The organism is Ligilactobacillus cholophilus, assembly GCF_030389495.1.
Taxonomy (GTDB): domain Bacteria; phylum Bacillota; class Bacilli; order Lactobacillales; family Lactobacillaceae; genus Ligilactobacillus; species Ligilactobacillus cholophilus.
This window is the reverse complement of record NZ_CP127832.1, coordinates 346,028-576,713: the sequence shown is the minus strand read 5'-3', so window position 1 is coordinate 576,713 and position 230,686 is coordinate 346,028. Positions and strand designations below refer to the sequence as shown.

General features: G+C 30.8%; 217 protein-coding genes, 2 tRNA genes, 4 pseudogenes and 2 riboswitches (2 of these 225 cut by a window edge). Of the genes and pseudogenes, 31 read left to right on the top strand and 192 right to left on the bottom strand.

Annotated features, from left to right (window positions below):
• A protein-coding gene (locus tag QPK35_RS03055; RefSeq protein WP_290033999.1) for a DNA adenine methylase crosses the window boundary here: on the bottom strand, nucleotides 1-751 show its 5' portion. Its footprint begins 275 nt before the window's first position; the window shows 751 of its 1,026 coding nt (coding positions 1-751); its start codon is at nucleotides 749-751; its stop codon lies off the left edge, out of view.
• A gap of 1,040 nt (nucleotides 752-1,791) precedes the next feature.
• Between QPK35_RS03055 and mscL the strand changes: the two genes are divergently transcribed.
• Nucleotides 1,792-2,226, top strand: coding sequence for a large-conductance mechanosensitive channel protein MscL (gene mscL / locus QPK35_RS03050; RefSeq protein WP_290033998.1), 435 nt, complete (start codon nucleotides 1,792-1,794; stop codon nucleotides 2,224-2,226).
• Between the two features lie 391 nt (nucleotides 2,227-2,617).
• Here the strand turns inward: mscL and QPK35_RS03045 are convergent, their stop codons facing one another.
• The 3 genes from QPK35_RS03045 to QPK35_RS03035 all read right to left on the bottom strand — a co-directional run bounded on the left by QPK35_RS03045 (nucleotide 2,618) and on the right by QPK35_RS03035 (nucleotide 4,893).
• Nucleotides 2,618-2,782: a hypothetical protein gene (locus QPK35_RS03045; protein WP_290033997.1), complete on the bottom strand. Its 165-nt coding sequence runs from the start codon at nucleotides 2,780-2,782 to the stop codon at nucleotides 2,618-2,620.
• A 221-nt stretch (nucleotides 2,783-3,003) separates the two neighbouring features.
• Entirely contained in the window at nucleotides 3,004-4,311 is a 1,308-nt protein-coding gene (locus tag QPK35_RS03040; RefSeq protein ID WP_290033996.1) for a nucleobase:cation symporter-2 family protein, read from the bottom strand.
• A 3-nt stretch (nucleotides 4,312-4,314) separates the two neighbouring features.
• Complete coding sequence (locus tag QPK35_RS03035; protein WP_290033995.1) at nucleotides 4,315-4,893, bottom strand: xanthine phosphoribosyltransferase; 579 nt, start codon at nucleotides 4,891-4,893, stop codon at nucleotides 4,315-4,317.
• 65 nt (nucleotides 4,894-4,958) lie between these two features.
• Nucleotides 4,959-5,059: riboswitch (purine riboswitch) on the bottom strand.
• A 146-nt stretch (nucleotides 5,060-5,205) separates the two neighbouring features.
• Here QPK35_RS03035 and QPK35_RS03030 point away from each other — a divergent pair.
• Nucleotides 5,206-6,120 carry a phosphatase PAP2 family protein gene (locus tag QPK35_RS03030; protein ID WP_290033994.1) on the top strand — a complete coding sequence of 305 codons (915 nt, stop codon included), beginning with the start codon at nucleotides 5,206-5,208 and terminating at the stop codon, nucleotides 6,118-6,120.
• A 51-nt stretch (nucleotides 6,121-6,171) separates the two neighbouring features.
• Here QPK35_RS03030 and QPK35_RS03025 read toward each other — a convergent pair whose 3' ends face one another.
• Both QPK35_RS03025 and QPK35_RS03020 read right to left on the bottom strand, forming a co-directional pair.
• Nucleotides 6,172-6,279, bottom strand: a complete 108-nt coding sequence (locus QPK35_RS03025) for an LPXTG cell wall anchor domain-containing protein (protein WP_290034231.1) — start codon at nucleotides 6,277-6,279, stop codon at nucleotides 6,172-6,174.
• 396 nt (nucleotides 6,280-6,675) lie between these two features.
• A pseudogene (locus QPK35_RS03020) lies at nucleotides 6,676-7,485 on the bottom strand (DNA/RNA non-specific endonuclease); the annotation flags it as partial.
• 205 nt (nucleotides 7,486-7,690) lie between these two features.
• Here QPK35_RS03020 and QPK35_RS08035 point away from each other — a divergent pair.
• The gene (locus QPK35_RS08035; protein WP_353851762.1) at nucleotides 7,691-7,801 is read left to right on the top strand and encodes an HXXEE domain-containing protein; all 111 of its coding nucleotides are present in this window, start codon (nucleotides 7,691-7,693) and stop codon (nucleotides 7,799-7,801) included.
• 433 nt (nucleotides 7,802-8,234) lie between these two features.
• Here QPK35_RS08035 and QPK35_RS03015 read toward each other — a convergent pair whose 3' ends face one another.
• The 8 genes from QPK35_RS03015 to glsA all read right to left on the bottom strand — a co-directional run bounded on the left by QPK35_RS03015 (nucleotide 8,235) and on the right by glsA (nucleotide 15,285).
• On the bottom strand, nucleotides 8,235-8,627 hold the full coding sequence (locus QPK35_RS03015) for an arsenate-mycothiol transferase ArsC (RefSeq protein ID WP_290033993.1): 393 nt from the start codon (nucleotides 8,625-8,627) through the stop codon (nucleotides 8,235-8,237).
• A 9-nt stretch (nucleotides 8,628-8,636) separates the two neighbouring features.
• Entirely contained in the window at nucleotides 8,637-9,623 is a 987-nt protein-coding gene (locus QPK35_RS03010) for a permease (RefSeq protein ID WP_290033992.1), read from the bottom strand.
• Nucleotides 9,624-9,659: 36 nt separating this feature from the next.
• A complete protein-coding gene (locus QPK35_RS03005; protein ID WP_290033991.1) occupies nucleotides 9,660-9,917 on the bottom strand; it encodes a thioredoxin family protein in 258 nt (85 codons plus the stop codon).
• 16 nt (nucleotides 9,918-9,933) lie between these two features.
• On the bottom strand, nucleotides 9,934-10,188 hold the full coding sequence (locus QPK35_RS03000; RefSeq protein WP_290033990.1) for an ArsR/SmtB family transcription factor: 255 nt from the start codon (nucleotides 10,186-10,188) through the stop codon (nucleotides 9,934-9,936).
• A gap of 110 nt (nucleotides 10,189-10,298) precedes the next feature.
• Nucleotides 10,299-12,383, bottom strand: coding sequence for a glycine--tRNA ligase subunit beta (gene glyS, locus QPK35_RS02995; protein ID WP_290033989.1), 2,085 nt, complete (start codon nucleotides 12,381-12,383; stop codon nucleotides 10,299-10,301).
• 1 nt (nucleotide 12,384) lies between these two features.
• Nucleotides 12,385-13,302 carry a glycine--tRNA ligase subunit alpha gene (glyQ, locus tag QPK35_RS02990; RefSeq protein WP_290033988.1) on the bottom strand — a complete coding sequence of 306 codons (918 nt, stop codon included), beginning with the start codon at nucleotides 13,300-13,302 and terminating at the stop codon, nucleotides 12,385-12,387.
• 295 nt (nucleotides 13,303-13,597) lie between these two features.
• On the bottom strand, nucleotides 13,598-14,284 hold the full coding sequence (locus tag QPK35_RS02985) for a DUF554 domain-containing protein (protein ID WP_290033987.1): 687 nt from the start codon (nucleotides 14,282-14,284) through the stop codon (nucleotides 13,598-13,600).
• A 74-nt stretch (nucleotides 14,285-14,358) separates the two neighbouring features.
• Nucleotides 14,359-15,285 (bottom strand): glutaminase A, encoded by a 927-nt coding sequence (glsA, locus tag QPK35_RS02980; protein ID WP_290033986.1) that lies wholly within the window; start codon nucleotides 15,283-15,285, stop codon nucleotides 14,359-14,361.
• A gap of 160 nt (nucleotides 15,286-15,445) precedes the next feature.
• Between glsA and gadC the strand changes: the two genes are divergently transcribed.
• Complete coding sequence (gene gadC, locus QPK35_RS02975) at nucleotides 15,446-16,981, top strand: glutamate/gamma-aminobutyrate antiporter (RefSeq protein WP_290033985.1); 1,536 nt, start codon at nucleotides 15,446-15,448, stop codon at nucleotides 16,979-16,981.
• Between the two features lie 19 nt (nucleotides 16,982-17,000).
• A complete protein-coding gene (gad, locus tag QPK35_RS02970; RefSeq protein ID WP_290033984.1) occupies nucleotides 17,001-18,419 on the top strand; it encodes a glutamate decarboxylase in 1,419 nt (472 codons plus the stop codon).
• A gap of 29 nt (nucleotides 18,420-18,448) precedes the next feature.
• Here the strand turns inward: gad and QPK35_RS02965 are convergent, their stop codons facing one another.
• The 3 genes and pseudogenes from QPK35_RS02965 to recO form a co-directional block, all read right to left on the bottom strand.
• Nucleotides 18,449-19,966 carry an amino acid permease gene (locus tag QPK35_RS02965; RefSeq protein WP_290033983.1) on the bottom strand — a complete coding sequence of 506 codons (1,518 nt, stop codon included), beginning with the start codon at nucleotides 19,964-19,966 and terminating at the stop codon, nucleotides 18,449-18,451.
• 32 nt (nucleotides 19,967-19,998) lie between these two features.
• A pseudogene (locus tag QPK35_RS02960) lies at nucleotides 19,999-21,587 on the bottom strand (bifunctional aspartate transaminase/aspartate 4-decarboxylase).
• Nucleotides 21,588-21,666: 79 nt separating this feature from the next.
• Nucleotides 21,667-22,455: a DNA repair protein RecO gene (gene recO, locus QPK35_RS02955; RefSeq protein ID WP_290033982.1), complete on the bottom strand. Its 789-nt coding sequence runs from the start codon at nucleotides 22,453-22,455 to the stop codon at nucleotides 21,667-21,669.
• Nucleotides 22,456-22,645: 190 nt separating this feature from the next.
• Here recO and QPK35_RS02950 point away from each other — a divergent pair, with 190 nt between their 5' ends.
• Both QPK35_RS02950 and dhaM read left to right on the top strand, forming a co-directional pair.
• On the top strand, nucleotides 22,646-23,203 hold the full coding sequence (locus tag QPK35_RS02950) for a hypothetical protein (protein ID WP_290033981.1): 558 nt from the start codon (nucleotides 22,646-22,648) through the stop codon (nucleotides 23,201-23,203).
• A 1-nt stretch (nucleotide 23,204) separates the two neighbouring features.
• Nucleotides 23,205-23,576 (top strand): dihydroxyacetone kinase phosphoryl donor subunit DhaM, encoded by a 372-nt coding sequence (gene dhaM / locus QPK35_RS02945; RefSeq protein ID WP_290033980.1) that lies wholly within the window; start codon nucleotides 23,205-23,207, stop codon nucleotides 23,574-23,576.
• 34 nt (nucleotides 23,577-23,610) lie between these two features.
• On the opposite strand, the gene QPK35_RS02940 is transcribed toward dhaM, so the two are convergent.
• Nucleotides 23,611-25,050: a basic amino acid/polyamine antiporter gene (locus QPK35_RS02940; RefSeq protein ID WP_290033979.1), complete on the bottom strand. Its 1,440-nt coding sequence runs from the start codon at nucleotides 25,048-25,050 to the stop codon at nucleotides 23,611-23,613.
• A 265-nt stretch (nucleotides 25,051-25,315) separates the two neighbouring features.
• Here QPK35_RS02940 and QPK35_RS02935 point away from each other — a divergent pair, with 265 nt between their 5' ends.
• The 3 genes from QPK35_RS02935 (at nucleotide 25,316) to QPK35_RS02925 (ending at nucleotide 27,523) form a co-directional block, all read left to right on the top strand.
• Nucleotides 25,316-26,089, top strand: a complete 774-nt coding sequence (locus QPK35_RS02935) for a sulfite exporter TauE/SafE family protein (RefSeq protein WP_290033978.1) — start codon at nucleotides 25,316-25,318, stop codon at nucleotides 26,087-26,089.
• 79 nt (nucleotides 26,090-26,168) lie between these two features.
• Nucleotides 26,169-27,023 (top strand): MBL fold metallo-hydrolase, encoded by an 855-nt coding sequence (locus QPK35_RS02930; RefSeq protein WP_290033977.1) that lies wholly within the window; start codon nucleotides 26,169-26,171, stop codon nucleotides 27,021-27,023.
• A gap of 110 nt (nucleotides 27,024-27,133) precedes the next feature.
• Complete coding sequence (locus tag QPK35_RS02925) at nucleotides 27,134-27,523, top strand: hypothetical protein (protein WP_290033976.1); 390 nt, start codon at nucleotides 27,134-27,136, stop codon at nucleotides 27,521-27,523.
• A 40-nt stretch (nucleotides 27,524-27,563) separates the two neighbouring features.
• Here QPK35_RS02925 and QPK35_RS02920 read toward each other — a convergent pair whose 3' ends face one another.
• From QPK35_RS02920 to parE, 3 genes are all read right to left on the bottom strand, one after another.
• Nucleotides 27,564-28,319: a LytR/AlgR family response regulator transcription factor gene (locus QPK35_RS02920; RefSeq protein WP_290033975.1), complete on the bottom strand. Its 756-nt coding sequence runs from the start codon at nucleotides 28,317-28,319 to the stop codon at nucleotides 27,564-27,566.
• Between the two features lie 161 nt (nucleotides 28,320-28,480).
• On the bottom strand, nucleotides 28,481-30,907 hold the full coding sequence (gene parC, locus QPK35_RS02915; protein ID WP_290033974.1) for a DNA topoisomerase IV subunit A: 2,427 nt from the start codon (nucleotides 30,905-30,907) through the stop codon (nucleotides 28,481-28,483).
• A 49-nt stretch (nucleotides 30,908-30,956) separates the two neighbouring features.
• A complete protein-coding gene (gene parE / locus QPK35_RS02910; RefSeq protein ID WP_290033973.1) occupies nucleotides 30,957-32,966 on the bottom strand; it encodes a DNA topoisomerase IV subunit B in 2,010 nt (669 codons plus the stop codon).
• Between the two features lie 205 nt (nucleotides 32,967-33,171).
• On the opposite strand from parE, the gene plsY reads away from it, so the two are divergent.
• A complete protein-coding gene (gene plsY / locus QPK35_RS02905) occupies nucleotides 33,172-33,795 on the top strand; it encodes a glycerol-3-phosphate 1-O-acyltransferase PlsY (RefSeq protein ID WP_290033972.1) in 624 nt (207 codons plus the stop codon).
• Nucleotides 33,796-33,839: 44 nt separating this feature from the next.
• Here plsY and QPK35_RS02900 read toward each other — a convergent pair whose 3' ends face one another.
• From QPK35_RS02900 to QPK35_RS02835, 14 genes are all read right to left on the bottom strand, one after another.
• Entirely contained in the window at nucleotides 33,840-34,715 is an 876-nt protein-coding gene (locus QPK35_RS02900) for an aldose 1-epimerase family protein (protein ID WP_290033971.1), read from the bottom strand.
• 22 nt (nucleotides 34,716-34,737) lie between these two features.
• Complete coding sequence (gene hslU / locus QPK35_RS02895) at nucleotides 34,738-36,165, bottom strand: ATP-dependent protease ATPase subunit HslU (protein WP_290033970.1); 1,428 nt, start codon at nucleotides 36,163-36,165, stop codon at nucleotides 34,738-34,740.
• 10 nt (nucleotides 36,166-36,175) lie between these two features.
• Nucleotides 36,176-36,703: an HslVU peptidase proteolytic subunit gene (hslV, locus tag QPK35_RS02890; RefSeq protein ID WP_290033969.1), complete on the bottom strand. Its 528-nt coding sequence runs from the start codon at nucleotides 36,701-36,703 to the stop codon at nucleotides 36,176-36,178.
• A 272-nt stretch (nucleotides 36,704-36,975) separates the two neighbouring features.
• Complete coding sequence (gene topA, locus QPK35_RS02885; RefSeq protein ID WP_290033968.1) at nucleotides 36,976-39,099, bottom strand: type I DNA topoisomerase; 2,124 nt, start codon at nucleotides 39,097-39,099, stop codon at nucleotides 36,976-36,978.
• A gap of 64 nt (nucleotides 39,100-39,163) precedes the next feature.
• Nucleotides 39,164-40,036 carry a DNA-processing protein DprA gene (dprA, locus tag QPK35_RS02880; protein WP_290033967.1) on the bottom strand — a complete coding sequence of 291 codons (873 nt, stop codon included), beginning with the start codon at nucleotides 40,034-40,036 and terminating at the stop codon, nucleotides 39,164-39,166.
• 63 nt (nucleotides 40,037-40,099) lie between these two features.
• A complete protein-coding gene (gene rnhB, locus QPK35_RS02875; RefSeq protein ID WP_290033966.1) occupies nucleotides 40,100-40,855 on the bottom strand; it encodes a ribonuclease HII in 756 nt (251 codons plus the stop codon).
• A 1-nt stretch (nucleotide 40,856) separates the two neighbouring features.
• Nucleotides 40,857-41,714 (bottom strand): ribosome biogenesis GTPase YlqF, encoded by an 858-nt coding sequence (gene ylqF / locus QPK35_RS02870; RefSeq protein ID WP_290033965.1) that lies wholly within the window; start codon nucleotides 41,712-41,714, stop codon nucleotides 40,857-40,859.
• A gap of 14 nt (nucleotides 41,715-41,728) precedes the next feature.
• Nucleotides 41,729-41,953 (bottom strand): YozE family protein, encoded by a 225-nt coding sequence (locus QPK35_RS02865; RefSeq protein WP_290033964.1) that lies wholly within the window; start codon nucleotides 41,951-41,953, stop codon nucleotides 41,729-41,731.
• 12 nt (nucleotides 41,954-41,965) lie between these two features.
• A complete protein-coding gene (locus QPK35_RS02860) occupies nucleotides 41,966-42,571 on the bottom strand; it encodes a YpmS family protein (protein ID WP_290033963.1) in 606 nt (201 codons plus the stop codon).
• A 7-nt stretch (nucleotides 42,572-42,578) separates the two neighbouring features.
• Nucleotides 42,579-43,517 (bottom strand): SGNH/GDSL hydrolase family protein, encoded by a 939-nt coding sequence (locus QPK35_RS02855; protein ID WP_290033962.1) that lies wholly within the window; start codon nucleotides 43,515-43,517, stop codon nucleotides 42,579-42,581.
• A gap of 93 nt (nucleotides 43,518-43,610) precedes the next feature.
• Entirely contained in the window at nucleotides 43,611-44,093 is a 483-nt protein-coding gene (locus QPK35_RS02850) for a dihydrofolate reductase (RefSeq protein WP_290033961.1), read from the bottom strand.
• 21 nt (nucleotides 44,094-44,114) lie between these two features.
• A complete protein-coding gene (locus QPK35_RS02845) occupies nucleotides 44,115-45,074 on the bottom strand; it encodes a thymidylate synthase (RefSeq protein ID WP_290033960.1) in 960 nt (319 codons plus the stop codon).
• 16 nt (nucleotides 45,075-45,090) lie between these two features.
• A complete protein-coding gene (locus QPK35_RS02840) occupies nucleotides 45,091-46,983 on the bottom strand; it encodes an ABC-F family ATP-binding cassette domain-containing protein (RefSeq protein ID WP_290033959.1) in 1,893 nt (630 codons plus the stop codon).
• A 19-nt stretch (nucleotides 46,984-47,002) separates the two neighbouring features.
• Nucleotides 47,003-48,205 (bottom strand): CCA tRNA nucleotidyltransferase, encoded by a 1,203-nt coding sequence (locus QPK35_RS02835; RefSeq protein WP_290033958.1) that lies wholly within the window; start codon nucleotides 48,203-48,205, stop codon nucleotides 47,003-47,005.
• A gap of 168 nt (nucleotides 48,206-48,373) precedes the next feature.
• Between QPK35_RS02835 and QPK35_RS02830 the strand changes: the two genes are divergently transcribed.
• Together QPK35_RS02830 and QPK35_RS02825 are read left to right on the top strand one after the other, a co-directional pair.
• Nucleotides 48,374-49,252, top strand: a complete 879-nt coding sequence (locus tag QPK35_RS02830; protein ID WP_290033957.1) for a YitT family protein — start codon at nucleotides 48,374-48,376, stop codon at nucleotides 49,250-49,252.
• Nucleotides 49,253-49,348: 96 nt separating this feature from the next.
• Entirely contained in the window at nucleotides 49,349-50,158 is an 810-nt protein-coding gene (locus tag QPK35_RS02825; protein ID WP_290033956.1) for a site-specific integrase, read from the top strand.
• 33 nt (nucleotides 50,159-50,191) lie between these two features.
• Here QPK35_RS02825 and QPK35_RS02820 read toward each other — a convergent pair whose 3' ends face one another.
• The 8 genes from QPK35_RS02820 to QPK35_RS02785 all read right to left on the bottom strand — a co-directional run bounded on the left by QPK35_RS02820 (nucleotide 50,192) and on the right by QPK35_RS02785 (nucleotide 58,580).
• The gene (locus tag QPK35_RS02820; protein ID WP_290033955.1) at nucleotides 50,192-51,454 is read right to left on the bottom strand and encodes a tetratricopeptide repeat protein; all 1,263 of its coding nucleotides are present in this window, start codon (nucleotides 51,452-51,454) and stop codon (nucleotides 50,192-50,194) included.
• A gap of 99 nt (nucleotides 51,455-51,553) precedes the next feature.
• Complete coding sequence (locus tag QPK35_RS02815) at nucleotides 51,554-51,829, bottom strand: HU family DNA-binding protein (RefSeq protein WP_290033954.1); 276 nt, start codon at nucleotides 51,827-51,829, stop codon at nucleotides 51,554-51,556.
• A 186-nt stretch (nucleotides 51,830-52,015) separates the two neighbouring features.
• Entirely contained in the window at nucleotides 52,016-53,326 is a 1,311-nt protein-coding gene (gene der, locus QPK35_RS02810) for a ribosome biogenesis GTPase Der (RefSeq protein ID WP_290033953.1), read from the bottom strand.
• Between the two features lie 93 nt (nucleotides 53,327-53,419).
• Nucleotides 53,420-54,619 (bottom strand): 30S ribosomal protein S1, encoded by a 1,200-nt coding sequence (gene rpsA / locus QPK35_RS02805; RefSeq protein WP_290033952.1) that lies wholly within the window; start codon nucleotides 54,617-54,619, stop codon nucleotides 53,420-53,422.
• Nucleotides 54,620-54,691: 72 nt separating this feature from the next.
• Nucleotides 54,692-55,381: a (d)CMP kinase gene (gene cmk, locus QPK35_RS02800; protein ID WP_290034230.1), complete on the bottom strand. Its 690-nt coding sequence runs from the start codon at nucleotides 55,379-55,381 to the stop codon at nucleotides 54,692-54,694.
• A 57-nt stretch (nucleotides 55,382-55,438) separates the two neighbouring features.
• Complete coding sequence (locus QPK35_RS02795) at nucleotides 55,439-56,032, bottom strand: LysM peptidoglycan-binding domain-containing protein (protein WP_290033951.1); 594 nt, start codon at nucleotides 56,030-56,032, stop codon at nucleotides 55,439-55,441.
• Nucleotides 56,033-56,116: 84 nt separating this feature from the next.
• Entirely contained in the window at nucleotides 56,117-57,565 is a 1,449-nt protein-coding gene (locus tag QPK35_RS02790; RefSeq protein WP_290033950.1) for a RecQ family ATP-dependent DNA helicase, read from the bottom strand.
• Complete coding sequence (locus QPK35_RS02785; protein WP_290033949.1) at nucleotides 57,546-58,580, bottom strand: helix-turn-helix domain-containing protein; 1,035 nt, start codon at nucleotides 58,578-58,580, stop codon at nucleotides 57,546-57,548. Before QPK35_RS02785 ends, QPK35_RS02790 begins: the two co-directional genes overlap by 20 nt.
• Before the next feature lie 204 nt (nucleotides 58,581-58,784).
• Here QPK35_RS02785 and QPK35_RS02780 point away from each other — a divergent pair, with 204 nt between their 5' ends.
• On the top strand, nucleotides 58,785-60,323 hold the full coding sequence (locus tag QPK35_RS02780) for an Nramp family divalent metal transporter (RefSeq protein ID WP_435302719.1): 1,539 nt from the start codon (nucleotides 58,785-58,787) through the stop codon (nucleotides 60,321-60,323).
• A 50-nt stretch (nucleotides 60,324-60,373) separates the two neighbouring features.
• Here QPK35_RS02780 and QPK35_RS02775 read toward each other — a convergent pair whose 3' ends face one another.
• From QPK35_RS02775 to QPK35_RS02745, 7 genes are all read right to left on the bottom strand, one after another.
• Nucleotides 60,374-61,108 carry a pseudouridine synthase gene (locus tag QPK35_RS02775; protein WP_290033947.1) on the bottom strand — a complete coding sequence of 245 codons (735 nt, stop codon included), beginning with the start codon at nucleotides 61,106-61,108 and terminating at the stop codon, nucleotides 60,374-60,376.
• Nucleotides 61,109-61,119: 11 nt separating this feature from the next.
• On the bottom strand, nucleotides 61,120-61,698 hold the full coding sequence (gene scpB, locus QPK35_RS02770) for an SMC-Scp complex subunit ScpB (protein ID WP_290033946.1): 579 nt from the start codon (nucleotides 61,696-61,698) through the stop codon (nucleotides 61,120-61,122).
• On the bottom strand, nucleotides 61,698-62,462 hold the full coding sequence (locus tag QPK35_RS02765) for a segregation and condensation protein A (protein ID WP_290033945.1): 765 nt from the start codon (nucleotides 62,460-62,462) through the stop codon (nucleotides 61,698-61,700). The genes scpB and QPK35_RS02765 overlap by 1 nt, the downstream gene beginning before the upstream one ends.
• The gene (locus tag QPK35_RS02760; RefSeq protein ID WP_290033944.1) at nucleotides 62,443-62,811 is read right to left on the bottom strand and encodes an N-acetyltransferase; all 369 of its coding nucleotides are present in this window, start codon (nucleotides 62,809-62,811) and stop codon (nucleotides 62,443-62,445) included. Before QPK35_RS02760 ends, QPK35_RS02765 begins: the two co-directional genes overlap by 20 nt.
• A gap of 80 nt (nucleotides 62,812-62,891) precedes the next feature.
• Nucleotides 62,892-63,761 carry a CvfB family protein gene (locus QPK35_RS02755; protein ID WP_290033943.1) on the bottom strand — a complete coding sequence of 290 codons (870 nt, stop codon included), beginning with the start codon at nucleotides 63,759-63,761 and terminating at the stop codon, nucleotides 62,892-62,894.
• 15 nt (nucleotides 63,762-63,776) lie between these two features.
• On the bottom strand, nucleotides 63,777-64,232 hold the full coding sequence (locus tag QPK35_RS02750) for a DUF441 domain-containing protein (protein ID WP_290033942.1): 456 nt from the start codon (nucleotides 64,230-64,232) through the stop codon (nucleotides 63,777-63,779).
• 66 nt (nucleotides 64,233-64,298) lie between these two features.
• Nucleotides 64,299-64,763, bottom strand: a complete 465-nt coding sequence (locus tag QPK35_RS02745) for a DUF4811 domain-containing protein (RefSeq protein ID WP_290033941.1) — start codon at nucleotides 64,761-64,763, stop codon at nucleotides 64,299-64,301.
• A gap of 164 nt (nucleotides 64,764-64,927) precedes the next feature.
• On the opposite strand from QPK35_RS02745, the gene QPK35_RS02740 reads away from it, so the two are divergent.
• Nucleotides 64,928-65,019 (top strand) — tRNA-Ser (locus QPK35_RS02740).
• A 76-nt stretch (nucleotides 65,020-65,095) separates the two neighbouring features.
• A tRNA-Ser gene (locus QPK35_RS02735) sits at nucleotides 65,096-65,183 on the top strand.
• 263 nt (nucleotides 65,184-65,446) lie between these two features.
• Here the strand turns inward: QPK35_RS02735 and QPK35_RS02730 are convergent.
• Nucleotides 65,447-65,539, bottom strand: coding sequence for a type I toxin-antitoxin system Fst family toxin (locus QPK35_RS02730; protein WP_290033940.1), 93 nt, complete (start codon nucleotides 65,537-65,539; stop codon nucleotides 65,447-65,449).
• 279 nt (nucleotides 65,540-65,818) lie between these two features.
• On the opposite strand from QPK35_RS02730, the gene QPK35_RS02725 reads away from it, so the two are divergent.
• The gene (locus QPK35_RS02725; protein ID WP_290033939.1) at nucleotides 65,819-66,202 is read left to right on the top strand and encodes a transporter; all 384 of its coding nucleotides are present in this window, start codon (nucleotides 65,819-65,821) and stop codon (nucleotides 66,200-66,202) included.
• A gap of 91 nt (nucleotides 66,203-66,293) precedes the next feature.
• On the opposite strand, the gene QPK35_RS02720 is transcribed toward QPK35_RS02725, so the two are convergent.
• The 4 genes from QPK35_RS02720 to QPK35_RS02705 all read right to left on the bottom strand — a co-directional run bounded on the left by QPK35_RS02720 (nucleotide 66,294) and on the right by QPK35_RS02705 (nucleotide 69,252).
• Nucleotides 66,294-67,688 (bottom strand): amino acid permease, encoded by a 1,395-nt coding sequence (locus QPK35_RS02720; protein ID WP_290033938.1) that lies wholly within the window; start codon nucleotides 67,686-67,688, stop codon nucleotides 66,294-66,296.
• A 51-nt stretch (nucleotides 67,689-67,739) separates the two neighbouring features.
• Nucleotides 67,740-68,021 (bottom strand): hypothetical protein, encoded by a 282-nt coding sequence (locus QPK35_RS02715; protein WP_290033937.1) that lies wholly within the window; start codon nucleotides 68,019-68,021, stop codon nucleotides 67,740-67,742.
• Nucleotides 68,022-68,352: 331 nt separating this feature from the next.
• Complete coding sequence (locus QPK35_RS02710; protein WP_290033936.1) at nucleotides 68,353-68,604, bottom strand: GlsB/YeaQ/YmgE family stress response membrane protein; 252 nt, start codon at nucleotides 68,602-68,604, stop codon at nucleotides 68,353-68,355.
• 342 nt (nucleotides 68,605-68,946) lie between these two features.
• Complete coding sequence (locus tag QPK35_RS02705) at nucleotides 68,947-69,252, bottom strand: hypothetical protein (protein WP_290033935.1); 306 nt, start codon at nucleotides 69,250-69,252, stop codon at nucleotides 68,947-68,949.
• Nucleotides 69,253-70,002: 750 nt separating this feature from the next.
• On the opposite strand from QPK35_RS02705, the gene QPK35_RS02700 reads away from it, so the two are divergent.
• Together QPK35_RS02700 and QPK35_RS02695 are read left to right on the top strand one after the other, a co-directional pair.
• Entirely contained in the window at nucleotides 70,003-70,227 is a 225-nt protein-coding gene (locus tag QPK35_RS02700) for a hypothetical protein (RefSeq protein ID WP_290033934.1), read from the top strand.
• 503 nt (nucleotides 70,228-70,730) lie between these two features.
• The gene (locus QPK35_RS02695; RefSeq protein ID WP_290033933.1) at nucleotides 70,731-71,522 is read left to right on the top strand and encodes a hypothetical protein; all 792 of its coding nucleotides are present in this window, start codon (nucleotides 70,731-70,733) and stop codon (nucleotides 71,520-71,522) included.
• Nucleotides 71,523-71,668: 146 nt separating this feature from the next.
• Here QPK35_RS02695 and QPK35_RS02690 read toward each other — a convergent pair whose 3' ends face one another.
• Entirely contained in the window at nucleotides 71,669-71,917 is a 249-nt protein-coding gene (locus QPK35_RS02690) for a hypothetical protein (RefSeq protein ID WP_290033932.1), read from the bottom strand.
• On the opposite strand from QPK35_RS02690, the gene QPK35_RS02685 reads away from it, so the two are divergent.
• The gene (locus QPK35_RS02685; protein ID WP_290033931.1) at nucleotides 71,901-72,698 is read left to right on the top strand and encodes a hypothetical protein; all 798 of its coding nucleotides are present in this window, start codon (nucleotides 71,901-71,903) and stop codon (nucleotides 72,696-72,698) included. The two genes, QPK35_RS02690 and QPK35_RS02685, sit on opposite strands and share 17 nt — an antisense overlap.
• A 760-nt stretch (nucleotides 72,699-73,458) precedes the next feature.
• A pseudogene (locus QPK35_RS08060) lies at nucleotides 73,459-73,617 on the top strand (tyrosine-type recombinase/integrase); the annotation flags it as partial.
• A gap of 89 nt (nucleotides 73,618-73,706) precedes the next feature.
• Here the strand turns inward: QPK35_RS08060 and QPK35_RS02680 are convergent.
• The 5 genes from QPK35_RS02680 to QPK35_RS02660 form a co-directional block, all read right to left on the bottom strand.
• Nucleotides 73,707-75,143, bottom strand: a complete 1,437-nt coding sequence (locus QPK35_RS02680) for a C69 family dipeptidase (RefSeq protein ID WP_290033930.1) — start codon at nucleotides 75,141-75,143, stop codon at nucleotides 73,707-73,709.
• A gap of 155 nt (nucleotides 75,144-75,298) precedes the next feature.
• Entirely contained in the window at nucleotides 75,299-75,742 is a 444-nt protein-coding gene (locus QPK35_RS02675) for a GatB/YqeY domain-containing protein (RefSeq protein WP_290033929.1), read from the bottom strand.
• Nucleotides 75,743-75,770: 28 nt separating this feature from the next.
• Nucleotides 75,771-75,956, bottom strand: coding sequence for a 30S ribosomal protein S21 (gene rpsU / locus QPK35_RS02670; protein ID WP_003694124.1), 186 nt, complete (start codon nucleotides 75,954-75,956; stop codon nucleotides 75,771-75,773).
• A gap of 156 nt (nucleotides 75,957-76,112) precedes the next feature.
• Nucleotides 76,113-80,123, bottom strand: a complete 4,011-nt coding sequence (gene addA, locus QPK35_RS02665; protein ID WP_290033928.1) for a helicase-exonuclease AddAB subunit AddA — start codon at nucleotides 80,121-80,123, stop codon at nucleotides 76,113-76,115.
• Nucleotides 80,124-80,125: 2 nt separating this feature from the next.
• A complete protein-coding gene (locus QPK35_RS02660; protein ID WP_290033927.1) occupies nucleotides 80,126-84,040 on the bottom strand; it encodes a PD-(D/E)XK nuclease family protein in 3,915 nt (1,304 codons plus the stop codon).
• Between the two features lie 134 nt (nucleotides 84,041-84,174).
• Between QPK35_RS02660 and QPK35_RS02655 the strand changes: the two genes are divergently transcribed.
• A complete protein-coding gene (locus QPK35_RS02655) occupies nucleotides 84,175-84,984 on the top strand; it encodes a pyruvate, water dikinase regulatory protein (protein WP_290033926.1) in 810 nt (269 codons plus the stop codon).
• 25 nt (nucleotides 84,985-85,009) lie between these two features.
• Here QPK35_RS02655 and QPK35_RS02650 read toward each other — a convergent pair whose 3' ends face one another.
• The 4 genes from QPK35_RS02650 to QPK35_RS02635 form a co-directional block, all read right to left on the bottom strand.
• The gene (locus tag QPK35_RS02650) at nucleotides 85,010-85,267 is read right to left on the bottom strand and encodes a hypothetical protein (protein ID WP_290033925.1); all 258 of its coding nucleotides are present in this window, start codon (nucleotides 85,265-85,267) and stop codon (nucleotides 85,010-85,012) included.
• On the bottom strand, nucleotides 85,254-87,092 hold the full coding sequence (lepA, locus tag QPK35_RS02645; RefSeq protein ID WP_290033924.1) for a translation elongation factor 4: 1,839 nt from the start codon (nucleotides 87,090-87,092) through the stop codon (nucleotides 85,254-85,256). Before lepA ends, QPK35_RS02650 begins: the two co-directional genes overlap by 14 nt.
• 125 nt (nucleotides 87,093-87,217) lie before the next feature.
• On the bottom strand, nucleotides 87,218-87,778 hold the full coding sequence (locus tag QPK35_RS02640; protein ID WP_290033923.1) for an ECF transporter S component: 561 nt from the start codon (nucleotides 87,776-87,778) through the stop codon (nucleotides 87,218-87,220).
• Nucleotides 87,778-88,767 (bottom strand): nucleoside hydrolase, encoded by a 990-nt coding sequence (locus QPK35_RS02635; RefSeq protein WP_290033922.1) that lies wholly within the window; start codon nucleotides 88,765-88,767, stop codon nucleotides 87,778-87,780. Before QPK35_RS02635 ends, QPK35_RS02640 begins: the two co-directional genes overlap by 1 nt.
• A gap of 19 nt (nucleotides 88,768-88,786) precedes the next feature.
• A riboswitch (PreQ1 riboswitch) is annotated at nucleotides 88,787-88,831 on the bottom strand.
• A gap of 156 nt (nucleotides 88,832-88,987) precedes the next feature.
• Here QPK35_RS02635 and QPK35_RS02630 point away from each other — a divergent pair.
• Nucleotides 88,988-89,215 (top strand): hypothetical protein, encoded by a 228-nt coding sequence (locus tag QPK35_RS02630; protein ID WP_290033921.1) that lies wholly within the window; start codon nucleotides 88,988-88,990, stop codon nucleotides 89,213-89,215.
• A 133-nt stretch (nucleotides 89,216-89,348) separates the two neighbouring features.
• Here QPK35_RS02630 and QPK35_RS02625 read toward each other — a convergent pair whose 3' ends face one another.
• From QPK35_RS02625 to QPK35_RS02615, 3 genes are read right to left on the bottom strand one after another with little or no spacing between them, the layout of a single operon-like run.
• Nucleotides 89,349-90,155 (bottom strand): ABC transporter permease, encoded by an 807-nt coding sequence (locus tag QPK35_RS02625; RefSeq protein ID WP_290033920.1) that lies wholly within the window; start codon nucleotides 90,153-90,155, stop codon nucleotides 89,349-89,351.
• Nucleotides 90,142-90,438, bottom strand: coding sequence for a hypothetical protein (locus QPK35_RS02620; protein ID WP_290033919.1), 297 nt, complete (start codon nucleotides 90,436-90,438; stop codon nucleotides 90,142-90,144). Before QPK35_RS02620 ends, QPK35_RS02625 begins: the two co-directional genes overlap by 14 nt.
• A 45-nt stretch (nucleotides 90,439-90,483) precedes the next feature.
• Nucleotides 90,484-91,089: an ABC transporter ATP-binding protein gene (locus QPK35_RS02615; protein ID WP_290033918.1), complete on the bottom strand. Its 606-nt coding sequence runs from the start codon at nucleotides 91,087-91,089 to the stop codon at nucleotides 90,484-90,486.
• 309 nt (nucleotides 91,090-91,398) lie between these two features.
• On the opposite strand from QPK35_RS02615, the gene QPK35_RS02610 reads away from it, so the two are divergent.
• On the top strand, nucleotides 91,399-92,601 hold the full coding sequence (locus QPK35_RS02610) for a restriction endonuclease subunit S (RefSeq protein ID WP_290033917.1): 1,203 nt from the start codon (nucleotides 91,399-91,401) through the stop codon (nucleotides 92,599-92,601).
• A gap of 46 nt (nucleotides 92,602-92,647) precedes the next feature.
• On the opposite strand, the gene QPK35_RS02605 is transcribed toward QPK35_RS02610, so the two are convergent.
• From QPK35_RS02605 to dnaE, 9 genes are all read right to left on the bottom strand, one after another.
• Complete coding sequence (locus QPK35_RS02605) at nucleotides 92,648-93,571, bottom strand: site-specific integrase (RefSeq protein WP_290033916.1); 924 nt, start codon at nucleotides 93,569-93,571, stop codon at nucleotides 92,648-92,650.
• Nucleotides 93,572-93,639: 68 nt separating this feature from the next.
• Complete coding sequence (locus QPK35_RS02600; protein WP_290033915.1) at nucleotides 93,640-94,773, bottom strand: restriction endonuclease subunit S; 1,134 nt, start codon at nucleotides 94,771-94,773, stop codon at nucleotides 93,640-93,642.
• On the bottom strand, nucleotides 94,773-96,416 hold the full coding sequence (locus QPK35_RS02595) for a type I restriction-modification system subunit M (RefSeq protein WP_290033914.1): 1,644 nt from the start codon (nucleotides 96,414-96,416) through the stop codon (nucleotides 94,773-94,775). The genes QPK35_RS02600 and QPK35_RS02595 overlap by 1 nt, the downstream gene beginning before the upstream one ends.
• An 11-nt stretch (nucleotides 96,417-96,427) precedes the next feature.
• The gene (locus QPK35_RS02590) at nucleotides 96,428-99,547 is read right to left on the bottom strand and encodes a type I restriction endonuclease subunit R (RefSeq protein WP_290033913.1); all 3,120 of its coding nucleotides are present in this window, start codon (nucleotides 99,545-99,547) and stop codon (nucleotides 96,428-96,430) included.
• A gap of 50 nt (nucleotides 99,548-99,597) precedes the next feature.
• The gene (locus tag QPK35_RS02585) at nucleotides 99,598-100,152 is read right to left on the bottom strand and encodes a restriction endonuclease subunit S (protein ID WP_290033912.1); all 555 of its coding nucleotides are present in this window, start codon (nucleotides 100,150-100,152) and stop codon (nucleotides 99,598-99,600) included.
• 153 nt (nucleotides 100,153-100,305) lie between these two features.
• Entirely contained in the window at nucleotides 100,306-100,785 is a 480-nt protein-coding gene (locus QPK35_RS02580) for a hypothetical protein (RefSeq protein WP_290033911.1), read from the bottom strand.
• Nucleotides 100,786-100,959: 174 nt separating this feature from the next.
• A complete protein-coding gene (pyk, locus tag QPK35_RS02575; RefSeq protein ID WP_290033910.1) occupies nucleotides 100,960-102,720 on the bottom strand; it encodes a pyruvate kinase in 1,761 nt (586 codons plus the stop codon).
• 19 nt (nucleotides 102,721-102,739) lie between these two features.
• Complete coding sequence (pfkA, locus tag QPK35_RS02570; protein ID WP_290034229.1) at nucleotides 102,740-103,702, bottom strand: 6-phosphofructokinase; 963 nt, start codon at nucleotides 103,700-103,702, stop codon at nucleotides 102,740-102,742.
• A gap of 114 nt (nucleotides 103,703-103,816) precedes the next feature.
• A complete protein-coding gene (gene dnaE, locus QPK35_RS02565; RefSeq protein WP_290033909.1) occupies nucleotides 103,817-107,146 on the bottom strand; it encodes a DNA polymerase III subunit alpha in 3,330 nt (1,109 codons plus the stop codon).
• Between the two features lie 127 nt (nucleotides 107,147-107,273).
• Here dnaE and QPK35_RS02560 point away from each other — a divergent pair, with 127 nt between their 5' ends.
• Nucleotides 107,274-107,474, top strand: a complete 201-nt coding sequence (locus tag QPK35_RS02560) for a YjzD family protein (RefSeq protein ID WP_290033908.1) — start codon at nucleotides 107,274-107,276, stop codon at nucleotides 107,472-107,474.
• Nucleotides 107,475-107,521: 47 nt separating this feature from the next.
• Here the strand turns inward: QPK35_RS02560 and QPK35_RS02555 are convergent, their stop codons facing one another.
• The 39 genes and pseudogenes from QPK35_RS02555 to clpB form a co-directional block, all read right to left on the bottom strand.
• Complete coding sequence (locus QPK35_RS02555) at nucleotides 107,522-107,908, bottom strand: hypothetical protein (RefSeq protein WP_290033907.1); 387 nt, start codon at nucleotides 107,906-107,908, stop codon at nucleotides 107,522-107,524.
• Between the two features lie 84 nt (nucleotides 107,909-107,992).
• Nucleotides 107,993-108,151, bottom strand: a pseudogene (locus QPK35_RS02550) (ClpB D2-like domain containing protein); the annotation flags it as partial.
• 40 nt (nucleotides 108,152-108,191) lie between these two features.
• A complete protein-coding gene (locus tag QPK35_RS02545) occupies nucleotides 108,192-109,313 on the bottom strand; it encodes a tyrosine-type recombinase/integrase (RefSeq protein ID WP_290033905.1) in 1,122 nt (373 codons plus the stop codon).
• A 196-nt stretch (nucleotides 109,314-109,509) separates the two neighbouring features.
• Entirely contained in the window at nucleotides 109,510-110,700 is a 1,191-nt protein-coding gene (locus QPK35_RS02540; RefSeq protein WP_290033904.1) for a GH25 family lysozyme, read from the bottom strand.
• Between the two features lie 74 nt (nucleotides 110,701-110,774).
• Complete coding sequence (locus QPK35_RS02535; protein WP_290033903.1) at nucleotides 110,775-111,074, bottom strand: hypothetical protein; 300 nt, start codon at nucleotides 111,072-111,074, stop codon at nucleotides 110,775-110,777.
• A 17-nt stretch (nucleotides 111,075-111,091) separates the two neighbouring features.
• On the bottom strand, nucleotides 111,092-113,431 hold the full coding sequence (locus QPK35_RS02530) for a glycoside hydrolase family 113 (protein ID WP_290033902.1): 2,340 nt from the start codon (nucleotides 113,429-113,431) through the stop codon (nucleotides 111,092-111,094).
• An 87-nt stretch (nucleotides 113,432-113,518) separates the two neighbouring features.
• Nucleotides 113,519-113,662, bottom strand: a complete 144-nt coding sequence (locus QPK35_RS02525) for an XkdX family protein (protein WP_290033901.1) — start codon at nucleotides 113,660-113,662, stop codon at nucleotides 113,519-113,521.
• Nucleotide 113,663: 1 nt separating this feature from the next.
• Complete coding sequence (locus QPK35_RS02520) at nucleotides 113,664-113,954, bottom strand: YomQ N-terminal domain-containing protein (protein WP_290033899.1); 291 nt, start codon at nucleotides 113,952-113,954, stop codon at nucleotides 113,664-113,666.
• A gap of 12 nt (nucleotides 113,955-113,966) precedes the next feature.
• On the bottom strand, nucleotides 113,967-115,118 hold the full coding sequence (locus tag QPK35_RS02515) for a hypothetical protein (protein ID WP_290033898.1): 1,152 nt from the start codon (nucleotides 115,116-115,118) through the stop codon (nucleotides 113,967-113,969).
• Between the two features lie 84 nt (nucleotides 115,119-115,202).
• Nucleotides 115,203-115,604: a hypothetical protein gene (locus tag QPK35_RS02510; protein ID WP_290033897.1), complete on the bottom strand. Its 402-nt coding sequence runs from the start codon at nucleotides 115,602-115,604 to the stop codon at nucleotides 115,203-115,205.
• Between the two features lie 15 nt (nucleotides 115,605-115,619).
• Nucleotides 115,620-117,038 (bottom strand): phage tail protein, encoded by a 1,419-nt coding sequence (locus tag QPK35_RS02505; protein ID WP_290033895.1) that lies wholly within the window; start codon nucleotides 117,036-117,038, stop codon nucleotides 115,620-115,622.
• 14 nt (nucleotides 117,039-117,052) lie between these two features.
• On the bottom strand, nucleotides 117,053-117,904 hold the full coding sequence (locus QPK35_RS02500; RefSeq protein ID WP_290033894.1) for a phage tail domain-containing protein: 852 nt from the start codon (nucleotides 117,902-117,904) through the stop codon (nucleotides 117,053-117,055).
• Between the two features lie 88 nt (nucleotides 117,905-117,992).
• Nucleotides 117,993-122,186: a tape measure protein gene (locus QPK35_RS02495; RefSeq protein ID WP_290033893.1), complete on the bottom strand. Its 4,194-nt coding sequence runs from the start codon at nucleotides 122,184-122,186 to the stop codon at nucleotides 117,993-117,995.
• Nucleotides 122,187-122,270: 84 nt separating this feature from the next.
• Nucleotides 122,271-122,423, bottom strand: a complete 153-nt coding sequence (locus QPK35_RS02490; RefSeq protein ID WP_290033892.1) for a hypothetical protein — start codon at nucleotides 122,421-122,423, stop codon at nucleotides 122,271-122,273.
• Between the two features lie 53 nt (nucleotides 122,424-122,476).
• Complete coding sequence (locus QPK35_RS02485) at nucleotides 122,477-122,806, bottom strand: phage tail tube assembly chaperone (RefSeq protein ID WP_290033891.1); 330 nt, start codon at nucleotides 122,804-122,806, stop codon at nucleotides 122,477-122,479.
• Between the two features lie 111 nt (nucleotides 122,807-122,917).
• Complete coding sequence (locus QPK35_RS02480) at nucleotides 122,918-123,541, bottom strand: phage tail protein (RefSeq protein WP_290033890.1); 624 nt, start codon at nucleotides 123,539-123,541, stop codon at nucleotides 122,918-122,920.
• A gap of 42 nt (nucleotides 123,542-123,583) precedes the next feature.
• Nucleotides 123,584-123,955 carry a DUF806 family protein gene (locus QPK35_RS02475; protein ID WP_290033889.1) on the bottom strand — a complete coding sequence of 124 codons (372 nt, stop codon included), beginning with the start codon at nucleotides 123,953-123,955 and terminating at the stop codon, nucleotides 123,584-123,586.
• Between the two features lie 4 nt (nucleotides 123,956-123,959).
• On the bottom strand, nucleotides 123,960-124,400 hold the full coding sequence (locus tag QPK35_RS02470) for an HK97 gp10 family phage protein (RefSeq protein ID WP_290033888.1): 441 nt from the start codon (nucleotides 124,398-124,400) through the stop codon (nucleotides 123,960-123,962).
• Entirely contained in the window at nucleotides 124,393-124,761 is a 369-nt protein-coding gene (locus tag QPK35_RS02465) for a phage head closure protein (RefSeq protein ID WP_290033887.1), read from the bottom strand. Before QPK35_RS02465 ends, QPK35_RS02470 begins: the two co-directional genes overlap by 8 nt.
• Nucleotides 124,739-125,056, bottom strand: a complete 318-nt coding sequence (locus QPK35_RS02460) for a hypothetical protein (RefSeq protein WP_290033886.1) — start codon at nucleotides 125,054-125,056, stop codon at nucleotides 124,739-124,741. Before QPK35_RS02460 ends, QPK35_RS02465 begins: the two co-directional genes overlap by 23 nt.
• A gap of 137 nt (nucleotides 125,057-125,193) precedes the next feature.
• On the bottom strand, nucleotides 125,194-126,984 hold the full coding sequence (locus QPK35_RS02455; protein WP_290033885.1) for a phage major capsid protein: 1,791 nt from the start codon (nucleotides 126,982-126,984) through the stop codon (nucleotides 125,194-125,196).
• Nucleotides 126,985-127,080: 96 nt separating this feature from the next.
• Complete coding sequence (locus tag QPK35_RS02450; RefSeq protein WP_290033884.1) at nucleotides 127,081-128,247, bottom strand: phage portal protein; 1,167 nt, start codon at nucleotides 128,245-128,247, stop codon at nucleotides 127,081-127,083.
• A gap of 12 nt (nucleotides 128,248-128,259) precedes the next feature.
• Nucleotides 128,260-128,457 (bottom strand): SoxR reducing system RseC family protein, encoded by a 198-nt coding sequence (locus tag QPK35_RS02445; protein WP_290033883.1) that lies wholly within the window; start codon nucleotides 128,455-128,457, stop codon nucleotides 128,260-128,262.
• A gap of 13 nt (nucleotides 128,458-128,470) precedes the next feature.
• Nucleotides 128,471-130,375 (bottom strand): terminase TerL endonuclease subunit, encoded by a 1,905-nt coding sequence (locus tag QPK35_RS02440; protein WP_290033882.1) that lies wholly within the window; start codon nucleotides 130,373-130,375, stop codon nucleotides 128,471-128,473.
• Nucleotides 130,375-130,899: a phage terminase small subunit P27 family gene (locus QPK35_RS02435; RefSeq protein WP_290033881.1), complete on the bottom strand. Its 525-nt coding sequence runs from the start codon at nucleotides 130,897-130,899 to the stop codon at nucleotides 130,375-130,377. Before QPK35_RS02435 ends, QPK35_RS02440 begins: the two co-directional genes overlap by 1 nt.
• Nucleotides 130,900-131,353: 454 nt before the next feature.
• Nucleotides 131,354-131,566: a hypothetical protein gene (locus tag QPK35_RS02430; protein WP_290033880.1), complete on the bottom strand. Its 213-nt coding sequence runs from the start codon at nucleotides 131,564-131,566 to the stop codon at nucleotides 131,354-131,356.
• A gap of 27 nt (nucleotides 131,567-131,593) precedes the next feature.
• Complete coding sequence (locus tag QPK35_RS02425) at nucleotides 131,594-131,893, bottom strand: hypothetical protein (RefSeq protein ID WP_290033879.1); 300 nt, start codon at nucleotides 131,891-131,893, stop codon at nucleotides 131,594-131,596.
• A 2-nt stretch (nucleotides 131,894-131,895) separates the two neighbouring features.
• The gene (locus QPK35_RS02420; protein ID WP_290033877.1) at nucleotides 131,896-132,387 is read right to left on the bottom strand and encodes an HNH endonuclease; all 492 of its coding nucleotides are present in this window, start codon (nucleotides 132,385-132,387) and stop codon (nucleotides 131,896-131,898) included.
• Nucleotides 132,388-132,446: 59 nt separating this feature from the next.
• Complete coding sequence (locus tag QPK35_RS02415) at nucleotides 132,447-132,917, bottom strand: hypothetical protein (RefSeq protein WP_290033876.1); 471 nt, start codon at nucleotides 132,915-132,917, stop codon at nucleotides 132,447-132,449.
• A complete protein-coding gene (locus tag QPK35_RS02410) occupies nucleotides 132,886-133,341 on the bottom strand; it encodes a hypothetical protein (protein ID WP_290033875.1) in 456 nt (151 codons plus the stop codon). The genes QPK35_RS02415 and QPK35_RS02410 overlap by 32 nt, the downstream gene beginning before the upstream one ends.
• Before the next feature lie 15 nt (nucleotides 133,342-133,356).
• Nucleotides 133,357-133,785, bottom strand: a complete 429-nt coding sequence (locus QPK35_RS02405) for a hypothetical protein (RefSeq protein ID WP_290033874.1) — start codon at nucleotides 133,783-133,785, stop codon at nucleotides 133,357-133,359.
• A 51-nt stretch (nucleotides 133,786-133,836) separates the two neighbouring features.
• Nucleotides 133,837-134,598 (bottom strand): HNH endonuclease, encoded by a 762-nt coding sequence (locus QPK35_RS02400; RefSeq protein WP_290033873.1) that lies wholly within the window; start codon nucleotides 134,596-134,598, stop codon nucleotides 133,837-133,839.
• A 215-nt stretch (nucleotides 134,599-134,813) separates the two neighbouring features.
• On the bottom strand, nucleotides 134,814-135,863 hold the full coding sequence (locus tag QPK35_RS02395; protein ID WP_290033872.1) for a hypothetical protein: 1,050 nt from the start codon (nucleotides 135,861-135,863) through the stop codon (nucleotides 134,814-134,816).
• Between the two features lie 2,141 nt (nucleotides 135,864-138,004).
• Nucleotides 138,005-138,178, bottom strand: coding sequence for a hypothetical protein (locus tag QPK35_RS02390; protein WP_290033871.1), 174 nt, complete (start codon nucleotides 138,176-138,178; stop codon nucleotides 138,005-138,007).
• 998 nt (nucleotides 138,179-139,176) lie between these two features.
• Entirely contained in the window at nucleotides 139,177-139,971 is a 795-nt protein-coding gene (locus tag QPK35_RS02385) for a hypothetical protein (protein WP_290033870.1), read from the bottom strand.
• Between the two features lie 128 nt (nucleotides 139,972-140,099).
• Entirely contained in the window at nucleotides 140,100-140,822 is a 723-nt protein-coding gene (locus tag QPK35_RS02380; protein WP_290033869.1) for a hypothetical protein, read from the bottom strand.
• Nucleotides 140,823-140,845: 23 nt separating this feature from the next.
• A complete protein-coding gene (locus QPK35_RS02375) occupies nucleotides 140,846-141,025 on the bottom strand; it encodes a hypothetical protein (RefSeq protein ID WP_290033868.1) in 180 nt (59 codons plus the stop codon).
• 760 nt (nucleotides 141,026-141,785) lie between these two features.
• On the bottom strand, nucleotides 141,786-141,980 hold the full coding sequence (locus QPK35_RS02370) for a hypothetical protein (protein ID WP_290033866.1): 195 nt from the start codon (nucleotides 141,978-141,980) through the stop codon (nucleotides 141,786-141,788).
• Nucleotides 141,981-142,135: 155 nt separating this feature from the next.
• The gene (gene clpB, locus QPK35_RS02365; RefSeq protein ID WP_290033865.1) at nucleotides 142,136-144,730 is read right to left on the bottom strand and encodes an ATP-dependent chaperone ClpB; all 2,595 of its coding nucleotides are present in this window, start codon (nucleotides 144,728-144,730) and stop codon (nucleotides 142,136-142,138) included.
• A 112-nt stretch (nucleotides 144,731-144,842) separates the two neighbouring features.
• On the opposite strand from clpB, the gene QPK35_RS02360 reads away from it, so the two are divergent.
• Nucleotides 144,843-145,568 (top strand): sulfite exporter TauE/SafE family protein, encoded by a 726-nt coding sequence (locus tag QPK35_RS02360; RefSeq protein WP_290033864.1) that lies wholly within the window; start codon nucleotides 144,843-144,845, stop codon nucleotides 145,566-145,568.
• A 53-nt stretch (nucleotides 145,569-145,621) separates the two neighbouring features.
• Here QPK35_RS02360 and dnaJ read toward each other — a convergent pair whose 3' ends face one another.
• The 41 genes from dnaJ to QPK35_RS02155 all read right to left on the bottom strand — a co-directional run bounded on the left by dnaJ (nucleotide 145,622) and on the right by QPK35_RS02155 (nucleotide 192,260).
• Nucleotides 145,622-146,752, bottom strand: coding sequence for a molecular chaperone DnaJ (gene dnaJ, locus QPK35_RS02355; protein WP_290033863.1), 1,131 nt, complete (start codon nucleotides 146,750-146,752; stop codon nucleotides 145,622-145,624).
• Nucleotides 146,753-146,859: 107 nt separating this feature from the next.
• Nucleotides 146,860-148,719, bottom strand: coding sequence for a molecular chaperone DnaK (dnaK, locus tag QPK35_RS02350; protein ID WP_290033862.1), 1,860 nt, complete (start codon nucleotides 148,717-148,719; stop codon nucleotides 146,860-146,862).
• A 20-nt stretch (nucleotides 148,720-148,739) separates the two neighbouring features.
• On the bottom strand, nucleotides 148,740-149,312 hold the full coding sequence (grpE, locus tag QPK35_RS02345) for a nucleotide exchange factor GrpE (protein ID WP_290033861.1): 573 nt from the start codon (nucleotides 149,310-149,312) through the stop codon (nucleotides 148,740-148,742).
• Between the two features lie 15 nt (nucleotides 149,313-149,327).
• Nucleotides 149,328-150,359 (bottom strand): heat-inducible transcriptional repressor HrcA, encoded by a 1,032-nt coding sequence (gene hrcA, locus QPK35_RS02340; RefSeq protein ID WP_290033860.1) that lies wholly within the window; start codon nucleotides 150,357-150,359, stop codon nucleotides 149,328-149,330.
• 120 nt (nucleotides 150,360-150,479) lie between these two features.
• The gene (gene ribF, locus QPK35_RS02335; RefSeq protein WP_290033859.1) at nucleotides 150,480-151,418 is read right to left on the bottom strand and encodes a riboflavin biosynthesis protein RibF; all 939 of its coding nucleotides are present in this window, start codon (nucleotides 151,416-151,418) and stop codon (nucleotides 150,480-150,482) included.
• Between the two features lie 13 nt (nucleotides 151,419-151,431).
• A complete protein-coding gene (gene truB / locus QPK35_RS02330; protein WP_290033858.1) occupies nucleotides 151,432-152,334 on the bottom strand; it encodes a tRNA pseudouridine(55) synthase TruB in 903 nt (300 codons plus the stop codon).
• 68 nt (nucleotides 152,335-152,402) lie between these two features.
• Nucleotides 152,403-152,762: a 30S ribosome-binding factor RbfA gene (gene rbfA, locus QPK35_RS02325; protein WP_290033857.1), complete on the bottom strand. Its 360-nt coding sequence runs from the start codon at nucleotides 152,760-152,762 to the stop codon at nucleotides 152,403-152,405.
• 18 nt (nucleotides 152,763-152,780) lie between these two features.
• Complete coding sequence (gene infB, locus QPK35_RS02320; RefSeq protein WP_290033856.1) at nucleotides 152,781-155,045, bottom strand: translation initiation factor IF-2; 2,265 nt, start codon at nucleotides 155,043-155,045, stop codon at nucleotides 152,781-152,783.
• Between the two features lie 59 nt (nucleotides 155,046-155,104).
• Nucleotides 155,105-155,410 (bottom strand): YlxQ-related RNA-binding protein, encoded by a 306-nt coding sequence (locus QPK35_RS02315; RefSeq protein ID WP_290033855.1) that lies wholly within the window; start codon nucleotides 155,408-155,410, stop codon nucleotides 155,105-155,107.
• Entirely contained in the window at nucleotides 155,403-155,699 is a 297-nt protein-coding gene (rnpM, locus tag QPK35_RS02310) for an RNase P modulator RnpM (protein ID WP_290033854.1), read from the bottom strand. Before rnpM ends, QPK35_RS02315 begins: the two co-directional genes overlap by 8 nt.
• An 11-nt stretch (nucleotides 155,700-155,710) precedes the next feature.
• The gene (nusA, locus tag QPK35_RS02305) at nucleotides 155,711-156,847 is read right to left on the bottom strand and encodes a transcription termination factor NusA (protein ID WP_290033853.1); all 1,137 of its coding nucleotides are present in this window, start codon (nucleotides 156,845-156,847) and stop codon (nucleotides 155,711-155,713) included.
• Nucleotides 156,848-156,875: 28 nt separating this feature from the next.
• Nucleotides 156,876-157,349 carry a ribosome maturation factor RimP gene (rimP, locus tag QPK35_RS02300; protein ID WP_290033852.1) on the bottom strand — a complete coding sequence of 158 codons (474 nt, stop codon included), beginning with the start codon at nucleotides 157,347-157,349 and terminating at the stop codon, nucleotides 156,876-156,878.
• 120 nt (nucleotides 157,350-157,469) lie between these two features.
• Nucleotides 157,470-159,131, bottom strand: coding sequence for a glycosyltransferase family protein (locus QPK35_RS02295; RefSeq protein ID WP_290033851.1), 1,662 nt, complete (start codon nucleotides 159,129-159,131; stop codon nucleotides 157,470-157,472).
• Nucleotides 159,132-159,264: 133 nt separating this feature from the next.
• Entirely contained in the window at nucleotides 159,265-159,546 is a 282-nt protein-coding gene (locus QPK35_RS02290) for a hypothetical protein (RefSeq protein WP_290033850.1), read from the bottom strand.
• Between the two features lie 198 nt (nucleotides 159,547-159,744).
• Complete coding sequence (locus QPK35_RS02285; RefSeq protein ID WP_290033849.1) at nucleotides 159,745-164,094, bottom strand: PolC-type DNA polymerase III; 4,350 nt, start codon at nucleotides 164,092-164,094, stop codon at nucleotides 159,745-159,747.
• A gap of 179 nt (nucleotides 164,095-164,273) precedes the next feature.
• Nucleotides 164,274-165,983, bottom strand: a complete 1,710-nt coding sequence (locus QPK35_RS02280) for a proline--tRNA ligase (protein WP_290033848.1) — start codon at nucleotides 165,981-165,983, stop codon at nucleotides 164,274-164,276.
• 58 nt (nucleotides 165,984-166,041) lie between these two features.
• Nucleotides 166,042-167,322, bottom strand: a complete 1,281-nt coding sequence (gene rseP / locus QPK35_RS02275; protein WP_290033847.1) for an RIP metalloprotease RseP — start codon at nucleotides 167,320-167,322, stop codon at nucleotides 166,042-166,044.
• Nucleotides 167,323-167,350: 28 nt separating this feature from the next.
• Complete coding sequence (locus QPK35_RS02270) at nucleotides 167,351-168,148, bottom strand: phosphatidate cytidylyltransferase (protein ID WP_290033846.1); 798 nt, start codon at nucleotides 168,146-168,148, stop codon at nucleotides 167,351-167,353.
• On the bottom strand, nucleotides 168,148-168,930 hold the full coding sequence (gene uppS / locus QPK35_RS02265) for an undecaprenyl pyrophosphate synthase (RefSeq protein WP_290033845.1): 783 nt from the start codon (nucleotides 168,928-168,930) through the stop codon (nucleotides 168,148-168,150). Before uppS ends, QPK35_RS02270 begins: the two co-directional genes overlap by 1 nt.
• Nucleotides 168,931-169,006: 76 nt before the next feature.
• Nucleotides 169,007-169,570 carry a ribosome recycling factor gene (gene frr, locus QPK35_RS02260; RefSeq protein WP_290033844.1) on the bottom strand — a complete coding sequence of 188 codons (564 nt, stop codon included), beginning with the start codon at nucleotides 169,568-169,570 and terminating at the stop codon, nucleotides 169,007-169,009.
• A gap of 2 nt (nucleotides 169,571-169,572) precedes the next feature.
• A complete protein-coding gene (pyrH, locus tag QPK35_RS02255) occupies nucleotides 169,573-170,292 on the bottom strand; it encodes a UMP kinase (RefSeq protein ID WP_290033843.1) in 720 nt (239 codons plus the stop codon).
• A gap of 173 nt (nucleotides 170,293-170,465) precedes the next feature.
• Complete coding sequence (lplA, locus tag QPK35_RS02250; RefSeq protein WP_290033842.1) at nucleotides 170,466-171,485, bottom strand: lipoate--protein ligase; 1,020 nt, start codon at nucleotides 171,483-171,485, stop codon at nucleotides 170,466-170,468.
• A gap of 71 nt (nucleotides 171,486-171,556) precedes the next feature.
• Nucleotides 171,557-172,960, bottom strand: a complete 1,404-nt coding sequence (gene lpdA, locus QPK35_RS02245; protein WP_290033841.1) for a dihydrolipoyl dehydrogenase — start codon at nucleotides 172,958-172,960, stop codon at nucleotides 171,557-171,559.
• 3 nt (nucleotides 172,961-172,963) lie between these two features.
• Nucleotides 172,964-174,259: a dihydrolipoamide acetyltransferase family protein gene (locus QPK35_RS02240; protein WP_290033840.1), complete on the bottom strand. Its 1,296-nt coding sequence runs from the start codon at nucleotides 174,257-174,259 to the stop codon at nucleotides 172,964-172,966.
• Nucleotides 174,260-174,273: 14 nt separating this feature from the next.
• Nucleotides 174,274-175,251 carry an alpha-ketoacid dehydrogenase subunit beta gene (locus QPK35_RS02235; RefSeq protein WP_290033839.1) on the bottom strand — a complete coding sequence of 326 codons (978 nt, stop codon included), beginning with the start codon at nucleotides 175,249-175,251 and terminating at the stop codon, nucleotides 174,274-174,276.
• Between the two features lies 1 nt (nucleotide 175,252).
• A complete protein-coding gene (pdhA, locus tag QPK35_RS02230) occupies nucleotides 175,253-176,341 on the bottom strand; it encodes a pyruvate dehydrogenase (acetyl-transferring) E1 component subunit alpha (protein ID WP_290033838.1) in 1,089 nt (362 codons plus the stop codon).
• Nucleotides 176,342-176,832: 491 nt separating this feature from the next.
• A complete protein-coding gene (gene rplS, locus QPK35_RS02225; protein WP_290033837.1) occupies nucleotides 176,833-177,189 on the bottom strand; it encodes a 50S ribosomal protein L19 in 357 nt (118 codons plus the stop codon).
• 106 nt (nucleotides 177,190-177,295) lie between these two features.
• The gene (trmD, locus tag QPK35_RS02220) at nucleotides 177,296-178,024 is read right to left on the bottom strand and encodes a tRNA (guanosine(37)-N1)-methyltransferase TrmD (protein WP_290033836.1); all 729 of its coding nucleotides are present in this window, start codon (nucleotides 178,022-178,024) and stop codon (nucleotides 177,296-177,298) included.
• Nucleotides 178,024-178,536: a ribosome maturation factor RimM gene (rimM, locus tag QPK35_RS02215; RefSeq protein WP_290033835.1), complete on the bottom strand. Its 513-nt coding sequence runs from the start codon at nucleotides 178,534-178,536 to the stop codon at nucleotides 178,024-178,026. Before rimM ends, trmD begins: the two co-directional genes overlap by 1 nt.
• Before the next feature lie 89 nt (nucleotides 178,537-178,625).
• Entirely contained in the window at nucleotides 178,626-178,871 is a 246-nt protein-coding gene (locus tag QPK35_RS02210; protein ID WP_290033834.1) for a KH domain-containing protein, read from the bottom strand.
• A 9-nt stretch (nucleotides 178,872-178,880) separates the two neighbouring features.
• Entirely contained in the window at nucleotides 178,881-179,156 is a 276-nt protein-coding gene (gene rpsP / locus QPK35_RS02205; RefSeq protein ID WP_290033833.1) for a 30S ribosomal protein S16, read from the bottom strand.
• Nucleotides 179,157-179,246: 90 nt separating this feature from the next.
• Nucleotides 179,247-180,686: a signal recognition particle protein gene (gene ffh / locus QPK35_RS02200; RefSeq protein WP_290033832.1), complete on the bottom strand. Its 1,440-nt coding sequence runs from the start codon at nucleotides 180,684-180,686 to the stop codon at nucleotides 179,247-179,249.
• 11 nt (nucleotides 180,687-180,697) lie between these two features.
• On the bottom strand, nucleotides 180,698-181,036 hold the full coding sequence (locus QPK35_RS02195) for a putative DNA-binding protein (protein WP_290033831.1): 339 nt from the start codon (nucleotides 181,034-181,036) through the stop codon (nucleotides 180,698-180,700).
• Nucleotides 181,037-181,045: 9 nt separating this feature from the next.
• Entirely contained in the window at nucleotides 181,046-182,275 is a 1,230-nt protein-coding gene (gene ftsY, locus QPK35_RS02190) for a signal recognition particle-docking protein FtsY (protein WP_290033830.1), read from the bottom strand.
• Between the two features lie 14 nt (nucleotides 182,276-182,289).
• Nucleotides 182,290-185,829, bottom strand: coding sequence for a chromosome segregation protein SMC (gene smc / locus QPK35_RS02185; RefSeq protein ID WP_290033829.1), 3,540 nt, complete (start codon nucleotides 185,827-185,829; stop codon nucleotides 182,290-182,292).
• Nucleotides 185,830-185,846: 17 nt separating this feature from the next.
• Complete coding sequence (gene rnc, locus QPK35_RS02180; protein ID WP_290033828.1) at nucleotides 185,847-186,542, bottom strand: ribonuclease III; 696 nt, start codon at nucleotides 186,540-186,542, stop codon at nucleotides 185,847-185,849.
• Nucleotides 186,543-186,658: 116 nt separating this feature from the next.
• Nucleotides 186,659-186,901: an acyl carrier protein gene (acpP, locus tag QPK35_RS02175; protein ID WP_290033827.1), complete on the bottom strand. Its 243-nt coding sequence runs from the start codon at nucleotides 186,899-186,901 to the stop codon at nucleotides 186,659-186,661.
• Nucleotides 186,902-186,968: 67 nt separating this feature from the next.
• On the bottom strand, nucleotides 186,969-187,985 hold the full coding sequence (plsX, locus tag QPK35_RS02170) for a phosphate acyltransferase PlsX (protein WP_290033826.1): 1,017 nt from the start codon (nucleotides 187,983-187,985) through the stop codon (nucleotides 186,969-186,971).
• 16 nt (nucleotides 187,986-188,001) lie between these two features.
• Complete coding sequence (gene recG / locus QPK35_RS02165; RefSeq protein WP_290033825.1) at nucleotides 188,002-190,044, bottom strand: ATP-dependent DNA helicase RecG; 2,043 nt, start codon at nucleotides 190,042-190,044, stop codon at nucleotides 188,002-188,004.
• 119 nt (nucleotides 190,045-190,163) lie between these two features.
• On the bottom strand, nucleotides 190,164-191,867 hold the full coding sequence (locus QPK35_RS02160) for a DAK2 domain-containing protein (RefSeq protein WP_290033824.1): 1,704 nt from the start codon (nucleotides 191,865-191,867) through the stop codon (nucleotides 190,164-190,166).
• A gap of 30 nt (nucleotides 191,868-191,897) precedes the next feature.
• Nucleotides 191,898-192,260 carry an Asp23/Gls24 family envelope stress response protein gene (locus QPK35_RS02155; protein WP_290033823.1) on the bottom strand — a complete coding sequence of 121 codons (363 nt, stop codon included), beginning with the start codon at nucleotides 192,258-192,260 and terminating at the stop codon, nucleotides 191,898-191,900.
• A 259-nt stretch (nucleotides 192,261-192,519) separates the two neighbouring features.
• Here QPK35_RS02155 and rpmB point away from each other — a divergent pair, with 259 nt between their 5' ends.
• Nucleotides 192,520-192,705, top strand: a complete 186-nt coding sequence (gene rpmB / locus QPK35_RS02150) for a 50S ribosomal protein L28 (protein WP_290033822.1) — start codon at nucleotides 192,520-192,522, stop codon at nucleotides 192,703-192,705.
• Between the two features lie 45 nt (nucleotides 192,706-192,750).
• Here rpmB and QPK35_RS02145 read toward each other — a convergent pair whose 3' ends face one another.
• The 15 genes from QPK35_RS02145 to miaA form a co-directional block, all read right to left on the bottom strand.
• Nucleotides 192,751-193,392: a thiamine diphosphokinase gene (locus QPK35_RS02145; protein ID WP_290033821.1), complete on the bottom strand. Its 642-nt coding sequence runs from the start codon at nucleotides 193,390-193,392 to the stop codon at nucleotides 192,751-192,753.
• Entirely contained in the window at nucleotides 193,382-194,041 is a 660-nt protein-coding gene (gene rpe, locus QPK35_RS02140) for a ribulose-phosphate 3-epimerase (protein ID WP_290033820.1), read from the bottom strand. Before rpe ends, QPK35_RS02145 begins: the two co-directional genes overlap by 11 nt.
• A 20-nt stretch (nucleotides 194,042-194,061) precedes the next feature.
• The gene (gene rsgA / locus QPK35_RS02135; RefSeq protein ID WP_290033819.1) at nucleotides 194,062-194,931 is read right to left on the bottom strand and encodes a ribosome small subunit-dependent GTPase A; all 870 of its coding nucleotides are present in this window, start codon (nucleotides 194,929-194,931) and stop codon (nucleotides 194,062-194,064) included.
• A gap of 17 nt (nucleotides 194,932-194,948) precedes the next feature.
• Complete coding sequence (pknB, locus tag QPK35_RS02130; RefSeq protein ID WP_290033818.1) at nucleotides 194,949-196,577, bottom strand: Stk1 family PASTA domain-containing Ser/Thr kinase; 1,629 nt, start codon at nucleotides 196,575-196,577, stop codon at nucleotides 194,949-194,951.
• Nucleotides 196,574-197,320 carry a Stp1/IreP family PP2C-type Ser/Thr phosphatase gene (locus QPK35_RS02125; RefSeq protein ID WP_290033817.1) on the bottom strand — a complete coding sequence of 249 codons (747 nt, stop codon included), beginning with the start codon at nucleotides 197,318-197,320 and terminating at the stop codon, nucleotides 196,574-196,576. Before QPK35_RS02125 ends, pknB begins: the two co-directional genes overlap by 4 nt.
• Nucleotides 197,321-197,329: 9 nt before the next feature.
• Nucleotides 197,330-198,667 carry a 16S rRNA (cytosine(967)-C(5))-methyltransferase RsmB gene (rsmB, locus tag QPK35_RS02120; protein ID WP_290033816.1) on the bottom strand — a complete coding sequence of 446 codons (1,338 nt, stop codon included), beginning with the start codon at nucleotides 198,665-198,667 and terminating at the stop codon, nucleotides 197,330-197,332.
• Complete coding sequence (fmt, locus tag QPK35_RS02115; RefSeq protein ID WP_290033815.1) at nucleotides 198,660-199,613, bottom strand: methionyl-tRNA formyltransferase; 954 nt, start codon at nucleotides 199,611-199,613, stop codon at nucleotides 198,660-198,662. The genes rsmB and fmt overlap by 8 nt, the downstream gene beginning before the upstream one ends.
• Before the next feature lie 13 nt (nucleotides 199,614-199,626).
• On the bottom strand, nucleotides 199,627-202,047 hold the full coding sequence (priA, locus tag QPK35_RS02110; RefSeq protein WP_290034228.1) for a primosomal protein N': 2,421 nt from the start codon (nucleotides 202,045-202,047) through the stop codon (nucleotides 199,627-199,629).
• Between the two features lies 1 nt (nucleotide 202,048).
• A complete protein-coding gene (coaBC, locus tag QPK35_RS02105) occupies nucleotides 202,049-203,254 on the bottom strand; it encodes a bifunctional phosphopantothenoylcysteine decarboxylase/phosphopantothenate--cysteine ligase CoaBC (RefSeq protein WP_290033814.1) in 1,206 nt (401 codons plus the stop codon).
• Nucleotides 203,255-203,382: 128 nt separating this feature from the next.
• Nucleotides 203,383-203,583, bottom strand: a complete 201-nt coding sequence (gene rpoZ / locus QPK35_RS02100) for a DNA-directed RNA polymerase subunit omega (RefSeq protein WP_290033813.1) — start codon at nucleotides 203,581-203,583, stop codon at nucleotides 203,383-203,385.
• Nucleotides 203,584-203,597: 14 nt separating this feature from the next.
• Nucleotides 203,598-204,218, bottom strand: a complete 621-nt coding sequence (gmk, locus tag QPK35_RS02095) for a guanylate kinase (protein ID WP_290033812.1) — start codon at nucleotides 204,216-204,218, stop codon at nucleotides 203,598-203,600.
• 214 nt (nucleotides 204,219-204,432) lie between these two features.
• Nucleotides 204,433-205,773, bottom strand: coding sequence for a type I glutamate--ammonia ligase (gene glnA / locus QPK35_RS02090; protein WP_290033811.1), 1,341 nt, complete (start codon nucleotides 205,771-205,773; stop codon nucleotides 204,433-204,435).
• A gap of 25 nt (nucleotides 205,774-205,798) precedes the next feature.
• Nucleotides 205,799-206,188, bottom strand: coding sequence for a MerR family transcriptional regulator (locus QPK35_RS02085; protein WP_290033810.1), 390 nt, complete (start codon nucleotides 206,186-206,188; stop codon nucleotides 205,799-205,801).
• 92 nt (nucleotides 206,189-206,280) lie between these two features.
• The gene (locus QPK35_RS02080) at nucleotides 206,281-207,543 is read right to left on the bottom strand and encodes a methionine gamma-lyase family protein (RefSeq protein ID WP_290033809.1); all 1,263 of its coding nucleotides are present in this window, start codon (nucleotides 207,541-207,543) and stop codon (nucleotides 206,281-206,283) included.
• Nucleotides 207,527-208,480, bottom strand: coding sequence for a tRNA (adenosine(37)-N6)-dimethylallyltransferase MiaA (gene miaA / locus QPK35_RS02075; protein ID WP_290033808.1), 954 nt, complete (start codon nucleotides 208,478-208,480; stop codon nucleotides 207,527-207,529). The genes QPK35_RS02080 and miaA overlap by 17 nt, the downstream gene beginning before the upstream one ends.
• Nucleotides 208,481-208,618: 138 nt before the next feature.
• On the opposite strand from miaA, the gene QPK35_RS02070 reads away from it, so the two are divergent.
• Entirely contained in the window at nucleotides 208,619-208,795 is a 177-nt protein-coding gene (locus QPK35_RS02070; RefSeq protein WP_290033807.1) for a DUF3042 family protein, read from the top strand.
• Nucleotides 208,796-208,868: 73 nt separating this feature from the next.
• Here the strand turns inward: QPK35_RS02070 and QPK35_RS02065 are convergent, their stop codons facing one another.
• The 6 genes from QPK35_RS02065 to QPK35_RS02040 all read right to left on the bottom strand — a co-directional run bounded on the left by QPK35_RS02065 (nucleotide 208,869) and on the right by QPK35_RS02040 (nucleotide 213,691).
• A complete protein-coding gene (locus QPK35_RS02065; RefSeq protein ID WP_290033806.1) occupies nucleotides 208,869-209,276 on the bottom strand; it encodes a rhodanese-like domain-containing protein in 408 nt (135 codons plus the stop codon).
• A 20-nt stretch (nucleotides 209,277-209,296) separates the two neighbouring features.
• Nucleotides 209,297-210,259 (bottom strand): ROK family glucokinase, encoded by a 963-nt coding sequence (locus QPK35_RS02060; RefSeq protein ID WP_290033805.1) that lies wholly within the window; start codon nucleotides 210,257-210,259, stop codon nucleotides 209,297-209,299.
• A 12-nt stretch (nucleotides 210,260-210,271) separates the two neighbouring features.
• A complete protein-coding gene (locus QPK35_RS02055; RefSeq protein WP_290033803.1) occupies nucleotides 210,272-210,490 on the bottom strand; it encodes a YqgQ family protein in 219 nt (72 codons plus the stop codon).
• Between the two features lie 26 nt (nucleotides 210,491-210,516).
• On the bottom strand, nucleotides 210,517-211,170 hold the full coding sequence (locus QPK35_RS02050) for a rhomboid family intramembrane serine protease (RefSeq protein WP_435302718.1): 654 nt from the start codon (nucleotides 211,168-211,170) through the stop codon (nucleotides 210,517-210,519).
• A 111-nt stretch (nucleotides 211,171-211,281) separates the two neighbouring features.
• Entirely contained in the window at nucleotides 211,282-211,431 is a 150-nt protein-coding gene (gene rpmG / locus QPK35_RS02045; RefSeq protein ID WP_290033801.1) for a 50S ribosomal protein L33, read from the bottom strand.
• 178 nt (nucleotides 211,432-211,609) lie between these two features.
• Entirely contained in the window at nucleotides 211,610-213,691 is a 2,082-nt protein-coding gene (locus QPK35_RS02040) for a peptidoglycan D,D-transpeptidase FtsI family protein (protein ID WP_435302712.1), read from the bottom strand.
• A 175-nt stretch (nucleotides 213,692-213,866) separates the two neighbouring features.
• On the opposite strand from QPK35_RS02040, the gene QPK35_RS02035 reads away from it, so the two are divergent.
• Together QPK35_RS02035 and QPK35_RS02030 are read left to right on the top strand one after the other, a co-directional pair.
• Nucleotides 213,867-214,427, top strand: coding sequence for a PAS domain-containing protein (locus tag QPK35_RS02035; RefSeq protein ID WP_290033800.1), 561 nt, complete (start codon nucleotides 213,867-213,869; stop codon nucleotides 214,425-214,427).
• Nucleotides 214,428-214,436: 9 nt separating this feature from the next.
• Nucleotides 214,437-215,348 (top strand): FAD:protein FMN transferase, encoded by a 912-nt coding sequence (locus tag QPK35_RS02030; RefSeq protein ID WP_290033799.1) that lies wholly within the window; start codon nucleotides 214,437-214,439, stop codon nucleotides 215,346-215,348.
• Nucleotides 215,349-215,372: 24 nt separating this feature from the next.
• On the opposite strand, the gene dltD is transcribed toward QPK35_RS02030, so the two are convergent.
• The 11 genes from dltD to QPK35_RS01975 form a co-directional block, all read right to left on the bottom strand.
• Nucleotides 215,373-216,650 (bottom strand): D-alanyl-lipoteichoic acid biosynthesis protein DltD, encoded by a 1,278-nt coding sequence (dltD, locus tag QPK35_RS02025; RefSeq protein ID WP_290033798.1) that lies wholly within the window; start codon nucleotides 216,648-216,650, stop codon nucleotides 215,373-215,375.
• Complete coding sequence (gene dltC / locus QPK35_RS02020) at nucleotides 216,650-216,880, bottom strand: D-alanine--poly(phosphoribitol) ligase subunit 2 (protein ID WP_290033797.1); 231 nt, start codon at nucleotides 216,878-216,880, stop codon at nucleotides 216,650-216,652. Before dltC ends, dltD begins: the two co-directional genes overlap by 1 nt.
• A 24-nt stretch (nucleotides 216,881-216,904) precedes the next feature.
• A complete protein-coding gene (gene dltB, locus QPK35_RS02015; protein ID WP_290033796.1) occupies nucleotides 216,905-218,104 on the bottom strand; it encodes a D-alanyl-lipoteichoic acid biosynthesis protein DltB in 1,200 nt (399 codons plus the stop codon).
• On the bottom strand, nucleotides 218,104-219,630 hold the full coding sequence (dltA, locus tag QPK35_RS02010; protein ID WP_290033795.1) for a D-alanine--poly(phosphoribitol) ligase subunit DltA: 1,527 nt from the start codon (nucleotides 219,628-219,630) through the stop codon (nucleotides 218,104-218,106). Before dltA ends, dltB begins: the two co-directional genes overlap by 1 nt.
• Nucleotides 219,631-219,649: 19 nt before the next feature.
• Nucleotides 219,650-219,799, bottom strand: a complete 150-nt coding sequence (locus tag QPK35_RS02005; protein ID WP_290033794.1) for a teichoic acid D-Ala incorporation-associated protein DltX — start codon at nucleotides 219,797-219,799, stop codon at nucleotides 219,650-219,652.
• Between the two features lie 90 nt (nucleotides 219,800-219,889).
• Complete coding sequence (locus tag QPK35_RS02000; protein ID WP_290033793.1) at nucleotides 219,890-220,408, bottom strand: adenine phosphoribosyltransferase; 519 nt, start codon at nucleotides 220,406-220,408, stop codon at nucleotides 219,890-219,892.
• A 24-nt stretch (nucleotides 220,409-220,432) separates the two neighbouring features.
• Nucleotides 220,433-222,754, bottom strand: a complete 2,322-nt coding sequence (gene recJ, locus QPK35_RS01995) for a single-stranded-DNA-specific exonuclease RecJ (protein WP_290033792.1) — start codon at nucleotides 222,752-222,754, stop codon at nucleotides 220,433-220,435.
• Nucleotides 222,755-222,758: 4 nt separating this feature from the next.
• Nucleotides 222,759-223,064, bottom strand: coding sequence for a LapA family protein (locus tag QPK35_RS01990; RefSeq protein WP_290033791.1), 306 nt, complete (start codon nucleotides 223,062-223,064; stop codon nucleotides 222,759-222,761).
• Nucleotides 223,065-223,096: 32 nt separating this feature from the next.
• Entirely contained in the window at nucleotides 223,097-223,906 is an 810-nt protein-coding gene (locus QPK35_RS01985) for an SDR family NAD(P)-dependent oxidoreductase (protein ID WP_290033790.1), read from the bottom strand.
• Nucleotides 223,906-224,853 (bottom strand): ribonuclease Z, encoded by a 948-nt coding sequence (gene rnz / locus QPK35_RS01980; protein WP_290033789.1) that lies wholly within the window; start codon nucleotides 224,851-224,853, stop codon nucleotides 223,906-223,908. Before rnz ends, QPK35_RS01985 begins: the two co-directional genes overlap by 1 nt.
• Before the next feature lie 120 nt (nucleotides 224,854-224,973).
• On the bottom strand, nucleotides 224,974-226,434 hold the full coding sequence (locus tag QPK35_RS01975; protein WP_290033788.1) for an NCS2 family permease: 1,461 nt from the start codon (nucleotides 226,432-226,434) through the stop codon (nucleotides 224,974-224,976).
• Nucleotides 226,435-226,524: 90 nt separating this feature from the next.
• Here QPK35_RS01975 and QPK35_RS01970 point away from each other — a divergent pair, with 90 nt between their 5' ends.
• Nucleotides 226,525-226,812, top strand: coding sequence for a hypothetical protein (locus tag QPK35_RS01970; RefSeq protein WP_290033787.1), 288 nt, complete (start codon nucleotides 226,525-226,527; stop codon nucleotides 226,810-226,812).
• Here the strand turns inward: QPK35_RS01970 and obgE are convergent, their stop codons facing one another.
• From obgE to uvrC, 3 genes are all read right to left on the bottom strand, one after another.
• A complete protein-coding gene (gene obgE, locus QPK35_RS01965) occupies nucleotides 226,813-228,114 on the bottom strand; it encodes a GTPase ObgE (protein WP_290033786.1) in 1,302 nt (433 codons plus the stop codon).
• 121 nt (nucleotides 228,115-228,235) lie between these two features.
• Complete coding sequence (locus QPK35_RS01960; protein ID WP_435302711.1) at nucleotides 228,236-229,687, bottom strand: APC family permease; 1,452 nt, start codon at nucleotides 229,685-229,687, stop codon at nucleotides 228,236-228,238.
• A gap of 69 nt (nucleotides 229,688-229,756) precedes the next feature.
• Nucleotides 229,757-230,686, bottom strand: the 3' portion of a protein-coding gene (gene uvrC / locus QPK35_RS01955) for an excinuclease ABC subunit UvrC (protein ID WP_290033784.1). Its footprint extends 867 nt past the window's final position; only the last 930 of its 1,797 coding nucleotides appear in the window; its start codon lies beyond the right edge, outside the window; its stop codon occupies nucleotides 229,757-229,759.

The following is a 230,686-nucleotide window of genomic DNA, read 5'->3' as shown; positions in this document are numbered from 1 at the left end:
CTACTGGTGGTTTCATAGCAACTCCTGACAATTTAGGTTTATCCCATTTTATTATTTCTTCTAAGACATGGTAAAAACGTGAATATTGTCTTGAATTATAGGGAGGATCAATAAAAGCCACATCTGCTTTAACATGTTTAGCCAACTCATTAGCATCTTCTCTATAAATAGAAATGTCCTTATTTTTAGTATTAATTGGTGAAATTAAATTAAATACAAACCTATCGTCTATATGTGATTTTTTTCGGTATGCATCATAATGACCAACCGTATTCGCAATTCTATCAGTTGAATATAATAAAGATGCCAATAAGATGCTTTTTTCATGTTCATTTATCGATTCATCTTGAGCTATCATTTCTCTAATCTCACCGATTTTTCGAGCATCATGATTACTAAAATATTTTCCACCATAATTATTAACAAAATAATCATCATCAAGATTATTTTGTATAACAGAGTTATACTGATTTTTTAAATGTAATAATTTTTCTTTACTATAAGGTTCGTCTGAAAAAAACGCTTTATATATTATATTATTGGAATATAAAAAATCATTAATAATAAACTCGTCAAAATAGTTAAGAAAAGCTTTTGTAACAATTCCTGTACCTGAAAATAGGTCTAAAAATGAATTTCCAGATGTATTTTCTTTAACTAACTCAACTATCCAGTCAATTAATTTAAATTTACTTCCAAGGTATCTTCTATTTTGAATTTCAAAATTCATTTTATCTTCTTCTCTTCTCATTATTCTTGTCACTTTCATTTTGATGTGTTCAAATACAGAGTTCTAAATTAGTTTTTTGATAACTATTATTAACTTTTCTGTAATATTTTGACAATATAATTTCATCATTAAGATCTTAGAATATATTTCTAAACAAAATATTATTACAGGTCTCCTCTTAAAAAGATTTTCCAAACTCTTTAATCTTAGTTAAAGGTAATCATGTCAGTTTTTTCTTTATATCTTAGTTGAAAACATATAGTTCAATTAAAATTTAACCACATCAAATTTTTTATTATTTATCAATTAAATTAGATAACTAAAAAATATCTAATTTACTGTTATTTTATTTATATACTTCTAACAATTTTAATAGTTTCGTAAATCAATATGTGATCAATTTGTCATATCTAAAAACAAATAACATAGTGAATTATAGTATAGATATAATTGATTGACAATTTAAAATTAACAAAATGTCAAATGTATATAATTATTTTGATATTATCAATTATATATATTTTTAAAATCACTTACTTGGATAATTTTATCTTGATATCCAACCTGATTCGGCGCTTTGTTAATGATATTTAATTATTAAATAATAACTGTAATCTAGATAACTACAATCCTCATTCTTAATAAAAATTTTCCACATACTAATATTGAAAAATAACAGTTAGTAACTGAAATATAAATCCTATGTATAACTATTAAAATATTTTTGTCCTAGTTCAGAAGGTTTTAAAAATCTAACATGAAAGCCTCAAGTTGCACCGAAAACAAGTACGTAAAAAACAAAAAATGCTAGATAAACAAGAGCGATTTGAATTGAAACAACTAAAACGTCGAAAAAAACACAAGGGACATTAAAACGTATTTATAGAAATTGTTTATCTTTATACATTCTAATTAGTACTACTTAATTTACCTTTTTAATTATTGTCATATTCACAAATTATTAAGTTTTTTTAGTAATAAAGATTTTTTAAAACATTATTTTTGAGTTGTGTTAAAATAGCTTTGTATTTTAAAGTAAATAGGTTGGAAAGGTAGATTTGATGCTTAAAGAATTTAAAGAATTTATTGCACGTGGAAATGTAATGGATTTAGCAGTTGGTGTTATTGTAGGATCTGCATTTACTGCTATTGTTAAATCATTAGTTTCAAACATTATTAATCCATTAATTGGAATTTTTGTTGGAAAGATTGATTTCTCATCAATTGTATTTTCTGTTGGTTCTGCTCATTTTCGTGTTGGATCATTCCTAAATTCAGTAATAAACTTCCTAATCATTTCATTTGTGATTTTCATCTTAGTTAAATTTGTAAATAAATTCAATAAAGATGAAGAAAAGAAAGAAGAAGAAAAGGAAATCTCTGAAGAAGCTGAATATCTTAAAGAAATTGTTGCATTACTTAAAGAAGAAAAAGAAATTGAATCCACATCAACTCCAACAACAAAAAACGAAAAAACAGTTTCTGAAACAAAATAATTGTTTTTCTAATTAAAAATAGAGGGCTAATTACCCTCTATTTTTTTACAGCCAAAACAAGTAGATACTAGATAATTTCCTTTATCTTCATAAAATTCAATTTCAAAATCAAATCTATAATAGGATTGCCTTTGTTTTTCCAATGCAGATTTTTTGTAAATCAGTTTTATACCAATATTGCGATCTAAATTCCACTAATGACATTTTTTTATTAAATGTTTTCATATCTTTCTCCTATAAATTTATTCCATTAAATATAGTTATAGTAAAGGAATTAATAGCAATCTTAAATTAGTTAAAATTTATCATATCCTAATGCCTTCAAGATTTTTACTTGTTTTTCTAAAATAATAAGTACATCGTCATATGTTTTAGGTGAACTTATGGCAATTTAAAAATCCTTTATTAAAGATTCATTACCACTATTTTTAAAGAAATCAATTATACGATTTTTGGCATAAAAATTAACCATACCCTCTGAAAAGTTTCTCGCTTTAAAAACCGAACGAGTAAAATCATCAATATAATTATCTTTTTTTATTACACTATTGTTCATTAAACAAACACCTCTATCAATTTTTTACAATAAAAAAACGTCTAGAATATTCTCCAGACGTTAAATATGAAGAATATCATTATACACTGGAGCACGTTACTTAAACATAAGCACGTTGCTGTTGGGTCATCGTGTGCATCCACTCACCAAACTCTCTATATTCTAAGCCGTTTATTTAATTGTTAGGTTAATTATAAAATATACATTTAAATATGTCAATGCTAATTATTTTTAACTTGTTTTTTTGTTAAACTATGACGTTTTAAAATTAAATTTAATAAAACAGCACAAATAGTTGCTACTACAATTCCATTACCAAGAAAAAGTTGAATTGATGGAGGAAATGCTTGAAAAATTGTAGGATACACAGAAACGCCTAATCCCGCTCCAATTGAAATTGCTACAATTAATGTATTCCTTTCATCTGAAAAATCAACATTAAATAACATCCGTATTCCTTGAACACTAATCATTGAAAACATTACGAGCATTGCTCCACCAAGAACAGGTGTAGGAATTATCGTTGCAAGTGCACCTATTTTAGGTAATAGTCCCATTATCATTAATAAAAATGCTGCCCAATAAATTGGTCGTTTTGTACGAATCCCGGAAAGCTCAAGTAATCCAACATTTTGAGAAAAAGTTGTGTATGGAAATGTATTAAAAATACCTCCTAAAATCACTGCAAGTCCCTCTGCTCGGTATCCTTTTTTCAAATCATTTTGCTTAATATCCTTACCCAAAAGATTTCCTAAAGCAAAGAAAACACCAGTTGATTCAACCAACGAAACTAGAGCAATAATAATCATTGTTAATGAAGGTGATAATGCAAATTTAGGCATTCCAAAGTAGAATGGCTGTGGTATATGAAACCACGCTGCCTGCATAATTGGCTTCAATGAAACCATTCCCATAAAAGAAGCTATAATTGTTCCAGCAATTAATCCAATTAAAACTGCAATCGATTGAATAAATCCTTTACCCCAAAATTGAATAATAAGAATAATTAAAATAGTTAATCCACCCACTGCTATATTTGAAAAAGAACCAAATGATTTACTATTTACTGATCCACCACCTAAATTTTGAATTGCAATTGGAATTAAAGTAAGTCCAATTACTGTAATTAAACTTCCAGTAACTACTGGTGGAAATAATTTTTTAATTTTAGCAAATTGTCCCGCAATTAAAAATACAAAAATTCCTGCTACAATAATTGAACCATACATAGTTTGAATTGAATATTCTTGTCCAATCATCTTTAAAGGCTCAACAGCTTGAATTGCACATCCTAAAATTACTGGAAGTCCAATTCCAAAGTAACGATTACGTGCTAACTGAAAAAATGTAGCAAGTCCACACATAAAAATATCTATTGAAACTAAATATGTCATTTGCTCACTTGAAAAATTTAATGCTGTTCCAATTAATAATGGTACAGCTACTGCACCTGAATACATTGCTAGTAAATGTTGAATTCCTAAAACAAATGCTTTTTTATGACTTACATCATTTATTGATTTTTTCATATTTTATTCCTCCATGAATGTCACTTGATTATTTTCGAGTGATTTAATTTTAACAAGTGATTCGACCCTATAACCCTTATTCCTTAGTTCTAATCCTCCTTTTTGAAATGCTTTTTCAATTACAATTCCAATTCCAGTAATAGAAGATTTTGATTGATTACAAATATCAATTAGGCCTCGAACTGCTTCACCATTCGCTAAAAAATCATCAATAATTAAGACATTATCATTTGTAGATAAAAAGTTTTTGTCTACAAGAATATGGTTAGTAATTTTTTTAGTATATGAAAAAACCTCTGAGTGGTAGCATAAATTATCATTTTGAATCGCACTTTTTGATTTTCGTGCGAACACGACAGGAACTTGAAAAGCTAAGCCTGTCATTAAAGCAGGTGCAATTCCTGAAGATTCTATTGTTAAAATCTTACTTATTTTCTGATTCGAAAAAATTTGTTTAAAGCAATTACCAATCCTTTTCATCAAATTTGGATCAATTTGATGATTTAAAAATGAATTAACCTTTAAAATATTATCATCAAGAACAATCCCATCTGTTAGTATTCGTTTTTTTAGTTCATCCAAAGAAAAAATCCTTTCATTTTGCTTAGAAACTAATACTGGTTAGAATCTACGAAGCATAATAAAAGAATTTAGAATCTTTAGCTTATAGTCCGATCTTTTACGGTATCGGGTAGAAACTTGCTAACCATATAATAGCGATTATATAAGCAATTATTTAATTAAATCTTTAATATTATTATGAACAATAATATGAATTTGTCAATAAATGTTTGTTTTAAATAAACATTTATTTTTTACGTGTTGTTTACATTAAATATATTAAAAATTAATATTACGAATTCATAATTAAATTATATAAAAGGAGGTATTCAAATGAGTAAACAAAGGCACTTTAGAATTGAATATTTAGTTATTTGCGTTTTTGTATTTTTGATGGCAATTGGTAGTTTGTTTGATAAAAGTATTAGTCAACATTTAGTGAATCAAAACTCTTTAATTGCAACGTTCTTTCAAATATTTGGTTCAATCGCCCCACCGTTAATTTTATTTATAGCTAGTCTAATTATTTGTTTTTATGCGTTATATCAAATAAGAGATAATATATCAAAGTTCACAGTTATGTCAGTATCAATAATTGGATCAGCATATGCAATGTGGCAATTAGTAAAAAAATGCACATTACGTTTATTATGTGCAATTAATAATTTTCACGACAATATTCCTATTGGGATTGATTCATCGGATAAAATTCCAGTTAAGGGAAATGTTTTATTTTTAATAATCTGTATAACCATAATTTTATGGGGAATTGGAATTTTCTTAATCTATACATGGATTAAAAACGTTAAACAAGCTGAATTACAACGATTAATGTTCATTTCTCTTGGCGGAATAGTTGCATTCTTTTTACGTGACACATTTATAGATTCAATGAAAGATCTATGGGGAAGATGGCGTCCAAGAGAACAACTAACAAATTGGAATCATTTTACTAATTGGTACGTAATAAATGGAAAAAATGGACATCAGTCTTTCCCATCAGGGCATTCTGCTAGTGCTTGGTTATCACTTTACCTACCATTATTTATTAATCCAAATACACACAAAAAATTCCGTCATATCGCTTTTATCTTAGCATGTATTTTTGGAATTCTAGTCGCTGGTTCACGTGTATTTATAGGAGCACATTTCTTATCTGATGTTACAATGGGAAGTTTTGTTTCAATTATAATTGTTTATTGCATCTCACGTATACTTGGTGAACATATTGATTGCAACAAACTTTAAGCCCATCAAAAAAAGCTGCAATTTTAATTGCAGCTTTTTTATTAACTAATACTATTTAAAGCGTTTCTTCATTTTTAAACATAAAGCACCGGCTAAACATAACATTATAAATCCTGTAAATGGAACTATATTTGCCTTTTCTTCACCTGTTTTTGGCATTATATTTGTTTCAGATGATGAATCTTGTTTTTTATTTTGTACATTATTGTTATTGCCAGTAATTACCATGCCTCGCTGATTTGAATTTGCATTTTCTTTTACAGCAATGCTTGAACTACTATTTGATGTAATTGAAACACTCGTTTGTGTTTGTAATGAAGAATTACTTGATTTCAATGCAGTACTATTAATCGAATTAGTAGAACTACTTAATGAATTTCCATTTTTATTTGATATTTCTGAATTTAAAACTGAGTTTTTACTTTGAGATGATTCGCTTGAATTGTTATTACTGTTTGATTCAGATTGTGCAGCAACAATACTACTTGAACTAGATGTACTTGAATTTATTGCAATTTGAGCACTACTACTTTGGACATCACGGTAATATGGTTGTGCATCACCTGTTGCATAATTAATTCGAATATTAGGTTGCACATTTGGAACAAATACATTAAATTCTAATGATCCATCAGTAGATTTTGCCTCGATATGAGCACCAGAAGGAACTAAATTATTACCATCATATATGTCAGTTACTCGATATCTTACTTCCTTACCTTGATCCACTGCATTTCGAACTAATCCTTCATAGTAATTTTGTCCTGTTGCATCAGGTTTATTTGATTCATTAGCCCAAGCTGTTTGAGTAGCAATATTCTTAGGATTACTTTCTGATGCATCAAATCCTTTAATACCACCAATCAAAGCATAAGCTAGTAAATGACCACGGTCATAAGCATGTGTATATCCTTCTTTTAGATTTTGTAATTGATGAAATCCTTGTGGTTTCCATTCTGTCCAACCATTTCCAGTTTGATCACGACTTTTATATTGGCGACATGTTTTGTTTAAAAATGCATTACCAACTGTTGGACGTCCTAAACTATCTACTTCATTTGTAGCATATGGTGCAACATGTACATCAGCATTTAAGTCTGTTTTATTACCATTGATGATGAAAGCACCATTTCCATTCCATTCTATATTGTTTCCTAATTGTTGACGTACACTAGGTGTTAATACGCTATCAGCTAACTCCTCAGAAACGATTCCACCTGATTTATCGCCAACATAGTTTACATATCGTGAACTACTACTTGAAGATACAGTGCTAGTTTCAGCAATATTATTAGACTGACCTGCCGTTAATAGTCCAAACATAGCTACAACTGCGGTTATTATTTTAACAATCTTTTTATTCATTTTATCCCCCAATTACTCTTAATCTCGCAAAAATCCTATACAACCAATTATCACTTACTATGTTTTCATAGATGATACCTCCAAATATACATACAATATACAGTATATATAATACTATATTTTTTTAATCATTAACCTTTCTAAATGTTTAAATTATTGAAGTAAAAAGCGAATGATATATTATAAAAATAAAGGAGGAATTATATTGTCTATTTTATTTAATTACTGGATATTACCATTAATCTTTATTTTTCATGATTTAGAAGAAATAATAATGGTTCCAATTTGGAAAAAAAAATTCAACATTCATCTCTAAACTAAAACATCCCTTTTTGGAAATACAAATAATGGATCAGCATTTTCAATTTGCGTTTTAGAAGAATTTATAATTTTAATTATTATTTCTTTATTTTGTTTTCTTAATAAGAATATATATCTTTATTTATCATTTCTAATTGGATATGGTCTTCATTCATTTATGCATTTTAAAATGTGTTTTTAATTTAAAGGATATGTTCCAGGCATAATTACAATCTTACTTGAATTGCCACTAATTATTTATTTAGTTATCCATTATGCTAAATTATGTAAAAATTCATTTATCTTACTAACATATATATGTATTTCAATAATTATTATTTATATGAATTTATATATTATGCATCGCCTAATGCATAAAATTGAATTAAAAATTAACAATTATGAAAAATAAATAAAAAAAACAGTTCAAATCAATGAACTGTTTTTATTTATAAATCAGAAAATTGTTCTGAAAGCTTTTGAATTTCTCCTTTAATCTCTGCTATCACATTAAGAAAGATCTCATCACTTTTACCTGCAGGATCTTCAATGTTTAACTCAATTAATTTTTTACATGGAACAAATGGGCATTTTACCCCACATCCCATTGTTACCAAAATATCAATATTTGGCAATTTATCTAATTTTTTCGGATATTGTTCTTTTTCCATATCAATTGAATAGTATTCTTTCATCAATCTCACAGCACTATTGTTAATCTCAGAAGCAGGATCTGTACCTGCTGAATAAACATTAATCTTTTGGTTAAAATATTTTTTACCAAATGCTTCTGCAATTTGACTACGACAAGAATTTTGTGTGCAAACAAAAGCTATGTTCATTTAAATCACCTATCCCAATACAAAATTAAATCCAAATCCAATAATTATAATTCCGATAACACCAATTGTTATAAAAGATATGAGTAACTTATTTTTAAGAACTTTTTTCAACATTATTAATTCAGGTAAAGATAGCATTGTAACAGCCATCATAAATGCAATTATCGTACCAATTGGAACTCCCTTAGTTAATAAAGCGGTCGCAATTGGAATAACTCCAAAAACGTCTGCATACATCGGAACGCCAACGATTACGGCTAAAATTACGGAAAAAGGATTGGAATTTCCTAAAATATTTTGAATAAAACTTGTAGGAATCCAATCATGAATTAAAGCTCCAATTGCTACCCCAATCAATACATATTTCCATACCCGACCAACAATTTTACGTACTTCTGCTATTCCATCTCGTATTCGATTTTTCCAAGTTAAAGCAGCAATTGATACTTCAGTTGATTGAATATTTTTAACGTAATCTGCAATTTGATTTTCCATATGCAGATGTTTAATTATAATACCACCAATTATTGACATTAATAAACCTACAAAAATATAACTAATTGCAATTTTCATCCCCATAAAAGATGCTAGAAGAATAACAGATGCAATATCGATCATTGGTGATGCAAATAAAAATGAAAAAGTGACACCTAAAGGCAATCCACTGCTTGTAAATCCTATAAAAATTGGAATACTAGAGCAACTACAAAATGGTGTAATTGCACCTAAAAAAGCTCCTAAAATATTACCAGTAACTCCATTTACCTTATGTAATAAATTTTTAGTTTTTTCAGGTGGAAAAAAAGACTGCAAAACCCCCATTAAAAAGATTAAAACAGACATTAAAATAAAAATCTTAGTTGTATCAAATAAGAAATAATTAACAGAATGTGCAAACTTACTAGTACTATTTATTCCAAATAGATCAAAAATTATCCAATTAAAAAAATCGTTTAACCATGACATTTGGAATATATTCTTTGTGATCCAACTCAAATTTAAAACTCCTTTTTTATTAAGAAAAATAACTTATTATAGATCATTTTCCCTTAACAAATTCTTTATTTCACCAACTGTTAATACTTTACCCGTTGAAACTACCTTTCCTTTAACCATTAAAGCAGGCGCTGACATAATTCCTAAACTTGCCATCACTGTAATATCCGTAATGTAATTAAATGTAGTATCAACATAATTTAAATCTTTTAATGCTTGTTTTGTATTTTTTGCTAAACTTTCACAACCCGCACATCCAGGTCCGAGTACAATAACGTCTTGTGTTGGTTTCATAAAATATTCTCCTTCTTTATAATAACTGTTTTAAATATAAAACTAATTCTTGTAAAACATCTTTATTCAAAGAATAATAATGAGAACGCCCTTCTTTACGTTCAGATACAATATTTGAATTAGTTAAAATTTTCATATGATGTGATACAGTGGACTGTGAAATAGAAAAGTGTTTTTCAATCTCACAGCCACATAATTCTCCCCGTTTAGCTATAAGCATTACAATCTCTAAACGTGATTCGTCACTTAAAGCCTTTAATTCATTTACCATACTTTCACTTCCAAATTCAATCCATTTTATATCGATGATTATAAATGTATCGATGTTTATTGTCAATAAAAAGGACCATGAAATCAATCATGATCCTTTAAAATTAATTATTATTTTACATTTAAATTATCTAATTCTCCAAAACTTTCTGCTAAATCTGCAATTTGCTTCAATTGCAATAGACGATTATTCTTCACATCTTCATCTTTAGCCATAATCATTGTTGAATCAAAATACTTAGTAATAGGCATTTTTAATGATGCAAGTTTTTGGAACTTCTCTTCTAAATCAGCTTCTTCAAATGCACTAGCAATTTCCTTAACTGCATCTGCTAATTCTTTTTCTGATTCATTTTCAAACAATTCAGAATCAACAATTGCGTCTTTTTCAAATTGTGGTGCTTTTTTAGCCATACGACTTACACGAGTTAATGCTTCAATTGTTTCTTTGAAGTCATCATCTGTAACATGTTTTCCTAAAATATGAGCAGCTTCTTGAATATCAACAAATGTATTATTAGGATTTGCAACAACTGTATCTAATACGTCATGTCTCATTTTTTTATCACCTTTCATAATTTGTGATAATCGATCCATTATAAATTGTTGCATATCTTTTTGTTCAGCTTTTGGCATAATGTTTGCATATAAATCTGGACGTTTTTCAATTGCATTTTCAACAAATTGTTGCATAACTGGAATTGATAATTTCCAATTACGATCAAGTGCAATTCTAATAATTCCAAGTGCTTGACGACGTAAGGCATAAGGGTCATTTGACCCACTTGGAATCATGCCAGCTGCAAAGAATGATTGAATGCTATCTAACTTATCAGCAATTGATAAAACTGAACCAACATTTGATTTTGGCAATTCACCTTCTGCGCTAATTGGCATATATTCTTCTCTAATTGCAGTTGCAACGTTTTCGTCTTCACCTTGTAAGCGTGCATAAATTTCTCCCATTACACCTTGGAGTTCAGAAAATTCGCCGACCATTCCAGTAACTAAATCAAATTTATAGATTTGTGCAACACGATCTAAATCTTTAAGTTCTTGGTCTGATAAACCAACAAATTTACCAATTTGACTAGCAAGTAAACGAACTCGTTCCATTTTTTCTGCAATTGTACCAATTTTATCATGGAACATTACCTTATCTAAGCGATCAACGTAAGTTGCAATTGATTGTTTTTGATCTTCTTCATAAAAGAATTTTGCATCTTCCAAACGAGCAGTTAAAACTTTTTCATTACCATGAATAACATTTTCTAAGTATTCTTTATTTCCATTTCTTACTGAAACAAAATTAGGTAATAATTTGTTTTCATTATCAGTTACATAGAAGAAACGTTGATGATCTTTCATTGAAGTAATTAAAACTTCATCAGGAACATTTAAGTATTTTTCATCAAATGAGCCAGCAAATACTGTTGGATATTCAACAAGATTATTAACTTCTTCTAACAAGTCTTCATCAACAACAATTTTCCAGTTATTCTTTTCTGCCAATTCATTGATTTGATTTCGAATCATTTCTTTACGTTCTTTGGCATCAACAATTACCATTTGTGCTCTTAAAGCTTCTACATAATCATTTGCATCTTTAAGTTCAGTTGCTTTTCCTAAGAATCGATGACCTTCAGTTACATTACCAGCTTTAATATTTAAAATATTAAATGGCACAACTTCGTCATCTAACATTGAAACTATCCAACGAATTGGACGAACATATTCAAAATCATTTGTTCCCCAACGCATCATTGTTGGAAATTTCAAACTCATAGCAACATCTTTCATTCCTTGCATAACTTCATTAGCATCTTTACCAGGAATAAATTTTTTAGCATAAACATATTCTGTACCTTTTAATTCTTTAAAGAATAAATCTTCTACATTTACACCTTGGCCACGAGCAAATCCTTGCGCAGCTTTTGACCAATTACCATCTTGATCATATGCAATCTTTTTAGCAGGTCCTTTGGCTTCTTCTTCAATATCTTTTTGCTTATCTGCTAATCCTTTAACTTTTACTGTAAGTCTTCTTGGTGTTGAATAAGTTTCTATTTCATCAAAAGCCAATCTTTGTTCATTCAAAAAGTTTTCAGTTTTTGTAACTAATTGAGCCGCACTAGGAGTAACAACATGTGCAGGAATTTCTTCTAAACCTATTTCTAATAAATATGTATGTGTCATGTTATTTATCCTCCTTCAATAATTTTTGACGTAACTCTTCATCCTTGATTAATGGGAAACCTAATTTCTTTCTTTCTGAAACAAAAGCCTTAGCAATTGCTCTAGCCATATTACGTATTCTTGATAAATAGCCAGCACGTTCTGTTACTGAAACAGCTCCACGTGCGTCTAATAAATTAAATGTATGACTACATTTCAATAAGTAATCATATGCAGGATGAACTAAACCAAGTTTTGTTAAACGTTTTGCCTCTTCTTCAGAAGTATTAAACGTATGTAACAACATTTCTTGGTCACTTTCTTCAAAAGCATATTTAGAGTGTTCATATTCAGGTTCTTTGAATATATCACCATATTTTACCCCATCAGCCCACTCTAAATCGAATACTGAATTCACATTTTGAATATATGAAGCTAAACGTTCTAATCCATATGTAACTTCTGATGCAACTGGTTTAACTTCGAGGCCACCAACTTGTTGGAAATATGTAAATTGTGTAACTTCCATTCCATCAAGCCAAACTTCCCAACCAACACCAGCACAACCCATTGATGGATTTTCCCAGTTATCTTCGACAAATCGAATATCGTGTTCTTTTGGTTCAATTCCTAATGCACGTAAACTATCTAAATATAAATCTTGAATATTATTTGGATTTGGTTTCATTAATACTTGGAATTGATGATGTTGATATAAACGATTAGGATTTTCACCATATCGACCATCAGCAGGACGACGTGATGGTTCTACATAACAAACATTCCAAGGTTCTGGCCCAATTGCACGTAAAAATGTATATGGGCTCATTGTACCTGCACCCTTTTCAGTATCATAAGATTGCATTACCATACAACCTTGTTTGGCCCAGAATTGTTCCAGAGTCAAAATAATATTAGCCATTGATAATTTATTAGACATAATAATGTGTGCTCCTTTATAAATTATTCGAAGAAACATTGACGCACAAAAAAATCCCTATGTAACGCCAATGTGGTTACATAGGGACGATTCTTCATAATCGCGGTTCCACCCTACTTCTAGGAATTCCTAGCAACTTAATTCGTTTGAAACTCCGAAAATGCCAAGTTAAATAATCTCATACTTGCTTTCACCAACCAAGTTCGCTATAAATCAATTAAAATAACCATTTTTTCATCAATGTTTCACAATATTATGTCGCTATCATAATCTAAATTTTATAACTTGTCAATTATTATTTAAAAAATACTTGAAAAGCACCATAAATTATAGGACCTAATAAAGCAGGTAAGAAGTTAGCAACTTTAAATCTTTTAATTTCCAAAATATCACATGCTAATGCAACAATTAATAATGATCCAACTGCACTGATTTCATTAATTATGCTTGCTGTTAAAAGTGGTTGAATAATTGATGCACAGCCATAAATAATGGCTTCATATAAGAAAACAAATGGGCCAGATAATAACACACTGTAGCCAAAAATTGCGCCATATACAAGCGATGTAATTGCATCTAAAATTACTTTAAATAGCATTAAATCCGTATTACCAGAAAGTGCAACATTTAATGGACCAACAATTGACATTGATCCAACACATTCGATCATAAAAACTGTTACAAAGCCTTCAACAAAGTGAGGATCACTTGTTTGTAATTTACTCTTCATAAAATTGCCAAAATGGTTAAATTTCCCATCTATATCTAACCATACTCCAATTACTGAACCAAGCACTAAACTAACTAGCATCAATAGTGGCTGTTTGGTTGTAATTGCCCCCTGAATACCAATGATTCCAACACAAAGTGTCGCAATTTCTAGCATTGAATCAATTTGACGTTCTGATAAAAACTTTTGTAAAGGTTTACTGAATAAACCACCAACAGTAATCCCTATTAAATCTAAAAACACATAAAACATTTCATTCACCTTAATCTTTACTTAAAGAATATTATCGGTGAAAAATGTAATAATAGCAAGGTTATTTTATATAATTATTCAAAAATATTTAAACCAACTTTTTCAACTAATAATTTTAGTGCCTTCATACCAGCTGTACTATTTCCTTCTTTATCCAACGCTGGACCAAAAACTCCTATTCCGAATTTATCTGGAGAAACTGCCATTAGCCCTCCGCCAACACCACTTTTTGCTGGAATACCAACATGTGTTGAAAAATCACCCGATTCATCATACAATCCTGCTGTTGTCATTATTGATTTTACAGTAATTGCAGCTTCTTCAGATACAATCTGTTGATTATTCCAAGGTGCAATGCCATTATTTGCAAGCACTGCAGCAAGGTTGGACAAATCTATTGTATTTACATTTACTGAGCACTGTTTAAAATATGAATCTAAAACATCTTCAACATCTCCATCAAACATATCATTGGCTTTCATATAATATGCTAATGAACGATTAATATCTCCTGTTCTTGATTCTGATTCATAAATTTCTTGGTTTAAAGTCAAGTGTTCATTATTACAAATTAATTTCATAAATGAAAGGATTTTTTCAAAACGTTCATCACTATTTTTGCCATTAATCAATGAATTAATAACTATAGCTCCTGTATTCACAAATGGATTCATCGGATATGTACGTTTATTAATTTCCATATTTAAAATTGAATTAAATGAAAAACCAGTTGGTTCAGCATCAACTTTATTAAAAACATTCTTTAATCCTCTTTCTTCAATTGCTAGTAATAAAACCGGTACTTTTGAAATACTTTCAATTGCAAAAGATGTTTCTGCATTTCCTGCAAAATATTGTTCATTATTTTCTAAATCATAAACTGCAATTCCTAATTGTTCTGGATTCACTCTTCCTAATGCAGGTATATAAGTTGCAACATGTCCCTTTTTATAATATTGAAATGATTCTTCAATAATTTTATCAAGAAGTTTTTTATCCATTTTTAACACCCCTATTTAAATCATCTTTTGATTACAAAGATATTCAAATGTCATTAAAAAACAACCAAATATATATAAAAGTAATAAAATTTTGCATTTATTTTTTTATATTGAAGCTTTTAGACACTTGGCTAAAATAAAAAATGAAAGGAGGAGTTTTATGGATAACTCTAAACAAAGTAAAAATAAACCTCAAAAAATATTAGGCTTATTTGGATTCTTTGCCTTAACTTCATCAATGGTACTTACTGTTTATGAATATCCAACATTTGCAACATCTAAATTAAGTTTAATATTCTTTACCATTTTAGGTGGATTATTTTGGTTTTTACCAACTGCACTTGTTTCAGCAGAAATGGCAAGTGTAGACGGTTGGGAAGATGGTGGCGTTTATAGCTGGGTTGGAAATTCCCTCGGTAAACGTTGGGGGTTTGCTGCAATTTTCTTCCAATGGTTTCAAATTACAGTTGGTTTTGTAACAATGGACTATTTTATTATGGGAGCTTTATCAATTGTGTTTGATTGGCCAGCTTTAAATACAAATCCATTCATTAAGTTTTTTGGCGTCTTGATTTTATTTTGGCTACTTACATTTATTCAGATGTCTGGAACTAAATATACTGCCAAAATAGCTAAAGTTGGTTTTGTATCAGGAATTTTAATTCCATCTATCATTTTTTTTGGATTATCAATTGCATATATTGTTCAAGGTAATCCACTAAAAATATCATTTAATATTAATAATTTAATTCCTAATTTTACAAAAATTTCAACATTAGTTATTTTTACTTCATTTATTCTTGCATTCACTGGGATCGAAGCATCTGCATCACATGTAAATGAATTAAAAAATGCATCACATAACTACCCATTAGCAATAATAATGTTAGTAATTTTAGCAATTACTTTAGATGGTCTTGGAGGCATTAGCGTTGCAGCTGTTGTCCCACAAAAAGATTTATCTTTAAGTGCAGGCGTAATTCAAGCATTTAAACTAATACTTTTACACTTTAATTCACATTTAATGTGGCTAGTTAAAATTTTATCTCTAGCAATTGTATTTGGAGTTATTGCAGAAATAAGTTCTTGGATTATTGGACCATCTCGTGGAATGTATGTCTCAGCACAACAAGGATTATTGCCTAAAATATTTCGTAAAGTAAATAAACATGGTGTTCCATATCCATTATTAATTTTACAAGGCATTGTTGTTACCATTTGGGATGCTGTTTTAACATTTGGTGGTGGAAGTGATAATGTTTCATTCCTTGCTGCAGTTTCATTAACTGTCGTCATTTACTTAGTCTGTTATTTATTAATGTTTATAAGTTATTTTGTTTTAATTTACAAGAAAAAAAAGTTACATCGCACATATAATGTTCCTGGAGGAACAGTAGGAAAAACTTTATTTGCACTTTCTGGATTATTAACTTCAGTTTTTGCATTCATCGTTTCATTCGCCACTCCTTCTGCCCTTCCAGCTAAAGATGGAAAAATTTATCAAATTGTATTAATTTCAAGTTTTGTTATTGCATTAATTGTACCCTTTGTCATTTATGCATTTAGAAAATTCTATGGTTCTAAAAATGAAAACTTCAAAATTAAACACTTCTCTAGCAAAGATGTAAATAAGTTTGTTCATCCTGCGGGACGTGGAGAACATTATATGGAACATGAATTAAAAAATAAAAAATAATTGAAAGGAAGATAGTATTATGTTATTTGATAGAAATAGCCAAGAAGAATCCAAATATTTAGATCCAATTTTTGGAAATGAACATGAATCACAAGATCTACCAAAATATAAATTTGCAAATGAATCTGTACAACCACGAGTAGCCTATCAAATGGTCAAAGATGAACTTGTAGATGAGGGAAATGCAAGGCAAAATCTTGCTACATTTTGTCAAACATATATGGAGCCAGAAGCAACAAAAATCATGGCAGAAACACTAGATAAAAATGCTATTGATAAATCAGAATATCCACGTACTACAGAATTAGAAAATCGTTGCGTAAATATGATTGCTGATCTTTGGCATGCTCCTGAAAATGAACATTTCATGGGAACTTCTACTGTAGGTTCTTCTGAAGCATGTATGTTAGGTGGACTCGCAATGAAATTTGCATGGCGCAAACGTGCTAAGAAACTTGGCTTAGATTTAAATGCACATAAACCTAATTTAGTTATCTCTTCTAGTTATCAAATTTGTTGGAAGAAATTTTGCACATATTGGGATATTGAACTTCGTGAAGTACCCTTAGATAAAGACCATTTATCATTAAATATGGACAAGGTTATGGATTATGTTGATGAATATACGATTGGTATCGTTGGTATAATGGGAATAACTTATACTGGCCAATATGATGATATTGCTAAATTAAATGATCTAGTAGAAGAATATAATAAAACTACTGATTATAAAGTATATATCCACGTTGATGCTGCAAGCGGTGGTTTTTACACTCCATTCATGGAACCAGATATTGATTGGGACTTTAAACTTAAAAACGTTGTTTCAATTAATGCATCTGGACATAAATATGGTTTAGTATATCCCGGAATTGGTTGGGTTTTATGGCGTGACAAGAAATATTTACCTGAAGATCTAATTTTTAATGTTAGTTATCTTGGGGGCGAAATGCCTACAATGGCAATCAATTTCTCAAGAAGTGCTTCACAAATCATTGGTCAATATTACAACTTTGTTCGTCTAGGTTTTGCTGGATATCATGATATTCATTTACGTACACACCATGTTGCAGAATACATTATTAATGAAATTCAAAAAATGGGAAGATTTAATGTAGTTAATGGTGCTGAACACCTTCCAATTTTATGTTATTCACTAAAAGATAATTTAAATCAAAAATGGACACTTTACGATTTAACAGATCATCTTAGAATGCGTGGTTGGCAAGTACCAACATATCCAATGCCTGAAGGATTAGATAATTTAGTAGTTCAAAGAATCGTTTGTCGAGCTGATTTAGGAATGAACAATGCAGTTGAATTAATTGAAGATATGAAAGCTGCTATTCATGAATTAGATAATAGTAAATTAATAAATGATTCTTCTCAAATTCATACAAAACAAAATAAACCTAAAAAATATGGCTTTACACATTAAATAAATAGTCACCGTAAAAATTACGGTGACTATTTATTATGTATTTCTTTTTTATATTCTTTTATCAAATATTCGCCTCTACCAATTGGATGTACAAATTTATTAACATCTTTACTTTTAAGATGAATAATCTTAAATTCTTTATTTTCTTCACCAAAATGATTGCGCATTGCATATACAATAAAAGGAATGACAACCGCAATTACGAAACTACTTAAAAGGACTACTTGATAAATATGTCCTTGAGCTTTAGGTAAAGATGATGGAGTCACAAATGAGATAAAAAATGCAAAAATTGACAATAATATGCCTGATGTCGCTAATAATGTTTTACCAAATTTTCCACCTGGAGCACTATATGTTCTTGCTTTATTTTGAAACCTATATATTAAACTAAAATAACTAATAAAAATCAAAATATAACATAATAAGTAAATAACAACAGTTAAAGAAATAGCTGCTAGAAATGATACATTATCACTTCCACCACCAAATGTTAATATTGCATCCCAAACAGTTACAACTACTCCTTGAAGAATTAATACCGGAGTCGGCACTCCATGCTTATTTAATTTGCGAAATTTCATTGGTAAAAGTCCCTTTTGAGCTGCAACATATATTCCTTTTGATGGTCCAATTATCCAAGAGGCAATTTCCGCAATAACTCCAAATGCAATTAAAATTGCCATTAATTTTACAAACCAATTAAAGTTATTACCAAATCGATTCATTAAATAATCAAAAGCTTGAATTACACCTGCACTTAATGATAATTCTTTTTGTGGGACCACAGCTGCAACACTTATCCCGCCTGCTCCATCTAAAAATATAGTAAGAAAAATCAAAATAATAATAACTATAGGATAGTTTTTTTTGGAATTTTTAAGTTCATTTACATGCGGAGCAGAGGCTTCAATTCCTCCAAAAGCAAGAATAAATGAAGATGCAATAACCAATGTAGATAACTCAGTAAAATTAGGAATTAATTCTTTCAATCCAAATTTAATTTCTAATGATCCGCCTTTAAAAATATAAAAAGCAGCTAAAACAAAAAATATTAATGAAGGAATCAAAATACCTGCAATAAAACCAACTTGGGCAATCTGAGCTGTCTTTTTAGCTCCTAAAAGCTGCGTAATTGTTAGTCCCCAAAAAATCAGTAATACTCCAATAAATTTCATCCATGGATTAGTATTTAATGCAGGCCAATCAAAAACATATGAAAGTGCACCTAGAATAAAATAGCTCATAGTAACAAAACTAACGGTTACTTGAAACCATTCAAAGAAAATAGCTGCAAATCCAAATCGTTGTCCTAATGCATTACTAACCCAACCATAAACGCCTCCATCTTCCCAGCCTTTTACACTTGCCATTTCAGCTGCGACTAAAGAGATTGGCATAAACCAAAATATTCCAAAAATTATAACAAAAAATAATAAGTGCAGTTTTGCCGTAGCGAATGTTGGATATTCATAAACCGTCAATACCATTAATGCTGTTAATGATAAAAAATTAAATAAAGATAGATTTTTACTTTTCCCCATATATAAAGCCTTCCCCAATAAAAACTTCTACTCTATTCTTTACTCTTTAAATACTTTTTATAATAGTAACTCAATAAATCATTAATTTTTTCAGCAATTTTAATATATGCTTTGCTTGGTAAATTAGCTTCTGAAACCCTAATAATTCCCGGCTGAGTTCCAAAGCCAACACCATCCATTAAAATTACCCCATTATTTTCAGAAAGTTTCATCAAGAAATCAATTTGAGCAAATGATTTTTCAAAATATTTACGAAAATCTTTGCCATATTTCTCTTCTGCTAATTTATAAATATCAATTAAAGTATAGTATTTAGCATTTGTTCTTGAATTATCAGGTTTGATCCCTAATCCTTCTATTAAATCAGAATAACGCTTTCCAACTACATAACGACATTCATTGATATATGCATCGGTTGATCCTTCTGCATAAACTAAATGCGTTAATGCAAATAGCACTTCCATCATTTGCTGTGGAGTGGATAATCCTGATGTATGATATAAACCAATTGAACGACTATCAGCAGCAACACGTTCAATAAATGGAAGATCTTCAGGTGTAGTATCCACTAAACTATAACGACGATTTACTTCTTTCTTTTCATCTTCTGGCAATTCCTTGATCAAGCGATCAAAAATATTGTTTTCATTCATTGCCAAAAGGCCTAAACGCCAACCCGTTGCCCCATACAATTTAGAAAATGAATAAATTAATAATGTGTTATTTGGCACAACACTATATACCGTTTGAAAACCATCAACAAATGTGCCATATACATCATCAGTAATAATCATTAAATCTGGATTTTCTTTAACTACTTCTTCTAATTTATTTAAACATCATGATCAAATGCACGTGAAGCAGGGTTAGTTGGGTTTACAATAAATAATGCCTTAATTGAAGGATCCTTTAATTTATCAAGTTCAGTTGGATCAACTTTCCAATCATTGTTAGGATTTGCTTGTAATTTTGTTTCTACTAATTCATAATCATTTAATTTAGGAATTTGCAAATATGGTGTAAAAATTGGTGTGTTTATTGCAATTTTATCACCTGGTTTAATCAAATGATTTTCTGCTAATGAATGGAATAAGTATACGATTGCAGCAGTTCCACCTTCAGTAGCAAATAGTTGCGTAGAATCAGCTAATTCAACTCCATTGTATAAAGTTGATTCTAAATACTTATTTAAAATAATTTCGGCATTTTTTAAAATTCTATTAGGTGTAGGATATGTATTTCCCATAATGCCATTTATAAGTTCTGAGATAAATTCATCTTTATTCAATTTCAAATCATTATCTACATAATTCAAAATATCCATAATAAATTTATCCGTTTTATTATTTTGTACATCTAAAAATTCAACTAGTCTATCAGAAATTCCTTTTGTTTTGATAAATCCAGCTAAATCCCCTCTATCAATTGTCCTTTGGGAATCTAATACTCCGAATTCACTTAATCGAGCAAATGCTAATCTTGCTTTGGTATTTATCCAATTAGGATTCCCTTTTCCTGCATTTAAAAATTTATGATTATTTTTTTTCGCTAATTCTAGCATCAGACTACTGATTTCAAAAGCCCCCAATTTTTGTAAAGCTTTCTCTTGGCCAGAATCCATAATAATCTTTCCCTTCTCCTATCAGAATATATATTGAATTATAACAGTTATAATCTATATATCAATAAAATTTTATTAATTATTGATCATTATCTTTTAAGGTAATATTCCATGAATTCATTTGATCTAAAAACTTTTTAGCTTTTACAAATACACCAACTTGACTATTATATATTTCATCTAATGCACGTCGTAAATTATATACTGTTTGATCTTTTACATTAATAGAATTTAATTTAGTTAAATCAATTACACTAAATTTTCTTAAAAAATAAATTGTTCTTTGATTTAAATGAAGACGATTCTCATCTAAATGAAAATGGTTTTGACACAATAATCCTCCATAAATCTCAGAATAATCAAATGGTAAATCTGTACGTCCACAAATTGAACATCCTTGCCAATTTGGTTGAACACCAAAACATCCTAATAATTTAACTTCAATAATATTAGTTATAATTGATGGATTAATTCCTTCATCAATAAGCTTCAATGCACTTTCAATTTGATCAAACCAAATTTGAGAATAATTATTCCTTTGATCACTGAATGCTTCCTTTGCTAGCCCTAAAATATACGATGCATATGCGTTTAATTCAATATCATTTGAGATTTGTTGATATTGCGAAACATCTCTAGTAGTGGTAATAAAAGACAATCCATTATCATTGATTCTTCCAATATAATTTCCATGTGTAAATGGAAGAATTGCGGATGCTAATTTAAACCCTCGTTTATGTACGCCACGCACAAAAAATGTTTTGAACCCAAAACGATTAGTTAGAATTGTAACTAACATATCACGTTCACGATAATTTTTCCGAGAAAATACAATTCCCTCAAATTCTTCATCTATTAAACTTGCCATGAGTTCACCTTCATTTCATATCAAATCTCAATGTATTTAAATATACTCCAATCGACAAATTATTTCACTTATTTTTTTCATTTTTATCTAAGCCTTTTTATTTAGCTTGTAAACGCTTCTATGATACTATAAAAATAGATGTTGATTAGTCAAGTCTAAATTGCGGTTGGTATATTAAGGAGTGAATACTATGGACTTAACACTAGATGAATTTTCAAAATGGATGACTATTTTAAATAAAAAAATAAATACTCATATCGAATATCTAAATAGATTAGGAGATAATTTTAATGATCCAGAATGTGGTAATAAATTACTACACGCATTGAATCAAATCACAAATTACTTAAATTGTAATGATGATTATAATTTAACAAGTGCACTAAATCAAACAAGCATAATTTTTTCAAATGAAAATAACCCTTTGTGTTCACTACTTGGAACTGCATTTTTGCAAATGTCTAAAAGAAGTGTAGATACTAGAGAAATTGGTGAATTATTAAATGCTGCAACTTTAAGTATTCCCGATAATAATAAAATGATGAAAGATATATGGTTATTACTTACAAATACTGTTAAAAATAATGAATTATCTCCAAAAGTAATTAATGAAACAATTAAAAATGTTAGTGACCAAAAGAATCAAATTAGTGATTATCTAAATCAAGAAAAATTAAATCACATTTGTCCAAATGTGATTGTTAGTGGATATATATTTTTAAGTTTATTTGAGACGGAGGAAGCTTAATATGAAATATGGTATTTTAATTGTTTCTCATGTCCCTGAAATTGCACATGGCGTAGCAAAAATGCTTAATCAAATTTCAACAAAAACACCGATTACATTTGCTGGTGGTACAGATGATGGTGTAATTGGAACTAGTTTACAAAAAATTTGTGATGCAATTGATGCTAATGTTGCAGATGAAATATTAGCTTTTTATGACATAGGCAGTTCAAAAATAAATTTAGAACTTGCTACTGAATTATCAAATAAGAAAATTCATATTTTTGATTCTGCACTAGTTGAAAGTTCATACGTTGTTGCTAGTTTAATTTCAAGTGGAAAAAATTTAACTGAAATTAAAGAAAAAATCAGTCCTTTATCTTTTAATTTATAATAAAAAAAGACGAGACAAAATGTCCCGTCTTTTTCTATTTAACAAGCATTAATATTCCACCTAATGCAACTATCAAAATAGTAATTACAAAATATTTTTCGATTTTTGTAAAAATTGGTTGATTATCACTCTGTTCTTTACGAGCTTTAATAAACACTGGAATACCAACTGCATATATAATAAATGAAATAGTTATATATTGTAATCCAGCGGATACACCCATAATAAGGATATAAATAGAAGCTAATATTCCCGTAATCAACGCACTAATTCTTCCTGTTTTACCAGGATAATTATCCTTATTATAAGAGATCTTAATTAAATACATTGCACTAATCAAATATGGAGGCACTGTCATTGTAGCAACAATTGTATATGCCATTTCAAAAGCATTATTTGCAAAGTGTGCTACTAATATAATAATTTGCATAATAACAGTTGCACAAACCAATGAGAAAATTGGTACTTCATTCTTACTCTTTTTCGCGAATACTTTTGGAAATGCTCCATCTTTTGCTGCTGCATATGGCATTTCAGCTAACATCATTGTCCATGTCAACCAACTTGAAAATACTGAAACAATCAATCCAATTGCCATAATCATTTTTCCAATTGGGTTATGTAATGCCAATGATAAAATTTCTGCTGAAGATGGTGAAATCATTTTAGAAATTACACCATATGAAACTAATCCTAATGGTAATAGTGAAACTAATACATACAAAATCAAACATGTAAAGTAACCTAATGCCGTGGCTCTTTTTACTTCTTTTTGAGATTTAGCATAATCAGAAAGTACTACTGCACCTTCAATTCCACCAAATACCCATAATACAACTGGCATTGTTTTTAATACTTGTGCAGGCACACTACCAAGTCCAGGATCACCTACACTAGTCATTGAATGAACTGCATTAAAATTCGTTGTAAATGTTACCCATTTAAAGTGAACTGCAAGTACACCAATAAAGATGAAAATCACAGTTAGTCTTCCAATTGTACCTGCAATATTTAGCCAACTCGCTTGTCTAATTCCCTTACTAATAACAAAAGTCATTGTCCATAATATAATACTTGATAGAATTACAGAAGGCCAATTATTTCCTCCTGTAAACTTTCCAGGAAAGAAATAATCTAGTGTACTCATTAGTAAAACTGCAAACGCAATGTTAGAGAAACATTCACAAATCCAGTATCCCCATGAAACAAAAAAACCTGTAAATTTTCCAAAACCTGCTTCACCATATTTATATAATCCGGTTGTTAAATTAGGTTTTAATTCTGAAAGTTTTAAAAACATGGATGTAACAAACCACATCCCAATACCAACAATAATCCAAGCAATGATTTGAGCTTTAGCTCCAGCATTAGTTGCCATATTCTTAGGCAAATCAAAAATACCTCCACCAATCATTGCGTTTAATACAATTGCTGCTAATCCAAATAATCCTAATTTTTCTTTCTGTTTAGTCATTTATCCCACTCTTTCTATTTTTATAAAATACTGAAAAACTGCTACACGTGAATGTCGATGGGACTTGACCAATTTTTCTATTTCATGTTTTTTAAGATATTTCATTTTACATTCACGTCCTTTACTTTATAAAAATATGTTTTCAATTATACCAGTTATTAGATAAAATGAAAATGAAATTTTATTATTAGCTATTATAAATATTATTTTTTTGAAACATATACTATAATATATGCTGTTATATATTAAATTAAGGGATGAGTCTATGATTTATTTTCTATATGGAATATTAATTTTAATTGGTACTATTACCGGCGTAATCACTAGTTTGGTTGGTGCTAGTGCAGTTACTTTAATCGTTCCTGCACTTTCAATGTTATTCCATGTTAATGTTCATACTGCGATTGGAACGAGTTTGTTTGTAGATGTAATTACTTCAATTGTTGTCTCATATAATTACTACCGAAAAGGCCATGTTGAATTAAAATCAGGACTTTGGATAGCAGTAGCTTCGGTTATAGGTGCACAATTTGGTGCTAGTATTGCAAATGCTACAAAAGGAGTAACATTATCTGGACTATTCGGAATCCTGTTAATTTTTTCTGGAATCAATGAACTCCATCGTTCTAAAAAACAAACCACCGAACGAAAAAGAATTAAGTTCAAACATCAATGGACTGAGATTCTCAGTGCAATATTGATTGGAATTGCAATTGGAATTATTAGTGGTATTTTTGGTGCAGGTGGTGGTGTAATGATCTTACTTGCACTTATCATTATTCTCGGTTACCCTATGCATATGGCGGTAGGAACTTCTACTTTAATTATGGCGATAACAGCATTATCATCAGATATCGGATATTTCCGTCATGGACATATTGATTTTCTTTTTGGTATTCTATTATCTATTGGTGCTGTAATTGGTGGAATTCTTGGATCAAAATATGCCAATAAAATTAATGATAAGGTCTTATCAAAAGTATTAGATATCTTCTTTATTATTATTGGTATTATTATGTTAATCCAAGCATTTGTATAAACAATAAAAAGACTAAATCCTATCAATATTTTTGATAGGATTTTTATATTAATATAATTATCAAAGAGAGGAAAAGTTAATGTCAAATGTAATTAAAATTTCATTACCTCAATCAAATCCTCATGCCCCTGCTGTGAATGTATATTTATTACCTAAGCAAAAATTTTTAATTGATGCCGGCCCAGCAAATACTAAAAGTCTAATTTTATTAAAAAAAGTTTTATCTAATTACGATCTAACTTTAACAAATTTAAACGGAATTATTTTAACACATCATCATACAGATCATATAGGTTTATTAAAGATGCTCCCTCACTCTATCCCTTTATTTTGTGATAAAGCAATTAAATATTATGGCTCTAAACAGTATCTAAATGATATTCGAAATAACGTCAATAATATGCAGTTATCTAATACGATAAAAAAAGAATTAATAGAACACCTCTCAAGTAGATACTGTCCTTATATTAATAACTATAAAATATATCCAATATCAGATATCCCATTTATTGTTAACTCGATGTGTGGACATTCCTCATCAGATTCTGTCATTCACATACAAGATATGTTATTTACTGGAGACTTGATTTTAAAAGGTATATATTTCAATAATTTACTTGATATAAATCCAAAAACAAAAAAAATACAAAAAAAACAAGCATTTGATTTTTTGGAAAGTTTATCTAAAATAAAAAAAATGAATAATATCAATAAAATCTGTCCTGGACATGGCACAACACTAGAATTTCAAAAAGGAGTTCAAATTATAAATAAAAATATAAAGGCGCTTAAGAAACACCATGCTCAATTACTAACTTTGCCATCCACTTTAAGTTATTCAGAAATAAAAGCAATAATGTTTCCTAAAGCATTAAAAGTTCCTGATTATTTCTATTTATCCGAATTATATAGTTTTATAAAGCAAAAACATTAAGTTTATATTAATAATGTCATATATCAAGTGTTTTAATTATCATATTTTGCGCAATTTATATATAATATATTTGTAATATAAATTACAATTTATATAGAGGAGATCAAACTATGGATTATTCAAAGAAAGAAAATTCTTTATTAAACAGAATTAATAAACGGATTATTAAATTAAATGCTGATTTGGAACGTATGGAAGATACTGAAAGTAAAGCAAAACATTTCATAGAACAAGAAAAAGCACTTCATGAAATTCGTAGTATTATTCGTGAAGAAAAAGCTGTTGATAAAACAAAAGAAAAAGCTGAAGAAGCAAGCGAAAAAGCCGTTGATAAATTAATCAAGGAACAAGATAAAGCTGTTACTCACATCGTCAAGAAAATTGATGATTTAGACAAAAACTTAGCTAACTTAGATGATGACGATTCTAAAGTAAAAAGTTATCTTGAACAAAAGAAAGTCGTTAAAGATATTAAAGACATTCTAAAAGAATTTGAATAAACAAAAAAACTATATGATTTTAAATCATATAGTTTTTTTATTAGATTTCATTTTTATCTTGAAGTGCCTTCTTTAAAACCTTCACTTTGCTTAAAGAAAAAGGACGTTGACAATTATTAACAAAATAAATTACTCTCAATTTATAATCAACTTTTTGAATATTTTGAAGATTAATTAATAGCGAACGTGATACTTTTAAAAATTTTGTTTGTTCTTCTAACTTATTTAAATTATTAAAAAACTCAAATTCTCCATTCTTTGTAATTAATTTAACTCGATGTGCCCTATCCGATGATTCAATTAAGATAATATCCTTAACTTCAAAATTTAATGTTTCAGAACCTATTTTAAAAGCAAGCGTTTTTGCACTTTCATCTTCTAATGCAGTTTGTTCCATTCTTTGATATGCTAATTTTAAATTTTGAAAAATTTCATCTCTCATTTGTTCGTACTCATCTTTAGTAATGAAACCTAAAGCTTCAACTTGACGTTTCAAAGTCAATGGTGCCATTTCAGTATGAGTTGTAACAAAAATAATTTTAGCCATTACATCATAATTACGAATCCATTGAGCTAAATCTATTCCATTAATATCAGAACTTAAATCAATATCTAGAAAATAGATCCCCTTCTGAATATCATTTTCTTCAATATAATTTTGAATGTCGTGTGGATTATTTGAACTATATTCTAATTTAAATTGATTTTCATGAAACAGTATATAATTTTGAATCGTTTCAGTAAGTTTATCTAATTGCTGAGGACTATCCTCACATAATATAATTGGATATCTCATCTTTAACTCCTCTTTATATAAATTTCAACCATATACATAATAACAACTATAAGTATTTTCAAAAATAAAATTAAAAGTAATTTAAAAATATTTTAGATTATTATACAAAAAATATGCTGGAACACACTTAAAATTAAGCATTCCAGCATATGAGATATAAATTATTCTACTGTTTTATTTACTTCAACCCATTGAACATTTCCTTGACTCTCAACATCTAGAACAAATGATCCATTAGAATAACGATCACTAAGTGGGTAATCTTCAGGATTAATTGTAATAATCTCATTATGATCCGTCATTATATGAATTTCATCATTTTCAGAAATAATTACTGCTGAAGCAACTCGATGCGGATTTCGTTTAAGTTCACGTAAAATTTGTACTCCACGTCTTGCTCTGGTAGTAAGCGGAATTTCATTTACCTTCATCCGTTTAAATGCACCACGATGAGTGATAATTCCAACAACAGATTCTTCGTTAACTAATTTCACTGCAGTTAAATAATCATCTCGTAAATCAATATTTTTTACACCTGCTGCTTTTGCACCAGATGTTGGAATATCTGATAAATTATAACGAAGACCATAACCACCATGTGTAATTGCTAAAACTTGTGTTAAATTATCTTCAATAAATTCAACTGTTATAACTTCGTCAGTTGCTGTTTTTAGTTTAATATATTGGCTTGCACGTGATTTATACATACGTCCTGGTTTTAATGCAGATAGTTCTGTCTGTTTAATTAATCCCTCTTTAGTTGCAAAAATAAATTTTCCAACTTGATCTAATGAATTTAGGATTTTAACTTTCAAAACAATTTCGTCCGCATCTAAACCAACTGTTTGTGATAAATGTTCACCAGTATCTTTCCAACGCATTTCTGAAATTTCATGAACTGGACGATAGATTAGATTTCCTTTATTGGTAAACATAAATATATGATTTAAAGTATTTACTTTACCTTGGAAAACAATTTGGTCTTCATCACGCAATCCATTATCTGTTTCACCGGATGCATTAAATGAACGAATAGATGATCTTTTAACATATCCATGTCGTGAAATTAATACCATTACATCTTCTTGTGCAACAGTAACTTTAGTATCAATTTTTAATTCAGAAATTTCATCTTGAATCTTTGTTCTTCGTTCAGTCTTATATTTACTTTCAACTTGTTTTAGTTCTTTTTTAATAACTGCATCCAATTTTTGAGGATCATTTAAAATATTTTGGAAAGTTTCAATTTGCTTCTTTAATTCTGCTGCTTCACTCTCTAATGCAGTTACATCAGTATTTGTTAATCGGTAGAGTTGCAAAGAAACAATTGCTTCGGCTTGTTTTTCAGTAAAATCAAACTTTTTAATCAAATTTTCCTTGGCATCTTTTTTATTTTCAGAATGACGGATTTCATAAATTACATCATCTAAAATTGATAATGCCTTTATCAACCCATCAACAATGTGTTTTCTGCTTAATGCTTTATCTAAATCAAATTTAGTTCTCTTACTTGTAACTTCGCGTTGATGTTCAATATATGCTGATAGAATTTGTTTTAACCCAACATGTTCAGGACGCTTATTATTAATTGCAACCATGTTAAAGTTATAGAAAATTTGCAAATCGGTATTTTTAAATAAGTAATTTAAAATTCCTTGAGCTTCTGCATTACGTTTTAATTCGATTACAATTCGAAGTCCTTCACGGTCGCTTTCATCACGAACTTCCGCAATTCCCTCTACTTTCTTCATAATACGAATCTCATCAATCTTCTTAACTAAAATTGACTTGTTTACTTCATATGGAATTTCGGTAACAATAATTTGTTGTTTGCCACCTTTAATATGTTCTATTTCTGTCTTAGAACGTAAAACAACTCTTCCACGACCTGTTTTATAAGCTTTTTTGATTCCATCAATTCCCTGTACAATTCCTCGAGTTGGAAAATCAGGACCTTTTACAAATTGCATTAAATCATCCAAAGTTGCATCAGGATGATCCATTAAATAAATTGTTGCCTGAATTGTCTCTGATAAATTATGAGTTGGAATTTCAGTAGCATACCCAGCTGAAATTCCGGTTGCACCATTAACTAACAAATTAGGAAAACGCGCAGGCAAAACAGTAGGTTCATATTGTGTATCATCAAAGTTCAATACCATTTCAACAGTATCTTTATTGATATCTTTTAACATTTCGGATGCAATTTCTGACAATCTTGCTTCAGTATAACGCATAGCAGCAGCAGGATCTCCATCCATTGATCCATTATTACCATTCATTTCAATTAATGGTTCACGTAATTTCCAATCTTGACTTAAACGTACTAAAGCTTCATAAATTGAAGAATCACCATGAGGGTGCAAATTACCCATAACATTCCCAACTGATTTAGCTGATTTTCGAAAAGCTTTATCAAATGTGTTACCGTCCTCATTCATTGCAAATAGAATTCTACGTTGAACCGGTTTTAGTCCATCTCGAATATCCGGTAAAGCACGTTCTTGAATAATATATTTGGAGTATCTACCAAATCTTTCACCCATTACAGCTTCAAGTGAAAGTTCTTGAATATTACTTGTGGTCATTTTAATTCTCCTTATTAAAGTTAAACAAAAAAATCATATCTAATTGTTGTTAAAACAACGTTTCTTCTTCATATCTTTTTAAATCTTCATCATTGATTGATCCGTGTGCTCCCTCAGCTGCAACTGTATCCAACAAACTTCCATCTTCTTCAAGTGAAAACTTAACATTTTTTTCAATCCATTTTCGACGAGGTTCAACTTTATCACCCATTAATGTTGTTACACGCTTTTCAGCAACTGCATCATCGTCAATTTTTACACGAACCAAAGTTCTTGTTTCCGGATTCATTGTTGTTTCCCAAAGCTGGTCAGCATTCATTTCACCTAAACCTTTAAACCGTTGTAAAGTATAACCCTTACCAAACTTTTTAGTTTCTTTTTCTAATTCAGCTTCAGTCCATGCATATGACACTTTAAGTTTTTTGTTTACTTTCTTTTGTACTTTATACAATGGTGGTAATGCAATATATACTCGACCAGCATTAATTAATGGTCTCATATATTTGTAAAAGAATGTTAAAAGTAATGTCTGAATGTGAGCACCATCAGTATCCGCATCAGTCATAATAATAACTTTATCATAGTTAGCATCTTCAATTTTAAAATCGACACCAACTCCGGCACCAATTGTGTAAATCATTGTATTAATTTCTTCATTCTTCATAATATCTTGCAATTTAGCTTTTTCAGTATTTAGTACTTTTCCACGTAATGGAAGAATTGCTTGAAATTTACGATCACGACCTTGTTTTGCAGAACCACCAGCAGAATCTCCTTCGACTAAGAAAAGTTCATTTTTGCGAGCATTTTTAGATTGTGCTGGAGTTAACTTACCTGAAAGTAATTGATCTTTCTTTCTACGTTTTTTACCATTACGACTTTCATCACGAGCTTTTCTTGCTGCTTCTCGTGCATCGCGAGCTTTCATTGCTTTGCGAACTAAATCTTGAGCAAATTCACCATTTTCCATTAAATAATATTGCAATTGTTCACTTACAACACTATCAACAATTGAACGTGCTTCAGGTGTCCCTAATTTTCCTTTAGTTTGACCTTCAAATTGAAGAAGTTCTTCGGGAATTCGAACAGAAACGATTGCCGCTAATCCTTCCCGTACATCATTTCCATCTAAATTCTTGGAACGCTCTTTTAAAAGTCCAACTTTACGCCCATATTCATTAAAAGCTTTTGTCCAAGCAGTTTTCATTCCTGCTTCATGAGTTCCACCATCTTTAGTACGAACATTATTAACAAATGACATTATCGTTTCTGAATATCCATCATTATATTGGGCAGCAACTTCTACTTCAACACCATTTTTACTGCCTTCAAAATACATTACATCACCTAATGTATCTTTATCTTCATTTAAATATGAAACAAATTCTTTAATTCCTTCTTCAAAGTGGAAAATATCTTGTTCGCCACCATCTCGTTCATCTGTTAAGGTAATTTTAACTCCCTTAAGCAAGAAGGCTGATTCTCTTAAACGCTCTGCAAGTGTATCATATTTAAAGTGTGTAGTTGAAAAAATCTTAGGATCCGGCTTAAAGGTTACTGTAGTACCACTTCTTTTAGTTGTTTTACCGATTTTACGTAGTGTGCCAACTGGTTGCCCACCATTAATAAAATCTTCTTCATATTCAATCCCATCACGAACTGTATTAACTGTTAATTTTTCTGATAAAGCATTAACTACAGATGCACCAACACCATGTAATCCACCAGAAGTCTTATACTCACCCTGGCCAAATTTACCACCAGCATGTAACACTGTAAATATTACTTCAACAGTTGGGATCCCCATTTCATGCATTCCGACTGGCATTCCACGACCATAATCCGCAACTGTTATTGATTCATCTGGATGAATTGTTACATCGATCTCTTTTCCATATCCAGATAATGCTTCATCCACTGCATTATCAACTATTTCATATACTAAATGATGTAAACCACGTGAATCAGTTGATCCAATATACATACCAGGACGTTTACGAACAGCTTCAAGTCCCTTTAATACTTGAATTGAATCATCACCATAATTATTCTGTGCCATTGTGTTGTAACCTTTCTACTAATAATAATTTCATTAGTTATCGTTATTTAATAATATATCGAACTACAAAGTCTTTTTCAAATTTTGAAACATACGTTCTAGAATTATATCACATCTAAATAAATTCTACGAATAAAATATAATTGAAGACATATTAAATAAGTGATAAAATTTTAAAAGAGTTTTGATAAGGAGGTCTACTTTCATGAGTTGGAAAATTCCTGTCATGTTAGTTATTGGATATCTTTTAGGTTCAATTCCTTCTGGCGTATTAATCGGCAAAATCTTTTATGGAAAAGATATTCGAAAATTCGGTAGTGGAAATATGGGTACTACCAATACATTTCGTGTTTTAGGTAAAAAAGCCGGAATTATTGTTCTTTTAATGGATTCATTAAAAGGAACATTAGCTGCATTGTTACCTTACTTTTTCCATTCAAATGCAAATCCACTTTTAATTGCTCTTTCAGCAATTTTTGGTCATGTATTTCCTATTTTTGCAGGCTTTAAAGGTGGAAAAGCTGTTGCTACGAGTGCTGGTGCATTATTAGTTTATAATTGGAAGTTCTTTTTGCTTGCATGGCTTATTTTCATTATAACTATTTTCATTACAAGTATGGTTAGCATGGGAAGTATGGTTGGTTTTGTTGTAGTAACAATTGTAGCATTTTTCTTCCATGATCCCGTTTTAATCGGTGTATCATTTGGTCTTACTATCTTTGTATTTATTCGTCATTGGAAAAACATTGAACGTATTAAAAATGGTAAAGAAAATATGGTACCTTTTGGTATTGTATACTGGCTAAAACAACGTAAAAAAAATAACTAATTAAAAAGCGACTGAATATTCAGTCGCTTTTTTAATATCCATATTTAAAAAATAGAGATTTCATAATTAGCTTTAAAAATTTCATGTGGTGCAAGTTGATTGCTTGCAAATTTATGTTTAAAGTCTAAATCACTATCTGTAGTATCTGCTAATCCCCACCATGGTTCCAAACAAACAAACTGACCTTCTTTTGGATAGCATGACCATACTCCCAAATACTTCGCATCTGAGACAGCTAGTACCACTCCATGATCTGAATTATTATCTGTTAATTCTACAGTTGTAGGTTCTTCTCCTAAATCTAGGATAATTGCATCATCTTTAAAAAGATCATGACTTACTGCTAATTCAGATGTTCTTTCTTCTTTCAAATGATTTATATCTGCATAAGAACCTTTTAATGGAATAATATTTCGATTAGCTTTTGGCGTTAATTTTACTGTATAATCGTCATAAAATTTATCCGAATTCATTGGCACCTTAAATGCGGGATGCCCACCTATACCAAACCAAATTTCTTCTTCACTAGGATTCTCAACCTCATATGAAACTCTTAAGCTTTCTCCATTTAATTCAAAAATTAATCTTAAAATAAAATCATAAGGGTACATTTTTTTCGTTTCTTTTGAAGAGTGTAATTCAAGCACTACATAGTTTTCTTTTGAATTTACTATTTCAAAATCCATATCTCTAGCAAAACCATGTTGACTCATATGATATTCTTGTCCATCAACAAAATATGTATCATCTTTTAAGCGCCCTACAATTGGGAAAAGTACAGGCGCATGCCGTCCCCAATATTTGCTATCAGCACTCCACATATATTCTTGACCAGTTTTTTTATCAATAAAGCTAACAAGTTCTGCTCCATGTTCATTAATTGTTGCACTAGCTTCTTGACTTTGAATCGTTATTGCCATATTTACACTTCCTTAATTCATATTAGAGAATATAACGTGATAAGTCTTTGTTGGCTGCAATTGATCCAATTTTATCCTCAACATATGCTTCAGTAATTGTAATTTCACCCATTTGCATATCAGGACCTTCAAAAAGTAAATCTTCTAATAATTTTTCTAAAATAGTGTGTAAACGTCTTGCACCAATATTTTCATTTTCATGATTTACTTTGTATGCAATTTCTGCAATTTTTTCAATTGCTTCCATTGTAAATGTAACTTCAATATTATCTGTTCCAATCATTGCAATATATTGCTTAATTAAAGCATTTTTTGGTTCAGTTAAAATCTTAACAAAATCATCTTTTTTCAATTCATCTAATTCTACACGAATTGGGAAACGACCTTGTAATTCAGCGATTAAATCACTTGGTTTACTTTCTGCAAAAGCACCAGAACCAATAAATAAAATATGATCGGTGTTTACCATGCCATATTTTGTTTTAATTTGTGATCCTTCAACAATTGGTAAAATATCACGTTGTACACCTTCACGTGAAACTTGACCATTACCACTGCTTTGTTTTCCATTTGATGCAATTTTATCAATTTCATCAATAAAAATAATACCTGAGTTTTCAGCACGCTTTATCGCTGCAACCGCAATATCTTCTGATTCAACTAATTTTTCTGATTCTTCTCTGATAAATACTTCCCGCGCTTCTTTTACAGGTAATGTTCTCTTGACTTTGCGCTTAGGCATCATTGAACTTAAATCGCTTAAATCTAAGCCCATTTGTTCAAGCATTCCTGATTCATTACTTAATTGTTGCTTTGGATCATCCATTTCAATTGTAATTTCTTCATTTTCCAAGAATCCATTTTCAAGCTTTTCTTTGATGCTCATACGCTTATTGCGTGTTTCATCATCAACTGGTTCTTCTTGAGCTGGATTTTGCATTTCAGATAATGCACCTTGTTGGATATCCTGCATTAATTTCATAAAATCAAATTGATTATTAACATTATTATTCTTGTCTTTTTTCTTTTGTACAGGAACTAATACCTTTACTAAACGTTCATTTGCACGTTGAACTGCTTGTGAACGTACTCGTGCGTACATTTCTTTTTGTTCCATATTATATGAAACTTCCACTAAATCACGTACCATTGATTCCACGTCACGACCTACATATCCAACTTCAGTAAATTTAGTTGCTTCCACTTTAACAAATGGTGCATTTACTATTTTGGCTAGTCGACGAGCAATTTCAGTTTTACCAACACCTGTAGGTCCAATCATCAATAGGTTTTTAGGCTTAATTTCTTCTTGCATATCTTTATTTAATTGCATCCGACGATAACGGTTACGTAATGCAATTGCAACAGATTTTTTTGCTTTATTTTGCCCAATAATATATTTATCTAATTCCTCTACAATTTGACGAGGTGTTTTTTCATTGTTATTCATTCTAGTTCCTCTATTCTTCAGGTTCTTCCACAATAATATTATGGTTTGTGAAAATATCAATATCTGCGGCAATATCTAATGCAGCATGTGCAATTTCAGCTGCAGACATTTCTGGAGCATACTTAGTCATTGCAACTGCTGCTGCTTGAGCAAAATTACCACCAGAACCAATTGCAAGCACATCATCATCTGGTTCAATAACTTCACCACCACCTGAAACAATTAATAAATTATCTTTATCACTGACAATTAACATTGCTTCCAATTTTTGAAGTGTTTGATCTGAACGCCATTCTTGAGCTAATTCAACAGCTGCACGTTTTAAATCGTTAAATTCATTTAGTTTCTTTTCAAAACGTTCTTCTAAATTAATTGCATCAGCAACACCGCCTGCAAATCCTACAGCAACTTTATTATCATAAATACGGCGAACTTTACGTGCTTGTCCCTTAGCAATTACTTTTTCTCCTAATGTAACTTGTCCATCCCCAGCAACTGCTGTTTTTCCATTATGTTTAACTGCACAAATTGTTGTCATATTTTTCCTCCTAGATTTTAAAATCTAAATCTTTATATGGTTATTTTCTAACTTTGGTCAGTATTAGTCAACATTTCAATTTGTTAACCTTCATTCGTATTTTATCAAAAACCATTTTAAAATGCGATTAAAAAATATATTTAATCCATCATGCGTTGATTAGAAATGTAAATTATACTATTTTTAAATATTATCATTAGTTACTTGTAAATACTATGTTTTTTTATAAAAAAATACAACTTTACTTTTATTTGTAAAGTTGTATTTCACAATTATTTTTCAATTGGTTCTTCGTAGTCACCATTTGGACAAATAACTTGACGACCTTTTCGACTCTTTTTATAAACTAAATAGTGTCCATCTTTAGGACAATTACGTCCTACCGGCATGTCCCATGAAACAAAGTCACAATCAGGATAATTTGAGCATCCATAGAAAATGCGATTTTTCTTTGACTTTCTTTCTAAAATTTGTCCTTTATGACATTTTGGACATTGAACTCCAATTTCCTTTGTAATAGCTTTAGTATTACGACATTCAGGGAAACGACTACATGCATAAAATTTACCATATCGTCCCATCTTGATTACCATTGGTGCTCCACAAATTTCACAATTAAATCCAGCTGGTTCATCCTTTATCTTCACTTTTTCGATTTTCTCGGATGCTGCATTTAATTCTTTTTCAAAAGGTTTATAGAATTGATCAACGACTTTTACCCATTGACGCTTTCCTTCTTCAATGTCATCTAATTGATCTTCTAAATCCGCTGTGAAATCAATATTTAAAATATCTGGGAAACACTCTTTAATCATTTCATTAACAATTTGTCCTAATTCAGTAGGTTCAAATTTTCGTGCAACCAATTTTACGTAATATCTTTTTTGAATAGTATTCAATGTTGGTGCGTATGTTGATGGTCTTCCTACACCATTACTTTCAAGCGTTCTAATTAATGTAGCTTCAGTATATCTAGCAGGTGGTAATGTAAAATGTTGATTTGGTTGATTATTAACCATATTTACTTGATCACCAGTACTTAATTCTGGCAATTTATTATCTTTTTTAGCATTATCTTGATAAACCTTAGTAAAACCTGCAAATTTTAATTGAGAACCATTTGCACGGTAGTTAACTCCATTTTGAGATAAATCAACCCTAACTGTGTCATAAACTGCAGGTGTCATCTGACTTGCTACAAATCGAGACCAAATTAAAGAGTATAATTTCATTTGATCTGGTGTTAAATATTTTTTCAAAGAAGCTGGAGTTCGTAATACTGACGATGGTCGAATTGCTTCGTGAGCATCCTGAGCACCTTCTGGAAGTTTACCAGTTCTTGGTTTAATTGCTGCATATTCAGCACCATACTCATCATGAATATACTTTGATGCCTCATGTTTTGCAAGTGCAGAAATACGTGTTGAATCAGTACGCATATATGTAATTAAACCAACCGCTCCGCCTTTACCAATATTAACACCTTCATATAGTTGCTGTGCAACCATCATTGTTTTTGAAGTCTTAAATTTCAAACTATTATTTGCAACTTGTTGCATCGTAGAAGTTGTAAAAGGTAATGGTGGCTGACGTTTTCGTGCTTTCTTTACAACATTGTCAACATCAAAAGGTTTATTCTTATCGATTTGCGATACAATTTTTTGAACATCATCATTGTTGTTTAATTTTAATTTTTTGCCATTCTTACCATAAAATTCAGCATTAAATTTAGTTCGTCCCTTTTTAAATTGGGCATCAATAGTCCAATATTCTTCAGGAACAAATTTTTTAATTTCTTCTTCACGTTTAATAATCAAATTCAATGCGATTGATTGAACACGACCAGCAGATAAACCTTTCTTTATTTTTGCCCATAAAATTGGTGAAATGGAATATCCGACTAAACGATCGAGTACGCGTCGTGCTTGTTGTGCATCAACCAAATCCATATTGATTGAACGTGGATTTTTAAATGCATTTTTTACTGTATCTTTTGTAATTTCATTAAATACAACACGATTTTTATCATTCGCATCAAGTCCAAGTAAATAAGAAAGATGCCATGCAATTGCTTCTCCTTCACGATCGGGGTCAGATGCAAGATATACATGGTTTGCTTTTTTAGCTTCTTTTCTTAATTCTTTTATAACATCGCCTTTTCCACGAATTGAAATATAGTGTGGTTCATATTCATTTTCAATATCAATTCCCATTTTACTTTTAGGCAAATCACGAATATGGCCTAGACTTGCCATAACTTTATATCGTGAACCCAAATACTTTTGAATTGTTTTTGCCTTTGATGGGGATTCAACAATCACTAAATTTTTCTTTACTTTTCTCGTGGTTTTCTTTTTTGTTTTTTTACCTGTTGAAGCTTTTTTTGTTGCAGGCATTCAACCACTCCTTAATAATCAAAATAAATCTTTAAAATCGCTTTTCATGTTAGGACAAATGGTTTCATTTTGTCAAGTCATGTGCGAATTCTTCTAAAATATCTGAGCTATCTAAAACTGGTTTTGCTCCTTCACGAAAAAGTAAATTACATCCTCTAGATAGCTCAGCATCAACTCTTCCTGGAACTACTAACACATTGCGGTTTTCTTCTAGTGCAATGTTAGCGGTAATTAAGCTTCCACTTTTCTCTTTAGCTTCAACTACAAGTAAACTATCACATAAACCTGCTATAATCCGATTTCTTTGTGGAAAATGAAAACTTAATGGCTTCTCAAATGCTGCATATTCTGTAATTACTAAATGATTTCTCATCATCTCATTTTGTAATTGCTCATTAATTTTAGGATAATTCATATTAATTCCAGTACCAATTACACCAATGGTTTTTCCTCCATTATTAAGTGTTATACGATGGCATATACTATCAATACCTTGAGCTAATCCACTAATAGTAACAATATTTGCATCAACAATTTCTGGAATTATTTTTTCTAATACTTGATTTGCATATACACTATTTTGTCTTGCTCCAACTACACCTAATAACGGAGAATCTAGTAATGTAATATCTCCGCGATAAAATAAAACTAATGGTGGATTATAAATTTCTTTCAATTTTTGAGGATAATTTTCATCAACAATCGTTAAACAATCAGAAATTTTCAATGACATATTCATTTTTTCTGTAGTTTCGTTAGAAACAATTCTTTTATTTAATTGAATTGCTTCTGCTCTTTCTATTTTTAACAATTGAGATAGTCCTACAGATGAAGGAACGGCATGATTCATTTTAATATAATTTAATATTTTGCGTTCTGTTGCAATGCCAACTCCTTTACATAAATGTAATCTTATTAAATATTCTCTTAAAAGCATAAAAAAACTCCTTATTACATACTCTCTATTAATTAAATACGCAAAAAGGAGCTAAATTTTATTTTATTTTAAATTCTTTTTTACTGGTTCAAATGATAATCGATGAATTGGAGTAACACCTAACTCTTTTAAACCCTTTAAATGTGCTTTTGTTCCATAACCTACGTTTTTTTCAAATTCATACCCAGGATAGACTTCAGCATACTCTTTCATTAATTGATCTCGGTATTGTTTAGCAATAATACTTGCTGCTGAAACTGAAATAGATTTTTGGTCTCCCTTAATTAATTTTAATTGAGGGATTGTAGTATCTATATCCATGGCATCTATTATCAATTGTTCTGGTTTAATAGATAATTTTTCAACCGCATTTCTCATTGTAATTCGCGTTGCTTCATAAATATTAACTTCATCAATTAATTTACAACTTCCGGTTGCAATTCCGACACTAACTGCCTGATCTAATATTTTATTATATAATTCTTCACGTTTCTTTTCTGAAAGTTTTTTAGAATCATTTACATCTATAAGATTAAAATCATGAGGTAAAATTACCGCACACGCAACAACAGGACCTGCTAGCGGCCCCCTACCTACTTCATCTATTCCTGCAACATATTCAATTCCATTATTCCAAAAAGATTTTTCATATTTGAATCTTTTTATAAAAGCTTCTTTCTTTTTTTGTAACGATTCAACTCTTTTATAATACTGTTTTAAAGCTGTTTGGACTCCCTTTCGAGGATCGTTATGTAGAGAATTCAAAAACTTTTCATCAGGATTATCATTTAAAATATCCTTAATTTCATTTATTTTCATTTTAAGCCTCGTCGTTTTCTGAAGATGGCACAAAATCTAACGTATAACGCCCTAATTTTCCTTTTCTAATATCAAAAATTAATCGTTCACTTGCACGATCATAATCATCTTTAAAGCCCATTTTTTTGGTTAAATTTAAAAGCAAATTAACCGTTGTGTCGTTAATTTCATCATCCGTTAGATGATAACGTTCTTTTAATTTTTCTGGATGATTATCTACAAAATATTCTAAAGCATATAATGCAACATCATCTTTAGCATATAATGTATCCTTAATTGCACCAGTTAAAGCTAATTTTTTCCCTACAATTGGATCTTCAAATTTTGGCCATAAAATTCCCGGTGTATCAAGTAACTGTAATGTTTTACCTGCTTTTAGCCATTGTTGTGATTTAGTAACACCAGGTTTATTTCCAGTCTGTGCAATATTCTTCTTCACCAAGTGATTTAATAAGGTTGATTTACCAACATTAGGAATTCCAATGCACATTACTTTAATTCTTTGATTAATAATTCCCTTTTCTTGTCGTTTTAAAAGTTTATCAGCCATTACTGATTTAATTTTATTTTCAATTGCTTTTAATGAACCTTGATTACTATTAATTGCAATAGCAGGTTGCCCTTCAGCTTCATAGAAATCAACCCATTCTCGATTCAATTTTGGATCTGCTAAATCAGCTTTAGTTAAAACTCTAATAGTAAGTTTATTTTGCAAAATTTCTTCTAATTGTGGGTTACGAGATGATTCTGGTAAACGAGCATCTACTAATTCTAATACTATATCTACTAATTTTAAATTTTCTTTTACTTGTCGTATTGCCTTAGCCATATGGCCAGGATACCATTGAATGACTGTCATTAAATTCTCCTTCCTTAACACATCTTATCTAAATACATTTGCCAAACATCATCAAAAATACTCATTGATGGTAAATATGATGCATTCATTTCCAAATAATTAGATAACTTTTCATAGTCATCGGCTTGTTTAGGAAATTCTTGATCATAGAATGCATCATTAGCAAATTGTGTAATTTCATCATGTTTATTAGGATCACGTAACGTCATTAAATATCGATAGAAACTTTCTCTGTACATGTTTTCCTCACTTTAATTTTTTGGAATCAATACTTTAAATTTAATCTCATTCTGCTTCAAATCCATTTTTGTAGCTTTAACTTTAAGATCATTTTTTGATGTTAACTGATCTAATCTAAGAATGATTTTATTTTCTTTTGCATTAATTTGGACGATTCCCTTTAGATTATAATTATTCTTTATATAATTTAAAATAAATGACGAAGGTGTGCTTAATGAACCTACCGCAATTGATTTAATTTTTAAAACAATATTACCATCCTTATTAATTGAAGGAGTAGCATAAACTGAAAAAGTGATTTTTTTCCCTAAAACTTTAGTTGTACCCATTAAAATAGCAGATTTATTCAATATAAATCGATATTTAATTCCACTTTTCTTCTGTTCTTTACTTAAAAAGTAATTAATTGCAGAACTAAAATCTTCTTTATTCATTGTCACATCAACGGATGCAGCACTTTTTTCTATTTTTTCAATCTGAGTATTTGCACTTTCTTGTTCTGAGTTAGGAAGCGAAATTTTCACGCCTATAAAAATCATTAAACCTAAAACCACAATTAATAAGGCAAAGAAAGCGAATTTCCATAAATTAAATTGTTTATCTTGCTTCTTTTTCATAATCAAATCATCTTTCTTGAGTATCAGAATTTAACCATGTTGATTTATGCGATACCATCACATCATATAACTTATCAGCAATTAATTGATATCCCTTTAAATTAGGATGAAAATGATCATTATCAGATAAATAGTCATTTATTTCTTTCTGATTTTCTAATTGCTTCTCAACCTGACTTCCTGACAATTTTTCCAAATTTAACTTACTTTGTTTTTTTAGTTCTGTTTGATCCTTATTCAAGTATTGCCCTTGAGAAAGTTGTTGATTAACATTTACAAAATACATTTTTCGGTTTTGTTTAACCACTTTTTTAGTAACGTCAACCCATTCATCTGTATATTTTTGCAAATCCGTAATAGTAGGAAAATATACATAAAAAGGATTATATACACTGATAACGAAAATAGGTGCATTAGGATTATATTTACGTACAGTATCCAATAAAGATTCTACTTTTCTTTGATAATTTTTTTCCTGTTTAGACATAACGGTACTTAGTTGATCATTAAGTAGAACATTAAAATTATTCTGTAAAACTTGCATTAAATCATTTCCACCGAATGTCATTGTGATTACATCAGCTTTAGCAACCTTTTTTTGCATTTCGTCACTATCTTCTAAACGTTTTTGTATTTGATCAGTACGATCGCCAGTTTTACCGAAATTTTCAGTTGAAACATCCACGTTATAATTTTTTTGCAACTTTTTCTTAATCAGATAAACATAGCCACCATTTTTAGTTGGATCTTGTTCTCCATATGTCAACGAATCACCTATTCCAACTAACGAAATTTTTTGAGGTTTTGAAACTTTTTTTATTGAAGAAACATTTTCATGCTTTGATTCTGTATTTGAAGTCTTTTGAATAAAAACAAATGCAAATGCAACAATAAGTAAACTACATAAAAATATAACAATGTACTTTTTTGTAATTTTATTCCTCAAAAAATCACTCCTTCTACAAAATTGTATTATGCAAATTAATCAACGAAAACAGAAGCTACAATTGCTTATATATAGCTTGATTGTATTATACAATCATATTTTTTCGTATGTTAAAAATTCAAATTCTGGATCAATATTTTCAAAGCTTTTCTGCTCAATTAATTTAAATTTTGAAAAATCAATTTTAGGCATTATTGTATCAGTTTTATATTCTTTTTTAATAATTGTCTGATACAAATAATCGACATTATCCTTATACATTTCAAACAATGTTGCTCCACCAATAATGAAGTTTAAATCATTATCATGTTTAACTAACCATTCGTCTAATGATTCTTTAGAGTGAATTACACTTACTGCTTCAGAATCTACTTTTAAATCTGAATGTGTTAACACAATATGTTTACGATGTGGCAATACACCTGGAAGACTTTCAAACGTCTTTCTTCCCATTATCATTGGATGTCCCATAGTTTCTTCTTTAAATCTTCGTAAATCGGCTGCTATATGCCAAGGTAAATGTCCATCAATTCCAATTCCACCATTAAGATCTTCTGCCCAAATAAAAGCAATCACTTTCGATAACCTCCTATTAAATTAAACAGCAACTGGTGCTTTAATTATAGGTGCTGGATCATAATCTAAGACTTTAATATCATCCATTTCAAAGTCTTCAATATGTTTCTTTTCAGGATTTAACCATAATGTTGGAGCTTTCTTAGGTTCTCTTGAAAGTTGTTCTTTTACTTGATCAAAATGGTTACGATAAATATGAGCATCCCCAATCGTATGTACAAATTCACCAACTTCAAGTCCTGTTTCACGTGCAATCATATGTGTTAACATTGCATAACTTGCAATATTAAATGGTACACCTAAGAAAATGTCACCACTTCTTTGATATAGTTGGCAACTTAACTTACCATCCACCACATAAAATTGGAATAATACATGACAAGGTGGTAATGCGCTTGTTGGAACATCTTCAGGATTCCATGCAGTAACAATTAAACGACGTGAATCCGGATTAGTTTTAATTTGTTCAATTACATTCTTAATTTGATCAATTGTTGTTCCACGACTTGTTTTCCAATGACGCCATTGTGCTCCATATACGTCACCTAAATTTCCATACTTTTTAGCAAATTCATCATCTGATAAGATTCTTTCACAGAATTCTTTTTTTACTTTACGATATGTCTTATTAAATTCTGGATCACTTTGAGAACGAAGACCAAAGTCTGTCATATCAGGTCCATTATATTCATCACTTTGAACCCAATTCTTAAATGCCCATTCATCCCAAATATGGTTTTTGTGTTCAAGTAAGAAACGAATATTTGTATCGCCTCTTAAAAACCATAGCAATTCACTTTTAATTCTATTAAAAGCAACTTTCTTAGTTGTTAAGAGAGGAAATCCTTTATTTAAATCAAATCTCATTTGATAACCAAAGAGACTTTTTGTCCCTGTTCCTGTTCGATCATCCTTAAAGTTTCCATTTTCCATTACGTCTCTCATTAATTGTAAATAAGGTTCTTCTACGATTTCTGTCATTTTAATTCCTCCCTAATTAATTGTTAGCAAGATTATCAAGTTCTTCCCAACGTTCCATTTTTTCCATTGACTTCTCATCAATTTCTTCAATTTCACGTTGTAAATCACCCAATTTAGCATAATCTGTTCCAGATGTTTTGCTCATCTCATCTTGCAACTCTTGTTTTTTATTATCTAATTCTTCGATCTGTTTTTCAAGCTCATCTTTTTCTAATCTTTGTGCATATGTTAGTTTCTTTTTATTTTTTTTCTTTTCAGAAGTGCTTTGATTGCTTTGTTTATGCACTTTTTTATTTTCAATTTTATGATTATCCAAAGTTTTTAAATAATCGGTAAATAATCCAGAGTAATTATTAATTTTGCCTTCGCCTTCAAAAATTAATAATTTATCAGCGACTTTATCCAAAAAGTATCGATCATGTGAAACTGTAATTACAGTGCCATTAAATTCATCTAAATAATTTTCTAAAATTGTAAGTGTACTAATATCTAAATCATTTGTAGGTTCATCTAATAGCAAAACATTTGGCTGTTGCATTAATAGCTTTAATAAATATAATCGTCTTTTTTCACCACCAGATAGTTTTCTAATTAATGTTCCGTGCATAAATCTTGGAAACAAAAATTGTTCTAAAAGTTGTGTTGTACTAATACGATCTCCATCTTTATTTACAATACTTTGCCCAACTTCATTCAAATAATTAATTACCCTTTTATCATCTGGAATATATTCAGTTTGTTGTTGATAATATGCAATTTTAACCGTTTCACCAACAATTAATTCTCCGCTATCTAATGCAATCTTGCCTGCTAAGATATTGAGTAAACTTGATTTACCAGCTCCATTTAATCCAGTAATGCCAATTCTATCATTAGCCTGTACTAATAAGTTGAAATCTTTGATTATTTGATGATTTCCAATCTTTTTAGAAGCATTTTTTAATTCAATTACTTTTTTCCCTAATCTTTGGTTAGTTAAATTAATTTGAATATTACCGTCTGTTTGAACCGGATGATTAACATTTTTTTCTAATTCATGGAATTTATTTATTCTGGCTTGTTGCTTAGTTGTTCGAGCTTTTGCGCCTGTACGCATCCAAGCTAATTCTTTTTTATATAGTTGTTTCTGCTTATGTTCTTGGATAGCTTCACGTTCAAGTCGTTCTGCCTTTTGTTGAACATAATCTTCATAATTTCCCTGATAACTATATAAATTTCCGTATGAAAGTTCCATTATTTGAGTTGCCACTTGATCTAAAAAGTATCGATCATGTGTTACTACTAATAATGCACCTTGATAATTAGATAAATATTTTTCTAACCATTCTATCGAATCAAAATCTAAATGGTTTGTTGGTTCATCTAAAATTAATAAATCAGGTGATTGAATTAAAACTTGTGCTAAACCGACCCTTTTTTTCTGTCCACCTGATAATTCAGATATTTTTTGCTTAGTGTCTTTTATTTTCAACTGCGTTAAAATTGTTTTAACTTCATTATCCGCATTCCATGCATCTTCCTGATTCATCTTTTTTTCTGCCTCATCATATCGTTCTTGAAGCCGTTCGTTATCAGGATTCTTACTGTACATCTCTAATGTTTCTTCATATTGGCGAATAACTTGAAATATTGGTGCTGCTCCTTCAAATACAGCATCCATTATTGTTTTATTTTCATCTAGATCAGGGATTTGTTTTAAATACCCAATTCGGTAATCATTTGGTTTTACAAGGTCTCCAGAATCTGCTGGATCAACTTGTGAAATTGCATTTAAAAGAGTCGTCTTTCCTGATCCATTAGTTCCAATTATCCCTATTCGATCATGCTCATTAATAATAAAATTTACATCATTAAATAATGTTTTTTCACCATATGTTTTAGTAAGGTGTTCAACTCTTAAAGTTTGCATTGATTTCTCTCTTTCATAATTAATAATTCTTTGAGATATAACTAATTAATTCATTCTCATCATTAGCTAAAGTTTCTTTTAGTATTTTTTCCTTAATGTCTGTTAGAATTTGACCAATCATTGGCCCAGGTTTCATATTTAGTTTTTGAATTAAATCAGTTCCTGTAACCTTAATCTCTGAAACTGACTTAATTGGTAATTTCATATATTGATCTTTTATTTTTTGATCAGAAAATGCTTCTTTCCCAACTAACTTAGCAATATGATTTGCACAAATTGCTAGATCCAATCCAGCATTAAATAAGACCTGACTATCTAATAGACCTTCTTTACTTAATAATGCACTATAAGCAATTTCCACTTGATTAATTAAGTCACGTGAAGTTTTCCAATGTCTCATCAATTGCTTTAATTGTTGAATATTTAAATTAAACTCATATCCAAGCAATACCCAACATTCGGTTTCATTTTCAAGTTTTATTTTATTAATTCCAGCTATTTTTTCTAATCCATCTTTGTAGTTAGGAAAATCAGGACAATATTTATATAAATCAGTATTAATAAATGTTTCAACACCTGCATTAGGATTTTTGCCTAGAAACATTTTTATTAATTCTACTCGAATTCGTTCAACGGCAATTTTACTTAATAAAGAAGCATTATCTTTAATTGCTTGTTTTGTATTTTTTTCTAATTTGAAATCTAATTGACTCATAAAGCGAATACTTCGCATCATTCGTAATGCATCTTCATGATAACGTTCATGTGGATCACCAACAGCTCGAATAATATGATTTTTAAGATCTTCTAATCCATTAAAAAGATCAATAACTGTTCCATCCGCACCCATTGCTAATGCATTAATAGTTAAATCTCTTCGTTTTAAATCTTCACTTAATGAACGAACAAATGTAACATGATCTGGTCTTCTAAAATCTTGATAAGTAGACTCAGTTCTGAAAGTAGTTACTTCATAGCCTTCACCATGATCTAAAACCATGACTGTTCCATGTTCAATTCCAGTATCTACTGTTCTATTAAAAATTTGTTTAATTTCAGCAGGATATGCACTACTTGCTATATCTACATCATGTAATGGAATTCCTAAAAGTGTATCTCGAACACATCCACCAACAAAATATGCTTCATAACCTGCATCCTGAATCTCTTTTAATACAGGAATTGCTTTAATAAATTCCTTAGGAAAATTCGTTATTCTCATCTTTATCATCTCTCAATTTAATTCTAATATTAATTTTACCAAAACAATAATTACATGACTATCAAATATCACTTAGGAATAAAAATCATTTTTATAAAGCTTTATAGTAGTACATTTTCAAGGTTTTTGGTATTCTAGAAGATAAGTTAAAAAATTGGAGGCTTTTCTATGGTTATTCACAAGAACAACAAAATCCGATTTGTTGATTTCGTTATGATTACAGTCGGAACAGCTTTATATGCATTTGGCTTCGTTACAATAAATATCGGTAATCGACTTGCCGAAGGTGGAATTGCAGGGATTACATTAATCTTAAAATTCTTAGCTGGAATTAATCCTGCAATCTCAACTATTTTAATCAACATTCCATTATTAATAATTGGTTATCGTTATTTAGGAAGACGCTCCTTAATTTATACAATTTATGGAACTGGAGCCTTATCATTTTGGATTTGGTTATGGCAAGTTGTACATATCCATTTAAATGTCCATCATGACCTATTTATTGCTGCAATCCTTGCCGGAGTTATTGGTGGTTTTGGACTAGGACTAGTTTATCGTTTTAATGGTACAACTGGTGGTACAGATATCATTGCTCGTATTTTTGAAAAGAAAAATGGAACTCCGATGGGACAATCATTATTTACATTAGATGTAATTGTTTTAACCTTATCATTGTCTTATATTGATTTACGTAGAATGATGTATACCGTTGTCGCTTCTTTTGTATTGTCAAGAGTAGTAAATTTCATTCAAGATGGTGGTTACTCAGCTCGTGGAATTATTGTTATGACCCAGCACAGTGAAGAAATCTCTCACGAAATTATTTCAAAAATGGATCGTGGAGTGACCTATTTGCAAGCTGAAGGTGCATTTTCAAAAAAGAAAGGAAAAGCCTTATATACAGTTGTTAGTCAAAGTGAAATAACTGAAGTTAAACGAATAATTGCTAAATATGATGAACATGCATTTGTTTCGATAATGGATGTAAATGAAGTTATTGGCGAAGGTTTTACGTACGAACGAATTAAAAATACTCAAAATTAATAAAAAGAATATACTATAATTTTATTTGTTATAGTATATTCTTTTTTGTTATAATTTTTGTTAAAGTAACAATTTATTTTATTACTGGAGGTAAAAATGGAATTTCCTTTTGAAGAACGCTTTAAAGAATATCTAAAAAACGAAGTCTTTTTAGCTGATTCGACTATAAATGATCTAACCAAAGATATTAATCGTTTCTTTTTATATTTAAAAACAAACTCCAATAAAGTAGAAATAAATATAAATGAAATCTCAGAACTTGATATTAAAGATTATCTAGGCATGCTTCAAATTAAAAAGCAAATTAAAAATTCTACATACAACAAAATATTAACTCACTTAAATCGCTATTTTGTATTTTTATTTGAAAATAATCTATCGAATAAAATACCTACTCTTTCTCTTAAAGGATTAGAAAAAAATCCTGCTCCTACATCCGATATTAATTGGACAAATAAATTAATTAATTATCTTCAAAATGAGGATTTATCTTTTTATACAAGGTTAACTTTATTGTTACTTGCTCATTTTTACTCTATAAAAGAAATTATAGAATCGAATTTTTATAAAGTACTTGTAAATGAAAATTGGAATGATCATGAATTACTATTTTTACATGAATTTCAGAATTTTCATTCTGAATTTGAAGAATTACAGCAATCTAAATCTCTTTATTTAAAGCAAAAAATTAATTTATCTGATCCAACAATGAGTCTAGCTGGATTACATAAAATTCTAAAAAAGGATAGCAAAAAAATTGATATTCCATTGAAACCATCTACCTTATATCAAGATGCTATTATTTCATATATTAAAAATAATCAACATTTAAGTGACATTGATTTATGTAAAAATTTACGTATTTCAAAAGATTCATTAAATTATTATCGCAGTATATCAAAATAACCTAAACGGAAATTAATCCGTTTAGGTTATTTCTTAATAATCAAGTAAATCTTCTTGTAATTCAGCCATTTCAACATCATTATGTTCAATCTTCAAATATTCATTGACACAATTTAATGCAAGATCTCGTAAACCGGCTTCTCTAAAGAATTGAGCAGCATCACGTAGAAATTCTGCAGAACTCATCAAATCTTTCATTGCTGCCTTATAATCATCAATGGCCTTAGCATAATTTTCCAATGCAGCATATGATTTACCGCGTAACCAGTAAAATAATGGATCAACTTGATTGTCTTTCAAATAACTATCTAATAGTTGTATGTTTTCTTCATGCTTCTTTTCTAAAATCAATAATCTACTTAATTCAGAAATAATTGTTGCATTTTCAGGATCTTGTTGAATTGCTATAATTAGATATTTTTCAGCGAGTTCATTATCTCCTAATTTCTCTGCAATAAGTGCAGACTTAAAGTATAATTGTAAATTAAATTCATCAACGCTCATCCCTTCTTGTAGGGCAATTAATGCTTCTTTTAATTTACCTTGTTGTTCATATATTTCAGCTATAGCTGGATATACAGTAGCATAATCAGGAGAAGTTTCCTTTAATTTTTCAAATTCTTTAAGTGCTTTTTCGTAGTGTTTTAACTTCATATGAGTAAATGCAAATTGGAATCTCGTATCATCATCCATATCTTCAGGATGAATTTGTTCCAAATATCCTAAAGCTTGTTCAAACTTTCCAATTTCAGCATATGAAATTCCAATTCTTTGTACCAAATTAACTTGAGAAAGCTCAGTAATTCCTTCTTTAATTAATTTAATATAAAAATTAATTGCTTCACGATATTTCTTTATATCGTAATACAATTCAGCAAGTGCAAATTGTATTACAGGTTCATCTGGAGCAAGTTGATAGGCCTTTAACAATTTTTGTTCACTTACATCAAAGATTCCTTGAGTTTGATATAGATCTGCAGCAACTAATAAACTTTCTAAATAAGCATCTGAATCTGGTTTAATAGCAGATAAATATTCTAGGGCTTGATCATCATTTCCTTCACTAATTGCAATATCAGCTAATGATGTTCGAAATTCATCTGCATCAGGATATAAATTAAGTAATTTTTCATATGCTTGTTTAGCCATATTTGTAAATCCTAGCGAATATAGCTCTTCAGCAAGACTATAAATCATATCATCATTATCGTTGTTTAATGAGCAAATAAAAGCCTTATGTGCTTCATCAATTTGCCCCTTATCAATTAAATCTAATGTTTTTTCTGCAAACGTCATTTTGATATCCCCTTTCTAATTAAATTTATTTTGTAAATAAAATAAGAGGTTATGACTAATGTCACAACCTCTAACTTTAATTAAGTTCATAAACAGGAATTATTTTACAGCATCCTTTAATGCTTTACCTGGCTTGAATGCAGGAACTTTGCTTGCAGGAATTTGAATTTCTGCACCTGTTTGTGGGTTACGGCCTTTACGAGCAGCACGGTCACGTACTTCGAAGTTACCAAAACCGATTAATTGAACTTTTTCGCCTTCTGCCATAAAATCTTGGATTGATGAAAATACTGCATCAACAGCTGTTGTTGCATCTTTCTTTGTCAAACCTGTCTTATCAGCAACTTTTTCGATTAATTGTGCTTTGTTTGCCATGTGTTTCCACCTCCTCGAACCAATAACATTTTAAATCATGTTATATAATATCAAATTAATGTTCAAACAATGACTAACAAATCATTGCTCAATAATTAAGATAGCATAGAAAACCCAATACGACAAGGCTTTTCACTATAAATTAACTAAAAAATTGTGACTTTATTAATTGTTTTTTAAGTAATTTTATTTTCTACGTCTAATAATTAAATGGATTGGTGTTCCTGTAAAATCAAATGATGCTCTAATTTGATTTTCCAAGAATCGCTCATATGAAAAATGCATTAAATCAGGATCATTAACAAAAACAACAAATGTTGGCGGTTTTGTAGATACCTGTGTTGCATAATAGATTCTTAATCGTTTTCCGTTGTCACTAGGTGTTGGATTATGAGCAATCGCATCTAAAATAACCTCATTTAATACAGATGATGATACACGACGTTCATGGTTTGCATTTACTTTCTTAATTAATCCAGGCAATGAATTTAGCCGTTGGTGAGTCTTAGCAGAAACAAAAACAATTGGAGCATAGCTCAAATATTGAAATTCTTGTCGAATAAGCTTTTCAAAATCTGCCATCGTATGGTTATTCTTTTTAAGAGTATCCCATTTATTAACTACAATAATAATTCCACGTCCGGCTTCATGTGCATATCCAGCAACATGCTTATCTTGCTCACGAATTCCTTCTTCAGCATTCAAAACTACACAAACAACGTCGGAACGATCAATGGCCTGCATTGCACGTAATACAGAATATTTTTCAGTACTTTCGTAAACTTTACCTTTCTTACGAATACCAGCAGTATCAATCATTGTATATTCTGTATTGTCCTCAGTTACAAACTTTGTATCAATAGCATCTCGGGTTGTTCCTTCAATATTAGATACAATCACACGATTTTCACCTAATAAAGCATTTACTAAAGATGATTTTCCGACATTTGGACGTCCAATAAAACTAAACTTAATACTAGTATCATCCTCTTGATCAGCATCGTCTGGAAAAGCATTTATAACTTTATCCAATAAATCACCAATACCAATTCCATGAATTCCTGAAACAGGAATTGGATCTCCTAATCCGAGTGAGTAGAAATCATAAATTTCATTTCTCATTTCTGGATTATCAACTTTATTAACTGCTAAGAAAATAGGTTTATCAGTTTTATATAATATTTTTGCAACCTTTTCATCTGCGTCTGTAATTCCCTCTTTACCACTTACAACAAAAATAATTACATCTGCTTCGTCGATTGCAATTTCAGCTTGTTCTTTAATTTGATTTACAAAAGGCTCATCTCCCATATCGATTCCGCCAGTATCAATCATATTAAATTTCTTTCCAAGCCATTCGCAATGTGTGTAAATACGATCGCGTGTTACACCAGGAGTATCTTCAACAATTGAAATTCTTTCTCCTGCAATTCGATTAAAAATTGTTGATTTTCCAACATTTGGACGACCAACAACTGCAACAATAGGATTCGCCATAGTTACCTCCGTTCTAATAACATAAAAAATGAGGTTGTGACAATGCCGCAACCTCTTTAATTTCGTATAACTGAAACAAAAAATCAAACTATATTATTTTTGATCTTTTAATTCATCACCGATAATGTCACCTAAAGTGAAACCTGTTTCTTCTTCAGGAATTTCAACTTTCTTTGCACTATCATTGTTCTTCTTTGGAGCTTTCTTTTCAGCTACTGGCTTTTCTTGTAAAGCCTTGATTGATAATGCCAAACGATGAGCTGCAGGATCAACACTTAATACTTTAACTTTAACGTCTTGACCTGGTTCTAAGACATCGTTTGGAGTTGCAATGTGCTTGTGTGAAATTTGTGAGATGTGAACTAAACCTTCAACACCAGGCATTACTTCAACAAATGCACCAAAGCTTGTTAAACGTTTAACAACACCTTCAAGAACATCACCTTCAGCAATCTTTTCACCAACTTCATCCCATGGTTGAGGTAAAGTTTGTTTGATTGATAATGAAATTCTGCCGTGTTCTTCATCAACGTCTAATACTTTAACTTTAACGTCTTCACCAACTTTTAATACATCTGATGGTTTGTTTACATGATCATATGAAATTTCTGAAACGTGAACTAAACCGTCTACACCGCCAAGGTCGATAAATGCACCGAAGTTTGTTAAACGAGCAACCTTACCTTCAACAACTTCCCCAGCTGATAATTTATCCATAGCTTCTTTACGTTTTGCTTCACGTTCTTCTTTAGCTGCTTCCTTGTGAGATAAAATCAAACGGTTTTCGCTTGGTTCAATTTCAACAATTTTTAATGATAATTCTTTACCCTTATATTGGTTCAAATCTTCAACATAGTGATCTGAAATCATTGATGCAGGAATAAATCCACGTACACCAGCATCAACAACTAAACCACCCTTAACGATTTGTGTTACAGGTGCTGTAATTGTTTCACCATTTTCAAATTTCTTTTCGATTTCATCCCAAACTTTGCGAGCTTGTAATCGACGTTGTGATAATAAGAAGCTACCGCCTTCTTTGTCAGAACCAATCTTAGAAATTACAACTAAGTCTAAAATGTCTCCAACATTAATCTTATCTTCAGCTTCATCCATCTTAACGCCAAGTTCACGTCCAGGGACAACGCCTTCGACACCTGTTCCTTCAATACCAACGATTACTTGCTTATTTTCATCAAATGCTAGCACTTCGCCTTTTACGACGTCGCCAACATTTACTTCTTTAACACTATTTAAAGCTTCTAATAAATCCTTATTTTCTGATTCACTCATGGACAATGTCCTCCTTAACGACTAACTCTATTATTTATTTTAACTGAATTTTACAAATATTTCCAGTAATTATTATTGATTTTCGCTTGCTTTTGTATTTTGTTTAACAATTTCTAAAATTCTTTCAACGACACCATCTATGTCTAATGATGTCGTATCTACTAATATTGCATCATCAGCTTTTACAAGTGGTGAAATTTCCCGATGAGAATCTTTATAATCACGTTCTTCAATTTCTTTTTCGAGAGTTGCTAAAGGTGTATCAATTCCCTTTTCTTGGTTTTCTTTAAACCGACGAACAGCTCTTTCATGAACACTAGCTACTAAAAAGATTTTAACTTGTGCATTGGGTAATACTGTTGTTCCGATATCACGGCCATCCATCACAATTCCACCCTCAGCAGCAATTTCTTGTTGGCGTTGTGTCAAAGCCTTACGTACACTAGGTTGAGCAGAAACTAATGAAACATTATTAGTGATTTCAGGTGTTCGAATTGCCCGAGTAACCTCTTCCTCGTTAATAAAGACACGTTGTTCAGGTTTGCCAGGAACAAACTTGATATCAATATTTTTAAGCAACTCACCTAACGCTTGATCATCATCCAATTTAATATTTTTTTTGATTGCAGCATATGTTACTGCACGATACATCGCCCCAGTGTCACAATAAATAAAGTGAAGTTTATTTGCCACAATCTTTGCAACTGTGCTTTTTCCTGCAGATGCAGGGCCATCTATCGCAATTTGAATTTTATCCATTATTCTGCTCCTTTATCACAAATACAAATATTATAAAAAATTAGAGGCATATGCCCCTAATTATTTAATTCTTAATTTTTGTCCTGGTGTTAATTCAGTATTTGAAGATAAACCAGGGTTTAATTCTAATAACTGTTGAACAGTCAAACCATTGTTTACAGCTACACGATATACCCCTTGTCCAGCGCCAACTGTAGCATATTGGGCATTAGTTGTACTTTGGCTTTGTGCTGTACTACTTGCTTGAGCTTGACTTGATTCTTGTGCCTCATTATTTTGCTGTGTTGAACTTACACTACTTTCTTCAACGGCTGAGCTAGAAACAACTTCACTTTTTTCACTTGATTTTTTAGAAGATTTCTTAGCTTCTCTTTTTTTAGAAGATGAAGAGGACTTCTTTTTTGACGATACAACCTCTATTTTGTCACTATGGGTTGTATGTTGCTTAGCCGTTCTTTGCGATAAAAAATATAGGCCCACCACTCCAATAATAATCACAACAAAGACAATTAATAAAGAAGTTGTTAATGCTGTATTCTTCTTTGAATTTTGTCTTCTAGCAGTTCTAGATAAGTTACCTTGAGCATCTTTTTCTTCTTCGAAAGTATTTTCCCAAGGCTTTTTTGAATGATCATTTGACTTTTTTTGATTCAAAATTACACCTCATATCTTTTATATCCTAAAATATATTACCACAGTTAAAATAAAGAATGCTATAAAAATTTATTTAAGGTTGCATTAGATCGCAAATAATTTTTTCATTAATTCTTTGTAATCTAAAAATTCAATTTTTTCTTTGGTTTGTTCTTGTAATTTTAGTCCTAATTGTTTCAAATTATAATTTTTATTATATGTGCAACAATTTTCTCCATGTTTAATCTTTTTCAAATCTTGAAAATAATCTAAAATATATTGTCGCTTACACTTGTCTGAATTAATATAATCAATCATTTTAATTAATGCCTGATTTTTATCTCTTTTTCTCTCTGCAAAAAATTTAAGCAAATCATCTGCAGAGATATTCATTGCAAAAAATGCTTTTAATAATTCAAACTCTTCGTTTTTAATATTATGTAAGAGTTCTTTATGTTCTGCGTAGTATTTAATATCTGATACAGTCGGAAGAGAGCCCTTTAAAATTTGATACTGAATGTTTTCATCACCTAAACAATAAAGTAATATAGCAATACTTTGCTTGCCATCTCGACCAGCACGTCCAATTTCTTGTACATAACTTTCTAAGTCTCCAGGCAAGTGATAATGAATGACATACCTAATATCTTTTTTGTTAACTCCCATTCCAAACGCGCTTGTTGCACATATTAAATCCAATTTGTTATTTATGAATTGGTGTTGAACAGAGTAACGATCTTCTAAATTTAAATCAGCATGATATGATGCAACTTTCAGTCTTGTTTTTTTATTTAACAATTCTGCAATCTCATCTGCTTTTTTCTTACTAGAAAAATAAATCAACCCTGGTCCTTTAATAGTACTAACTAATTCTATTAAGCGATTATTTTTTTCTTTTTCACTATCTAATGTTTCAGTTGCAAGCATTATATTCGGACGGTCTACTGAATATCTAATTACTTTATCTTCAGAATTAAAATTCAATTCTCTAGTAATTTCATTAGCAACTTTTGGCGTTGCTGTTGCAGTTAATGCCAAGACTAATGGATTTTTTAATTTTTCCCTGATTTCTCCCAATAATAAGTAATCTGGTCTAAAATCAGGTCCCCATTCAACAATACAGTGAGCTTCGTCTACAACTAATAGTTCTATTCCTATTGTTTTGATTTTTTGAAAAATATATTCATTTTTTAAAATCTCAGGAGATGCAAAAATAAACTGATATTTTTCTAAATTATGCAGTATATAATTTCGTTCTTCTCGACTTAAACTAGAAGTCAATGCCACAACATTTGTCAATTTGTTATATTTCATTTGCTCTACTTGATCTTGCATTAAAGAAATTAACGGAGAGATAACTAATACGCGTCTACCAGTTATCTTGGCAAATAATTGATAACAAAGCGATTTTCCTGTACCAGTTGGTAAAATTGCCAATGTTGAATGCCGATTTAATAAACTTATTAAAGTTTCTTCTTGGCCTTCTTTAAATTCATCAAATCCAAAATATTTTTTTAAACCTTCATGTAGAATTTCACTTAGTTCTTTGCTCATCATGTGACCTCATTATGCAAAATAATCTAAATTTGAAAAATGAAATATTCATTTCATCCTCATTCATTTTATTAAATTGCCACTTATCAATATTTCCTTGGTATAAATTATCTAAATATTCGACTTCGTTCTCATTTATGAATTTGTTGTATGGAAAGTTTTTTTCAATAATAGCTAAAATTTCTATATGTTCTTGAATTGTACTTATTTTGAGTTTTCTTTCTGTAACAATTTGTTTCAATGATAAACCAGAATCAAATAATTCCTTAGTCTGTTTAATTGTATCTGAAAAAATTCCTGATAACATTGATTTTTGCACTAATAATGATAAATGATCCTTTTTTGATAAGATAAAATATGCAAACTGAACTGCTAAATCATGAAATATAATATCAACATCAAGCGTGTTTAAATTGTAGTGATGTGCAATTTGGTCATTTGATAACCCTGAATAATCATGACCTATTAATTTTTGTGAAAAAATATCAGCTTTAAGTTCATCTTGTTGCTTTAAAAATGCCATTAAACAATCTTTAACTTCAGTTTTCAATTGTTCAAAGCCAAATTTGTTAATCCATTGCTTAACTAAAAACTGAGCTTGAAGATTATTAGATGCAACATAATATTTTTTATTTTGATAGCTATATTCAGAACTGACTTGTATCATTAGTAACATTAATGCATTCCACAATGAATAGTTAATTTTCAAGAAAAGTTCAGGGTGATCAAGTTTATAATGACATTCATCAAACTTGTTTTTCATTTCAATTCCCTTTTCGCTCAACAATAATTCATTATCGTTATGAATTAATAAATCTTTTTGAATTAATTTTTTTATTGCCATATTAAATTTTTCAGTATTTAACGTTGGAATTACATTTAAATAATTTAATAGTTGATATCTCATCCCCCAATATAATGAAGAACTCGTTTTTTTATTTGATAAAATTTGGCGAATTACTGCTGGTTTTCGAGATTGTTTATCACTGAAAAAATGTAATAAATAATAATTCATTGTATTTCTCCTCATTAATTCAATAAAATTATTATATTATATCAAGATTTAAATTGAAAAATATATTATTAAATAATTGTTGGGCATGCCTAAAAATACTTTTAATTCGATTGAATTAAGAGTATAATTACCCACTGAAATAGAAAGCGAAAGGTGGTTTTCGATGTGTCAAGCACGGAGAAACGCGGTAAACATCATGAATTTATCGAGCACGTTGATTCAGATCACGGCCAATCATTAGCGGAAATCAATGGTACTGTTAAAGTTCCGAAAGGAAAAGGATTTTGGCGAACATTGTTAGCTTATTCAGGGCCTGGAGCATTAGTTGCTGTTGGATATATGGATCCCGGTAACTGGTCTACTTCAATTACAGGTGGACAAAATTTTCAATATTTATTAATGTCTGTCATTTTAATGTCAAGTTTAATTGCGATGCTTCTTCAATATATGGCAGCTAAGTTAGGGATTGTTACTCAAAATGATTTAGCACAAGCAATTCGGAGAAGAACAAGTAAACCTTTAGGAATTGTTTTGTGGATTTTAACTGAGCTAGCAATTATGGCTACTGATATTGCGGAAGTTATTGGTGCAGCGATTGCATTATATTTATTATTTGGAATCCCACTAATCGCAGCAGTATTCATTACAGTTTTCGATGTATTATTACTATTATTACTAACTAAAATCGGATTTCGAAAGATTGAAGCCTTAGTTGTAGCTCTTATCATGGTAATATTATTCGTCTTTGTTTATGAAGTTGCACTATCTGATCCAAATTGGGGAGCAGTTATTCGCGGTATTATACCAACAGCAGATACATTTTCTACTAAACCTGTTGTAAATGGTATGACACCTATTCAAGGAGCATTAGGTATCATTGGGGCAACGGTTATGCCACATAATCTATATCTACACTCTGCAATTTCACAAACACGTGAAATTAACCATAATGATGAAGAAGAAGTTGCAACAGCAGTTAAATTTTCTGCTTGGGACTCAAATATTCAATTATCAGTTGCTTTAATTGTAAATGCATTACTTTTAGTAATGGGAGTTGCTGTATTTAAGACAGGTGCTGTAAAAGATCCATCATTCTTTGGTTTATATCAAGCACTTTCAGATACTTCAATGTTACGAAATCATGTTTTGATTAGTATTGCAAAAACAGGTGCTTTATCAGCATTGTTTGCTATTGCCCTACTCGCATCTGGTCAAAATTCTACAATTACAGGTACATTAACTGGACAAGTAATCATGGAAGGTTTCATTCATTTACGTGTACCTTTATGGGCAAGACGTTTAATCACACGTTTAATTTCAGTAATTCCTGTTTTAATTTGTGTTTCAATGACTGCAGGAATGTCTAAATTAGATCAACATGAAGCATTAAATAACCTAATGAATAATTCTCAAGTATTCTTAGCTATTGCTTTACCATTCTCAATGGTTCCACTATTACTATTAACCAATAGTAAAGAAGAAATGGGAAGGTTCAAAAATTCATTATGGGTTAAAATTGTTGGTTGGATTTCCGTTATTTCACTTACATTCTTGAACCTTAAAGGTTTACCAGATTCTATCTTAGGATTCTTTGGACAAAATCCAACTGTAAGTGAAACTCATATGGCAAATACAATTGCAGCTATTTTGATTGTTGCAATTCTCGCATTATTAATTTGGATTATCGTTGATTTTACACGAGCAAATCGTAATATTGCCAAAGAAAGTAAGCAAAATGGTTAACTAATTGATTAATAAAAAGACACTTTGTAATTAATACAAAGTGTCTTTTTTTATCTTTTATTGCTAACCATTTTTTCAAGCTTATGAACTTCATTATGAGATAATGGTCGAAATTGACCAGCAGTTAAACCATCAAGTGTTAAGAAACCATATCTTTCTCGTTTAAGTTTCTTAACTGGATGTCCTACTTTTTCAAACATAATCTTAACTTGATGATAGCGACCTTCATGAATTGTGATTGAAACAATCGCTGTATCAGTCTTTTTATCTGAAGATAAAATCTTCACTTTTGCAGATGAAGAACGATGATGATCATCAAGTTTAACTCCAATTCGAAGTTGTTTTAAACTATCATTTGATGGAATTCCCTTAACTTTTGCAACATATGTTTTTTCGATTTTATATTTGGGATGCATTAATTTATTAGCTAATTCACCATCATTGGTCATCAATAGTAAGCCAGATGTATCATAATCAAGTCGTCCGACTGGATATAAGCGTTGCGGAATGTCTGTAAAATAATCAGTTACAACCTTTCTGCCCTTATCATCCTTAACTGCAGAAATTACACCACGTGGCTTATAAAATAAGAAATACTCTTTTGTTTCAACTTGTTCAATCAGTTTGCCATTAACTTCAACAAAATCATTACCATTTACTTTAGTACCTAATTCAGTTACAACTTTACCATTAACTTTTACTTTTCCTGCTACAATTAATTTTTCACTTGCTCTTCGAGAAGCTACTCCAGCTTGCGCCATATATTTTTGTAAACGTATAGCCATTATCTCGCCTCTTATTCTTCTTTTATTGTTTTTTCAAATAATTCCATTAAGTCATCACTTGATTCTTCATTTTCGTTTTCTTCTTGATTAAGAGGTGGAAGATCTTTTAATGATTGCAATCCAAAGTGATCAAGAAATTCTTCAGTAGTTGCATAAAGAATTGGTCTACCTGGAACATCTAATCTTCCACTTTCTTTAATTAATCCTAAAGTAAGTAATTTTTGAATCATATTACTTACTTTAACTCCACGAATTTCTTCGATATCAACCCGAGTTATTGGTTGTTTATATGCAATAATTGATAATGTTTCAATTGCTGCTTGTGAAAGTGATGTAGTTGTTGGAGTTTCAAAATAATCTTTAACTAATTTTGAAAATTTCTTTTTAGTGGCTAGTTTTAAGGTTTCTCCTGCTTGTAAAAGTTCAAAACTACAATTACTATCTTTTTGATACTTTTCAGAAAGTAATTTAACCTGTTCTAAAACTGCTGGTTTAAGTAAACCTGTTAAATGAGAAATCTCAGTGACTGTAATTCCTTCACTACCACTCACAAAAATTAAGCTTTCAATTTTAGCTTGATTAGATAACATTAATGAACTCCTCTTTCTAAAGTAATTGGTCCTAACTCAATAGGTTGAGTAACTAATGTTTCTCCACGTTTAATTAATTCCAATAAAGCTAAGAATGTCGTTACTAATTCTTCCGCTTCAACTTGTTCACCAAATAAACTGTTAAATTCAATTGGATGATTAACCTTCATTAGTTTATTTTTAATTCGTGAAATTTCATCTTTAATAGAATATTTTTCCACATTAACTTTCCGACTAATTGGTTTTACAATCTTCTTATGTATAAGCATCCTTTGAAATGCATTTTGTAACAATTCTACTGACATTTGTTCATCTGACAAACGACCAATTTTAGCATCATCAGGAATTTCTGCTTGTTCACGTGAATAATGTTGCTGCCGCTGAGTTTCCAAAATTTGTAACTGTTGGCTAGCATTTTGAAATGTTTCATGAAGTAAAAGTTGTTGAACCAGTTCCTCACGCGGATCTTCAAATTCTTCTACTATTTCTTCATTTTCTACCTGTTCAGTTGGTAATAACATTTTACTCTTAATATTTAATAACATTGAGGCCATTACAAGATATTCTCCTGCAACATCTAGTTGAAGAGTTTGCATTTCATGCAAATAATTCATATACTGACTAGTAAGTTGGGCCATTGGAATATCATAAATATCCATTTCATTTTGACGAATCAAATGAAGTAATAAATCTAATGGTCCCTCAAACTTTTCGAACTTAAAAGTAAGGCCATCTTCTACTTGATTAGTTTCGTTTCTTTTCATTTCTTTGTTCCCATTTAGTAATCATAGGAGCAATATCCATGTTACCCATCATTTTATGATCTGGATATGTACTATTTAGTGCATCTAAAATATCAAAACAAACATCTTGATCTCTTGCAGATGGTGATAAAGCAATTTGACGTAACATTACAATATCATCACTGATTTCAACTCCTACAATTCCTGTAAAGTCTTTATTCTCATCTTTCCATAGATATAATACTCGACTTTCGTCTTCTTGATACCATTTGATTTCTGCTTCTAATCTTGAAATTTCTTTCAAGTCAGGGATAAAAGATAATAATCCCATTGCAATTTTTTGATAGTCGTTTTTATATTTAACTAACATTTAAAAAGTCTCCTACTACACTTTCCTCTTATACCAATAATTATTCAAGTAATGTATAACATTAACTTGACAATGTAAAGCTAATTGATTTCATTTAGGTAAAGAGTGCCTTCTGATTGATGAACTAAACCAGCTTTCATCAAATGTCCAATTGCGCGTTTAAATGCACCTTTACTAATTCCAAAATAAGTTTTGATTTCATCTGGACTTGACTTATCTGTAAAAGGTAATGTTTTACTTGGTGAATGTTGTAATGCTGCTAAAATCATTTGAGCATCATCACTAATTGCTTCAAAAGCTCTTGGTTTAAGAGATAAATTTAATTCATTATTCTTATTTATTCCAATTACGCGTGCATGTACAACTTCACCTAAACGTGGTTCTTGATCACGTTCTGAGGGATGAATGTAACCTAATTTATAATCGGATGTAATAACATGAGTTCCGTTTAATTTTACTTGATAGACCGTTGCTGTAACATCTTTGTTTTTCATTCTACTATCAGCTTTGTCACTCACACCTTCAATCATCTCATCCGTTGCAAGTTTACCCCATACACGTCCTTGTGAGTCAACTGTAAGAGCAATTAATAAACGGTCGCCTTTATTTGGCCATAATTCAGGTAATGCAGGCATGTCATCCATTGAGACAACGAAATCTTTATTAGGTAAACCTACATCAACAAAAACACCTAAATTACGTTGAACTTTAACTACTGTTCCCCATGCATATTTATCAATTCCACTCTTAGGTGGATTTTTAGTTAATTGAAGATCATGTTTTTCATTTTCATAGGCCCATCCTGTAATCTTTGAACCCATTTTTGGTAGTTTAATTAATTCATTCTTTGCTAATTTAAAGGTTAATCCTTCAAACTGAGCAAAAATATAATTTTCATTCTCATCTGTAACTGTTGCAGTTATATTATGAGCTAAAATATCTTGTAACAATTTATCCACCTATTTCTAAAAACTTAAATGCAGTAATGTAACAATAACATAAGTAATACCACTTGCAATTACCGGACCTGCTGCGATTCCTTTAAATAGTACAACACCTAAAATTGTACCAAAAACAAGCGCAACCGTAACTTGTGGTGAAATTGATAATTGATCAACACCCCACTTAGATAAAATGGCAACTAAAATTCCACATCCAATTGCAATCCAACCAGCTGGTGACTTTACAATATTTACTAAATCATGAATCGAAATTTCTCCTGTTGCAATTGGTATTAAAATTGAAATAGAAATTATTGTTACTCCCCAGTTGATTCCTTTATCATGTACAGTTTCCATAAATTTACTAGCAAATGGAAGTAATTTTAGTAGCATTACAACAACTGTTGCAACAATTAATGAGGTGTTTTTACCAAACATCGCTACTGCTAAAATTAAAAATAAAAAAAGCCAGCTTTCCATTATAAATTCCTCTTTCAGTATACATAATATTCACTATTTTAACGAATTTTAATCATTTTTTCAAAATTATTTTTTGATTGCCCAATCTTCAGGTAAATAAAATTCCTGTTTTATAATTCGTGTATAGTTATAATTGGGCATTTTAAATAGGAATTCTAAAAATGAATTTTTAAATTTCCAAGTAGCTGTTGTAGTAATCATATATGCATCTTTTGAGTCTTCAACGATTTTTATAGCATGTTTATTAATCTTAGTTTTAATTACACCCTTCTTAGTTCTGTATTTAATTTTTTCTCTGCTAATAGCAATTTTATTTTTACTATTTAGAGGAACTAATTGAGTATTTTGAATTTGATCGACTTGAACCATTCCTAAATGTTCATTCCAATTTAACATAGACAAAATTAAAGATAATGCACAGATTACCATAGCAATCCAGCCAAACCATATTCTCCATTTAGAAGGTTTCATAAATAAATTAAGGGCTAAATAAATAACCGCACTTAAAATGCCAATTATTAAAATGATCATTTTATATCTCCTTCAATATATTATCAACTCGGATACTATTATAACTTTAATAGTAAAAACATTTTCCTTTTTTAACAAAATTTCTTCTATTTTTTAAATCCGTAAAAAAATCTTGACATATACTTATATTCTTTATATACTGTTAAAGTGTTGTTAATACATATGGAGGATTACCCAAGTCTGGCTGAAGGGAACGGTCTTGAAAACCGTCAGGTCGGGGCAACTCGGCGCGAGAGTTCGAATCTCTCATCCTCCTTTCTAATAGATTGAAAAGATCCGTCCATTACGGATCTTTTTATCTATTTTATTAAAACTGTTATAATTAAAGCGATGGAAAGTTGGCAGAGTGGTAATGCAGCGGACTCGAAATCCGCCGAACCGGCAATAACCGGCGCGCAGGTTCAAATCCTGTACTTTCCTTTATAAAACATTCCTTTATTAAGCACCGTGAATCTTTGATTTTACGGTGTTTTATTATATTATGAATTTATATATTGTATATATCATCCTCATATTCTTTATGCCCGAAAATGCTATATAGCTAATTCAATCAAGTTGCGGGACATATTTTTTATGTTATAATTAAGTCGTAAATAAAAGTTTCAACATTAAAAAGACTTCAATGGTTAAATGGTTCCAGCATCTAACCAAAGAAGCCTTTTTATTTTGCTGTTACTCAATCATCATCTCCTATGTTTAAGCCATTCTTTGAATAGTTCAGTGACACAATTAACAATGATTGGTGCAACAACGAGTGTAAATAAAAGTTCCAACATCTACCCTCCTTTCTCAAGAAGGATAATTCTATTTTATCTCAAATTTAAATTGGATTAAAATTATCACCTATTCTTCGACGTATATTCCTTTCATGTTACTTTATTTCAATTTATTTTTTAATAATGTAATATTCACTACTCAAATTTTAATAAAATTATTGATATAAATGTGAATTAATATTAAAATATATTTATCTAAAATGTAAATTATTTTATTTAATAGAGTCCAAATCTTGATGACGTTAAAAGCTAAGTAATTATTTTTAGGAGGTATTAATTATGGTTAAAAAACTAAAAATTAATACATGGACAGCCATTTTTAATATTATCAATTGTGTATTATTCACTATTTCATGGTTTGTCATTTTCGGTACTGCATTTTCTGATGCTGCGGGTGCAACAGCTGGAGCAACTGATGGTGCAGCAGTATTCTTTTATGGCATGGCGTGGGTTGGAGTTGTTTTGAATGCAATTTGTATTTACCAATCTCACAAGAATGGCATTAAAATGACTGGTGGTATTTTAGGAACTATTGGAAGTGTTTGTTTTGGATTTACAGCATTACTTGCTTTTCCTGCAATTGTTTTATTAATAATTTCATGTGTCTTTTTATTCCAACAACATGCTGCTAAAAATACTACTAATACAAATGCAGAACAATAATTAATACATAAGCTCCTTTTTTTAGGGAGCTTTTTTACTACATTAAAAAACCTCTATTATGAATTCATAATAGAGGTTTTTATATTCTTTATTATTTAACTTTTCGATCTTTAGATAATCCATGGCGCATTATATAAACTATCATTAAAACAATTAATAATACTGCACCAACTGAAACAGAAACTCTTGTATCTGGATTAATAAACATAAATACAACAATGATAAACATTGATAATAATGCAATGTAATTTGATAATGGATACAATGGTAATTTAAATGGATGATCCTTCATAATTTCTGGATTATTTTTTCTAAAGTGTAATTCTGCTAATAAAATTACAAACCATGGTACCATTCCTGGTAGAACACTAGAACTAAAGATAATAACGAATAAATTTGATGTTGATTTATTTAAAGCAGCAAGGACTGTGTTTAAAATAAATCCTAATAAAATACCAAATGAAATTGCTAAAATAGCTCTATTAGGTACCATATGTTTAGATAACTTACCTAATGCTTTAGGAGCATCACCTTCGTGTGCTAATTTGAATAGCATTCGACTTGAACTGTAAATTCCAGAGTTTGCACCAGACATTGCAGCTGTTAATACAACAAAGTTAATAATTCCTGCAGCACTTGTAATTCCAATCTTAGCAAATGTTTCTACGAATGGAGAACCAATTGAACCTAATTTATCCCATGGGTAAATAGTTACAATAACAAAAATAGCACCAACATAGAAAATTAAAATTCTCAAGATTACTGATTTAATTGATTTAACAATTGCTTTTTGTGGTTCTTTAGCTTCTCCAGCTGAAATTCCTAATAATTCAATTCCTTGATATGAACCAACTACAATAGCTAATGAGAACATAAATCCTTTAAAGCCACCTGGGAAGAATCCACCATGACTCCATAGGTTTGAAAAACCAATTGGAATACCGTGATGACCAATTCCAAATACGATAATCAATAAACCAAGAATAATCATTAAGATAATTGTTACAACTTTAATCATTGAAAAGTAAAATTCCAATGTACCATATGTTTTAGCTGATAATAAATTGGCAGCAGTTAAGAAAAAGATAACAACTAGCCCTGCCGACCAATCTGGTAAATTAGGCCACCAATAATTCAAATATTCAGTTGCCGCAACAACTTCACTCATACCAACTATGATATATTCGATTACGTTTGACCACTCTGCCATATATCCAGCCATTGGATGAACATATTCAGTTGCAAAACTTGCAAATGATCCTGTTCCTGGATTAATATACAACATTTCACCTAATGCACGCATGATGATATATAATAATACCCCCACAAGAGCATATGCTAAAACAACTGATGGTCCTGTCCACTTAATCGTTGAATTTGATCCCATGAACAATCCAACACCGATTGCTCCACCTAATGAAATCATTTCTAATTGACCAGCAGACATTGATCGTTTAAGTTTTACTTCACTTTTTTTCGGCTCCATTTCGCTTTACTCCTATCAAATTATATTTGCATTATAATAATATTAAAATTATCACATTTTACCGTTATTTTCAAGATTCTTCTCATTCCAAATCTTTTGTAATCTCTTTCCTGAGCTACTTAATTCGCCATTTTGATCAACTGCATTACTGATCTCAAATGAAAATCGATTCCATAATTCTTGAAAATCATTTTCATTTTCAAAATAAGCAACTTGACTATTTTTACTATAACTTGATAAACGTGGACTTAATAAACTGTAAATTCCACTGAAATCACTTTTCAAAAATTCAATATCATCATTACTGATAATCAAAGAATATTCTTTATTCATTAGGTTCTCTCCTCTCTTACTAATATAATATGTAAAATTGCAAAATAAAAAAACTATAAATAATAAAATTTAACACTATTTATAGTTCTATGAAAATATGATGAAGAACATAAAATCTCTATCCATTATTCTCTATAGTGCCAAATAGTACATGGCTCGTACTCTTACGTAAATTATATATAATCTACATAAATGTGTCCATTAATACATCTATAATAGCAAAGATAATGTTTTTCATAATTATTAAGAAATACATGAAAATATAATTTACTCAAAATAAAAAAAGATAGTTAGATACTATCTTTTCATTTACCCCATGTAACTAAAAAAATTATTTCTTTATAAGACCAATAATTGCACTTGCTACAAGAACTAAGATTACGGCACCGATTATAGCAGGAAATACTGCAATTCCTGCTACTGTCCATCCCCATGAACCAAGTAATGATTCTCCTAAGTAAGATCCTAAAAGACCTGCGACAATATTGATGATCCAGTTCATTGAACCACCACGTTTTGTAATCCAGCCAGCGATAATACCGATGACTGCACCTACGATCATAACCCAAATTAAATGTAACATAGTTATTCCTCCTTTTATGGGGCAATAGTAAGTTTATCAAATTAAATATAAGGTTTTTAACGATTATTTTAAAAAAAGTTTTAAAAAGTATTATGATTTCATTCTGATTAAGCACCTTGAAATTATCAAATGATAAAATAAAAGTTATTTTTCATTATAATAAATGCAAAACAAGAAGAATCCTTGGCGAAAAACATTGAAATTAATAGTTAAATTATTCATATTCAGTAATTTTTTGCAAAATAAAAAGTAGTATCGGTTGATACTACTTCATAACAGCTTAATAACACTTAGATCCCCTATGTTAAAAAAACTCTTACTACAAAAATTTATTCTTTTTAATTAATACATATGATGAATATGTGTATGGTGAGATTCATATTTTATTTTTTCAATTAATTGATCGATATTTCTTTGAATTAAATTAGTTGAAATAATCTCTAAATCATTATCTTCAAAATAATTTGATGCGAATTGCTCTGCATCATACTTTGAATTAAATTTCTTTACATGTGTGTTATCTGATCTATAACTATTTGCACTCTCAATCTCGTAATAAGTTTTCCAACAAATATGGATATCATTATGATTTAAATGACTCCACTCCGCACAAACCTTATTATTTTTATTATTTACAATAATATACATTTTCATCACCCTTTAAGGAAAAGTTAATCACTTAACCTTTACTTAAACTTTAACAAAAATATTTTCGTTTGTAAAATATTCATTTTCCAAACATAGTGCCCAATATATTATAAAAAAAGCAATAAACACATTGTTTATTGCTCTAATTTTAAAATTACAAGTTCTTATCCATATCAAAAGTAAAAATGAATTGAACAAATGTAAATTAGATAGAGCCCCCAATAAGCTTTCTTATATCCACACATCATGGAAGTGATTGAATTGCTTCTATTGCTAATTAAATAATTCCTAACCATAGCGTGTTTCATTCTGGAGAGAATACTTCTTTTACTTCACAATCCATATCTATAATATAATCTAGAGAGCTACTTACTTTTAATTCATGTGGTCTATAGTCTTCGTTCACAATTTTCATCAAACATAATCATTGGCTCTTTTAAATCTATCACACACAGTACGTCCCCAAGTGCTTCACTCCAATAATCCGCCTGCATTTTTAATTTCTTCAATTGCTTCGCAAAATTTCATTTTGAATTCTTCCTTTCTACCTGATTCTCAATACTTATAAATTTTCTTTCTGTATAATTGAATTATCTCCTTATGAAAAATTTTATATGAATAACTTCAAAAATATTGCTGTTATTTTTATGAAAATAAAGAAATCCAATCAAACTATGATTAATACTCCTGTTTTTTTCAAAAATAACGAAACTATTAATTCTTTAATGGGGAAAAAAAGATTACGATTTAATGATCAATAAATTAATCCAATATGTTTTATTAGAAGAAGTAATATTAGGAAACAATAAAGTGCATCCAAAATTATTTGTATTTCTTCAGCAGTTAAATAAATCGTTTTATCAAATGATATTCGCTTCTTATTCATATTTATACAATAGAAAGGACGGTTTATATATGAATCCATTATCAATTTTAAAACAAAAAACTGATGATTTAGGCATTAAGGTCGGTTAGTTGTCATTAGATGAGAATACTCTACCCTGCATTTCAGCTACATATGATAAAATTGTAATAAATACTAATTGGTATAATCCAAATGAGCTTGCTTTTTAACTTGCCTATGAAATTACACATATTTAAAATCATGATGATTGTTATCATGCATCATATTCATCACAAGAACGAATGGAACGTGAAGCAAATTTAGAAGCAATTAAATTATTATCGATATTCAAAGATATGGGATATAAAGGTAATTCTGTTACATTCATGCAAGTATTAATGTTCCAGGATATTTATTTGATAATGTTATTAAAAGTATGAAAAATAGTTAATTCACTACGTCCAATCACTGTGACAGTAAAAGCTGAAAAAAGGAAGTTTATCATGAAAAAATTGAAACAAAGGAATTTTTCGTATCAGATTAAAAATTATATAAATAGTAAAAAAAAACTAAATGCTACAGAAAAATTTTTAATATTCTTAGTCCTATTTTACTTTTTTTAATTTTACTCTTTTTGTCTAAAACCAATGCTAACGATTTTGTCTATGTTTTTATTTTTGGAGTATGGGGTATAATATACTTTTTTTTAGCTATTTTAGCTTTAGTTTTTGCAAATAAACATCGAAAACTTGTAAATTTTTCTTATTTTGGGGTTTTAAGTTTGTTATACTTTTTAGTTTTAATAGCTGATTTAAACAATTATTTTGATATATTTTGTTTTTCGTTAATATCCCTTATATCTTTTAATTTATTGTATTTTATAAATCTTTTTTTTAATAAAAATGATTTAAAAATAATTCTTTTTATGTTTGTACTATCTTTTCAATTTGGTTTATTTATAATAAACAAAGATATTATATTTTTGTTATCAATTTTATCTTGTATATATGCTATAGCTAGTATTCTTTTAAATAAAAAATACTATGATCTTTTAAAAATAAATATCAATTTTAAGGATAATGATATAAAACTTTACAAATTTAATCTTGCTATTGCTAACATCAGTATTATTGTCATGAAATTAATAAACAGTAATTGGAAGTTTAAACCATTTAAGAAGTTTATAGATTATATTTATTTTAGCGATATGGAATTATTCAAAAAAGATACAATGGAAAATCTTCCTTTTACTAAATTAATATTTGAATTTTTTAGTATAATTCAAAAAGGGCTACTATTATCGTTAGAATTATCTCTTTTCTTTTTTTTAATTTATATTTTAATCAAAATTACTGGAATAATATTAATGAGAATAATTAATAAACAAAATAATTCTAACAATGATATAAATGGAACAAAAAATTAATGAAATAAGTGTTAAAGGAGTGATTTTGTGGATTTAAATAATGAATTTGTCTTAAGTGATGATATGATGGAGCACTTATAAATCTGTCCTTCCAAAAATGTTAAATGCATTGGTAAGGTGATTTTAAAATAAAAAACAGTCAATATTCATCGACTACTTAATTTTAAAAGTTCTGTTTTAGCTTTATTTGATAATTTAAATACATTAATATATTCACCATCTGATAAATCTATTAATGCTTCACCTTTTATCAGATGTGTAATATCTTTCAAAGTTAATTCTATTGGATCATATATCATCGATGCATTCCCAATAGAATAAACATCATCGTCTAATTTATCTACCATATGCAAATAGCTATGTGGTATTACATTGTAATTGTTAGGAGTGGTCATTATATCACCTAAATTAAAAGAAAAAGAATTACGAAAAAATAAAAGAAAAGAATTCCAAGATCGATTATTGTGGGCACTTAACGATTTAAAAAGTGATGCCGAGAGATATGATAATGGAGAATTTTCAGCGATTAATCGTTCAAGCGTAACTCTTAGAACCTTATTTTACACATCTAGTTGTATTTTAAATCAATTAGGAATTGCAAGAAAGATTGAACTACCTTCTTTCACTCCTGAATTTACAAAACACGATTGTATAAATTATGGAGCACTAGTATTCACACGTCTTCCTAAATATTCTAAGACTAATAAATACTTCGATACTATGTTATTTAACCCTAATGTGAATTATCATAAGATGAAATTTAATCACTGGCTCAAACAACCACTCCTTAGATATTCTTTTATTGATTTATCAAGAGAAAATCTCATACGTTTTATGGCTAATGAAGACGGCGGAGCACATGTCGATTCTAAAATCAATAAGTTTTATAAGAACTTAAGAGATGGAGATTCTTCATTTAAAATTATTAATAGCGACATCAAAGATGATGAGGTATTTAAAAACATGATTGGTGGATTTAACAATCATAAAGATGTTTTTCCGACATATATTAATTGGGGATTAACAAGACAAATAGTTCATGAAACTTTGCTTGCTTTTAACGAAAAATTTGATTTGGGGTATAATCCCAATTTAAACAAAAATATTAATAAAAGACTTAATAAAATTATCTTTAACTTCAATGTTTCCGATCCGAATTTACATGAAGAAACTTAAGTTAATTATTACTTTATGTTTAGCTCTCTTTTGAGGGTTATTATTTATCACATTAATCGAACATACAACCATCAATATTAACAATGGGAGAATGATGGTGATTTCATAAAAGATTATTATAAGAGGGCTAGTAATATGCCCTTTTTCTGTTATAACATAAAAAGTTTTAATAAATGTGGATGTTTGAAAAAATAGAAAATATACGTTTAGAGAAAGTTATATTGATCCATTAACTGAAAAAATAGAAGAACGATTAAAAAAGTCTGTATAATGAGAAAACGTTTTGGAGAAGTAATTTCTGAATGACTATTGAATATAAATAACAGGTTAAAGACTCTACTTGCTGTACATCCTTTTCTTACATTCGAACCATCCAATGTCAGATATCATATGGATACCCTACTCATTAAAATTTCATCACCATTAATAACTGAAATGATTGAAAATTTACTTTATAAAGATAAACGCTCAAATATGTATTGTCAGATAATTTTAGGGAAGTTACGTGCATTTTTTAGAAGAAAATGAATTAAATGCAATCTTAGATTATACATGGTTATGCCTCCCTTTTTGAATAGTTATATCAAACTAGAATGCAATTAGTGAAGCACTTGCAATGATAATATAGAAGTACAAAAATATTTATATTGTTCATATTACTGGCACATTAGATTAAATCTTCATGTGGAAAATATGAATAAGACTGCTTATAAAACTCTTGCTAGAATACGTGATATCGAATTATCTCACTATGCAATAGCCATTATCTACACATATTTTCCGCCATACTCATATTTCTAAATTAACGGAATTAGGTGTACCAATAGCTGTCATGAGAATTCGTCTGTTACTAAAAATATATCTTCATGTCACAAAAAAAGCTCATCAACAATTAGTTGATAAGCTTGATGAATTATAAAAGTTTGGCACACTTACATAATTTATACTTAATATCAAGAATACAAAAATAACGGTAAACGCTAATATATCAACGTTTACCGTTTTAAATTACAAGTTCTTATCCATATCAAAAGTAAATTTAGAAAGTTCGATTCCCTTCATAATTAACTTATTCATATGTTCTTTTGTCATTTTCTTGATCTTAGCAACCATTTCATAGTTCTTTTGTGTTAAGAATTCAGTCAATTCTTCACCACTTAATTTGGCTGCTTCTTGATCGAATTGCCATAACATACGACGTTCAACACGACGGCATTCTTTCAAGTAATCGCGATTATCTTGTACAAATTTACTATAATGACTTTCAACCAACATAGACATGTGACGGTACATCCAGTATGCTGAATCTGAATCTACATCCATTTCCATTGGAGTTTCTGAGAAACTTGGATCAGTGTCATTAGCATTTGTATAGAATGGAATATATGGTGAAAATTCTGGGAAACCAATACATAGCCACATAACAGCTTGTAATTCTTCTGGAACATCATTCCGCAATTGAAGAACATGTGAGTTTTGTGTCCGGTTCAAGCCAATTGGACGATAACGATACATATCTTCTTCAGTTGAGTCTTTGCTATATGGATCATATGGTGTTTCATTATAATGTGAACCTAAATATTGTTCAATATCATCAGGTGTAAATTTGTGACTTGTTCGCATAATAAATGGCAAATCACCTGATTCAGGATCTTCTTCAACTTCTGGGTTAAATAGATGATGTCCATACCATACACGTGGTGTGTTATAATGGCGGTCTTTTTCATCGTATGTGCCGAAGATGTGACGGAAGTTCCATCCTTCTTTATCAGGGTTCAAATGATGTTCTTCAACGAATTCTTGAATACCATCTGCCCATTGGAAGTTTTCAGTATCATCAAAATCAACTTGTTCAATCGCAACTTCATTAGCAACTACTGCATATGCATCATCTGGGATACGTTGTGCTAACCAAAGGTGTCCAGTAACAATTTCCATGTACCAAGCTTCATTTTTATCTGCAAATAATACAGAATTACCAGCTGGTGAACCATATTTAGAAATAATTTTCCCTAAAAATTGTACTGCTTGACGTGCAGAATCAATAAATGGAAGTGTTACGTTAACAATACAATCTTCATCCAAACCATCTTTAACAAGTGGATCAAATGCTAATGCACGTTCATTTCCATATGTAGATTCTGTGGCTGACATTGCTACATTCTTTTCATTAATACCACTTTCTTCGTAGTATCCATTATTTTTGTAATCAACATTTGGTACAGCATTGTAACGATAACCATTTTCTGGTAATTCCATTTCAAAGCCGTTTAACCATGACTTAATTTTTTTACCCTTTTCTCCTTGCCATGCTGGGTGCATGTAAAAACGTTGAGGTGTTAATGGTAAAAATGTATCGTCATTTCGAGCGATCATTACTGAACCATCAGCACTTGCATCTTTACCTACAAGCATTGATGTACAAGCACGTTCGATTTGTTCCATAATAAATGCCCCATTTCTATATAAAGTTAAATTATTTTTAATAAGTTAAACTAATTTTAGCAAACTTACACGATTCCTTCAAACAATAAAACTAAGCGCAATAATTAGTTTTAAGGACAAATAAAAAAACTGTAGCATTAACTACAGTTTTTTTATTAGCTGAGTAATGACTTAACAGTCTCATTGACTAATTTACCATCAGCCTTACCCTTAAGTTTAGGCATTACTGCTCCCATTACTTTACCAAAATCAGCTTTGGATGTTGCGCCGACTTCGTTAATTGTTTCTTGAACAATGTCCTTTACTTCATCTTCGCTTAATTGCTTTGGTAAGTAACTTTCAACAACTTCGATTTCTTTTTTAATTTTTTCAACTGAATCTTCACGACCAGCTTTTTCAAATTCTTCAAGTGAATCTTTGCGTTGTTTTAACTCACGGGATAGAACGGAAATCTCTTCTTCTGGAGATAAGTCATGACCAGCGTTAATTTTTTCGTTTGCTAATGCTGCTTTAAGCATTCGAATAGTACCTAATTTATCTTTATCCTTTGCTTTCATTGCAGCAATCATGTCTTTTTGTAATGAATCCACTAAACTCATCACAATTGCCTCCTTAGAACCAAGTTCATTAGAAACGGCGCTTGTTCTTACGTTTACGAGCAGCTTCTGATTTCTTCTTACGTTTTACACTTGGCTTTTCGTAGAATTCACGTTTGCGATATTCTTGCAAAGTACCTGTTTTTGAAACGGAACGTTTGAAGCGACGAAGAGCGTCATCAAGAGATTCGTTTTTACGAACGACTGTTTTTGACATGTTGTTTCCCTCCCTCCGAGCTTTAAAGTAACCGTCTTAATCCGTACCTAAGCACTTCATCTTAACAGTTCATTTTAATTATACAATATAATCAATTATTTCATCAAGATAAATTTAACAATTTGCAAATAAATATTCCCTAAATAAAGTTGTATTTTATAGCTTTATTAAAGATTTTTTCTCAACAGAATACAAATACCGTTGGTTAACTTTCTTACCTGTAATGCTCTCTAATGCAAGTGCATATAAATTAATTTGTCCTTTGTAATCTGATTTTATTTTATCTAGTGATGAGTGATCTGTTTTGTAATCAAATAAATATACTTCACCAGTTTCTTGATCTTCAAAATATCCATCAATAATCCCGTGAACCAAAATCTTTTTATCGGTTTCAACTGCATTATTTACTAAGATTTGAGCTGGTAATAACAGTGAGAATGGCACTTCTCGTTTTACATTTACATGATTTTCACATATTTTCTTTCCTAGACTAGTTTCATAGAAAGAAATAACTCCATCTAAATCAATCTTTTGAGCAACTTCAGTTGTAATACATCCCTCTTGTACTAAAGAAAGTAATAACTCTTGAATCGATTGCTTTGTAATCGGCTTATCTAGTTCTACTTTTTCAAACAACAAGTGAGTTGCGGTCCCAATTTTGGCATAAGATACTTCTGAAACAGTCGTCAAAAAATCTGGTTTATTAAATGAGAATGCACTTGGTTTCTTGTCTTTAGAAATCAATTCCATTTTATCTGCATCGAATTCTGACATTAAATCATTATCGGGATCATTAAATAAACGCCGAATGTCAGTAACAGCTTGATAAGCAGATTCTCTTGTTAAAGATTGTTTTTTATATTTAAAATCTAAAATTGCCTTAGCTTCTGTATTTAAAGTTTGGCTAATCTTTTGTGGAATGATTGTTGCATCTTCATCAACATCTGACTGTTCATTTTCACGTTCAAAAGCAACTGCTTCGTTTTCCCAAAGTTCAACTGTGTAGTTTAACTCACTATTTTTGATTTTTTCAGGAATATCAGTTTTCTTAAAGTACTTGCTTGTTTTATCAAATGCTAATCGAATATTTCGTTTTATTATTTCCTGATCTTTCAAACTAAATACAGATGTTTGATCTAAAATGGACTCTTGTCTTCCTAGTGCTTGACCGATCCAGTCCATAAAGTTATTAACATCAATTCGTTGATTTTCTTTAATTACCAATTCATCATTAGCTTTTTTAGTTCCCCATACATTAGCCCACTTATTAATATCTTGGTATGTCCCTACTAAATAAATCTGTTGTTCTGCACGAGTAAGTGCAACATATAATTTACGCATTTCTTCAGCTAATGATTTACGTTTAATTTGATCCTTAATTGCTAAATTAATTGGCGTTGTTTCTTGAACATCAACAGCTTCATCTTCTCTAATTGAAAAATTAGAATCCCGTTCTACTGTATTTTTAGAAGATTCAACAATATTAATTCCAATTCCTAACTGAGCATCAAGAACGTATTTTTTATTCAAATCTTGTAAGTTAAATTTAGTACTTAGATTTGTTACAAAGACAACTGGAAATTCCAATCCTTTACTTTTATGAATTGTCATAAATTTAACAGTATCCTCATTTTCTTGAGGTTTCATTTCTGGCAAATCGTTCTTTTGTTTATCCATCCGTTCAATGAATCTGATGAATTGGAAAAGCCCTTTAAAACTTGTTTCTTCATAGGTTGTTGCCCGTTCATAAAGTGCATGTAAATTGGCTTGTCGTTGAGATCCACCTGGCATTCCGCCAACAAAATCTAAAAATCCAGTTGTAGTATAAATATTCCAAATTAAAATAGCTAATTCACTTCGTTTTGATTGCACACGGAATGTAGTTAAATCATCAGTAAATTGACAGACTTTTTCATAAAGCTTATCAATCTTATCTGCATCATATTTTTTTAGTGAATCATGATTTTCATATTTTCCTCTAAAGCTTGTTAAAGCACTATAAAAGTCGCCATTAGAATGGTTAATTCTGATATAAGCCAATTCATTTTCATCAAAACCATACATTGGTGAGCGCAAAACTGCTACTAATGGAATATCTTGATGTGGATTATCAATTACTTTAAGATATGAAATCATAATTTGAATTTCAGTAGTCTTGAAATAATTATCAGTCTCATCAATTTCAACTGGAATACCTAAACGCTTAAATTCATCATTTACTAATAAACTATCTTGGTGAGATGAAGATAAAATAGCAATATCTGAATAACGTAGTTTACGCTTATGACCTTCGCTACGATCAAATATTTCAGTTCCATCAGCGATTAATTGCTTGATTTTATTTGCAATCATTACCAGTTGTCCTTGAGTCTTATCTTCTAATCTAAATAAAGGTTCATCATTATTTTGATTATCTGGTTTTTCAGAATCTTTCAAATAAATCATGACATCTGCAGATAAATCTTCAAAGCCCACTTTATATGTTGGGTTTTCTGCTTTTAAGAATGCCGCATCATCATAGTCTATTTCACCAAGACTTCTATTCATAATTTGCATAAAAATCAAGTTAGTTAATTCTGCAACGTTTTTAACTGAACGGAAATTTTCTTGAAGGACGATTAATTCACCGCTGGTTAAATCAGTTGATTCTTCACTTCGTTTAAAGTTTCGATATTTTTTCATAAACAATCCTGGATCAGCTTGTCTAAAGCGATAAATAGACTGTTTAACATCCCCTACCATGAAAACATTGTGGTTTGCAATGGCTTGGATTATGGCTTCTTGAACACCATTAGTATCTTGGTATTCATCAAGCATTATTTCAGTATAATGTAACTTTAATTCTTTACGAATCTTCTGTGAAACTTCACTATCGCCTTGCAAAATTTTAAGAGTGAAATATTCTAAATCGCTAAATTCTAACGCATGACGTTTCAATTTTGTTTCTAAATACTCATTTCTGAAATCTAAAACTAAGTTAATTAAAACTTGTACTACACCCTTAGCACGTTTCAAAACATCCTTTAGTTGCCTATTAGAATATATGAAATATGTGTTTTGTAACTTAACCAATATTTTTTTTGCATCTGCGTAATTTGCCTTGATTTCATCATAGCGATCAATAACGTCATCATCATCTGGAAAATCACGGTTCTTTGAGAAGGTCTTCAATTTTTTACTGAACAGTAACCCAATTTGTTCGCGCAAATCGTCCCAATCAATAGTATCGTTTTCTAAGCTATCCATTATATTTTGTAACTTAGAAATGTCATCTTCGACAATCTCTTTATTAGTAATTATCTTAACATTAAGTTTTCCTAATTCTTTTTCTTTAAGTGAATAAAAATCTTGCATAAGAGGAACTTGTTCATTTTGAAAATCATCCCAATATGTTTGATATTTTTCTAAGGTAGTTTGCAATGCATTTAAAACATTCTTTTTGATAACATTTTTAAAAATTTTAGTATCGGTAAATGTATCTTCGTCAAAATCATAATTATCAACTGCATCCATTAACCATTTTTCAGGATTTTCATTAGCACTTGCGAAATTATTCATTTGATAAACAACTTCAGTTAAATCATCATCTCTTCGATCAGTAGTGAATAGATTTAATAAGTCGTCATACTCTTGCAAGAGTAATTTCTGCTCTTCTGTTGGTGATTCTATTCCAGCTAAATTTTCATATTTTTGATAAAAATTCTCACGAACTTTCTCCCAAACATCTTCTTTTAAAACATCACTTTCAATTGAATCTGCAAGGACACGAAAATTAGGGTCTAAATTAATTGCATAATAATATTTTTTCAAGAATTTTAAACAGAAAGAGTCTATTGTACTAATATCGGCCACATTTATAGCAGTTAGTTGTTTTTGTAAATGAGTAATCTTTTGTGGGTTTTTGTTTACTGAATTCATTTGTTTAACTAATTCATCTTGTAAAACCTTTGTTAATCGATCTTTCATTTCCTTAGCTGCTGCATTGGTAAAGGTCATAATTAGCATTCGTGAAATTTTTGCATTTTCATTTAAAATTTCTTCTTTGATACGTTCGACCAATACTTTAGTTTTCCCAGAACCAGCAGAGGCGGAAACTAAAATATTATGTCCACGATTTTCAACTGCTTTTAATTGGTTCTCAGTTGCATAATCTTTAAAATCTGCCATCTTTAATCTTTACCCTTCTTTCTCTTGGTATCTAATCCTTCAACTTCATCCTTAATTTGCTTCCAACGATCACTTTCAGACTCAATTTGTTCCCATATATCGCCAATATTAGAATTCAAGTCATTAAATTCATTTCCGATAAAAGTATCAAATGTCATAATTGGCAAGTAGTCTGAATAGTCTAATCCAGTTGCATTACCTAATCTATAAGGTGCTAAATCAATTATTCCGCTAAAAATTGCATCTGTAGCTTGGCTAATTTTTAGTAAATCCATATTTAGTAACTTATTAAATTGTCCATCATTATAAACACGGTTCTTTGTTGTTCGCTTATTCAAACCGCCTTTACTTAGTTTAATTTTATAATTATCTAAATTGATTATTTTTTCATCGTTCTGATATGAGGTTCCTAGTGCTTTAATGTAACTTAGATCTGAAACATCAGCACAAAATAGACCATCATATACAAAGTTCTTATCTGAAATACTTTGAGCTTCAACCATATTCTGAGCATTATAATCAGCAAATTTTAATTGTGGTGTACCCAAATGGAAATATACTGCACTACCTAGCTTGATCTGATCCTTTTGTGCATCTTTTAGTGCTGCAGTTAATGCCCGGTCATTTTGTAACATTTGCAACATTGATTTTTGGTTGTCTCGTAAAATTGCCAAATATGTTAATAGTTGCAAAGAAATCCCGTTGAGTGATTTTACTAAGAACTGATCTAATTTTGTTTTAATTTGGCCAGATTTATAATCTGCAACATTGTAGTAAAGATTATTGTTCTGATCCTCTACTAAATCTATTCGATCCAATCTACCTTGTAAGAGCAATCTATCCTTTGGATTTGTTAACGAAATAAATTTCTTTCCTTTCAAGACTGCATCTGATCCAAACCCAAAAGTAGCTTCAGATTTAAGGGAAAAGATTTTCTTCTTATGATGTTGACGATAAATTGCACGTGAAACTTTTTTAGCTGATCTTCTTAGTTTATTTTGTAAGTATCGATTACGAGCAGTTTGTTGGAAAACATTAAATTCTGACAATTGATCAACTCGCATAATTACCTTACTCAAAATCTGATCAAAATCGCTTGAACTAAGGTTTGATAAAGTCATGCCTTCACTTTGCAATTCATCAATTAAAACAGCCATTATATTGTGGAAGTAGTCCCCAACATTTGCACTTGTTGGTTCATAAAGTGCACGTGGTTTTAGTTTCAATCCATATTTCAAGAAATATTCATATGGGTTTTTATAGAATGTTTCTAATCTTGAGATTGAGCCCATAATTTGATTACCATATAACTCATTGACTAAATCAGTGTCTAAAGTTTTATGGTTATTTTCGTCAGCTTCTTGTTCTGGCAAAATCTCATTTTGATAATTCAAACTCTTAAATATTTGTAGCAAACGATTACCTTGATGTTGCTTAATATAATTAAAAATTGCTACCCATTCTTGAGATAATTCTTTTTGATCATGTTTCAATTGACGACATAAGTTCAATAATTCACTACTTGTTGTAGCAAATGTCCCCACATAATCAATGATTTCCGGACCCATATTTGGTGCTGTAAGCATTACTTTTTGAATTGGAAGATTTAAAGCATCCTTGATTTCAGAAACATATGGAGAAATTTGTAAATCTGTACCATCTGTATCATTAACAGGATATGTGAAAAATAGTTTTTCACTGCCACTCATAAAGGCTAAGTAATTAGTAAATGGTTCAGCTGCCATTCGTAACTCACATGTTTCAGGAAGATACTTATCAGTGCTTATTTTGGCAATATCCATAATAGTATTTAAAACATTGCGGTCATCTTCCGTTAATAACTCTGCAGTATCAATTCGCATTGGCATAACATCAGCAGTAGCACCGATAATAAAGCAAACCTTTCGATTTTGCATTTGAAGTACATTCGATTTAGAGAAAATAACTTGGTCTAATGTTGATGGAACACGTTTATAGTTTGCACTTTCAAAACCACTTTGGAAGATATTAACAAACATTTCTGCATCAAATTTTTCGTTACCTAATGCAAAAACATATTCATCTAATAATTGACAGAATTGATTCCAAACTTGTTGAGCTCTTGTAGTATCAATAGCTTCACCATGTAATGTTGTAGCCATAGCATCATGATTTTCTTCTTGAATTGCAATCGCTGCTTGTTGCCATTTACTCAATGTTTCTGCAACATGTGCTTTTTCCATGAAATCAAATAGAAGTTGGGCAAAGTCCAAGCCCGTTTCGACTTTCTTTAAGCCCACACGAAAATCTTCAAATAAGTTAACTACTTGTTTTCTTAATTCATTCGCATTTCTATTGATTACAAGTGCCCGTTCTCTTTCAAGTAATTCTTCCTGAGTTTCATTTTCTTTAAGTCCGAGTTCTTTAACAATCCACTCTTTTTTCCAGTCAGATAAAGTATGAATTCCATGTTCGAGAATATAGTTTTCAACAACATCCAATGTGTTTCTGAATGTAGCTGTTTGACGTAAATAAAGTTCACTAGCTTCAGGATCAAAACTCCATTTACTATTTGGATGATGTTCAATCCACGCTGCTTCCTTAGCTTTAAGCCGATCTAAAGTTCTTCCAGTAATAAATAATTCAGGAACAAACAATTCAGTCTTTAGGAATCTCATTATGGATTGATAGTTAAATCCATGACGTTGAACATCAAAAATTCCTAAAACAAATTCTACTAAAGGGTGAGTACTCATTTTTTGAGTTAAATCAGTAAATAAAGGAATTCTAAATTGATTGAAAATTGGCTCAATTAAATTTTGATATTTTTCAGTTTGAGGAGTCAAAATCAAAAAGTCGCTGTATTCATATGGATGTTCAGTATTTTGACTTTCAGCCATCATTCGCCGAATTTTGGCAGCAACCCATTTTATTTCACTGATTCGATCAATAGTTTGTGTTATTGTAATATCTTCTTTTTCATCTGGAGCAAGTTCATACTCTGCATTAGTTGTTAGTTCATGTGCATTAATCCAATAGTTTTCAAGTTGTTGTAAGTTACTATTAACTCTTGCCTCTTTTGCCCATACAACTTGAATCTTTTGTCCCTTAGCTAACTTTCTTAAACGATGGTATAGCTTACTTGTACGATAAAATAATGCATTAGTTTGTGGAATTTGGACTGAAGCTTGGTCAGTTAAAGGTAAACTAATCATAACTTCTTTAGCCTTTTGCATTAATATCGTAATAATTTTTAATTCAGTAGCATTAAATTGATCAAAACCATCAATTAAGAAATAGTAATTACTCAAATCATGTTGTGCAAGATATTCTTCTAGCAGCTCTAAAAGTTTGGCTGAATCTAAATATGTTTCCAATAAAGATTGTTCACCATCAATTTTAAATGATAAGAATTTTTCGTAAATCAATGTTAGATCTGCTAATTTATCAGCTAAATTATCTTGATGTTTACGTTGAGCACCTTTTTGTAGTTTTTTCAAATCGTCAACTTCCAACCCACTCAAACGTAATTCTAGTAATTGTTTAGCTAATTTTTCAGCAAATCCAGGTTGATTTTGTTCATCACTAAAGATAACTAGATCATCTTTGTTTAATTGATTCAATAAATGTGTAATCAACATTGATAATCCAGTTTTACTTAAGTTTTGTTTGTTTAATACTGAAGTGTTTCGTAAAAAATACCATGCTAGTCGTGTAAATGAAAAAATTTGTACACTTGTGCTTGCAAATACTTTATTTTGATCATCTTCATCTTGAATTTTAGATAATACATCAATTTCTGATTCAAATTTAATATGTTCTGGAACTAAATAAAAAAAATTCCCATTTGGATTTTGATTTCTCCATTGCTTTAACTGAGAAATCATTTCCGTTTCATGGTTCATTGAGGCTCTTCCTAATACAAATTGAACTCCCATGAATATACCTCTTTCCGTAGTAATCAATACCAAAATTATAACACACTGCCTCACGATTTATGCTTTGATTCTAATCGATTTAATATTATAATAATAGTTAGTAAAGCGTTTTCTAAAATTAAGGAGGAAAACACATGAATAAAAATATCAAACTCTATGTAATGTCTGATTCGATTGGTGCAACAGCTATGTCTTTAGCTCAAGCTGTAACAGTCCAATTTCCAGATACTAAGTTTCAAGTTAAACGTTTTCCGTTTATCACTACAACCTCAATCTTAAAGGGAATTTTAGCAAGTGCTAAACGAGAAGATGCATTTATTATTCATACTTTTATTACTGAAGAATTAACTAATTATATTAATGATTATTGTCAAAAAAATTCAATTCGTCATTATGATGGTATTAGTAGTCTATTAAATGAACTTCAGGAAAAAACACATGAAGAACCCCTTCGCAAACCTGGAATTAATCATGAAACTGATAAAGATTACTTCAAACGAATTGAAGCCACTGAATTTGCTGTTACATATGATGATGGAAAAGATCCATCCGGTTTTCTAAAAGCTGATATTGTTTTATTGGGAGTTTCACGAACATCTAAAACCCCACTATCACTATATTTAGCTAACTTAGGATATAAAGTTGCTAATTTGCCATTAGTTCCTCATGTTAAAATTCCAAAAGAGATTTTTGAAATCGATAAAAACAAAATTTTTGGTTTAACTAATGACCCAGAAATTTTAAATAACATTCGTAAAGAACGGATGATTGCATATGGATTAAAACCAAATACTCATTATTCAAATATTGACAACATTGAAGATGAATTAAAAGCCGCAAATGAATTGTATAAAAAGATTGGCTGTCTAGTAATTAATGTTGCTCACAAGTCTATTGAAGAAACTGCAACATTGATTTTAGAAAGTTTGCCAGAAAACAAATAAAAAAACACGCATAATGCGTGTTTTTTTATATAATATGTTGAAATAAATATAGTAATGGTAAACTCACTAATACTTCTAAAATTATTATCACTGTAAATACTTTTTGAATTTTAATCCAGTATGTTTTATCTTTTTTTAGTTTAATAAATCCCCAAATCAGATATGCCAATAATACTAATGTAAACCATCCAAAAATTGAAAAATTCAAACAACATAGGATAATTTGAATTAAAATTCCAATAATAAATCCAATCTTAGCATTTTTAATTTTATTGTTTTCCATCTGCTTCATCATCTGTTTTCAATACTGCCATGAAAGCTTGTTGTGGTACTTCTACTTTACCAATTGCTTTCATTCGTTTCTTACCACGTTTTTGTTTGTCTAACAATTTAGCACGTCGGTCTGGATCCCCTGTATGAATTCGAGCAGTAACATCTTTACGATATGCTTTAATAGTTGCTCTTGCAATAATCTTAGCACCAATTGCAGCTTGAATTGGAACTTCAAAGTTTTGTCGTGGAATAATTTTCTTTAGTTTTTCGACAATTACACGAGCACGTTTGTCAGCAAATTCTCGGTGAGAAATAAAGCTTAAAGCATCAATCTTATCACCGTTAAGTAAAATATCGATTTTAACTAAATCACTTGGTTGTTCACTATCCATTTCATAGTCAAGTGATGCATATCCACGTGTATTTGATTTTAATTTATCAAAGAAGTCGAAAATAATTTCAGACAATGGCATTTTATAAATTACGTTTACACGTGTATCATCTAAATAATCCATTGTTACAAATTGTCCACGTTTATGTTGGCAAAGTTCCATAACTGCTCCAACATAATCGTTTGGTACCATAATTTCTGCATGAACAAATGGCTCATAAACTTGCTTGATACTTGAAGTTTCTGGCATTTCAGAAGGGTTAGTTACTTTCTTTCGTGTGCCATCTGTTAATTCTACATCATAAGTTACAGATGGTGCTGTTGTAATCAAGTCCATATTAAATTCACGTTCTAATCGTTCTTGAACAACATCCATATGTAATAATCCTAAAAAGCCACAACGGAATCCAAAACCTAAAGCTTGTGAAGTTTCAGGTTCAAATTCTAAGGCAGCATCATTCAGTTTAAGTTTTTCCAATGCTTCACGTAAATCATCATATTTAGCGTTATCAGTTGGATACAATCCTGAATATACCATTGGGTTCATTTCACGGTATCCTGCTAAAGGTTTATCAGTTGGATTATCTGCATTTGTAACTGTATCACCAACACGAGTATCTTGAATATCTTTAATTGAAGCTGTTAAATAACCTACATCCCCAGCAATTAAGCAATCTCTTTTTAATGGTTTAGGTGAGTTAACCCCTACTTCAGTAACTTCATATTCAGCGCCACTGTTCATTAAACGAATCTTATCGCCAGGTTTAACAATTCCTTCAACAACTCGAATACTTAATACAACTCCACGATAATCATCATAAACAGAATCAAAAATCAAAGCTTTCAATGGCTTTTGAATGTCGCCATCTGGTGCAGGAATATCATGTACAATTTTCTCTAAAACATCATCTACTCCTAATCCGGTCTTAGCAGAAGTAAATGCTGCATCAGATGCATCCAATCCAATCACATCTTCAATTTCTTCTTGAACTTTTTCAGGTTGTGCAGATGGTAAATCAATCTTATTGATTACTGGCACAATTTCCAAATCATCATCCAATGCTAAATAAACATTAGCTAAAGTTTGGGCTTCAACTCCTTGTGCAGCATCAACAACTAAAATAGCACCTTCACAAGCTGCTAAAGAACGTGATACTTCATATGAAAAATCAACGTGTCCTGGAGTATCAATTAAATGGAAAATATATGTTTCTCCATCTTTAGCTTTATAATGCAATTCAACTGCATTTAGTTTGATTGTAATTCCACGTTCACGTTCCAAATCCATTGAATCCAATAGTTGGTCTTGCATTTCACGTTTAGAAACTGTATCTGTCATTTCTAAAATTCGATCAGCTAAAGTTGATTTTCCGTGATCAATGTGAGCAACAATTGAAAAATTACGGATATGACGTTGACGTTCTTTCATTTCTCCTATATCCAAAGTGCTTACCTACTTTCGTACATGGTATTTAGTATTATTATATCAAGAATTGAATGCAATTAAAATTCCAGATTAGACTAAGTTTATTAAAAAAAGATTGCTAATTTATAGCAATCTTTTTTATTTTACGCTTTTAATTTTTTTAATGGTTTATATGAACGATATAAGATAGCAATAATGTATACAGAAATTAATCGATCAAGGAAGTCTGTTAATACTTGTACGATAAAGATTGCCCAGAATTTGCTCAATCCCATTCCAAATAGTAATTGTACAATGATTGAAGAACCAGAAGATGTGATTCCACCAAAGACAAAGTAAGTAATGATTGTTGAAAGAATTGTACCTGGCAATGAGATTAATAAGGCAACAATCCAAACTTTACTAAAGCTATCTGGACTAATTTTACGATATAAGAAACCTGCTAAGCATCCTAAAACTAATGCAACTGGTGTGTAGTATAGAGAAGTTAAGTCAGTTGTTAATCCCATAATCAAGTTAGTGATACCACCAGCTAACATTCCCCAAACTGGACCAAAAAGTGCAGCTCCTAAAATTGTACCGATTGAATCTAAGTAGATTGGTAATCGTAACATTAAAGCTAAGTTACTTCCGACAATATTTAATACGATACAAATTGCTAAAATTGCTATTTTCTTAATTGAAATCTTTTTTGAATTATTCATTAATCTTCCTCCATCATAATCATTGGCAAAATTTGATCTAATAATTCTAAGTCTAATTCAGCTACTCGGTTTAAGAATAGTTTCATAAACTTAAATGAATCAACTTGCGTTAAAACTTCTGCATTGGCAGTATGATGGTAGAAGTCTTTTTCATCAACAATTGATTGACCATTACCAATTCCATTATCAGTGTTAATTTGAACATAACTCTTAAAGCCGCTGCAGATAGTTGGATCCAATAAGATTGCAATCGTTAATGGATCATTAATAACACATCCAATAACTTTTTCTTGTTTCCAATGGAAATCAAAGTAAAAGCGTGTTATCTTTCTGATAATATCAGCAACTTCACTATTCTCTTGTTGAACCAATTCAATTATATTTGGAGTTAAAACAATCTTTCGAGTTACGTCTAATCCCACCATTGTGATTAAAACTGGTGAATGCTTGTAAACATAAGCTGCAGCATCAGGATCACACCAATAATTATATTCAGCAACTGGTGAACAATTACCAAATGATTTGAATGCTCCACCCATTGAGATTAATTCATGGCAGTTTTCCCATGCTTGAATGTTCTTTTGCATTGCAACAGCAATGTTTGTCATAGGACCAATTGCGATTATTGTGACATCTGAATCAGTCATTAATGTGTCGTTAATAAAATCACTTGCATTTTGACGACAAATTCCATTAGTTACATCTGGAATACCACTCTCGCCTAAGCCATCATCGCCATGAGTGTCTTGGGCACTGATGTATTCTTTTTTCAAAGGCTTTTCAGCACCAGCATACACAGGAATGTCTAATCGATTAGTGATTTTCAAAATTTTCAAAGCGTTTTTTACGCCCTGCTCTACCGGAACATTACCAGCAACAATTGTAATTCCAATTACATCAAGTTCTGGTGATTTTAAAGCGAACCATAACGCTAAAAAATCATCTATTCCAGGATCACAATCAATGATAACCTTTTTCTTTTTATTCATAATTTCCAACCTCCTTTAGAGATACTTGGTTTTTTATTCTGGGAAGTTCTCGAACCAGTCCAATATATAATTGATTTGTATAAATAAAATAGTAAATTGTCACATAGCTCTTATTATACAAAATATTTTTGCTAATAAAAGCATTTTAATTAAATTATTATAATTAAATGTTACAATGAAAATATAGAAGGAGAAAATCAACTCAAAGGAGAGATGCACGATGAAATTTGAAGATTTAACTCCTGAGGAACAGGAATTATTTTTAGAAGTTGCAAAAAGTAAAGTTGAAGATGAAATTTTTATGGAGAATGGTAAGAATTATTTTCCCCTTGTAGCTAAAGGTCTTTTAAAAGAAATACCTAATGCAAATTTCTTATCAGCATCTGTAATTCTTACTAAAAAAGGAAAAGAACTACGTAAACAAATCTTAGATGATAATAAAGAATAAAAATAAAAGACGAGATTCAATTGAATTTCGTCTTTTTTATATTCATAAGTTGTTGTCAAAAATATATTTTCTTCATAATTGCCTATATACAAACTAATTTTTCATTTAAAATACCTAAAACTTTCATTAATATCTATTCCTTCAATAAAAAGCGTTCTCTATTAAATCTCATTACAGAAAAATAAAAGAATAATACATCTAAAATTATCAATACGCTTAATATGCCTAAAATAAAAGTTTTATTAATTAATAGAACTCCTGAGGACTGGGATACTACCCCAGCAATAATTGGAAAAACTAACATTCCCGTAACTGACTGCGCGGACTTAGAAGTTTTTAAATATTGTGAAAAAATTGTAATTAACTCAATAGCCAAAAGTGATATTAAAGGAATCATAACAATTATTAGTAGCCATAAAGTATTCGGAAAAATAATTCCAATTATTTTATGGCACTTTATATCCACTATGAACCAATAAATAAAAATAGCGATCCATGAAATAGTAGTAGATGGTAATAGAGACGCTAACATTTTAGCTAAAAGTAATTCTGAATCTGTAATAGGTGTATACAATAATCCTTCTATCGTTCTCTTTTCTTTTTCTCCTATAAATCCTGTACTTGCAAGAACCGTATCAATTAATAAAGGAATTAATAAAAACAAAGGAATAAAAAAATATTGGAAAACACTATATATAATTTTTCCCTCCATGTTTAAATTCCCGCCTATATTGTTTTTTATTACAAAATGTGTGAACGCATTTAAACCACTTAGACTGTTTACGATTCCACTATTAAATCCTAGTGAAATAATCAAAACAGGTAAGATAATGCTAAACATAACAGGAATAATCATAAGTGAAATAATCATTGTTTTATCGTTTATTGTTTGTAATAAATCTTTTTTTAAAACGGCCTTAACTCTTTTATAATTCAACATTTTTCAATTTATCCTCTCCTATGAATTTAAAATACAAATCTCTAATTCCTTTTGAAATCTCTTTTATTGAATAGATATCAATGTTACATTCATCTAATTTTTTTATAATCTTAGGAATTTCATCTTTATATTTTACTGTAAAATAAAGGCCACCTTGTTTTGAAAAACATTTAATTTTTAATGAGTTAATCACCTTATATGCTTTTTCTATTTGCTTTACATCTAACCTATATTCTTTTATTGGCCAACATTTAGATATTAAATCATCTATAGATCCTTTCAATAAAACCTGACCTTTGTTTAGAATAATTATATCGTCAACAATTTTTTAAATTCCGTACAGTTGATGAGTACATAGTATTATTGACAGTTTTCTATTATTTTTTATTTCTTCTAATAACCGGTATAGTTCTTCTATAGATTTTGGATCCAACCCACTTGTAGGTTCATCTAAAATTAATAATTTAGGATTATTTATCAAGGTCCGAATTATTGCAGCCTTTTGTTTCATTCCTTTACTAAAAGTTCCTATTTTATCGTTTTTCCTATCTTCCAAAGAAAAGAATGCTAGTAACGGACTAACTCTAGTCTGAAAATCATTTTCGGAAATTTCATATAAATCTTTCCATATCATAAGATTTTCAACCAATGTTAAATCTTCATACAAATTTCCATCATTTAAGACACTTATGTATTTTCTAAATTCTTTTGTATCATCTGATAAGTTTTTACCATTAAATTTTATATTTCCTGAGTCAACAGACAATAGCCCCGTTATCAAGCGAACAGTCGTCGTTTTACCAGCACCATTAGGACCTAACAGTGCAACAACTCTTCCTTCATTAATTGAAAAAGATTCTTTCTTAATTATTTTTTTATTATTAATACTCTTAGAAACACTATCTAATTTAATTAATGTATTAATAGCTTTCACCTTCTAATCTTCATCTTAGAACCGTTATTAATAGCAAAATTCCAATAATTACGGTAAGTAGTATTACTATACAATCGTTATAAAAATGCATATTACTATCCCCATTACACTTTTTTGCAGTTTACCTGATGTAGTGTAGGTTTTATACCCATCTAATAGATTTCTCATAGTCTGCATTCTTTTTAACTAACTTTTGCAACAAGTATAAATAGTTTTATTCAAAAAATCAATATGTTAATTAAGTTAATTGTTAGCTTAACTAACTTTACTTATATCCAATGATACTTATAAAAAGAAAATTATGAGCGATTGTATAAAGGATTTATAGGTAAAAATAATTATTGGCTTTTTAATGATTCTATATTTCAAATCTTCAACATAATGCTTGGGAGCAAACGTAAGTTATCTGATCTTGCTAATATCATTGTTGGGGGTACTCCATCAACTAAAAAAAATCAATATTGGGATGGAAATATTCCCTGGATGTCATCAGGAGAAATAAATAAAAAAAGAATTTATAAAACCGATAAATTAATTACAAAACTTGGATTAGAAAATTCAAGCGCAAAATTTGTTCCTGAAAATTCAGTATTAATAGCACTAGCAGGGCAAGGTAAAACTCGCGGTAAGGTTGCTATTAACAACATCGAATTAACTATTAATCAATCTTTAGCAGGAATTATTCCAATTAGCGAAGACTATTATGGATTTATATTTTACAACTTGGAAAAAAGATATTTTGAGCTTAGAAGTTTGTCATCTGGGGCAGGTTCTAGAGGAGGACTCAACAAAAAATTAATACAAAATATAAAAGTTCAGATTCCAAACCTAAAAGAACAGATACTCATTTCTAAATTATCTGAGACATTAGATAAAATACTTACTTTATATGAGCGAAAAATTAAACTACTTTCACAAATAAAAAAATATTTTTTAGATAATCTATTTGCTAAAAATAAATATCCTAATTTACGTTTTAAAGGCTTTACAAATGCTTGGGAGCAAAGAAATTTATTAACTATTTGTTATAGAGAAGATAACAAAAGAAAACCTGTAAAACGACAAGATAGAAAAAAAGGTTTAACACCCTATTACGGTGCAAATGGAGTTCAAGGATATGTTTCTGGCTACACTCATGATGGAAATTACATCTTAATTGCTGAAGATGGGGCAAATGACATTAAAAATTATCCAATTTCCTTTGTTACAGGAAAAATATGGGCTAATAATCATACTCATGTGCTTAAAATCAATATCAAAAATAATGATGGAAACTTTTTAGTAGGAACAATTAAAAAAATTAACTATTTTAAATATCTTGTTGGTTCAGGTAGATATAAATTAACTATGGAATCTTTAAGTCAAATAAATGTTTGGATAACCATTTTTCCTGAGCAAAGAAAAATTGGGATAGTACTAAATAACATAAATAAACTTATTACTTTATATGAAAGTAAATTAAAACAAATCAAACAAATAAAAAAAGAACTTTTAGATACTATGTTTATTTAAATTAAAAAACGACTTGCCAAATAACTGGTAAGTCGTTTTATATATATTAAAGCATTGCTAAATGACGCATTATTTTATCATTATCTTGATTTTCAAGCTCTTCAATTATATGAATATATGTATTTTGTGTAGTTGTCATATCTGCATGACCTAATCTTTTAGCTACACTTGCAGTTGAAACACCTGCATATAATAAAAGAGATGCATGTGTATGTCTTAATCCATGAACTGAAATCACAGGTACATCAGCTTTTTTACATTTCTTTTCAAGAAAATAGTTAATTGTTGAATTATATATTCTTTTAGTAATAAAAATTGGTTTAGTTGGATCTAAATCTCTAATTAACCCACTAAATTGCATACATAATTTCCAATCTAACTGGATTTTACGAATAGAAGATTTATTTTTAGTAGGTTGAAAACCACCTTTTTTATCCTTGTAATTCCAAGTTTTAGTAATTGATAGTGTTTGTTGTTCAAAGTCAAAATCATTTGGTGTAACGCCTAAGGCTTCTGCAAAACGTAAGCCTGTTTTTGAAATTAGTAAAACTAACCAATCTAATGATGGTTTATCACCAAGATTTAATTCTTTTAAAAGTAGTTTTAATTCAAATTCACTCAAAAATTTAGGCTTCTTTTTTTTAGGATTCTTTCCCTTGATAATTGCTCGACGTGTTGGATCATGTTTAATGATTCCATCATCGTAAGCATCTAAAATTGCCGCTTTAACTTGATGGTGAAAGTCCATAACAGTTTGTCGTTCATGTGTTTCAGCATATTTGTTTAATAACTCTTGATAGGTTTGTCTAGTTAGTTCGCCCATTTTTAAATCAGGTTCTAATCCTTTGATTTGACGATATGTTACCCAGTATTTTTGCAAAGTAACATCTCGAATTGCTCCAACCTTATATAATTTTACCCATGATTTAAAGTATTCATGTAAATATTGTGATTTTGTTTTTCTTGGCATAGAAAAACCTCCCATAATAAAATTTATTTTGGCTTAGTGCCACCTTTATTATGAGAGGTTAATTGTAATTAGATAAACATAGTATCTAATAGTTCTTTTTTTATTTGTTTTAAAGAATTTATTTTGTTTAGGTTTTCATCGATAATAATTTCGATTTTTTCTAAAATTGTTGCATATTGAATTTGTGTATTCATTGATTTAATTGGAACATTAATATGTTTAAATGTTGATTTTCTAAGAGAAGGTACAGTAGTACCTACTGAATATTTCAAAAAATTATTGCTTTGAGTTGTAAGAAAATAATATAGATATTTTGGATAAATGTTTTTAAAATTAAACAAACTATATGACCGTTGATGCAAAGCGTATTTGTCATTAATATATTTAGGATAAAATGTTTGACCTTCACCAGGCAAAATAATTGCTTCTTCATCAAAATCAAATTCATCTAATTTTTTTACTTCAACCGATCTATCAAAAAATAAATATTTACCTTTTTCAATGTTATCTTCAGAATTTCTATATCCGGTTTTTATGTCAATCAATTCAATTAAGGATTTAGTTTTTTTATTTTTGGCAAAAAATATTTTTTTTAAATTTAAAAATAAGCAATTATAATAATTAGCTTTTCGTTCATATAAAGCTAGATAGTCATCAACTAATTTAAATAAATTTGCTATTTTTTTTTGCTCTTTAAGAGAAGGAATATTTATTTTAATTTTTTCTACTTCTTTTTTTGAAATTTCTAAAAATGTAGAACCAGATGCTTTTTTTAATGCAATTTTTTTTATTTTATTTTGTAATGAAAAAATAAAATATCGAGAAACGTTATTATTTAAAACAAACGATTGAAATCCTTGATTGGTTGCTGAATCTATTGTTAAAAGTGCCATTTCTCCAATAGTAGCCCTACTTGTAAATAATATTGTATTTTTAGCAGGTAAAATTTTTGCTGAACTTTTTTTTAATCCTTCTTTTGTAATTTTTTTATTACTTTCAGTAACATATCTTTTTATATTAATTTCATTTGGCGAAAACCAATTAATATTGCCATTCCAAAATTTAGGATTTTTAGTTGAAGGTGTACCACCTCCAACTATTTTCCCTATATCAGATACCATTCTTTGCTCCCAATCATTAGTAAACCCTTTAAAACGAAGAATTGGCGCTTTTCTTTGTTCTTCTTGATTAGTTTTTACCATTATTTAAATGCCTCCTTGATGGCTTGAATAATGTCTTTTGACTCATCAGTTATTTGCAATTCATCCACCATTGATAAGAATTCACTTTCAGTTTCCTTAATTTTTTTGTTAATATCTTGAAGTTCTTGAGATACTTTCTTGATATCAACGGGAGGTTCTTCTTCAAAGGTATCAACATAACGTGGAATGTTGAGATTAAAGTCATTTTCTTTAATTTCATCTAAATCTGCAACATGTGCAAACTTATCAATATCCTTTCGCTCTTTATATGCTTGGATAATTTTATCAATATCTTCATCACGCAAAGTATTTTGATTTTTACCCTTTTCAAAGTTCTTACTTGCATCAATAAATAAGATATCTCTACGTTCACGTTGTTTCTTCAAAACCAAGATAACAGTTGGAATTGACGTATTATAGAATAAGTTAGCTGGCATTCCAATTACTGCATCCAACTGGTTCTTTTCAATTAAGGCTTGACGAATCTTACCTTCTTTTGCTCCACGGAAAAGTACGCCATGAGGTAAAACAATTGCCATTGTCCCATCAGATTTCAAATGATAAAGTCCATGTAACAAGAATGCATAATCTGCCTTTGTCTTTGGTGCTAATGCACCATAAGGTTTGAAACGTGAATCTTTCAATTTATTTTCATTATTATCCCAACGAGCTGAATATGGTGGATTTTCAACAACAGCATCAAACATAATTGGATGTTCAATTCCTTGAGCATCTGGACCTACTGGCCAATCAAGTTCCAAACTATCAGCATTTTTTAAAGTCATATTTCGATATTCAACATCATGCATCATTAAGTTCATACGCGCAAGATTATATGTTGTTGTATTTAATTCTTGACCATAGAAAGAAACTATCTTCTTTTCTTTCTTTTTAGCTTCATCATCTACTGTTAAAAGTAGCGAACCTGATCCCATCGCAGGGTCATAAACAGAAAAAGAAGCATCGTTGTTCATATCTAATGTAACTAATTTTGCGAGTACCTTAGATACTTGGTGAGGAGTATAAAATTCTCCTGCTTTTTTTCCTGAATTTCCAGCAAATTGGGCAATTAAATATTCATAAACATCGCCAAGAATATCATGACCAGCTTCATCTTGATATGTAAAATGATCAACTAATTCTACAATTTTTGCTAATGATTTTGCACGTGATGTTGTATCGTTTCCTAATCGACTATTGCCTAAATTTACATCATCAAAAATCCCACGGAAATCTCTTTCTGCATTTGGATTCAATTTTGCATTTTCATTAAAATCATCAAACATATTTTGAAAATCAGATGGAATAATTGTATTTTCAGATACTTTTTTAGTAATTGTTGCCCATGTGTCTTGAGGTGCAATTGCATATCCTAAATTACTTGAAATATCTTCAAGATAATCCTTGATTTCATCTTCAGGAATTTCCAAATATGCATCATTTACTGATTCTCCATCCTCGATGTCTAATAAATCTTGATCAAAAATGTATTTTTCTTGATGTTCTGACAAATAACGATAAAACATGAAACCTAAAATATAATTACGATATTCGCTTGCATCCATGTTTCCACGTAATTCATTTGCCATTGCCCAAATTTCGTTTGTAATGTTTTTAACTTGTTCTTGTCTTGATTCTGTCATAACTTACCACCTTAATATTTCTTCTTCATTTCATCAGCAAATTCAGTAATTGCTTGTCTTAAACTATTTCGGTACTTAATTCTTGATTTTGAACGAATTTCTTCATCCTCTGCATCAGTACTATATACTGCCGATGCTTCTTTTATAATGTTTTTTAATTCTCCACTGTTATTCATATCATCAGCACCTTCAATGTGATTTTCAATCATATCGTTTAAAAGGTATGAATCATGAATATCAATTAAGCCCCATTTTTTCTTAAATTTTAATATTTCTTCACGTTGCCCTTTGTCTGCATTATTTAAAATTAAATCTTTAACATCATTTGGAGAAATTGGATAAACATTGATCGTAATATTTCCTGCTCTCAATGCATCATTAAAGCCATTAATTTGACTTGCATATTTTCTATCAGGAATTTGACTTACAATACGATCAATTTCCTCTCTTGTATCTTCGGCATCTTTATTTTCTCCATTATGTAATTGATTTGCATATTGAGCGATCAATTCTTGCAGATAATCATAATTAACTTCAATATCTTTCACATGTTCCATTTCTAATGAAATTTCAATTGGATCAATGTTTCGTTTATCTGCAATTGCCTCTTTTAAATCATTAGCTAAAACTGTTGTAAGTCGTTCTTCATCATCGCAATTCAATCCAATTTGATTGAGTAATTTTTCAGGATGACTTTCATCGTAACGATCATCTTGTTTAGCTTGAGACATTAAATTATTATATGTTCTTAAATGTGATAACATTTGATTTTCACTTTCAAGTTTATCCGGAACATGGGTAAAGTTTTCAGTGAGTTTCTTCAAAGATTTTACAACTGGTTTTAATTTGTTCAACACTTCATCATATGATAATGCAATTATTCCAGTGTTATTTCCTTCTGCATCAACGCCTTCTACTAAACTTTCCTGTACATTAGCTGAATCACGATTTGCATATATCTCCAACGCATTATTCATTAATACTTCTGAATGATGTGGCCAACGGTAATTTACAATTCGTCCAAATGGTTTCGTTTGCATATTATGAACTCGATTAGTCCGTGAGTATGCTTGAATTAGATTAGCACCTTTTAATGTTCGATCAACATATAAAGTATTTAATTCTGGAGCATCAAATCCTGTAAGTAATTGGTCTATTACAATTACTAAATCTAAATATTTCCCATCCTTAGCAGTCTTATTTAAACGAGAAATAACGTCATCGGTATATCCTTTAGTTGATTGCATATCATATGTTGTACCAAATTCAACATTATAATCATTTATTACTTCAAATAAACTTTTATTAGTATTTAATTGATTTTTACCATTTGATGTATCTTGACTGAATGTAACAGCAATTTTCAATGGATTGTCCATTTTTGCATTTTGTTTCTTAAATTCATGATAAAACATCATTGCCATTGGAGTTGAAGCCTTACCACCACCTACATGAGTAGTAAAAAGCGCATTATATCTCCGCTTGCAAGAACGTTTTTCCCATTTTTCAAGAACATCTTTAACTACTAACTGAACGTGTTTTTCATTCATATCAAATACACTTGAAGTAACTGTATCATCCATTTCTTCAACTGGTAGTCTTTCAATTCGTTCATTAATTTGTTCACTTGTCCATTTTGGATATTTTTCTTCAAAGTATTTAGGAAGATATTCATTTCGTAATACTTTTTCAGACAATGTAGTTTCAAAATCAACCTTAAATCCTAAAACGTTCTTGTCTTTAATTGCATCACGAATAGTATAACGATGTAATGGTTCGCCAAATATCTTGTAAGTTGTAATCTTTTCCTTATCTTTTGAATCAATATCTTTATCAAAAATTGGAGTTCCAGTATATCCAACCCATCCAGAATTAGGAAAAGCCTTTTTTATTCTTTGAATCATATCACCAGCGGTTGAACGATGCGCTTCATCGACAATAAATACAACATTTTTATCATATTTAAAATCTTTTTTCTGTGAAATTAAACGATCCATTTTTTGAGTTGAAGTAACAATAATCCCATTTTTCTTCTCTTTCAATCTACGAGACAATACTCCAATATTCGCCGTATCCATTATGACACCATCTTTTGCATCACCATCAGGATCATACGCATTATACTTATCAACAGTCTGATTTGTTAATGCAACTCGATCAACTAAGAAAACAACCTTATCCACCTTAGCTAAACGTTGTGCTAACCATGCCGTCTTAAAGGATGTAATTGTCTTTCCAGAACCAGTTGTATGCCATACATAGCCTAATTCTTGAGGTCCCATTTCAAAATCATGCATTCGTATTTTTTCAATAACACGCTTGGTTGCATATACTTGATATGGTCGCATAATTTTAATTGATTCTTTATCTTTGGTTCCATCCAAAATCATATAATTAGTAGCCATTTGATGTGCCATTGGAATTGACAAGAATTGATTTGTAAATTCTTTCCAATCTAAAACTGGTTTATTGTCTTTTTCATTTTGCCATCTAAATGAAAAATCTAAATTAAATGATTTACTTGTTGTATTTGCCATATAACGCACATCATGCGGAGTCATTGCAATAAGTATTTGAACCGTTGAGAAAATATCCGTATATTGTTGCTCATCAATATATTGATACATTTGCCTTAATGCTTCACGTGCATCATGTCCATCTGCTTTTTCTTCGATTTGAATGATTGGCAAACCATTTATTAATAAAGTAACATCAAAACGGCGTGGAGGTTTTCCTGTAACTTTTGCTGGTCGTTTAATTTGTTTAACTACTTGATAAACGGTATTACCTGCTCCAATTTGGTCTTGATCAAAAACTGTTAAATATACATGACGACCATCATCTAAATTAACTTCAACTTGTGAAACTCCACCTAATCCATATAAGAATTTTCCTGCTTTATATGGAGTAGTTAGATTATTGATTTCACGCTTAACCTGACTAAATTCAGTATCCGATAAAGGTTGATTTAAACTATCTGCATTATTTTTTTCAAGAATATGTTTAAAATTTTCCCATAATTCTTCAGTGTATCTAATATTAGGAAGATATTCCCATTGTTTTTCGCCACCAAGATTTTCAAGATAATCGATTAATTTGTCCTCAAATTTCAATTCATTTTTATGTATCATAGTATCCTCTCTCCAAATTACATTAAACACTATAATATTTTATCAAATAATTATTTCTCGATATTTAAATTATTTAATAACTCCATACTTAATTTATCTAAAAGCGTCAACTTTTCTTGTGTTAAAATTTCAAACTCCTTCAATAATTGATAATAACTACCTATTTTTGCTTGTATTTCCAAAGATGGTAATTGAATAGTAATATTTAAAATATTACTTTCTTTTATTAACTTTAGAACTGTTCCTTCAAGCATATTATGAATTTGTTTTTGAATTAAAGTTGACTGATTAAATATAAACAATAAATATCGAATATCTAAATTAGACTCTTTTTTGGGAATAATCCTTAGAAAACGTTGCGAAAAAACCTTTCCAGCATTCTTCTGCGAAACAATTGCCATTTTAAAGTCTTGCAAACTTACAATTAAATCTCCCTGCTTTAAAGTTATTCGATTTAAAGCATCATCACTAGATGACTTTGAAATTTCAAAGGTTTGATTTAAATCATAATTAAAATCAGCAATTGAATAAGAAATTGCATTTTGCTTTTTCAATTCTCTAGAATTTAACCCCGTTTTGGTATCAATAACTTCACGAAGTTTCATAGCACCCTCCTTTGAACTTTAATTAATATTCATTCAATGATTGTATTATGGCATCTTTTTTATAACTTGTCAATGAACTTTAAGCAAAGTTCTAAAATTTTTTTGAATAAAAAAAGAACAGTACTTTTTATACTGTTCTTTTTACATTAAAAATCAAAATTTACACTTCTGAACAGCCAATTTGAAACTAGCAAAATCATTTGCATTTCCAATATAACTTGGATTTATTACAATTGGTTGAATAGCATTTCTTAAATATACTCGAATCAAGCATGTGCTTAAAATTAATTTTAAATTACAATGATTTTTATTATTCGCAATATTACGATTTTCATTTACTACTTGTATTTTTCTTATATTTGATAGTGAAATCATCCGATGCTTAAATGCATGATTATAAAACATTTCTTTTGTAGTAACTTTCAAATATGGCCGATTAATATTAATTAGATATGGTAAACAATAAACTCCCCAAAAGACACCTAATACTAAAATCAATAATGCAGCACCACCTGATCCTGCACTAATACTTACAGCGCCCAAAATAATTAGAAAAATAGCCAATACAATATAAATAAGAACTTTACTCTTACTAATTCGAATTTCAGCTCTTGCACTTTCCTTTTCTTTCATCTTTAAGACTCCCCATACACTTAGTTATTCCTTCTCTAAAATCAGTATATCAAAGTGTGCATTTAAAAACTAAAAAAATGTATAAAAAAATCGCACCCCGTCGAGTGCGATTTTTATCATCAAAACAAGTCACAACGTCTTGCAACTTATTTCAACTTTTATTTTTTGTCTATCTTAAAGAGTACTTGAAGCACCACGGTAAATAGCACCACGACGGCTATCTACAGTAACTGTTTCGCCTTCCTTGATAGCTTCTGTTGCGTTTTCAGCACCAACAACTACAGGAATTCCCATTGAAATACCTACAACTGCTGCGTGTGAAGTTAAACCACCGTTTTCAACAACTAAAGCTGATGCTTTTTCAATTGCTGGTAAGTAGTCTTTGTCAGTTGTCTTTGTAACTAATACGCAACCTTCTTCAGCTTTTTCGTTTGCTTCTTTAGCTGATGTTGCAACTACAGCTTTACCGATAACTGTTTCTTCGCCAACACCTTGGCCGTTTACTAATGCAGAACCAACTAATTGGATCTTCATGATATTTGTTGTACCTTTTTCACCTACAGGAACACCAGCAACGATTAAGATCAAGTCGCCTTCCTTAGCAAATCCAGCCTTCTTAGCTTCTTCTGTAGCTAATTCAAACATCTTATCTGTTGATGCAGGTTTTTCAGCAACAACTGGGTATACACCCCAGTTGATTGTTAAGCCACCACGTGTCTTTTCATCAAATGTTACAGCTAAGATATCTGCATCTGGACGATACTTAGAAATCATACGAGCTGTGTAGCCTGATTCTGTAGCAGCAACAATTGTCTTGATGTTCAAGTTGTTTGCAGCTTCTGCAGCAGCATGACCGATAGCTTCTGTAACATCTGTCTTATCGAATGAGTTGATTGCAAAGTTCTTGTATTGACGTAATGCATTTTCTGCTTTCACATCGATACGAGCCATTGTAGCAACTGCTTCTACTGGGTATTCACCGTTTGCTGATTCACCTGAAAGCATTGTTGCGTCTGTACCATCAAATACAGCGTTAGCAACGTCTGAAGCTTCAGCACGTGTTGGACGTGGGTTTTCTTCCATTGAGTCAAGCATTTGTGTAGCTGTAATAACTGGCTTACCAACAGCGTTACATTTCTTGATTAATGATTTTTGAACCAAAGGAACATTTTCAGGTGGGATTTCAACACCCATGTCACCACGAGCGATCATTAAACCATCTGAAACTTTCAAGATTTCATCAAAGTTGTCGATACCTTCTTGTGATTCGATCTTAGGGAAGATTTGAACATGTTCTGCATGTTTTTCTTCAAGTAATTCACGAATGTCTAAGATATCTTGTGGTTTACGAACAAATGATGCAGCGATAAAGTTGATACCTTGGTCTAAACCAAAACGAATATCGTCTGAATCTTTTTCTGTAATACCAGGTAAGTTGATTGATACACCAGGAGCGTTAACACCTTTACGTGAACCTAATACACCTTCGTTTAATACTTTACATACTAATTCTTTGTTAGCTTCATCTTTTTCTTCGATTTCCATGTCGATTAAACCATCATCGAATAATACGTGGCCACCTACGTGAACATCGTCAAAAAGACCTGGGTATGTAACAGCAATCTTTTCTTTTGTACCTTCAATTGATGAATCCATTGAGATACGTACTTCGTCACCAATGTTGAATTGGATCTTGCCTTCTTTTTGAACTGTTGTACGGATTTCAGCACCTTTAGTATCAAGTAAACGACCAACCTTTTTACCTGTTACTTTTTCAGCTTCTGCAACTAAGTTCATGCGACCTTTGTGTTCTTCGTGGTCACCGTGTGAGAAGTTAAAACGGAATACGTTTGCGCCAGCTTCAATTAACTTTGTAATTGTATCTAAATCATTACTTGCTGGTCCAAGTGTGCTTACGATTTTTGTTTTTTTCATAAGTCTGTTTCTCCTTTAATTAAAATCTTAAACGATCATTTAAATCTAGCAATGAAACATCTGTCTTATGCTTGTGATTTTCTAATGTATCGATAATGTCTGTGGCAACTAATTTGTTATCGTGAATTCCAATAGCTAATCCACCTTTGCCTTCAAGTAATAAGCGTACAGCATAATCACCTAAACGACTAGCTAAAACACGATCCTTTGCAGTTGGTGTTCCACCACGTTGGACGTGAGCTAATGTAACAGCACGACTATCAAAGTCACCATATTGATCTAATTGTTCTTTAAAGTCTGCAGCAGACATTACACCTTCTGCAATAACAATTAAAGCATGATCCTTGCCACGTTCTTTGTTTTGCTTGATCTTTTCAGCAATTGCCTTAACATCATAATCACGTTCTGGAATTACGATTGCATCTGCACCAGCAGCAATTCCAGCCCATAATGCAATGTCGCCAGCTCCGCGACCCATAACTTCAACAACAAATGTACGTTGGTGTGAAGTTGCAGTATCATTAATGCGATCAAGGGCTTCGGTTGCAACATTTACTGCTGTATCAAAACCAATTGTAAAGTCTGTTCCTGGAATATCATTATCGATTGTTCCAGGTACTCCAATAGAATTAAAGCCGTGTTTTGTAAGCTTCAATGCACCGTGATATGATCCATCGCCACCGATAACTACTAAAGCATCGATCCCGAATTTCTTAAGCTGTTCAATACCCTTTAATTGAACTTCTTCCTGAGCGAACTCTGGAAAACGTGCAGAGTAAAGAACTGTACCACCACGGTTGATGATTCCATCAAGTTCTTCTGAATTCATTTTAAAGATGTTGCCTTCAACTAAACCTTTAAAACCGTAGTTGATACCATATGCTTCGAGACCAGCACTCATTGCAGAACGAGCAATGGCACGAACAGCAGCGTTCATTCCTTGTGAATCGCCACCACTTGTAAGAATACCAATGCGTTTCACTTTTTTCACCTCAAGTAATAAATCTGTAATATACATTCTCCGTCTTTTATCTTATCACATTTATGATTGTTTTAGAATGATAAAATTTTTGATTTTGGCATTTACAACTATAAGTTATTGTAATACTACATTTGATTTACCTAGAAAATCGCATAAAGCTTGGATTGTTGCTTCTGTATCACTTAGCCAATATTTGTTAGACATCCGAATTTTTTGCTTGCTTTTTTCTTCATAAATTATTACTGGAATTTTTCCATGAAATTGTTGCATTACATGCAATAATTTTTCTTTACGTTCTTTATCTAATTCTTCGATTTTTAAATAAAAACATTTAGAATTAATTTTACTTGCATCATGAACTTCATTGACGATGTAATTTAATTTTTCATTGCGTTCATCGATTTTTCCAGTTACAAAAATAACATTACCCTCTTGTAACAAATTACCAAACTGTATAAATTGTTTAGGAAATACAGTCAAATTGATTTCACCAGTTGCATCACTTGCTGTCACAAACGCCATTTGCATTTGTTTCTTAGTTCTAATCACTTTCACGTTTTTAATATACAAAATTGATTTTGCATATATTCCTACTTTCAATTGTTTAACAGTTTCTGTCTGATAAATTTCAGTTAGTTTTTTATACTGATCAACTGGATGACCTGAAATATATGTCCCAAGATACTCTACTTCTTTTTCTAACAACTCATTTTCAGATAAACTGACTTTTTGTTGCATTTTTTTTGGCATAAGTTGTTTCATTAAATCAACATTATCACCACTTAATTTAATTGTTTCTAGTATTCCCGGAACTTCACTTAATAATTGATTTCGTGTTTCACCAAATTCATCAAATGTACCTGCATAAATCAATGCATCCAATACATCATCACTTAGGAAACGCTCATCAATTCTCCGAATAAAATCAGCAACACTATGGAAAAATCCATTTTCATTACGCTCAGATAAAATTATTTGAATCAAATCTGTTCGTATCTTCCAAATACTTCTAAATCCAAAATAAATTACATGCTTTTTCAATATAAAATATTTTTGACTTTGATTGATATCTGGTAGATGTATTTTGACACCCTTTTGCTTTGCTTCAATTACATAATCACGCGTTTTACTACTGTTTCCAATCACTGAATTTAAAATTGCAGCATAGAAAGCAGCTGGATAATGTGCTTTAATATATGCTAACTGAAATGCTAATTTTGAATATGCCACAGAGTGCGAACGGTTAAATCCATAATTTCCAAAATGCTCAATAAATTCATAAACTTGAACCGCGTCATATTGACTATATCCCTTTTCGATAGCCCCATTGACAAACTGTGTTCTCATCTTATCAATTACAGTTTGCTTCTTCTTACTCATCGCTCTTCTTAGCAAATCAGCTTGTCCAAGAGAAAAGCCACCCATAATAGCTGCAACTTGCATAACTTGTTCTTGGTAAACAATAATTCCATACGTTTTTTGCAAAATTGGCTCAAGCTTTTCATTTAAGTAGTTAACTGCTTTACGTTTATTTTTACGTGCAATAAACTCATCAATATTTTGAATTGGGCCAGGACGATACAACGCATTGGTTGAAACTATATCTTCAAAATTTTGTGGCTTGAGTCGTTTTAAGACATTTCGAATCCCATCAGATTCAAATTGGAAAACTCCTTTAGTATCTGCATTCTGAAACAGCTTTAAAGTAGCTTCATCATTAAGACTGATTTCCCTAATATCAAAATCTGCATCATAATCATGTTTAATAAACTGAATTGCGTTTTCTAATATCGTAAGGTTACGCAAGCCCAAGAAATCAATCTTCAATAATCCAACTTCTTCAACCTGTTCTTTAGCAAATTGAGTTAAGTAAATTCCTTCTGACCCTATTTGCAATGGCACAAAATCACATAAGTCATGATCACTTAAAATAATTCCCGCAGCATGAGTACTATATTGTCGAGGCAATCCTTCTAATGCCAAAGCAGTCTTATAAATCAAAGCGTTCTTTTGACTATCAGCAATTAAATTACGCAACTTTTGTGATTTATCATAAGCATCTTTCAACTTGATATTGTGCAACCTTGGTAATGCATTTGACCAGCTTGAAATTTCATATTGATTTTGTCCCATTACACGACTAACATCTCGAATGACTTGGCGTGCATTTAAATGAGAATAAGTAATAATCTGTGCCATATGATTTTGGCCATACCGTTGGTGAACATATTCAATGATTTCATCACGTTTTTGATCTGGAATATCTAAATCAATATCTGGCATTTGTGCCCGTTCCTCATTAAGGAAACGTTCAAAAAGTAAATCATATTTAATTGGATCAACATCAGTAATGTATAAAACATACGCAACTAATGAACCTGCAGCTGATCCTCTTCCTGGACCAACTAAGATATTATTTTTATGTGAAAAATTAGTTACATCCCACACAATTAAGAAATAATCATCAAATCCCATTCGATGAATGACTTCTAATTCATGGTTTAATCGTTCCTGATATACATTTGAATTTTGAATCTTTTCATGTTGAATTCGCTTTTGCAATCCCCTTTGACAAAGATTCTTTAAATATGATTCCGAAGATACTCCATTTGGAGTTGGATAATGTGGTAGTTGAGTTTTGGGAAAATCTAATTCCACATTAATTTCATCAACTACCTCGCAATTTTGCTCATATGCATCTTTTAGTCCTGAATCCACATATAATTTCATGAATTCTTCTGGACTCTTTAGAAAATGTTTTCCGTTTTGAGGTACTGCTAATTGTTCATCTGATAACTTTGAAGTTTTACCAATACACTTCAATACTTCTACATTGAACTTTTCTTCAGCTTTTAAATATTTTACAAATGAAGTCGCAATTAAAGGAACTTGGACTTGGTTCTGTAATTGTCGTAAATTATAAATTAAATTATCATCCATAAATTCATTTACGCCCAAAAATACATTTGATTGACTAAACAAAGAAATGAGTGCATTCAATTCATTTTTTGCCTGTTCAAATTGATGACTCATTATTGATTTATCAACCTTAGAATTTTCAGGGACAATTGCAATGATATCCGCAGTAAAATTCTTAATTTCAGATAAATTAATTGGAGCATCACCAGCTTCAAAACCTTCTTTAGACATTTTAGCTGATGAAATTTTTAATAAATTTTGATATCCATTACGATTTTTAGCAATCAAAATTAATTCATTTTCATCTTGATCTTTACCATTTAACTTTAATGTCAAACCAATCAGCGGCTTAACCCCATACTTTTGACATGCATGATAAAAATCAAGCACACCATACATTACATTATTATCGGTTAAAGCTAATGCTTCATATCCTAATTCTTTTCCACGACGGACAAAATCATCTATTTTCAACGTACTTTGAAGTAAACTGTAACTACTAATAACTTGAAGCGGACTAAACAAATTCAATACCTCCTTTCAAAATCATCAATTAATACCTATATTATATCAAATCACCTAGAATTCTTTTAAATTTATATTTGAAAAAAAAATTAAACTATACTAGACTACTATTAAAGAGGTGTTCAGAATGGCTAAACAACTTACAATTCTATTCTGGTGTTTAATTTATGGTGAAGTTTTTGGATACATCATTTCAGCCTTAGATGGCGCATCATTTGATCCTGTTATGAGTGGTGTATTTCCTATGATTGCGGGATGGATTTTAGTTAATATCATCACACTTTTCATCAAAGCACCTAAAACAAAAGAAAATAATAAAAGTAAATAATCAAATTAAGAGGCTATGATTTTTAATCATAGCCTCTTAATTTAAATTTATTTAATACTTTCTAAGTAAATTGAATCTGGGAAAATATTTGTTGAATGTGATGGATCTACATCATTACATAATTTAATGGTCTCAATTACCACATGCTTCACATCATCATCTTTACTATCATAATTATTAAAATCACGATACTTATTTAGATATTGATCGATCGCATCTAGTTGATCAATTTGATCCTTCGCACTTTGAGCATCATCTTCCTTGATTTCTGTTTGTAACTCAGAACGTACATTTTTTAATAGTTGATACATTTGTTGCAAATAATCATGTGTATTTAGATCTGTATGACGATTATTAGTATCACACAAATGAAATGTTAATTTGTTAACATTTTCACTATCTAAAACATCATTAATCATTTCATCTACTGTCATTTCAATCGACCCCTAACATTTATTATTACGTCAACATTCTATGTTGGTTGTCATTGAAATTCAATTATATAGATCAACTATCAATTATTCTGCTTTTAAATCCTTAAAAGTTAAATGTTGATCATCATCTAATGAAATCATAACCTTTGAATTAGGCTGAACTTTACCCGCAATAATCTCCTTAGCCAATGGAGTCTCAATGTTAGTTGTAATAAACCGTTGCAATGGACGAGCACCATATGCTGACACTCAAAAACACCCCAATATCAATTTTTATAAAAGATTATTTGTAAATTTTTGTAAGGCTATTTACAAGATTGTGTTCTTGTTCCTCTTTAAATTCTTCTAACAAGTAGGAATAAGTATTCATAGTGATAGTAATGTTAGCGTGCCCTAAGTGTCTTGAGATTGCGTACATATCTATACCAAGACTATATGTCAAAGCAACAAAAGAATGTCTAACACTATGGAAATGATAGTTTTTTCTATTAATATTTAAACGTTTAAAAAGTCTCCTTAGAGCTCTATTTATGTTTGAACTCTCTGGAACACATCGAGCGCCACCATTATAGAATATTAAATTCCGGCTATTAGGTTTATCAGTTTCTTTTTTATGTTTAAGTATCTTTGCTAGATTATTAGGTATAACAATTACTCTATTGCTTGCTTTAGTCTTAGTTTTTTTAAATTTATAGTTATAACAATCCCAACTTTTATTAATATCTATTTTACATGTATCAAAATTAACATCATTCCATGTAAGGGCTTGTATTTCCCCTAATCTCATACCAGTAAGAAAACCCGTTAAAAGAAAGATATAAGTATTATTAGTTCTCTTATTAGTATCAATACTATTAAAAAGATACTTAATAATAGTTTTTATTTCCTTTAAATTAAGATAGTCAACACTTTTCTTATTCTTATCACTATATACAATATTAATACTTTGGGTAAAGTCTTTGGTTAGTACTCCATCTAAAATAGCATTATTAACCATTGCTTTAATATGGTAGTGCATTTTATTAACTGTAGCTTTAACATGATTGCTACCATACCAATTTATAAATTTTTGGTAATCTGTTCTAGTTACTTCACAAAGTTTCTTATTTTTAAAATAGACCTTGATTATTTTTAATACAGTTTTATAGTGCCTTTTAGTATTATATGTTATTTTAGGTTCAATAAATGTTGAATACCATTCGTAAAAATAATGATATAGTGTTACTTTTGTTTCTTTATTATTTTTGTCCTGTACAGGTTCTCTTAAATATTTTTTAAAATATTGTGCGTATTCTTCGGCTTGCTCTCTAGTAGTGAAACCACTTTTATACTTAGTATGGTATTTACCGCCTTTCTTGTAACTAATACGAACTATAAAGAGGTTATCTTTTTTAATAATTGCCATAAAACAACCTCCATAAAGATATAATAGCATAAAAAAAGAGCGGGTATTAAACCCACTCAAGAGAAAAATTATTATATAGGATAACATTATAATAGCATAAGGCAACAAAAAAAGCTACCCAATATGGATAGCTCTTTAGTACCTAAGTTATTTACAAGGAGTGATTATACTACTATAACGATTTCTCTTTGCATTTTTAATAGTTTAGGGATTGTCCAGCATAAATCAAGTTAGCGTTACTAATGTTATTCTTACTTTGTAAATAAGATACTGAAACACCTAATTTATTTGCAATGCTACTCAATGTATCGCCACTCTTTACAGTATATGTCTTTGTTACAGTAGTAGTGGAATATGCTTTTCTTGTACCGTATTCATCTCCACCAAGAATACCAGCACAAACGTAATGATAACTTCCGCTGTAACTCATATAACGCAACCATACATATTTACCTTTAATGTAAACATGATCGTACACTAGACTTTCTCCAGGTGCATAAGTACCAACGACACTAGCACTAGTTGAAGGGGCTGTTCTAATGTTTAAGGTTGTGTTTGCTGTAAATGTCCCTTTTTGTGCGTAATCTTCATTAGTATTAGTTACAGTTTCTTCTTTTTCTACTTCTTCAACTACTGGAGTTTGTGTTGTAGGTTCGTTGCTTGTTGTATAGCCCTTTTTAGTGATACCTGTTAAATCAATGTTATAATCTAAATTCTTAATAGTACCGTCTCCATTATCGGAAAATTGCCAAATACATACACCGTCTGTACTTGGGAAATATTCAAAGGGAGCTGGATAAATACCATTAGTGTAAGGATAACCAGCAACCCAGAAACTGTCTGGATAAGCCTTAAGAATATCACCCATATTAAAATGTTCTAAAGCATATGCTTTGTATGAATAGAATACTGGTGTATAGCCCGCTTGTTTAACCCTATCCATAGCTTTAATAACTGCGTTTGTGTTAGCATCTTTAGTATTTGCACTATAACCAGCTTCACAATCTAACGCAATAATAGAGCCCTTTGGAGCTGCATTTTGAATAGTAGGTAGGAAATTCTCCACACATTTAACCGCTAAGTTAGCATTTGTTCCAGTTTGTAACCATATGTAAGAGTGAGCCCTTTTACCTTGTTGTAATGCTGACTTAATTTGACTTGTATAAGTAGCCTGATTGTATGTACTTCCGTCTGAATACATACCACCTACTTGACAGATAGTAAATTCATCGTCTGACCTCACAAATTGAGCTGTATAGCCTTGATATTTACTCAAATCAGTACCATAGCTTCTAACACTATCAGCACTAGCACTAACACCAATACCAACAGCTGTAAATACAGTTGCAAGACCTAAAGACAATCTTTTTAATTTATCTTTTAGCATTTGTTTGCCTCCTTTTATTTTGTGATATATCTATAACGACATTAAAAAAGAGGGATATAATAACCCTCTTAAAATTAATCTTTTATTTTTTCTTCGACTACTGAAAGTCTTACTTCATGATTATTTATAGTTGCATTTGTTTGTTTTAAATCGTTTTGAATTTCTTTCATGGTTTCATTTAAATTACATTGTGTATGCTTGAAATCGTCCATGATGTTAATTAGTCTTGATGTAAGTTCTTGTTGGTTCTTACTTTCCTTCTCATATACGGTATGAAAGGCTTTTCTAAACCCCCAAATTAAAACACCAACGGCGGTAGATACAATACTTAAAAGAGCTACCCAATCTTGTGCGGACAAGCCCAAAATACTCATATTTACATCTCCTTAATTTAATTTAATTTCAAATTGAATTGAACCCACTCTGTACCATTCCAACTTTTTATGGCTGTAATATTATTGCTATCATCACTAACAAACCAAATATCTCCTTTAGTTGGAACATTAGGAACATCTTTACTAATCATGCTTGTTGGCTTGTTTTCTCCACCAAATACTTGCATACGAATTGTAGAGCTTGCCATTTTGCCATAAGGATTATAACTGGAGTTAGAACCAATTTCAAAAATGGAATATCCTAACCACCAATCAAATTGACTAAATACTGTATACCATGCGTCAAACCAATTAGATTGAACTACTTCACTATATTTACTTGTCTTATCCATTTGGTTATCATATGGTTTACTTGGAGCATTTGAATAAGGTGGCAATCCTAATTCGCCAAAGAAAACAGGTTTATTCCATTTATCATGAAAATTCTTAATTTCAGTAACAATATCTTGTTTACGGTCGTAAATCTCGGTTGCATGCAGTTCTTTTTGTAACGTTTCTGAACCTGGATTCTGCTCGTCTGTAACTTCAAAATAAGCAGCAATCGCAATTACATCAACGTATTGCCAAAATGTTCTGTTTAATGTAGCTTGATATGCTGTAACAGTTTCAGGAGCCCAACTTGCTGTTTTCCACCAGTTTGTTCTAAAAAATACTTTACCTGAATATGTTTTCTTGACATTTTGAATAATTGATACCCACTTATCTTCGTACTGTTCAAGATGTACAAGGTTAGTAGCTACATACATTCCATAAAGTTTTTCAGATTGTGCGTATTCCGCTATTTGTTGTAGTATTTCTGAATATTGATTAAACCAAGTAGTTATATCACTTGGATTCCAGTCAACTTCCGCTACTGAACCATTAGCGATATATGGGTATGGTTGAATTAAAATCTTAAATCCACGTTGTTTCAATGCTGCAACGTCTGCTTTTACCTTTGCCCAATCATCATCAGTAACAGTCAAGGTCGAACTGGTAGCACTATCGCAACGAACTAAAAGTGATACTGTGATAGTGTTTAAATTTAATGCTTCTCCTTGATTTTGAATTTCATTGTAATCCATATCTCCAAAAGCACTAACATTTCCACCTTTAACATTAGTTGGACTCATAACCATTGATGAACTTGCAAATTTTGAAAGATTGTTATTTGTTGCATTAATTAAATCATTGGTATTTGTAATAGTTTCATGCAACGCTTGTTCTATGCTATTTGATAGATTATCTTTTTCTGTCAAATAAGGTTTGATACTATCAAATAATCCACTATCGAACAAATCTAATTCATCAGTATCTGCTTTTCCATTAATTGATGAATTAATATTCTTAATCATTGCATCATATGTTTTTTCATAATCAACAAACGCATTATTCACTCTTACGACTAGGTTTTTTATTCCTAATTGTCCTGTATAATTGCTTAATTTTAATCCCATATTTACAAAATAAGCAGAGCTAGGAACTGAACCCGTTTGAGCAAAAAAACTATAATGATTAGTACCTTGTTTAATTTCATTAACTGGTAAGATAACACTTGGAAAATCAGGTAACACAACCGTAAATGTTCCACCGTCCGCAGTCGTTACTAAATCAAAATCAATTTGAATACCACTGTTTTGACAACCTTTGTCTAAAGGAATAGGACTCAATGTAGCACTTGAACCCGAACCACTGTTGTAAGGATAATATGCGACTGTTTCGCCGTTGTATTGGTAATTATACAAAGTCAAATTATTTTTATCGTAATAATTATAATCACCCGTACCAACACTGGCACGGCTTGCGTCGATTTGATAATATTTACTAAATAAATCAAGAAGAGATTTTACACTCTTAACTGTTGTAATTGCCCCAGCGTTACCTTTATCTCCCTTGTCCCCTTTTGGACCTTGAACACCTTGTGGTCCTTGTGGTCCTTGTTTTACAGATTGAACATAGTTATCAAATTGTTTTGTGAAATCGTCTAAACTCATTACTGGGAGTTGTTCGCCTATAATGTTTAGAGCATTTTTAGTAATCGTAAAATCAATAAATCCATTATCTGGAAAAATTAAAGCATTATCAGAGTCAACTTGAACTAATAATTCTACTTGGTATGTATCTGGTACTAAATCACTTAAATTACTTGTATCTAATTCAAATACATAGCCACCATAGCTAGTAGTTGCTTGAACAGACTTAAGAAAACCTAATTCATTTTTAATTCTAAATACTGCATTTTGTCCGTTTGAAAGCCCTACGGGTTGCCCTTCGTTACTTGCTTTAAATTGGATAACTGTACCCGTATCATTTAACTTAATATTGGTATTATCATTTAAAAGAGTTAAATTTTTCATTTCTTTACCTCCTGTTGTTTTAGATATTCCTATAACGTTTTTAAAAGGTACAAAAAAAAATAGGTAGGATATACCTACCTATTATGTTTATTTAGTTGATTCTTCTACTTTTGGAGGATTAATAATTTCTTCTTTTTGTTCAGGGGTGATATAACCAACACTAACAAATAAATCTAAATCTGTTGGTGTATATAATCCTAAGTTATAAAAGTTTTTAATCATTTCAAACATACTATTGTGCACCTCCTACTTGATTTTGTAAATCAGTGATAGCTTGTTGCATACTTGCTAACCTTACTAACATTTGTGCTTGGAAGATTTCTGTTGCATTTGGTTGCATTGCTTCTCCGTGTATGTTATCTAATTCGCCATTAGTCATACCTTCAACCCAAGCACCTCCATTCCATTTAGGTTTATTTAAACCTGCGGGAATAGGTTGTGTCGTGTAGTTTCCTACTGTATTTTCATCTACATAGTCTACATAAGAGATAAAGCCTTCATTATCTAAAAAATAACCTAACATTAATTACACCCCCTAAGCGTCTTTTAATGGAATAACCCAATCTAAACGAGCACCACCATCATTCCCTGAACCATTAACATAGATAATTCCTTGATTCCCGTCTAAGTGAAATTCAGTAGGGTTTGTTGCTGTACTTGGATTGTTCCAGTCGTAGTCATTTACAGCTACATAGTAATTCTGTACGTTTAATGCTCTTTTAGTGATTGATGTTGGTATATAAGCCTTAAATGTTTTATAGGCTGTCTTAGGTTTATCTACCCAACCAGTGATATAAAGTGTATTAGCATTAACCCAATAAGAAATATGCGTACCGCCGTCATTACTTGATAACCCTTGAAGGGTACAATCACCGCTCTTAGTCCATTTGAGAGATTTGTTATTTAATTTAACATCTGTACCATTAATAGTAGTACCATTTAAGGTATTAATAGTAGCATTAGTACTATTAACATTGTTAGCAGTTAGACCACCATTAAAAGTATTAGCTCCAGTCCAAGTATTATCACTAGCTAACTTATCATTAAATTTATTATCAACGGCTGTATTAACTGTTGTTTGGTAAGTTCTTACTGTACTATCTAAAGTATTAACAGAATCAGATAAATTATTAATGTCTGTCTTAAGATTATTTACTTGGGCTGTAACTTCTGTTTTCCATTTATCAAATTCAGAATCGTAAGGACTTACCCCGTTACTCCAATCAATAGCCAAACTATTAATATTTTGACTTACAGAGAAGAAACAAGGGCGTGAGGTTTCTTTTGCGCCTGTTGCTGTATTTTTAATAGTGAACGTAAAGACATAATCGCCCACTTCTTGAAATAGTCCATCAAGTAAAGTAAATTGAGTAACTGCACTATTTGCGTCCAATTCGTCCCCTACGACGTGAAAACCTGTGCCACTTGGATAAGTTCCATCCATAGAAATTTGAATATTATTCAATGGAATAGGTTCGCCACCTCTTCGGAATTGCATAGGTAAAATCTTATTTTTTTCGCCTACGGTTGCGTTAAATACGTCTTGCAAATTAAAGAATAATTTACCTGGCTTGTCTACATCAAGCACAATGTATCTTAAACGACCATTAACCACGCTTGTGCTTGGGATAGATTCGATATAATCATCACTACCCAACAAAGCTATCATATTATTAGGTGTTGCCATTCTTATAACCTCCTATTGTTGTAATATCTCTATAACGCTTTGTAAGAGCATAAAAAATAAGGTAGGAATTACCTACCTTAATAATTAGAATGCTTTTACTTGATTAATTAAGAAATTAAGATGATTATTTAAGCTAGTCCAATACTCATTAATTGCGACTCTGTTAAACTCTGTATTTTTCGGAATTGATACATCAGTATAAATGTAATCAAAATCAGTAAGCCTATACATATCAATGTATGAACCCAAAAAGCTATTAATCTTTTTAGTATTCTCTAAAAATTGATTATAAGCATTCCTATTTGTATTTGTATAATCGGTTGTATCTAGTTCAATAGTTATAGGGGTCAAATAATCATTAGTACTACTTGCATTATTCCAGTTAGAAATAAAATTATTAATAGCTTTAAAATTACCTAAATTAGTGGAATAGAATGTACTTGGGTTTCCGCTCCAAGTGGATAAATTGATGTTAGTCAAGTCCATGTTACTTACTCCTTTCTAAATTAAATAGTTAAAGTTTGCGGTACAACTTGTTATTTTAGCAACTGCATTACCTGCTAAATCACTAATATTAGTAATAGTTAGCGTTGTATCTGAAATACTATAATTAAGAATGTAATTAGTACCTGAACTATTAACAATTAAACTATTATTAATGGTTGTCTTGCTACCATATCCACTAGGAACATTAAAAGTAGTATTTTTTACAATATTAGTAAAAGTTGCATTAACATAAACTACACCATTATTTAAGGTATATATAATACTGCCATAATCATTTGTAACAGTTTGTGAAGATTGCTTAAGACTTTCATTAATCTTATTAATTTCTTCTTGGTTAGATTGAATAGCATTTGATATAGAGGTACTTACATTTGATTGTATTGTTGCTTGAGCCTTAGTGTAATTGTGCAAGGATTCATTATAATTTAAGATTGTCTTAGCTGTATTCTCAAGTTGTGCTTGATTTTGTGCATTATCACTAAGTGGATATAAAGTAACTTGAGTAACCTTTACTTTAGTCTTTAAATCAAGTTCGGGAATAATTAAAGTACAAATATCACCAATGTTATAACCCTTAGTACCATTCAGAAATTGAACTTGAATGCTTAGGCTTGGTTCTGGTTGTAATTGTGTTTTAGCATACTCCCTCATTGAGTTAGCATCAGTAAATCTATTATCGCTAAGGGTATTACCTTCATAGATACCATACTTCTTTATACTTGCATCATCTTGTACATAAAACGGATTAAAAGGTGGTTTACTGTTCTCCTCTGTACTATTGCCATCACTTACACAATACAATTTATTTACTAAGCTAGTACTATCATAAGTGAGTTGAATAGAGTTACTATTGCCTAGATATGTAATTACTTTAGAATTATCCTTATAAAAATCATCTGCGTTGTATACTTTAATTTTCTTGTTATCAAAAGTAATTACTGCATTACTCCACGTACTTGTTATTTTTGATAGCATGTCTTGTCCATTTGAATTGCCCAGATTATCTATCTGTTGCTTATCAAAGTTCCCTATTACTTCCCAACTATAACCAAAACTATTACCACTCAAATAATAACTTAATACGTCATTAACGCTATATGTCTTAGTTCCACTATTAGAATTATGTTGGAATACTCTACTAACATCATAGCCAATATGAGTAGCGGTTACTTGCGTAGTATTGAGACTATTAGCATATGTTGGCTGGGACTGTTTTATTATAAATTCTTGTCCCTTCCATAAAATGCTGTTTTGTGCTTGTAATAAACTAAAAGCAACACTTCCATCATCATACGCATTAAATTGTAATTGCCATGCTTGATTAACTGTAATAGTTTCTTGGAATGAATCAGCTAAAACACTATTTAGAGGTTCTTGATATTCATTGTTTTTTATAACTAGTTTATCTTTCATATTTGAACCCCTCCTTAAGCTATATATGCAAAAGGAAAACTAAAAGTAATATCGCTAGTGTTAGCACCAGAGATAGTAATATTATTGTCTCCCTTTTCTAGTTGAATATGTCCAAAATTAGTATCTTTAGAGCATGGACTACCATTAATGCTACTATTAACACCATTCAATAAGATTATGTCTTTACCATTACCACTCTTGTTATACGTCCAGTTACTGCCATTAGTAGTATTTTTAATTGTAATATTATTACCTGTAAATTTAATTTGAATAGTTAGTTTATCGTTTTGTAAATAAGGATTAATAGCAATGTCGCTAGGGTTATAAACATTAAAGCTACCCTTATTAATAAAATGATATGTTAGCTCTTTATCGTCTGGAATATTCATACCATAAGACCAATTAGAACCTTTTTCTAAGTTTGATACTTCATCACTATTTAAAATTGAATAACATAAGCCACTAGGATTATCAAGTGGAATTGTGAATACTGCACCACCACTACCAACCTTAGTAGGTTCGATACTGAATGGCATTGCCCTGCAATAATACACCTTATTAGGGGCTGTATTACAACGAACTCTTAAAATTTCTTTAGTCATGAAAAAATTATAAATGTCATGCTTAGCTAGGTCTAAATCTTCCCAACTCTTAAACTGCACCCAAAGTTTAACATTAACGGTTGTTTTATCAAACTGTGAGGCTGTATAGATACTTCCATTAACTCCCGTAATATTCTGATATGTATTAGAAAATGCTGGGCTTGTTGTTAATTCAATAAATTGTAAATTGGGTGTAACATTACTTATGTCAATCTCTTCACTATTACCGACCTTGACCTTAAGCCATAAATCACTTAACTTCATTATTTTAGCCTCCGTTTCTATTTTGTAATATCTCTATAACGTATTTTAAAGGTATTAAAAAAGAGTAGGACAATTCCTACTCTAATTATTAGAATGCTTGGTAATTATTAATAGTTTGATCTTTATACATTTGTTGGTATAAACCTTGTGTATTAATACCGTTGTTCTGTTTAGCAAAACCATTACTATTTGTTGTTATTAATTGACTTAATAGACCAATCATAGTATCAAGTTTAGCTTCCATACTACCATTATCAGTAGTTATAACTGTATTATTACCTGCATTCCGATTAAGTTTATTTACAGTTTGTGTAAGTAAACTTAGAGCCCTTCCTTGCTTCTCACTGGATAAAGGAATTACAACTTCTGGTTTATTGCCTTCTCCTACCATTGCTAGTTGTTCTTGAGATATAAAACCACCATTTGCATATCCATGTCCATGTCCGATAACTTGAAGCATTCCTTCAGCTCCATAACGGTGTTTTGCATAATTGATAGCAGCTAAAGCATTATCATAAGCATTAAAGATGTCATCATGTCCTGCAAACTTGTAAGCGTTAAATGTAGCACCAATAACCTGTAATAACCCTTTAGCAAGGTCTCCAGAAGCATTATTAACGTCTCCGATGTTTCCTTGTACGGCTTTAGCGTTTCCACTTGATTCAGTAGCTACTTGACGTAACCAAGCATTTATATAAGCGTCTGTTGTTGGTAGTCCATTACTTTCAAGAGCTTTCTTGATGATTTCAGTTAATTCTGCACCATTCTTAAGCTCTACAGCACCACTACCATTACTACTGCTACTTTCTCTTTTCTTTTTCCAATCTTCAGCAAGTTTCTTAACCCATTTGCTACCTTGTTTGGCAAAGTAACTAGGAGCACTCTTAATAATGTCCCCTACAAAGCCTTTTCCACTAATATTTATGTATTTACTGAAAGTATTTTCTAAAAACTTAATGGGGTGCGCAATAATGTTAGCAACATTTTTAGCTAAATCCCAAGCCTTGTCAAACATCTTTTCAAAAATGTTCTGATCTTTTGTACCATTCTTAAATTGAGGTACTCCCATCATATCAGCTAAGGCTTTAGACTTTTCACCGTTCAATATTTGAGTACCTTCTGGTAACCAAGTCATAAAATTACGTTCTTTAGGGAACATTCCTAACTTGCCATCTGGAGTTGCAAACATTTCTCGATAGTTTGAACCGTGCGCATCATTAACCAGAGCCATTGTACCACCATTACCAACAGTACCCCCACTAGCAAACTTTTTAACTTCTGCAATAGTTCCAAAGTGAACCTTATCAGCGCCAAATTTCTCAAGTACCCAATTAATACCTTCTTGGACTTTTTTAATCATACTATTTATAGCCTTAATAACATTGTTTACAATATTAACCACTGCATTACCAACGCTTTTAGTTGATTTTTGAGCGCCTTCTTTTAGACTACTCCACATATCAGACCATTTTTCTTTAATCTTACCTAGTCCTTTTGAGGTCTTGTTCTTTAGTTCACTGTACATAAGTCCGAAAACAGTTACATTACTTTCTTTAAGATTTTTTACGTTATCCTTTACACGTTCCTTCATATCCTCGAACTTATCTTTTACCTTATCTTTAATATTATTTGAGGCTTCGGTAAGTTTGTCCTTCATGGTACTAAATTTATCTTTAGCGGTATCTTTAATGTTATTAAACTTGTCCTTAGTAGCATCTTTTAAATCATTCCATTTTTCAGATACTTTCTCTTTGATATTGTTTGCTTTTTTCTTGAGGTCGTCTCGGAACTCTCCAAACTTCTCTCCAACTTTTCCACAAGCCTTTTTAAAACTGTCAAATTTTTCTTGGATACCTTTAACCATGTCCTTAATCCAGTTGACAATTTTACCAGCCATCTTACTTATAGACTTACCAAGTTCCCCAAACTTCTCTGCTAATTCGTGGCAGAACTTGCGGAATGTTGCGGAATGCTTGTATAATTCAACTAAACCAACTACAACTGCGGAAAGGGCGGTTATTAATAACCCAAGAGGATTAGTGAGCATAAAGGCACCGATTGTCTTAAAGATACCTAAGAATTTACCTGCAAAAGATACGGCTTTAGTGAGTCCCTGTACAAGTTTATTGCCTAATACACTAGCAATATTCTTTAATACGTTGGTAACTGGAGAGATGATACCTTTAACTTTAGAAAATGCAGTTTTAAAGGTGTCTGTATGGTCTTTAGTTTTCTTAATTGCACTAGAAACAGTACCAAATGTACCAACTATTAAACTTAAGGGAGTTCTAAAGAGTTTTACTGCTGTTGTACTTGCAACAATGGCAGTTGTAAGCGCTGCAAAAATTTTAGGATGTTCTGCTGCTGCATTTGCTACGTTCTTAATTACTGGTAATAAGATTTGTAATGTTTCAGCAAATACTTTCCAACTTGCAACACTAGCAGTACTAATTACACTTAAAAAGTCTTTAATATTCTTCTTGTGTGTAACTACAGTACTTGCAAAAGTCTTAACGGCTCCTTGTAGTTTCTCTAAGATGTCTTTTAGAACTTTTACACCATCAAACTTCTTGCCGTCTCCACCAAAAGCAGTCATTACATCATTGAGAGCATTACTTAAAGTCTTACCTAATTTGCCCACTTCTTGTGTAATAGCGGGATCTGTAATAGCCTTACTCAAACTTCCCAAAATAGGGTTTTTCATGTTGTAGAATGGTTGCTCAATCGCTGCTACAAGTTTTGGCATAGTGGCGTCAATGGTACGCTTAAGACCCGGTATTGTATTGGTAAAGTTATCAGTAGCATCCTTGTACTTATCTGCCATATCGATAAGTACCTTATTCATATCTTCGGCACTAACCTTACCATCGCTAATCATCTCATTAAGGTCTTTAGTCGTCATTTTAGCATTATGATTAATGCTCTTTTCGTATTCCAATAACTGTTGTTTTAGTTGAGGGAATACGTTTGTAAAGCTAAGAAAGTCTTGAGCACTTGCCTTACCATTAGCGACCATTTGAGAATATTGTACTGCAAAGTTTTGTACAGCATCATCAGTAGCACCAAAAGCATCCTGTAACGTAAGTACAGACTTGGACAATTCCATAGTTTTATCTCTATTTTGAGTAACTGCATAGAATTGTTTTGCTAAACCGTCTACCATTTGTGTACTGTTTTGACTAGCTGTTGCCATATCATTAATGGTCTTAACCATTTTATCCCCTTCGGTTGCATTTCCCGTAAGAGTGAGCCATGTAGCATTCATTTTTTGCTCATAGTCTAGATACTCATTACCTTGAGATATTAAATCACTTAATTTAGTACCTAATGCACTTAATGCACTTGTAAGACCATTAGAAAGCATGTTAGCAGCAAATAATTTAGTTGTGCTTAAACTAAGTTTATTTGTTTTGTCGTCTGCTGTCGTTAAATGTTCCCTTACTTTAGATAAGAAATTAGGGTGTTTCTTGCTTAACTCTTCATGTAAACTATTTGCTTTTGACTTGGTGTTAGCCATTTCAGTAGCAGTCTTATTTAAGCGGATAGTTTGCGTATTAAGCTCACTATTAACATTATCCATTGAGTTCTTGAGCTTTTGTAATACGCCTTGTTGCTCCTTATAAGCACTTGAGCTCTTGCCCTGTGATTGAGCTAACTCATTAAGTTTAGTTCTAGCTTGTGAGTACTCACTAGATACACTACTTAATTTACTCTTAATGTTAGTTAGTTCTTTTTCTTGGACTTGGTATTGTTCTTGCAAGTTAGATAAAGCATTTTTACTTTGCTTAAGCTCTTCTTGTTGTGCTTGGTAAGTATTACCTTCTGCCTTAAGTTTCTCTACTAAAGATTGTGAAACTCTTTGCTGTTCTGAATAGGATTGTCTTAATTTTGCTAACCCACTATCGTAATACTCAAGGCTTTTTTCTGCCTTATTAATCTGATTATCATATCTACTAATTACAGTAATAGTATTATTTATTTGTGTTTGGTATTTTTGATATTCAGTAGAGGACTCGCCTAATCTGTCCTTAACGTCATTTTGTGCTTGTTTTAATAATTTTAATTTTTCATAGTAACCGTTTTGGGTTTCTTTTAATCGCGTTATTTTAGTTTCTAACGCACCCGTAGCATCTCCACTATTTTTTAATTCTTGTTCTTGTTGTTTAAGAATAGAAACAGTACTAGATATATCATTATTAAGCTCTTTTATAGATTTTTGAGCTTCTGTTGTATCCATCTTAATTTTAGTACTAAGAGTACCAGCAACTTTATTACTTGCCATTATATGTACCTCCGTTCGTGTTGTTTGATAATTCTATAACGCTTTATTAAGGTACAAAAAAAGAGCTACCACTAAGGCAACTCTTTATAGGTTTAACAACGCTCTAGGATCTTCAATAACTTCATTGCTTGGATTATCTGGAATCCCTAGAATTTCCATTAATAAGTAATAGTCTTGTTTTTCCAACTCATCTAAGTTCAAATGTAATTGCGTTATTGCGTTCTTCTCAAATAACAAAAAATCTTCATAGCTCTTCTGACATTTGAGCATTTGAAAGTGAGGGCTGGACTCTACTTTTTTGATGCTTTAACGTCATCTTCACTGATACCAAGTAATTTCATTGCAATAGTATTCGCTGTACCTACTAAATCTTCTTGTGTCATGTCTTCCAATTCTTCGGCTTGCTTGTCTGATAATTTTAATACTGTCTTTAAGTATTTTTCAGATTCTTCAAACATTTCTAAGAAAACATTTACTAATTCTTCATCTGATTTGTTGTCTAAATCATTTGTTTTAGCAAATGCAAGTTGTAACTTGTATGTAAGTCTCATATTCTTAACGCTTGCTTTAATGTCATAAGTCTTTTTTGTGAATGGTAATTTGTCTAGTTTAATCTTCATATTAACTTACCTCTTATCTTTTTTAGTTATATCTATAACGGAAAACGTTTGCAAAAAGACCATAAAAAAAGAGTAGGTATTAAACCTACTCTAAATATGAAGATTATTTAACTACTTACTCTTTTTAACTGCGGGTGTTGATGTTTCTGTAATTAGTGTTTGTCCTGGACAAACTTGGTCAAACATAGCCTTTTTACTAAAGCCAGCGTCAGCACTTGAGCATGTCATAACTGGCATATCATTTAAGGCATCACAAGCCAAACCTTCAAAACTCATTTCATCACTTACACGGTTAGTCTTTTTACTTGTAGATGTTTGTAAATTATAACCCTTACTTGTTGCAACTGTCTTACCTAAGACTGTATAAACTTTGTCTTTAGAGTCTGGAATTGGAGATTGAGCAATAACGACACAATAAGTATTAACCATTGAATCTACCCAACCTTGACCTACTTTCTCACGACCTAAAACCTTTTGTTGGATGTCAAAAGGCAGATTATTAAAGGTAATATCTGCACTAGCAGTAGGCATAGATTTTTGAATTGATAACGCCTTATTGTTACCCGCAATTTCTTCACTGTTTTTTGATGTTTGGAAATTAAAAGTAGATGTACCAAGCATTTCATCAGTAACTTCAATCATCCCAGTTGTGAAGCCTTTGTTATCGTCTAAAATTGGTGTACCATTCTTGTTTAAGACTCCTAGATAAACTTTCTCAATTCCGACCATTCCCATAACTTAATTCCCCCTAATAATGATTTTTTTTAATTAAATTAATTAATTAACGTATTTTAATTTTTCTATATAAAATGAATTGCTAAGCTGTTGTGTGTCTGGGTCTGCATACCAACCACCAAATGAATAGCATTCGTAAATATTATTATTGAACAGCTTAAGCAATTTAATTTGTAAATCTTCAATGTCAAAATCAACATCTAATTTCAAGAATATTTGTATCTGTAATTGAGTTGAAATTGCGTTGAAGGTATTGTTCCCCTCTTCGTCTGTTTGTACTTGAACTTCTCTAATTAATGCAACTGTCTCACTTGTATTAGAAACTTCTGCTTTAGGTATCAAATAAGTAAAGACTTTATCAATTTGAGGGACATTGGTTTTAATTATTTCTTCGACATCTGTTATCGCACTCATTCTATTATCCCCCTTGTTTTGATTTGATTAATTCTTCTAAAGCTCTTGCATTTGCATTCAGTACTCTAGTCTGTACTGCATTATTAGCAAATAATTTTGAATAGAAATTCAAGTGATTTTTACCAAACTTTTTACCCTTTTTCTTTGGGTAGTACTTTGTCCCATCATTCATCATGCGCATTATGTAAGCATGTTCACTATCATAACCAACAACACTATCACCATTCTTATTGCCGTCTATATCGGTATTTTGAACAATAATAGTATCTTTAGCATGCTTTGTGTTTCTGTCAGATACAGGGGTTACTTTCTTGAGCTCTTTTGCAAATTCCTCTGCACCTGCTTTAGTAACTTTTGCCTGTTCATCGGTACTAAGGTCTGCCACGTCCTGTAATTGATTAATGTAATCCTGTAATTGACTGCTTAAGGTCTCATCGTTAGCCATTGCTATTACCTTCTTTTTTAACTAGGGTGAGCAAATCGTAACTATTATAATTTTCATTATCCAAGCTCATATCAATAATGTTGTAATCAATTCCATTAATAGTAGCAATCAAGTAATCATATTCTTCTAGCTGTTTTGTGTGCCGTATTGCAATATTGAAACTCTTTTCGTATTGTGTTCCAACGACCGAATATTTTTGAGATAGCGTATTTTTTACTCTTGCAAACTTTTTTGTAAATACTTCTTTTTTTATCTCTTGCATAATATGCGTATGTTGGTTTTGTGATTGAATGATAGTAGAGAAGGTAACGTTTCCATTAAATTGATAAGGTTTAAATCTAGACTTGATTTGGCTTTGCACCGTCTACAACCCCCTTATCATACTTAGCTTTCAGAGGTGCTATAAATGATAAATAGCCAAAAGAGTAACCATTGCTTAACTCTCTATCGTAATAAGTTTGAGTAATTAATGTCCTTAAAGCCATGATAAATTGTGCATCATTCTTCAAGTCGTCATAAGTTAAACTAGAATTAATAGCGTTGATTGTAGTAGCTATTGCACCTTCAACAACTGCGCTTAATTCCTGTTGTGTTTCTTCGTCATCATCTAAATGTAGATACACTAACATAGAATTAATTAACTCGCTTTTTTCCATTGTTGCACCTCCTTTTTTACTTAACCGCCCCCTCAAGGGGTACTGTTATCATTCGTTAAGGCGGTCTGATAAGTAATCTAGTGTATTACTTACTTATAGTTATTTTAAAACGCTCTTAGAGTGCGTCTCTCAGCATGTTATTTTGATTTTGCTGCTGGTGTTCCTGCATTGTAAGTAACAAAGTAACCAGCGTCTGTATCTCCTGCCACAACGTCCATACGAATTGCAACGCCTAATACAGATTCAAAGTAAACGTTTTCTTCCCATTTCATTGAGATTTCATCTTTTACTACTTCTGTAACAAATGCTTTTAAAGAACCTACAAACATTTTCTTATCGCCAGCATTTCCAAGAATTTCATCAGGTACGATAATTAATTCAGCACCGAATAAACTGCGTCCTGTTTCTGATGCAATATCTTCTTTTAACAAGTAACGACCTTCAGCATCTTTCATAGTATCTAATTCATTGAACATTGAAGCACTTACAACGAATTTACGGTCGGAACCATAGTTTAATAAACCGTTGTATAAGCCTTTAATGTCGTCTAATGAAGCTGCTGTTTTAGCTGTTGCAGTTTGTAACACTGCACCAATTTTAGCTTGTTCTGTTTGTGCTTTAACTTCATTTACATAACCGGATAAGATAGATGTAATGTTAGGATAGTCCGAAACCATTTCATTGGATACTGGTAATTGTCCACGGTATGTACCTAAGTCATATGAAACTTTCTTAATTTGTGCCTCTGCAATGTTTGGATTTTCTTTTAATTCTTGAGTTGTTGCAAGTCTTGCAGTTGCTTTACCTAGAACTGGTAATTTACCCGCTGGAGCTTGAACAGCAATGCGGTTAACATATGATGCTAATTGTGAAGGGTCATTAGGTTGTTTCAATAATGAAAGTACTTGAGATGGTAATACTGCATCTGAATTTGTACTTGTTTGACCGGATGTCAAATCACGTGCATCACCTTTTAACCAGTTTTCAAAATTGCGCACTTCTTTATCTTCTTTTGATTCTTGTGCTTTAATTACTTGAGCCATTTGTGTAGCCCCTCCTTCTTGTTGTTTTTTTGAACCATTTGGAGTATCTTTATCTTCTTCTGGTTCTGCCTTTGGTTCTATAACGTTTTCTTTTGTTTTTTCTTCGGGTTCTGGTTCTTCATCAAGTTCCCGCTTGTCTTCTTCTTTAGGTTCTGCCTTTGCTTGTTGTGCTTGGGCAATCATTTCTTTTAATGATTCAATTTCTTTAATCAAATCATCATTATCAATCTTAACTTTTAAATCTTTGGCTACTTTTTTATCTTCCTTCTTAGGTTCTACCTTAGGTTGTTCCACTGGTTTATCTTCCTTCTTTGGTTCTTCCACTGGTTCTACCTTAGGTTGTTCCTTCTTTGATTCTTCCATGTTATTAACCTCCTTCTCAAGGCTACGAATAGCACTGCAATTAGTTTCACTATATGCTGGGATGGGAGTTAAGGATAATTCAGAAATTGCATCGATTTCTTTAATAATTCTTAATTGTTCGCCATCTTCTGTTGTCGTCCATTCATCTTCACCACAGACAAATTGAAATGAACAACCCTTCAAATTTCTAGATTTAATATCTTGGTAAACATTTTCAGCAAGTGTTGTATCTGCAAGAGTTGCAGTAAAGTAAACGCCATCTTCTTTAATCTCAATATCAAGAGTATCAGAATCAACACGTGCTAACACGTCCCCAAATTTATGGTTATAAAGTAATAATGTATTAGAAAAATCAACATTATCTAAAGCACTTGGTTCGATAATCTCATAAAACCCCATGTATTCACTCATTGAATTAAATACGATTGCTTTACCCGTGATAACGTGAGTATTAGTATCCTCATCAATGTAAGCACGTAAATTAGATGATTTTACCTTAACTTTTTTAGTTGCTGTTGCCATTCTAGTGCCTCCTTTCATGTTGTGATACTCCTATAACGTTTTGTGTTTGCATTTTCTAAGCAATAAAAAAAGTGCTAAATTAATAGCACTTTATAATTATTCAATTACTTCTTTTTCTTCCTGTTTATCTGCATTTTGTAACCCTGTTTTTTTAATAATGTTGTCCATTCCCAAAATATGATAATTAGACAAGATTAGTTGTGCTTGTTCTGAACTAATAGCTTTTGCTTTTGCTAAATCACAAACATTTTTAATTTTTAATTGATTATCAACGTCTAAAGCATCTGATACATTAATTTTGACATCTAGCATCTTATTTAATGCTAACTTCTTGCTTAATTCTTCTTCAATGGGTTTATAATACATGTTAAGACTATTAATGTAATCTGACCTAATCTGTTCTATACTCGATTGCTCATCTGCATTCAATCCAACATAGGAACTAGGAATACAAAAAGCCTTCGCAATGTTCTCACTTGTATAATCAACATTTTTTAAAAAGTTAGCTACATCAGAATTAATAGAAATTTGCTTTAGATCTGCGCTTTGATCCAAAACAATAGTACTACCTGTTTTCATGGAGTTTTCAAAGGCTTGCCTCATATTGTTCTTTTCATCGCTACCTAAAAGACCTTTTTCTACTTTCAAAATGTTAGTAGGAGTAATCGCATTTGCCAAAGCGCTAAGTGTTAGCTTGTTAGAATTATCTTGAATTGCTATTTCTGTTACAAGGCTTTCAAGTGGAGATCGACCTGTATAAAAGCTTGCCTCATATCCTGTACTCATTAACTTAAAGTGTAATACGTCCTTACCAGTTAATACTTTATTTGGTCTACCATCATCGAAACTAAAATTATAAGTGATACTTAGGTCATCTTCAAGGGTCATTTCGACATTTGAGGATGGTACAAGTTCTAACTCATTTGGAATACTTGAACCATTCCTATACATGATTACAAAAGCGTTTCCCGTTAAAAGCATACTAGCCACAATACTTTGAATAAATGCGAATTTGGTTTGTCTTGGATTGGGCTTTTGGATAACATTATAAAATGGTTGCGGAATGTCAATACTTGCGCTTGCAATATCACTAGAAATACGATTAACAACGGCGTAAATATCTGAATGTTGTAAAGCAGTATCAGCACTAACCGTCAAGTTATTACTGATAATTTTACCACCTATCTGGATAAAAGGTACCGTGTTTGTAGGAATAGTTAAATCTCTAGTTTGTGATTTTCTAAAGTTAAAAGGATTATACATTGCTTACACCCCCTAATCATTATCTTTATTATTATTTAGTGGAATTAACATAATAGCTAAAACAACAAAAGATACCCCTAAAATAACAACGCCTAGCAAATTATTAAATAAAAATGCTGCAAGGGTAAAAGTTGCCAGTCCTAAAATCATAAAGAATAAGGGTAATAGGTAAATTAAAGCAAAAATTATTTCTTTCTTCTTATTATTCATTTGTGTAGTCCTCCTAAAATGTATAATCTTTATTGAATATGTCCTTAATTTGTTTATTTGTCATGTTCTCAAATGGATGTTTTGATTGTTTTTCTATATCCTCGATATCATCAAAATGTAGCCTTGCACGATAAAAAGCGTCTATAATAGCATCAGCACAATCAATCTTTTCAGTTTCTTTGTTCTTATCTATTTTTATGAGTCCCTCTCTTCGATATAGAATAGCATTGGAAAGAGCAACTTTTATAATATCGTCATCAAGGAATTTAATATTTCCCTCTGTTATACATTGCTGAAAGTCTTTTGTAGCATCGTTCAAGCCCACTACGGTTTGTTGTAATGGTATTAATCTAAAGCTCGTGTTACTTTCCAGTAATTTTATAAATTTATCACTACGCCATTTATCATAAGTGATACTATCAACATCTAAATCATTATCATTAATGTAATTAATAAGCCATTCAAATACTTCATCATAGTTGATATATCCAAAACGGTTTGTGGCGATTGTGCAAAAGCCTTTTTCTTCAAGATGTCTATACGGGATATTGTCCTGCTGTTCCTTTAAGTCTATTCTTCGTTGAGCTCTTGCCGTTGGAATCCATGAATGTTCCTCTATATAAAACTTATTGTTCCCTAAGCTATCTACATATGGATATATAAAAGCAATACTTGTATCATCATTAAAGTTACTTAAATCACACCCTATATAAACTTTTTTACCCTGTATGTCTATTGGACGATCTGGAATAACACCACTTTCAATAGTTTTTAAGTCTAAATAGGTATCAACATTTTGATTAAGCCATAAATTCATATTTTTATTAATGAACTCGTATTCCTTGCCTTTAACCCGCATATCTTCTAAATCTGCGTGCATTTGTTTTAGCATTCTAGGTCTTAAGCTATCTAATTCAAGTAATGGATTAGACTTAATCCAAAGCTCATCATTTAAAACCTCTTCTTGGTTGTCTTGTTGGTATACAATGCACAACACATCTTCGGAAATTCTCTTATAATCCTGTTCCATATTCCTAAACATTGCTTTTTGCTGTTTATAAAAATCACAATTACTACTAGGATAAGCCGTTGATATAGTAAACACCATAGGATTTTTAGCTTGAACCATTCCAGAGGTTATTTTCCCAATACTTTCACTAATTACGGCTTGGTTTTCACTATCGGCGACTTCATCAAGTACACAAGTACTAAAATGGTTACCGTCAAAACGTCTACTCAAGAAAGGTCTCTTCAAAATTCTATTATTAGTATTTCTTGCTATAACTTTTTCACTTTGAGCCTCTACGGCGTCCGTCTCTTCCCAACCTGTGAACCAGTCATGAATTTCTAAAGCCTTAAAATAACTAATCAAATAGAGCCATACTTTTTCTACTTGACTCGCACTAGGTAAAGCTAACAATAGTTCTTGATTTGTTAAACCTGCACAATTAAAAATGTAATCATATAATAGCTGTACTGTTGCAAGCATACTCTTGCCATTAGTTCTAGCCATGCTCACGATTGCTCTAGTGTATCTTCTTTCATTTGTATTATTATCTTTCCAGCAATTCGCCTGAAATAAGATATTTAGTTGCCAGTCCATTAATTGCATAGGTTTCGAATTACTGGGGTCAACTAACATAGTTGTGAACTTATACAATTTTTTAGTTTCCCCTAAATCATAATAATAATTAAAATTATCATCTTCGGTAATTCTTCTTAAATCTTGAATATGTCTGAATGCTTGCAACTTAATGGAGTTACATGTTAAAACTTCTTCATTTAATACCCTAAAACAATAACGTGTCGCTGGGTCTCGGTATTCTTCAATAATGGAATCATAGCAACCGTTATCAAGTTCCGTATAATATTCTGTGAGTAAATCTGCATCTTTTTGGGATAAGTCAATTTTTCTCATTACCAACCCACCCCACTATTAAAGACATCTTGTATTGTTTCTTTTGGTTTGTCGTCCACTTTGATGTTAGCTAACATGCTTGCTCTACTTGTTGGTGTCATTCCTAACTTTTCACTGATTGTCTTAATTTGATTAGTGCACATATTAAGCGTGTCTACTGCTGGGTTTTTCTTGTAACCCTGAAAGGCATGCTCGTTGATGATTTCGCCAGTTGGACTAATTTCACATTTATAAATAGCTTGTTGGATTCCATGCTCACTAACTTCTTGATAAGCCTGATAATACATGTCGATATGAATTGCAAGTAAATTAACCAAGTGAATATCTAACTCTTTTACAAAACCCTGTTTTTTTAGTTGTTGTTGTAATTGCTTATAGATATAGCCTGCTCTTCCCTTTTTGATATTTTTGTTAGGGCTTGCTTGTAGTTCTTCCATCCCATTTTGAAACTCGTCTAATCTTTTCACGTTCCGCCGTTGGTCTGCTCTATTGCTATCACGGTCTAATTTCATTGGTCTAGCCACTTTAATGCACCCCTTTTCTGTTTAACGCTTGTTATTAGTGCGTTTGTATTTTAGTTTGTTTCACATCTATAACGATTTTTAGTTGTATTTTTAGTGCAAAATAAAAAAGCCTTATAGCCAGAAACGGCTTTATATAGGCTTTTCTATGTTTTGTATGGTTTACATATGGTTTAAAATAACCCCCCACCCGTTATAAAAGGTTTTTGCATGCTCCACGCAAGAAAGTTCTTTTTTTTGGTGAGCTTTTCTTTCAGCTCAATAGCGGGGGGATATAAAAGAATTTTTTACTTTAAAATAAATAATATGGAGTGATTTGTCTTACACAACTATAACGATATACCTTTGCATGGTCGTTGCGTGCTTGCGCACTCCACTCTTGCCATTGCCTTGCATTGCATTGCTTTGCTTATGTATTGCTATACTTGTATTACTATATATGTATTACTCCTTATTACTAATACTCTTGCAATACTTTATTATTTCCATAGATAACATTAGTATCTTTATTGTGATATGGTTTCTCTAATCTATCAATAATACGATTAATTGATTCCTTTGTTGTTAAAAAATAATCTCCATTGTTTAGATATACTTTGTCCTTACATAAGTCTATATAAGATACTGCATTAACATTTAAATAAATTCTATTACTTATACTCTTTGCCATACTATCAACTACTCCTTATTATTAATACTATTTAATGGTACATTCTTGTTTGTCCTCAAGTATTATCTTGTTTGCTGGAATTACTTTAAGTCCCTTAAATTCTAAATACTCATCATATTCTTTTATTACATAATACTCCTTAAGATTAATATCATTTCTAATTACTTGAGCTTTAGATAATGTATTAATATGTTCTCTAATTACTGTTACTTCGTTTACTGTGTAATAATACCAATATGTATATAATGTATAATGTTTTTGTTCCTTATGTTTTCCTATGATATATCCTATTATTACTGCTACTAATACTATTGTTATTGCTATCATAGTTAATTACTCCTTTTGTTTAACCTTTCTAATATGTATTTTTTCCAGTTCTTTTTATTTATATGTTTTATCTTGTTCTTGCCATTAGGACTATTTATAATTTGCTCCTCAATACTTGTCTTAATATTGTGGCATTTATAACATAAACACCAGAGATTGTCTGTATCTAATTCTTTTGTTTTATCGGCTCTTCGTGGCGTAATATGATCTATTATTTTTGTATTGTTCAATGGTTCGCCACATACACAACACACATAATTGTCTCGATTAATAACATAGTTCCTTGTGGCTTTCCATTCCTTAGATTGATAGAACGCATTAGCTTGCTTATCTCTATTATGCTTATTGTACATTTTATATCTTTGTTGTTGTTTAATCTTATTATACTCTAGCCTTTGTTGTTCTATTTCTTGTCTATGTTTTTCACAATACTTATTAGGGATTTGGATAAGTTCGTGGCAAGTAGGTTTGATACATTCTCTATACTTAGCCATATTAATAACCTCCTTATACAACTAAAAGTCCTAACTAAGTAGGACTAATAATTGTTATTTTAATTTAATTTCTTTTGTAATTGCTTTTGTTTTTGTTCTAAATAGTCAATTAAATAACTTTTCTCCGTTTGATATTCAATCTTTTCCCAATTTTGTAATAGTGCTTTTTGATGAGTGATATAGAAAGTATTTGGAATATCTCCGCAACAACCTATCAAATCTTCAAACAATGCTTTGTGTTTTGAGATTAATTCGGATTCTTGACCCTGTTTAAGAAATAAAGAAACATTTTCTTGGTTTTCAATAGTTAGGAATTGATTAATAAAACTAAGTACTTGTTTATCCTTATTTGAAAGTTCCTTGTTTAATACAGTATTAAAACGCTTTCTATTCTTATCACAATATTTACTAATAACTCCAATGTAACTATTTATAGGTGTTTTGGTATGTTCTGCTAAATAAAGTTGAGCTTCTTTACTTCCACTAGTAAATAATACTTTAATAAATTCCTTTTTTTCTTGTTGAACCATGAAAAAGCTGTTCCAAATTGAGTAATACCAATTCTTTTAGTTTGTCATTTTGGTTATTATTATTTGAATCATCATCAATAGTAAAAGTTGAAACTGTACTATTTTTTAGATAGCCTTCAACCTCTTCTTTTTTACTTTGATTGGTTTTGTTTTGTTTTGTAATATCTTTGACACTATGCGTCATCAACCAGCATAGATATTTATTGTTCTTTTTCCCATTTTCATATTTCCCGTTATCTCCCCAAGCTCTTTCAAATTCATTCTTATTCATATTTTTACAACGGACTTCAAGGAATTGCCATAATAATTTATTTTGAGCGTCATTATCTGAGATTAATTGAATATTTGCAAGTTTATGTTTTTGAGTTTGAAAATTCTTACTATTTAAAATGCTGTTTAGTGTTTTTTCGTCGACCATTACCATATTATTATTACTCCTTTATTTATCTTTGTTGTGCCACTTAGGGAATACCATGTTTACCAAATCAAATTTATTGCCATGCTTGAAACCCCTTACAATTAGAGTTATTGCAATACCAAGAGCAATAAAACCATTAACGAATAATGGACTTAATACAAGCCATACATTATTTACCCAAAATGTTAAAGCTGTACTTATTAAAAGACTGATTGTTGTTGTCCAAAATAATAAACTATCTAATTTGTTTGCTAAATAAGTATCCTGCATGTATTGCTCTTTCTTTTGATTAGTCATTGTTTTAATCCCCTGTTCTGTATATGTATCATCTAATAACATGTAATAAAAAATACCAAAGTCCATATCTTTCTTTAGATATTCTTGTAAGTCCTTATCTTCTTCGATTTTTGCTTTGATTTGTTTATTGCTTAATTCCTTTTTTTCCCACATTTTTTTATCTACCCCTTTATTATTGATATTATTATGTTATAATGTTATTTGTTAGATATTAATCATTTTTTGGTTTTTGTTAAAAATAAAATGTTTTTCTGCTTCTTTTTGTTGTTCATCTGTTAATTGGATTAATTCCATACCTTTGTATGTTTTAAACCTTCCATCTAAGCAAGCGGTAACTCCAGCAACTAAACCATTTACATATTTAGCAGCAGTAGTTTTATTTTTAAATAGAGTCTTTGTATTTTTATCATAAATGTAGTTTTTACAAATCTTTGAAAACATTTCTTTACCTAATGAAGGGTTATTCACGAATCTTTCCCTTAAATTATCATCACGGGTCATTAATGCTAAATTGCTGAGTGCATTGTTACTCTTATTATGGTCTTTATGGTGTACAACGTTTTCTCCTACTGGTTCAACCAGTGCATTGTATAAAAGATTATTCATGGTTGTAGTAGTTTTATTTTTAGTAGAAATTACCCTATAACCAAAAGCATTAGCTTTACCATAATTTTTACGTTTTCTATTAATGTTATATACATATCCTTGATTAGTTGCATACATGTAGTTACTAATCTTTTTAATGTAGAATTTATTACTAGTAATTTGTTCTTGGGTTAAGTATGTATCTTTGTTTAATTCGATTGCCAAAGTTGGTTTATACATTTTAGCAACTAATTTAATTGGTAGCTTTGCATTATTATTTTTTACTCTTCTGCTTACCTTTTTCAAAACTCCCTTATCAATCTTACCATTTATCATTTTTACATCTTCCATTTTTGCATTTTCATTTAAAATTAATAACATAAAAAATCACTCCTATTTGTTTGTTTTGTTTTTTTGCTTAGGTTTTTAACCTTACATATATAATAATAAAGTTTAGCATTTTCATTATTAGAAAGTTTTAATAATTATAAATATCCAGATTGAAAACCCTTACATATATAATAATAAACTTAACGCCAAAAAACGGCGATTTTTTCTTAAGATTTTATTAAGTTGTTGTAATATCAAGGTTTTCATTAATCTAGTACATTTGCTAACCAATTATCTAGCTCTGTATTATTTAGGTTTCGCTGCTCTGAAACGTCTTGAGCTTTTTGTTTCAAGTTGTCCATATAATTCATATTATTATTATTTTCACGGTAAAAGTCCTCAATATCATAATCATTACTCTTAGTACAATAAGTAGGCGTTGTGCTAACAATGATACCAGCTTTATTATTTTGTTCTTGTTTTTGTTCTTCTGTTTCTTGTTCTTGTTTTAAATTATTAATTTCTTCATCTTTAGCTTTTAATTCTTGTTCTAACTTTTTAATTTGTGCTTTTAATTTTGCAATTTCTGCATTATCTACATTATTACTTTTAACTGTACTTGTTTTTGTAGTACCCAAGTTTCTTTTTTCTACATTGTTACTCTTAAGAGCTTTCTTGTTGTATGTCAAGATAAAGCCTTTTATTTTTTGGTGTCCTGTCTTGTTTTCGTATTTCCATGTGATCTCATTGCATAGCCCGTTGAAAGTATTATTCAAGCTGTCGATAGCTTTATTTAGGCGTTGTTTTACGACTCCATTAGGTACACTAGTACCAACTTTAGCTTGGAGAGTGTTAAAATTCATCTGAATTGTTGTGCTCTTTCGATGTTGTAACATTAATATGTATAGAATCTTTTCTAACTTAGTTGATAATTGTAATAAGATTTCTAAGTTAATAATTGTAAAATCTTTATCATTGTATAGCTTGTATTCATCTTCGAGCATAACAAAGCTACTAGGGTCAAGTTCTACTTTGATATTATTATTATTAGTAGTAGTTAAAGTTATACCCTTAAGACTATCTTCAAGGGTAATTAACCTATCAGTAGCTTTTCCCCTACCATTGTATTTAGCAACTTTCTTTAGTTCAAAATTAGTTACTTCAAAACTAACCTTGTCTTTATTAGTTTTCTTAGCTTTCGCTAGATTGTCATTAATGTAAGCATATAAGGCAACGCTTAGATTAATTTCCCCTCTAGTCATTTTGCTAAAATTATTGATTGTATCATTCTTCACTTTAATTTTTGTCAAGTCCATGTTAAATCACTCCATACTATTTATTTTTTATCGACAATCATAATAATAAACTTTGTTTTTTTATTATTAAAATTTGATTAGAGTAATAAAAAATTACCCCTCATTTATAATAATAAACTTTAGCTCATTTTTTGATTGAGCCTTAATATTTTCTTAATAATTGCCTAATTTTGGGTATAAAAAAAGCTAGTCCTAACACTGAACTAGAAACAAGTTTATTTAATTTTTAATTGTAGTTTGTTTTTATTATTTCTTATTCGTGTTAGGTATTCAGCAACTGCCCTCCTTGTAATAGTTTAAAGTAATTAATATGGATTTTGATACATTTATTATAATTGAATAAAACAAACTCTATATAAATTATATCACATATTTTTAAAATGTCAAGACAAACATTATACTTTATTACGACAAACGTTATACATAATTTTAAAAGTATACAATTTTCCCTAAATGACAAATGTTATACTTTACTATGACAAACATTATACTTTATTACGACAAACGTTATACTTTATCATGACAAATGTTATAGCAGACACGACAAACGTTATACTTTATCATGACAAATGTTATAGCAGACACGACAAACGTTATACATAACTATGACAAATGTTATAGCAGACGTAACAAACGTTATACTTTATTGACCCTTAGCCCTTGAGCCACAAGGGATTGCTCAAATGAATAACAGTTTATAACAGTATATAACAGTATATAACAGAAAAATAACAGTATATAACAGTTTTTAACTGTTATATACGTATCAATTAAATTTTTATTGTATAAAATAATAGTATTAAGATAGAATATTGATATTAAAATAGAGTATTGATGTAAATAGTTAGATAGATAATATTAGTTAGTACAGTTATTACGCTTTCTGGAAAGCTTAGCAAAGCACTTACTTTTATAAGTAAGACAAACCAACACTTGTACAAGTACAAGTATTGTAGTTCTTTCTTTTTGTTCTTCTTTTCTTCAACTTAAGAATAGTATTAATATCTAGTCTAGTTCTTTCAACTTAAGATAGATGTAATAATAGTCTAGTTGTTTCAGTTAGTATTAATTAGTAGTATTGTTGTTTCAACTTAAGATAGTAGTATTGGTACAAGTATTTAGATAGATAATATTAATCTAGTTAGTTCAAGTATTTAGTATTAATAATTAATTAATTCAGATAGATGTATTAATATTTAGTGAGGTCAATTATCTAGTATTGATATTAGTATTGTTGCTCAATTTAAGATAGATATAGGGTTGCTCAATGGATAAGAGAATCAATGCGGTCTTGCAAGTATTCAGAAAAGATAAAAAGAAAATGCCCCGCCCCGCCACGTGCTTTATTTAGCTCTTAAGAGCTATTTTTGAGCACTTTTAAGGGCGTTTAGTATAATTACATTAAAACATATTAAAATGGCTGTATGAAGCTCTTAGAGGGGTTTAAATGGATATGGTATAAAATAAAGATGTTGGGTAACATTAAAATAAAATGTATATACCCTTTTAAAAGCTCTTAGAGCTTGTTTTGGGGTACTTAAATGATATATAAGTATAATTTACACTAGAAAGGGTTAAAACGTCCATATAAGGCTGTGAAAGAGCTTAGAATTGAAATAAAAAAAGGATAACCCTTTAAGGCTATCCTTATCCTAAGAATGAATGTAGTGTTGTAAGGTTAAAAATAAAAATTTGGAGTTTAGGTTGGTTGTATATGGATACTGTAACAACTATATCAATAAATACTTATGGTGTCAAGTAGGACAAACAGTACACTTTACTATAACAAACTGTACACTTTATTACGACAAACATTATACTTTACTATAACAAATGTTATACATTTGGAGTAAAACGTTATACTTTATTACGACATAGAGGACACTTTAACGTAAAAAAATAAGCCCTAGTTTTAATACTAGAGCCTAAGTTTATATATAATTGTGCAATTAATAAGGTATTATTATAATATCACATAATAGAATATTTTTCAAATAGTCCAAAAAAAGCCCTAGCAAATAATGCCAGAGCTATGTTAAATAACAATTAAGTATTTATTTGAAAGTAACATCACTATTATAACTAATATTTTTATTCTTGTCAAATTCACTAAAAAATTAAAACTTTTCATTCCTGTGTTTCTATCTTTTAACTATCCATAGAGCAGACAAAACCAATAGTAAAACCCCTAAAAATACATGTCCAGCCATGATTAAATTAATTCCACCTATAATCATACCAACAAGGATGCCAAGCGGAATAAATGCAAGTAAAAAGATTCCAATTACAAGTAATACCATTAAAATACAACCCATTGTTATAGCCCTCCTATTAATTAATTTCAGTACTATAACGATTGGGGCTATTATTTAGAATATCCTTTTAAAGCCTTTTATTAAGCTCTTAGAGCTATTTTAAGGCTGTTTAAGGTAAATTTATACTTATCTACTATTAAAATGGTTGTATAACGTTATTAGAGCATAAAAAAAAGCCTTAGTTGATGAACAACCAAGACAAACAAGAAAAAACTACTAAACAAAAGTAACCATCTCTTATTTAGTTGAGAGTAACCAGCTCTCTTTGTGTAAGTAATCAGCTTACAACTTATACAGACTGTCAATGTATCACCTATCGACAAATAATATTAAACACTAATTTACGAATATTGTCAATTATTTTCATGAAAAAAATATTACATACTGTTGTATTATCAATGTATCTTGTTATAATAATAATTGTCCTTAACCAAGGATAATTTATACAGACAGGAGTTGATAAATTGCTTAATCACCAATTTATCATGTATCACCTATCGACAAAATTTTTGTTAAAGCCCTCAGACATTGAAAGTTAGTACCGCTAACATATGCTTGTATAAGCCTTGTCTGAGGGCTTTTTCTTTACAACTATATAATAACATACCTATAACGAATTAACACCATATTTTGTATTAAAAAAGCCTTAGTTGATAAACAACCAAGACAAGCAACAATTAGATATTTATTAAAAGAGTTATCCACGCTCTTAAAGTAGGTATATCTAAACCTAGCCTTTATGTTATTTTGAACACAATTATATAATAACATATATATATAACGAATTAACACAATATTTTGTACAAAAAAAGCCTTAGTTGACGAACAACCAAGACCAACGAAAACAAGAAGAGTAATCAACTCTCTTAAAGTAATCTAGCCCATTACTTTAAATGTAAAACATGTTTGAAACAAATACTATAATAACACACCTATAACGAATTAACACAATATTTTGTATAAAAAAGACTAGATAAATTATATCTAGCCTTAAATTATTATTCTATATCTATGTAAATAATATCATTATCATGATGTTTATACTTTAATTTAGCTTTATAAACTTCCTTAATACTATTTAAAAGTTCCTTACTAGGTTTAATGATTAACCCTTGATTATTTAGCCTCTTAGTAATATGCTCTTTTAATTCTTTTATGCAATTATTACAGATTGCAATTACTTTTTCCTTTTCACTATTAGGAATGTCTTTTTCAGCTATTTCGCTTTTCATAGCTAGGGCTGTTTCATTAAAGCATTCAATTAATTTTTCTCTTTTAAAACTAAACTTATTACTTACTAATGCTTCTATAACTTCACACTCTTCAATATTATTCAAATTATCTAATAATCTATTAAATACATTAATTGGTAATTTCTTACGTTTTACATACTCTAAGAGTGTTTCATTATTTAAAGGTTCAACTCTATAATCATGATACATAGCAATATCCCAAGCATCCTCATCCACTAATTCACTGTATAATAATAACTCATTATCTTTTACATCTAATGAATTAATTTCTTTTCTAATATCTTTAGCTATTTCCTCTTCTACTTCTTCTTCTGTTCGGTGGTAATGCTTATCATTAGCGTACATTTTTACCCTCTCATCAAATAGGTTATTTAATTGCTCTTTTGTACCCATATAAAAACAAATTTCCATATGTTCCTCTGGTAGGTTGCTTTCTATTGGACTGCCCCAAGCACAACTATCACTAATTAATCCATCTTTATCAACTACTAAATTGCTATCAATATCATGTAATAAAATCTTTAATTCCTTTAACTTCATCTTGTAACCTCTCCTTAATTCTTAGCGTTCTATTAGTTTATCCAATAATATTTATTTAATCAATATTCTTTATTAATCTTTAAAAATAAAGTTTGCAATTCTTAATAATCCTCCAAAATACACTCATCTTATTTCTTATTTTGTGATTCTTTCCATTTGTCATAACAATTCATATAAAAATAATCGTCCACTGTTCCCCTATTATTTTTAGAGTAAAACTTTTCATTTTCAGTTAAAATCATACCAATAATAATTTTATTTTCAGTAGGTAATTCAATAAATTCATGATTATTACTTAATAATTTTACCTTTGTAGGTCTCTCAATATGATAATCTTTTACATTTCCCTCTAGGTAATACCCCTTATGATAAGTACTTACTCTTCCATCAAACTGGATAAGGTCGCCCTTTTCTAATTTACCTAACTTTAAAAAGTTTTTACCATAATTAATCCATAAATGGTCAGCTAGCAATTCATTATCCATTTTAATATCTTTTAATAGAATTGTTGGGCTATATTTATCCTTATAAGACTTAAAGCCAGTCCTTTCAAAAACACCTGTAAAAGTATGTCTTTCATCTGAACCAATCTTTTTTAATTTAGTTCTTTGTTTATTTTTACGTGTTCTCTTTCTTTTTGGTTTACTTGGTAGTAAATCAATTAACATTCCATGATATTCAGCAGAGGAACATTTAATATTGTTTTCTTCTAATGTTTTTTTAAGTATTTCTTCCACCTCATTTTTAGGTGGATTCTCTCCAGTGTCCTTAACATAATAAAAAATAAATTCATTTGCAATGTATTGTACAATGTCTACTAATTCTTTTCGTTTTTCATACTTTTTTACCATAATAAATTATTCTATAACCTCTCCTAGTCTTTAAAAATAAAGTTTGCAATTCTTTCAGCATATTCATTATTTAGTAACATATGTACAATTACCAATACTAGGAATGATAATATCAACCATGTTGTAAGTTGTACATTTCCCAACAAGCCACTTAATACAATACTAAATAGTAGTAATAACTCAATATCTGAACATTTTAACATTATAAAATACCTCGTTTCTTTATTATATAACCTACATTTATTATTATACACTAAAATGACTAATAGTCTAGTCATTTTTTCATCTTTATTATTATTTAATATTTATAGACTTAAAAAAAAATAGAATTACTATTAATAAGTAACTCTATTTATATATCTAGTACTGATTGTGATACGTGGTAGCGTAGCTTTTTTTTTTTAGTCTTTTCCCCTAGAAAAAGAGAAAAGAAAAAAAGTTTATGCTTTTTTGTTTGTCTTTGATTACATTTATTCAAACTACATAATAATTTCAATAAATGCAACCAACACTAAAATTTATAGCTCGCAACCACCCCTAGAGCAACCCGTTCCTAGAGTTATGGTTTATCGTCCCAACTCGTGAAATGGACAAAAGGAACATAGGCTTTTAATGATTCCGTTAAATTAATAACATGGTCTTCCACCCAAGTTTTTTATCATTATTACACAGATAAGGTATTTAAACCCTGCTAACTACAAGACCTTCTCTGTTAGGTCTCACGTGCTATTTTAAGGACTAGTTGAAAGGTAGCAACCCTTAGACGATAATTAAGGCTTGTCAAACCACTAAAAAAGCCTTATAATAAACTTAGTTTCTTTATTATACAAACCTATGAAACTATTGGCTTTTTCGGTATTGCAGTACCGGGAAGGCTTTTTTATTTATCTCTTTATTTAATTATGATGAATAATCATCTTATTAAGTATTATAATATCATATTATTTTTAATGCAAGTAAAAATTAAAACTTATCTCTATTATTTTGAATATCTTTGTTTACAATTTCCCCAATAGACACACCTTTGTATTTTGTTTCAAAACCTATCTCAAGCAATTCATCAAGTAAATCAGTCATATTTTTACCCTCTGTTATTGATAGATATTTAAGCATTTTAAATTTATCTGGTCTTAATTTAATTTGTTTATAAGTTGCCATATAAATAACTCTCCTTTCTTTAGGTCATTTATTCATCTAATTATAACAAAAAAAGATAGGTTATTAAATACCTATCCTTATAAATCTAATTATGATAACTTTTTCTTTATAGTTCTATTAGAATGCTCTAAAAAATTTGTAAATTTAGTACTTTTTTATTTACAAATTTTGAAAATAATACCGCTTTCATCATCATCTAATGAAATCATAACCTTTGAATTAGGCTGAACTTTACCCGCAATAATCTCCTTAGCCAATGGAGTCTCAATGTTAGTTGTAATAAACCGTTGCAATGGACGAGCACCATATGCTGGATCATATCCTTCTTTAGCAATAAATTCTTTTGCTTTATCATCAATTGATAATTCAATTTCTTGTGATTTAAGTCGTGATGAAAGTTGATCAATAAATTTATCAACAATCTTTTCAATAACACTCAATGTAAGTGGACTAAACATAATGATGTCATCAATTCTGTTTAAAAATTCAGGTTTAAAATGACTTTGTGCTAACTTCATGACCTTTTCCTTAGTTTCATCTGAAATCTTGCCATCACTTTCTGAGCTATCAAGTAAGATTTCTGAACCCAAGTTTGATGTCATAATCAAAATCGTATTCTTAAAATCAACAGTTCTTCCTTGTCCATCTGTTAAACGACCATCATCTAACACTTGAAGAAGAATATTAAAGACATCTGGATGTGCTTTTTCAATTTCATCAAATAACACAATTGTGTAAGGATTCCGGCGAACAGCTTCAGTTAATTGGCCTCCTTCTTCATAACCAACATATCCTGGAGCAGCCCCCACTAACCGTGAGACTGATGCTTTTTCCATGTATTCACTCATATCAATTCGAATCATATGTTTTTCTGAATCGAATAAATCATCTGCCAATGCCTTTGCTAATTCTGTTTTACCTACACCAGTTGGTCCTAAAAACATAAATGATCCTAATGGTTTAGATGGATCTTGTAATCCGGCACGTGATCTTAAAACTGCATTTGCAACAGCATCTACAGCTTCATCTTGACCAATTACACGCTTATGAAGCGTATCAGCCAAATGTAATAATTTTTCACGTTCTCCCTGCACTAATTTAGCAACTGGGATTCCTGTTTGTCGGCTAACAACTTCCGCAATTTCATTTTCAGTTACAGATTCTTCTACCATCCATTCGCTTGGACGTTCAGATTCTTCAAGTTCTTTAAGTTGTTTTTGCAATTGAGGAATTGTTGCATGTTGCAATTTTGCAGCTTTTTCTAAATCATAGTTGCTTTCTGCATTCTCTAAATCATGTTTAGCTTTATCTAATTCTGCTTTTTTATCACTGACCTTTTGAATGTCATTCTTTTCGTTTTCCCACTTCAATTTAAGCTTATTAACTTTTTCCTTTGTATCTGCAAGTTCTTTTTGCAATTCTTTCAAACGTTTTTGAGATGCAGCATCTGTTTCTTTTTTCAATGCTGCTTCTTCAACTTGTAATCTCATTAATTGACGATTGCTTTGATCAAGTTCTGTTGGCATTGAATTCATTTCAACTTGAATTTCCGCACAAGCTTCATCAACCAAATCAATTGCCTTATCTGGTAAGAAACGATCTGTAATATAACGATTAGATAAAGTTGCTGCAGCGACTAAAGCATTATCATGAATTCTTACTCCATGATGAATTTCATAACGTTCTTTCAAGCCACGTAAAATTGAAATTGTATCTTCAACAGTTGGTTCCTTAACTAAAACCTTTTGGAATCGACGTTCTAATGCCTTATCTTTTTCAACATATTCACGATATTCATCTAAAGTTGTTGCACCAATCAAGTGAAGTTCTCCACGAGCAAGCATTGGTTTTAATAAATTACCTGCATCCATACTTCCCTCTGTTTTTCCTGCGCCAACAATATTGTGAATTTCATCAATAAATAATATAATTTTACCTTCGCTTTTTTGAACTTGTTTTAAAACTGCTTTTAACCGTTCTTCAAATTCTCCACGATACTTCGCACCAGCAATTAATGAGCCCATATCTAAAGAGAAAATTGTTTTATCACGTAAATTTTCAGGAACATCCTTTTTAGCAATTCGTTGTGCTAATCCTTCAACAATAGCAGTCTTACCTACACCAGGTTCTCCAATTAATACTGGATTATTCTTACTCTTTCTAGACAATATACGAATAACATCGCGAATTTCATCATCACGACCAATAATTGGATCTTGTTTTCCCTTAACAGCTTCTGCTACTAAATCAACACCATATTTCTCTAAAGCTTGGTATTGTTCTTCTTGATTCTTACTTGTCACTCGGCTACCTCCTCGTAAACTTTTTACAATTTCAACTAACTTATTATAAGTTGCACCTTGCTTTTCCAAGAAAAGTTTAAATGGATTATATTGCAATTTCATCAACGCTAAAATTACCGTATCAACAGCAACAAAATCATCATTCATTTCTTTTCTTAAAGTGTCAGCTTGTTGTAGCAATTGAAATAGATTCTGACTTAATGTTTGTCCATATTGAACATTTCCCTCAATTGATGAAATATGATCAATTTCATTATCTAATTCTTTATTAATTGCATTTATATCTAACCCAGCTTTTTGATAAATCTCTTCACCAAGTTCATTTGGTTGTACTAAAAATTTAAACAAATGAGGTACGTCGATCTCTTGTTGATGTCGTGTTATCGCAATTTGTTGCGCCTCAGCAATCGCATCTTGAACTGCTTGCGTTAATTGATCATTATTCATATAAATCACTCCTATTCATAATGGTTAAAGTAACTTTTTATTTTTTTATTTAAACTGATTCAGATTGTATGCTATAATTTACAAATATTATTTAAAGTTAGGACGTGTTTTTATGACTTATCTCCTTTTAGGAATAGTCGTATTTATTGCCGCGATAATCCAAAGTACAAGTGGATTTGGCTTTGGAATCTTTTCAATGGCTCTACTTCCACTATTCCTTCCATATAAGGAAGCAAATATTTTAACTTTGATAACTGTTTTTTGTTTACAACTTTTTACAATAATAAAATTTAGAAAACACATTAACTTCAAATTAGTTATCACACCTGGAATTGCTGCCATTATATTTGGTAGCATCGGTGTACACCTAATGCTTAATTTAAGTTCAGCTGTTATGGATTTAATCCTTGGAATCTTCCTTTGCAGTCTTGCTTTTTATATGATTTTTATTGCAAATCGAATCCATCTTAAAGAAAGTATTTTCAATGGATTCCTAGCCGGATCTTTTGGTGGATTCATGGATGGCATGTTTGCTATCGGAGGACCTCCAATGGTTGCATATTTTGATTCTATAATTAAAAGTCCAATAGAATACCAAGCAACCCTTCAACTATACTTTTTAATTACTACCGTTAATGTGATCTTAAATAATATTTTTTGTGGTAATCTTACTTCCTCATTAATAGCTCCCTTATCAATCTCAATTATCTGTTGCTTAGTTGCTACTAGTATCGGAATCCATTTTACTCAAAAAATATCAATGAAAATTGTTCGTCGTTTAGCATATACAGTCATGATATTTGCTGGAATTTATCATTTCATTAAAATTTTTATTTAAGTATAATTAGGAGGCTGTGACTGATGTCATAGCCTCCTAATCTTTTTTTATATTTAGAATTTTTCTTTTAATTTATCAAAAAATCCTTCATTTACTTTTTCACCTGATGCTTGTGCAAACATCTTCAATGCTTCTTTTTGTTTCTTGTTTAACTTCTTAGGAGTTTGAATGCGCACAGTAACCATTTCATCACCATTACCTGAACCACGTAATTTAGGAACTCCCTTACCCTTCAACCGGAATTTTGTTCCTGTCTGTGTTCCAGCTGGAATGTTTAATTTTACATCACCATGAACAGTCTTAACCAAGATTTCAGCACCTAATGTTGCTTGAACAAATGAAATTGGTTGGTCAAAATAAATATTTGAGCCTTCACGTTTGTAAATTTTACTTGGTGCAACATCAAAGATGATAAATAAATCACCATATGGGCCACCATTATATCCTGCTTCACCTTGTCCTTGTAAGCGCATTTGGTTGCCATCTTCTACACCTGCAGGTACTGTAACTTCAACCGCATGCTTTTCGTTTATACGCCCTGAACCATGACATGTTGGACATTTTTCTTTGATTTCTTTTCCAGTACCATGACAAACATCACATTCTTGTTGTGTCATCATACGACCAAGTGGTGTTTGGCGTTCAACTTGAATATAACCACTACCATGACATTTTGAACATGTCACAGGAGATGTTCCAGGTTTAGCACCTGTACCATTACATGTCTTACATGCTGCTTCACGTGTATATTCAATTTCAGTTTTCTTACCAAAGATGGCTTCTTCAAATGTTAAATGCATCTCATATTGTAGGTCACGACCTTGTCGAGGTGCGTTTTGTGCATTTCCACGACTTGCACCGCCTCCAAAGAAAGAGCCAAAAATATCTTCAAATCCTCCTTGGCCACCAAATCCACTAAATCCGCCAAAATCACCGTATCCATTACCTGCTCCAGAAAATCCTTGACCAGTTGATCCAAATTGATCATACTGTGCCTTTTTCTGTGGATCACTTAGAATTTCATAAGCTTCATTAACTTCTTTGAATTTTTGTTCTGCCCCTGGTTCATGGTTTAAGTCAGGGTGATATTTTTTAGAAAGTTTACGATATGCTTTTTTGATTTCAGCATCGCTTGCATCCTTACTGACTCCTAATACATCATATGGATTAATTTGTTCAGCCATTACTTTCCTCCAACTAATTATTATCTTGTTTTAGATTACCATTTATTCATTAAAATAAAAAGTCAAAGACCACAATGGACTTTGACTTTTTATTAAATTATGACAAATTAGTTCTTGTCATCTGGATCTACTTCTTTAAAGTCTCCATCAACTGTATTGTCATCAGAGTTGTTGTCTGATGAAGATGAAGCGTCACCTGCATTGTCTTGTGCACCTTGTGCTTGTTGAGCTTGTTGTGCTTGTTGGTATAACTTAACTGACATATCTTGGATAAGTTTTGTTAAATCATCTTTCTTAGACTTCATTTCATCAACGTTGTTTGATTCTTGAGCCTTCTTCAATGCATCACGTGCTTCTTCAACTTTCTTAACTTCTTCATCAGATACCTTGCCCTTGATTTCTTCAAGAGTCTTATCTGTTTGGAATAACAATTGGTCAACTTCGTTCTTCAAGTCAACTTCTTCTTTACGTTTCTTATCAGCAGCTTCGTTTTCCTTAGCTTCCTTAACCATACGATCGATTTCTTCATCTGATAAACCTGAAGAACTCTTAATAGTAATCTTTTGTTCCTTGTTTGTTCCTAAATCTTTTGCAGAAACGTTTACGATACCGTTTTTATCAATATCGAATTTAACTTCAATTTGAGGAACACCACGTGGAGCTGCAGGAATATCTGTTAATTGGAAACGACCTAATGTCTTGTTATCAGCAGCCATTGGACGTTCACCTTGTAAAACATGAATATCTACTGCAGGTTGGTTATCAGCAGCTGTTGAGAATACTTGTGATTTAGATGTTGGGATTGTAGTATTACGATCAATTAATTTTGTAAATACACCACCCATTGTTTCAATACCAAGTGATAATGGTGTAACATCAAGCAATACAACATCCTTAACATCACCTGTAATTACACCACCTTGAATTGCAGCACCTAAAGCAACAGCTTCATCAGGGTTTACAGATTCGTTTGGTGTGTGACCTGTTTCGTTCTTAACTAATTCTTTTACAGCTGGAATACGTGTTGAACCACCAACTAAGATAACTTCATCAATATCTGAGTTTGATAAACCAGCATCTTTCAAAGCGTTTTGAACAGGAATACGTGTCTTTTCAACTAAATCATGTGTTAATTCATTGAATTTAGCACGTGTTAATGTTGTTTCCAAGTGTAATGGGCCATTTTCACCAGCAGAGATAAATGGTAATGAAATTTGTGCAGATGTTACACCTGATAAGTCTTTCTTAGCCTTTTCAGCAGCATCCTTCAAACGTTGCATTGCCATTTTATCTTGTGATAAGTCGATTCCATGTTCATTCTTGAATTCTTCAATTAACCAATTCATAATTGCTTTATCGAAGTCATCACCACCAAGGTGTGTATCACCATTTGTTGATAATACTTGGAATACTCCATCCCCTAATTCAAGGATAGAAACATCAAATGTACCACCACCAAGGTCATAAACTAAGATTTTTTCATCTTTATCAGTTTTGTCCAAACCATAAGCTAATGCAGCAGCTGTTGGTTCGTTAACAATACGTTCAACTTTTAAACCTGCAATCTTACCAGCATCTTTTGTTGCTTGACGTTGTGCATCGTTAAAGTAAGCAGGAACTGTAATAACAGCTTGAGTAACTTTTTCGCCAAGGTATGCTTCTGCATAATCCTTAATGTATTGAAGAATCATTGCAGAAATTTCTTGTGGTGTGTAGTCTTTTCCATCAACTGTTACTTTGTAACCAGCTTCACCCATATGACGCTTAATTGATGAAATTGTGTCTGGGTTTGTAATTGCTTGACGCTTTGCAACTTCACCAACTTGTGTTTCACCATCTTTAAATGAAACTACAGAAGGTGTTGTACGATTTCCTTCTGGGTTTGTAATAATTTTTGCTTCTTTACCTTCAAGAACAGCAACTGCAGAGTTAGTTGTTCCTAAATCAATACCAATAATCTTTGACATAAAATTTACCTCTTTCTAAATTATTGAGCTACAACGACCATTGCAGGACGTAATACGCGATCCTTTAACATATATCCATCTTGATATACTTCAACAACTGTATCTTTTTCTTGTCCCTCTTCAACTGGAACCGTCTTTACAGCTTGATGTTTAGTTGGATCAAACTTTTCACCTAAAGCTTTAATCTTTGTGATTTCATTATCTTTTAAAGCTTTTTCCATATCATTAGCAACCATTTCAATTCCACGCTTTAACTGACTTGAAGCTTCATCTTCAACTTCAGATTGTAATGCACGATTTAAATTGTCCATTACAGGTAAAATTTCAGTTGCCAACTTTTGTCCCTCATATTTTAATAGTTGAGCTTGTTCATTTTTAAAACGTTTCGTCATGTTTTGCATTTCTGCTTCAGCACGAAGAAACTTATCTTCCATCTCATCATATTTTTCTTGAAGAGATGCAATTTGTTTTTCTAGATCTTTAACTTCATCTTTTGATTCGTTTTTTTCTTTTGGATTTGAATGTTTTGTTTCTTTTTCAACATTCAAATCTTCTGCGGCTTTTTCCTCTGGATGTTTTACTTCGTCAGCCACTTGAACACCCCTTCTCTATTCTTTAAAGTCATGATAGTAATTTATTAGTCTTCTTGACAACTCATCACGGAATGTGTCCATCATTCCAATCATCTTGGAATATGGCATGTTTGTTGGACCAAGAATTGCAATCAATCCATGTCCATTATTTCCGTCGTCATACGTTGCAGAAACCAAACTATAATCTAATGAATTACCTTCATCCTTATCATTTATAGTAACAGCAATATCTTTATCAGTCTTTTTCAATAATTTGTTTAAATCAACTGAATGATCAATTAAAGAATAAAGTGACTTTATTTCCTCTAAATTATCATCATTCACAAAGTTCAACAAATTACGTTTTCCACTAACATAAACATGCTCACAAACTGCTTTGTCTAAGATACTACCAAATGTATTCAAGAACCCATCATATTGATGTAAATAAGTAACTATCTTTGGTAGAATTTCATTCAACTTATCGCTGACTTGGTTTAATGATAAACCAACAATCTCATCATTAATAAGTTTAATTACTGACTCAAGTTCATCACCATGAATATTATCTGGAATAGTGAATGTCTGACTTTGGACTGAACCATCACTTGTTACAAGCAAAATCATTACTTGACGATTATGTAATGGTACCAATCTAAATCCTTCAATTACTACATCACTAGATTCTGGTTTTAAAGAAATTGCTACATAATTAGTCATCTGTGATAATAACTGTGCAGATAAAGCGACAATATCATCAACCTTCGAAAATTGGTTATCAAACGAATTCCGAATATTATTGATTAAATCTTGATCCACTTTATCAGGCTTGAGCAAATTATCAACGTAATAACGATATCCACGCAATGATGGTATTCTTCCAGAACTAGAGTGTTGCTTTTCTAAAAAGCCTTGATGTTCTAGAGCTGCCATTTCATTACGAATTGTCGCTGAACTTACATGGATTGGTAATTGTTCTTGCAACTTCTTAGATCCGATCGGCTGACCGATATTAGTATAATTCCGAATAATAGCTTTCAGAATTGATAGCTGTCTGTCTGTTAACATTTACAATCACCCCTTTAGCACTTAACACCCTTAAGTGCTAAGTCCATTATTATATTACATAATATTTGTAAGTTAGTCAAGGCTTTTACCCAATTTTTTAGCAGATAAATGATTAGAGTGCTAATTATTTTCAAAATACATTTTTGTAACCTTTTTATCCTCATTTAATTGCTCTATTAATTCATCAACACTCTCAAATTTAATTGGTGCGCGTAAATATTTATCCCATTCAATTTCAACTTGTTCACCATAAATCATTTGATCAAAATCGAATACATTAATTTCAATCGTTAATGGATTATCACCAAAAGTTTCATTATGACTTACAGATGCCATCCCTTCATACCAACGATTATCGTATTTTACTTTTACTGCATATACACCAATTCCAGGAATACATTGTTGCTTAAATGGTTTAATATTTAGTGTTGGGAAACCTAAAGTACGCCCACGAGCTTTTCCATGAACAACTTCCCCATCAAAATTAAATTTATATCCTAACAGACAATTTATTTCTTCAATCTTTCCCTCATTTAAAAGCCTTTTTATCTTTGTAGTCCCAATTTTTTCATTTCGCATTGTTTTTTTAGATACTTCAATAACTTTAAAACGATTTTGGGCATATTGAGGCAATGTTTGCATATTAGCAATTTCTCTTTTTCCATAAGTATAATCAAATCCTGCAACTAAAATTTTGGCATGCAATCCAACCATATACTTATCTACAAAATCTTGTGGAGATAATTTAGCTAAATTCTTATCAAAATGAGCAATATAAACTATATCTGCACCATATTTTTCAAACAATGAAATTCTTTTTTCAACAGTCGTTAAGTAATTAACATCATCTGGTTTTATTTTTTTAAAAAACATTTTAGGATAACAATCAAATGTCATCACTGCTAATTTTAAATTTGATTTAACTGCTTGCTTTTTTGCCTCACTCAATACTGCTTGATGTCCTTGATGAACCCCATCAAAAAAGCCCATCGCAAGCACAATATTTTGATTTTCAATTTTACTATAATCTATTGGTTCACTTATATGAATAACTTGCATTATTCAATTCTCCTTAATCTGTTAAATCAATCATTGTTTGTGGTTTATAAACCTTTTTATCCTCATCAAATTTATATACTGCACGTGTTTTATTTTTATAATTTAATACAATCACAGGACTTGATTTCTTTAAATACTTAGGTTGCAAAAATCCACCATTTTTAACAATTTTCCATTGAAAATCTGTTAATGAAATTGAATCTAAGCCCTTTAATGCGTAACTTATTGGAAAAAGTTTATCTTCTAAATTATCAGCATTTTCTAATTCTGATAAACTTATTGTTTGAGATAAGTCAAAGCCACCACTTTGTAGTCGAGTTAAATCAGACATTACTGCTGATACTCCTAATTTTTTACCTAAGTCAACTGCTAAAGTTCTTACATAAGTCCCCTTAGAACATTCAACTTCAAAATTTATTTTTTGAAGTCCTTGATTTTCATCAAATTCACTTTCACCAATCATTTTAAATGACTTAATATTAACATGTCTTTGAGGACGTTCGACTGTTTCACCAGCACGTGCATATTCATAAAGTCTCTTCCCGTTCACTTTTACTGCTGAATACATCGGTGGAATTTGAACAATATTTCCTGTCATACTATCCATTACTTTTTGAATTTCACTATCTGAAAAAGGTTTTTCAATTAAACTTTTAGATACAATCTCGCCATCCAAATCTTCAGTAGTAGTAGCAAAACCTAAAGTTACTTGTCCGCGATATTTCTTTCCAGATTCCATCAAATAATTTACTACTTTAGTAGCTTTACCAATGCAAATTGGCAAAACTCCATCAACATTTGGATCAAGGGTTCCAGAATGCCCTACTCTTTTTGTCTTAAAAATTCTGCGACACTTAATAACCGCATCGTTACTTGTCATATTTCTTTCTTTAAATAATGGTAATATACCATCCATTTACTTCACTTCTTTCTAATACTAAGAAAAGACTGCGATTTTTACGTCACAGTCTTTTCTAAAATATTTTAAAAATTATCTTGCTGATGTAGTTTATTTAAAAGCTCATCAATGTGATCACCATAACGTACTGATTCATCCTGTTTAAATTTAATTTCAGGTGTTACATAGACATTTAAACGATGTCCTAACTCACGTCGGATTAATCCAGTTGCTTTATCTAAACCGCGTTGAGTTTTTTCAGCATCTGAAGCTAAATCAGACAAAATACTATAATAAATCGTTGCATGTTGTAAATCACCAGTTACCTCTACACCGGTAATTGTTATGCCTTGTACTCGAGGATCACGAACTCTTTTTTGCAAGATATCGTTAACTTCCCTTTGAATTTCTTGAGAAAGTCTGCCAATTCGAACTTGTTGTGCCATTTCTAACAGCCTCCTTTACTATTCAACTGGAACTTCTTCCATGACAAAGGCTTCAAGTTGATCTCCTACTTTAATGTCGTTATATTTTTCAATCATTAAACCACATTCATATCCAGATTTAACTTCTTTAACGTCATCTTTGAAACGTTTCAAACTAGCTAATTTTCCTTCGTAGATAACAACACCATTACGGATTACACGAACACCACTGTTTCGACTAATGTATCCATCGATGACATATCCACCACCAATTGTACCTAACTTAGAAACCTTATATGTTTCACGGATTTCTACTTGGCCAGTAACTTTTTCACGGTATTCTGGTTCAAGCATACCCTTCATAGCAGTTTCAACTTCGTCGATTGCTTTATAGATAACATTGTGTAATCGGATATCAACACCATCTGCATCTGCTTGTTGCTTAGCAAGTGGAGTAGGACGAACATTAAATCCAATGATAATAGCATTTGAAGCTTCAGCTAATGTAATATCACTTTCATTAATTGCACCTACAGCTTGGTGAATAATATTAACTCTTACGCCTTCTACATCAATTTTTTGGAAACTTTGTGCTAAAGCTTCTACAGAACCTTGAACATCGGCTTTGATGATCAAGTCAACTTCTTTCATTTCTCCATCCTTGATAGTATCAAACAAATTATCAAGAGTTACGTGAGTTGTCTTATTACGTTCTTTAATTAAGGCTTGTTCTGCACGTTTTTCACCAGCAGCACGAGCTGTCTTTTCATCATTAAATGTAACAAAACGATCTCCAGAATCTGGTACATCATTTAAACCAGTAATTTCAACTGGTGTACCAGGCTTAGCCTTGTGAATTGAACGACCATGATCATTTGTCATTGTACGAACACGTCCAAAAGTATTACCAACAACAATTGGATCTCCTACATGTAATGTACCTTGTTGAACAAGTAATGAAGCTACTGATCCTTTACCTTTATCTAATCGAGCTTCAATAACAGAACCTGCACCATGTTGCTTAGGATTTGCCTTCAATTCCATCATTTCAGATTGAAGAAGAATCATATCAAGCAATTCATCAATATTTTTGCCAAATTTTGCAGAGATTTCAACAAAAATTGTATCTCCACCCCAATCTTCTGGGATCAAGCTATATTCAGTTAATTGTTCCATTACGTGATTTGGATTTGCACCTGGCTTATCAATCTTGTTAACTGCAACGATAATTGGAACACCAGCAGCTTGAGAGTGGTGAATAGCTTCAATTGTTTGTGGCATAACACCATCATCAGCAGCAACAACAAGTACAGTAATATCAGTAATATCCGCACCACGTGCACGCATGTTTGTAAATGCAGCGTGTCCTGGTGTATCTAAGAATGTAATTGTCTTACCTGCATGCTTAACTTGATAAGCACCAATGTGTTGTGTGATTCCACCAGCTTCACCCTCAGTAATATGTGAGTGTCTTAAATGATCAAGTAAAGTTGTTTTACCATGGTCAACGTGTCCCATGATTGTAACAACAGGTGGTCGATCTTCCAAATGTTTATGGTTCTTTTCTTCTTCTTCAAAGAATTTATCGATATCAGAAACATCAACTTCGACTTTTTCTTCTGCTTTAATACCATAATCATCAGCTAAAATTTCAATCGTATCTTTATCCAATGATTGGTTTTGGTTCACCATAACACCCATCATAAATAATTTCTTAATGATTTCTGCTGGTTCACGGTGAATCTTTTTAGCAATATCAGCAACACTCATACCTACTGTATAAACAAGTGTTTCTGGCAATGGCTTATTCTTCCGTTGTGTAACTGGAGCTTTCTTTTGAGCATGACGATCTTGACGACGTTCTTTTTTATTTTTCTTTTTGTTTTTCTTGCTAAATTTATTGTTTTGGAAATTATTATTATTTCGTTTATTATTTTTGTTAAATTTCTTTTTATTATTTGAATTATTAAACGAATTTGAAGCTTCAGCAGATGAATTTTGCTTATTATGATGCTTTGCTTTATTATTCATTTCTTTATCATTGTTGTGACGAGCATTATTTTTATGCTCATTCTTTGCATGTTCGTTATTCTTATTTACTTTTACAGAATTATTATTGTTTGACTTAGAAGTTTCTTTTGTATCGTTTTTCTTCAAATTATTTCTCACCGTTTTCTCTTCATTTTCATCAAGCATTGACATATGATTTCCAACTTTAATGCCATTCTTTTTAGCTATATCAATTATATCTTTACTATTAACATTTAATTCTCTTGCAATTTGATAAATTCGCTTTTTACTCATTTAAGTCCCTCCATTTCGCGTATTGTCATTGTGTTTTCAAAACGCAAATGAGAGATTTATTACTTTGAAAACAGCAATGATTTAATTTTTAATCCAAAACCCGCATCAGTAATTGCAATACTTGAACGGACCTGTCCAATTGCCACACTTAATTCCGCACGTGTAAAGTCCATTGATAATGGGATTTCATAACTATTACACTTATCAATAAATTTTTTCTGTGTAGCTTTTCCGCTATCAGACGCTAAAAAAACAATTTGTGCTTGCTTATTCTGAATTTGCTTTAGAACAAGTTGTTCCCCTGTAACATTTTTACGGGCACGTTGTGCAAGTCCAAGCAAATTTAAAATTCTTTTTTTATTCATGGCCAAATAACTTAATTCGAGCAACTTTATGATCTACATATTCGATTAATTCATCATAAAAATCATCTGAAATTTTAACTCCAAATGTTTTATCGAAAGTCTTTTCATCTTTTGCTTTTTTAGCTGTGTCTACATCCAAATGAATATATGCTCCACGACCATTTTTCTTTCCTGTTGGGTCAATGAAAACTTCATTTTCTTTATTTTTAACTACACGAACTAATTCCTTTTTAGGAAGCATTTCGCCAGTTACAATATCTTTTCTCATCGGAATTTTGCGTTGTACCATGATATTACCTCTTATTCCTCTGTGTTTTCATCAATTTCAGTATCAATGGAAATATCTTCGGGCATATTACCATCTTCTTCTGCTAAAGAGATATCTTCTTGGATATTTTCTTCTTGCATATCTGATTCAGATTTAATATCAATCTTATAACCTGTCAAACGAGCTGCTAAGCGGACATTTTGACCTCTTTTACCAATTGCTAATGATAATTGATCATCAGGAACAATAACTACACAATTGTGGTCATTTTCATCATCAAACCGAACTTCAATTACATCAGCTGGGTTCAAAGCATTAGCAATATATTTTGCTGGATCTTCATCCCATTTAACAATATCCATGTTTTCGCCCTTTAATTCATTAACAATTTGTTGAACACGTTCACCACGTTGACCAACACAAGTTCCAACTGGATCTAAATTATCGATTGTTGAACGTACTGCAACTTTTGCACGATCTCCTGCTTCACGTGCAATTGAAACAATTTCTACTTCACCATTATAAATTTCAGGAACTTCTTGTTCAAATAATCGACGTAATAAATCAGGATGTGAACGACTTACAAATACTTGAGGTCCTTTAGAACCATTTTCAACTTTGTAAATGTAAACCTTGATCTTATCATGTGATTTATATTCTTCACCATCAATTTGATCTTTATGAGAAAGAACAGCTTCAACTTTACCTAAGTTTACATAAATATATTTATTGTCTCTTCTTTCAACTTCACCAGTTACAATTTCATTTTCATATTTAATGTATTCATTGTAAATTACATTATGTTCTTCTTCACGCACACGTTGCATAATTACTTGTTTAGCTGTTTGTGCAGCAATTCTTCCGAAGTCTTTTGGTGTTACTTCAAATCTAATTTGATCACCAATTTCATATGCTTTATTCAATTGCAATGCATCATCTAAACTAACTTCTAAACGTGAGTCAAAGACTTCATTTACAACATCTTTGACCGCATAAACATGAATATCGCCCTTTTTGCTATCAAATTCAACTTCAACGTTTTGAGCTTGGCCATAGTTTCTTTTGTATGCTGAAACCAATGCATTTTCCAAAGCTTCAATCACAATTTCTTGTTTAACGCCTTTTTCTTTTTCAAGAACATCTAAAGCTGTTAATAATTCTTTACTCATTAAAAAAATCTCCCTTAGTATAAGATGTTTAAAATTCAATTGCTAAACGAGCCTTCGCAATTTTTTCACGAGGGATCGTAATTGTTTTAATTCTTGTTTTATCTCGATATTCCAAAGTTAAACTATCTTTAGTTAGTTCTGTCATTGTTCCTTCATAAATCTTACTTTTATCAATTTGTTGATATAAAGAAACATGAATATACTTCCCAATGGCACGCTCATAATCTTTTTCTTTTTTCAATGGGCGTTCAGCACCAGGGGAAGAAACTTCTAGATAGTATGCTTGGGGAATTGGATCTGGATCACAATTATCAAGTTTTTCACTTAATTGATCACTTACCAATGCACACTCATCTATTGTAATGCCATTTGGTTTGTCAATGAACACGCGCAAATACCAATTTTTACCTTCTTTAACAAATTCAATATCTACCAATTCAAAATGATAGTTATCTAAAATTGGTGTAACTAAATCAGTCACTGTTTCTACTACACTGCTCACTAAATATCCTCCTCATTCAATATAAACTCATTCCACTAAAAAGAGTGAGCATTACTGCTCACTCTTACCGAGTTATAAAAATACATCTTTATTATATCAATCAGATACTAAAAATTCAAGTTAATTTGCTAATACCCTCTTCTTTTTAAAAATTAGATAACCACATAAAACAACAAAACTAATTAAAGAAATAGTCCAAGAAGCTTTTGCCAATTTAGTATATTCAAAAGAAACTTCAAATGTATTTTCTCCCTCTTTTAAATTTACTAATGTTGCACCATCTTGAGCTTTTTGCACAAAAATCCGATCTCCATTCTGTTTAACAACTTCTCCAGGATAATAGAATACTGGTAAAAATGCAGTCGTCGCATTAGGTGAATCATATTTATAAATTACTTTATTAGCCGTTCTTTTTATTTTTACAGAATGCCAGCTTGCATTAGCACAAATTTTTTGATCATGAATAAATTGTAAATCATATCCCGCATCTTTAGGTGCATAATCATCTAGTCCATTAAAATTAGGATTTTTAGATACTTCTTTAACAAATTTTTCCGAAGTATCTCCATTGTTTAAACCATTTATATTTCCAATCATATCAAGAGTTCCAAAATGACATAAAACGATACAACAAATGGTCATCGCAAATAACTGTAATCTTTTTTTATTATGATGACTTTGATTTACAAAATTTCCAAATAGCGAGCCAAATGAAAATGCTAATAAAAGTGATGCTATTCCAATTAAACGCCATGGAAATTGAATTACATGTAATAAATTCTGGAAAACATCCCATGGAAATAATGTAGTAGACATAATTGTAAAAATAGTTCCTAATAATAAGGTATCTCTACAAAATCCCTTAATCTTTTTCAAATTAAATAATAAAATAACAATCAAAACAATATAGACAAAATTAAAAGTAATTACACTGCTAACTTCATTACTAATTGATTTGCTGATTAAATCATTAGGCTTCAATGCTGCTTGGAATAAATTGTAAACTACAGGTTTGCTAATATCTACGCTTATTAACATCTGTAACATTGGTAACAAAAATCCTAATCCTAATAGTAACGTCATTCCAGTTGCTTTCAATAAAGCTAAAAGTCGTTCTTTATTAATTTTTTTGCGTAAAATATTAATGAAGAAAAACATTAAAATTAACAAACTTGCTAACACTACAGAAATTACATGACTATATACTAATAATGTCATTCCTAGTGTTAAGGCTATCCATTTAGGTTTCTTTTCATAAAATATTTGGTATATTCCTAATAATACTAGAGGGAAAAATGTAATTCCTAACACTTCCCCTATTGCCATTCGAAAATATATATCAGAAGTACGTACCATCGAAAACGAATATAGGACAGCAACAAGCATTGCCCCTAAAGTAGATTGTTTCATTTTTTTACTGCAATAATAAGTTAATTCAAGTGTAACAAATGTTATTATTGTAAAATACAAATAATAAGCTAATACTACATCATTGGTTAACTTATATAACAAATACATTGGATAAACTAATACCCAAGGATACATTAAATTTACTATTTGCCCAGTATGTGCAAAATATTTAAAGTTAACTGGTGAATTAAAGATATTTTCCAAACTTAATATTCGTGAAATATGAAATTCTCCATCAATATTTGCTTTAATAATTGCTTGCCCTGTACTATTTGTAAAAAAATAAATATAGCAAAAACTTAATATAATAAAAAACAATATACGCAAAACATTTTTCTTAATACATTGTTTTTTACCAACTTCCGTACTCATATATAAACTCACTCCTCAAATCTAATAATTTTATTATATCAATCATCCAAAATTTTTTTCATAAAAATCATAAATTAAATATTTTATTAAAAATAAAAAGGTACTAGACTTCTCTAGTACCTTAAATCATTCTTTAATTAAAAATTAGATATAAACTTACCTTTGCTATATTAATAAAATTATCAAAAAACTTGATAAAGGAATTTGATGGCATAACTATATAGCAATCTAATTGATCAAACTCTCTTTTTATAAATTCTTTTGCCAATTTTTTAATATAAACATTATTTGTACGATAACTATTTTCAGCTTCAATTTCACTATGCGTTTTCCAACAAATAAATTTTTCTGGACGATTTAAATAGTTCCATTCTGAGCAAATACGATTATCTTCAGTATTCACAATGATATACAATATGTTACCTTCTTTACGTTTTATTAAAAACGCTACTAAAAATCCAAAAATTCTTTCTTCAATATGATTTTATAGGTATTTAATAGATATGTAAAGATATTTTTTATAAATTAAACTATCTGATATTCGATTGATTTTATATAAGTCACTAAATTGTTACAAAAAAGCCCATAACATCACTGTTATGAGCCTTTATTTTTAAAACATGCTATCAAATAAACTTAATTGATTTTCATCTGGTAAATCATCTAAAACATGTTGTTCATTCATAAATTCAATAATTGATTGAGAAACTTTACCTCGTTTAGCTAAATCTTCTTTTGAAAGAAATGGTTTTTCTTCACGTGCTGCAATTATTTGTTTAGCAACATTTAGTCCTAAACCTGGGATTGCAGAAAATGGAGCTAGTAATGTTTTTCCATCATCCATAATTAACCAGTCTGAAGAATCAGATTTATTAATATCTACCATTTTAAATTTAAATCCACGTTCAAGCATTTCATTAGCTATTTCTAGAACAGTTAATAAGTTCTTTTCTTTAGTTGAAGCTTCCATTCCTTTATCATTTATTTCCTTCATTGCTGCTTTTACAGATTCCTTTCCATGTGCCATCGCAACTAAGTCAAAATCATCTGCACGAACTGAAAAATAAGCTGCATAGTAAATAATTGGGAAATAAACCTTAAAGTAAGCAATACGTAAAGCCATTAAAACATAAGCAGCAGCGTGTGCCTTAGGGAACATATATTTAATCTTCAAACATGATCCAATATACCACTCTGGAACATCTGCTTCTTTCATTTCTTTTTGCCAATCGTCAGGAATTCCTCGACCTTTACGTACGTGTTCCATAATTTGGAAAGAAGTTTCAGAATCTACGCCAAAGTGAATTAAATCCATCATAATATCATCACGACATCCAATAATTTCACTCATTTTAGCTGTTCCATTTTCAATTAATTCTTCTGCATTTCCTAACCAAACATCAGTACCATGAGATAATCCTGAAATTTTTAATAATTCGGCAAATGTAGATGGATGCGTTTTTTCAAGCATTCCACGAACAAATCTAGTTCCAAATTCAGGGATTCCCAGTGTCCCAGTTTTAGACTGAATTTGCTCTGGAGTTACACCAAGAATTTCCGTTCCTGAAAACAATGCCATAACCCCAGGATCATCTGTAGGAATTGATTTTGGCTCAATTCCAGATAAATCTTGCAACATACGAATCATTGTAGGATCATCATGCCCTAAAATATCAAGCTTAAGAATATTATCATGAATTGAGTGGAAATCAAAGTGTGTAGTTCTCCATGGTGCACTCAAATCATCAGCAGGATATTGAATTGGTGAAAAATCATAAATTTCCATATTATCTGGAACTACTAAAATTCCAGCAGGGTGTTGACCAGTAGTACGTTTTACACCAGTTGCTCCCTTTGCAAGACGATCAACTTCTGCACTTCTTAAAGTTTGTTCTGTATCTCTTTCATATGCTTTTACATAACCATACGCAGTTTTATCAGCAACAGTACCAATAGTTCCAGCCCGAAAAACATTATTCTCACCAAATAGTACCTTAGTATAATTATGCCCAATTGGTTGGTAGTCACCTGAAAAGTTTAAATCAATATCAGGAACCTTATTTCCCTTAAAACCAAGGAATGTTTCAAATGGAATTTCTTGTCCATCTTTAATCAATTCTGTTCCACATTCTGGACATTTTTTATCAGGTAAATCATAACCAGATCCATACTCACCTTTAGTGTAGAATTCTGAGTATTTACATTTAGGACAACGATAATGTGGTGGTAATGGATTTACTTCAGTAATTCCAGTCATTGTAGCAACAAAACTTGAACCAACTGATCCACGAGAACCTACTAAATATCCGTCCTTATTTGATTTAAATACCAATTTTTGTGCAATTAAATAAATAACCGCAAAACCATTTCCAATAATAGATTTTAGTTCTTTATCTAATCTTGCTTGTACTAATTCTGGTAGCGGATCACCATACCAATCATGAGCCTTATTTAGCGCTAACTCTCTAATTTGCTCATTTGCCCCAGGCATATTTGGTGTATATAACTTGTCTTTAACAGGAGATATATCATCTATTTCATCTGCTAGCTTAGTTGGGTTATCTATAACAATTTCTTTAGCAGTTTTTTCATCTAAAAATGAAAAATCATCTAACATTTCATCTGTCGTTCTAAAATGAGCATCTGGAAGTTTATGCAATCTATTTAAAGAGTTAGCTCCACCTTGAGAATGAATCAAAATCTTACGATATATTGCATCTTCTTTATTCATATAATGAACATCACCAGTAGCAACAATCGGAATTTGCAATTCATGAGCTAAATCTATCATATTGGAGATAATTTCTTCTAGATTTGCTTCATCTTTTACTAATTCTTGTTCAATTAGTGGTTCATACAATGGTTTTGGCTGAACTTCCAAATAATCATAATATTTAGCTTTTTCTTTTGCTACGCCATATCCCTTCTGCATCATTGCAGTAAATACTTCACTATTAGCACATGCTGAACCAATCAATAATCCTTCACGATACTTATTTAAAACTGACCTTGGAATTCGTGCTACACGATAAAAGTACTTCGTCATTCCATCAGACATCAATTTAAATAAATTTTTAAGTCCTTCTTGTGTTTTGGCTAAAATAGTTGCATGGAAAGGATGTTCATGTTTATATGCATCATTTTCACCTACATATTTATTGAAATCGTCATGATATTTTATATCATAATTTTCTTCTGCATCTTTTAACATTGCATAGTAAATGTAACCTGTTGCTTCAGCATCATATATAGCACGGTGATGATGTTCTAGATTTACATCTAATTTTTTAGCCAATGTATTTAGTCTGAACCCCTTCATCTCAGGATACAAAAAGCGTGCTAATGGTAATGTATCAATCCATGGTTCTTTAATCAAAGGCAAATGATGACGTTCATATCCAGTATTCATAAAATCAACGTCAAAAGTTGCGTTATGACCAACAATTATGCATCCTTTACAAAATTCCTGGAACATTTTAAAGACTTCTTCTTCAGATTTAGAACCCTTCACCATGTCATCAGTAATACTTGTTAAATTGATTGTAGTTTGTGAAAGCGGATGACCAGGATCAATGAATTGTTCAAAACGATCAATAACTGTACCATTTTTCATTTTAACTGCCGCTAATTCAATTACTTTATCATACCGTGCAGAAAGCCCTGTTGTTTCCGTATCAAAAATAACATATGTGCTATCTTTCAAGTTTACATGTGCTTCATTATATGCAATTGGCATACCATCATTCACAATATCAGCTTCTACACCATACAAAATTTTAACGTTATTCTTCTGACCAGCCGTATGAGCTTCAGGGAAAGCTTGCAATCCTCCATGATCAGTCACCGCAATTGCTTTATGTCCCCATTTAGCTGCTTGAGAAACATAATCAGAAATACTATTAGTTGCATCCATTTGACTCATATTAGTATGTAAATGTAATTCAACTCTTTTTTCCCCATCGGGCATCGTATCTTTACGTTTCTCATGTTTAACTTCCATAATGTCATATGCATTAATAGTTAAATCTCTCATAAAGCTATCTTCTTGCACACTTCCACGAACTTTTATCCATTTTCCTACTTTTAAAGCTTCAAAAATTGCTTCATCATTCTCATCTCTCGAAAACTTTTTAATTACAAAAGATGAACTATAATCCGTAACTTTTAAAATTAGCAATTTACGTTCAGAACGAAGTTGTCTTATTTCACGATCAAATATATATCCTTGAACAACAACTGAACGCTCTTCTTCATTTATTTCAGACATTTGCCGAACTGGAACATCATCACTTATTTTTTTACCTAAAACAATTGGTCCATCTAAATTAACATTTTCTTTTTGCTTGCTCTTTCTCTTTTCAGATTGTTTCTTAATTGCTTTCATTGCTCTCTGTGCTAATTCAGCATCAGATTTAGCTTTCTTTTCTTTAAACTCATTTATTTTGGCTTGAGATTTAGAATCATCAATTAAAGTAGAGAAAGTTAACTTAGGAAAACCAACTTTACTATATTCATCTTCAATTGGACCTAAAGCTTGACTTGTCAAAAAGTTCTTAACGATTTCATTTTCTGCAACAATTACAGGCCTACCATCTTGTATAGATGGTACCTTCCCACGAAAAACTTCACTAATCATCGGAGAATGAACTTCACTATGTGATACTGCCCATTGCCAATATTCTGCCAAATTTTTATTTGTTACTTCAGGATTCTGCGTTTTAATCAATAAATGAGTTTCAGCAATTTCTTTAAACGCAACAGAAATGTGATTAACCAAATCAACATATAAATTAAATGGCAAAATATTATCTACTTGCAAACAAAAATCCCAACGCTTTGAATCTATATGAACTTTAACATTATCAATAGCGGCATCTTTTAAAAACTCTTTATCATTTTCATTAGGCTGCCAATCTATTTGTTCTAACAATTTATTAAATAATTCTTGTTTACTTAAAGACAATCTTATTCTCCTCTCCTATTTATTAAGTCTAAAAAAGACTGCAGCACTCAGCCCAGTCTTTTTTAGATTTCCAGTCGGGCTAAATTAAAACCTTAAATTCCAACTAGTATTATAACTACTTCGTTGTAAAGTGATTTAAATTAATTAAACTCTTAACTATTATTCCCTTATCCTAGAAATTAATTTACATTTTTCAATAAAATTTTTAGTGAAGCAATCAATTCATCAACTTTAACTTCGATGGTTTCACCTGTTTGGCGTAATTTAATTTCAACAATTCCTTCTTCAGCTTTCTTACCAACTGTAATACGTACTGGTAATCCAATTAAATCTGAATCAGCAAATTTAACGCCTGCACGTTCTTTACGATCATCAACTAATACTTGGAAACCTGCATCTTGCAAGGACTTTTCAATTGCATCAGCTAATTCAACTTGTGTTGCATTCTTAACATTTACAGGAATTAAATGAATGTCAAATGGCGAAATATTACGTGGCCAAATCATTCCATTTTCATCATGGTTTTGTTCAATTATTGCTGATAACAAACGAGATACACCAATACCATAACATCCCATAATCATAGGAATTTGACGACCATTATTATCTAAAACTGTTGCACCTAATTTTTCTGAATAACGTGTACCAAGTTTAAAGATATGACCGATTTCAATTCCACGAGTAAATTTCAATTTACCTTCACCATCTGGTGATAAATCGCCTTCCTGAACTGTCCGTAAATCAACAAATTCATCAACATTAAAGTCTCGATCTATGTTAGCGTTTTTGAAATGATATCCATCCTCGTTTGCACCTACAGTTGCATTTACCATACTTTCCACATCTAAATCAGCATATACATTAATATCTTCAGGAACTCCAATTGGTCCTAGTGACCCAAAATTAGCACCCAAATATTTTTGTGCTTCATCTTCTGTAGCAGGACGTAATTCATTTACATCTAAAAAGTTCTTTAACTTCACTTCATTTACTTCATCATTACCACGCATCAAAATCACGACTGGATTTTCATCTGCAATAAATAATAATGTTTTAATTTCATCCTCAGTATTATTCCCTAAAAATTCAGCGACTTCATCAATTGTCTTAATATCTGGAGTTTGAATCTTTTCTAATTCTTTTGGCGTTTCATGCGATTTTTTTACTGTTCTTAAATTTTTTGCTTTTTCAATATTTGCGGCATACCCACTATTATCTGAATATACAACAGTATCTTCTCCAATTGGAGTAATCGCCATAAATTCATGTGAATCCTTGCCACCCATTGTACCAGAGTCAGCAATTATTTCGCGGAAAGTTAATCCTACACGATTAAAAATATTTCGATATGCATTTCCCATATCATTAAATACTTTATCTAAACTCTCTGTATCAGCGTGGAAAGAATAAGCATCTTTCATAATAAATTCACGTCCACGCAAAAGTCCAAATCTTGGACGATTTTCATCACGATATTTAGTTTGGATTTGATACAACGTTAGTGGTAATTTTTTATATGATTTTACAGAATCTCGCACGATAGTTGTAAATGTTTCTTCATGTGTTGGTCCTAAAATAAAGTCCCGATCATGACGATCTTTTAACTTGAAAAGTGTTTGTCCATATGTATCATAGCGTTCTGATTCTTTCCATAATTCTGCAGGAATTACAGCAGGAACAAGCATTTCTACTGCACCAATATTATCCATTTCTTCGCGGATAATAGTTTCAATTTTTTGTAAAACTCGATTTGCAAGAGGAAGGTAGGCATACATTCCAGCAGTAACTTGCTTAATATAACCAGCTCTTAACATTAACTGGTGACTAACTGCCTCTGCATCACTTGGAACTTCCTTTAATGTTGGAATCAACATTTTTGATTGTTTCATGAAAGTTTCTCTTCTTTCGTTCAATTTTTAAATTCTTTTTCTAGTCTATCATATTTTTTTAGAAGAAGTAACGCCGAATATCATTCCATGTTACTAAAATCATTAAAATCATTAACAAGGCAAATCCAATCATTGTAATCACAACTTCTTTATTAGGATCAATTGGTTTTTTCCTAATACCTTCAACAACATTCAAAACAATTTTTCCACCGTCTAATGCTGGAATAGGCAATAAGTTCATAATACCTAGGTTTATAGATAAGAATGCCATTAAATTAATTACACTCAATACTCCATAGTGAGCAGCTTTTGAAGTCATTGAGTACATTGCAACTGGTCCACCAAAGTCATTTAAACTAAATCCATGTGTAAACATTTGACCTAATGCTGCAAAAATTGCTACTATAATTTGCCAAGTCCGTACAAATCCGTATGATAAAATTGCACCAATAGAATGGTTAGTCTTAATCTTTTCAGTAATTCCTATTTGTCCAATTTTTTCTCCATTTTGTTTTACAACCTTTGGCACTAACGTGATTTGTCGTGTTTTATTTTTATTCTTCACAACAAGAGTAGTTTCTTTACCGCCGCGACTGCTAATTGCATTTACTAATTCTTGCCAATTATCAGTTTTCTTTCCATCTACTGAAACAATTCGATCATCAGCTTTCAATCCAGCTTTTGCAGCAACTGAAGATGTTTGAACAGTTCCAATTTGATTTGAATTAGTTTCAACTTGAACTCCACCTTGAATAAAAGCAATTAATCCAAATGCAATAATTGCAAGAATGAAATTATTAAATGGACCTGCAGCGTTTGTAATTAATCTTTTAGGAACGCTGACAGATTGATACTGGACATCAAGAGGAGCAATTTGAATTTCTGTTCCATCATTTTCGATGATCATTGCATCATGATCGACTTTAAAACGTTTTACTTGTTCTTCATCGCCATTTTCATAACCTTCAATCCATAAACCTTTTTGTAGGTCCCAATCTGTAACAATTAATGGCAATGCGTTTTTAAGTATTTTCTTTTGGCTTGTATTGATTTTAGTTACAATCTGATCATCATTTAAAACTAATGATACAGGTGCACCTTTTTGCAATGTATCTTCATCATCTTCAAGGCCAGCCATTCTTACATATCCTCCTAATGGAAGAAGCCGCCAAGTGTACGTTGTTCCATTTTTATGATATGCAAATATTTTTGGTCCCATTCCAATTGAAAATTCACGTACTAAAATACCTGATTTCTTAGCAGCATAAAAATGTCCAAATTCATGTACGAAAACTAAAACACCAAAAACAATTATAAATGCAATAATTGTGACAATCATTTTTTGGCTTAACTCCTCTCTTAATGAACTAAATCAATCCTGCAAAGTGCATCAAAGGTAATACAAATAACAATGAGTCAAATCGGTCAAGAATTCCTCCATGTCCAGGTAAGATCTTACCTGAATCTTTTACTCCATAGTGACGTTTAAATGCTGATTCAATTAAATCACCAAATTGTCCACCAATTGAAAAGATTAAAGTTAAAACTAACATAATTGGCATATTGTATTTAAATACAGATTGTTGCATGTAAACATAAATACCAACAATTATTACTGCTGCTAGTGTTCCACCAATTGAACCTTCCCATGTTTTATTTGGGCTAATTTTTGGAGCAAGCTTATGTTTTCCAATTTTCCGACCAATTAGATAAGCTCCACTATCTGTAATCCAAACAATTAATAATGCATATAAGAGCATCCATAAACTTTCAGTACGTGCTTGAATCATAAAATGGAAGCCAAATCCTGCATATACAGCACCTAAAATTAATGCACCTGCATCATCAAATGAAAACATATTTTTTGACATTACTGTAAAAGCTAGCAAGCAAAGTAAGAATACAAAAAATAAATCTATATAACTTTCATTAGCTGGAGCTGGCAAAAAATTAAGCCAGTTTCTAGGTACTAATAAACTCGCAATCGCAAAATAACTAATAAATGCGGCAGGAGAAACGACAAATAATTTCTTCATAGATACAAATTCTGTCATTGCCACAATTCCCATTGCAACTACTAAAATATTAAATGGAGTTCCACCAATAATTAAAAGTGGAATAAATATTAATAATGCGATAATCGCTGTTGTTACTCTTTGTTTCATTATTTACCTTCCTTTACGCCACCGAATCTCCGATCTCGATGTTGATACTTATTTATATCTTCAATTAAATCGCTTGGTTTATATTCTGGCCAAAATTTATCTGAAAATACTAATTCACTATAAGCTAATTGCCAAAGTAAAAAATTGGATATTCTTTCTTCACCACTTGTCCTAATTAACAATTCTGGATCATTATATGGTGCAACACTTTGTGTCATTAATGATTTTGAAATAACATCCTCATCTATTTCATCAACTGCTAATTTTTGATTTTTTACATCTAATGCAATTTTTTTCACTGCTGTTATAATCTCAGCACGACTACCATAATTTAATGCAAAATTTAGAATCATTCCTGTATTATTTTTAGTCTGTTCGATTGCATCATTTACCGCTTTTTGCGTTTTTTCTGGTAGATATTCCGTATATCCCATAACATTAACTTTAATATTATTTTCAATTAATTCAGGAACAAAAGTATCAAAAAATTTAACTGGCAAATCCATCAAAAAATTAACTTCTTTTTTAGGTCTTTTCCAATTTTCAGTTGAGAATGCATAAAGCGTTAATACTTTAACTCCTAAACCACTTGCTGTTTTTGTAATATCTTTAACAACTTCCATTCCCCGTTTATGTCCTGCGACACGTGGTAAGTCTCTTTTTTGTGCCCAACGACCATTGCCATCCATTATAATAGCAATATGTTGAGGCATTTTATTTTCATCTAATTTAATTTCCTCTTTTGTATCATTAGAAAATTTATTAAATAACTTATCGAACAATATTTTGCCTCCAAAATTAAACTAAATACGACAAAAGGGGCAAAATTAGACAATCGTCTATTTTACCCCACAAAAATTAACCTTCTAAAATTTCTTGTTCCTTATCTGCAACAATTTGGTCAACTTTCTTAATTGCCTCATCAGTAACTTGTTGTGCTTGATCTTCTAAATCGTGCAATTCGTCTTCTGATAATTCACCATTCTTTTGTGATTTCTTTAAGCCTTCTCGAATATCACGTCTAGCATGTCGTACAGAACCCTTTGCTTTTTCACCAATAGCTTTAACTTCTTTTGCAAGTTCTTTACGACGTTCTTCTGTTAATTGAGGAATAACTAAACGAATGACAGTTCCATCATTAACTGGATTTAATCCTAAATCTGATGCTAATAATGCATGTTCAATATCGTCTAGTGAAGATTTATCATATGGTGTAATTAGTAATACTCGTGCTTCTGGAATAGAAATTTGTGCAATTTGATTCAATGGTGTTGGTGCACCATAATATTCAACCATTACTCGGTTTAAAATACTTGCATTTGCTCTTCCAGCACGAATTCCGCCTAATTCATGACTTAAAGCATCTTGGGCTTTAAGCATTTGTGCCTGTCCGTCTTGAATAATTGGATTTGTAATTTTCATTATTATTTTCCTTCCACAGTTGTTCCGATATTTTCACCTTCAACAACTTTCTTTATATTACCATGTTGATTCATATTGAACACAACCAATGGAATATTGTTATCCATTGATAATGTTGAAGCAGTTGAATCCATAACATGTAAACCTTTGTTTATAATATCTAAATGAGTTAGTGTTTCAAACTTAACTGCTGTTTGATCTTTCTTTGGATCGGCAGAGTAAATTCCATCAACGCCGTTTTTAGCCATTAATATTACATCTGCATTAATTTCTGATGCTCTAAGTGCGGATGTTGTATCTGTTGAGAAGTATGGTGAACCAGTGCCAGCAGCAAAAATTACAATACGACCCTTTTCTAAATGACGTACTGCTTTACGGCGAATATATGGTTCTGCAACCTGTCTCATTTCAATCGCTGTTTGTACACGTGTAGGAACATCTAAGGATTCTAAAGTATCTTGTAATGCTAATGCATTCATTACAGTACCTAGCATACCAATGTAGTCTGCTTGAGCACGTTCAATTCCTAATTGAGCGCCAGTTTCACCGCGCCACATATTGCCACCGCCTACGACAATAGCAATTTCAACTCCTAATTCATGTACTTCTTTAATTTCTTCTGCAACTTTACGAATTTCAGGTGGATTAATACCTTTACCAGCATCGCCTGCCAATGCTTCTCCACTTAACTTTAATACCACACGTTTATATTTAATAGCCATGCGTATCCTCCTATTAACTAAATATTCGTATGTAATTTCCAATTAATTTTAACATATTATCATTAAAGCGTAAATAAGTTTAAACATTGTTAATATTTCAACTTTTAACTATTTTTACGAATTAAATAAAAATGATCCTACTCAAAGAATAGGATCATATCTATTTAACTTACTTAGTGTTGTAAAGCAATTAAATTAATAATATCTTCTGCAGGAATTCCGTGGAAGTAGTTATTTAAATTAATATTTTCTAACGTTTCCTTCAATACGTCAGCATTATACTCTTTTCCAATCAATGCTTTTTCAACATCTTCTACATTTTTAATACCAAAGAAGTCACCATAAATTTTAACATTCTTCACATGGCCATCCTCAACGTCAAATCTTGCATCAATCGTACCACCTGTGAAGTGTTTTCTTTTTTGTACTGTAAATTTAGGTGATTGTCCATATACCCAATCCCAATTGTTATATGTTTTGTCTTGAATCTTTTTGATTTCTTCTTCGTCAGATTTTGTTAAATGATACTCAAATTTTTGAGCTTCTTCAATTGTATCAACATTCCAAATTTTCTTAATCAATTCATCACGAAATTCAAAGGTATTTAAATTTTGGTATTCAGGCTTTAAATATTTTTTGATGTTTGTTACACGTGCACGAACAGATTTAATTCCCTTAGATTCAATTTTATCTTTAGGAACTTTCAATGCATCAGCAACAGCATCAGTATTTACATCAAACATCAATGTTCCGTGACTAAATGTACGACCATTTCGCGTATACATTGCATTTCCTGAAAATTTCTTTCCCTCAATTACAATGTCATTTCTTCCTGTTACTTCAGCTTGTGTAGCTCCCATTTCATGTAATGCATCAACGATAGGTTTGACTAAATCTTTGAAATCACCAAATCTTTGATCATTTGCAGGCACAATAAAACTAAAACATAGATTTCCTAAATCTTGATACATTGCTCCACCACCTGAAAGGCGTCGAGTAACCGTAATATTATGATTTCGGCAGTATTCATCATTGATTTCTTCCATTGTATTTTGGTTTCGACCAACAATAATACATGGATTTTCAATATAAAATAACATAAATGGTAATGTAATTTTATCTGAATTCATTAAATATTGTTCTGTAGCAAGATTAGTTCTAATATCGTTTGTTTTCATTGCGTAGTATTGCATTTTTTACCCTCCAAGTAACTTATTTAATTATAAAAATAGGAACTATAGGAAAATCCCATAGTTTCTATTTTTTAAATATTTGTTGGAAATCCTAAGCCAACATCTGCTGCATCCCAAATTGCTTCTGATAATGAAGGATGAGGATGAATTGTTAGTGATAAGTCATCAATAGTATTTCCAGATTCAATTGCTAATGTTAATTCACTAATCAAATCTGAAGCATCTTCACCCACAATTTGAGCTCCAACAAGGATATTGTTTTCTTTTAAATAGATCAAACGTACAAATCCATCAACTGCATCCATTGAAATTGCACGTCCATTTGCAGTGAATGGGAATTGAGCTTGTTCTACTTCTAACCCCTGATCTTTTGCTTCTTGCATTGTTAAACCAGTTGTTGCAAGCGGAATATCAGTGTAACAAACAGCAGGCATTGCATGGTAATCAACAGTTGCCTTTTTCCCAGCAATTGCTTCAGCTGCAACCTTGCCTTCGTATTCCGCTTTATGAGCTAATGCAAAACCTGGAACAACGTCCCCAATCGCATAAATATTTGGCACAGTTGTTCTTCCTTGATTATCTACCTTAATCAATCCATGATCATCTAGTTCAACACCAGCATGTTCAAGGCCCATATTCTTAGTATTTGGCCGACGACCAACAGATACTAGACAATAATCGCCGACTAATTCCTTTTCTTTTCCATCTACTTCAAAAGTAATTGTTACTTTATCAGCTGTTTGTTCAGCTTTTTTTGCTAAAGCATTAGTATAAATGTCAACACCTTGTGAACTGAAATGTTTTTCAATAATTCTGACCATATCAGCTTCGTAGTTAGATAAAATTTGGTTTGTACCTTCTATAATTGATACATGTGCACCTAAATTGGCATATGCAGAAGCTAATTCGCATCCAATATAGCCACCACCAACAACAATCAAGTGTTCTGGAACTTTCTTTAAATCTAGTGCTCCAGTAGAGTCAATAACACGATCTTCATATTTGAAGTTAGGAATTTCAACTGGATGACTTCCTGTTGCAATGATTAAATTTTTGAATGTATAAGTTTGTGCATTATCATCCTTGATAACACGAAGACTATGTGCATCACGAATATACGCTGTACCCCAAATTACATCAATATGGTGCTTTTTAAATAAACTAGCTACTCCACCTGTTAATTTGTTAACAACGCTTTGTTTCCAAATTTGTGTTTGATCAAAATCTAATTTTGCAGCAGTAACTTCCAATCCCATTTTTTGAGAATTCATTGCACTTTGGTAATGATGAGCTGCTTCAACTAATGCTTTAGATGGGATACATCCAACGTTTAAACAAACTCCACCGATAAATTTATTTTCAATAACTGTAACTTTTTGTCCTAACTCTGCAGCATGAATTGCTGCTACATAACCACCAGGGCCGGATCCAATTACAACTGTATCTAAATCAATTGCAAAATCTCCTACTACCATTAATTATCCCTCCATCAATAATAATTCTGGGTCAGCTAATAACTCTTTCAAGCGATTTAATGCTTGTTGTGCTGTTGCACCGTCAATAGCTCTATGATCTACTACTAATGACAATTTCAAAACTTTCCCAACTGTTAATTTTTGATCATCTTGTGGGTCAACAATTGGTTGATTTTGAATTCGACCGATTCCCAAAATTGCAACTTCTGGATAATTAATAATTGGAGTGAAGTATCCTCCACCAATTGAACCAATATTAGTAATTGAAATAGATCCATTTTTAACTTTATTAGAATCTAATTCTCCACTTTCAATAAGTGTCTTATCTTGATTTATTTGTCGAGCAATTTCAAACATACTCAAGCGATCAGCATTTTTTATGTTTGGCATAAATAATCCTCTGCTTGTTTCTGTTGCAACTCCAATATTAATATCATCTTTATAAATAATTTCGGCATTATCCATATCAACAGATGAGTTTAAAATTGGATATTCTTTTGCAACGATTGCCAAAGCTTTAACTATATATGGCATAAATGTCAAATGTACGCCTCGCTTAGCAGCTTTTTCTTTAATATTATTTCTTTGGTTCCATAGTTTATCAACAACTACTTCATCAAATAATGTAACATGTGGAATTTCGCTTACAGATTGAGATACTAATTTTGCTGTTGCTAAACGAACAGAATCCATCTTTTCACGATGTTCATGCATACCTTCTTGACTTTGAGCGTTATTGATTTGGTTTACAGAACGTTCACGTAAATCTTCTGTTGGAACAACTTTCTTACCTGTTTCACCATTGTTCAAGTAATTTTCAACATCAGATTTAGTAATTTGATTATGATTTCCTGTTCCAGTGACTTTAGTTAAATCTACACCCTTTTCACGTGCAAATGCTCTAACTGAAGGCATTGCTAAAACAGGTAAACTATGATCTTGTGGTGTTAATTTTTTCTTAGCTGGTACAGCTTTTGGTTGTGCATTAGTATTAGCTTTTTCTTCTTTAACTTGCTCTTTCTTATCTGAAGATGAATCATCTGCAGCATCTTCATCAGAGTCTGTTTTAATTTCAACTAATGTATCCCCAACGTTTGCTGTATCACCTTCAGGAACAACAATCTTTTCAACAACACCTTCAACAGGTGAAGGAATTTCTTCAACAGATTTATCATTTTCGATTTGGACTAAGTCAGCATCTTTTTTAATAGTATCGCCAACTTTAACTAGCCATTTTCCAACTGTTCCTTCCGCCATTCCTTCTCCGACATCAGGAAGTTTGAATTTATAAATACCCATTCATATCTTCCTTTCTAAAAATTAATAGTTTCTCGTACTTTTTCTACAATGTCTTCTTTATTAGGAATCCATTCATTTTCAGCTTCACTAAATGCATAAACTGTATCAGGTGCACTAACACGTGCAATCGGAGCATCAAGACTTAAAATTGCTTTTTCTGCAATAATAGATGAAATTTGTCCGCCGATTCCAGCCATAGCTTGTGCTTCTTGTACAATTACTACTTTTCCAGTTTTTCTTACACTCTCTAAGATTGTTTTTTCATCAATTGGAGAAACTGTTCTTAAATCAACAACTTCTACATCGATATTTTCTTCTTTTAATTCTTCAGCAGCTCTTAAACATTCTTGCACCATATATCCATATGAAACCAATGTAATATCTGAGCCTTCACGCTTTACAACTGCTTTATCTAAAGGAAGTGTGTATTCTTCTTCTGGAACTTCTTCTTTAATTGTTCTATATAGCTTCATGTGTTCCAAAAATACAACTGGATCATCACAACGAATTGATGAAATTAATAATCCTTTTGCATCATATGGTGAACTTGGAATTACAACCCTTAATCCTGGTATTTGTGCAACTAGACCTTCTAAACTATCAGAGTGCATTTCTGGTGTATGAACACCACCACCAAATGCTGATCTAATTGTAATTGGCATTTTCTTTGTACCACCAGAACGGAAATGTTCACGTGCAATTTGACCAACTACTTCATCCATACATTCATATAAAAAGCCAAAGAATTGAATTTCTGGCACTGGACGAAAACCTTCATAAGCTAATCCAGCTGCTAATCCAATAATTCCAGATTCAGCTAATGGTGTATCAAAAACTTGGTCTTTACCATTTTCTTCTTGAAGACCTTCTGTAGCTCTAAATACACCACCGTTTCTACCAACGTCTTCACCAAAAATCAATACTTTTTTATCACGTTTTAATTCTTGGTCTAAAGCATTTGTAATTGCTTTAATCATTGTTAATTTAGCCATGTTAATTTTCCTCCTTTTCGCATGCATCAATTTTTTCTTGAATCATTTCAGGAGTTTCTGCATATGATAATTTATAGAAATCACTCACAGTTTGATGAGGTGCTTGTTCTGCTTTATCAATTGCTTCATCTATTTCTTTATTAATTTGCTCTTCCCATTCTTTTTCCATCTTTTCATTCCATAGATTTTGATGGTCAAGATATGTTCTTAATCGAATTAATGGATCTTTTTCATGCCAATTTTTTTCTTCATCTGCAGTTCTATATCTCTTAGGATCGTCACCTGATAATGTATGAGGTTCATAACGATATGTAAGAGTTTCAATTAATACTGGACCTTTACCAGAAACTGCCCATTCACGAGCTGCCTTAGTTACTGCATAAACTGCCAATGCATCCATTCCATCAACTTGAATACCTGGAATACCAACTGCTACACCTTTTTGAGCAATTGTTTTTGCTGCAGTTTGCTCTTTTCTTGGAACTGAAATAGCATATCCATTATTTTGAACAATAAATATAGCTGGAACTTTATATGCACCGGCAAAATTTATTCCTTCATAAAAATCACCTTCTGAAGTTCCGCCATCACCTGTATACATATATGCTACATTTTGAGAGCCATTTTTCTTTAAACCTAAACCGACACCTGCAGTTTGCACACTTGCAGAAGCAACAACAATTTGTGGAGTAGTTGCTTGTACACCTTCAGGAATTTGTCCACCCATATAATGACCAATTGACCATAAAAATGCTTTATATAATGGCATTCCATGTTGTACCCATTGTGGAATATCACGATATGCTGGTAAAAGAAAATCATCCTTTTCCATTGCATAGTTTGATCCCATTTCACTTGCTTCTTCACCTGCTGTTGGTGCATAAAAACCTAAACGGCCTTGACGATTAAGTTTTGTAGATCTTTCATCTAAAACTCTTTCCCAAACCATTTTTTTAAATAGATCAACTAATTGTTCATCTGATAAATCAGGAAATAAATCTTTGTTAACAATATTTCCCTTCTCATCCATTATTTGGATTGGTTTCATATTAGGCTGATTCATATAGTCATTTAAGTTAATTTTTGACATTTTAGACCCTCCTTTAGATTATCTAATTATAATTCTTATAGCTTTTATTTTAATCGATTACTCTGTTGATGTGAATTAAAATGATATGTAAATTTATAAAACTAATTATTTTATTTTCTAATCATATTGAGATTAATTTGAAAGGCTATGATATGATAGCTTTTTATTATTAACTTTTTTTTAATTTAAAAGAAATATTTGTAAAAATTATGTTTTTTACTGAATATATTAAAATCATGGCAAAAAAAATAAGACTTTCCCCAAAGCCTTATCCCTAATGATTAAATAAGTTATTCACTTAGTCCTTTTCTCTCTAACACTTACATTCTTAGTATATGTATTTTTAAAGAGAAAATTTCAAAAGTTCTTGAAACTTATTTTGGACTTCTTGAAGCATAATAAATATTGCGCACAACGTTTATTATGTAACATTTTTGTAATATATATTTTGTATATAAAAAAAGACTAGGAAATTCCTAGCCTCTTTTATATTATTTACGACGACGTTCTGGAATACGTGCAGCCTTACCTTGACGATCACGTAAGTAGTATAACTTAGCACGACGTACACGACCATAACGTACTACTTCAATCTTTTCAACACGTGGTGTGTGAATTGGGAAAGTACGTTCAACACCTACACCATTACTGATTTTACGAACTGTGTAAGTTTCTGAAACACCTTCACCACGGCGTTTAATAACTACACCTTCAAAAATTTGAATACGTTCGCGTTTACCTTCAACGATACGTGCGTGAACACGTACTGTATCCCCAGCACGAAATTCTGGAATATCATCACGTAATTGTGATTCAGTAATCTTCTTGATTAATGGGTTTACTGACATCTTTTTCTTCCTTTCATCAATATTCATGTCCAGTTGCAGCGGAATATTGTTATTATGGCAATCAGCCAAATATTACTTTACCATACTATTAATTAACTTGTAAAGACTATTTATTATTAAATTCTCTTAACCATTTTTTATCTTGATCTGTAAGCGGGTAATCTTCTAATAAATCTGGGCGTCTTTCAAACGTCCTTCTAAGTGCTTCCTTATGTCTCCATTCAGCAATTTTTTGATGATTACCACTAGTTAATACTTCAGGAACTTTCAATCCTCGAAACTCTGCTGGTCTTGTATATTGAGGATACTCCAATAATCCAGTAGAAAAAGAATCTCCAATTGCAGAATTTGTATTACCTAGCACATCCGGTAATAATCGTACAGTAGCATCGATTATTACCATTGTTGCTAATTCACCACCAGTCAAAACATAATCTCCCAATGAAATTTCATCAGTAACTCGCGTTCTAATTCTTTCATCATATCCCTCATAATGTCCACATATAAAAGTTAAATGTTTTTCCTGTGATAGCTCTTCTGCAACTTTTTGATCAAATTTACGTCCAGCAGGATCTAAAAGAATGACTTTCCCAGGCTCTGGGTGTTTTTGTTCTACCATATCTAATGCATCAAATATTGGTTGTGCTTGCAATAGCATTCCTGCGCCGCCACCATAAGGCGTATCATCAACATGATGCTGTTTATTAGTAGTAAATTCACGAAAATCTGTAACATCTATATTTACAATTCCCTTTTCTTGAGCTTTACCAATCATTGAACTATTCATCGGACCATCAAACATTTGAGGAAATAAACTTAATATATCAATTTGCATTAATCATCTAACCCATCTAATAAATCAATAATTACTTTTCCGTCTTCACATTGAATTTCTTTAACAACATCTTTAATTGCTGGTATCAATAAATCACGCTTTCCTTCTCTTTTAATAACCCAAACGTCATTTGCACCAGATTCAATTATTTCATTTATTTTTCCTAATTTATTTCCTTCTAAATCGTATACATCTAGCCCTATTATTTCATGATAATAATATTCGCCATCTGATAAAGAATCTTGCTGCTGTTCAGAAATTTTTAAATCATTTTGTTTTAGATCTTCAACTAAATTTATATCTTCTAATCCTTCAAATGTTAACAAATCAAATTGTTTATGTTTTCGATGTGATTTAATAATTAAACTTTTCACTAATTTTCCATTTTTAAAAGCATAAACTGTTTCGCCAACCGCAAATCGTTTTTCAGGGAAATCCGTAACAGCTTGAACCTTAACTTCACCCTTAATTCCATGTGTATTCACAATTTTTCCGATTTGATAATAATTCATTTGCGTCTCCTTTCTAATTAATAATGACATATCAATTAACAAAAAAACCTCTAAACAAAACATACCTGTCTTATTCAGAGGTCCAAAAATTAATCTGCAATGTTCAATTTGATCCGCAAAACATCGTCAATCCGAATGCCATAAACCAATGAACGAATCGCTTGAATTACTGTTCCATTTTTACCAATTACTCGGCCAACATCTTCAGGACTTAATGTAATATTATAATTAATAAAACGATCGTCTTCTGTGATGTCTATCGAAACATCGTCAGGTTTAGTGACTAACGCTTGGACAATTGTAATTAACAATTGCTTAACCGTTTCTTTTGTCATCTAATTACCTTATTTCTTTGAGTATTTTGCTTCGTGGAACTTCTTCATTACACCTTGACGTGAAAGAATGTTACGAACAGTATCTGATGGTTGAGCACCATTGTTTAACCATTCCATAATTTCTTCTTCTTTAAGTGTAACTGTTTCTGGTTCTGTTAATGGGTTGTAAGTACCAACATTAGCAATAAAACGACCATCACGTGGTGAACGTGAATCTGCAACTACGATACGATAAAATGGACGTTTCTTAGAACCCATACGCTTTAAACGAATTTTTACTGACATGTTGCACCTCCTAATAATTTATCAACAATTAATAATATACCAATTTTTTATTTACCTGTAAAGGAAAAATTCTTGACAGGCCATATTTTTTTATTTTTTCCGACGACGACGTGCTTTTTGTAACTTTCTAAGTTTCTTTTTCTTGTTTTTATTAGCCATTTTCTTCATTGACATCTGGGCTAATTTCCCAGACATTCCATTTCCTAATAAACCTTCCATTCCAGAAAAATCACCCTTAGATACTTTGCTCATCATTTTACGCATTTGTTTAAATTGCTTAATCATTCTGTTTACATCCTGAATTGGCATTCCAGAACCTGCTGCAATTCGACGACGACGACTTGGATTTAAAATATCTGGATTTTCTCGTTCTTCAGAAGTCATAGAATATACAATTGCTTTAGTTCGTTCAACATTTTTAGGATCAACATGTAAATTCTTTAATGCTGGATTATTTGCCATTCCTGGAATCATCTTAATTAAATCTTCCATTGGCCCCATTTTTTGAACTTGACCTAATTGTTCTAAGAAATCATTAAAGTCAAAAGAATTAGCTTGCATCTTATCTCTTAACTCAATTGCTTTTTGCTCATCATAATCTTTTTGAGCTTTTTCAATAAGTGTAAGCATATCCCCCATCCCTAGAATTCGAGAAGCCATTCTATCTGGATGGAATACATCTAAATCAGTTAATTTTTCACCTTGACCAATAAATTTAATTGGCTTACCAGTTACAGCACGAATTGATAAGGCAGCACCACCACGAGTGTCACCATCTAACTTAGTAAGAACAATTCCTGTTACATCAAGTTGATCATTAAAGCCCTTAGCAACTTCAACAGCACTTTGTCCAGTCATTGCATCCACAGTTAAAAGAATTTCATCCGGATGAACTAACTCTTTAATTTTAGATAATTCATCCATTAATTTTTCATCAATCTGTAAACGTCCTGCAGTATCGATTAACACATAATCATTTTTCTTTTCATGTGCTAATTCCATTCCTTTACGTACAATTTCAACTGGATCAACATCTGTTCCCATTTCAAAAACTGGAACATCGATTTGTTCACCTAAAATTTTTAATTGATCAACCGCAGCTGGACGATATACGTCTGCTGCAATCATTAATGGACGTGCATTTTCTTCATTCTTTAGTTTTAAAGCTAATTTTCCTGCAGTAGTAGTTTTACCTGCCCCTTGAAGCCCAACCATCATAATAACAGTTGGAATCTTAGATGATTTATTTAATGGGACTGCTTTTTCACCCATTATTTTAACTAATTCTTCGTTAACAATTTTTACAATTTGTTGTGCTGGAGTTAAACTATCTAAAACTTCTGCACCTACTGCACGCTTGCTTACTGTTTTTATAAAATCTTTTACTACGCTGTAATTAACGTCAGCTTCAAGTAAAGCAAGGCGAATCTCACGCATTGATTCTTTTACATCATTTTCAGTAATTTTTCCTTTACGTTGTAAACTATGTATTGCATTTTGAATGCGTTCGGTTAAACCTTCAAAAGCCATTAATAATTCTCCTATTCTTCTATACTTTCTAACTGATGTGCTAAGTATAATAATTTTTTATCATCAGCATAATTAGCTTGAATGTAATTTAAAAGAGCATCTAAGTTTGACGCATTTTTTTTAAAATTTTCATATAAATGCAATTTACTTTCATACTCTTCTAATATTTTCTCTGTCCGTTTTATATTATCATAAACTGCCTGTCTAGAAACATCATAATTTTCAGCAATTTCTCCTAATGAATAATCATCACGATAATATTGTGCTAAATAATCCATTTGTTTTGTTGTTAATAGCGGTTCATAAAACTCAAATAATGCATTTATGCGATTAGTTTTTTCAATTTCCATTAATATCACCTAATCCTTCTTAGGAGTAATTAATCCTTTAAATAATCCATATGCAAAATCTTCTGTGTTAAAATCACGTAAATCGTCTACTTTTTCGCCTAAACCAACTAATTTTACTGGAATATGAAGTTCATTTCTAATTGCAAGTACAATTCCACCTCGTGCAGTACCATCTAACTTAGTTAAAATAATACCAGAAACGTTTGTTACATCTTTGAATTGTTTTGCTTGTGTTAATGCATTTTGTCCAGTAGTTGCATCTAAAGCTAATAAAACCTCATGAGGTGCATCAGGCAATTCGCGAGTAATTATTCTTTGGATTTTTTCTAATTCATTCATTAGATTTACTTTATTTTGCAATCGACCTGCTGTATCTATAAGTAAAATATCATAATTTTCTTTTTTAGCTTTAGTAATTGCATCAAACACTACTGCAGCTGGATCACTTTTTTCTTCTTTTTTCACAATATCAACACCAACTCGCTGTGCCCATTCGTCTAATTGTTGTATTGCGCCTGCTCGGAAAGTATCACCCGCAGCTAATAAAACTTTTTTCCCTTCTTTTTTAAATCTATTTGCTAATTTACCAATTGTAGTTGTTTTACCAACACCATTAACTCCTACAAAAAGGAAAACTGTTAATCCATCTTTTGAAAAATGTAATTTTTCATCTTCATTTTTACCAGCTTCTTCGTATAAATCAACTAATTTTTCAACAATAACTTCAGAAACTTCATCTTTTGTTTTAGCATTTTGAAATTTAACTTCATCACGCAATTCATCACTAATTTTCATAGCTGCGTCGAATCCAACATCCGATTCTATCAACATTTCCTCAAGATCATCAAAGAAATCTTCATCAACATGTCTAAAGTTAGCTAATAACGCATTAATTCTACCCTTAAACCCAGCTCTCGTTTTCTTCAGCCCATGTGTATAATGTTCTTTTTCATTTTTTTCTTCTTTTTCTTCATTAGTGGCAACTTCTTCTTGATTAGCGTTATCCGTTGTGATTTCCCATTCTGTCTCAGTTTCTGTTCCTGTTTCTGTTTCTGTTTCTGTTTCTGAATGCTCGTCGTCTATTTCTTTGTCAAGTTCTTTGCTTTCTTGTTTTATCTCTTTATCATCATCTGATAATTCATCACTATTTTTTGTTTCTGTTTCATCCTGAGTTGCTTGCTTTTTTTCTTCTTCATCTTCAAATCCGAATGCTTTTTTTAATTTGTTAAATAGCCCCATTTAAAAATTCCTTTCTAAATTACATCAGCTAAAGATACTGAAACCATTTTTGAAATTCCTGATTCTTGCATTGTTACCCCATATAATACATCAGCCTGCATCATTGTTCCCTTACGATGTGTAATAACAATAAATTGTGTTTCATCATCAAAGTTCTTTAAATATTGAGAATAACGCACAACATTTGCATCATCTAATGCAGCTTCAGCTTCATCAAGAACAGCAAATGGAACTGGTCGCACCTTTAAGATTGCAAATAATAATGTAATAGCAGTCAAAGCACGTTCTCCACCAGAAAGTAGACTTAACTTTTGTGCCTTCTTTCCAGGCGGTTCTGCGGTAATTTCAATCCCTGTTGTTAATAAATCATCTGGATCAGTTAATGATAATTTAGCTTTACCACCATCAAAAATTTTAGGAAATAGTTCTGAAAATGCTTTTGAAACTTTATCAAATGTATCCTTAAATCTAAGTTTTACCTCAGAATCCATTTCATCCATACTTTGTAATAATGTTTCTTTAGCACTATTCAAATCAGTTTGCTGTGTATTTAAAAATTCAAATCGTTCGTTAACATTTTCAAATTCATCAATTGCACCTAAATTAACGTCTCCTAACTCATCAATTCCTCGCTTTAATAATTTTAATTGACGAGAAACATCATCTAAATTAGTTTCAGTTGCCTGATCTTTAGCTTTCTCAAATGACATTCCAAATGTATTAGATAGATTTGAAAGTAATTGGTCTAATTTAGTTGTTAACTTGCCATTTTGCAAACTAATTTTTCTCTGTTCATCATAGGTATTTTGTTGTAAATCATTAATACGTTGCAATCCTAATTCAGCAGAAGATACATCATCATGCAGAGATTTTCTTTGCCTTTGAAGCTTATCAACTTTAGTTTGAATTTTCTCATACTCTTGTTTAGCATCTAATTGCTTTTGTTTTAACTCATCACCTTGCAACATATTTTCAGAACTTTGTAATTCTATTTTTTCTATATCCACTTTATTTTGATTGATAGCTCTATCTAGTTGCTTTTTTTGAGTAACTAGATCATTTTGCTGCACTTTATCATTTGTTAAACGTTCTGTTAAAAGTAAAAGTTGCTGTTGCAACATATTTTCTTTTGTCGCATTCTGTTGCTTTACACTTTGCTGATTCTCACTTATTTTTTCTTTATTAGATAACTCTTTATTATCTTTATTTAATTTCTCTTCAACTTGTTTTAATTTTGAAACTAATTCCTCTTTTTGAGAAAGAAAATCACTTTGATTTAATTCTGATATTCTATCTTGATTATCCTTCAATTGAGTTTTAACACGATTAAATTTCATTTTTTGGTTTTCAAATTCATTTTGCAATGAATTACGTTTCTGTATTAACTCGTTAATTTGAAGATTATTATTTTGAATACTATTTGAAATATCATTAAGTTGTTTTTTTAGTTTTTGACCATCAAGTTCCAAATCTGCAAGTTGCTGCTTCATAACAGATAATTGTTTTTCTATTTTTTCGATTTCTTGTTTTTTCTTTAATAATCCATTTTGAGTATTATGACTAGCCCCACCAGTCATTGATCCTCCTGGATTAATAACATCACCATTTAAAGAAACAATCTTAGCACCAAAATTAATTTTTCTAGCAATATTTGTAGCACTATCTATGTCACTAACAATTAATATTGTACCTAATAAATATTTAATTATTGACTGGTTATTAGATGAAAACTTCACTAAATCACTTGCTATTCCAATAAATCCAGGACAATTTTTTGCTTTTTCTAAAATTAAAGGTTTTACCGCTCTCTCTTTAACAGTAGTCTGAGGTAAAAATGTTGCTCTACCTAATCTATTTTTAGTTAAAAAATTAATACAAGATTTTGCAACAGATTCATTAGATACAACAATATTTTGCAATTGTGCGCCTAACGCCGTTTCAATTGCTAAAGCATATTCTTGTTTAACATCAATTAATTCTGCAATTGAACCAATTACACCATTAAACTGATCACGCTTCTTAAGGATTTCACGTACTCCTGTATAGTAACCTGAGTAACTTTTTTCTGTACTTTTTAGTGCATTATACTTTGCATGAGCCTTTTGCAAAATTTCACTTGCTTGAAACCATTTCTTTCGTTGTTGATCAAGCTTTGAATTTAATTTTGTTTGCTGATTTTGAAGTGCCTTATTTTTATTTTCAGTTGCTTCAATATTTTGCTCAATTTTACTAATCTCAATTCTTTTATCATCAAGAATACTTTCTATTTCATTTTTCTGATTAATAAATTGTTCTTTTTCATTCTCAAGTTTTTTTACTAATTCATAATTCTTATCACAATTATTTTTTAAAAATTCTAATTCATTTTTTAATTCCAATTGCTTTTGTTTATGCTTATTAACGTTATCTTTTAAAACTTGAATATCATTTAAAAGCTTATCGGGTTCTATATTTTTAGTTAATTCTAACTCTTTTATCTGGATATCAATTTGTTTTTTCTGTTCACGTAAATCCTTAATGTTATCATCAATTTTGTTAATACGTTCAATAATTCTTTTTAACTCTTTTTGATTACTAGACAATTGCTTCTCAAGATCCTGCTTCTTTTCATTTCTAAAACGATTTTGTTGTTCAGTAATATCTTTTTTGCTTGCTAGTCTTTCTTTTTGTTGAGTTAAAATAACTAATTTATTCTGTAGCGTATCAAGTGTTAATTCTAATTTTTTTTGCTGTTCGTGTAAATTTTTTACATTTTCTTGTTGTGAATCTGCTTCTTTTTGATACCTAGTTATCAATTGTTTTAGTTTCTCAGTTTGAGAATCAAGATCTTTTTTCTTTAGTTGACTAGCTTGTATTTTTAATACTAATTGATTCAAATAAAAATAATCATATTTTTCTTTCTGAGCTAAATAATCTCTGGCAATACTTGCTTGTCTCTCTAAAGGTTCTTTTTGACGCTTTAACTCAGTTAAAATATCAACTACACGATTTAAATGATCAGTAGTTTCATTTAATTCTTTTTGAGCACGTTCTTTTTCTTTTTTATATTTTAAAACGCCAGCGGTCTCTTCTATTAAAATACGCCTATCTTCAGGTTTACTATTAAAAATAGATTCAACTCGTCCCTGAGAAATAATTGAAAAACTTTCTTTTCCAAGCCCAGTATCCATAAAAAGTTCTGTTATATCCTTTAGACGAACTTTTTTATTGTTTAATAGAAATTCACTTTCCCCATTACGATATATTCTTCTAGTTATTTCCACTTCTTCGGGTTTTCCTGCTAGAAAATGATCAGAGTTATCAAATTTTATTGATACTTCAGCACGATTTAATGGAGCCCGTTTTTCCGATCCAACAAAAATAACATCTGGCATTTTACTTCCACGCAAACTTTTAGCCGATTGTTCACCTAAAACCCATCGTAGTGCTTCAATAATATTACTTTTTCCACTACCATTTGGGCCTACAATTCCTGTAATTCCTGATTGAAAATTTATTTCAGTTTTATCAGCAAAAGATTTAAAGCCATTTATAGTTAATGTTTTTAATTTCAAATGACTCAACCTCCACCTTATTTATTTTGTAATTTTTTTAATGCTTCAAAGGCAGCAGCTTGTTCAGCTGATTTTTTTGTATGACCAATACCTTCGCCGATTTTTTCACCATTATATAAAACTTCCATTTTATATGTTCGATCATTATCAGGACCTTTGCCCCATACTTCTATATATTCAATATTGCATTCGCCGTTCTCTTGTAAAAGTTCTTGTAAAGCTGTTTTATGATCAAAGAAAGTATTAAACCAACCCATATCTAATTTTGGAAAAACTACTTCACTAATAAATTTAATTACAGTATCTTTTCCTTGATCTAGATACAATGCACCAATGAAGGCCTCAAAAATATCACAAAGTAATGAGGCTCTTTGGCGTGCGTTGCTTTTTTCTTCACCTTTTCCTAATCTTATAAATTCATCAAAATGGCATTCTTTTGCAAATTTACTAAAACTATCTTCACAAACCATTGCAGCTCTAAGACGAGATAGTTTTCCTTCTGGCATTTCTGGAAATCTCTTAAATAAATATTCGGATACACATAATTGCATTACGGCATCCCCTAAAAATTCCGTACGTTCATAATATTCTAAATGTTCTTTAGGATGTTCATTTACATAAGATTTATGTGTAAATGCTGCATCATAATATTTCATATCTTTAATTGTTATTCCATAATTTTCTTTTAAATGTTGTGCTAGTCCAATTATCAATATGTTCTCCTCGACTTTACTTCATTATTACTAATCTATAATTATATCATATATCGCTTCAAATATTTTTAATAAAAAAGGTTGTGATAGTAATCACAACCTTTATAATCTATAACTTATTTGATATTTTTTTGAATGTATTCAACAGCATCTCCAACTGTATTTAACTTTTCAGCATCTTCGTCTGGAATTTCTTCACCAAATGCATCTTCTAAGTCTAAAATAAATTCAACAAAATCAATTGAATCTGCATCTAAATCAGTTTTAAAGTTTAAATCCATTTTGATATCTTCTTTTTTAATATCAAAATGAGACACCATTATGTCAGCAATTTTGTTAAAAATTTCTTGTTCAGTCATGTTAAATTCCTCATTTTCTTTATTTTATATAAAGTAATACTAACACTCTTTAATTGTTTTTTACAGATTAAATATCTTTACTTTCTGTTTGCTCTTTTTTGAAAGTATCACTAAATTTTGTTAGTAAATCACCATTTAATATATCTCTTATTTGTTTTACTGTATAAAATACAGCTTGTGCATCACTTGAGCCGTGTGCCTTAACAACTGGAGCTTTTACACCTAATAAAACAGCACCGCCATAACGAGAAGGATTCATTCGTTCTTTTATCTTCATTAAACTTGGCTTAAGCATTAATGCACCTAATTTACCAAAAATATTTGCATCTTTTACACTATCTTTGACTAAATGCATTACAGATGATGCAGTACCTTCAATTGCTTTTAAAACAGCATTACCAGTAAATCCATCAGCAACAACAACATCACAAATACCAGTAGTTAAATCTCTTGATTCAACATTACCAACAAAATTCAATGACTTATCTTCACTAATCATTTGGTATGCTGCCTGAGTTAATTTACTACCCTTATGAGGTTCAGTACCATTATTTAGTAACCCAATTCGAGGATTTTTAATTCCACGTACACTCTCTGCATAATATTTACCCATTAATGCAAATTGATATAAATATTCAGGCTTATTATCTGCGTTTGCACCACTATCAAGTAAATTAAATCCCCCTTGATTTGAAGCAACAACTGGTAATGTTGAAAGTAATCCTGGTCTTTGTACTCCTTTAATACGGCCAATAATCAATAAACCAGCTGCTAATAGTGCACCTGTGTTACCACATGAAAATAATGCATCTGCTTCTCCATCTTTTACTGTTTTTGCAGCCAAAACCAATGATGATTCTTTTTTATGACGTATTGCTTTTACAGGCTCATCGTTCATAACAATTTCTTCATTAGCTTGAACAAAACTAATTCGTTCATCGTTATTAATTAAAGGCTTTATTTGATCTAATTTTCCAAACAAAATGAACTCTAAATCATTATATTCATCTCTAGCCTTTAAAATTCCCTCAACAACACTTTTAGGTGCATTATCTCCACCCATTGCATCAACTGCAATTTTCATTTTAGACTTCCTTTCACTAATCAAGATTATTATTCCAATTAATTTTTCGTTTTAAAAATTTTAATAATTCAAAATTTTCATCTTTTTCTTTTAAATTCGGATCATTAATAATTCTAGCCGCTTCCTGTTGTGCGATTTGTAAAATCTTTAAATCCCTTACAGGATCGCCAACCTTAAATTCTGGTAATCCAGCTTGAGCCGTACCTAGAACATCCCCCGGTCCTCGTAATTCTAAATCTCTTTGCGCAATTACGAAACCATCTAATGTATCAACCATTGTTTTCATTCGTTCTTTACCATAGTCTCCAGTAGGATCAGCAACTAAGAAACAATATGATTTTCTACTTCCACGTCCAACTCTACCACGAAGTTGATGGAGTTGTGCTAGTCCAAAACGATCAGCATCTAAAATCATCATGACGGATGCATTAGGTACATCAACACCAACTTCAATTACTGTAGTTGAAACTAAAATATCATACTCATGTTTCACAAATTTTTTCATGATATTTTCTTTTTCAGCTGGCTTTAACTTTCCGTGCAATAATCCAATACGATATTGTTCTCCAAAATATTTTTTTAATTTTTCAAAAACTTCTTCTGCGTTTTGCAAATCCATCATTTCTGATTCTTCAATTAATGGAGATACAACATATGCCTGGGCGCCCTCATCTAATTGTTGACGAATAAAACTTAAAGCTTCATTTAATTGTTTTTTTCTAATCCACTTTGTATCTATTGCTTTCCTTCCGCTTGGCAACTCATTAATAATTGAAACATCCATTTCTCCGTAAGAAGTAATTGCAAGGGTTCGCGGAATAGGCGTTGCAGTCATTGCTAACACATCTGGATTAGTTCCTTTTTCTCGCAATAATTTACGTTGATTTACGCCAAAACGATGTTGTTCATCTGTAATAACTAATCCCAATTTTGCAAATTCCACTTCATTTTGAATTAATGCATGTGTACCAACAACAATTTGAATTGTATTATTCTTTAATTGCTTTAAGAGTTCTCGTTTTTGAACCACTTTACTTGTTGTAGTGCTAGTCATTAATCCAACATTAATACCTAATGGCATAAATAATTTAGCAAGTTTTTCAGCGTGTTGCTGAGCCAAAATTTCAGTAGGAACCATCAATGCAGCTTGATAGCCTGCTGTCACAACTGCATACATAGCAATTGCTGCAACAATTGTCTTTCCAGACCCAACATCTCCTTGCAAAAGCCGATTCATTTTTTCAGGCTGTCGCAAGTTAAAACAAATTTCATTTACAACATGTTTTTGAGCATTAGTCAACTCAAAAGGCAAGCTTTCAATGAACTTCTTTAATTTTTCATTATCATACTTTATTGATAACCCAGAATTCTTTTTATCTTCTTTCTTCAAAAACTGTAAACCAATTTGAAAACGGAAAAATTCTTCAAAAATTGCTGATCTTCTTGCTAAATCTGCTTGTTTTTTATTTTGTGGAAAATGCATATCATGAATCATTTGTTTTCGTGTTTCCAAACGATATTTATTACGTAAAGATAAAGGAACAATATCGTTTAGTAAATACTCATATTCATCAAAAGCTAACTTAATTAATTTTTCAATTTGATTAGCCTTAATTTCTTTAGATGCACGATATACACCCTTAAAATCATTACTCTGTCCTGCTGGAATAATTTTCATTCCTGTAAAACTTTGTCTTTTGATATTATATCGGCCATATATTGCAATATCATTTCCAAGTTGAACTTTTTCTTTCAAATATGGCTGATTAAAAAAAGTAACTAAAATAACTTGATTTTCAACTATCAATCTAAAATTAAGCCGGTTTTTCTTTCGACCAAATCTTATTAAAGTTGGTTCAGAAGCCACTGTTCCTTTAATAGTTACTTTTTCTTGTTCACTGATTTCTGATAAGCTTTTTGCTGCTAAATTATCATATCTAAAAGGATAGTATGTTAAAAGATCTTCAATGGTATTGATTCCCAATTTATTTAAAGCAATTGTTTTCTTTGGTCCTACACCAGGTAAACATTCTACAGAATCTTCTAATTTTCTTACCATTTGAAGCTTCCTTTCTTAATATAAAAGAGACTGTGACTGAAAAGCCATAATCTCTTAATTTAAAGATAAATAAATGCAAAACTCACTAAATTATTAGTGTCAATTGCATGTTATTTAATTTATTCTACTGAAATTAAGTAAGGATAAATTGGTTGATCACCTTCATGTACTTCTACTTGATAATCAGAATCAATTTTCTCAACCTCTTTAGCTATCTCTTTAGCTTCTTCTGAAGTTGCATCCTTACCATAAATGATAGTAATTACATCACCGTCATTAACATCTAGCATTGAACGAATCATTTCAATTGTAGTTTTTTTACGATCAGAATCCGTGATGGTAATTTTACCATCAACAATTCCCATATAATTATCTTTCTTGATTTCTGTTCCATCAATTACTGTATCACGAACCGCAACTGTAACTTGACCAGAAACAACGTCTTCCAATGCTTCTTCCATAGCTTCTTGATTTTCATCTATTGATGCATCAGATGAAAATTCGATCATTGCTGTTAATCCTTGTGGAATAGTACGTGTATGAATAACCTTTACATCTACATCTACTACTTCACTTGCTTGTTCTGCAGCTAAAAAGATATTTTTATTATTTGGAAGTACTAATACTTTTTTAGCACCTGTTTCATTGATTGCATCAACAATATCTTTTGTACTTGGATTCATAGTTTGTCCACCATGAATAATTTTTGTTACACCTACACTATGGAATAATTTAGCAATTCCATCTCCAGATGCAACTGCAATAATTCCATAATCACCAGCAATTTGCTTACTGATTTCTTCTTGTTCATTTTCTTGAACTTTTTCAGCTTCACGATCTTGTTCCAATATTGTTTCATGTTGTAAACGCATATTATCAACTTTAACTTTAATCAATGAGCCAAATTTTTGTCCATAAGAAAGAACCTTACCTGGTTGTTCAGTATGCACATGCACTTTAACAACTTCATCGTCGGCAATAACTAATAATGAATTACCAAATTCTGATAAGTATCCTCTAAATGTATCATAATCAAATTCTTCATCTACAAGTCGACCAGCACCCAAACGAATCATAATTTCAGTACAGTAACCATATTTAATGTCTTCAGTATTTAATTGACCTTGGGCACTCTTGTGATGCTCTGCATTTACCATATCCTCCATATCAGCAGGTGTTAATTGGTATTCATTTTCATCACGAACATTACCTGATAATGCATCATAAAATCCTTGATATACAAAAGTAAGTCCTTGTCCACCAGAATCAACTACACCAACTTCTTTTAAGACAGGTAATAAATCAGGTGTAGTTTTAAGTGCTTCTTCAGCTGCATCATATGTTGCTTTCATAACTTCAACACAATCGTCTGAATTTTTTGCAACTTTTGTAGCTGCTTCAGCAGCTTTTCTAGCAACTGTCAAAATAGTTCCCTCTTGTGGTTTCATAACTGCTTTATATGCAGTTTGAACACCAGCAACAATAGCATCTGCTAAATCTTGAGGAGTTAATGTTTCTTTTGATGCAACATTTTTACTAAAGCCACGAAATACTTGTGATAAAATAACACCAGAATTTCCACGTGCTCCCATTAATAATCCTTTAGCTAATGCTTGTGCTAATTGTCCAACATCAGTTGATGTTGATTCAGAAACATACTTTGCTCCACTAGCAAATGAAAGACTCATATTTGTACCTGTATCACCGTCTGGAACAGGAAAAACGTTCAATGAATTAATAAATTCTGCATTTGTATTCAAACGATTTGAACTAACAGCAATCATTTTACGAAATTCATTTTCAGTAATCTTTGAAACTTTCAATCTTTAAAATCCTCCTTGGTACTCTTAACGTTAATCTTCGATTACTTTTACACCTTGAACAATAACGTTAACTGCTTTGGCTGTAACTCCAAGCATTGAGTCCAGATTATATTTAACTTTTTCTTGAACATTCCGGCAAACTTCAGAAATCTTAGTACCATATCCAACAATGATATATACATCAATCACAATACCTTCTTCTGTTTGACGAACAACTACCCCTTTTGAATAATTGTCACGTTTCAAAATTTCGTTAAAGTTATCACGAATTTGATTCTTACTTGCCATTCCAACAATTCCAAAAATCTCAGTTGCGGCTCCACCAACAACAGTTGCAATTACATCATTACTAATATCGATCTTTCCTAGTTGGTTTTGAATCTTTACTGCCATGACAATTTGCCTCCTTTAAATAATGACAATCATTATCGTAATTTTATCATACACAAATTTGAAAAAAAAGTTAATTAAATTTAATCCGGTAAATTCAATTCAATACCTAACTATAATAACACAAAATTTGATAATTTAGTGACAAGTAATTTAACTTTACAGAAATATCTTGCATAAATATTATTTCTATGATAACTTAATCTAGTGAATAAAGATTCTTTATTTAAGATCGAATTTAAATTAAGGGAGGGAATTTGAAATGGCTAAAGATTATATTACAGGTCGTAAGACAACTTTTGGTAAAAAACGTTCACACGCTTTAAACCAAACAAATCGTAGCTGGAAGCCAAACTTGCAAAAAGTTCGTATCTTAGTTGATGGTAAACCTAAGAAGGTTTGGGTTTCAACACGTGCTTTAAAATCAGGTAAAGTTACTCGTGTTTAATTAAAGACGAAAAAAGAGGTTATGCATTGCATAACCTCTTTTTTATTAATCTTTACTTTGAATTACCATTACAACACCATTTCTAAAACTAAAACTAGCATTTTTTCCTATAAATTCATTACTTGATAAAGAAACAGGTGCCATAAAATTAGTTTTATTTAATGTATATTTTTCATCAGGCAATTCAAGTTCTTTTACTTGAGTTAATGGTACAAAAGCTAAATACTTCATATCATTATCTTTTTCCAATTGATGACTTCCAGGTAAGAAAAATTTTATTTTATTCCATTTATCTATAATTTGAATTTTTTCAACATAATTCTGATAGCATGGCTTTAAGATAAAAAATATATTAGCTAATAACTGATCTAATCGTCCTCCTGTTGCTCCATATAACTCAATTTGGTCGATTTCGTAATTAGTTATTAAATATCTTAAAGCTAATTCTGTATCTGTAATATCATCCTTTAATGGTTTATAGATTGTTTTTTTACTCTTAAGTCGAACTAATTCTAATTCTCTTGCTGTGGATGAATCAAAATCCCCAATCGATAATAAAGGATTAATATCATGTTCAATCAGTTTGCTAGCTCCAATATCTACGCCACACCAATTATCACTTTTATAATCATATATTTCATTAGGAATACAATCATCAGGGCCACCTGTTAAAATTTTAACTTTCATCTTTTTGGCATTCTTTCATTAAAGTAGCTATTCTCTCACTTGGATTATCGCTTTTGAAAACATAAGAACCAGCAACCGCTCTATCAACACCCATGCTTTGAGCATTTTGAATAGTATCTTTATTAACGCCTCCATCAATTTCAATACGATAATTATAATCATTCATATCCCGTAGTTCCGATAAGGTCAAAACTTTTTTTAAACATTTTTTTATCATTTTTTGACCACCTGCACCTGGATCTACTGTCATGACTAAAATTGACTCTACTTCATCTAATAAAGGCTCAATTAGAGCAATAGGTGTACCAGGATTCAAAACTATCTCAGCTTCCATTCCTAAACGATGAATAGCATCAATTACTCTATGTATATGAGCAGTTGATTCAACATGAACTCCAATTACATTAGCTCCAGCTTCTTTTAATTTAATTAAATATTTTTCAGGATTCAAAACCATTAAATGACATTCAAATTTTAAATCAGTTAATGGTCGAATAGCAGAAACTATCATTGGACCAAATGACAAATTTTCAACAAATTGTCCATCCATAATATCAATATGCAAATAGTTTATACTATTCTCAACTTTCTTTATATCTTTTGCTAAATGTGCAAAATTAGCACTTAAAATAGAAGGCACAATTTCCATTACTTTTCCCCATTTCTCAATTAATATTTAGGTTTTTGTTGCAAAATCATTTTATGAAATTGCAAATAATTATCATATCGTGACTGTAAAATCTCATTTGATGCAACTGCATCTTTAACAGCACATCCAGGTTCATTTACATGTAAACAGCCCCTGTACTTACATTTATCACGATATATAATAAAATCTGGATAATAATTAGGTAACTCCTCTTTCGAAATTTCTAGAAGATCAAACGATGAAAATCCAGGTGTATCAGCGATTAAATTATCCTGTACACTAATCAAAGTGACTTTCCTAGTAGTATGTTTTCCCCTGCTTAATGCTTTTGAAATTTCACCTGTTTGTAAATTTAATTCAGGATCAATTTTATTTAAAAGAGTTGATTTACCGGCTCCAGTTTGCCCCATTACTACAATAACTTTTTCAGAGATTGTATTTAATAAATCTAACATATCATCAATTGATGTGGCAATAGGATAAAATTTTTTATAATAATCAAAAATTTTATCCATTGAACTCTTTTGATCTTCATTTAATAAATCAACTTTTGAAAAATATAATATTGGCATTATTTTATTAGACTCTAGCATTATTAATTGGCGGTCTAATAAATTACTAGAAAAATCAGGTTGTACACAAGCACTAACTACAATTGCTGCATCCACATTTGCAATTGCAGGTCTAATTAATTGGTTTTTTCTTGGATAAATTTTTAACAAATATCCTTCATCATGTTCTACTTTAAAATCTACCCAATCTCCTACAAGTGGCGATTGACGTTTTTTTCTAAATACTCCTCGTGCACGTGTACGAACTTCTTCTCCATCTGGTGTTACTACATCGTAATATCCACTTAATGATTGCCGAATTTGGCCCTTCAAATACATCGGTCCTTTCTATATAACTATCCCAATGAAATTGTAACTGTAACTTGAGATCCTTCTTGAATTTCTGAATCTGCTTCAGGAGACTGTGAAATCACTTGACCTTCTGGAACAGTATCTGAATATTCTTCATTAAAAATTACAGTTAAATTATGTTCTAAAGCATAATCTTCTACACTTTTTTGAGTATATCCACTTAAATCTCTAATTTTAAATTCCTTAATTCCTTGACTCACTGTAAACGTTACTGGTAGTTGATACATATTAACTTTCATATCTGGATTAACATTCTGACTAATAATCTTTCCCTTTGGAACTTTATTAGAATATTCCTTTTCTTCACTTACAAGTGTGCCCTTTTTCAAAAGTTTATTACGTACTTTCTCATAATCTTGTCCGACATATGAGCCAAACTTTATTTTATGTGGTCCTTTAGAAATTACAATATTAACCTTCGAATTTCTTTTTACTGTTGCTTGTCGTGCAGGTATCGTTTTTATAGTTTGACCTTTTAAATACGAATTACTGTACTGATAAACTTTTTTACCCAATTTAAGATTATTACTTAAAAGAACTTCTTGAGCTTCCTTTATATTCATTCCTCTTAAATCAGGAACTTGAACTTTTAATGATAAAACAAAAATCAATGCAATAAATAAAATGCCAACTATTCCAACTGATAAAGCAATTGGATGACGATTAAATTTTCTTTTTTTAGTTTTAGTTTTTTCTTTATTTTGCTTTGATTGTGAAATTGGCATTTCAAGTATCTTCGTTTCTTCTTGCAATGATTCCTCTGGTTCCCACTTAGGCTCATTTTTTCTAATTGGAAGTAATGCAGTTTTTAGATCTCTCTGCATTTCTTCAATCGTTTGATACCTGTCATTCAAATTTTTGGCAGTTGCACGTAATACAATATTTTCCATTGATTGTGGAATTTTAGGATTTATCGATTTCACAGATGGAAGCTTATTTTGATAATGTTTCACAGCAATTGATACCGCAGTTTCTCCCTGATAAGGAACCCTTCCTGTTAGCAATTCAAATAAAATAATTCCTAATGAATAAATATCAGATTGGTTTGTGATGATGGAACCACGAGCTTGTTCAGGTGAAATGTAATGTACTGATCCAACCATAGTATTTGTTTTTGTAATTGTTGCTGATTCAATTGTCGCAATTGAAATACCAAAATCAGTCACTTTTATTTTTCCAAAATCATCTATCAAAATATTTTGTGGTTTTAAGTCTCGGTGAATTATTCCCATTTGATGTGCAGCTTTTACTGCAGATAGAACTTGTTGCATAATATCAACAACTTTTTCTAAAGATAATGGATAATTGTTTTTTAAATATGACTTTAAATCCATTCCTTTAATATATTCCATTACCAAATATGGGATTCCCAATTTATTTCCAAAATCATAAATTTTAACTATATGCGGATCACTTAACTTTGTCAGTGAATTTGCTTCCTTGCGAAATCGATCTACAGCTTTAGAATCACCCTGCAAATCTAATCGCAACATTTTCAAAGTAACTTTTCGATGTAATACTAAATCTTCAGCTTCATAAACATTTGCCATTCCGCCTTCACCCAAAAAATTTAGTATTTTATAACGATGGTCGACAATGTAACCTATTCTCATTGAGAATCACCGCCTTCTTCTGATGCTAAAATTACAGTAATGTTGTCTGTTCCGCCATTATTTTTAGCTTTTTCAATTAATTTATTGCATTTTTCATCTAAACTACTCTTCTTATTATTTAATATTTTGATAATCTCATCATCACTTATTAATTTTGAAAGGCCATCAGAACATAATAAGAAAATATCATCTCTTTGAATTCTGAGTGTATGCCGATCCATCTGAGCATCTTTATTTATCCCCAGTGTTTTAATAATTACATTTTTCTGCGGATGATTTTTAGCTTCTTCTTTCGTAATTGCACCTGATTTTACTAATTCATTAACTAAAGAATGATCTTGTGTAATTTGCAATAATTTACCATTACGAAAACGATAACCGCGACTATCACCAATATTTGCTATGATACAACTACATTCAGAAATTAATATACAAACAAACGTAGTTCCCATTTCTTTAAGATCAATATATCGTTGACCCTTTTCTATTAGTAAGTCATTTTCAAGTTGTAAGCGCGCTTGCAACCAGTCATATGCATCTTCAATTTCAGTAAATGATGACTCTTCAAACAAGTATCCAAGATGATTTGTAACCATTGCTGAAGCGACATCTCCACCTCGGTTTCCACCAATACCATCAGCTATTATTCCTAAGTATAGGCCATTCTTATTTTTAAAAATGCCTCCACAATCCTCATTAATTTTACGAACATTTCCTCTATCTGTCTGGTATGCAAACTCCAACACTCTCACCTACTTTTTGACTAGTGTTGCAATAAAGAAGCCATCAGAATTAAAATCATCTGGATAAATTGTCAATCCTAAATCTTCCCGACTATCTTTTATTGCTTTGGCCGTTTTAGTCTTAATTTGTACAAAATTAGAATGTGATTTTAAAAAGCTATCCACTACAGTTTGATTTTCGGTTGGCAAAATTGTACATGTACTATATGTTAGCTTTCCGCCAACTTTCAACTTATCAGCAACTGAATCTAAAATTGATAACTGAATTTTTGCTAAATTTAGTGAATCTTTTAGTGTTTTATCATATCTAATTTCTGGTTTTCTTCTAATTAGACCAATTCCTGAACATGGTGCATCAACTAGAATCTGATCAAAATAATTATCAGGAAACTCATTTGAAACTTTCCGTGCATCCAGTTTCTGAGTTTCAATTACACTGTTTACTCCTAATCGTAAAGCATTTTGTTCTACTAACTTTAATTTATGTTCATGAATATCTAATGCAACTACTTTTCCACTATTTTTTAATGCTGCTGCAATTTGAGTTGTTTTCCCACCAGGAGCAGAACATGCATCTAAAATTATTTCGCCAGGTGCAACGTTCATTGACTCTTCCACTAACATTGCACTCTCATCTTGAATAATAAATTTACCATTTTTAAAAGCTTGTGTTCCTGCTAAAAATCCTGACTGAGCAACTAAGCCATCTTTAGCAACTTTACTATCGGTTGTTTCAATGTCCTCTTCCTTCAATTCTACTTGAAGGTCATTTTTGCTATTTTTAACTACATTTACTCTTAAACTCTCATTAGGCTTTTGATTTACACTTTGTAAAATTTTATTTGTTTTTTCTAAACCTACAGAATTAATTAACTGTTTAACAATCCAAATAGGAACACTATTTTTGATACTTAAATATTGTTCATCAGATAAATGATCAAAATTAGGCAATCCTTGTCTTTTAATATTATGAAGAATACCAGTTACAAATTTTCTTGTTCCAGCATGTCCCTTTATTTTAGCAATTTCAATTGTTTCATTAAAAATTGCATGAATTGGAATCCTATCTAAATATTCCATTTGATAAATCGCTAATAATAATAGCTCATAAACCCAAGGATCAATCTTCCTTGCCTTTTTTATAAAAGGCTTTAAATAGAATTCTAAAGTTAATCGATATTGTAAAACTCCATATACTAAATTAGTTAATAAACTTGCATCTGCATTATTTAAATCATTTTTCCTTATAAATTGATTTAATCCAATATTAGAATATGTTTTTTGCTTTCGAATTTTAACAAGCAATTCCATTGCTAAAAATCGAGGTGATTTTTTTATATTACTCATTTATTAATTTTTGACCTACCTTAATTCCTTGTCCTAATCCATTTAAATATGCAGTAATATCCATTTGTGGTTTGCCTGCAACTTGTAATTTATTAATTTGATAAACTGTACCTTCTGCTGCGGCAATTTTTAAATTATGTTTGCCAACTCCCACAACTGTCCCCGCTGACTCATTCGTTTTTTCATCTAAAACAGTAATATCCCATAATTTGACTCTTTTACCTTTAAAATCATTAAAATAAGCACCTACATAAGGACGTAATGCACGAATCTTCCAATCTAATTGTTTTGCATTTTGTGATAAATGCAATTCTTCTTCCTCTGGTTTAATATTAGGTGCAAATACTACCTCTGCTTCATTTTGAGGAACTGCTTTGATTTTATTATCAATAAAATCAGGCAACATTTTTAAAAGCGTATCACGCCCTAAATCACTCATTTTTTCAAAAATTGTTCCTGAGTCATCATTATCATTAATTGGCATTGTTGCTTGAACTAAAACATCACCTGCATCCATTTTCTTTTCCATATACATAATGGATACTCCCGTTTCTGAATCACCATTCATAATTGCTCGTTGAATTGGAGCGCCACCTCTATATTTTGGTAATAATGATCCATGAACATTTATTGTTCCAATTTTTGCTGCATTTATCACACTCATTGGCAAAAATTGTCCAAATGCTGCTGTAATAATAATATCAGGATTTAATTCTATAATTTTATCTGCTTCATCACTTTTACTAATTTTTTCAGGCTGTAAAACTTGAACATTATGAGCTAATGCAACCTCTTTAACAGGCGTAGGAGTTAGTTTATGTTTTCTTCCTACTTTTCGATCTGGTTGAGTTACAACTGCTTGAACATCATATTTATTCGAATCAAAAATTCCTTGTAAAATATTAGCTGCAAATGCAGGTGTTCCCATAAATACAATTGAAGTCATAATACATTTCTCCTTACATAAAGTTTATCGGATTTCTATCAATTATTAATTTCAATCCATTTCTCTCTTCTTTTTGTACTTCATTCATTAATGATTGTAAGTATTTTTCTAATTCTGGTTCATTTTTATATTTAATTACTAATTGATAATAGTATTGATTATTAATTCGAGCAATTGATGCAGGAGTTGGTCCTAATATCATTGCTTTTGATGAAATATGATTTAATAATTCACCTTGTATTTCATACATTTTTTTAGCTGCAACAGACTCATTTTTATGACTTGCAGTAATTTGAATCGTATAAAAATAAGGTGGATATCCCCCACGATGCCGTATATACATTTCCTTTTTAAAAAACAATTCATAATCTTGCTTTTGGGCATAACGTATTGCATAGTGCTCAGGATTGAAAGTTTGAATAATTACTTTTCCATCTTTTTCAGCTCTTCCTGCTCGTCCACTAACCTGTGTTAATAATTGAAATGTACGTTCACTTGCTCGAAAATCCGGTAATGCTAATGTTGTATCTGCATTCAGTACTCCAACAAGCGTTACATTTGGAAAATCCAATCCCTTTGCAATCATTTGAGTACCGAGTAAAATATCTGCTTTTCCATCTGAAAATTGCTTTAATAATCGCTCATGTGACCCTTTACGCGAAGTAGTATCCACATCCATTCGAATAATTCTAGCACTTGGAAATAACTCTATAAGTTCTTTTTCAACTTTTTGTGTTCCCGTTCCAAAACAACGTAATTTCTTACTATGGCAGTTAGGACAAACCGATGGCACAAATTCCTCATGTCCACAATAATGACATTTTAATGAATTTGTATCTTTATGGTATGTTAATGAAATATCACAATTAGGACACTTAATTACTTCACCACATTGCCGACACATAATATATGCGGCATATCCCCTGCGATTTAACATTAATACAATTTGTTCATGACGTGCAAGTCTTTTTTCTATTTCTCTAGCTAATTCTGATGAAATATCTAAATTCGGTGCAGACTGTATTGCAGATCGCATATCAATTAGTTTAACCTCTGGTAAAGGGCGTCCATTTATCCGTTTATCTAACGTTAACCATTTGTATACTCCCTTTTGTGCACGCGCCCGAGATTCTAAACTTGGAGTTGCACTTCCTAAAACTACAGGACATTTATGCCGTTTACTACGCCAAATAGCAACATCTCGTGCATGATATCTAGGCATATCTTCTTGCTTATAACTGCTTTCATGCTCTTCGTCCATTATAATTACACCAATATTTTTCAAAGGTGCAAAAATTGCTGAACGTGCGCCAATTACTATTTTGGCATCTCCATCTTCAATTCTTCTCCATTCATCTAGTCTTTCGCCGACTGATAGTGCACTATGTAATAATGCAACTTCATTGCCAAATCGCTCTTTAAATTGTCTTACTATTTGAGGAGTTAGAGAAATTTCAGGAACTAACATTAAGGCTGTTTTTCCAAGTTCTAATGCATGTTGAATTATCTGCAAATAAACTTCTGTTTTACCACTTCCAGTTACACCTTCTAATAAAAATGTTTGTGATAATTTTTCATCTATTGATTTATTCACACTGTCAGTAACTTTTCTTTGATCAGGTGTTAATTTTTTGGGAAATGATCGTTCTACTTCTTTAATATCATAGGGATTACGATACTTAGTAATTTTAAATCTTTTAAGCCACCCTTTTTCGGCAGCCTTTTTAATATCAACTGCAGTAAAATTAAATTCTCGTGTTACTGTAGATTGAATAAATTCTTGATCATGATTTCTAATTAAAAACTCTAAAAGTCTTTTTTGCTTTATAGCAGTTTTTCTCAAATCAGCTTTAATCTTTTTTAAAGCTTCAATTGATGTTTCTGCTTTAAATGCCCAGACCTCTTTAGGTTGTGCTTTATCTTTAATATGATAATTTACAAGAATTTTCTTTTCTCGACGTAACTTCTCAATTTGTTTTAATTGTCTACTACTAAATTTTTGACTATTATATTTTAATTCATTTTTCCCTTGAAATAGCTGCTGAATTTCTTCATCTTCTATAAAGTCGTCTTTTATCTTAATTGTCTTTTCATATTTTGAACGTAGTCCATTTGGTAACATTACTTGCAAACATTTAATTTTAAATGCAAATGTTTCAGTTACTAACCAGTCAGCTAACTGTAACGCTTCATCATTCAAAACTGGTTTTAAATCTAAAACATCAATAATTGATTTTAATTGATGTTCATTTGAACATTCATCAGATAATCCAACCACAAATCCTTGAATTTTTCTGTTTCCATTTCCAAAGCTTACAGTTACACGCATGCCAATTTGAAGAATCATCCTAAATTTCTCAGGAATTTTATAAGTAAAAGGATGATTAGTTTGCATTGCAGGAACATCTACAATCACTTGTGCATATTTTGCTATTTTAATCCTCTTCTTTCTTCATTAAACTAGCTACTTTTTGAACTATCCTTTGCGCAATTTGCTTTTTAGTGGTCTTTTTAATTTTCTCTACTGGGTCATTTGGTGTAATTAAATAGACCTCATTTTCATCACTTCCAAAACCAATATCTGTTCTTGAAACATCATTTGCAATTAACATATCTAAATTTTTATTTTTCAATTCAAACTGTGCATTCTCAATTAAATGATTTGTTTCCGCAGCAAATCCAATTAATAATTGATTATGCGTCGACTTTCCTAAATTTCTTAACAAATTAGGATTTCGTTCAAGTGTGATTTGAACTTCATCATTTTCTTTTGCTTTAATCTTTTGATTTGCTGTATTCTTAACATGATAATCTGAAACAGCTGCTGCCATAATTAACACATCATTTTTAGGGAACTCTGAATACAAAGCTTTTTGTAAATCTTTAAAACTTTTAATTTTAATTACTTTCATTCCAGTTGGAATTATTTGATTTGTTGCACCAATAATTAATGTTACTTTCGCACCTAAATTTTTTGCAGCTTTTGCAATCTGAATTCCCATTTTCCCACTTGAATAGTTTCCAATAAATCTTACTGGATCAATTGGTTCCTGTGTTCCCCCTGCAGTTACTAAAATTGACTTACCTGATAATGATTTAGGCAATAAATCATTTTGAATCCAATTATAAATATCTTCAATTTCTGGCATTCGTCCTTTAGCATTATATCCTTCTGCTAAAAAGCCCACTTCTGGATCCATTATTTTATATCCATCTAGGTTTAATTGCTTAACATTTCGTTGAGTGGCTGGATTTTCCCACATTTGATCATTCATTGCTGGCACTATATATTTAGGATGATTTGAAGCAATTAATGTACTAGTAACTAAATCATCAGCAATTCCATTTGCTAACTTTCCAATTATATTAGCTGTCGCTGGAACAATCATCGAAAAATCGGCCCATTTTGCTAAACTAACATGTGGAATATAATCACCTTCATTAAATGCATCTTCAAAATCAACATAAACCTTGTTTTTACACAAAGTTTCTAATGTTAATGGCGTAACAAATTTAGTTGCTGACTTTGTCATAATTATTTTTATATCGTTGTCATTTTTCACAAGCATACGAACCAAAGCTGGAACTTTATAACTTGCAATTCCTCCAGTAATATAAAGTAAAATCTTTTTATGATGCATCTCAAAAATTCCCTTCAATAAGTCTATTATATAGTATACCAAGATTTATTATTTTATTTTAAATATAATAACAGAGGTTGTGTAAATAATCACACAACCTCTGTCTAATATGAATTCAATTAAAACAATTAATCTTCGCCTTTGATTTTAAGTTTTCCAGCTTCAACTTCTTCTAAAGCCTTACCTACATTTTTATCTGATTTGTATTCTTTTAATAAAGGTAATGCTCCTGCATCTAATTCATGCGCTCTTTTTGCTGCTAACATTACTAAAGAATAACGTGAATTAACATGTTCTAATAATTTATCAACAGATGGATATAAAATCATTTAAATTGCCTCCATTAATTTTTATCTAACCCTAATTGCTTTTTATAATCAGGTAAGAAACGTTTAACACGCCAACGTTCTGCGCGAATTATAGTTTGAATTTTTTCAGCAGCTTTTGGAACTTCGTCATTTACAACTGCATAATCATAATTTTGCATCATTTCAATTTCTTTGACTGCTTTTTCCATTCGCTTATCAATTGTTTCTAAATCGTCAGTTCCACGATTAATAATACGTTGGCGCAACTCCATTAAATCAGGAGGAGTTAAAAAGATAAACAAGCCATCAGGAACTTTTTCACGAACTTGCATTGCACCTTTAACTTCAATTTCCAAAAAAACGTCTTTTCCCTGGTCTAACATTTCATTAACATATTTTAATGGTGTTCCATAATAATTGTCAACATATTTTGCATATTCCAACATTCCACCATTTTTAATTTCATTTTCAAATTCTTCTTTTGAAACAAAGAAATAATCTTTACCATCTATCTCACCAGGTCGTTTCTCTCTTGTAGTCATTGAAACAGAATAATGGAAAGTATTATCTTTTTGTGAAAAAATTTCTTTTCTAACAGTTCCCTTACCCACACCAGAAGGTCCTGAAAGAACAATGAGCATCCCACGTTTTGGCATATAAATTCTCCTCTAGATTAATTTATACAGTATTATCTCACTTAAAACGTTGATTTTTCAAGTGTTATTACAATCTTTGATTATTTTTCTAATGAATATCTCATAATTTTATAAAAAATTATTAAAAAAGCAAAAATATATTAAATAAAAAATATCGGTTAAGAAACTTAACCAAAATTGATTAAATCTACAAAACCGATATTTTACGCTCTAATTAGTACATTTCTAAGTATTGATCTCTTTCCCATTGTGAGACTTCTTGACGATATGAATCCCATTCAAGTCTCTTAGCTTCCATGAAGTTATTATACAAATGACTTCCAAGTGCATTTTGCATTACTTCATCATTCTTTAATTCTTTAAGTGCATTATGTAAGGTTGATGGTAAATCCTTAATTCCGTTTTGATTACGTTCTTCTTCATCCATTGCATAAATATTACGATCAATAGATTTTGGTGGTTCAATTTTATTGCGTAATCCATCTAAACCAGCTTCTAAAATAGCAGCAATTGCTAAATATGGGTTTGCTGAAGGATCTACACTTCTTAACTCTAATCGAGTTGAAATTCCACGTGCAATTGGAACACGTACCAATGGTGAACGATTACGTCCAGACCATGCAACATAAACTGGTGCTTCATATCCAGGTACTAATCGCTTGTATGAATTTACAATTGGATTTGTAACTGCTGTAAAACTACGAGCATGTTTCAATAATCCACCTAAGAAGTAGTATGCTTCTTTAGATAACTTATCTTTACTATTTTCATCGAAAAATGCATTTTCTTTACCACGCATTAATGACATATTAATGTGCATACCAGAACCATTAATTCTTTCAAGTGGTTTAGGCATGAAAGTAGCATGCAATCCATGTTTCCGTGCTACAGTCTTTACTACTAGTTTAAATGTTTGAATATTATCACAAGCATGTAAAGCATCTGCATATTTAAAATCAATTTCATGTTGTCCAGGAGCAACTTCGTGATGAGAAGCTTCAACATCAAAGCCCATGCGTTCCAATTCAAGAACAATATCACGTCGACAATTTTCCCCTAAGTCAACTGGAGCTAAATCGAAATAACTACCATTATCGTTTAAGTTGAGTGATGGTTTACCTGATTCATTTAATTTAAATAAGAAAAATTCAGGTTCTGGTCCAATATTAAAATCAGTAAAACCTGCTTGTTTCATTTCAGATAAAACACGAATTAAATTATTTCGAGGATCCCCTAAAAATGGTGTTCTGTCTGAGTTATATACCTCACAGATCAATCTTGCCACTTTTCCATGCTCATTTCCCCATGGAAAAATCATCCAAGTTGATAAATCTGGATATAACCACATATCACTTTCTTCAATTCTAACAAAGCCATCGATGGATGAACCATCAAACATTAATTTATTATCTAATAATTTTTCTAACTGACTAATTGGAACTTCCACATTTTTAATTGTTCCATACAAGTCAGTAAACATTAGCCGCAAGAATTTAACATTTTCTTCTTTCGCCATTCGTCGAATGTCATCTTTAGTATAGTCGTGCTTAACCATTTTTAGGACTCCTTTAATTATATAATTAGAGACTCTTATTGTTACGGATTGAAAGCTTACTATATCGATTTAATCCACTTACTGCAACAAATTCATCATGTAATATTCGTCGCAAATCTTCGTCAGATAGTTCTTTTTGTAGCTCGGCTTCTCGCTTAGCTTTAGCTTCTGCTTTTTGCTGGTATATTTTCTTTATATCTGCAATATTTAAACCATCTGCTAAATAATCTTTGATTTCCAATAATTTATCAACATTATTTAATGAATACATACGACGATTACCTTCATTCCGCTCGGGAATAACAAGTTCTTGTTCTTCATAATAACGAATTTGTCTTGCAGTTAAATCGGTTAATTTCATTACTGTTCCAATAGGTAAAACAGCCAATGACCGACGTAGTTCTTTCTCTCTCATAACAATCCTCCTCTCTATACGAACTTATAATAACAATAGTTTTTTTTAATGTCAATCACATATGTAACATTTTATTACATATGTTAATAATTTTAATTATAGTAAGTTTCATTTACCGCATTTGAAATTGCAATTTTAACATGCGCATATGATAAACCACCTTGAATATAAAGTGCATACGGATCTCTTAAAGGTCCATCACTTGATAACTCAATCGTAGATCCTTCCACAAAACTTCCAGATGCCATAATCACCTTATCTTCATAATTATCCATTTCACTAGGAATTGGGTCTACAAATGAATTTAAAGGTGAGTAATGCTGAATGCTAGCACAGAACTTAATCATTGGTTCTTGCTTATGGAAGATTACAGTTTGCACCAAATCAGTTCTCTTAGCATCCCATTTAGGTGAAACCTCAGCACCCATTTTTCCCAATAATGCTGCTGTATAAATAGATCCCTTAATTGCCTCTCCTGTTACATGTGGTGCAAGAAAGAATCCACGATAAAAATCACGTTGATATCCATATGTTGCCCCTTCACCTTTTCCAGGTCCAGGAGCGAATAAACGTGATGCTGCTCTCATAATCAATTCATGATTTCCTACCAAGAATGCTCCTGATTTTGCAACACCTGCTCCAGCATTTTTAAACATTGAACCAGCAATTAAATCTGCACCATGAAATGTTGGCTCCTCAATTTCAGTAAATTCACCATAACAATTATCAATAAATACTGTAATATTTGGATTAATTTTTTTAACAAAATTTGTCATCTCTTCAATTTCTTTTACAGTGAAACTATCTCTAACTGCATATCCACGAGAACGTTGAATTGCAACTACTTTGATTGTTGGATCATTCAATAATTTTTCTTTAACAGCTGGAAAATCTACCTTTCCACTATTAGTTAAAGGTGTATATTCAAAACCAATACCATATTCTTTCATTGATCCAGGATTATCGCCTACTATCCCAATTACTTGTTGAATAGTATCATAAGGCATTCCTGTTATATAATACAACGTATCATTTGGGTGTAGTGACGCAAATAAAGCAGTTGAAATTGCATGTGTCCCAGAAACAATTTGTGGACGAACTAATGCATCCTCGCATTTAAAATAATCTGCAAAAATTTGCTCTAATTTATCACGACCAACATCATTATATCCATAACCAGTAGATCCAACTAAATCTTCCTCAGCTACATGATATTTACGAAATAAATCTAATACACGTTGTTGGTTATATAAAACAATTTCGTCAATTTCCTGTAATTTAGGTGCAATCATTTTATCAACTTCAGCAATTTTTTGTTGTAGGTCTGTTGGAAATTTTTCAAGCCATTTCTCCATTTTTATTCTCCTTTAACCATCTTGTTACTAATTTGATAATTTTATTATAGTCTTCATCAAAATTTTGGACCAAATCAAACCAATTTACATCCATTTTATTACGAAACCAAGTAAGCTGTCTCTTAGCATAATGTCTAGAATTTTTTTTAACATTTGATATACAATTTTGCAATGATTCTTTTCCTTCAAAATATGGGTAAAATTCTTTATACCCAATTCCCTTACCACTTGGTAAATCTAATCCACCATTTTCAAATAAATACTTTGCTTCTTCTAATAAACCATCATTCATCATGATATCAACACGTTCGTTAATTCTTTCATATAAAATTTTCCTATTAGTATTTAAACCAATTATCAAGAAATCATAATTTTCATCAGGATGATCCTTTTGTTGAGAAAACAACTTTCCTGTTTTTTCGTAAACTTCCAATGCCCTTATTATTCTTACTGTATTAGCAATTGGAATTTTACTTGCAGCATCAGGATCAATTTCATTTAATTTCTCCCAAAGCGCTTGCTTACCATTTTCTTCAGCAAATTGATAATATTTTTCACGAATTAATTTGTCAGTGCTTGCATAAGCATCTTTTCCAAAATGATAATTATCAATAAAAGATTGTAAATAGAATCCTGTTCCACCAACCAAGATTGGCAAAGCATTGTCCATATAAATTTTTTGAATTGCTTGTTGCGTCTTATTCTTAAAATCCGCAACTGAAAAACGCTCTGTTATTGGAATTTCATCTAATAAATAATGTCTTACTCCTTGCATTTCTTCAGCAGTAACTTTAGCGGTTCCAATATTTAAATTTTGATAAACCTGCATTGAATCTCCTGAAATAACTTGTCCATTAAAATGTTGAGCTAATTTGATTGATAATGATGTTTTTCCAACCGCAGTAGGGCCTACAATCATTAAGACTTTTTCTACCATTACTTAAAGTAATTCCTTTCATAATTAAGCTTCTTTTGTAATTTTATCATCAATCTTTAAAATTAACAGTTTTGTCTGGAATTTTTTAGTTAATTCCTTCATAATAATAATATATTAGGTGATAGAGGAGGAATTAATGTGAAAGCATTTGGTAAAGGATTCTTTACAGGAATCGTTACAACAGTTGGTGTTGTTTCAGGTGCAGTATATGCATTTAAGAAAACAGTCGTTGAACCTATGGAAGAACGTGAAGCTATGTTAGAAGAACACCGTCGTCGTGCACTTCGCAAGAGCCGTTCAGCACACCAACGTTAATAAGATTGAATTTATATTAAATAATAAGAGACCGAATTATAAATTCGGTCTCTTATTATTTAAATATTACCAATTATTTTTTCTTTTTACCGTCCCACTTATTATATCCACCTTTTAAAACAAAGATGTTATTGTAGCCAGCTTTTTTTAACATAATTGCACAACGTAAACTTAATGCCTTTCCTTGTTCATATAAATAAATTGGCATATCCTTACGTAAGCCACTCATATATAACTTAAATTGTGAAAAAGGAATATTACGTGCTCCTAAAATATGCCCAGCTTTAAATGAATCTTCTTCACGAACATCAACAATTTGTGCATGATGCATATTTTCTTTTAATGTTTCATTATCAATTAATTTTGCAGCACGTCTACTACGAACAAAGATCACAATTTGATTAATAATGATCCAAGCTAAAATGATAATTAAAATAAGATCTACCCAAAATAACACTGAGTTAGTTTTACCTAAAAGCACTTATAAGAACTCCCTTCAAATTAATCGTTAAATTTTAATGCAAGTGAGCCAGCACCAATTACACCAGCTTCGTTACCTAATTGAGCTAACTTAACTTCAGTTGAGTCCTTAACTGTTGGGAAAGAATATTCATTAAAGTAATTCTTTACTTGATCTAATAAAAAGTCTCCAGCAGCTGAAACACCGCCACCAATTACAATTGCAGATGGATTTAATACACTTGCTAAGTTTGCACATGCTAAACCTAGATAGTTACATACGCGATCAACTACCATTTTTGCCAAAGGATCATTGTCTTTAGCTAAATCAAATACCAACTTAGATGTAACTTCTTCACCATCATCAGTCATTTGTTTTAATTTAGAATTGCCTGCATATTCTTCTGCCATATCGCGTGCAACACGAACCACACCAGTAGCTGATGCGTATGTTTCCAAACAACCACGATTACCACATGTACATAAATAACCACCAGGATGAACATTAATATGGCCAACTTCACCACCAGCGCCCATGCCGTGAACTAAGCTACCATTTGTAACTATTCCACCGCCTACACCAGTACCTAACGTAATAAATACAACATCATCTGCATTTTCACCAGCACCCTTCCAACGTTCACCAAGTGCTGCTACATTAGCATCGTTATCAACTGTAAACTTAATTCCAGTTCCCTTTTCAATTTCTTCTTTAACATTTTGAACTGTTTTCCAATTCAAATTGTATGCACCAACAACTGTTCCTTTTTCAATATTTACAGTTCCTGGTGTTCCCATTCCAATTCCCACAAATTGATCAGGTTTCATATCATACATTGCTAAATGATGATTAATTGATTCAATAATATCTGGAATAATATGTGTTCCTTCATCTAAAATATTTGTTTCAATACTCCAACGTTGTTGGATTTCTCCTTCAGTTGTCATAATTGCAAATTTAATTGTTGTACCACCAAGATCTACGCCAATTAATTTCTTGTCCATTTGAAGTTCCTCCTAATTATTTTGTTTTGCTTCTTCACGCTTTAATTCTTCACGATGTTCCTTTTCTAAAACCATTTTAGCAGTTAAATAAGTCTTTTTTTCAATTACGCCTGCTTTATATAAATGATCCAACTCAATAGCTGTTAGTTCAATATCCCATAATCTTTTTCCGACATATATAAAAACGCCAAATTGTTTAAGATATTGCTGTACATCATAATAGGTTCGCACTAGAAACATCTCCTTCTTATCTGCTTTTAGTAAATGTTATTTAACCCAATCGAATAAAATACAGAAAACAATAAAATTACCGTTATACCTGCTAACCATCTTTTAGATGATTTAATTTTCCCTAATTGAGGAACTCCCACAATAAATGCTAATAAGAAACCAGTAATAAGTCCTCCTATATGTCCCCAAATATCGATTGATCCAGATAAATCACTAATTAAATTTAATATTACTAAAATAAAAAATTGCTTAGCAACAGTTTGTATATAAGGATTTTGTTTAAATTCTAAACCCAAAGCAAGATAAGCTCCAAATAATCCGAAAATTGCTGTACTAGCTCCTGCAGAAATAGAAGGACTTAAAGCAAAACTCACTATATTTCCACCAATTCCACTAATTAAATATATAATTAAAAATCGTATTGATCCAAAAATATATTCAATCTGAGAGCCTAAAAAGTACAAGGTTACCATATTGAGTACAATATGTTGAAATCCGATATGTAAGAACATTGCGGTAAATAAACGCCAAAATTGTCCATCAGCAATTAATAAATTATCTTTCGCACCAAATGAAATCAAAACATTTGCTGAAGTTGAGCCTCCGTCAATTGTCATTAGCAAAAAAATGATAATATTAATTGCTATCAATATCACTGTTACTTTTGACTGTTTATTTATCACTTGTTTTCCTCCTAATAACATGACACCGATTACATATCATCAGATAATAAAACATCCCTTAACCGGGATGAGTTTTAAAAGAAAAACAACAGGTTTTTAGTCCTGTTGTTATTTTGTTTCACGATGCAATGTCACTTTGTGGCAACGTGGGCAATACTTCTTTAATTCTAAACGATCTGGATTATTACGTTTATTTTTGTTTGATAAATATGTTTGTTCACCACATTCAGTGCATTCTAATGTAATATTTACACGCATTGAACTGACCTCCAACTAATAATTCTATCTAAATAAAAAGGTTTAATCTCTTCAACGATAATATGATAACATTTTTCAATTAATAATTCCAGATTTTTTTGTGATTTGTTAAGGAAAATTCCTTGACAGGATTGTTTTACAAAAAAAGAGATCAGAATAACTGATCTCTTTTATATTATTATTTAAATCCATCACTTGATTGCACATACTTCCAATATGCACTATAAATTTGTTCAACAGCTTGCAAGTTAACCTTATTCTTCGTATCTGCAGCCATTCCTGGGAATGCTACTGCGATAGCAACTTGTGGATTATTATATGGAGCGTATGAAACCGCACTTAAAGTTTCAGTTTCAGTATTTCCATAATAAGTTTGTGCTGTACCAGTTTTAGCTGCGACCTCTGGTTTAACATCTGCTAAATATTTACCAGTTATATATTGATTATTTCCATGAACAACATCATATAAACCTGTTTTAACAACATTCCACTCTGCAGATGTCCCACTTACTACATTTAAAACATTAGGCATAAATTGATATAGTGTTTGCCCCATCTTTCCATTTGAACCACTCTTATGAACAGAATCAAGTACATGTGGTTGCAAACGATAACCACCATTTGCAATGGTAGATATATATTGTGCTAATTGCAATGTCGTATATGAATCATAGTTACCAAATGACAAGTCAAGTGCCTTACCAATATCAGACTTAGTTGATGGTCCTTCAAATCCAGCAGACTCACCTGGAATATCAATTCCTGTTTTAACTCCTAAACCATATTGTTTAAAGTTATTTCTCATTTTATCAAAAATTGAAGTCGACATTCCTGAAAGTGACATTCCAGAATGATATGTTAATCCTGCTTCTTTTAATACTAATTGCATCATATATGTGTTAGAAGATACTTCTAAGGCTTCTTGAGCTGTTAATGGCATATTAGCTGAACCGTTTTTATTAAACCAAGATGTTTTATCTGCAGTACCAGCTAACTTAATTGGTTGTTCTTCCAAAGTATTATTCGTAGGTGTAATAACTCCTTCTTCAAGAGCCCCCATTACCATCGCACCTTTAACGACTGATCCCATTACATATGTCTGATTAATTGCACCAATGGCATTATCAGTTACTTTTCCAGTTTTCACATCACGACTAACACCAGCTAATGCATATACAGCACCTGTATTAGGATTCATAACAACAGCATATGCGCCTGGAACATATGGATTGGATGAAGCTACACTATTTTCCAAGTTCTTAATAATATTTTGAACTTCTTCCTGGAATTTAGCATTAATTGTCAATTGAATATCATCGCCAGAACTTCCACCATATTGTTTAATTTCTTTTTTAATCTTATTATTTTGTGTTTCCACCTTGATAACTTCTTTATCACCCTTTAAGATATCTTCATATTGAGATTCAATATAACTTGAACCAATACTATCATTTCTCGAGTATCCCTTTGCTAATAAAGAATTAATTTGATCACTTGGAAGTCCCTGTTTTTCGGTTGTTACAGTACCAACAATACTTTTAATTGATTCTCCATTTGGATAATCACGTGTCCAATTTGTTCCAATTTTAACTCCAGGTAAATCAGACAAATGGGCACCAACTTGAGCCATTTCAACGTCAGATACATCTGAAGATTTTAGCATAATCGTAGATAAAGAATAGGCACTGTTCATTTTATTATATAAAACAGCTGCTTGCTGTTGTTTTGGAGATAAATCACTTGCTAAATTATGCTTTTCGACATATTCAAGTTCTTCATCATATAATTTTGAACCAGTAACTGAATTTGCATCTTTAATATGTTTTTGAACTTTTTCTTCATTTTCAGTGTTACCTAAATAATATGCTTCTTTCATATTATCTGTTAATTGGGATGTATCCACAGTTATATAGTTAACTAAATTATTTGCTACTTGATACATTTGATTTGAAGTAACCGATAATGGCTTAGTATATGTAATAGCAGTTGTTGCATTATTAGAAACTAATAATTTTCCAGAAGAATCATAAATCATCCCACGCGGAACATTTTTAGTCTCTGTCTGCATATTACTATTAGCTGCTTCATATGCATATTTTTTCCCATCGATAATTTGTAAATGTGCTAATTGAATAATTAATGCTGCAAAAAGCAAAAATACAATTACAAACAAAAAGTTTAATCTAAAGGGGATACTATTGGTATCATGGGTACCATGTGTATTTTGAGGCAAATTATGCTTCTTTTTAAAAATTTTCAAAAGGTTTCACCGTCACTTAATCATCTTCAAATTAATAATTAATTGAAATTATCACAAAACTAGCATATGATAATTTCGATACTATACCTAATATATGGTATCACAAAACAACAATTGCGACCATTGATATTCAATTAACATTGTGTGAATTTTTATTTAATATGAGGTACTAAATATGAATGACAATAATCATATAGAGAATGAATTTAAAATGATACATGGAAAAATTGATATTAAAAAACTCAATTTTATTCTTGAAGGATTACCAATTGAAATTCGTTTTATAGATCAAACAGGCCATTTAAAATTTGTTATCAATCCACTCTCAAATAATTATAAAATTGGAGAAAAAGTTAATTCTCAATTAGACTTTACAAATTTACCATCTATGTTTGATATATTGGAAAGGTTTCGTCACAATAAAATGGATCAATTTGAACGTGCATTGAAAGTAGATGATCAATATTTCAATTTAAAATTAGTTAGCATCAAAGATAATAAAAAACATTATCTAGGATGTATGCAAATTACAGAAAACATTACTGGATTAATTGATAAATATAGATACGGTGGCTTCATAGAATCACAAAATAAAAATTTAGATACAAACCAAGAATCAAGTTTTCATTACAGTGATAAAAATCAAGAAAAATACCGCAAAATGGTAGAACAAGACATTTTAGATTTAAATTCTGACACTGATAGTGATGCAATTTCCGGGGCATCTGAAATTTAAGGAGAGATTATGAGCATAAAAACATATAATTACTCTTTTAGAGCATTAGGTACTAATGTTTCTTTTACAGTTTTCAATAAACAATCGAAAGTGATTTTTGAACCAGCAAAAAAAATTGTTAATTACTATGATAAGATTTTTTCAATTTATAAAAACGATTCTGAAATCAGTAAACTTAATTTGAATTCAGGAAAAAAAGCAGTTAAAGTTTCTGATCCAACATACGATTTAATAAAGATATCAAAAGAAATAAGTCTACAAAATTTTGGATTTAATGTTGCAATCGGTCCATTAGTAAAAGCATGGGATATTGGAACACGAAACGCTAAAATTCCATTTCCAAACGAAATTGAAAAATTAAAAAAAATAATAAATCCTGAAGATATTGAAATTTTGTCAAACAATAATGTTTATTTAAAACGAAAAAATATGCAATTAGATTTAGGCGCTATCGGAAAAGGATATATAGCTGATCGCTTAAAAAATCTATGGCAAAGTTATGGCATTAAATCAGGAATAATAAATTTAGGCGGAAATTTATTATTAATTGGTAATTGTCCCTTACATAGTGATGGATTATGGCGAATTGGCATTCAAGATCCATGGAAAAAAAGAGGAGAAGCAATTAAGAATGTTATCACTCCTCCCTGCTCTGTTGTAACATCTGGTATTTATGAACGACAATTTATTAAAAATGGAAAAACATTTCACCATATTTTAGACTCTAAAACTGGTTTCCCCTATTCAACTAATTTAATGTCTGTAACTGTCTTTTGTACAACTTCACTTGCAGGTGAAATTGAATCTAGCCGATTATTTTTTAATAACAAAATTACAAATTTCAATCCTAGTCTATTACGATCAATTTTTGTATATAAAGATCATACAATTAACGAATTTATAAAAAAACAAGAGATGTGAGTTATCACATCTCTTGTTTAATAACTAATGATTAGCTAAGAATTGATCAAGTTTGTCTCCTTGCATCTTATGCCAACTTTCATTATAGAAATAGTTATTAATATGATATTTAGGTTCAGGTTGCTTTTCAGTTAAAAATGGATTTACATACTTATCAACTTTTAGCCAACCACGCCAACCTAAATGTATTGTATCTTCCATAAAGTATGGCTTCTCACCATCTTTAGTTAAATCTACAATATTATTAAATCCTTGGCTTTGTAATTGATACTTAATTTTCTTATTAAATTGATCAATCATTGACATCTTCAAGCCAGTATACTTAGCCCATTTTGCATTTACTGGTGGAATAATAAATAACACGTCTGTATTATTTTTTGCAAATTGATTTAATACTAATTGAAAATCTCCAAATTCTGGAGAAGATACATAATTAAAGTTTGATTGCTCATTCTTTAATTTTCCAATTTGTTTCTTTAATCGATTACTATAGAAAGAGTTCTTAATATTAAACTTATTATTTGTTGTTCCATCTACTCCCATATGGTAAGCAATATTATCTAATTCTTGATAATTATATGTAGATGGGAGTTGCTCAGCTGCCTTGTTTATTTTTTCAACACGATCAGACATACCAATCGTTGAGAATAACTGATCTTCATGTTTTAATTCATTATATTTTAAATCTAAATAAATTTTTTCTGAAGATGTTAACTCTTGTCCAGCAGCAACTTGAAGAAGACATTGCTCAATTAATTTATCATTATGTGCAGATGGCATATCAAGTAATCGTCGTGCTGCATAACGATCCATTAAAGTATCTTGAGCTGACTTTAACCACGTAACTGCTTGCAAATTGGAATAATACATTGCAAAAGCATTCTTATTTATTCCATCTTTAACGAACCATTGTGGTGAAATAATAAAAACTACTTTTTTATTTTTTAATTGCTTATTTATCCCTTGCATTCCCCAAAATTGAGAGAGTGATTGCGAACCTGCTGCTCCCAATAAAAAAGGACGATAATTTCGATTGTATTTTTCTGCAAGTACAGATGGATGCATTGGATCCATTCGTGATAATTCAGAAGATCCCATGAATGGGACATATCCTTCTTCTAAAGCCTTTTTCTTAATAGCTGTTCCTTTAAAAACGTTAGTAGATTGAGAAACTGCTGCTTCCTGAATTACTTTTTTATTAAAACTTCTGAAATTAAATGGTGAAATTAATAAAGCAATCAATAGAACCGCAGCTACAACTATAGGTCCAAATATTTGAAAAAGTTTATTTTTGAGTTTCATTATTTCATGCTTTCAACTTTCGCAATAATTTTATTTGGTGTTTCCCATTCTGAACGATCAAATTCAGAAACAGGAACATCTACGCCTAATTGATTTTGTAGTTCAAGTAAAAATTGTACCGTACCCATTGAATCTAATAAGCCAGTTTCAAAAATATTTACGTCTAAATCTTTCTTTACTTCGTCACTGCCTGTAACATCTGCTAAAATTTCTAATACTTGATCTTTCATTTTATATAACCTCACTTTTATTTATTAATGTACAACAAATAGTGTATTTAAGAATCCTGAGAAAATCAAGAGACTAAAACAGATAACATTAAATGTTAAGAAGATTGCAAAACATTCTGTAAATTTATTGTGTGGAATATATTTACGGTGCTTCTTCTTAAATCTTTGCCATGCATCACAGATAATCATTGCAAACCCTTGGAATAAACCATATGCAATATAATACCAAGTTAATCCATGCCAGAATCCCATAATAAGGAATAATGTTAGATAACCTATATTAGCCATTGAGATTCTACTTTTTAATATTCTTTTCTTCATCATGAAGAAAACAAGTCTCATGTAAATGTAATCTCTAAACCAGAATGACAACGTCATATGCCATCTATTCCAGAAGTCTTTTACATTATGTGAAATAAATGGTTTATTAAAGTTCATTGGAGTTTCAATTCCCATTACATAACTGGTTGCGACTGCAAATAAACTATACCCTGCAAAATCAAAGAATAGATCCATGGCATAAACATATCCATATGCAAAGGTCCATACTGACCAACCACCATGTGCTAAAGCTAAATGGGCAACCTTAGGTAATAGTATTTCTCCAAAGAAATAAGAAAGTAAGAATTTGTACATAAATCCTAAAAAGATATAATGTACTGCCTTACCAAGCATTTCTGTATATTTTTCACGTTCTGGAATTGATTTAAAATCTTTTTCAAAACGACGATAACGATCAATTGGTCCAGATGAAATCGTTGGGAAAAAGATAATAAATTGAAAAGTTGTCCATAAATCAAACTTTTTAATCATTCCATCACGAATTTCCATTATCATTCCAACAACTTTAAATGTTAAATAACTGATTCCTAAAAATCCAATAATCGATTCTCTTCCAAAGTCAATTGCAGGAGTTATTTTGACAATGACTAACGGTAAAATAGCTAAAATTACCGCAAGACAAAATACCCATGTTTTATTATTTTTTTGACGATATTTAAAATACCAAGCAATTAACAATAATTCAAAAATAACATAAGCAATTAATGCAATTCCTTGATGCCATTTAATTCCACCAAAAGTTAGCCATAAAAATGCAATTGAAATTACTGTCTGATATGTATTAAATCTTTTACCATAAAGTAATCCAATCATTATTGGCAATAAGCCAATTGAAAGTAATATAAAATACCAAGGATCTTGATATGGTTGCATATTCAACATTATTTGTTGACCTCTTTCATTAGTGATTTACGATCAATTTTACCGTTTGGAGTTAAAGGTAATGAATCAACATATACAAATCTTTGTGGCATCATATATGACATCATAATTTCTTGTAATTCCTTTTTTATTGCCTGTGTTAACTTAAAATCGTCTTCAAAATCATTTTCTTCAGGAACGATATATGCAATTAATTGGTTAACCTTATTATTTTTATCATATTTTGGAACTGTTGTAGCTTGTGAAATCAAACTTACTTGATTTAAATGATGATCCACATCTTCTAATTCAATTCTAAATCCATGTAATTTAACTTGGAAATCTAAGCGGCCTTTATATAATAATTGTCCATTTTCATCAAATTCACCAAGATCACCTGTTCTATATGCTGGCATATCTTGGATTTTCATAAATGCATTTGCTGTTTTTTCAGGATTGTTAATATATCCCTTTGATACACTAGGACCGACAATTACAATTTCGCCCTCAGCATCTGCTTCTTCCAAATCATCATTAATTAACATGATTTGAGTATCCTTTTTAGGCATACCAATAGGTAACCGTTGATAATCTTCTAAAATTTGATCTGTAATTTCAACTTGTGTTACTGCAACTGTTGCTTCTGTTGGTCCATATGTATTAAATATACGAGCATGCGGAAATCTCTTTTTCAAATTAGCTGCTGTAGTATGAGTTAATTCCTCACCACAGAACAAAAAGTGAGATAATTCAGGCATATGAGTTTCATCAAATGTTGGTTGTAATAAACAAATATCCATAAAGGATGGTGTTGATACCCATTCATTAATATGAAGTTTAGGTAAAACTTCAAACAACTCTTTAAAATTCTCAGTTGTTTTTTTAGGTAATACAGCTAATTCACCACCAGTTGTTAATGTTGGATATAAATCCATTACTGATAAATCAAAGGAATATGGTGCCTGTGATAAACAAATTCCACCAGGTTTAATATCAAAATCATCAGAATGCATCCAGTCAATATAACTAGTTAAATTATCATGACTAATTTGAACTCCCTTAGGTTTACCTGTTGTTCCTGAAGTAAAAATAATATAAAAAGTATCATTACCATTTACAAAATTATCACTTTTAATTTCTTCTGAAAAAGTTCCATGAACAAAAATATCATTTAATTCTTTTTTAGAAATTGTTTTATCTGGTTTAAATTCTGCAGGTAAATCTTCAACTTGAATATAAATAGCAGGATTCCCAATTTCATCAATTGATTTAATTCTTGAAATTGATGAATTTGTATCAACAGGAATATATGCATGGCCAGACTTTACAACTCCTAAAAAAGTTGCAATCATTTGGAATGTTTGACCACCAAATACAACAATTGGTTGATCTTTTGGTAAATTTAAATTAATTAAATAATCAGCTAACGCATCTGAATATTTTTTTAAATCACCATATGTATTGATATTGTCTAAATAATTATATACATTTTTATCTGGATGTTTTACAGCAAAATCATCAATTGTGACAATTATATTACGTTCCATTTACATCACGTCTCCCAAATTAAAATTCATTATATATATAGTGTGGTTGATTGACTCCGCTATAACTGTATAAATATACCAGAGCAAATAAAATCACAAAATAAAAAATTGTACGCGCAGTAAAACGTACCCACTTATTTTTCCAAAATGCACGTAACTTTTCTTTCATGATTAGCCTCCTAGCATTAATATAAAAAGCCACGATAAAATCATGGCATTAAATAATATTAATTATACTTAAAGTATTTACTAATAGCAATTAATACTCCATCAAACTCAACATATCATATCCTTTAATTTTGTCACGTCCATGCAAATCTTGTAATTCAATGATAAATGCACAACCAACAACAATTCCACCTAATTGTTCAACTAAATCAATTGTTGCACTAATTGTCCCGCCAGTTGCCAATAAATCATCTGTTACTAATACTTTTTGACCAGGCTTAATCGCATCTTTATGCATGTATAACGCTGATTTTCCATATTCTAAATCATACTCAGCTTTTACAGTTTCGCGTGGTAATTTACCTTTTTTACGTGCAGGTGCAAAACCCACTCCTAATTCAAAAGCAACTGGGCATCCAATAATGAAGCCACGTGCTTCAGGTCCAACAATCATTTCAACACCCTTATCTCGAGCAAATTGAACAATTTGATCAGTTGCTTGATGATAAGCTTCTCCATTTGCCATTAATGGTGAAATATCACGAAATAAAACACCCTTTTCTGGATAATCTGGAATAGTTGCTACATAATTGTGTAAATCTAAAGTCATTGTTTATCTCCTTTAATAACTTAACTAATCTTCTATTAATTTATTCAACCAATTCAATAAATCATTTGTGTTTAATCGAATTAATTTTTCTTCAACCTCTATTTGAGATAATCTTTTTTGATATACTTCTGTTTGTTCTAAATCAACGTGTTTATTTTGGGGTGTTCCGGTAAGTAATCCCTTATCAATTTTAACAAATCCAACCTCAAAAAACACCTTTATCATAAAAACTAATTGTTCTTTATCAAAATTTAAATATAAAGAAAGTTTATCTAAATCTGTATTTAAATTGATATTCTGATGAGTACTAGTAAAACGATAAAGCTTTACAAAATCTTCATGTGTTGGTAATGACATATAATTTAAATTGTGCTGCGAATAACATTTTAATACAATTTGGTCAACATGCAAGTTTGAAAGTACATTTTCAAATAATTCTAACGAGTCAGGACAATCAACAATTACAATTTTGTCTTGATCAATACTTTGATCTTCACGCAATAAAACTGACTGTATTGGATGATGCAGTGTTTGCATTACTTTATTCTGAATTTTTTTATTAAAAAATCCATATAGAATATCTTCTTTAAACATATTTTGCGTTAATTTTTTCACACGTGCATCAATAAATTTCTCTTGTTGATTTTCTACCTCTTTAATATCTTTAATCCTTATTTGAATTGAAGTTTTTCCGTGCCATTCGTTGGTTCCTAATTCACCCACCACTTTAATATTGTTTATATTACAATTTTTTAGCATTTCAATTTCTTTCATTGAAACGTTAAATTTAACGGCTGAGATATTTTGATTATTTGCTTTAAAATCGATGCGATAGTGTTCTTGATTTGTTCCCATTATTTTTAAATTCGCACCATTTAAATTTTCAAATTCAAAAATTGGTCGATTATTCTGCATCCCAAAAGGCGATAGTTTTTCAATTTCATTAATTAAATTCAATGAAATATCTGTAGAAACTAACCTATCAGTAATATCTATAGTTTCTTTTTTATTAACATCAAAATCTTGATTTCTTGCTTCTTGATCTGAAATCACTTGTAATGAAGATATTTTCTCTTCACTAATTGACAAACCACATGCCATTTGATGCCCACCAAAACTTTCAAATAAGTCACGATGCCCATCAAAAGCTTTAAACAAATCAAATCCATTAACTGAACGACCTGATCCCTTATAAATACCATTTTCTACTTTTGTTAATACAATCGTTGGCTTTTTTGTTTGTTCAGCAATTCGACTTGCAACGATTCCTAAAACGCCTTCATGCCAGCCTTTACCCTTTATGATATTAACTAAATGTGTCTTTTCAGAAAGTAATTGTTGCTGACATTGTTGCATTATTTCATTAACGAAACTTTGACGTTCTTCGTTATATTTTTGTGTTTGTTTTGCTAAACTTGCAGCCTCTTCTTCATCTAATGTAGTTAATAATCTAACTCCTAAAGACGCATCCTTTATTCTACCTAAAGCATTTAATCTTGGTGCTAAAGCAAACCCAATTGTATCAGCATCAATTTTATTTGGTTTAATACCAGCAACATCATACAAGCATAATAACCCAGGTCGATTTGTCATTTGTAATGCTTGCAATCCATATCTAACTAATATTCGATTTTCATCTACTAATGGCATTACATCAGCCACAGTTCCAATTGCAACCAAATCTAACAAATCTTCTGGAATTTCTTCTAACAATGCGCAGGCAACTTTAAATGCAACACCTACACCTGCTAATCCTTTAAAAGGATAATTACTTCCAGGATAATCTGGATGAACAATTGCAAATGCTGGTGGTAATTCTTGAGGAATTTCATGGTGATCAGTTACAATTACATCAATTCCTTGAGCATTTAAATATTTTATTTCATCAAATCCAGAAACTCCATTATCAACAGTTATTAATAATTGCATTCCATCATTTTTTAATCTTTTATACTGATCTAAATCAGGACCATAACCATCTTTAAAACGATCTGGAACATAATATGAAACATCTGCACCTAATTCGAGAAGAGTTTCATACATTATTGCAGTACTAGTAATTCCATCTGCATCATAATCGCCATAAATAACAACCTTTTCTCCATTCATAATTGCTTCTTGAATACGGTCAACAGCTTTTTGCATATCATGCAAATCAAATGGGGAATGAATGTCATTTTCATTAGGATGTAAGAAATTATTAATTTCGTCTACTGTCTTAAATCCACGTTCGACTAAAATTTTAACAAGTATAGGTGATAATTTTGTTTCTTTTTCTAATCTATTTAATTCATCATGATCTAAATTATCGCAAAGATAATCCCATTTATATTGTGAATCAATCAATTAATTACTCTTCCTTTTTATCTTCAATAACTTTTTTATCTTCAACTTTTTCTTGAACTTGTTTTTTTAAACTTGCTACTTCATTGTTTAAAGTTTTAATTTTTCGTTTATGTTTGAATGAAGCAACAGTTGAAAATAATGATGTAATGACAATTCCAACAATTACAGAACAAATAATTAATAATACCAATGGCATTCTAACTTTCAAACTAAAAAAGTTAACTGCTACACTTTGCATATTTAAAACTGAAAAAATTGTTACAGCTAACACTAAAATAACTACTCCAAATAAACTTAATTTCTTTTTCACTTTGTATTCCTCTCCTCAACTAATACTAAAAACTATTTTTTATTAAAAACATTTTCGGTTAAAAAATCACCTAATTTTGGAAAAAGTGCATAACCAATATCAGCAACTTTAAAAAAGCCAGGTAAAATCAGTTCACGTTTATTACTTCCAATTGTTTTTACTATTTTTTCTGCAACTAATTCTGGATTTAACACTATCTTTTTAACTTTTTCTAGATAATTTCCAGTTTGATCTGCAGTATTGAAAAAATTAGTTCTAATTGGTCCTGAATTTACTACAATAACAGATATACCTAATTTTTTTAATTCTAAGCGTAACGCATTAGAATAACCAATAACTGCTGCTTTTGTTGCCGAATAAATTGCAGATTTTGGTGTTGCAATTTTTCCAGCCATTGATGCAATATTTATGATTACTCCACAATGTTCTTCTGCCATTTGTAATGCGACATATTGTGTTAAATACATCATTCCCAGTACATTGACCCTAAACATTGCTTCTGCTTGTTGCATATCAAAATCAATTGCATTTTGCATCAATCCAAAGCCAGCATTATTAATTAAAACATCGATTTTTCCTATACATTGTTTTATTGTTTCAACAGCATTTTCAATGTCATCTGGATTTGACATATCCATTCTAATTGCATATGCCTTTTTCCCATGAAATTCTGTACATGATTTTGCAACCATCTTTAATTTATCTAGATTGCGTGCTGTGACAATCACGATTGCTCCTCTTTTAGCAACCTGATATGCAATCTGCTCTCCTAAACCAGATGAAGCACCAGTAATTAATACTACTTTATTTTCGAGATTTTTTAATGCCTTATAATTATTCATTATTTAACCTCCGTTTTGGAAAATGGAATATTATAACATCCAAAATCGTGTACTACTTTCGTATTTGGAAATACTTTTCGAGCATCATTTTGTAATTTTTTCACCATTGGGCCTACATAACGAGCTGAAATATGCGTTAATAGTAATTCTTTTACATTTTCTCTTTTAGCAACTTCTGCTGCTTGGATACATGTAGAATGGTAATAATTTTTAGCTAATTTTGCTTCACCTTTTCCAAAGGTACTTTCATGAACAAGAACATCTGCATTAGCAGCTAATAAATCAATATTTTTATTTTTTCTAGTATCACCTAAAATAGTTACTATTCTACCCTTCTTAGATTCTCCAATAAAATCTTTTCCATTAATAACTTTTCCATTATCTAATTTAACCGTTTCGCCATTTTTTATTCTGCCATAAATAGGCCCTGGCCTAATTCCTAATTCTTGTAACTTATCAACCATTAATTCTCCAGGATAATCCTTTTCTTCTACTCTATATCCGACACATTGAATTCTATGATCTAAATATTTAAATGAAACTTTAAAATGAGAATCTTCAAATAAAACTCCCTCATCTTTAAGTTCAACATATTTAATTGGATATGCCAAATGTGTCTGTGAAATTTTCAAAGAAGTAGTTACAAATTCCTTAATTCCTGAAGGACCATAAATAGTAAGTGGGGTTGCTTGTTGAGCACCTTGAAACGAACGACTACTCAAAAAACCAGGTAATCCAAAAATATGATCCCCATGTAAATGAGTTATAAAAATTTTACTTACTTTGCGTGGACGAATGGTTGTACGTAAAATTTGATGTTGAGTTCCTTCTCCAACATCAAATAACCAAACTTCATTAATTTCATCTAGTAATTTTAATGCTAAAGAAGTTACATTTCTGAATTTAGAAGGTGAACCTGCACTCGTTCCTAAAAATTCTAATTCCATGAAATCAATCCTTATCTGCAATTTATATTCTCAAAAAATAAAAGTTCACTTAATAAGTGAACTATCAATCAATATATAATTTTACTATCAATCAGCATAAAATACAAAATGCATTTAAAATTATTCAATAAATGCTAAAACTACAAAGTTTAAAATAAATAATAGTGTACATACTACTAACATTGGATGTACTTCTTTAAATTTATTTTTACAGATTTTAACTAAAAGATAAAAAATAAATCCAGCAGCAATACCGTATGAAATACTATAACAAATCGCCATAAATATTGATGCAAAAAATGCAGGAATTGCATCTTCTAAATCAGACCAATTAATTTCTTTAAAGGAGCTCATCATCATTATACCTACAATAATTAAAGCTGGAGCAGTTGCTTCTGTTGGAATAATAGCAATAACAGGAGCTAATAAACTACTTAATGCAAACATAATTGCTGCTGTTAAACTAGTTAATCCAGTCCGACCGCCAGCACCAATTCCTGAAGCACTTTCTACAAAGGTTGTAACATTAGATGTTCCACATACGGCAGCTACAATTGATCCAGCAGCGTCTGAGAATAGTGAACGGTCCATTTTTGATTTAAATCCTGAACCATTGTAGAATTCTTTTTCATCTTCTTTTGAAAAAATTCCAGATTTTTTACCTGTACCAATAAATGTACCAATAGTATCAAAAATATCAGTCAATGAAAATGCAAAAATAGTCATTAAAGCCAAAAGCATTTTACCTGGTTGATTAAATAGAGCAATCATACCCTTGGATCCAAATGCCGCACCAAAAGTTGTTCCTAATTGTTTAAAAGATTCAGTTAAAGATGTCGTATTTTCAAGTCCAAGATGAGTTACTCCAAATGGAATACCAATAATTGTAGTTAAAATAATTCCAATTAAAATGCCACCCTTAACATTTTTAATCATTAAAATTCCCATAATGATTAGTCCGATTAAAGCAACTAGTGCACCTGATTGATTAAAATTAATCAATGCAGGGGTAATTCCACTTCCAGTAACAACAGACTGAATGCCATTTGAAAAATGAGTAGCAGCTTGACTAAATGGATGATCATTAATTGATACAATATCAGATGCATCCGATGTAAATTTCAAAAATCCAGCATTTTTAATTCCAATATATGCTACAAAAATACCAATACCACCACTTATTGCATGTTGTAAAACTTCTGGAATTGATTTAATAATCATCTTCCGAATTTTTGTAACTGTGATAAGGACGTTAATGATTCCGCATAAAAATACTAATGCTAAAGCTTCCTGCCAACTAAAACCTAACTGTAATACAACAGTATATGTAAAGAATGTTGCCAATCCTAGCCCAGGAGCTTGTACATATGGAACATTAGCAAATAATGCCATTATTAATGTACTTATGACAGAAGCAATAATTGTTGCTAAAAAGATTCCTTGAGTAGGCATCCCAGTTTTACTTAAAATATTTGGAGCAACAAACAAGATATATGACATTGCAAAAAATGTTGTTAATCCAGCTGTTATTTCCGTAGAAACATTCGTATGATTTTCTTTTAACTTAAAAAAATTTGACATCTTCTAATTCCCTCTTATAATATTTTCTATTATTATAGCAAAAAATTTGATTATGTGAATGCTTTATATCAAATTTGAAAGGATATTCTAATGTATACGAAAGATTTAGTAAATGCCACTAAAAATTTTAATCCAAATTATAGATGTTTCTTTGAATTCAATAAAAAAAATCTCCCCTTATCAAAATTAAAATATGATAAAGAGAGAAATATATTAATTTTATTTGCAGAAAATGGCATAGCACTAAAAGTTCAAGATATTTCAATCATATGCCAAGTGTCTAATCCAGAATCAAAAATAGTTTGTTCATATAATTCAACTTTATACCCTATTTTTGGTTTTAGAATCGTAAATCGTGAAAAATTATTTTTCGCATAATTAGTCAACAAATTCAAATACAAAGTCGTCAATTCTTACAAGGTCACCAGTTTTAGCACCTCGTTCACGGAGTGCATCATCTACACCCATGCCACGAAGTTGACGTGTAAATCGCATCAGACTTTCATCATGTTCTAAATTGGTCATCTTAAATAATTTTTCGATTTTCTTTCCAGAAAGAACCCAAGTTGCGTCAGAGTCTCTTGAGATTTCAAAAGGTTCTTCCTCTTCAAAAGTATAATCCTTATTATTTTGATTCATTAATTTTTCTGCTTTTGTTTCAAAACGACTTGTTTTATCTAATAAGTTAGCCGTCTTAATCATTAACTCGTTTAATCCTTGATGTGTTAATGATGAAATCGATGTTATTTCAGGCTTAATGCTTAATGTATGGTCATCTTTCAATTTATCTTTGAATTTCTTTAAATTCTCATCTGCATTAGGCATATCCATTTTTGTTCCCACAATTATTTGTGGGCGATCCAACAATTCTGGATCATATTTTTTTAACTCCTCATTAATTTTCAAAAAGTCATCATATGGATCACGTTCCTCAACACCAGACATATCAATAAGATGTAAAATTACTCGTGTACGTTCAACATGTCGTAAAAATTGAATCCCTAATCCAATTCCTTGTGAAGCACCTTCTATTAATCCTGGTAAATCTGCCATTACAAAATCGCGACCATCATCTAATTGTACCATTCCCAAATTTGGTACCAATGTAGTAAAGTGATATTCAGCAATTTTAGGCTTTGCACTAGTTACTGTTGATAATAATGTTGACTTTCCTACAGATGGAAAACCAACTAATCCAACATCTGCAAGTACTTTTAATTCTAAATTAAGTTCCCGTTCTACACCTGGTTCTCCATTTTCTGCAATTTCAGGAGCAGGATTTTTAGGACTAGCAAAATGAATATTTCCTCTTCCACCGCGACCACCTTTAGCAACCACTAATTCTTGATCATCTTGTGTTAAATCTCCAAGTACTTCGCCTGTTTCTGCATCAGTAACAGTTGTACCTTCTGGAACATCTATATATAAGTCCTCAGCAGCTTTTCCATATTTACTTTTGTTCATTCCATTTTGACCAGACTTAGCCTTAAAAATACGGTGATATCTGAAATCCATTAATGTTCTTAAACCCTTATCAACTTTAAGGATAATGCTACCACCTTTTCCACCATCACCACCAGCTGGTCCGCCATTAGGAACATATTTTTCTCGACGGAATGCTACCATTCCGTCTCCGCCTTTCCCAGCTTTTACTTTAATTTTTACTTGATCAACAAACATTTCGTTCCTCTTTCTAAAAATCAATTTATATATCTAGAAGTCATCTATTTTACTATATCAATTTATAATTAAAAATAAAAGCATGACTGTATCCTTGTCATGCTTTCATCTATATTATGTGTCATTTAACAGAATTAGTTTTTTTAGCAATTAATGGTAAAACTAAACCTAATGCAATCAAAATTAATGGTGTTATAATATTCATTCCCATTTGGAACCACCATGAACTAGCGCTGGAATACATATTTGACTTAGGAAACATGCCTAAAATACAAGCAAATGCTGTAAATAAGAATGCCCAAATTCCAAATGCATATCCAATAGTCTTATTTTTTACAAATACATAATCTGAATGATACTTATCCATATATTTAACTAATAAAATATATGCAAGAAATACCCATAAATAGCGCATTGGCATGCAAATTGAATTCAAGTTTAACAACCAGTTGTAAAGATTAGACATCCCTTTTATTCCAAGAGCCGGTACAATAATCAAAATTGATACTAAAATTGTAACCAATTTATAACCATTAATAAACACGCCGTGCTTATTCTTTTTCAAAAGTACTTTTGGAATATAGCGCTCATCAGCCTCATCTAGCAACATACGTAATGGAGCATCAATAGATACTGCCAATGCTGTTGCAGAGCCAAGTGTACTTGTAATTGCAAAAATCCACATAAATAAGTTACCAACATGATAATGTTGTCCTAAAATTTGAAATGCTTCAAAGGCACCATTTGACATTAAATCATTTGGAATATGATTTGCATTAATGATCATTCCCATTCCAAGAGAACCTAAAATAGCAGAAACAGCTACAATAATTGCTAATACGATCATTCCTTGAGGAAATTCCTTTGATGCATTATGAGTTTTATTTACATATGGTGAAATCTTTTCACATCCACCAACTGCAAATACTAACATTGAGATAGTTGTTAAATATTCAAAATCAAATTTAGGGATATAATTATGAATATTTGTCATGTCAGGCGTTGCCACATGCGTGTGTACGATAAATGGAGCACTAATACCTAAAATAATAAATAACATTGACATTATAAATAATAAAATTCCGGCAATATTACCTAATTTTTTAAGTGCCTCTACTCCTTTAGAAGCTAACCAAACAAATACAATAAACATAACTAAACTTAATCCTTGAACAACGATTGTCTTAGTATCGTTCACAAAACTACCATTCCCACGGAATAGCCAACTTAGACTAATCATTATGACCTGTGGTTTCTGTGCTAAATATGGTACATGAACAACCCAATACGTCCAGGCAGCCAAATATGCCCATTTGCTGCCCATTAATTCATTAATCCAAGAACTAACGCCTGCACCTAAATTTTGAAACGTTGCACCTAATTGTCCTACCATTAGTGTATATGGGATAAAATATAGCAACATGATAAGTATCCATGAAAAGACAACTGTTAATCCTTGATTTGCAAAGTTATTAACAACATTTCCAAATCCCCACACTACTGAAAAAGACAATAATGCAATATTATACCATCTTAATTTCGATCCTAAATCATTCTTCCCCACGTTTTTCACTCCATCCAAAAAATTAACTAAGCGACAAATACAATAGAAATTTTAGCACAAGTTTTTATTTTATTCTAATCAGTTTTTCTTTCCATTTTGAATGGACTCGGCACTTAACTTGACTGTTTGAGCAACTTTCTTTGAAATTCCTAATTTTTGTATTTCTTCTACACTTGCTTGTGAAATTCTTTTAATTGAGTGAAAATTACGTAACAATTTTGTTCGCGTTTTAGGTCCAACACCGGGAATTTTTTCTAATCTTGATGCTAAGGAATTTTTTGAATGTAACTGTCTATGATATGTTATTGCAAAGCGGTGAACCTCATCCTGAATTCTTTGTAATAAATAAAATCCCTGACTTTTAGGATTTAATTGTAATTTTTCTCCATTTTGATTCATTAAATCAGCAGTTTTATGATGTTCATTCTTTACCATGCCTGCAACTGGTATATCTATTCCTAATTGGTTATGCAAAACGTCAATCGCTGCATTAATCTGAATTTCTGCTCCATCCATCAAAATTAAATCAGGTAATTTTGCATGTTCTTTCAATAAACGACTATATCGTCTATAAATAACTTCTTGCGTACTAGCAGCTTCATTTGCATTTTCCACTGTTTTTAACTTATATTTTCGATATTCATTTTTATCAGGTTGACCATCAATAAAACATACCATCGCAGAAACAGGATCTTGTCCTTGAATATGTGAATGATCAAATGCTTCAATTCGATGTCCATGAGGTAAATGCAATGCATCTGTTATTTCATTCATTGCTCCTGTAGTCTTACGATTATCTAATTCTAATAGACGAAATTTCTCTTCTAACACCAATCTAGCATTCTTTTTTGCCATTTTAAGTAAATCATACTTTTGACCTCTTTGGGGTGTTCTAACAGGGACATTTAAGATTTCACTTAAAATATTTTTGTCAACATTATCTGGAACTAAAATTTCTTTAGGCATCACTCGATTTTTTTGATTATAAAATTGTAAAATAAATGAAGT

What these genes read in the sequence shown, in the direction of transcription:
- mscL (WP_290033998.1), top strand. Translation starts at nt 1,792, where the DNA reads ATGCTTAAAGAATTTAAAGAATTTATTGCACGTGGAAATGTAATGGAT.
- QPK35_RS03045 (WP_290033997.1), bottom strand. Translation starts at nt 2,782, where the DNA reads ATGAACAATAGTGTAATAAAAAAAGATAATTATATTGATGATTTTACT.
- QPK35_RS03040 (WP_290033996.1), bottom strand. Translation starts at nt 4,311, where the DNA reads ATGAAAAAATCAATAAATGATGTAAGTCATAAAAAAGCATTTGTTTTA.
- QPK35_RS03030 (WP_290033994.1), top strand. Translation starts at nt 5,206, where the DNA reads ATGAGTAAACAAAGGCACTTTAGAATTGAATATTTAGTTATTTGCGTT.
- QPK35_RS03025 (WP_290034231.1), bottom strand. Translation starts at nt 6,279, where the DNA reads ATGCCAAAAACAGGTGAAGAAAAGGCAAATATAGTTCCATTTACAGGA.
- QPK35_RS03015 (WP_290033993.1), bottom strand. Translation starts at nt 8,627, where the DNA reads ATGAACATAGCTTTTGTTTGCACACAAAATTCTTGTCGTAGTCAAATT.
- QPK35_RS03005 (WP_290033991.1), bottom strand. Translation starts at nt 9,917, where the DNA reads ATGAAACCAACACAAGACGTTATTGTACTCGGACCTGGATGTGCGGGT.
- QPK35_RS03000 (WP_290033990.1), bottom strand. Translation starts at nt 10,188, where the DNA reads ATGGTAAATGAATTAAAGGCTTTAAGTGACGAATCACGTTTAGAGATT.
- glyS (WP_290033989.1), bottom strand. Translation starts at nt 12,383, where the DNA reads ATGACACATACATATTTATTAGAAATAGGTTTAGAAGAAATTCCTGCA.
- glyQ (WP_290033988.1), bottom strand. Translation starts at nt 13,302, where the DNA reads ATGTCTAATAAATTATCAATGGCTAATATTATTTTGACTCTGGAACAA.
- QPK35_RS02985 (WP_290033987.1), bottom strand. Translation starts at nt 14,284, where the DNA reads ATGTTTTATGTGTTTTTAGATTTAATAGGGATTACTGTTGGTGGTTTA.
- glsA (WP_290033986.1), bottom strand. Translation starts at nt 15,285, where the DNA reads ATGGATAAAAAACTTCTTGATAAAATTATTGAAGAATCATTTCAATAT.
- gadC (WP_290033985.1), top strand. Translation starts at nt 15,446, where the DNA reads ATGGATAACTCTAAACAAAGTAAAAATAAACCTCAAAAAATATTAGGC.
- gad (WP_290033984.1), top strand. Translation starts at nt 17,001, where the DNA reads ATGTTATTTGATAGAAATAGCCAAGAAGAATCCAAATATTTAGATCCA.
- QPK35_RS02965 (WP_290033983.1), bottom strand. Translation starts at nt 19,966, where the DNA reads ATGGGGAAAAGTAAAAATCTATCTTTATTTAATTTTTTATCATTAACA.
- recO (WP_290033982.1), bottom strand. Translation starts at nt 22,455, where the DNA reads ATGGCAAGTTTAATAGATGAAGAATTTGAGGGAATTGTATTTTCTCGG.
- QPK35_RS02950 (WP_290033981.1), top strand. Translation starts at nt 22,646, where the DNA reads ATGGACTTAACACTAGATGAATTTTCAAAATGGATGACTATTTTAAAT.
- dhaM (WP_290033980.1), top strand. Translation starts at nt 23,205, where the DNA reads ATGAAATATGGTATTTTAATTGTTTCTCATGTCCCTGAAATTGCACAT.
- QPK35_RS02940 (WP_290033979.1), bottom strand. Translation starts at nt 25,050, where the DNA reads ATGACTAAACAGAAAGAAAAATTAGGATTATTTGGATTAGCAGCAATT.
- QPK35_RS02935 (WP_290033978.1), top strand. Translation starts at nt 25,316, where the DNA reads ATGATTTATTTTCTATATGGAATATTAATTTTAATTGGTACTATTACC.
- QPK35_RS02930 (WP_290033977.1), top strand. Translation starts at nt 26,169, where the DNA reads ATGTCAAATGTAATTAAAATTTCATTACCTCAATCAAATCCTCATGCC.
- QPK35_RS02925 (WP_290033976.1), top strand. Translation starts at nt 27,134, where the DNA reads ATGGATTATTCAAAGAAAGAAAATTCTTTATTAAACAGAATTAATAAA.
- QPK35_RS02920 (WP_290033975.1), bottom strand. Translation starts at nt 28,319, where the DNA reads ATGAGATATCCAATTATATTATGTGAGGATAGTCCTCAGCAATTAGAT.
- parC (WP_290033974.1), bottom strand. Translation starts at nt 30,907, where the DNA reads ATGACCACAAGTAATATTCAAGAACTTTCACTTGAAGCTGTAATGGGT.
- parE (WP_290033973.1), bottom strand. Translation starts at nt 32,966, where the DNA reads ATGGCACAGAATAATTATGGTGATGATTCAATTCAAGTATTAAAGGGA.
- plsY (WP_290033972.1), top strand. Translation starts at nt 33,172, where the DNA reads ATGAGTTGGAAAATTCCTGTCATGTTAGTTATTGGATATCTTTTAGGT.
- QPK35_RS02900 (WP_290033971.1), bottom strand. Translation starts at nt 34,715, where the DNA reads ATGGCAATAACGATTCAAAGTCAAGAAGCTAGTGCAACAATTAATGAA.
- hslU (WP_290033970.1), bottom strand. Translation starts at nt 36,165, where the DNA reads ATGAATAACAATGAAAAAACACCTCGTCAAATTGTAGAGGAATTAGAT.
- hslV (WP_290033969.1), bottom strand. Translation starts at nt 36,703, where the DNA reads ATGACAACAATTTGTGCAGTTAAACATAATGGAAAAACAGCAGTTGCT.
- topA (WP_290033968.1), bottom strand. Translation starts at nt 39,099, where the DNA reads ATGCCTGCAACAAAAAAAGCTTCAACAGGTAAAAAAACAAAAAAGAAA.
- dprA (WP_290033967.1), bottom strand. Translation starts at nt 40,036, where the DNA reads ATGCTTTTAAGAGAATATTTAATAAGATTACATTTATGTAAAGGAGTT.
- rnhB (WP_290033966.1), bottom strand. Translation starts at nt 40,855, where the DNA reads ATGAAAATAAATGAAATTAAGGATATTTTAAATGATAATCCTGATGAA.
- ylqF (WP_290033965.1), bottom strand. Translation starts at nt 41,714, where the DNA reads ATGACAGTCATTCAATGGTATCCTGGCCATATGGCTAAGGCAATACGA.
- QPK35_RS02865 (WP_290033964.1), bottom strand. Translation starts at nt 41,953, where the DNA reads ATGTACAGAGAAAGTTTCTATCGATATTTAATGACGTTACGTGATCCT.
- QPK35_RS02860 (WP_290033963.1), bottom strand. Translation starts at nt 42,571, where the DNA reads ATGAAAAAGAAGCAAGATAAACAATTTAATTTATGGAAATTCGCTTTC.
- QPK35_RS02845 (WP_290033960.1), bottom strand. Translation starts at nt 45,074, where the DNA reads ATGACAGAAATCGTAGAAGAACCTTATTTACAATTAATGAGAGACGTA.
- QPK35_RS02840 (WP_290033959.1), bottom strand. Translation starts at nt 46,983, where the DNA reads ATGCAAACTTTAAGAGTTGAACACCTTACTAAAACATATGGTGAAAAA.
- QPK35_RS02835 (WP_290033958.1), bottom strand. Translation starts at nt 48,205, where the DNA reads ATGAGAATAACGAATTTTCCTAAGGAATTTATTAAAGCAATTCCTGTA.
- QPK35_RS02830 (WP_290033957.1), top strand. Translation starts at nt 48,374, where the DNA reads ATGGTTATTCACAAGAACAACAAAATCCGATTTGTTGATTTCGTTATG.
- QPK35_RS02825 (WP_290033956.1), top strand. Translation starts at nt 49,349, where the DNA reads ATGGAATTTCCTTTTGAAGAACGCTTTAAAGAATATCTAAAAAACGAA.
- QPK35_RS02820 (WP_290033955.1), bottom strand. Translation starts at nt 51,454, where the DNA reads ATGACGTTTGCAGAAAAAACATTAGATTTAATTGATAAGGGGCAAATT.
- QPK35_RS02815 (WP_290033954.1), bottom strand. Translation starts at nt 51,829, where the DNA reads ATGGCAAACAAAGCACAATTAATCGAAAAAGTTGCTGATAAGACAGGT.
- der (WP_290033953.1), bottom strand. Translation starts at nt 53,326, where the DNA reads ATGGCGAATCCTATTGTTGCAGTTGTTGGTCGTCCAAATGTTGGAAAA.
- rpsA (WP_290033952.1), bottom strand. Translation starts at nt 54,619, where the DNA reads ATGAGTGAATCAGAAAATAAGGATTTATTAGAAGCTTTAAATAGTGTT.
- QPK35_RS02790 (WP_290033950.1), bottom strand. Translation starts at nt 57,565, where the DNA reads ATGAGCAAAGAACTAAGTGAAATTCTACATGAAGGTTTAAAAAAATAT.
- QPK35_RS02785 (WP_290033949.1), bottom strand. Translation starts at nt 58,580, where the DNA reads ATGAATTATTATTTATTACATTTTTTCAGTGATAAACAATCTCGAAAA.
- QPK35_RS02775 (WP_290033947.1), bottom strand. Translation starts at nt 61,108, where the DNA reads ATGGCTATACGTTTACAAAAATATATGGCGCAAGCTGGAGTAGCTTCT.
- scpB (WP_290033946.1), bottom strand. Translation starts at nt 61,698, where the DNA reads ATGTTATCTAATCAAGCTAAAATTGAAAGCTTAATTTTTGTGAGTGGT.
- QPK35_RS02765 (WP_290033945.1), bottom strand. Translation starts at nt 62,462, where the DNA reads ATGAAAAGAAACGAAACTAATCAAGTAGAAGATGGCCTTACTTTTAAG.
- QPK35_RS02760 (WP_290033944.1), bottom strand. Translation starts at nt 62,811, where the DNA reads ATGTTAGTTAAATATAAAAACGACTATCAAAAAATTGCAATGGGATTA.
- QPK35_RS02750 (WP_290033942.1), bottom strand. Translation starts at nt 64,232, where the DNA reads ATGGAAAGCTGGCTTTTTTTATTTTTAATTTTAGCAGTAGCGATGTTT.
- QPK35_RS02745 (WP_290033941.1), bottom strand. Translation starts at nt 64,763, where the DNA reads ATGATCATTTTAATAATTGGCATTTTAAGTGCGGTTATTTATTTAGCC.
- QPK35_RS02730 (WP_290033940.1), bottom strand. Translation starts at nt 65,539, where the DNA reads ATGTTGGAACTTTTATTTACACTCGTTGTTGCACCAATCATTGTTAAT.
- QPK35_RS02725 (WP_290033939.1), top strand. Translation starts at nt 65,819, where the DNA reads ATGGTTAAAAAACTAAAAATTAATACATGGACAGCCATTTTTAATATT.
- QPK35_RS02720 (WP_290033938.1), bottom strand. Translation starts at nt 67,688, where the DNA reads ATGGAGCCGAAAAAAAGTGAAGTAAAACTTAAACGATCAATGTCTGCT.
- QPK35_RS02715 (WP_290033937.1), bottom strand. Translation starts at nt 68,021, where the DNA reads ATGAATAAAGAATATTCTTTGATTATCAGTAATGATGATATTGAATTT.
- QPK35_RS02710 (WP_290033936.1), bottom strand. Translation starts at nt 68,604, where the DNA reads ATGTTACATTTAATTTGGGTTATGATCGTAGGTGCAGTCATCGGTATT.
- QPK35_RS02705 (WP_290033935.1), bottom strand. Translation starts at nt 69,252, where the DNA reads ATGTATATTATTGTAAATAATAAAAATAATAAGGTTTGTGCGGAGTGG.
- QPK35_RS02700 (WP_290033934.1), top strand. Translation starts at nt 70,003, where the DNA reads ATGATCAATAAATTAATCCAATATGTTTTATTAGAAGAAGTAATATTA.
- QPK35_RS02690 (WP_290033932.1), bottom strand. Translation starts at nt 71,917, where the DNA reads ATGACCACTCCTAACAATTACAATGTAATACCACATAGCTATTTGCAT.
- QPK35_RS02680 (WP_290033930.1), bottom strand. Translation starts at nt 75,143, where the DNA reads ATGGAACAAATCGAACGTGCTTGTACATCAATGCTTGTAGGTAAAGAT.
- QPK35_RS02675 (WP_290033929.1), bottom strand. Translation starts at nt 75,742, where the DNA reads ATGAGTTTAGTGGATTCATTACAAAAAGACATGATTGCTGCAATGAAA.
- rpsU (WP_003694124.1), bottom strand. Translation starts at nt 75,956, where the DNA reads ATGTCAAAAACAGTCGTTCGTAAAAACGAATCTCTTGATGACGCTCTT.
- addA (WP_290033928.1), bottom strand. Translation starts at nt 80,123, where the DNA reads ATGGCAGATTTTAAAGATTATGCAACTGAGAACCAATTAAAAGCAGTT.
- QPK35_RS02660 (WP_290033927.1), bottom strand. Translation starts at nt 84,040, where the DNA reads ATGGGAGTTCAATTTGTATTAGGAAGAGCCTCAATGAACCATGAAACG.
- QPK35_RS02655 (WP_290033926.1), top strand. Translation starts at nt 84,175, where the DNA reads ATGAATAAAAATATCAAACTCTATGTAATGTCTGATTCGATTGGTGCA.
- QPK35_RS02650 (WP_290033925.1), bottom strand. Translation starts at nt 85,267, where the DNA reads ATGGAAAACAATAAAATTAAAAATGCTAAGATTGGATTTATTATTGGA.
- QPK35_RS02640 (WP_290033923.1), bottom strand. Translation starts at nt 87,778, where the DNA reads ATGAATAATTCAAAAAAGATTTCAATTAAGAAAATAGCAATTTTAGCA.
- QPK35_RS02635 (WP_290033922.1), bottom strand. Translation starts at nt 88,767, where the DNA reads ATGAATAAAAAGAAAAAGGTTATCATTGATTGTGATCCTGGAATAGAT.
- QPK35_RS02630 (WP_290033921.1), top strand. Translation starts at nt 88,988, where the DNA reads ATGAAATTTGAAGATTTAACTCCTGAGGAACAGGAATTATTTTTAGAA.
- QPK35_RS02625 (WP_290033920.1), bottom strand. Translation starts at nt 90,155, where the DNA reads ATGTTGAATTATAAAAGAGTTAAGGCCGTTTTAAAAAAAGATTTATTA.
- QPK35_RS02605 (WP_290033916.1), bottom strand. Translation starts at nt 93,571, where the DNA reads ATGCCAAGAAAAACAAAATCACAATATTTACATGAATACTTTAAATCA.
- QPK35_RS02600 (WP_290033915.1), bottom strand. Translation starts at nt 94,773, where the DNA reads ATGGTAAAAACTAATCAAGAAGAACAAAGAAAAGCGCCAATTCTTCGT.
- QPK35_RS02595 (WP_290033914.1), bottom strand. Translation starts at nt 96,416, where the DNA reads ATGACAGAATCAAGACAAGAACAAGTTAAAAACATTACAAACGAAATT.
- QPK35_RS02590 (WP_290033913.1), bottom strand. Translation starts at nt 99,547, where the DNA reads ATGATACATAAAAATGAATTGAAATTTGAGGACAAATTAATCGATTAT.
- QPK35_RS02585 (WP_290033912.1), bottom strand. Translation starts at nt 100,152, where the DNA reads ATGAAACTTCGTGAAGTTATTGATACCAAAACGGGGTTAAATTCTAGA.
- QPK35_RS02580 (WP_290033911.1), bottom strand. Translation starts at nt 100,785, where the DNA reads ATGAAAGAAAAGGAAAGTGCAAGAGCTGAAATTCGAATTAGTAAGAGT.
- pyk (WP_290033910.1), bottom strand. Translation starts at nt 102,720, where the DNA reads ATGAAAAAAACAAAAATCGTAAGCACACTTGGACCAGCAAGTAATGAT.
- QPK35_RS02560 (WP_290033908.1), top strand. Translation starts at nt 107,274, where the DNA reads ATGGCTAAACAACTTACAATTCTATTCTGGTGTTTAATTTATGGTGAA.
- QPK35_RS02555 (WP_290033907.1), bottom strand. Translation starts at nt 107,908, where the DNA reads ATGACAGTAGATGAAATGATTAATGATGTTTTAGATAGTGAAAATGTT.
- QPK35_RS02545 (WP_290033905.1), bottom strand. Translation starts at nt 109,313, where the DNA reads ATGGCAATTATTAAAAAAGATAACCTCTTTATAGTTCGTATTAGTTAC.
- QPK35_RS02540 (WP_290033904.1), bottom strand. Translation starts at nt 110,700, where the DNA reads ATGCTAAAAGATAAATTAAAAAGATTGTCTTTAGGTCTTGCAACTGTA.
- QPK35_RS02535 (WP_290033903.1), bottom strand. Translation starts at nt 111,074, where the DNA reads ATGAGTATTTTGGGCTTGTCCGCACAAGATTGGGTAGCTCTTTTAAGT.
- QPK35_RS02530 (WP_290033902.1), bottom strand. Translation starts at nt 113,431, where the DNA reads ATGAAAAATTTAACTCTTTTAAATGATAATACCAATATTAAGTTAAAT.
- QPK35_RS02525 (WP_290033901.1), bottom strand. Translation starts at nt 113,662, where the DNA reads ATGTTTGAAATGATTAAAAACTTTTATAACTTAGGATTATATACACCA.
- QPK35_RS02520 (WP_290033899.1), bottom strand. Translation starts at nt 113,954, where the DNA reads ATGTTAGGTTATTTTTTAGATAATGAAGGCTTTATCTCTTATGTAGAC.
- QPK35_RS02515 (WP_290033898.1), bottom strand. Translation starts at nt 115,118, where the DNA reads ATGGCAACACCTAATAATATGATAGCTTTGTTGGGTAGTGATGATTAT.
- QPK35_RS02510 (WP_290033897.1), bottom strand. Translation starts at nt 115,604, where the DNA reads ATGGACTTGACTAACATCAATTTATCCACTTGGAGCGGAAACCCAAGT.
- QPK35_RS02505 (WP_290033895.1), bottom strand. Translation starts at nt 117,038, where the DNA reads ATGAAAGATAAACTAGTTATAAAAAACAATGAATATCAAGAACCTCTA.
- QPK35_RS02500 (WP_290033894.1), bottom strand. Translation starts at nt 117,904, where the DNA reads ATGAAGTTAAGTGATTTATGGCTTAAGGTCAAGGTCGGTAATAGTGAA.
- QPK35_RS02495 (WP_290033893.1), bottom strand. Translation starts at nt 122,186, where the DNA reads ATGGCAAGTAATAAAGTTGCTGGTACTCTTAGTACTAAAATTAAGATG.
- QPK35_RS02485 (WP_290033891.1), bottom strand. Translation starts at nt 122,806, where the DNA reads ATGAAGATTAAACTAGACAAATTACCATTCACAAAAAAGACTTATGAC.
- QPK35_RS02480 (WP_290033890.1), bottom strand. Translation starts at nt 123,541, where the DNA reads ATGGGAATGGTCGGAATTGAGAAAGTTTATCTAGGAGTCTTAAACAAG.
- QPK35_RS02475 (WP_290033889.1), bottom strand. Translation starts at nt 123,955, where the DNA reads ATGAGTGCGATAACAGATGTCGAAGAAATAATTAAAACCAATGTCCCT.
- QPK35_RS02470 (WP_290033888.1), bottom strand. Translation starts at nt 124,400, where the DNA reads ATGGCTAACGATGAGACCTTAAGCAGTCAATTACAGGATTACATTAAT.
- QPK35_RS02460 (WP_290033886.1), bottom strand. Translation starts at nt 125,056, where the DNA reads ATGGAAAAAAGCGAGTTAATTAATTCTATGTTAGTGTATCTACATTTA.
- QPK35_RS02455 (WP_290033885.1), bottom strand. Translation starts at nt 126,984, where the DNA reads ATGGCAACAGCAACTAAAAAAGTTAAGGTAAAATCATCTAATTTACGT.
- QPK35_RS02450 (WP_290033884.1), bottom strand. Translation starts at nt 128,247, where the DNA reads ATGTATAATCCTTTTAACTTTAGAAAATCACAAACTAGAGATTTAACT.
- QPK35_RS02445 (WP_290033883.1), bottom strand. Translation starts at nt 128,457, where the DNA reads ATGAATAATAAGAAGAAAGAAATAATTTTTGCTTTAATTTACCTATTA.
- QPK35_RS02440 (WP_290033882.1), bottom strand. Translation starts at nt 130,375, where the DNA reads ATGAGAAAAATTGACTTATCCCAAAAAGATGCAGATTTACTCACAGAA.
- QPK35_RS02430 (WP_290033880.1), bottom strand. Translation starts at nt 131,566, where the DNA reads ATGGCAAAGAGTATAAGTAATAGAATTTATTTAAATGTTAATGCAGTA.
- QPK35_RS02425 (WP_290033879.1), bottom strand. Translation starts at nt 131,893, where the DNA reads ATGATAGCAATAACAATAGTATTAGTAGCAGTAATAATAGGATATATC.
- QPK35_RS02420 (WP_290033877.1), bottom strand. Translation starts at nt 132,387, where the DNA reads ATGGCTAAGTATAGAGAATGTATCAAACCTACTTGCCACGAACTTATC.
- QPK35_RS02415 (WP_290033876.1), bottom strand. Translation starts at nt 132,917, where the DNA reads ATGGTTCAACAAGAAAAAAAGGAATTTATTAAAGTATTATTTACTAGT.
- QPK35_RS02410 (WP_290033875.1), bottom strand. Translation starts at nt 133,341, where the DNA reads ATGGTAATGGTCGACGAAAAAACACTAAACAGCATTTTAAATAGTAAG.
- QPK35_RS02405 (WP_290033874.1), bottom strand. Translation starts at nt 133,785, where the DNA reads ATGTGGGAAAAAAAGGAATTAAGCAATAAACAAATCAAAGCAAAAATC.
- QPK35_RS02400 (WP_290033873.1), bottom strand. Translation starts at nt 134,598, where the DNA reads ATGTTATTAATTTTAAATGAAAATGCAAAAATGGAAGATGTAAAAATG.
- QPK35_RS02395 (WP_290033872.1), bottom strand. Translation starts at nt 135,863, where the DNA reads ATGGACTTGACAAAAATTAAAGTGAAGAATGATACAATCAATAATTTT.
- QPK35_RS02390 (WP_290033871.1), bottom strand. Translation starts at nt 138,178, where the DNA reads ATGGGTTGTATTTTAATGGTATTACTTGTAATTGGAATCTTTTTACTT.
- QPK35_RS02385 (WP_290033870.1), bottom strand. Translation starts at nt 139,971, where the DNA reads ATGAAGTTAAAGGAATTAAAGATTTTATTACATGATATTGATAGCAAT.
- QPK35_RS02380 (WP_290033869.1), bottom strand. Translation starts at nt 140,822, where the DNA reads ATGGTAAAAAAGTATGAAAAACGAAAAGAATTAGTAGACATTGTACAA.
- QPK35_RS02375 (WP_290033868.1), bottom strand. Translation starts at nt 141,025, where the DNA reads ATGTTAAAATGTTCAGATATTGAGTTATTACTACTATTTAGTATTGTA.
- QPK35_RS02370 (WP_290033866.1), bottom strand. Translation starts at nt 141,980, where the DNA reads ATGGCAACTTATAAACAAATTAAATTAAGACCAGATAAATTTAAAATG.
- clpB (WP_290033865.1), bottom strand. Translation starts at nt 144,730, where the DNA reads ATGAATAATGATCAATTAACGCAAGCAGTTCAAGATGCGATTGCTGAG.
- QPK35_RS02360 (WP_290033864.1), top strand. Translation starts at nt 144,843, where the DNA reads ATGACTTATCTCCTTTTAGGAATAGTCGTATTTATTGCCGCGATAATC.
- dnaJ (WP_290033863.1), bottom strand. Translation starts at nt 146,752, where the DNA reads ATGGCTGAACAAATTAATCCATATGATGTATTAGGAGTCAGTAAGGAT.
- dnaK (WP_290033862.1), bottom strand. Translation starts at nt 148,719, where the DNA reads ATGTCAAAGATTATTGGTATTGATTTAGGAACAACTAACTCTGCAGTT.
- hrcA (WP_290033860.1), bottom strand. Translation starts at nt 150,359, where the DNA reads ATGTTAACAGACAGACAGCTATCAATTCTGAAAGCTATTATTCGGAAT.
- ribF (WP_290033859.1), bottom strand. Translation starts at nt 151,418, where the DNA reads ATGCAAGTTATTCATATAAGTGAACCAATAGATTATAGTAAAATTGAA.
- truB (WP_290033858.1), bottom strand. Translation starts at nt 152,334, where the DNA reads ATGGATGGTATATTACCATTATTTAAAGAAAGAAATATGACAAGTAAC.
- rbfA (WP_290033857.1), bottom strand. Translation starts at nt 152,762, where the DNA reads ATGGCACAACAAGTTCGAATTGGCAGACTTTCTCAAGAAATTCAAAGG.
- infB (WP_290033856.1), bottom strand. Translation starts at nt 155,045, where the DNA reads ATGAGTAAAAAGCGAATTTATCAAATTGCAAGAGAATTAAATGTTAAT.
- QPK35_RS02315 (WP_290033855.1), bottom strand. Translation starts at nt 155,410, where the DNA reads ATGAATAAAAAAAGAATTTTAAATTTGCTTGGACTTGCACAACGTGCC.
- rnpM (WP_290033854.1), bottom strand. Translation starts at nt 155,699, where the DNA reads ATGGTACAACGCAAAATTCCGATGAGAAAAGATATTGTAACTGGCGAA.
- nusA (WP_290033853.1), bottom strand. Translation starts at nt 156,847, where the DNA reads ATGAGTAAAGAATTATTAACAGCTTTAGATGTTCTTGAAAAAGAAAAA.
- QPK35_RS02295 (WP_290033851.1), bottom strand. Translation starts at nt 159,131, where the DNA reads ATGAGTACGGAAGTTGGTAAAAAACAATGTATTAAGAAAAATGTTTTG.
- QPK35_RS02280 (WP_290033848.1), bottom strand. Translation starts at nt 165,983, where the DNA reads ATGAAACAATCAAAAATGTTGATTCCAACATTAAAGGAAGTTCCAAGT.
- rseP (WP_290033847.1), bottom strand. Translation starts at nt 167,322, where the DNA reads ATGATTGTCACAATTATTGCATTTATAATTGTTTTTGGTGTTTTAGTT.
- QPK35_RS02270 (WP_290033846.1), bottom strand. Translation starts at nt 168,148, where the DNA reads ATGAAACAAAGAGTAACAACAGCGATTATCGCATTATTAATATTTATT.
- frr (WP_290033844.1), bottom strand. Translation starts at nt 169,570, where the DNA reads ATGAAAATTACAAATCCAATTATTCAAGACGGACAGGCACAAATGCTT.
- pyrH (WP_290033843.1), bottom strand. Translation starts at nt 170,292, where the DNA reads ATGGCTATTAAATATAAACGTGTGGTATTAAAGTTAAGTGGAGAAGCA.
- lplA (WP_290033842.1), bottom strand. Translation starts at nt 171,485, where the DNA reads ATGCAATACTACGCAATGAAAACAAACGATATTAGAACTAATCTTGCT.
- lpdA (WP_290033841.1), bottom strand. Translation starts at nt 172,960, where the DNA reads ATGGTAGTAGGAGATTTTGCAATTGATTTAGATACAGTTGTAATTGGA.
- QPK35_RS02240 (WP_290033840.1), bottom strand. Translation starts at nt 174,259, where the DNA reads ATGGGTATTTATAAATTCAAACTTCCTGATGTCGGAGAAGGAATGGCG.
- QPK35_RS02235 (WP_290033839.1), bottom strand. Translation starts at nt 175,251, where the DNA reads ATGGCTAAATTAACAATGATTAAAGCAATTACAAATGCTTTAGACCAA.
- pdhA (WP_290033838.1), bottom strand. Translation starts at nt 176,341, where the DNA reads ATGTCAAAAATTAACTTAAATGACTATATGAATCAGCCTAATATGAAA.
- rplS (WP_290033837.1), bottom strand. Translation starts at nt 177,189, where the DNA reads ATGTCAGTAAACCCATTAATCAAGAAGATTACTGAATCACAATTACGT.
- trmD (WP_290033836.1), bottom strand. Translation starts at nt 178,024, where the DNA reads ATGCAAATTGATATATTAAGTTTATTTCCTCAAATGTTTGATGGTCCG.
- rimM (WP_290033835.1), bottom strand. Translation starts at nt 178,536, where the DNA reads ATGAATTATTATCAAATCGGAAAAATTGTGAATACACATGGAATTAAG.
- QPK35_RS02210 (WP_290033834.1), bottom strand. Translation starts at nt 178,871, where the DNA reads ATGACAAAAGAAACGGTTAAGCAATTGTTAATTACAATTGTCCAAGCG.
- rpsP (WP_290033833.1), bottom strand. Translation starts at nt 179,156, where the DNA reads ATGTCAGTAAAAATTCGTTTAAAGCGTATGGGTTCTAAGAAACGTCCA.
- ffh (WP_290033832.1), bottom strand. Translation starts at nt 180,686, where the DNA reads ATGGCTTTTGAAGGTTTAACCGAACGCATTCAAAATGCAATACATAGT.
- QPK35_RS02195 (WP_290033831.1), bottom strand. Translation starts at nt 181,036, where the DNA reads ATGGAAATTGAAAAAACTAATCGCATAAATGCATTATTTGAGTTTTAT.
- ftsY (WP_290033830.1), bottom strand. Translation starts at nt 182,275, where the DNA reads ATGGGGCTATTTAACAAATTAAAAAAAGCATTCGGATTTGAAGATGAA.
- acpP (WP_290033827.1), bottom strand. Translation starts at nt 186,901, where the DNA reads ATGACTGAACAAGAAATTTTTAACAAAATTGCTGACATAATGGTGTCT.
- plsX (WP_290033826.1), bottom strand. Translation starts at nt 187,985, where the DNA reads ATGAAAATTGCAGTTGATGCAATGGGTGGAGATAATGCACCTAAAAGT.
- recG (WP_290033825.1), bottom strand. Translation starts at nt 190,044, where the DNA reads ATGGTAAGAAAATTAGAAGATTCTGTAGAATGTTTACCTGGTGTAGGA.
- QPK35_RS02155 (WP_290033823.1), bottom strand. Translation starts at nt 192,260, where the DNA reads ATGGCAGTAAAGATTCAAAACCAACTAGGAAAGATCGATATTAGTAAT.
- rpmB (WP_290033822.1), top strand. Translation starts at nt 192,520, where the DNA reads ATGGCTAAAGATTATATTACAGGTCGTAAGACAACTTTTGGTAAAAAA.
- QPK35_RS02145 (WP_290033821.1), bottom strand. Translation starts at nt 193,392, where the DNA reads ATGAAAGTTAAAATTTTAACAGGTGGCCCTGATGATTGTATTCCTAAT.
- rpe (WP_290033820.1), bottom strand. Translation starts at nt 194,041, where the DNA reads ATGGAAATTGTGCCTTCTATTTTAAGTGCTAATTTTGCACATTTAGCA.
- rsgA (WP_290033819.1), bottom strand. Translation starts at nt 194,931, where the DNA reads ATGTATTTGAAGGGCCAAATTCGGCAATCATTAAGTGGATATTACGAT.
- pknB (WP_290033818.1), bottom strand. Translation starts at nt 196,577, where the DNA reads ATGAGAATAGGTTACATTGTCGACCATCGTTATAAAATACTAAATTTT.
- rsmB (WP_290033816.1), bottom strand. Translation starts at nt 198,667, where the DNA reads ATGAGTAATATAAAAAAATCACCTCGATTTTTAGCAATGGAATTGCTT.
- fmt (WP_290033815.1), bottom strand. Translation starts at nt 199,613, where the DNA reads ATGACTTCAATTGTATTTATGGGAACACCTGCATTTGCAGCTAATATT.
- coaBC (WP_290033814.1), bottom strand. Translation starts at nt 203,254, where the DNA reads ATGCATCATAAAAAGATTTTACTTTATATTACTGGAGGAATTGCAAGT.
- rpoZ (WP_290033813.1), bottom strand. Translation starts at nt 203,583, where the DNA reads ATGATTTTATATCCATCTGTTGATAAATTATTAGAACATGTTAATTCA.
- gmk (WP_290033812.1), bottom strand. Translation starts at nt 204,218, where the DNA reads ATGCCAAAACGTGGGATGCTCATTGTTCTTTCAGGACCTTCTGGTGTG.
- glnA (WP_290033811.1), bottom strand. Translation starts at nt 205,773, where the DNA reads ATGGTTAAGCACGACTATACTAAAGATGACATTCGACGAATGGCGAAA.
- QPK35_RS02085 (WP_290033810.1), bottom strand. Translation starts at nt 206,188, where the DNA reads ATGAGAGAGAAAGAACTACGTCGGTCATTGGCTGTTTTACCTATTGGA.
- QPK35_RS02080 (WP_290033809.1), bottom strand. Translation starts at nt 207,543, where the DNA reads ATGGAGAAATGGCTTGAAAAATTTCCAACAGACCTACAACAAAAAATT.
- miaA (WP_290033808.1), bottom strand. Translation starts at nt 208,480, where the DNA reads ATGGTAGAAAAAGTCTTAATGATTGTAGGCCCTACTGCGGTTGGAAAA.
- QPK35_RS02060 (WP_290033805.1), bottom strand. Translation starts at nt 210,259, where the DNA reads ATGGACAAGAAATTAATTGGCGTAGATCTTGGTGGTACAACAATTAAA.
- rpmG (WP_290033801.1), bottom strand. Translation starts at nt 211,431, where the DNA reads ATGCGTGTAAATATTACATTAGAATGCACTGAATGTGGTGAACAAACA.
- QPK35_RS02035 (WP_290033800.1), top strand. Translation starts at nt 213,867, where the DNA reads ATGAATGACAATAATCATATAGAGAATGAATTTAAAATGATACATGGA.
- QPK35_RS02030 (WP_290033799.1), top strand. Translation starts at nt 214,437, where the DNA reads ATGAGCATAAAAACATATAATTACTCTTTTAGAGCATTAGGTACTAAT.
- dltD (WP_290033798.1), bottom strand. Translation starts at nt 216,650, where the DNA reads ATGAAACTCAAAAATAAACTTTTTCAAATATTTGGACCTATAGTTGTA.
- dltC (WP_290033797.1), bottom strand. Translation starts at nt 216,880, where the DNA reads ATGAAAGATCAAGTATTAGAAATTTTAGCAGATGTTACAGGCAGTGAC.
- dltB (WP_290033796.1), bottom strand. Translation starts at nt 218,104, where the DNA reads ATGTTGAATATGCAACCATATCAAGATCCTTGGTATTTTATATTACTT.
- dltA (WP_290033795.1), bottom strand. Translation starts at nt 219,630, where the DNA reads ATGGAACGTAATATAATTGTCACAATTGATGATTTTGCTGTAAAACAT.
- QPK35_RS02005 (WP_290033794.1), bottom strand. Translation starts at nt 219,799, where the DNA reads ATGAAAGAAAAGTTACGTGCATTTTGGAAAAATAAGTGGGTACGTTTT.
- QPK35_RS02000 (WP_290033793.1), bottom strand. Translation starts at nt 220,408, where the DNA reads ATGACTTTAGATTTACACAATTATGTAGCAACTATTCCAGATTATCCA.
- QPK35_RS01985 (WP_290033790.1), bottom strand. Translation starts at nt 223,906, where the DNA reads ATGAATAATTATAAGGCATTAAAAAATCTCGAAAATAAAGTAGTATTA.
- rnz (WP_290033789.1), bottom strand. Translation starts at nt 224,853, where the DNA reads ATGGAATTAGAATTTTTAGGAACGAGTGCAGGTTCACCTTCTAAATTC.
- QPK35_RS01975 (WP_290033788.1), bottom strand. Translation starts at nt 226,434, where the DNA reads ATGTCAAATTTTTTTAAGTTAAAAGAAAATCATACGAATGTTTCTACG.
- QPK35_RS01970 (WP_290033787.1), top strand. Translation starts at nt 226,525, where the DNA reads ATGTATACGAAAGATTTAGTAAATGCCACTAAAAATTTTAATCCAAAT.
- obgE (WP_290033786.1), bottom strand. Translation starts at nt 228,114, where the DNA reads ATGTTTGTTGATCAAGTAAAAATTAAAGTAAAAGCTGGGAAAGGCGGA.